Source organism: Mycolicibacterium chitae (genome assembly GCF_900637205.1).
GTDB lineage: Bacteria > Actinomycetota > Actinomycetes > Mycobacteriales > Mycobacteriaceae > Mycobacterium > Mycobacterium chitae.
This window is the reverse complement of the sequence record NZ_LR134355.1, coordinates 1,076,783-1,305,029: the sequence shown is the minus strand read 5'-3', so window position 1 is coordinate 1,305,029 and position 228,247 is coordinate 1,076,783. Positions and strand designations below refer to the sequence as shown.

The 228,247-nt window shown below is 69.3% G+C and carries 225 protein-coding genes, 1 tRNA gene and 2 pseudogenes (2 of these 228 cut by a window edge); 98 read left to right on the top strand and 130 right to left on the bottom strand.

Annotated features, from left to right (window positions below):
- A protein-coding gene (gene lysA, locus EL338_RS06340; RefSeq protein WP_126332951.1) for a diaminopimelate decarboxylase crosses the window boundary here: on the bottom strand, positions 1-202 show its 5' portion. It extends 1,217 nt beyond the left edge of the window; 202 of the gene's 1,419 nt are visible here — the first part of the coding sequence; its start codon is at positions 200-202; the stop codon falls past the left edge of the window.
- Positions 199-1,851, bottom strand: a complete 1,653-nt coding sequence (argS, locus tag EL338_RS06335; protein ID WP_163792052.1) for an arginine--tRNA ligase — start codon at positions 1,849-1,851, stop codon at positions 199-201. Before argS ends, lysA begins: the two co-directional genes overlap by 4 nt.
- Before the next feature lie 129 nt (positions 1,852-1,980).
- Between argS and EL338_RS06330 the strand changes: the two genes are divergently transcribed.
- The 6 genes from EL338_RS06330 (at position 1,981) to EL338_RS06305 (ending at position 5,718) form a co-directional block, all read left to right on the top strand.
- Positions 1,981-2,053 (top strand) — tRNA-Arg (locus tag EL338_RS06330).
- Positions 2,054-2,176: 123 nt separating this feature from the next.
- Positions 2,177-2,623, top strand: a complete 447-nt coding sequence (locus EL338_RS06325) for a hypothetical protein (protein WP_126332950.1) — start codon at positions 2,177-2,179, stop codon at positions 2,621-2,623.
- A gap of 100 nt (positions 2,624-2,723) precedes the next feature.
- Positions 2,724-3,890: a DNA cytosine methyltransferase gene (locus tag EL338_RS06320; protein ID WP_126332949.1), complete on the top strand. Its 1,167-nt coding sequence runs from the start codon at positions 2,724-2,726 to the stop codon at positions 3,888-3,890.
- A gap of 41 nt (positions 3,891-3,931) precedes the next feature.
- Positions 3,932-4,780: a hypothetical protein gene (locus EL338_RS06315; RefSeq protein WP_126332948.1), complete on the top strand. Its 849-nt coding sequence runs from the start codon at positions 3,932-3,934 to the stop codon at positions 4,778-4,780.
- Between the two features lie 117 nt (positions 4,781-4,897).
- Entirely contained in the window at positions 4,898-5,281 is a 384-nt protein-coding gene (locus EL338_RS06310; RefSeq protein ID WP_235666387.1) for a very short patch repair endonuclease, read from the top strand.
- Positions 5,282-5,328: 47 nt separating this feature from the next.
- The gene (locus EL338_RS06305; RefSeq protein WP_126332946.1) at positions 5,329-5,718 is read left to right on the top strand and encodes a VOC family protein; all 390 of its coding nucleotides are present in this window, start codon (positions 5,329-5,331) and stop codon (positions 5,716-5,718) included.
- 205 nt (positions 5,719-5,923) lie between these two features.
- Here the strand turns inward: EL338_RS06305 and EL338_RS06300 are convergent, their stop codons facing one another.
- The 7 genes from EL338_RS06300 to EL338_RS06270 all read right to left on the bottom strand — a co-directional run bounded on the left by EL338_RS06300 (position 5,924) and on the right by EL338_RS06270 (position 11,574).
- A complete protein-coding gene (locus EL338_RS06300; RefSeq protein ID WP_126332945.1) occupies positions 5,924-6,151 on the bottom strand; it encodes a hypothetical protein in 228 nt (75 codons plus the stop codon).
- A 114-nt stretch (positions 6,152-6,265) separates the two neighbouring features.
- On the bottom strand, positions 6,266-7,045 hold the full coding sequence (locus EL338_RS06295; RefSeq protein ID WP_126332944.1) for an SDR family oxidoreductase: 780 nt from the start codon (positions 7,043-7,045) through the stop codon (positions 6,266-6,268).
- A gap of 21 nt (positions 7,046-7,066) precedes the next feature.
- A complete protein-coding gene (locus EL338_RS06290) occupies positions 7,067-8,689 on the bottom strand; it encodes an N-acyl-D-amino-acid deacylase family protein (RefSeq protein ID WP_163792050.1) in 1,623 nt (540 codons plus the stop codon).
- Positions 8,686-8,970, bottom strand: coding sequence for a hypothetical protein (locus EL338_RS06285; protein ID WP_126332942.1), 285 nt, complete (start codon positions 8,968-8,970; stop codon positions 8,686-8,688). The genes EL338_RS06290 and EL338_RS06285 overlap by 4 nt, the downstream gene beginning before the upstream one ends.
- A 27-nt stretch (positions 8,971-8,997) precedes the next feature.
- Positions 8,998-9,801 carry a DODA-type extradiol aromatic ring-opening family dioxygenase gene (locus EL338_RS06280; protein WP_126332941.1) on the bottom strand — a complete coding sequence of 268 codons (804 nt, stop codon included), beginning with the start codon at positions 9,799-9,801 and terminating at the stop codon, positions 8,998-9,000.
- 25 nt (positions 9,802-9,826) lie between these two features.
- A complete protein-coding gene (locus tag EL338_RS06275; protein ID WP_163792048.1) occupies positions 9,827-10,744 on the bottom strand; it encodes a dipicolinate synthase subunit DpsA in 918 nt (305 codons plus the stop codon).
- 8 nt (positions 10,745-10,752) lie between these two features.
- Positions 10,753-11,574, bottom strand: coding sequence for a dihydrodipicolinate synthase family protein (locus tag EL338_RS06270; RefSeq protein WP_235666386.1), 822 nt, complete (start codon positions 11,572-11,574; stop codon positions 10,753-10,755).
- A 180-nt stretch (positions 11,575-11,754) separates the two neighbouring features.
- Between EL338_RS06270 and EL338_RS06265 the strand changes: the two genes are divergently transcribed.
- Positions 11,755-12,807, top strand: a complete 1,053-nt coding sequence (locus EL338_RS06265) for a LacI family DNA-binding transcriptional regulator (RefSeq protein WP_126332938.1) — start codon at positions 11,755-11,757, stop codon at positions 12,805-12,807.
- Between the two features lie 9 nt (positions 12,808-12,816).
- Here EL338_RS06265 and EL338_RS06260 read toward each other — a convergent pair whose 3' ends face one another.
- Positions 12,817-13,602 (bottom strand): SDR family oxidoreductase, encoded by a 786-nt coding sequence (locus EL338_RS06260; protein ID WP_126332937.1) that lies wholly within the window; start codon positions 13,600-13,602, stop codon positions 12,817-12,819.
- A gap of 144 nt (positions 13,603-13,746) precedes the next feature.
- Between EL338_RS06260 and EL338_RS06255 the strand changes: the two genes are divergently transcribed.
- Entirely contained in the window at positions 13,747-14,952 is a 1,206-nt protein-coding gene (locus EL338_RS06255) for an MFS transporter (RefSeq protein WP_126332936.1), read from the top strand.
- Here EL338_RS06255 and EL338_RS06250 read toward each other — a convergent pair.
- The 8 genes and pseudogenes from EL338_RS06250 to EL338_RS06215 form a co-directional block, all read right to left on the bottom strand.
- A complete protein-coding gene (locus tag EL338_RS06250; RefSeq protein WP_197721920.1) occupies positions 14,922-15,659 on the bottom strand; it encodes an ABC transporter ATP-binding protein in 738 nt (245 codons plus the stop codon). The two genes, EL338_RS06255 and EL338_RS06250, sit on opposite strands and share 31 nt — an antisense overlap.
- Positions 15,649-16,392 carry an ABC transporter ATP-binding protein gene (locus tag EL338_RS06245; RefSeq protein ID WP_126332935.1) on the bottom strand — a complete coding sequence of 248 codons (744 nt, stop codon included), beginning with the start codon at positions 16,390-16,392 and terminating at the stop codon, positions 15,649-15,651. The genes EL338_RS06250 and EL338_RS06245 overlap by 11 nt, the downstream gene beginning before the upstream one ends.
- Entirely contained in the window at positions 16,389-17,489 is a 1,101-nt protein-coding gene (locus EL338_RS06240) for a branched-chain amino acid ABC transporter permease (protein ID WP_197721919.1), read from the bottom strand. Before EL338_RS06240 ends, EL338_RS06245 begins: the two co-directional genes overlap by 4 nt.
- Positions 17,473-18,357, bottom strand: a complete 885-nt coding sequence (locus tag EL338_RS06235) for a branched-chain amino acid ABC transporter permease (protein WP_126332934.1) — start codon at positions 18,355-18,357, stop codon at positions 17,473-17,475. Before EL338_RS06235 ends, EL338_RS06240 begins: the two co-directional genes overlap by 17 nt.
- 3 nt (positions 18,358-18,360) lie before the next feature.
- A complete protein-coding gene (locus EL338_RS06230; RefSeq protein WP_197721918.1) occupies positions 18,361-19,539 on the bottom strand; it encodes an amino acid ABC transporter substrate-binding protein in 1,179 nt (392 codons plus the stop codon).
- 241 nt (positions 19,540-19,780) lie between these two features.
- Entirely contained in the window at positions 19,781-20,545 is a 765-nt protein-coding gene (locus EL338_RS06225; protein ID WP_126332932.1) for an SDR family NAD(P)-dependent oxidoreductase, read from the bottom strand.
- A 153-nt stretch (positions 20,546-20,698) separates the two neighbouring features.
- Positions 20,699-22,324: pseudogene (locus tag EL338_RS06220) on the bottom strand (glycoside hydrolase family 13 protein).
- Positions 22,299-23,465: a lactate 2-monooxygenase gene (locus EL338_RS06215; RefSeq protein ID WP_126332931.1), complete on the bottom strand. Its 1,167-nt coding sequence runs from the start codon at positions 23,463-23,465 to the stop codon at positions 22,299-22,301. Before EL338_RS06215 ends, EL338_RS06220 begins: the two are co-directional and overlap by 26 nt.
- A gap of 392 nt (positions 23,466-23,857) precedes the next feature.
- On the opposite strand from EL338_RS06215, the gene EL338_RS26130 reads away from it, so the two are divergent.
- A complete protein-coding gene (locus EL338_RS26130) occupies positions 23,858-24,010 on the top strand; it encodes a hypothetical protein (RefSeq protein WP_170217428.1) in 153 nt (50 codons plus the stop codon).
- Positions 24,011-24,055: 45 nt separating this feature from the next.
- On the opposite strand, the gene EL338_RS06210 is transcribed toward EL338_RS26130, so the two are convergent.
- Positions 24,056-24,937, bottom strand: a complete 882-nt coding sequence (locus EL338_RS06210; RefSeq protein ID WP_126336704.1) for an LLM class flavin-dependent oxidoreductase — start codon at positions 24,935-24,937, stop codon at positions 24,056-24,058.
- Positions 24,938-25,016: 79 nt separating this feature from the next.
- On the bottom strand, positions 25,017-26,075 hold the full coding sequence (locus EL338_RS06205) for a TDT family transporter (RefSeq protein ID WP_235666477.1): 1,059 nt from the start codon (positions 26,073-26,075) through the stop codon (positions 25,017-25,019).
- 181 nt (positions 26,076-26,256) lie between these two features.
- Between EL338_RS06205 and EL338_RS06200 the strand changes: the two genes are divergently transcribed.
- From EL338_RS06200 to EL338_RS06185, 4 genes are read left to right on the top strand one after another with little or no spacing between them, the layout of a single operon-like run.
- Positions 26,257-27,540 (top strand): sensor histidine kinase, encoded by a 1,284-nt coding sequence (locus EL338_RS06200; protein ID WP_163792046.1) that lies wholly within the window; start codon positions 26,257-26,259, stop codon positions 27,538-27,540.
- Positions 27,528-28,172, top strand: coding sequence for a response regulator transcription factor (locus EL338_RS06195; protein ID WP_126332929.1), 645 nt, complete (start codon positions 27,528-27,530; stop codon positions 28,170-28,172). The genes EL338_RS06200 and EL338_RS06195 overlap by 13 nt, the downstream gene beginning before the upstream one ends.
- A gap of 12 nt (positions 28,173-28,184) precedes the next feature.
- On the top strand, positions 28,185-29,036 hold the full coding sequence (locus EL338_RS06190; RefSeq protein WP_126332928.1) for a DUF4097 family beta strand repeat-containing protein: 852 nt from the start codon (positions 28,185-28,187) through the stop codon (positions 29,034-29,036).
- Positions 29,037-29,078: 42 nt separating this feature from the next.
- Positions 29,079-29,300, top strand: a complete 222-nt coding sequence (locus tag EL338_RS06185; protein ID WP_126332927.1) for a hypothetical protein — start codon at positions 29,079-29,081, stop codon at positions 29,298-29,300.
- Here EL338_RS06185 and EL338_RS06180 read toward each other — a convergent pair.
- Together EL338_RS06180 and EL338_RS06175 are read right to left on the bottom strand one after the other, a co-directional pair.
- Positions 29,285-29,764, bottom strand: a complete 480-nt coding sequence (locus EL338_RS06180; protein ID WP_126332926.1) for an Rrf2 family transcriptional regulator — start codon at positions 29,762-29,764, stop codon at positions 29,285-29,287. The two genes, EL338_RS06185 and EL338_RS06180, sit on opposite strands and share 16 nt — an antisense overlap.
- A gap of 27 nt (positions 29,765-29,791) precedes the next feature.
- Entirely contained in the window at positions 29,792-30,391 is a 600-nt protein-coding gene (locus EL338_RS06175; RefSeq protein WP_126332925.1) for a cysteine hydrolase family protein, read from the bottom strand.
- 77 nt (positions 30,392-30,468) lie between these two features.
- Between EL338_RS06175 and EL338_RS06170 the strand changes: the two genes are divergently transcribed.
- Both EL338_RS06170 and EL338_RS06165 read left to right on the top strand, forming a co-directional pair.
- Positions 30,469-31,497: a hypothetical protein gene (locus EL338_RS06170; RefSeq protein ID WP_126332924.1), complete on the top strand. Its 1,029-nt coding sequence runs from the start codon at positions 30,469-30,471 to the stop codon at positions 31,495-31,497.
- A complete protein-coding gene (locus EL338_RS06165; protein ID WP_126332923.1) occupies positions 31,494-32,708 on the top strand; it encodes a sulfotransferase family protein in 1,215 nt (404 codons plus the stop codon). Before EL338_RS06170 ends, EL338_RS06165 begins: the two co-directional genes overlap by 4 nt.
- A gap of 3 nt (positions 32,709-32,711) precedes the next feature.
- Here the strand turns inward: EL338_RS06165 and EL338_RS06160 are convergent, their stop codons facing one another.
- The 4 genes from EL338_RS06160 to EL338_RS06145 all read right to left on the bottom strand — a co-directional run bounded on the left by EL338_RS06160 (position 32,712) and on the right by EL338_RS06145 (position 37,087).
- Positions 32,712-33,446 carry a 3'(2'),5'-bisphosphate nucleotidase CysQ gene (locus EL338_RS06160; protein WP_126332922.1) on the bottom strand — a complete coding sequence of 245 codons (735 nt, stop codon included), beginning with the start codon at positions 33,444-33,446 and terminating at the stop codon, positions 32,712-32,714.
- Positions 33,439-35,301, bottom strand: coding sequence for a sulfate adenylyltransferase subunit CysN (gene cysN / locus EL338_RS06155; RefSeq protein WP_126332921.1), 1,863 nt, complete (start codon positions 35,299-35,301; stop codon positions 33,439-33,441). Before cysN ends, EL338_RS06160 begins: the two co-directional genes overlap by 8 nt.
- The gene (gene cysD, locus EL338_RS06150) at positions 35,301-36,230 is read right to left on the bottom strand and encodes a sulfate adenylyltransferase subunit CysD (RefSeq protein ID WP_126332920.1); all 930 of its coding nucleotides are present in this window, start codon (positions 36,228-36,230) and stop codon (positions 35,301-35,303) included. The genes cysN and cysD overlap by 1 nt, the downstream gene beginning before the upstream one ends.
- A 365-nt stretch (positions 36,231-36,595) precedes the next feature.
- Positions 36,596-37,087, bottom strand: coding sequence for a beta-class carbonic anhydrase (locus EL338_RS06145; RefSeq protein ID WP_126332919.1), 492 nt, complete (start codon positions 37,085-37,087; stop codon positions 36,596-36,598).
- 130 nt (positions 37,088-37,217) lie between these two features.
- Here EL338_RS06145 and EL338_RS06140 point away from each other — a divergent pair, with 130 nt between their 5' ends.
- Genes EL338_RS06140 through EL338_RS06125 form a run of 4 tightly spaced genes read left to right on the top strand, consistent with a single transcriptional unit; the run spans position 37,218 to position 42,721 of the window.
- On the top strand, positions 37,218-38,195 hold the full coding sequence (locus EL338_RS06140) for an oligopeptide ABC transporter permease OppB (RefSeq protein ID WP_126332918.1): 978 nt from the start codon (positions 37,218-37,220) through the stop codon (positions 38,193-38,195).
- Positions 38,192-39,142 carry an oligopeptide ABC transporter permease OppC gene (locus EL338_RS06135; protein WP_126332917.1) on the top strand — a complete coding sequence of 317 codons (951 nt, stop codon included), beginning with the start codon at positions 38,192-38,194 and terminating at the stop codon, positions 39,140-39,142. Before EL338_RS06140 ends, EL338_RS06135 begins: the two co-directional genes overlap by 4 nt.
- Positions 39,139-40,995, top strand: coding sequence for an oligopeptide ABC transporter ATP-binding protein OppD (locus tag EL338_RS06130; RefSeq protein ID WP_126332916.1), 1,857 nt, complete (start codon positions 39,139-39,141; stop codon positions 40,993-40,995). The genes EL338_RS06135 and EL338_RS06130 overlap by 4 nt, the downstream gene beginning before the upstream one ends.
- Before the next feature lie 58 nt (positions 40,996-41,053).
- On the top strand, positions 41,054-42,721 hold the full coding sequence (locus EL338_RS06125; RefSeq protein WP_126332915.1) for an oligopeptide ABC transporter substrate-binding protein OppA: 1,668 nt from the start codon (positions 41,054-41,056) through the stop codon (positions 42,719-42,721).
- On the opposite strand, the gene EL338_RS06120 is transcribed toward EL338_RS06125, so the two are convergent.
- From EL338_RS06120 to EL338_RS06105, 4 genes are all read right to left on the bottom strand, one after another.
- A complete protein-coding gene (locus EL338_RS06120) occupies positions 42,711-43,967 on the bottom strand; it encodes an alpha/beta fold hydrolase (protein WP_126332914.1) in 1,257 nt (418 codons plus the stop codon). The two genes, EL338_RS06125 and EL338_RS06120, sit on opposite strands and share 11 nt — an antisense overlap.
- Position 43,968: 1 nt before the next feature.
- Positions 43,969-45,183 carry a Dyp-type peroxidase gene (locus EL338_RS06115; protein WP_126332913.1) on the bottom strand — a complete coding sequence of 405 codons (1,215 nt, stop codon included), beginning with the start codon at positions 45,181-45,183 and terminating at the stop codon, positions 43,969-43,971.
- Positions 45,176-45,712 carry a copper chaperone PCu(A)C gene (locus EL338_RS06110; RefSeq protein WP_126332912.1) on the bottom strand — a complete coding sequence of 179 codons (537 nt, stop codon included), beginning with the start codon at positions 45,710-45,712 and terminating at the stop codon, positions 45,176-45,178. Before EL338_RS06110 ends, EL338_RS06115 begins: the two co-directional genes overlap by 8 nt.
- Before the next feature lie 123 nt (positions 45,713-45,835).
- Positions 45,836-46,360 carry a hypothetical protein gene (locus EL338_RS06105; protein WP_126332911.1) on the bottom strand — a complete coding sequence of 175 codons (525 nt, stop codon included), beginning with the start codon at positions 46,358-46,360 and terminating at the stop codon, positions 45,836-45,838.
- Positions 46,361-46,471: 111 nt separating this feature from the next.
- On the opposite strand from EL338_RS06105, the gene EL338_RS06100 reads away from it, so the two are divergent.
- A complete protein-coding gene (locus tag EL338_RS06100) occupies positions 46,472-47,701 on the top strand; it encodes an acyl-CoA dehydrogenase family protein (RefSeq protein ID WP_126332910.1) in 1,230 nt (409 codons plus the stop codon).
- A 64-nt stretch (positions 47,702-47,765) separates the two neighbouring features.
- Here the strand turns inward: EL338_RS06100 and EL338_RS06095 are convergent, their stop codons facing one another.
- Both EL338_RS06095 and EL338_RS06090 read right to left on the bottom strand, forming a co-directional pair.
- Positions 47,766-50,387: an AAA family ATPase gene (locus EL338_RS06095; protein WP_126332909.1), complete on the bottom strand. Its 2,622-nt coding sequence runs from the start codon at positions 50,385-50,387 to the stop codon at positions 47,766-47,768.
- The gene (locus EL338_RS06090; protein WP_126332908.1) at positions 50,384-51,553 is read right to left on the bottom strand and encodes a metallophosphoesterase family protein; all 1,170 of its coding nucleotides are present in this window, start codon (positions 51,551-51,553) and stop codon (positions 50,384-50,386) included. Before EL338_RS06090 ends, EL338_RS06095 begins: the two co-directional genes overlap by 4 nt.
- Positions 51,554-51,653: 100 nt before the next feature.
- On the opposite strand from EL338_RS06090, the gene EL338_RS06085 reads away from it, so the two are divergent.
- Positions 51,654-52,181: a SixA phosphatase family protein gene (locus EL338_RS06085; protein WP_126332907.1), complete on the top strand. Its 528-nt coding sequence runs from the start codon at positions 51,654-51,656 to the stop codon at positions 52,179-52,181.
- Between the two features lie 5 nt (positions 52,182-52,186).
- Here EL338_RS06085 and EL338_RS06080 read toward each other — a convergent pair whose 3' ends face one another.
- Together EL338_RS06080 and EL338_RS06075 are read right to left on the bottom strand one after the other, a co-directional pair.
- Complete coding sequence (locus EL338_RS06080) at positions 52,187-52,741, bottom strand: DUF3558 domain-containing protein (protein WP_179967172.1); 555 nt, start codon at positions 52,739-52,741, stop codon at positions 52,187-52,189.
- An 8-nt stretch (positions 52,742-52,749) separates the two neighbouring features.
- Complete coding sequence (locus tag EL338_RS06075; protein ID WP_126336702.1) at positions 52,750-53,259, bottom strand: DUF3558 domain-containing protein; 510 nt, start codon at positions 53,257-53,259, stop codon at positions 52,750-52,752.
- A gap of 193 nt (positions 53,260-53,452) precedes the next feature.
- On the opposite strand from EL338_RS06075, the gene EL338_RS06070 reads away from it, so the two are divergent.
- Together EL338_RS06070 and EL338_RS06065 are read left to right on the top strand one after the other, a co-directional pair.
- Positions 53,453-55,198 carry an ABC transporter ATP-binding protein gene (locus EL338_RS06070; protein ID WP_126332905.1) on the top strand — a complete coding sequence of 582 codons (1,746 nt, stop codon included), beginning with the start codon at positions 53,453-53,455 and terminating at the stop codon, positions 55,196-55,198.
- A complete protein-coding gene (locus EL338_RS06065) occupies positions 55,195-57,096 on the top strand; it encodes an ABC transporter ATP-binding protein (RefSeq protein WP_163792044.1) in 1,902 nt (633 codons plus the stop codon). Before EL338_RS06070 ends, EL338_RS06065 begins: the two co-directional genes overlap by 4 nt.
- 106 nt (positions 57,097-57,202) lie before the next feature.
- On the opposite strand, the gene EL338_RS06060 is transcribed toward EL338_RS06065, so the two are convergent.
- Positions 57,203-57,406 (bottom strand): hypothetical protein, encoded by a 204-nt coding sequence (locus EL338_RS06060; protein ID WP_126332904.1) that lies wholly within the window; start codon positions 57,404-57,406, stop codon positions 57,203-57,205.
- Positions 57,407-57,490: 84 nt separating this feature from the next.
- On the opposite strand from EL338_RS06060, the gene EL338_RS06055 reads away from it, so the two are divergent.
- Positions 57,491-58,345, top strand: a complete 855-nt coding sequence (locus tag EL338_RS06055; protein WP_126332903.1) for an AIM24 family protein — start codon at positions 57,491-57,493, stop codon at positions 58,343-58,345.
- Between the two features lie 2 nt (positions 58,346-58,347).
- Here EL338_RS06055 and EL338_RS06050 read toward each other — a convergent pair whose 3' ends face one another.
- On the bottom strand, positions 58,348-59,463 hold the full coding sequence (locus EL338_RS06050) for an adenylate/guanylate cyclase domain-containing protein (protein WP_435404924.1): 1,116 nt from the start codon (positions 59,461-59,463) through the stop codon (positions 58,348-58,350).
- Positions 59,464-59,494: 31 nt separating this feature from the next.
- Between EL338_RS06050 and EL338_RS06045 the strand changes: the two genes are divergently transcribed.
- Entirely contained in the window at positions 59,495-60,001 is a 507-nt protein-coding gene (locus EL338_RS06045; RefSeq protein ID WP_126332901.1) for a DNA-deoxyinosine glycosylase, read from the top strand.
- A 106-nt stretch (positions 60,002-60,107) separates the two neighbouring features.
- Here the strand turns inward: EL338_RS06045 and EL338_RS06040 are convergent, their stop codons facing one another.
- Together EL338_RS06040 and EL338_RS06035 are read right to left on the bottom strand one after the other, a co-directional pair.
- A complete protein-coding gene (locus EL338_RS06040) occupies positions 60,108-61,505 on the bottom strand; it encodes an amidase (protein WP_126332900.1) in 1,398 nt (465 codons plus the stop codon).
- An 18-nt stretch (positions 61,506-61,523) separates the two neighbouring features.
- Positions 61,524-62,366 carry a helix-turn-helix domain-containing protein gene (locus EL338_RS06035; protein WP_126332899.1) on the bottom strand — a complete coding sequence of 281 codons (843 nt, stop codon included), beginning with the start codon at positions 62,364-62,366 and terminating at the stop codon, positions 61,524-61,526.
- A 28-nt stretch (positions 62,367-62,394) separates the two neighbouring features.
- Here EL338_RS06035 and EL338_RS06030 point away from each other — a divergent pair, with 28 nt between their 5' ends.
- Genes EL338_RS06030 through EL338_RS06020 form a run of 3 tightly spaced genes read left to right on the top strand, consistent with a single transcriptional unit; the run spans position 62,395 to position 63,778 of the window.
- Positions 62,395-62,874 carry a VOC family protein gene (locus EL338_RS06030; RefSeq protein ID WP_126332898.1) on the top strand — a complete coding sequence of 160 codons (480 nt, stop codon included), beginning with the start codon at positions 62,395-62,397 and terminating at the stop codon, positions 62,872-62,874.
- A gap of 33 nt (positions 62,875-62,907) precedes the next feature.
- A complete protein-coding gene (locus EL338_RS06025; protein WP_126332897.1) occupies positions 62,908-63,333 on the top strand; it encodes an HIT family protein in 426 nt (141 codons plus the stop codon).
- Positions 63,334-63,337: 4 nt separating this feature from the next.
- Positions 63,338-63,778, top strand: coding sequence for a nitroreductase family deazaflavin-dependent oxidoreductase (locus tag EL338_RS06020; RefSeq protein ID WP_126332896.1), 441 nt, complete (start codon positions 63,338-63,340; stop codon positions 63,776-63,778).
- Between the two features lies 1 nt (position 63,779).
- On the opposite strand, the gene EL338_RS06015 is transcribed toward EL338_RS06020, so the two are convergent.
- Positions 63,780-64,829, bottom strand: a complete 1,050-nt coding sequence (locus EL338_RS06015) for an LLM class flavin-dependent oxidoreductase (RefSeq protein WP_126332895.1) — start codon at positions 64,827-64,829, stop codon at positions 63,780-63,782.
- A 100-nt stretch (positions 64,830-64,929) separates the two neighbouring features.
- Complete coding sequence (locus EL338_RS06010) at positions 64,930-65,742, bottom strand: uracil-DNA glycosylase (protein WP_126332894.1); 813 nt, start codon at positions 65,740-65,742, stop codon at positions 64,930-64,932.
- A gap of 65 nt (positions 65,743-65,807) precedes the next feature.
- On the opposite strand from EL338_RS06010, the gene tap reads away from it, so the two are divergent.
- On the top strand, positions 65,808-67,034 hold the full coding sequence (tap, locus tag EL338_RS06005) for a multidrug efflux MFS transporter Tap (protein WP_126332893.1): 1,227 nt from the start codon (positions 65,808-65,810) through the stop codon (positions 67,032-67,034).
- On the opposite strand, the gene EL338_RS06000 is transcribed toward tap, so the two are convergent.
- Positions 66,973-67,644 carry a winged helix-turn-helix transcriptional regulator gene (locus EL338_RS06000; RefSeq protein WP_163792041.1) on the bottom strand — a complete coding sequence of 224 codons (672 nt, stop codon included), beginning with the start codon at positions 67,642-67,644 and terminating at the stop codon, positions 66,973-66,975. The genes tap and EL338_RS06000 overlap by 62 nt on opposite strands.
- A gap of 75 nt (positions 67,645-67,719) precedes the next feature.
- Here EL338_RS06000 and EL338_RS05995 point away from each other — a divergent pair, with 75 nt between their 5' ends.
- Genes EL338_RS05995 through EL338_RS05980 form a run of 4 tightly spaced genes read left to right on the top strand, consistent with a single transcriptional unit; the run spans position 67,720 to position 71,479 of the window.
- Positions 67,720-68,190 (top strand): DUF3237 domain-containing protein, encoded by a 471-nt coding sequence (locus EL338_RS05995; protein ID WP_126332892.1) that lies wholly within the window; start codon positions 67,720-67,722, stop codon positions 68,188-68,190.
- 28 nt (positions 68,191-68,218) lie between these two features.
- The gene (locus EL338_RS05990; RefSeq protein ID WP_126332891.1) at positions 68,219-69,586 is read left to right on the top strand and encodes an FAD-binding oxidoreductase; all 1,368 of its coding nucleotides are present in this window, start codon (positions 68,219-68,221) and stop codon (positions 69,584-69,586) included.
- Between the two features lie 46 nt (positions 69,587-69,632).
- Positions 69,633-70,877 (top strand): cytochrome P450, encoded by a 1,245-nt coding sequence (locus EL338_RS05985; protein WP_126332890.1) that lies wholly within the window; start codon positions 69,633-69,635, stop codon positions 70,875-70,877.
- Entirely contained in the window at positions 70,877-71,479 is a 603-nt protein-coding gene (locus tag EL338_RS05980; protein ID WP_126332889.1) for a TetR/AcrR family transcriptional regulator, read from the top strand. Before EL338_RS05985 ends, EL338_RS05980 begins: the two co-directional genes overlap by 1 nt.
- On the opposite strand, the gene EL338_RS05975 is transcribed toward EL338_RS05980, so the two are convergent.
- From EL338_RS05975 to EL338_RS05965, 3 genes are read right to left on the bottom strand one after another with little or no spacing between them, the layout of a single operon-like run.
- Positions 71,464-72,180, bottom strand: a complete 717-nt coding sequence (locus tag EL338_RS05975) for a siderophore-interacting protein (RefSeq protein ID WP_126332888.1) — start codon at positions 72,178-72,180, stop codon at positions 71,464-71,466. The two genes, EL338_RS05980 and EL338_RS05975, sit on opposite strands and share 16 nt — an antisense overlap.
- A 59-nt stretch (positions 72,181-72,239) precedes the next feature.
- The gene (locus EL338_RS05970; RefSeq protein WP_126332887.1) at positions 72,240-73,379 is read right to left on the bottom strand and encodes an acyltransferase family protein; all 1,140 of its coding nucleotides are present in this window, start codon (positions 73,377-73,379) and stop codon (positions 72,240-72,242) included.
- Entirely contained in the window at positions 73,376-75,130 is a 1,755-nt protein-coding gene (locus EL338_RS05965) for a DEAD/DEAH box helicase (protein WP_126332886.1), read from the bottom strand. Before EL338_RS05965 ends, EL338_RS05970 begins: the two co-directional genes overlap by 4 nt.
- Positions 75,131-75,204: 74 nt before the next feature.
- Between EL338_RS05965 and EL338_RS05960 the strand changes: the two genes are divergently transcribed.
- From EL338_RS05960 to EL338_RS05935, 6 genes are all read left to right on the top strand, one after another.
- Positions 75,205-75,783, top strand: a complete 579-nt coding sequence (locus tag EL338_RS05960; RefSeq protein ID WP_179967171.1) for an LppP/LprE family lipoprotein — start codon at positions 75,205-75,207, stop codon at positions 75,781-75,783.
- Between the two features lie 59 nt (positions 75,784-75,842).
- A complete protein-coding gene (locus EL338_RS05955) occupies positions 75,843-79,304 on the top strand; it encodes a TM0106 family RecB-like putative nuclease (protein ID WP_163792039.1) in 3,462 nt (1,153 codons plus the stop codon).
- A gap of 117 nt (positions 79,305-79,421) precedes the next feature.
- The gene (locus EL338_RS05950) at positions 79,422-80,771 is read left to right on the top strand and encodes an LLM class flavin-dependent oxidoreductase (RefSeq protein WP_126332884.1); all 1,350 of its coding nucleotides are present in this window, start codon (positions 79,422-79,424) and stop codon (positions 80,769-80,771) included.
- Between the two features lie 13 nt (positions 80,772-80,784).
- Complete coding sequence (locus tag EL338_RS05945) at positions 80,785-81,852, top strand: ABC transporter substrate-binding protein (RefSeq protein ID WP_235666385.1); 1,068 nt, start codon at positions 80,785-80,787, stop codon at positions 81,850-81,852.
- Between the two features lie 37 nt (positions 81,853-81,889).
- Positions 81,890-82,771 (top strand): ABC transporter permease, encoded by an 882-nt coding sequence (locus EL338_RS05940; protein ID WP_197721917.1) that lies wholly within the window; start codon positions 81,890-81,892, stop codon positions 82,769-82,771.
- Complete coding sequence (locus EL338_RS05935) at positions 82,747-83,496, top strand: ABC transporter ATP-binding protein (RefSeq protein ID WP_126332882.1); 750 nt, start codon at positions 82,747-82,749, stop codon at positions 83,494-83,496. Before EL338_RS05940 ends, EL338_RS05935 begins: the two co-directional genes overlap by 25 nt.
- A 7-nt stretch (positions 83,497-83,503) precedes the next feature.
- On the opposite strand, the gene EL338_RS05930 is transcribed toward EL338_RS05935, so the two are convergent.
- Positions 83,504-85,702: an MFS transporter gene (locus EL338_RS05930; protein ID WP_126336697.1), complete on the bottom strand. Its 2,199-nt coding sequence runs from the start codon at positions 85,700-85,702 to the stop codon at positions 83,504-83,506.
- A gap of 278 nt (positions 85,703-85,980) precedes the next feature.
- A complete protein-coding gene (locus EL338_RS05925) occupies positions 85,981-87,183 on the bottom strand; it encodes a multidrug effflux MFS transporter (RefSeq protein WP_126332881.1) in 1,203 nt (400 codons plus the stop codon).
- 190 nt (positions 87,184-87,373) lie between these two features.
- Here EL338_RS05925 and EL338_RS05920 point away from each other — a divergent pair, with 190 nt between their 5' ends.
- Together EL338_RS05920 and EL338_RS05915 are read left to right on the top strand one after the other, a co-directional pair.
- Positions 87,374-88,156 (top strand): hypothetical protein, encoded by a 783-nt coding sequence (locus tag EL338_RS05920; RefSeq protein WP_126332880.1) that lies wholly within the window; start codon positions 87,374-87,376, stop codon positions 88,154-88,156.
- Between the two features lie 196 nt (positions 88,157-88,352).
- A complete protein-coding gene (locus EL338_RS05915) occupies positions 88,353-92,108 on the top strand; it encodes a multifunctional oxoglutarate decarboxylase/oxoglutarate dehydrogenase thiamine pyrophosphate-binding subunit/dihydrolipoyllysine-residue succinyltransferase subunit (RefSeq protein WP_126332879.1) in 3,756 nt (1,251 codons plus the stop codon).
- Between the two features lie 147 nt (positions 92,109-92,255).
- Here EL338_RS05915 and EL338_RS05910 read toward each other — a convergent pair whose 3' ends face one another.
- Positions 92,256-92,615, bottom strand: a complete 360-nt coding sequence (locus EL338_RS05910; RefSeq protein ID WP_126332878.1) for a DUF732 domain-containing protein — start codon at positions 92,613-92,615, stop codon at positions 92,256-92,258.
- Positions 92,616-92,734: 119 nt separating this feature from the next.
- Between EL338_RS05910 and EL338_RS05905 the strand changes: the two genes are divergently transcribed.
- Positions 92,735-93,565, top strand: coding sequence for an SDR family NAD(P)-dependent oxidoreductase (locus EL338_RS05905; RefSeq protein WP_126332877.1), 831 nt, complete (start codon positions 92,735-92,737; stop codon positions 93,563-93,565).
- A gap of 4 nt (positions 93,566-93,569) precedes the next feature.
- On the opposite strand, the gene EL338_RS05900 is transcribed toward EL338_RS05905, so the two are convergent.
- Positions 93,570-94,382: a glycine betaine ABC transporter substrate-binding protein gene (locus tag EL338_RS05900; protein WP_235666384.1), complete on the bottom strand. Its 813-nt coding sequence runs from the start codon at positions 94,380-94,382 to the stop codon at positions 93,570-93,572.
- A 55-nt stretch (positions 94,383-94,437) separates the two neighbouring features.
- Complete coding sequence (locus EL338_RS05895; protein WP_126336696.1) at positions 94,438-95,601, bottom strand: NAD(P)-dependent malic enzyme; 1,164 nt, start codon at positions 95,599-95,601, stop codon at positions 94,438-94,440.
- A 136-nt stretch (positions 95,602-95,737) separates the two neighbouring features.
- On the opposite strand from EL338_RS05895, the gene corA reads away from it, so the two are divergent.
- Both corA and EL338_RS05885 read left to right on the top strand, forming a co-directional pair.
- Positions 95,738-96,835: a magnesium/cobalt transporter CorA gene (corA, locus tag EL338_RS05890; RefSeq protein ID WP_126332875.1), complete on the top strand. Its 1,098-nt coding sequence runs from the start codon at positions 95,738-95,740 to the stop codon at positions 96,833-96,835.
- A 316-nt stretch (positions 96,836-97,151) separates the two neighbouring features.
- A complete protein-coding gene (locus tag EL338_RS05885; protein WP_126332096.1) occupies positions 97,152-98,210 on the top strand; it encodes an IS110 family RNA-guided transposase in 1,059 nt (352 codons plus the stop codon).
- A gap of 71 nt (positions 98,211-98,281) precedes the next feature.
- On the opposite strand, the gene EL338_RS05880 is transcribed toward EL338_RS05885, so the two are convergent.
- From EL338_RS05880 to EL338_RS05855, 6 genes are all read right to left on the bottom strand, one after another.
- Positions 98,282-98,875 carry a suppressor of fused domain protein gene (locus EL338_RS05880; RefSeq protein WP_126332874.1) on the bottom strand — a complete coding sequence of 198 codons (594 nt, stop codon included), beginning with the start codon at positions 98,873-98,875 and terminating at the stop codon, positions 98,282-98,284.
- Complete coding sequence (locus tag EL338_RS05875; protein ID WP_126332873.1) at positions 98,872-100,059, bottom strand: ABC transporter ATP-binding protein; 1,188 nt, start codon at positions 100,057-100,059, stop codon at positions 98,872-98,874. Before EL338_RS05875 ends, EL338_RS05880 begins: the two co-directional genes overlap by 4 nt.
- Positions 100,060-100,061: 2 nt before the next feature.
- A complete protein-coding gene (locus EL338_RS05870) occupies positions 100,062-100,895 on the bottom strand; it encodes a carbohydrate ABC transporter permease (protein ID WP_179967253.1) in 834 nt (277 codons plus the stop codon).
- Positions 100,896-100,907: 12 nt separating this feature from the next.
- Positions 100,908-101,822: a carbohydrate ABC transporter permease gene (locus EL338_RS05865; RefSeq protein WP_126332871.1), complete on the bottom strand. Its 915-nt coding sequence runs from the start codon at positions 101,820-101,822 to the stop codon at positions 100,908-100,910.
- Positions 101,819-103,249 (bottom strand): extracellular solute-binding protein, encoded by a 1,431-nt coding sequence (locus tag EL338_RS05860; RefSeq protein WP_126332870.1) that lies wholly within the window; start codon positions 103,247-103,249, stop codon positions 101,819-101,821. The genes EL338_RS05865 and EL338_RS05860 overlap by 4 nt, the downstream gene beginning before the upstream one ends.
- Before the next feature lie 134 nt (positions 103,250-103,383).
- Positions 103,384-103,911 carry a general stress protein gene (locus tag EL338_RS05855; RefSeq protein ID WP_126332869.1) on the bottom strand — a complete coding sequence of 176 codons (528 nt, stop codon included), beginning with the start codon at positions 103,909-103,911 and terminating at the stop codon, positions 103,384-103,386.
- Positions 103,912-104,046: 135 nt separating this feature from the next.
- On the opposite strand from EL338_RS05855, the gene EL338_RS05850 reads away from it, so the two are divergent.
- Together EL338_RS05850 and EL338_RS05845 are read left to right on the top strand one after the other, a co-directional pair.
- Positions 104,047-104,400: a DUF4190 domain-containing protein gene (locus tag EL338_RS05850; protein ID WP_126332868.1), complete on the top strand. Its 354-nt coding sequence runs from the start codon at positions 104,047-104,049 to the stop codon at positions 104,398-104,400.
- 4 nt (positions 104,401-104,404) lie between these two features.
- Positions 104,405-104,962 (top strand): DUF4190 domain-containing protein, encoded by a 558-nt coding sequence (locus EL338_RS05845; RefSeq protein WP_126332867.1) that lies wholly within the window; start codon positions 104,405-104,407, stop codon positions 104,960-104,962.
- A 22-nt stretch (positions 104,963-104,984) separates the two neighbouring features.
- On the opposite strand, the gene EL338_RS05840 is transcribed toward EL338_RS05845, so the two are convergent.
- Positions 104,985-105,881 (bottom strand): HpcH/HpaI aldolase/citrate lyase family protein, encoded by an 897-nt coding sequence (locus EL338_RS05840; protein WP_126332866.1) that lies wholly within the window; start codon positions 105,879-105,881, stop codon positions 104,985-104,987.
- A 111-nt stretch (positions 105,882-105,992) separates the two neighbouring features.
- On the opposite strand from EL338_RS05840, the gene EL338_RS05835 reads away from it, so the two are divergent.
- The 4 genes from EL338_RS05835 (at position 105,993) to EL338_RS05820 (ending at position 110,464) form a co-directional block, all read left to right on the top strand.
- Positions 105,993-107,279, top strand: a complete 1,287-nt coding sequence (locus EL338_RS05835) for a magnesium transporter MgtE N-terminal domain-containing protein (protein ID WP_126332865.1) — start codon at positions 105,993-105,995, stop codon at positions 107,277-107,279.
- On the top strand, positions 107,276-107,827 hold the full coding sequence (locus EL338_RS05830) for a DUF1003 domain-containing protein (protein ID WP_126332864.1): 552 nt from the start codon (positions 107,276-107,278) through the stop codon (positions 107,825-107,827). The genes EL338_RS05835 and EL338_RS05830 overlap by 4 nt, the downstream gene beginning before the upstream one ends.
- Before the next feature lie 103 nt (positions 107,828-107,930).
- Complete coding sequence (locus EL338_RS05825; protein ID WP_126332863.1) at positions 107,931-109,241, top strand: lytic transglycosylase domain-containing protein; 1,311 nt, start codon at positions 107,931-107,933, stop codon at positions 109,239-109,241.
- Positions 109,242-109,321: 80 nt separating this feature from the next.
- Positions 109,322-110,464, top strand: coding sequence for an Mrp/NBP35 family ATP-binding protein (locus EL338_RS05820; RefSeq protein WP_126332862.1), 1,143 nt, complete (start codon positions 109,322-109,324; stop codon positions 110,462-110,464).
- Positions 110,465-110,474: 10 nt separating this feature from the next.
- Here EL338_RS05820 and tatB read toward each other — a convergent pair whose 3' ends face one another.
- From tatB to sigE, 4 genes are all read right to left on the bottom strand, one after another.
- Entirely contained in the window at positions 110,475-110,864 is a 390-nt protein-coding gene (gene tatB, locus EL338_RS05815; protein ID WP_126332861.1) for a Sec-independent protein translocase protein TatB, read from the bottom strand.
- A gap of 1 nt (position 110,865) precedes the next feature.
- The gene (gene htrA, locus EL338_RS05810) at positions 110,866-112,371 is read right to left on the bottom strand and encodes a serine protease HtrA (protein ID WP_126332860.1); all 1,506 of its coding nucleotides are present in this window, start codon (positions 112,369-112,371) and stop codon (positions 110,866-110,868) included.
- Between the two features lie 80 nt (positions 112,372-112,451).
- Positions 112,452-112,859, bottom strand: a complete 408-nt coding sequence (rseA, locus tag EL338_RS05805) for an anti-sigma E factor RseA (RefSeq protein WP_126332859.1) — start codon at positions 112,857-112,859, stop codon at positions 112,452-112,454.
- A gap of 121 nt (positions 112,860-112,980) precedes the next feature.
- On the bottom strand, positions 112,981-113,736 hold the full coding sequence (gene sigE / locus EL338_RS05800; RefSeq protein ID WP_126332858.1) for an RNA polymerase sigma factor SigE: 756 nt from the start codon (positions 113,734-113,736) through the stop codon (positions 112,981-112,983).
- Between the two features lie 199 nt (positions 113,737-113,935).
- Here sigE and EL338_RS05795 point away from each other — a divergent pair, with 199 nt between their 5' ends.
- The 6 genes from EL338_RS05795 to EL338_RS05770 all read left to right on the top strand — a co-directional run bounded on the left by EL338_RS05795 (position 113,936) and on the right by EL338_RS05770 (position 119,339).
- Entirely contained in the window at positions 113,936-114,601 is a 666-nt protein-coding gene (locus EL338_RS05795) for an O-methyltransferase (RefSeq protein ID WP_126332857.1), read from the top strand.
- A 120-nt stretch (positions 114,602-114,721) separates the two neighbouring features.
- Positions 114,722-115,372: a TetR/AcrR family transcriptional regulator gene (locus EL338_RS05790; protein WP_126332856.1), complete on the top strand. Its 651-nt coding sequence runs from the start codon at positions 114,722-114,724 to the stop codon at positions 115,370-115,372.
- Positions 115,373-115,383: 11 nt separating this feature from the next.
- Positions 115,384-116,289, top strand: a complete 906-nt coding sequence (locus EL338_RS05785; RefSeq protein ID WP_126332855.1) for an ABC transporter ATP-binding protein — start codon at positions 115,384-115,386, stop codon at positions 116,287-116,289.
- Positions 116,286-117,908, top strand: coding sequence for an ABC transporter permease (locus EL338_RS05780; RefSeq protein ID WP_126332854.1), 1,623 nt, complete (start codon positions 116,286-116,288; stop codon positions 117,906-117,908). Before EL338_RS05785 ends, EL338_RS05780 begins: the two co-directional genes overlap by 4 nt.
- 78 nt (positions 117,909-117,986) lie before the next feature.
- Positions 117,987-118,661: a methyltransferase family protein gene (locus EL338_RS05775; RefSeq protein ID WP_126332853.1), complete on the top strand. Its 675-nt coding sequence runs from the start codon at positions 117,987-117,989 to the stop codon at positions 118,659-118,661.
- Between the two features lie 39 nt (positions 118,662-118,700).
- On the top strand, positions 118,701-119,339 hold the full coding sequence (locus EL338_RS05770; protein ID WP_126332852.1) for a DUF4126 domain-containing protein: 639 nt from the start codon (positions 118,701-118,703) through the stop codon (positions 119,337-119,339).
- Positions 119,340-119,426: 87 nt separating this feature from the next.
- On the opposite strand, the gene glgC is transcribed toward EL338_RS05770, so the two are convergent.
- Positions 119,427-120,641 (bottom strand): glucose-1-phosphate adenylyltransferase, encoded by a 1,215-nt coding sequence (gene glgC, locus EL338_RS05765; protein WP_126332851.1) that lies wholly within the window; start codon positions 120,639-120,641, stop codon positions 119,427-119,429.
- Positions 120,642-120,774: 133 nt separating this feature from the next.
- Between glgC and glgA the strand changes: the two genes are divergently transcribed.
- Positions 120,775-121,944 (top strand): glycogen synthase, encoded by a 1,170-nt coding sequence (gene glgA / locus EL338_RS05760; protein WP_126332850.1) that lies wholly within the window; start codon positions 120,775-120,777, stop codon positions 121,942-121,944.
- Between the two features lie 15 nt (positions 121,945-121,959).
- Here glgA and EL338_RS05755 read toward each other — a convergent pair whose 3' ends face one another.
- The 7 genes from EL338_RS05755 to log all read right to left on the bottom strand — a co-directional run bounded on the left by EL338_RS05755 (position 121,960) and on the right by log (position 127,532).
- Complete coding sequence (locus EL338_RS05755) at positions 121,960-122,127, bottom strand: DUF3117 domain-containing protein (RefSeq protein ID WP_066857137.1); 168 nt, start codon at positions 122,125-122,127, stop codon at positions 121,960-121,962.
- Positions 122,128-122,243: 116 nt separating this feature from the next.
- Positions 122,244-122,828, bottom strand: a complete 585-nt coding sequence (locus EL338_RS05750; protein WP_126332849.1) for a DNA-3-methyladenine glycosylase I — start codon at positions 122,826-122,828, stop codon at positions 122,244-122,246.
- Positions 122,825-123,193 carry a DivIVA domain-containing protein gene (locus EL338_RS05745; protein ID WP_126332848.1) on the bottom strand — a complete coding sequence of 123 codons (369 nt, stop codon included), beginning with the start codon at positions 123,191-123,193 and terminating at the stop codon, positions 122,825-122,827. Before EL338_RS05745 ends, EL338_RS05750 begins: the two co-directional genes overlap by 4 nt.
- A gap of 71 nt (positions 123,194-123,264) precedes the next feature.
- Positions 123,265-124,209, bottom strand: a complete 945-nt coding sequence (locus tag EL338_RS05740) for a glucosyl-3-phosphoglycerate synthase (RefSeq protein WP_126332847.1) — start codon at positions 124,207-124,209, stop codon at positions 123,265-123,267.
- Positions 124,206-125,081 carry a dihydropteroate synthase gene (folP, locus tag EL338_RS05735; protein WP_126332846.1) on the bottom strand — a complete coding sequence of 292 codons (876 nt, stop codon included), beginning with the start codon at positions 125,079-125,081 and terminating at the stop codon, positions 124,206-124,208. Before folP ends, EL338_RS05740 begins: the two co-directional genes overlap by 4 nt.
- A gap of 83 nt (positions 125,082-125,164) precedes the next feature.
- Positions 125,165-126,946, bottom strand: coding sequence for a long-chain-acyl-CoA synthetase FadD6 (fadD6, locus tag EL338_RS05730; RefSeq protein ID WP_126332845.1), 1,782 nt, complete (start codon positions 126,944-126,946; stop codon positions 125,165-125,167).
- Between the two features lie 10 nt (positions 126,947-126,956).
- Positions 126,957-127,532 (bottom strand): cytokinin riboside 5'-monophosphate phosphoribohydrolase, encoded by a 576-nt coding sequence (log, locus tag EL338_RS05725; protein ID WP_126332844.1) that lies wholly within the window; start codon positions 127,530-127,532, stop codon positions 126,957-126,959.
- A 62-nt stretch (positions 127,533-127,594) separates the two neighbouring features.
- Here log and EL338_RS05720 point away from each other — a divergent pair, with 62 nt between their 5' ends.
- Positions 127,595-129,589, top strand: coding sequence for a P-loop NTPase family protein (locus tag EL338_RS05720; RefSeq protein WP_179967169.1), 1,995 nt, complete (start codon positions 127,595-127,597; stop codon positions 129,587-129,589).
- Here EL338_RS05720 and dapE read toward each other — a convergent pair.
- Positions 129,574-130,644, bottom strand: coding sequence for a succinyl-diaminopimelate desuccinylase (gene dapE / locus EL338_RS05715; protein ID WP_126336695.1), 1,071 nt, complete (start codon positions 130,642-130,644; stop codon positions 129,574-129,576). The genes EL338_RS05720 and dapE overlap by 16 nt on opposite strands.
- A gap of 33 nt (positions 130,645-130,677) precedes the next feature.
- Between dapE and dapD the strand changes: the two genes are divergently transcribed.
- Positions 130,678-131,664 (top strand): 2,3,4,5-tetrahydropyridine-2,6-dicarboxylate N-succinyltransferase, encoded by a 987-nt coding sequence (gene dapD / locus EL338_RS05710; RefSeq protein ID WP_126332843.1) that lies wholly within the window; start codon positions 130,678-130,680, stop codon positions 131,662-131,664.
- 6 nt (positions 131,665-131,670) lie between these two features.
- Here the strand turns inward: dapD and EL338_RS05705 are convergent, their stop codons facing one another.
- Both EL338_RS05705 and EL338_RS05700 read right to left on the bottom strand, forming a co-directional pair.
- A complete protein-coding gene (locus tag EL338_RS05705; RefSeq protein WP_126332842.1) occupies positions 131,671-132,018 on the bottom strand; it encodes a VOC family protein in 348 nt (115 codons plus the stop codon).
- Positions 132,009-133,427, bottom strand: coding sequence for an acyl-CoA synthetase (locus EL338_RS05700; RefSeq protein ID WP_126332841.1), 1,419 nt, complete (start codon positions 133,425-133,427; stop codon positions 132,009-132,011). The genes EL338_RS05705 and EL338_RS05700 overlap by 10 nt, the downstream gene beginning before the upstream one ends.
- Before the next feature lie 29 nt (positions 133,428-133,456).
- Here EL338_RS05700 and EL338_RS05695 point away from each other — a divergent pair, with 29 nt between their 5' ends.
- Entirely contained in the window at positions 133,457-133,996 is a 540-nt protein-coding gene (locus EL338_RS05695; protein WP_126332840.1) for an NUDIX domain-containing protein, read from the top strand.
- Positions 133,997-134,142: 146 nt separating this feature from the next.
- Positions 134,143-134,661, top strand: coding sequence for an Rv2253 family sensor-like surface protein (locus tag EL338_RS05690; protein ID WP_235666383.1), 519 nt, complete (start codon positions 134,143-134,145; stop codon positions 134,659-134,661).
- Here EL338_RS05690 and EL338_RS05685 read toward each other — a convergent pair whose 3' ends face one another.
- Together EL338_RS05685 and pruA are read right to left on the bottom strand one after the other, a co-directional pair.
- Positions 134,662-135,636, bottom strand: coding sequence for a proline dehydrogenase family protein (locus EL338_RS05685; RefSeq protein WP_126332839.1), 975 nt, complete (start codon positions 135,634-135,636; stop codon positions 134,662-134,664).
- Between the two features lie 2 nt (positions 135,637-135,638).
- On the bottom strand, positions 135,639-137,267 hold the full coding sequence (gene pruA / locus EL338_RS05680) for an L-glutamate gamma-semialdehyde dehydrogenase (protein ID WP_435404922.1): 1,629 nt from the start codon (positions 137,265-137,267) through the stop codon (positions 135,639-135,641).
- Between the two features lie 147 nt (positions 137,268-137,414).
- On the opposite strand from pruA, the gene EL338_RS05675 reads away from it, so the two are divergent.
- Positions 137,415-138,302, top strand: coding sequence for a carbon-nitrogen hydrolase family protein (locus EL338_RS05675; protein WP_126332837.1), 888 nt, complete (start codon positions 137,415-137,417; stop codon positions 138,300-138,302).
- Entirely contained in the window at positions 138,295-139,647 is a 1,353-nt protein-coding gene (locus EL338_RS05670; protein ID WP_126332836.1) for an APC family permease, read from the top strand. The genes EL338_RS05675 and EL338_RS05670 overlap by 8 nt, the downstream gene beginning before the upstream one ends.
- Here the strand turns inward: EL338_RS05670 and dapC are convergent, their stop codons facing one another.
- Together dapC and fdxA (EL338_RS05660) are read right to left on the bottom strand one after the other, a co-directional pair.
- Positions 139,648-140,733 (bottom strand): succinyldiaminopimelate transaminase, encoded by a 1,086-nt coding sequence (gene dapC, locus EL338_RS05665; RefSeq protein ID WP_197721931.1) that lies wholly within the window; start codon positions 140,731-140,733, stop codon positions 139,648-139,650.
- Positions 140,734-140,759: 26 nt separating this feature from the next.
- Complete coding sequence (fdxA, locus tag EL338_RS05660; protein ID WP_126332834.1) at positions 140,760-141,083, bottom strand: ferredoxin; 324 nt, start codon at positions 141,081-141,083, stop codon at positions 140,760-140,762.
- Positions 141,084-141,344: 261 nt separating this feature from the next.
- On the opposite strand from fdxA (EL338_RS05660), the gene EL338_RS05655 reads away from it, so the two are divergent.
- Positions 141,345-141,911, top strand: coding sequence for a PadR family transcriptional regulator (locus EL338_RS05655; RefSeq protein ID WP_126332833.1), 567 nt, complete (start codon positions 141,345-141,347; stop codon positions 141,909-141,911).
- Positions 141,908-143,941, top strand: a complete 2,034-nt coding sequence (locus EL338_RS05650) for an NADPH-dependent 2,4-dienoyl-CoA reductase (RefSeq protein ID WP_126332832.1) — start codon at positions 141,908-141,910, stop codon at positions 143,939-143,941. The genes EL338_RS05655 and EL338_RS05650 overlap by 4 nt, the downstream gene beginning before the upstream one ends.
- Positions 143,942-144,057: 116 nt before the next feature.
- Here the strand turns inward: EL338_RS05650 and EL338_RS05645 are convergent, their stop codons facing one another.
- The 5 genes from EL338_RS05645 to fdxA (EL338_RS05625) form a co-directional block, all read right to left on the bottom strand.
- Positions 144,058-144,609, bottom strand: coding sequence for a YceI family protein (locus EL338_RS05645; protein WP_126332831.1), 552 nt, complete (start codon positions 144,607-144,609; stop codon positions 144,058-144,060).
- Between the two features lie 179 nt (positions 144,610-144,788).
- Complete coding sequence (locus EL338_RS05640; RefSeq protein WP_126332830.1) at positions 144,789-145,211, bottom strand: group III truncated hemoglobin; 423 nt, start codon at positions 145,209-145,211, stop codon at positions 144,789-144,791.
- Between the two features lie 11 nt (positions 145,212-145,222).
- Entirely contained in the window at positions 145,223-145,654 is a 432-nt protein-coding gene (locus EL338_RS05635) for a hypothetical protein (protein ID WP_126332829.1), read from the bottom strand.
- Positions 145,651-146,277, bottom strand: a complete 627-nt coding sequence (locus EL338_RS05630; protein WP_126332828.1) for a helix-turn-helix transcriptional regulator — start codon at positions 146,275-146,277, stop codon at positions 145,651-145,653. Before EL338_RS05630 ends, EL338_RS05635 begins: the two co-directional genes overlap by 4 nt.
- Entirely contained in the window at positions 146,274-146,615 is a 342-nt protein-coding gene (gene fdxA, locus EL338_RS05625; protein WP_126332827.1) for a ferredoxin, read from the bottom strand. Before fdxA (EL338_RS05625) ends, EL338_RS05630 begins: the two co-directional genes overlap by 4 nt.
- A 47-nt stretch (positions 146,616-146,662) precedes the next feature.
- Between fdxA (EL338_RS05625) and EL338_RS05620 the strand changes: the two genes are divergently transcribed.
- The 3 genes from EL338_RS05620 to EL338_RS05610 are packed head-to-tail and all read left to right on the top strand — an operon-like array spanning position 146,663 to position 149,288.
- Positions 146,663-147,274, top strand: coding sequence for a DUF2249 domain-containing protein (locus tag EL338_RS05620; protein ID WP_126332826.1), 612 nt, complete (start codon positions 146,663-146,665; stop codon positions 147,272-147,274).
- Positions 147,271-148,995, top strand: a complete 1,725-nt coding sequence (gene ctaD, locus EL338_RS05615; protein ID WP_126332825.1) for an aa3-type cytochrome oxidase subunit I — start codon at positions 147,271-147,273, stop codon at positions 148,993-148,995. The genes EL338_RS05620 and ctaD overlap by 4 nt, the downstream gene beginning before the upstream one ends.
- Positions 148,992-149,288 carry a hypothetical protein gene (locus EL338_RS05610; RefSeq protein WP_126332824.1) on the top strand — a complete coding sequence of 99 codons (297 nt, stop codon included), beginning with the start codon at positions 148,992-148,994 and terminating at the stop codon, positions 149,286-149,288. Before ctaD ends, EL338_RS05610 begins: the two co-directional genes overlap by 4 nt.
- Positions 149,289-149,292: 4 nt before the next feature.
- Here EL338_RS05610 and EL338_RS05605 read toward each other — a convergent pair whose 3' ends face one another.
- Positions 149,293-151,869: a bifunctional FO biosynthesis protein CofGH gene (locus EL338_RS05605; protein ID WP_126332823.1), complete on the bottom strand. Its 2,577-nt coding sequence runs from the start codon at positions 151,867-151,869 to the stop codon at positions 149,293-149,295.
- A gap of 196 nt (positions 151,870-152,065) precedes the next feature.
- On the opposite strand from EL338_RS05605, the gene EL338_RS05600 reads away from it, so the two are divergent.
- Positions 152,066-153,271 carry a hypothetical protein gene (locus EL338_RS05600; protein WP_126332822.1) on the top strand — a complete coding sequence of 402 codons (1,206 nt, stop codon included), beginning with the start codon at positions 152,066-152,068 and terminating at the stop codon, positions 153,269-153,271.
- A 12-nt stretch (positions 153,272-153,283) separates the two neighbouring features.
- Here the strand turns inward: EL338_RS05600 and EL338_RS05595 are convergent, their stop codons facing one another.
- Both EL338_RS05595 and mshB read right to left on the bottom strand, forming a co-directional pair.
- Positions 153,284-153,724 carry a hypothetical protein gene (locus EL338_RS05595; RefSeq protein WP_435404888.1) on the bottom strand — a complete coding sequence of 147 codons (441 nt, stop codon included), beginning with the start codon at positions 153,722-153,724 and terminating at the stop codon, positions 153,284-153,286.
- Positions 153,725-153,983: 259 nt separating this feature from the next.
- Positions 153,984-154,877: an N-acetyl-1-D-myo-inositol-2-amino-2-deoxy-alpha-D-glucopyranoside deacetylase gene (gene mshB / locus EL338_RS05590; protein ID WP_126332821.1), complete on the bottom strand. Its 894-nt coding sequence runs from the start codon at positions 154,875-154,877 to the stop codon at positions 153,984-153,986.
- 268 nt (positions 154,878-155,145) lie between these two features.
- Here mshB and EL338_RS05585 point away from each other — a divergent pair, with 268 nt between their 5' ends.
- On the top strand, positions 155,146-156,522 hold the full coding sequence (locus EL338_RS05585) for a hypothetical protein (RefSeq protein ID WP_145965900.1): 1,377 nt from the start codon (positions 155,146-155,148) through the stop codon (positions 156,520-156,522).
- 110 nt (positions 156,523-156,632) lie between these two features.
- Here the strand turns inward: EL338_RS05585 and EL338_RS05580 are convergent, their stop codons facing one another.
- From EL338_RS05580 to typA, 4 genes are all read right to left on the bottom strand, one after another.
- Positions 156,633-158,516 carry an ABC transporter family substrate-binding protein gene (locus EL338_RS05580; RefSeq protein WP_126332819.1) on the bottom strand — a complete coding sequence of 628 codons (1,884 nt, stop codon included), beginning with the start codon at positions 158,514-158,516 and terminating at the stop codon, positions 156,633-156,635.
- A 43-nt stretch (positions 158,517-158,559) separates the two neighbouring features.
- Complete coding sequence (locus EL338_RS26810; protein WP_308213120.1) at positions 158,560-158,871, bottom strand: DUF559 domain-containing protein; 312 nt, start codon at positions 158,869-158,871, stop codon at positions 158,560-158,562.
- Between the two features lie 7 nt (positions 158,872-158,878).
- Positions 158,879-159,445, bottom strand: a complete 567-nt coding sequence (locus tag EL338_RS26805; RefSeq protein WP_308213119.1) for a type IV toxin-antitoxin system AbiEi family antitoxin domain-containing protein — start codon at positions 159,443-159,445, stop codon at positions 158,879-158,881.
- 153 nt (positions 159,446-159,598) lie between these two features.
- A complete protein-coding gene (gene typA, locus EL338_RS05570; RefSeq protein ID WP_126332818.1) occupies positions 159,599-161,503 on the bottom strand; it encodes a translational GTPase TypA in 1,905 nt (634 codons plus the stop codon).
- A gap of 64 nt (positions 161,504-161,567) precedes the next feature.
- On the opposite strand from typA, the gene EL338_RS05565 reads away from it, so the two are divergent.
- The 7 genes from EL338_RS05565 (at position 161,568) to EL338_RS05535 (ending at position 166,672) form a co-directional block, all read left to right on the top strand.
- The gene (locus EL338_RS05565) at positions 161,568-161,735 is read left to right on the top strand and encodes a hypothetical protein (protein WP_126332817.1); all 168 of its coding nucleotides are present in this window, start codon (positions 161,568-161,570) and stop codon (positions 161,733-161,735) included.
- Positions 161,736-161,825: 90 nt separating this feature from the next.
- A complete protein-coding gene (locus EL338_RS05560) occupies positions 161,826-162,092 on the top strand; it encodes a hypothetical protein (RefSeq protein ID WP_126332816.1) in 267 nt (88 codons plus the stop codon).
- Between the two features lie 233 nt (positions 162,093-162,325).
- Positions 162,326-164,044, top strand: coding sequence for a BCCT family transporter (locus EL338_RS05555; RefSeq protein ID WP_126336692.1), 1,719 nt, complete (start codon positions 162,326-162,328; stop codon positions 164,042-164,044).
- 196 nt (positions 164,045-164,240) lie between these two features.
- Positions 164,241-164,987, top strand: a complete 747-nt coding sequence (locus EL338_RS05550; protein ID WP_126332815.1) for a hypothetical protein — start codon at positions 164,241-164,243, stop codon at positions 164,985-164,987.
- On the top strand, positions 164,984-165,730 hold the full coding sequence (locus tag EL338_RS05545) for a hypothetical protein (protein WP_126332814.1): 747 nt from the start codon (positions 164,984-164,986) through the stop codon (positions 165,728-165,730). Before EL338_RS05550 ends, EL338_RS05545 begins: the two co-directional genes overlap by 4 nt.
- 116 nt (positions 165,731-165,846) lie before the next feature.
- Positions 165,847-166,365 (top strand): cytochrome c oxidase subunit 3 family protein, encoded by a 519-nt coding sequence (locus EL338_RS05540; RefSeq protein WP_126336691.1) that lies wholly within the window; start codon positions 165,847-165,849, stop codon positions 166,363-166,365.
- Between the two features lies 1 nt (position 166,366).
- On the top strand, positions 166,367-166,672 hold the full coding sequence (locus EL338_RS05535) for a cytochrome C oxidase subunit IV family protein (protein ID WP_126332813.1): 306 nt from the start codon (positions 166,367-166,369) through the stop codon (positions 166,670-166,672).
- Positions 166,673-166,676: 4 nt separating this feature from the next.
- On the opposite strand, the gene narI is transcribed toward EL338_RS05535, so the two are convergent.
- The 6 genes from narI to EL338_RS05505 all read right to left on the bottom strand — a co-directional run bounded on the left by narI (position 166,677) and on the right by EL338_RS05505 (position 175,096).
- On the bottom strand, positions 166,677-167,402 hold the full coding sequence (gene narI, locus EL338_RS05530; protein WP_126332812.1) for a respiratory nitrate reductase subunit gamma: 726 nt from the start codon (positions 167,400-167,402) through the stop codon (positions 166,677-166,679).
- On the bottom strand, positions 167,395-168,063 hold the full coding sequence (gene narJ / locus EL338_RS05525) for a nitrate reductase molybdenum cofactor assembly chaperone (protein ID WP_126332811.1): 669 nt from the start codon (positions 168,061-168,063) through the stop codon (positions 167,395-167,397). Before narJ ends, narI begins: the two co-directional genes overlap by 8 nt.
- A complete protein-coding gene (narH, locus tag EL338_RS05520; RefSeq protein WP_126332810.1) occupies positions 168,060-169,709 on the bottom strand; it encodes a nitrate reductase subunit beta in 1,650 nt (549 codons plus the stop codon). The genes narJ and narH overlap by 4 nt, the downstream gene beginning before the upstream one ends.
- Before the next feature lie 13 nt (positions 169,710-169,722).
- Complete coding sequence (locus EL338_RS05515) at positions 169,723-173,406, bottom strand: nitrate reductase subunit alpha (protein ID WP_126332809.1); 3,684 nt, start codon at positions 173,404-173,406, stop codon at positions 169,723-169,725.
- Positions 173,403-174,617 (bottom strand): nitrate/nitrite transporter, encoded by a 1,215-nt coding sequence (locus EL338_RS05510; protein WP_126332808.1) that lies wholly within the window; start codon positions 174,615-174,617, stop codon positions 173,403-173,405. Before EL338_RS05510 ends, EL338_RS05515 begins: the two co-directional genes overlap by 4 nt.
- Positions 174,618-174,700: 83 nt before the next feature.
- Positions 174,701-175,096, bottom strand: a complete 396-nt coding sequence (locus EL338_RS05505; RefSeq protein WP_126332807.1) for a (deoxy)nucleoside triphosphate pyrophosphohydrolase — start codon at positions 175,094-175,096, stop codon at positions 174,701-174,703.
- A 27-nt stretch (positions 175,097-175,123) separates the two neighbouring features.
- Between EL338_RS05505 and EL338_RS05500 the strand changes: the two genes are divergently transcribed.
- Positions 175,124-175,417, top strand: a complete 294-nt coding sequence (locus EL338_RS05500) for a 4a-hydroxytetrahydrobiopterin dehydratase (protein ID WP_126332806.1) — start codon at positions 175,124-175,126, stop codon at positions 175,415-175,417.
- Here the strand turns inward: EL338_RS05500 and EL338_RS05495 are convergent.
- Entirely contained in the window at positions 175,371-176,585 is a 1,215-nt protein-coding gene (locus tag EL338_RS05495) for a mannosyltransferase (protein WP_235666381.1), read from the bottom strand. The genes EL338_RS05500 and EL338_RS05495 overlap by 47 nt on opposite strands.
- 169 nt (positions 176,586-176,754) lie before the next feature.
- Between EL338_RS05495 and EL338_RS05490 the strand changes: the two genes are divergently transcribed.
- Together EL338_RS05490 and EL338_RS05485 are read left to right on the top strand one after the other, a co-directional pair.
- The gene (locus EL338_RS05490) at positions 176,755-177,315 is read left to right on the top strand and encodes a hypothetical protein (protein ID WP_126332805.1); all 561 of its coding nucleotides are present in this window, start codon (positions 176,755-176,757) and stop codon (positions 177,313-177,315) included.
- Positions 177,316-177,352: 37 nt separating this feature from the next.
- Complete coding sequence (locus EL338_RS05485) at positions 177,353-178,378, top strand: Rv1157c family protein (RefSeq protein WP_126332804.1); 1,026 nt, start codon at positions 177,353-177,355, stop codon at positions 178,376-178,378.
- A 55-nt stretch (positions 178,379-178,433) separates the two neighbouring features.
- Here EL338_RS05485 and EL338_RS05480 read toward each other — a convergent pair whose 3' ends face one another.
- Positions 178,434-179,021 (bottom strand): HhH-GPD-type base excision DNA repair protein, encoded by a 588-nt coding sequence (locus EL338_RS05480; RefSeq protein WP_126332803.1) that lies wholly within the window; start codon positions 179,019-179,021, stop codon positions 178,434-178,436.
- 107 nt (positions 179,022-179,128) lie between these two features.
- Here EL338_RS05480 and EL338_RS05475 point away from each other — a divergent pair, with 107 nt between their 5' ends.
- Both EL338_RS05475 and EL338_RS05470 read left to right on the top strand, forming a co-directional pair.
- Positions 179,129-179,425 carry a DUF732 domain-containing protein gene (locus tag EL338_RS05475; RefSeq protein ID WP_126332802.1) on the top strand — a complete coding sequence of 99 codons (297 nt, stop codon included), beginning with the start codon at positions 179,129-179,131 and terminating at the stop codon, positions 179,423-179,425.
- Positions 179,426-179,479: 54 nt separating this feature from the next.
- A complete protein-coding gene (locus tag EL338_RS05470; protein ID WP_126332801.1) occupies positions 179,480-180,805 on the top strand; it encodes an acyltransferase family protein in 1,326 nt (441 codons plus the stop codon).
- Between the two features lie 39 nt (positions 180,806-180,844).
- Here the strand turns inward: EL338_RS05470 and EL338_RS26125 are convergent, their stop codons facing one another.
- Both EL338_RS26125 and EL338_RS05465 read right to left on the bottom strand, forming a co-directional pair.
- Entirely contained in the window at positions 180,845-181,003 is a 159-nt protein-coding gene (locus EL338_RS26125; RefSeq protein WP_308213123.1) for a DUF5302 domain-containing protein, read from the bottom strand.
- 128 nt (positions 181,004-181,131) lie between these two features.
- On the bottom strand, positions 181,132-181,575 hold the full coding sequence (locus EL338_RS05465) for a PPOX class F420-dependent oxidoreductase (protein ID WP_126332800.1): 444 nt from the start codon (positions 181,573-181,575) through the stop codon (positions 181,132-181,134).
- 46 nt (positions 181,576-181,621) lie between these two features.
- On the opposite strand from EL338_RS05465, the gene EL338_RS05460 reads away from it, so the two are divergent.
- Genes EL338_RS05460 through EL338_RS05450 form a run of 3 tightly spaced genes read left to right on the top strand, consistent with a single transcriptional unit; the run spans position 181,622 to position 183,823 of the window.
- Entirely contained in the window at positions 181,622-182,443 is an 822-nt protein-coding gene (locus EL338_RS05460; protein WP_126332799.1) for a class I SAM-dependent methyltransferase, read from the top strand.
- Entirely contained in the window at positions 182,440-182,958 is a 519-nt protein-coding gene (locus tag EL338_RS05455) for a DUF1697 domain-containing protein (protein WP_126332798.1), read from the top strand. Before EL338_RS05460 ends, EL338_RS05455 begins: the two co-directional genes overlap by 4 nt.
- Positions 182,959-182,968: 10 nt before the next feature.
- Positions 182,969-183,823, top strand: a complete 855-nt coding sequence (locus tag EL338_RS05450; RefSeq protein WP_126332797.1) for a class I SAM-dependent methyltransferase — start codon at positions 182,969-182,971, stop codon at positions 183,821-183,823.
- Positions 183,824-183,826: 3 nt separating this feature from the next.
- Here the strand turns inward: EL338_RS05450 and EL338_RS05445 are convergent, their stop codons facing one another.
- Positions 183,827-185,317 carry a flavin-containing monooxygenase gene (locus EL338_RS05445; protein ID WP_126332796.1) on the bottom strand — a complete coding sequence of 497 codons (1,491 nt, stop codon included), beginning with the start codon at positions 185,315-185,317 and terminating at the stop codon, positions 183,827-183,829.
- Between the two features lie 116 nt (positions 185,318-185,433).
- On the opposite strand from EL338_RS05445, the gene EL338_RS05440 reads away from it, so the two are divergent.
- On the top strand, positions 185,434-186,651 hold the full coding sequence (locus EL338_RS05440; RefSeq protein WP_126332795.1) for an Rv1453 family transcriptional regulator: 1,218 nt from the start codon (positions 185,434-185,436) through the stop codon (positions 186,649-186,651).
- On the opposite strand, the gene EL338_RS05435 is transcribed toward EL338_RS05440, so the two are convergent.
- Positions 186,648-187,010, bottom strand: coding sequence for an Rv1152 family transcriptional regulator (locus EL338_RS05435; protein ID WP_126332794.1), 363 nt, complete (start codon positions 187,008-187,010; stop codon positions 186,648-186,650). The two genes, EL338_RS05440 and EL338_RS05435, sit on opposite strands and share 4 nt — an antisense overlap.
- Positions 187,011-187,047: 37 nt before the next feature.
- Between EL338_RS05435 and EL338_RS05430 the strand changes: the two genes are divergently transcribed.
- Genes EL338_RS05430 through EL338_RS26435 form a run of 3 tightly spaced genes read left to right on the top strand, consistent with a single transcriptional unit; the run spans position 187,048 to position 189,817 of the window.
- Positions 187,048-187,779, top strand: coding sequence for an NAD-dependent deacylase (locus EL338_RS05430; protein WP_126332793.1), 732 nt, complete (start codon positions 187,048-187,050; stop codon positions 187,777-187,779).
- A 56-nt stretch (positions 187,780-187,835) separates the two neighbouring features.
- Positions 187,836-188,426: a TetR/AcrR family transcriptional regulator gene (locus EL338_RS05425; RefSeq protein WP_126332792.1), complete on the top strand. Its 591-nt coding sequence runs from the start codon at positions 187,836-187,838 to the stop codon at positions 188,424-188,426.
- Positions 188,426-189,817 (top strand): hypothetical protein, encoded by a 1,392-nt coding sequence (locus EL338_RS26435; protein ID WP_235666380.1) that lies wholly within the window; start codon positions 188,426-188,428, stop codon positions 189,815-189,817. Before EL338_RS05425 ends, EL338_RS26435 begins: the two co-directional genes overlap by 1 nt.
- Here the strand turns inward: EL338_RS26435 and EL338_RS05415 are convergent.
- The 3 genes from EL338_RS05415 to EL338_RS05405 are packed head-to-tail and all read right to left on the bottom strand — an operon-like array spanning position 189,801 to position 193,422.
- A complete protein-coding gene (locus tag EL338_RS05415; protein WP_126332791.1) occupies positions 189,801-190,445 on the bottom strand; it encodes a class I SAM-dependent methyltransferase in 645 nt (214 codons plus the stop codon). The genes EL338_RS26435 and EL338_RS05415 overlap by 17 nt on opposite strands.
- Positions 190,442-191,140 (bottom strand): TetR/AcrR family transcriptional regulator, encoded by a 699-nt coding sequence (locus EL338_RS05410; RefSeq protein ID WP_179967167.1) that lies wholly within the window; start codon positions 191,138-191,140, stop codon positions 190,442-190,444. Before EL338_RS05410 ends, EL338_RS05415 begins: the two co-directional genes overlap by 4 nt.
- Complete coding sequence (locus EL338_RS05405; protein WP_126332789.1) at positions 191,137-193,422, bottom strand: MMPL family transporter; 2,286 nt, start codon at positions 193,420-193,422, stop codon at positions 191,137-191,139. Before EL338_RS05405 ends, EL338_RS05410 begins: the two co-directional genes overlap by 4 nt.
- A 194-nt stretch (positions 193,423-193,616) precedes the next feature.
- On the opposite strand from EL338_RS05405, the gene EL338_RS05400 reads away from it, so the two are divergent.
- Positions 193,617-194,150 (top strand): DoxX family protein, encoded by a 534-nt coding sequence (locus EL338_RS05400; protein WP_126332788.1) that lies wholly within the window; start codon positions 193,617-193,619, stop codon positions 194,148-194,150.
- Between the two features lie 157 nt (positions 194,151-194,307).
- Complete coding sequence (locus EL338_RS26755) at positions 194,308-194,436, top strand: hypothetical protein (protein WP_126332787.1); 129 nt, start codon at positions 194,308-194,310, stop codon at positions 194,434-194,436.
- Positions 194,437-194,595: 159 nt separating this feature from the next.
- On the opposite strand, the gene EL338_RS05390 is transcribed toward EL338_RS26755, so the two are convergent.
- The 3 genes from EL338_RS05390 to EL338_RS05380 all read right to left on the bottom strand — a co-directional run bounded on the left by EL338_RS05390 (position 194,596) and on the right by EL338_RS05380 (position 197,546).
- Positions 194,596-195,594, bottom strand: coding sequence for an NAD(P)H-dependent flavin oxidoreductase (locus EL338_RS05390; RefSeq protein ID WP_126332786.1), 999 nt, complete (start codon positions 195,592-195,594; stop codon positions 194,596-194,598).
- Between the two features lie 18 nt (positions 195,595-195,612).
- On the bottom strand, positions 195,613-196,365 hold the full coding sequence (locus tag EL338_RS05385; RefSeq protein ID WP_126332785.1) for a 3-hydroxyacyl-CoA dehydrogenase: 753 nt from the start codon (positions 196,363-196,365) through the stop codon (positions 195,613-195,615).
- Positions 196,366-196,451: 86 nt separating this feature from the next.
- Complete coding sequence (locus EL338_RS05380; RefSeq protein WP_126332784.1) at positions 196,452-197,546, bottom strand: CaiB/BaiF CoA transferase family protein; 1,095 nt, start codon at positions 197,544-197,546, stop codon at positions 196,452-196,454.
- A gap of 113 nt (positions 197,547-197,659) precedes the next feature.
- Between EL338_RS05380 and EL338_RS05375 the strand changes: the two genes are divergently transcribed.
- Together EL338_RS05375 and tet(V) are read left to right on the top strand one after the other, a co-directional pair.
- Positions 197,660-198,472 carry an enoyl-CoA hydratase gene (locus EL338_RS05375; RefSeq protein WP_126332783.1) on the top strand — a complete coding sequence of 271 codons (813 nt, stop codon included), beginning with the start codon at positions 197,660-197,662 and terminating at the stop codon, positions 198,470-198,472.
- 66 nt (positions 198,473-198,538) lie between these two features.
- Positions 198,539-199,831: a tetracycline efflux MFS transporter Tet(V) gene (gene tet(V) / locus EL338_RS05370; protein ID WP_126332782.1), complete on the top strand. Its 1,293-nt coding sequence runs from the start codon at positions 198,539-198,541 to the stop codon at positions 199,829-199,831.
- A 6-nt stretch (positions 199,832-199,837) separates the two neighbouring features.
- On the opposite strand, the gene EL338_RS05365 is transcribed toward tet(V), so the two are convergent.
- The gene (locus tag EL338_RS05365) at positions 199,838-200,539 is read right to left on the bottom strand and encodes a CPBP family intramembrane glutamic endopeptidase (protein WP_179967166.1); all 702 of its coding nucleotides are present in this window, start codon (positions 200,537-200,539) and stop codon (positions 199,838-199,840) included.
- A complete protein-coding gene (locus EL338_RS05360) occupies positions 200,536-201,681 on the bottom strand; it encodes an NAD(P)H-binding protein (protein WP_126332781.1) in 1,146 nt (381 codons plus the stop codon). The genes EL338_RS05365 and EL338_RS05360 overlap by 4 nt, the downstream gene beginning before the upstream one ends.
- Before the next feature lie 192 nt (positions 201,682-201,873).
- On the opposite strand from EL338_RS05360, the gene EL338_RS05355 reads away from it, so the two are divergent.
- Complete coding sequence (locus EL338_RS05355; RefSeq protein ID WP_126332780.1) at positions 201,874-202,626, top strand: fasciclin domain-containing protein; 753 nt, start codon at positions 201,874-201,876, stop codon at positions 202,624-202,626.
- A gap of 65 nt (positions 202,627-202,691) precedes the next feature.
- Here EL338_RS05355 and EL338_RS05350 read toward each other — a convergent pair whose 3' ends face one another.
- Positions 202,692-203,495 carry a crotonase/enoyl-CoA hydratase family protein gene (locus tag EL338_RS05350; protein WP_126332779.1) on the bottom strand — a complete coding sequence of 268 codons (804 nt, stop codon included), beginning with the start codon at positions 203,493-203,495 and terminating at the stop codon, positions 202,692-202,694.
- Complete coding sequence (locus EL338_RS05345; RefSeq protein WP_126332778.1) at positions 203,492-204,649, bottom strand: thiolase family protein; 1,158 nt, start codon at positions 204,647-204,649, stop codon at positions 203,492-203,494. The genes EL338_RS05350 and EL338_RS05345 overlap by 4 nt, the downstream gene beginning before the upstream one ends.
- A 130-nt stretch (positions 204,650-204,779) precedes the next feature.
- Here EL338_RS05345 and EL338_RS05340 point away from each other — a divergent pair, with 130 nt between their 5' ends.
- Entirely contained in the window at positions 204,780-205,433 is a 654-nt protein-coding gene (locus EL338_RS05340) for an SDR family oxidoreductase (RefSeq protein WP_126332777.1), read from the top strand.
- On the opposite strand, the gene EL338_RS05335 is transcribed toward EL338_RS05340, so the two are convergent.
- From EL338_RS05335 to EL338_RS05270, 14 genes are read right to left on the bottom strand one after another with little or no spacing between them, the layout of a single operon-like run.
- Complete coding sequence (locus EL338_RS05335; RefSeq protein ID WP_126332776.1) at positions 205,430-207,166, bottom strand: DUF3556 domain-containing protein; 1,737 nt, start codon at positions 207,164-207,166, stop codon at positions 205,430-205,432. The genes EL338_RS05340 and EL338_RS05335 overlap by 4 nt on opposite strands.
- A 52-nt stretch (positions 207,167-207,218) precedes the next feature.
- Complete coding sequence (locus EL338_RS05330) at positions 207,219-207,746, bottom strand: DoxX family protein (protein ID WP_126332775.1); 528 nt, start codon at positions 207,744-207,746, stop codon at positions 207,219-207,221.
- 33 nt (positions 207,747-207,779) lie between these two features.
- Positions 207,780-209,051, bottom strand: coding sequence for a WS/DGAT/MGAT family O-acyltransferase (locus EL338_RS05325; RefSeq protein WP_126332774.1), 1,272 nt, complete (start codon positions 209,049-209,051; stop codon positions 207,780-207,782).
- Positions 209,052-209,054: 3 nt separating this feature from the next.
- The gene (locus EL338_RS05320) at positions 209,055-209,957 is read right to left on the bottom strand and encodes an alpha/beta fold hydrolase (protein ID WP_126332773.1); all 903 of its coding nucleotides are present in this window, start codon (positions 209,955-209,957) and stop codon (positions 209,055-209,057) included.
- Between the two features lie 11 nt (positions 209,958-209,968).
- Positions 209,969-210,694: a hypothetical protein gene (locus EL338_RS05315; protein WP_235666379.1), complete on the bottom strand. Its 726-nt coding sequence runs from the start codon at positions 210,692-210,694 to the stop codon at positions 209,969-209,971.
- On the bottom strand, positions 210,691-211,395 hold the full coding sequence (locus EL338_RS05310; RefSeq protein ID WP_126332772.1) for an Rv1363c family protein: 705 nt from the start codon (positions 211,393-211,395) through the stop codon (positions 210,691-210,693). The genes EL338_RS05315 and EL338_RS05310 overlap by 4 nt, the downstream gene beginning before the upstream one ends.
- On the bottom strand, positions 211,359-212,822 hold the full coding sequence (locus EL338_RS05305; RefSeq protein ID WP_126332771.1) for an MCE family protein: 1,464 nt from the start codon (positions 212,820-212,822) through the stop codon (positions 211,359-211,361). Before EL338_RS05305 ends, EL338_RS05310 begins: the two co-directional genes overlap by 37 nt.
- The gene (locus EL338_RS05300) at positions 212,823-213,968 is read right to left on the bottom strand and encodes a virulence factor Mce family protein (RefSeq protein WP_126332770.1); all 1,146 of its coding nucleotides are present in this window, start codon (positions 213,966-213,968) and stop codon (positions 212,823-212,825) included.
- Positions 213,965-215,299 (bottom strand): MCE family protein, encoded by a 1,335-nt coding sequence (locus EL338_RS05295; RefSeq protein ID WP_126336687.1) that lies wholly within the window; start codon positions 215,297-215,299, stop codon positions 213,965-213,967. Before EL338_RS05295 ends, EL338_RS05300 begins: the two co-directional genes overlap by 4 nt.
- Positions 215,300-215,301: 2 nt before the next feature.
- Complete coding sequence (locus EL338_RS05290; protein WP_126332769.1) at positions 215,302-216,702, bottom strand: MCE family protein; 1,401 nt, start codon at positions 216,700-216,702, stop codon at positions 215,302-215,304.
- Positions 216,699-217,727 (bottom strand): MCE family protein, encoded by a 1,029-nt coding sequence (locus EL338_RS05285; RefSeq protein ID WP_126332768.1) that lies wholly within the window; start codon positions 217,725-217,727, stop codon positions 216,699-216,701. The genes EL338_RS05290 and EL338_RS05285 overlap by 4 nt, the downstream gene beginning before the upstream one ends.
- Before the next feature lie 47 nt (positions 217,728-217,774).
- The gene (locus EL338_RS05280) at positions 217,775-219,250 is read right to left on the bottom strand and encodes an MCE family protein (protein ID WP_126332767.1); all 1,476 of its coding nucleotides are present in this window, start codon (positions 219,248-219,250) and stop codon (positions 217,775-217,777) included.
- Positions 219,251-219,257: 7 nt separating this feature from the next.
- Positions 219,258-220,106, bottom strand: coding sequence for an ABC transporter permease (locus EL338_RS05275; protein WP_126332766.1), 849 nt, complete (start codon positions 220,104-220,106; stop codon positions 219,258-219,260).
- Positions 220,103-220,870 carry an MlaE family ABC transporter permease gene (locus tag EL338_RS05270; RefSeq protein ID WP_126332765.1) on the bottom strand — a complete coding sequence of 256 codons (768 nt, stop codon included), beginning with the start codon at positions 220,868-220,870 and terminating at the stop codon, positions 220,103-220,105. Before EL338_RS05270 ends, EL338_RS05275 begins: the two co-directional genes overlap by 4 nt.
- 322 nt (positions 220,871-221,192) lie before the next feature.
- On the opposite strand from EL338_RS05270, the gene EL338_RS05265 reads away from it, so the two are divergent.
- Complete coding sequence (locus tag EL338_RS05265) at positions 221,193-222,047, top strand: alpha/beta fold hydrolase (protein WP_179967165.1); 855 nt, start codon at positions 221,193-221,195, stop codon at positions 222,045-222,047.
- On the opposite strand, the gene EL338_RS05260 is transcribed toward EL338_RS05265, so the two are convergent.
- Positions 222,044-223,000 carry a 2-hydroxyacid dehydrogenase gene (locus EL338_RS05260; protein WP_126332764.1) on the bottom strand — a complete coding sequence of 319 codons (957 nt, stop codon included), beginning with the start codon at positions 222,998-223,000 and terminating at the stop codon, positions 222,044-222,046. The two genes, EL338_RS05265 and EL338_RS05260, sit on opposite strands and share 4 nt — an antisense overlap.
- Before the next feature lie 121 nt (positions 223,001-223,121).
- Here EL338_RS05260 and EL338_RS05255 point away from each other — a divergent pair, with 121 nt between their 5' ends.
- Positions 223,122-223,742, top strand: a complete 621-nt coding sequence (locus tag EL338_RS05255) for a TetR/AcrR family transcriptional regulator (protein WP_163792029.1) — start codon at positions 223,122-223,124, stop codon at positions 223,740-223,742.
- A 7-nt stretch (positions 223,743-223,749) separates the two neighbouring features.
- Here the strand turns inward: EL338_RS05255 and EL338_RS05250 are convergent, their stop codons facing one another.
- Positions 223,750-223,914 (bottom strand): hypothetical protein, encoded by a 165-nt coding sequence (locus EL338_RS05250; protein ID WP_126332762.1) that lies wholly within the window; start codon positions 223,912-223,914, stop codon positions 223,750-223,752.
- Positions 223,915-223,943: 29 nt separating this feature from the next.
- Between EL338_RS05250 and EL338_RS05245 the strand changes: the two genes are divergently transcribed.
- On the top strand, positions 223,944-224,660 hold the full coding sequence (locus EL338_RS05245; protein WP_126332761.1) for a guanylate cyclase: 717 nt from the start codon (positions 223,944-223,946) through the stop codon (positions 224,658-224,660).
- Here the strand turns inward: EL338_RS05245 and EL338_RS05240 are convergent.
- The 5 genes and pseudogenes from EL338_RS05240 to EL338_RS05220 form a co-directional block, all read right to left on the bottom strand.
- The gene (locus EL338_RS05240; protein WP_126332760.1) at positions 224,609-226,150 is read right to left on the bottom strand and encodes an AMP-binding protein; all 1,542 of its coding nucleotides are present in this window, start codon (positions 226,148-226,150) and stop codon (positions 224,609-224,611) included. The two genes, EL338_RS05245 and EL338_RS05240, sit on opposite strands and share 52 nt — an antisense overlap.
- 11 nt (positions 226,151-226,161) lie before the next feature.
- Positions 226,162-226,761: a hypothetical protein gene (locus EL338_RS05235; RefSeq protein WP_126332759.1), complete on the bottom strand. Its 600-nt coding sequence runs from the start codon at positions 226,759-226,761 to the stop codon at positions 226,162-226,164.
- A 38-nt stretch (positions 226,762-226,799) separates the two neighbouring features.
- Positions 226,800-227,309, bottom strand: coding sequence for a GNAT family N-acetyltransferase (locus EL338_RS05230; RefSeq protein WP_235666378.1), 510 nt, complete (start codon positions 227,307-227,309; stop codon positions 226,800-226,802).
- Positions 227,310-227,357: 48 nt separating this feature from the next.
- Positions 227,358-227,510, bottom strand: a pseudogene (locus tag EL338_RS26925) (D-alanyl-D-alanine carboxypeptidase); the annotation flags it as partial.
- A gap of 236 nt (positions 227,511-227,746) precedes the next feature.
- Positions 227,747-228,247: the 3' portion of a hypothetical protein gene (locus EL338_RS05220; RefSeq protein WP_126332757.1), read on the bottom strand. The gene runs 81 nt beyond the window's last position; the window shows 501 of its 582 coding nt (coding positions 82-582); its start codon lies off the right edge, out of view; its stop codon occupies positions 227,747-227,749.

The window sequence follows — 228,247 nt, the reverse complement described above, 5'->3', positions numbered from 1 at the left end:
ACAGCGGGGTGCCGAATTCGCGCGCGAGCTCCGAAACCGTCACTCCGGCGATCGAGACCTCGCCGTCGTCGCCGCGGATCAGGTTGCGCGGCCACACGTTCGGCGCCAGCAGCAGGATCTCGTCGGGGCTCTGCGGCTTGGCGGGGGCGCCGGCGTGGTGGACCTCTTCGGCGTGCCGGGGCCCGGCCGGGTGCGCGTTCACATCCGCTCCGGTGCGGTGACGCCGAGGATCTGCAGGCCGTTGGCGATCACCTGACGGGTGGCCCGGCACAGCGCCAGCCGCGCCCGGTGCAGATCCGTCGGCTCCTCGTCGCCCTGCGGCAGCACCCGGCAGGAGTCGTAGAACCGGTGGTAGTCGCCGGCCAGGTCCTCCAGGTAGCGGCACACCCGGTGCGGTTCCCGCAGGGACGCAGCAGTTTTCAGCACCCGCGGGAATTCGCCGATGTTGCGGATGAGCTCGCCCTCCTTGTCGTGGGTGAGCAGTTCGAGGTGGGCGGTGTCGGGTTCCAGGCCCAGCTCCGCGGCGTTGCGGGCCAGCGCCGACAGCCGGGCGTGCGCGTACTGCACGTAGTAGACCGGGTTCTCGCTCGACGCCGAGGACCACAGCTCCAGGTCGATGTCGATGGGGCTGTCGACCGAGGAGCGGATCAGCGCGTACCGCGCGGCGTCGACGCCGATGGCCTCCACCAGGTCGTCGAGGGTGATGACGGTGCCGGCCCGCTTGCTCATCCGCACCGGTTGGCCGTCGCGGACCAGGTTCACCATCTGCCCGATGAGCACCTCGACGGTGTCGGGGTCATCCCCCAGCGCCGCGGCGGCGGCCTTGAGCCGGGCGATGTAGCCGTGGTGGTCGGCGCCGAGCATGTAGATGCACAGGTCGAAGCCGCGCTGGCGCTTGTCCAGGTAGTAGGCCAGGTCGCCGGCGATGTAGGCGGGCTGACCGTCGCTCTTGATGACGACGCGGTCCTTGTCGTCGCCGAAGTCAGTGGTACGCAGCCAGGTCGCACCGTCGTCGTCGTAGATGTTGCCCGTCTTGCGCAGCTGGGCGATGGCCTCGTCCACCCGGCCGGAGGTGTGCATCGAGTCCTCGTGGGTGTACACGTCGAAGTCGGTGCCGAATTCGTGCAGCGAGGACTTGATGTGGTCGAACATCAGGTCCACGCCGATGGCGCGGAAGGTCTCCTGCTGCTCGTCGACCGGCTTGTCGAGCACCTCGGGGGCCTTGGTGAGCACCTGCGCGGCGATGTCGTTGATGTAGGTGCCCGCGTAGCCGTCCTCCGGCGTGGGCTCGCCCTTGGCGGCGGCCATCAGGGACCGGGCGAACCGGTCGATCTGCGCGCCGTGGTCGTTGAAGTAGTACTCGCGCACCACCTTGGCGCCCTGGGTGCTGAGCAGCCGGCCCAGCGCGTCGCCGACCGCGGCCCAGCGGGTGCCGCCGATGTGGATGGGCCCGGTGGGGTTGGCCGAGACGAACTCGAGGTTGATGTTCTGGCCGGCCAGTTCCTCGGCGTGGCCGTAGGCGGGCCCGGCATCGAGGACGTTGTTGACGATCAGGCCCTGGGCCGAGGCCTCGATGCGCAGGTTGACGAAGCCCGGCCCGGCGATCTCCGCCGAGGCGATGCCCGCGGCGTTGCCCAGCGCCTCGGCCAGCCAGCCAGCGAGTTCGCGCGGGTTGACGCCGACCTTCTTGGCCAGTTGCAGCGCCAGGTTGGTGGCGTAATCGCCGTGCTCCGGGTTGCGCGGTCGCTCGACGGTGACGGTCTGGGGCAGCGCGGCGGAATCGAGGTCGTGGGCGGCCAACACCGCGGCAGCGGTGCTCTTCAATAGCTCGGCCAGATCGGCGGGGGTCACGGGGGTCCATCCTATGGTCTCGGGTGGTGAGCGCCCGAATCCATTGGCGATGATGGCGCTCGCGCCATGATGCGTTAGTCTGTGCAGGCCCAATGGCTCAGTTGGTTCTGGCTTGGTTCCAGCCACTGCGCCCCCGTAGCTCAGGGGATAGAGCGTCTGCCTCCGGAGCAGAAGGCCGCAGGTTCGAATCCTGCCGGGGGCACCCTTTGACCAGCGCATATGCAGTTCCATGCAAATGCCACGCAATCGCCACACTCGTCGGAGCGCCGAATTCGGGGCTGGGTGTGGAACGACGAGATCAGCGGCCCAGTCCTACCATCGTTTGGTGCGCGGCATCGTCATTGCGATCGTCCTCGGTGTGGCCGTGCTGGTCGGTCTGCCGCTGCTCGGGTACCTCGCAATCGAGTTTCTCCGCGAGGACCGGCAAAGCGCTGAGATCAGCGCCGACTGCCGACTGGTGGCCGACACCCTGTCCCCACCGGGCAGTACGAATGCCCCTGACCTGACGACCGCCTCACCCGACGAACTCGCCGACTACGAGCCGACGGGCCTGACCACCGACGAGATCATCGCCAACGCCGGCAAGCTGCAGGACCCGAACTTGCGCCGGCACCTCGAAAGATTCGCGGCCGCCTCCGAAGTCGTCGTCGACGGTATGCCCGAAGTGCATGGCGAAGAGCTCAACCCGCCCGGGTTGAAGGACTATTTCGCCGCTCAACGCCAACTGCGCGAATCGGTCGAGGCCATCAGGGCGGCCTGCCCGAATCTGTGAGCCGACCGGCGCACAGCCCAGCCCTCGGCGCGGTGGCTCGAGTTTGTCGGTGCCCCTGGGTACGGTTTGACCAACACCGCACAGACAGGAGGCACGCCGCGTGATTCGGGTTGCGGGTCTCTTCGCCGGCATCGGTGGCATCGAGCGTGGCTTCCAGGAAGCCCTGGGCGACGACGGTGTGTCGACGGTCCTGCTCTGCGAGTCGTGGGACGCAGCGCAGAAGGTCCTCGAGCACCGGTTCCCCGACACCGACATCCACCCCGATGTGCGGCATCTGAAGAAGTTGCCGCGCGGCGTGGACGTGCTCACCGCGGGTTTTCCGTGCACCGATCTGTCGCAGGCCGGCCGGACCGCGGGCATCGGCGGCTCGGCCTCGGGTCTGGTCACCCACGTCTTCGACGTGCTGGCCAAGCAGGCCAAACGGCGGCTGCCCTGGCTGCTGATCGAGAACGTGCCCAACATGCTCGCCCTGGATAACGGCAAGGCGATGAGCTACCTGGTCCAGGAGCTGGAGTCCCTCGGCTACCGCTGGGCGTACCGCACCGTGGACAGCCGGTTCACCGGGGTCCCGCAGCGACGGCGGCGGGTGATCCTGCTGGCGTCGGTGCGCGAGGACCCGCGGTCGGTCCTGTTCGCCGACGACGCGGGACAACACGACGCCGGCGAACTCGCCGAGGACGCCTACGGCTTCTACTGGACCGAAGGCCGCCGCGGCCTGGGTTGGGCCGTCGACGCCGTTCCTACGCTCAAGGGTGGCTCGACCCTCGGCATCCCGTCGCCGCCGGCAATCTGGCATCCCGAGGGTGAGCCCGGCCGGCGATTCCTCAAACCGTCGATCTCCGACGCCGAGCAGCTGCAAGGCTTTCCCAGCGGCTGGACCGACGTGTTCGATGACTCCTCGCGGCGCAACGGGCCCCGCTGGAAGTTGGTGGGCAACGCGGTCACCGTCGGCGTGTCCCGGTGGGTCGCCACCCGCATCGCCGAGCCCGGGGATTCGGTTGTCGAAGAAGAGATGTGGGACCGCAGCGGACGGTGGCCGACGGCGGCCTGGGGGTCGGACGGGAAGATCGTCAAGGTCGCCGTCTCGGAGTTCCCGCTGCGCGAGCCCTACCGCCACCTGCTCGACGTGATCGAGCCCCACTCGGCCGAGGAGCTCAGCCAGCGGGCGCTCGCCGGGTTCTGGAACCGGCTCAGTTCGGGCAACCTCGGCCGTCACCCCGGCTTCCGCGAGCACATCCTGGCCGACCTCGGCGCGGCGATCGCGTGACGATCCCGGGCCAAACTCGACGTTCGCGATAGGTTCGCAGAGTGCACGGCCCCTACATCCTCGCCCGGTTCCTCCAGGTGCCGGGAAAACCCGACAAGTACGGCAACCAATGGCAGTACAACTCGCGGTCCGACCGGCATTCGAAGGTGGGCTGTTGGGGCGTGGCCTTCGACTTGCTGACGGCGTCAACACAATTACGCGCCCACGCCGCGGCCGGCAAGGTGGTCCTGGGCGTCAACCACTCGATGACCGACTTCGCCACCGGTCGCCGCAAGAAACTCGACCTGGTGATCGCCCGACCAGCGTCGGCGCCCGAAACCTCCCGTCGCACCTTCAAGAGCCTCGCGACGGAGTACGGAATCGGGCTCACGGACACCGAAACGCGTCAGCTCGACGAGTTGCCCGATCTGCAGGTCGCGGCGGTAGGAGCCGTGCTGATCGCGCTCGAGGCCAAGGCCACGATGACGGCGCACATCAAGAGCCTGCCGCGGCTGTACGACGAATTGAACTCCTCGCACCTCTGCGTGCACGGGGCGTCGAGCGCGGCCTTGGCGATCGGCTACGTCCAGATCAACAACAGCGAGTCGTTCGTCTCCTCGGTCACCAACAATCGCGCGCTGGCCGACAACCCGGTGATCTGGTCGAAGCACCGCCAGCCCGAGGACACGTTGCGGGTCATCGACAAGGTAAAGGAGATCCCGCGCCGCTCGAAATCCTCGGAGGTCGGATTCGACGGCATCGGGCTTTCGGTCCTGGACTTCAAGAACGACGGTGGACCGGTGACGATCGTCAACGACCCACCCGCACCTCAGCACGGCGACTCGTTCCACTACGACAGCATGATCGTCCGGATGGCCAACGAGTACGACGCGACGTTCGCAAACATCTAAGTCCCGCACAGCTTCTCGGGCCGGACGGCATTTTCCCGATACCCTGGGAGGGCCATGTCTGCGTCCCAGCCGAAGCGGCCCACCCCAGCGGCCTCGAGCGAAGAGATTCGCACGAGGATGGCGACGACGAAACGCCGTGACACCGGCCCCGAACTCGCCCTGCGCTCGGCGCTGCACCGCCGCGGCATGCGCTTCTTCGTCGACCGTGCCGTCATCGGCAGGCGGCGCCGGGCCGACATCGTGTTCCCCACCGAACGCGTCGCGGTGTTCGTCGACGGCTGCTTCTGGCATTCCTGCCCGCAACACGGCACCACGCCCCGCCGGAACCGCGAATGGTGGGTCGCGAAACTCGCGGCCAATCGCGACCGCGACGCCGACACCGACCGGCAGCTGCGCGACGCCGGGTGGACGGTCCTCAGATTCTTCGAGCACGAGGACATGGCGACGGCGGCGCAGGCCGTCGCCGATCAGCTGATGGCTCTTCGTCAGAGCGGCGTCTGACTCAGCCACGTTGTGCCTCCCCGCGGGCGGTGGTTCACTGGATTGGTATGGCCATCGAGTTCAACCACACCATCGTCGCGGCGCGGGACCGCACCGAGTCCGCGACGTTCTTCACCGAGATGTTCGGCCTGCCCGCCGCCAAGGAGTTCGGGCCGTTCCTGGCCGTGACCATCGACCACGGCGCCAGCCTCGACTACGCCCAGGCCCCGGAGGGTGCGGACATCGCTCCGCAGCACTACGCATTCCTGGTGTCCGAAGCCGAGTTCGACGAGATCTACGGCCGCATTCAGCAACGGGGACTGCAACATTGGGCCGATCCGCACGGCCAACATCCCGGCGAGATCAACCACCACGACGGCGGTCGCGGCGTGTACTTCCCGGATCCGTCGGGGCACCATCTGGAGATCATCACCCGGCCGTACGGATCCGGCGGCTGAGCACGCAACCGCCGGCCCCGCGCCGGCTCACACCAGCTGCGGCTCCCCCACGCTCTCCTCGACGGGTACCTCCACGGCCTCCGGCTCCGGCGCAGGCGCGACGCGACCGGCCAGCACGGCCGACACCACGACACGACAGCCCAAGCACGGCGATGGCCGCCCTGCGGTCTCGCAGGACGGCCATCGTCGGAAAGACCTACTTCAGTTAGTGGAACCACTTCCACGGTTTGTCCCAGTGCCCCGGCGGGACACCGACCGCCTGGCCGATGTGGCCGGGCGGAACCCCGACGATCTTGCCCACGTGTCCCGGCGGCGGGATCGGATCGTGCCACGGCCAGTCCGGGTCGGCACCGGCCTGACCGGCCAGGCCGATCGCGGCAAACCCCAGCGCACCGGCCAGGGCCGCGCCGGCGGCAATACTCTTCAACTGCATGGTGAACTCCTCACCGCTGAATCGCCGCGGCTCGCGAACCACCAGCCGGCGACGCCTCAGCGTTTTTCCACTAGGGATATCGTCCCACCGGCGAGCAGCGTTAGCCACCTCGGATCAGAACACGCTCTCGATCATGCCGCCGTCGACACGCAGCATCGTGCCGTTGATGTAGCCGGCCCGCGCGCTGGCCAGGAAGGCCACGGCGTCGCCGTACTCCCGCGGCGTGCCGTACCGCCGCGCCGGGATGCGGACGAGGTAGTCCTTCTGCACTTCCTCGACGGTCCGATCCTGCTGTTGCGCCCGCAACACGTCCCGGTCGATCGCGCTCTGGCTGGCGATGCGTCCCGGGATGACCACGTTCGAGGTGACGCCGTCGGGGCCGACCTCCCTCGCCACGGTCTTCGACCAGCCCAGCAGGGCGGAACGCAGGGTGTTCGAGATGCCGAGCAACGGGATGGGCACCACCACTCCGGACGACGTGCTGGTGATGAGCCGACCCCAGCCGCGTCGGCGCATCCCGGGCAGCACCAGATCGGAGAGGTGGATCACCGAGGCGACCATGGACTCGAAGTAGTCGCGCCAGGTGTCGACGGGCACCTCGGTGGCCGTGGTGCTCGGCGGGCCACCGGTGTTGTTGACCAGGATGTCCACCGGCCCCAGGTCCCGTTGCACCTCGTCGATCAGGGTGCGCTCGGACTCGCGGTCGCCCAACTCGACGACGAACGGCGCCGCAGTGCCGCCGAGTGCGGCGGCGGTCTCCTTGGCGGCCTGCAGGTTTCGGTCCGCACTCGCCACCAGGGCGCCCTCGGCGGCGAGCGCCTCGGCGATCCCGCGGCCGATTCCGCCGCCCGTACCCAGCACCACCGCGGTGCGTCCCGTCAGACCGAGATCCATGCGCGTCTGTCCCTTCGATCGCTATGCCGGCCGGCGGCGGTGCCGCAACACGGCCCCGGGCCGCGCGCCGGTCTCCACGCCGCCGCGCACCACCGGAACCCCGGCCACGAAGACGTCGTCGACGCCGGCGGCGTACTGGTGCGGGTCGACGAAGGTCGCCCGCTCGGTCACCCGCGCCGGATCGAGCACCACCACGTCGGCCACCGCGCCGGCGGCGATGCGGCCTCGGTCGGCCAACCCGAGCCGGTCGGCGGGCAGCGACGTCATCCGGCGCACGGCTTCCGGCAGCGACAGCAGGTTCTTCTCCCGCACATAGCGCTGCAGCACGCGGGCGAAGGTGCCGTAACTGCGCGGATGCGGAGTGCCGCCCTCGTCGGGATGCAAGGTCCACCCGTCGCTGGCGATCGCCACCCGCGGGTGACGCATCACCCGCTCGATGTCCTCGTCGCCGATGGCAAAGATGACCACCTCGACCGCGCCGTCGCGGCCCAGCAGGTCGAGCATGACGTCGACCGGCTCGCGGCCGGCCTCGCGGGCAATCTCGTCGAGACGCCGACCGACGAACGACGAGTGCTCGTCCAGGCCCACCGAGGAGATCATCACCGTATCGGGCTCGAAGTCACGCTTCGGGCGCCCGTCCGTGGGGCCATCCAGGATCTCGGTCCGAATGACGTTGCGGTTCTGCGGATCCCGCAGCCGCTCGGCGAGCGCGGACGCCCCGCCTTCTGCCGCCCAGCCCGGCACGAGCGCCAGCATGGTGGTGGACGAGGCGGGGTACGGATACTGGTCGAGCGCGATGTCGACGCCCTCGGCTATCGCGGCGTCCACCCGCTGCAACGACTCCTCGGTGAGTCCCCAGTTCCGACGGCCGAGCACCTTGTGGTGGCTGAGCTGCAGTCGCACCCCGGATCCCCGCGCGATGGCCATGGCTTCGTCGAGCGCGACGAGCAGTTGTTCCCCCTCGTTGCGCATGTGCGTGCTGTAGATGCCGCCGTGATCGGCGACGACCCGGCACAATTGCACCAGTTCGTCGCGGCCGGCGAAGCTGCCCGGTGGATAGATCAACCCCGACGAAATGCCGAACGCGCCGGCCGCCATGGCGCCTTCGACCAGGTGTCGCATCGCCGAGAGTTCGCTGTCGGTGGCATCGCGGCGCTCATAACCCAGCACGGCGATGCGGACCGCGCCGTGGCCGACCAGCGCGGCGACGTTGACCGCGGTGCCCACCTCGGCCAGGTGCGCGGCGTAACCGGGGAGGTCCCGCCATCTCCAGTCCAGGCCGCGACCGAAGATGGCCGTCGCTTGCCGCAGTTGCTCGGCGTGTTCGCCGGGCCCGACCGGGAACGGCGAGAACCCGCAGTTCCCGACCACCAAGGTCGTGACACCCTGGCGGACCATCGAGGCCGCCGACGGATGGGTCGGCAGGGAGAAGTCCGCGTGCGTGTGGATGTCGACGAAGCCGGGCACGATGGCCCGGTCGGTCGCGTCGACGATCTGCTCACCGCTGCGGGCGGCGAGCGAACCCGGTGGCGCGATCTCGGCGACGATGCCGTCGCACAGCCGCACGTCGGCGGGCACCGGCTCGGCACCGGTGCCGTCGATCACCACGCCACCGGTCAGGACATGGCCGGAAGCCCCTGTCACACCGATTCTTTCTTGGCGACGGTCATTTTGAGGTTCCACTGCACGTTGCGCATGAACTGCACGGAGAGCATCGGGTGGATCCCCCGTTCGACCAGGCCGTCGTAGTCGAAGGTGATCATCAGCTTCTGGGCCTCGTCGTCGAGGTCATAGCGCCCGACGAACTCCTCCGGGGCAGCCATGAACTCCGAGAAGAGCTCGTCACTTTCCTGGATGTCATGGATGAGGCGGGCCAGTTCGTAGTCCTCGTGCCGCGGCCGAGGATAGTAGAGTCCGCTAGACATGGTGTATTCCTCTCTACAGCAACAGAATTAGAATTCGATGACGGCGTATCCGCAGTGGTCGTTGGGCACGTAGGTGATGTGCTTGGCGGTCGGTGCGGTGCCGCGTGCGCCGATGGCCACCGCCCAGTTGCGCAGTTCGGTCATGCCCCGCACGTCCAACTCCTTGGCGCTCATTTCCGCCAGCTTGCTGACCTCGCCGGCCTTCAGCCAACCGAGCACCTCCTGGTCGGCGGTCAGGTCGGGATCGTGGTAGCGGGGGGTGCCCGGGTAGTGGGACATGCCGCCGGTGCCCAGGGTGCCGATACGCAGGCCGGCGTTGTCGGCCCAGCGGGCAATCTCGCGACCGAGCTTGAAGCAGCGCGAGATCTCCGGCTGCGGCGGCACATAGGTGTTCAGGATGATCGGGATCACCGGGACGTGCAGCCCGCCCTGAATGGCGAAATGCAGCGGCACCATGAACGAGTGGTCGAGCACCTGCTTCTGACTCCAGGCCGGGTCGAAGTCGTTGGTCAGCAGATGGTCCAACAGGCCATTGGCCAGATCGGGACGGGCGGGTAGCTCCACGGTCTCTTGGTTGAGGGCGGCGATGAACGGCGACCCGGTGAAAACGGTCATCGTCGGGACCAGGTTGAAGAAGTGGTTGTGGATGTGATCGAGCGCGACCACCACCAGGGCATCGAGGTTCGATTCCTGGATCCGCTGCCCCATCCGGCGCATGCCGGCCTGCGTCTCGGCCAGGACCTCGGGCGAATCCTGGCGCTCGAGGAAGATCTGCGGGGCATGCGAACTCACGAAAGCGATTTCGACCCCGGGCTCGTCAGTAATGGTCATCTGCTTCTCCTCTCAAAAACGACGGTCACGAGACCGACGTCGGGCAGGTTGGGTGTTCCAGCGCCGTTGGGGTGCGCTCGGTCTGGCGGGTGAGCAGTTCCTGGAAGAACTCCAACTGCGCCTCGGCCATGGAGACCGGGGAACGGAGGCCGCCGAGGCCACGCACCCAGTTCACGTCGAGGCCGGCGCCAATGAGCGCCTGGTGATCCATGCCGCCTGGCGGCGAAGCGATGTCGAAGATCCGGGCAGTGATGCGACTGCTCGCCGCCGACCACGGCACCGCGTCATCGGAGGGCACCGTGTTGATGACGATGTCGGCGGTCTCCATCACCGCGATCCGCTCCGCGTAGGGAACCGGACGAGCACCCAACTGCCGGGCGCGTTCCCGGTCCCGCCGGGACCGGACCGCGACCACCACCTCGCAGCGCATCGCCAGCAGCAACTGGGTGATCGCGAGTCCCGTCGAGCCGAAGCCGAGGACGACGAACAGGTGTTCACGCAGCAGCCTGTAGGTGCTCTCCACCAGTACGCCAATCAGGGCCTCCGACACCGCCGTTGCGGTCTTGACGACCAGCCCCGAGTCGGCCTTGGTCTCGTGCAGAGCGATGCCAAGATCGCTGCACAGCGCTCGCACGGCCTCGCTGGCCCGCCCCAACACCAACCCGCCCTGCTGCGCGGCGGACGCGCCGAGCAGTTCGCGGTCCAGTCGGATCGGGACATCACCTGCGGGGGCATAGATTTCGTCGTTCACCGCGAGTCCGGGGTACGGGCACAGGACCCATTCGGCACCGGCGACGGCTTCGCGTGCGGTGCGGGATCGGCCATAGCTGACGTGGGGATCGAGCACGGCGCCGCCGAACGTACGCACGTCGAAGGACGTCTCACCGAGCGCGTTGGCAATGTGATGTTCGCGTTCGTCGCCGCCGAGCACCGCCACCGCCATGCGCCGGTTCATGCGGCGATCCCGGCCAGCAGTTCATCGACCTCGGCCAGCACCGAGGCCAGGTGCTTGGTCTCGGTCTCGTCGAGTGCGACATACGGTGCGCGCACATTGGCCGAACCGGAGTATCCGCGAAGCACCATGGCCGCCTTGACGACGCGGGGTTGCCCGAGGGCTCGGACCACCGTGGCGTACGGCTGCAACGCCCCCAGGAACTCCGCCTTGACCGACGGGGCGACGGCGGGATCGGCCAGCGCCAAGAACGCCTCGGGAAAGACCCACACGTTGGTCGAGGTGACTCCGCCCACCCCGGCACCGACGGCGGCCGCGCAGGCCAGATCCGCGGCCGCGAGCACCTGGGCGTGGCCGGCCTGCTGGACCCGGGCGACGGTCTCGACCATCGCGGCCAAGGATTTGGTGCCTTGTTTGATGCCGGTGTAGGGCGCGGTCTCGGTCACCTGCTGCAGCACACTGGGCGACAGGTCCACGCCGAAGACCGGGTTGCTGTAGACGATCAGGTCGTGCCGCAAGGCATCTCCCACGCGGGCGAAGTGCGCCAGGAGGTCGGCCTCGGTCAACTCGGCGGCGAACGGGGCCGACACCATCACCTGATGGGCGCCGACCTCGAACAGTCGCCGGCCCAGTTCAATGGCGTCGTCACCGTTGAGGGCCGCGGCACCCGACATCACCACGGCTTCGGGGTTCGTGCGCACCACCGCCTCGGTCACGGCGATGCGTTCTTCCGGTCGCAGAACCTGGAACTCGCCGTAGGACCCGGTCAGTAGGACCCCGGTCACACCCCGGGCGGCGATCCGGGCGACATTGTCCGCCACGGCCGCCGCATCAACCTGGCCCGCAGCGTCAAAAACGGTGGGGGCGATCGCATAGAAGCGGATTGGCTGCATGGACTCCCTCTCGAAGTTCCAACTTTAGCGCTTTTGCTAAAGCGCTTTAGAAGCATAAGGTCTGTCGAGCGGGACTGACAAGTCCTCACCGATCCGGGGGTAGAAAACATGCCGCAGCGCCGCCAGGCACCAGCGCGCTTGATCGACGTCGCCGAAAAGGCCGGCGTGTCACTGACCACGGCATCGTTCGCGATGTCGGGCCGTCCCGGTGTCAGCGAGGCGGTGGCCGAGCGCGTGCGGGCGATCGCGGCCGAACTCGGTTATGTGCCCAACATGCAGGCACGTTCGCTGGCCAGTGGCGCCAGTTCAACCCTGGGGTTGGTGGTCCATGACATCGCCGACCCGTACTTCGCGGAGATCGCGTCCGCGATCGTCGCCTCGGCCGCAGACCTGGGCCTCACGGTGCAGATCTGCCAGAGTTCCCGCGATCCCGAACAGGAGATCACGCAGGTCCGCGCGCTGGTTGCCAGCCGGGTCCGGGCGTTGATCATGGCGGGGTCGGGACGGATCGGCGAGAACGGTTCCCGCGCCACCTACGACGAACTCGAGCGATTCCAGTCCACGGGTGGACGGGTCGCGATGATCGGTCGGCACCGCACACCGCTGGATGCCGTGGTGCCCGACAACACCGCCGGCGGCACGCTGATCGGCGCGCATCTGCGTGAACTGGGCCACACCCGCGTCGGAGTCGTGGCCGGGCCACAGGATCTCGCCTCCGCCGTCGACCGCCTCGGCGGTGTGACGGCGGCGCTCTCCGAAGGCGTTAAGGGCGTCCAGATCTTCGTGGAGCACTCCGAATTCGACCATGCCGGCGGCGCCGCGGCCGCCGAACGGCTGCTCAGTGACCATCCCGACATCACCGCACTGGTCGCGCTGAACGACTCGATGGCTGTCGGCGTGCTGGCCACGATCCGTCGTCGCGGATTGGAGGTACCCGGCGACATCTCGGTCACGGGTTTCGACGACATCCGCGTGGCCGCCGACCTTGGTCCCGGGTTGACCACCGCGGTGGTGCCGCTGCACCAGATCGGTACGACGGCAGTCACGTTGGCCATGAAGCAACCCGCCTCCCGGCCCCGACGAATTCAAGTGCCCGTCGAACTGGTGGTGCGTGGCTCGACGGGCCCCGTCACGCCCAAGCGTCCCCGACGCCGGGCGTGACGATCCCGCTCAGACCGCGTTGATGTAACCGCCGTCGATCCGGAAGACAGATCCGGTGAGGTACGACGCCCGCTCGGAGGCCAGGAACGCGACCACATCGCCATACTCCCGCGGCTCGCCATAACGCCCCAGCGGAATTGACGAGGTGCTTTGACGCACCACTTCCTCGAGTTCCAATCCCTCACGCTCGGCCCGCTTTTCGTCGAGGAAGCGGATCCGATCGGTGGCGATGCGGCCGGGCAGGACGATATTGCTGGTCACCCCCGCTCCGCCGACCTCCGACGCCAGCGTTTTCGACCAGCCCACCAACGCCGAACGCAGCGTGTTCGACAGACCGAGATTCGGGATCGGAGCGATCACGCCCGACGACGTCGAGGTGATCACGCGTCCCCAGCCGCGTTGGGTCATACCCGGCAACACCAGGTCGGTGACGCCGATCACCGCGAGCACCATCGAACGGAAATGCGACTCCCAGGTGTCCGCGGGTTGGCCGGCCACCGGCGACGGCGGCGGACCCCCGGTGTTGTTCACCAGGATGTCGACCTCACCCAGCTCCGATCGCACCTGTGCGATCCGATCGGCGGCGCCCGCCACGTCCGCCAGATCCCACTGCACGCAGTAGGTTTCGGCACCCCTATCGCGTAGCCGCCCCTCCGTCTCCGACAATGCTGCGGCATCGATGTCCGCGAGCGCGACCCGCACGCCCTCCTGCGCCAGCGCCGCGGCAATGGCACCCCCGAGGCCGCCGCCCGCGCCGAACACCAACGCGGTGCGTCCCGCTATCCCTAGGTCCATCGGTACCCCTTCATCGTTGATCCGTAGAACCCCGTTAGCCTAAGCGCTTTAGTAGCCTGGGCTCAAGCGCTTGACCAAACGGGCCGGAACGGAGGACGCCGTGACACTCGAACCCACTCCCCCGCTGCCCTGCGAGATGTCGAGATGACGGCCGTTGCCGCCCGGGTGGGGCTGCTCGGTGTCTCCCACGCGGCCACGGACTTCTACCAGGGCAGCGTCGCAGTCCTGGTCCCGGTCCTGGTGCTGCAGGCCGGTTTCAGTGCGGTGGCGGCCACCACGGTCGTGCTGGCCGCCACCCTGGGCTCCGCAGTGGCCCAGCCGGTCTTCGGCGTGCTGGCCGACCGATTCCAGACCTTCTGGCTGTTGCCCGCCAGCATGCTGCTGGCCGCCGCGGGGATCGGCGTGCTCGGACTGACCACTTCGTACAACTGGACGCTGATGGCCGCCGGCGCCTCGGGGCTCGGAGTGGCGGCCTACCATCCGATCGCCGCAATGCTGGCGCGCCAGGTCGGCGGCGGCACCGCGCGCTCGATGAGCTGGTTTATCGCGGGCGGGAACATCGGGCTGGCACTGGCTCCGGCCATTGCGGCGCCGATCCTGCTGGCCTTCGGCCCCCGCGCATCGCCACTGCTGGCCGCGCCGGGCATTCTCGGCGGGCTCGCCGTGATCGCGTTGCGTCGCTGGTTGCTGACCGGTCCGGGAACTCCGAGCGCGACAGCGCCGGCGGACGTTGCCGAAAACACCGACGACTGGCGTAGTTTCGGTTGGCTGGCGGCGATCGCGGTGCTGCGGTCGGGCGCCTACTTCGGCATCTCGACGGTCGTCGGTCTGTTGGTCGTGGTCGAACTCGGGCGGAGTCAGAGCGCGGCCGCGGCCGCGCTCGGTGTGTTCCTCACCGTGGGCGTGGTCGCCACCCTGGCGGGCGGTGTGATTGCCGACCGGTGGCGTCGAGTCACCTGCCTCCGAATGGGTTTCGCCATCATCGTGCCGGGCCTGATCCTGCTTGCGCTGGCACCGAATGTGCCGGTCGCCTTCGCCGGCGCCGTGGTCGCCGGGATCGGCGTCTTCCTCCCGTTCTCGGTGCAGACCACCCTCGGCCATGAGTATCTGCCGCAGCACATCGGCACCGCATCCGGGGTCACGATCGGCCTGTCGGTATCGGCGGGTGGTGCGATTGCGCCGCTGCTCGGATTCATCGTCGAGAGCCACGGCGCGCGCCACGCGATGCTCGCCCTCGCGGTCCTGCCCGTGCTGGCGCTGGTGGTCAGCCTGCGGCTGCGGGAAGGGCACGTCGGCGGCGCCCCTCCCGCGCTGGTGGCTCACGCGCGGGCCGTGGCACCGCCCAGGTAGAGATCGGCGAGCTTCGGGTCGGCCAGCAATTCAGCTGCGGGCCCGTTGATGTGGACCCGCCCGAGGTCCAAGACGCAACCGAGGTCGGCGGTCTGCAGGGCCCGGCGCGCGTTCTGTTCGACGAGCAGTACCGCGGTGCCGGCATCGCGCATGCGGACCACCTGCTCGAAGACCGTCGTCGTGGTTTTGGGGTCCAATCCCATCGAGGGCTCGTCGAGCAGCACCACCTTGGGCGTGACCATCAGGGAGCGCGCGAACTCCACCTGCTTCTGCTGGCCGCCGGACAGCAGACCGGCGAGCTGGCTCCAGCGCTCACCGACGATCGGAAAGAGATTCTGCACGTACTCGATCCGCTCCGCGATCACCGCGGGATCCTTGATGGAGAACGCACCGAGGCGCACGTTCTCCTCGACCGTCATCTCCCGAAAGACGCTATGTCCCTGAAGAACATGGGACAGACCGGACCGGAGCATGGTCTGCGGATCGCAGCCCGCCACCTCTTTGCCATCCACCCGGATGGCACCCGAGCGGGGCTTGAGCATCCCGCTGGCCACCTTGAGCACCGTCGACTTGCCGGCACCGTTGGGCCCCACCAGGCACACGATCTTTCCCGCCGGCACCCGCACGGTCAGCCCGCGCAGCACCATCGCCGCCCGGCCGTAGCCGGCCTGGATGTTGTCGAGTTCGAGCAGGTAATCAGATGCCAAGGTAGGCCTCCAGGACTCGTGGGTCGGCTTGTACCTCTTGCGGGGTACCGGTGGCGATAGGTTGTCCGCGGTCGAACACGATGACGTGGTCGCTCAGCGTCATCACCAGATCCATGTTGTGCTCGACGATCAGGAAGGTCTTGCCCTCCTTGTTCAGCTCGGAGATCAACGTCATGATGCGTTCGATCAGTGCGGGGTTCACCCCGCCCGCGGGCTCGTCGAGCATGATCGTCTCCGGATCGCTCATGAGCACGCCGGCCAGTTCCAGCAGCTTCTGCTGCCCGTACGAGATATTGCGCGCCTCAGCGTGTTCCAGATGATCGATGCCGACGCGGTGCAGCAGGCCCCGGGCGCGCTCCACCACGTCCTTGGCCTTGGAACTGCGCATCATGGCGACGGTCGACCCGCTGACCCCGACCAGCATGTTCTCCAGCACGGTCATCTGCGGAAAGGTCCGGCACAGCTGGAAGCTGCGGCCGATCCCGGTCCCGGCGACCCGGTCTGCGGTCCGGCCGGTGATGTCCTTGCCCCGATAGGACACGGTTCCGGAGTCCGGCTGGATCATCCCGGTGACGCAGTTGAAGAACGTGGTCTTGCCGGATCCGTTGGGCCCGATCAGCGCGTTGATCAGGCCGTGCCGGAACTTCACGGTGGCGGTGTCGACCGCCGTCACTCCGCCGAAGCGTTTGGTCAGCTCGGTCGTCGAAAGGTTCTGCACTTCCGTGGTCGTCATCGCGATACTCCGTTCACCATGGGTTCCAGCTCTGCTTCCGCGGTCGACTTGCGCTGCGCCTCCAGCAGGTCCTCGGCCGTCTGCTCGCGAATCGAGGTCTCGCCCCGACGTAGGTAGCGGTTCACCAGGTCGCGCAGGCCCGGAATGATGCCGTCCGGCATGAACAGCACCACCAGGACCAGCAGCACACCGGTCGCGGTGAGGTGAATCTGGGTGTCGCCGTAGTTCAGCTTGAAGTACTCGAGGGCGAAGCCCACCAGAATCGCACCGAGCAGCGGGCCGAACAGGCTGCGAATGCCCCCGACGAGCGCCATCAGCACCATGTAGGCACCCAGCAGGATGGAGAACTGGAACACCGGGTCCAGATCACCGAACCACAGCGCGTAGAACCCGCCGGCGGCCGCGGTGAAGGCCGCCGACAGCACGAACGCGATCAGCTTGTACTCGGTGGTGGGCACGCCGAGAGCGCGCGCCTTGTCCTCGTCCTCACGAATGGCCTTGAGCCGCATGCCAAACCGCGACCGGTCGATGAGCCACCACACCAGCAGGGCGACCGCCAGCAGGCCCAGGTACAGGTAGTAGAACCGCAGATGGTGTTCGGGGCGCAGCAGGCCCGGGAACGGCCGCGGCACTTCCATGCCCGAGGATCCGCCGGTCACCGCACTCCAACTCTGGGCCACCAGCAGCACGATCAGCACGAACGCGATGGTGGCGATGACGAATGATGCGCCGCGCAGGCGCAACCCGGCCACACCCACGGGTATGGCGATGAGCGACACGAGCACCACCGCGACGCCGACGGCCAGGAAGCTGGACATGCCGAGGCGGTTGATGAGTAGCCCCGTGCCGTAGGCGCCCAGCCCGAAGTAGGCCGCGTGCCCGAACGAGATGTATCCGGTGAACCCGCCCATGAAGTTCCACCCGGTCGCGCAGACCGCGTAGTTGAGGATCACGACGGCGGCGGCCAGCAGATAGGCATTACCGAGGGTGTGCGGGACGCTCAGGGCCACGACCACCAGGGCGGCCAGGCCCAGGATCTTCAGCGTTGGAACGGCTTTCGTGAGCTGCGTCGTGGCGTTGTCAGAATCGCTGTGCAAGACGACCTCCAAAGAAGCCCTGCGGCCGGAACAGCAGGGTGGCGAAGAGTGCTACGTAGAAGACGGTCTGAGCCCACGTGGCACCCATCGGGATCTGAAGCATGCTGGTCGCGATGCCGAGAACCATCGCGGCGATCGCGGCGCCGGGGATCGAACCGAGCCCACCGACCACGATGATGGCCATCAGCGGACCGATCCAGTACCAGTGCAACGACGGGAAGATGGTGGCGTCCAACGCCAACGCGGTGCCACCCACGGCCGCGGTCGCCAGGCCCAGGCCGAAGCCGAAGCTTGCCACCCGGTCGGTGTTGATCCCCACCAGCCGGGCTGCCTCCGGGTGCTGGATGGTCGCGCGCAGCGAGCGCCCGAAGGAACTCTTCATCAACACGATGTACAGCGCGCCCAGTCCGGCGGCCGCCAGCAGGAACGCCACCATCTTGACCACCGGGATCGATGCGCCGAAGAAGTCGATCTGAGCTGACCCGTAGCCGAGGTTGATCCGCCGCTGCACGCCGGTGAAGACGAAGCCGAGTAGGCCCTCGATGATCAGCGCGAAGGCCAGCGTCAGCAGGCAGGACATCATGGTCAGCGTGGCCGGCCGCAACCGGGTGAGCAGGGTACGTTGCATGACCACGCCGAGGCCGAAGAACACCGGAACCGTCAGCGCCAGCGAGAACAACGGGTCGAGTCCGGTCGTGGTGGTGAAGAACCAGGCCATGTAGGCGGCCAACACCAGGAATGCCGCGTGCGCGAGCATCACCACGCGCATCACGCCGAAGTACAACGTCAATCCCGACGCGAGCAGCGCGTATTGACCACCCAGTAGGACACCGAGGATGAGGGTCTGGAAGATTACCGCCGAGTCCACGCCTCACCAACCCGGCTTCGGAACGATGATCTCGGATTCCGCGGCGGCTTCGGGAAGCACGATCTTGGCTTCACCGTCCTGCCACTGCAGCACCATGCTGGCACCCTTGGGCCGGCCGTCCTCGTCCCACGCCAACGGGCCGACGACGGTGGGCACCTCGGCGGTGCGCAGGTAGTCGATCAATTGCTGTTGACACTCACCCTGTTCGGCGCATCCCACATTCTCGACGGCGGCCTGCACGACCTGCCCCGTGGCGAAAGCCGCGGCCTCGTCCTCGTTGGGTTTGTGGTTGTACTTGGCCTCGTAGGCGGCCACGAACTCGGCGTTGGTCGGGACGTTCGCATCCGCGGAGTACGACGTCGGGGCCAGGATGCCCGCGGTCCGCGCACCGAGTGCGCTGGCGAACTCGGGGTGGGTGGGCGCGGTGGTGAACCCGGCGATCTTGGGTTGGTAGTCCAACTGTTGTAGCGCGATGATCAGGTTGACGGCGTCCTGATAGGCCGCGCCGCCGATCACGACGTCGGCCCGGGTGGGCGCGATCTTGGCTGCGAGCGTAGAGAAGTCGATCTGGTTGGGCGGATACTCCTCGTCGACGACGATCTTGATGCCGCCCGCGGCAAGCCGGTCGCGGACACCGTGCGCGGTGGCCTTCGGGAACGGATCATCCATGGTGGCGACGGCCGCGGTCTTGGGCCGCTGATCCTCCGGCATGGCCAGGATGTAGTCGACGAGGAAGTCAAAGCTGTTGTCGGCCACCGCCGGTCCGGAGTAGAAGAGATTGTCGAAGCCCTGCTCGAAGACCTCGGCGGCGTTGCCCGCAGGCTCGACGAACAACATGCCGTACTCCTGGGCGACGCGGGCCGCCGGGATGACCAGGCGACTCGAGTAGGGACCGAAGATCAGGTCGGCCTGGTCCTGGGCGATAAGCGCCTCGTAGTCCGCGACGACCGCCTCAGCCTGCGACTTGTCGTCGAGGATCTTCAGTTTGACCTGACGACCCAGTAGGCCACCGCCGGCGTTGACCGTGTCGGCCCACACTTGGTACCCACGTTCCACCCCCTTGCCGGGTTCGGCGAAGTCGCCCGTCAGAGGTATCGAGATTCCGACCAGGATCGTGTCGTCGTCAGCGCCACCACCACCGGCGCCGCAACCCACGGCACCCAGCATCAGGGCGGACGCCACCGCGGCAATTTTCAAGCTCTTTCGTACCGTCATATTGCGCACTCCTCGTGACTGCCTGAGCGCTACTAAAGCGCTTCACCTGAACACCCTGCACTGAACTCTAGGGGGAACGCAAGAGGAACGAGTGAATTTACCCACAGTTGACAAAAGCGCTTTAGTATTGGAGCCGAACGAACCCGCCATGTACCCTCTCCGCGCCCATCAGCAGTGTGGCGCGGACCCTTGGCGTGCGCAACGCGAATCAGTGAAACAGGCCCCCGCCGTCGCAGACGATGCTCTGCCCCGTGATCATCCGAGCATCCGGACCGGCCAAGAAGGCCACCAGTCCGGCGAAATCGTCAGGGGTGACGAAATCCTGAATCACCTGTGCCGACATGGTCTTTCGAAAGACATCATCGTCAGAATGCGCACGGGTGCCAGGGGTGTCCACCTGCGCGGGGATCACCGCGTTGACGCAGATCCGGTGTTCACCGAACTCGCGAGCCATGACACGGGTCATGCCCATCAGCGCGCCCTTGCTCGCCACGTAGCCGACCAGGCCGGCGCCCCCGGTGAAGAACGTTCGCGACGCGACGTTGATGATCCGACCACGGTGCGCGCTGTCCCGCAAGTGCGGGAAGGCGGCCTGCACGACGAGTAGTGCCCCCACCGCGTTGACGCTGAAGTACCGGTGCAACTCCTGCGGCGTCGCTTCGAGCAAACTTGCACGGCCCGAGAGCAGTCCGGCGTTGTTGACCACGACGTCGACACCACCGAACCGATCCGCCACCTCGGCTATCGAGGCGCTCACCGAGTCGGGATCGGCCACGTCGCACTCCAGGTACACGATCGCACCGGCATCCCCCGGCGGAGGCGCGACGTCAAGCCCGACGACCGTCGCTCCCTCCGCCGACATTCGTCGCGCGATGCCCTCCCCCAGGCCGGCGGCGGCACCGGTGACCACGACGACACGGCCGGCGAGACGGCCATCGGACAGGCGGATATCTGACTGATCGGATCGGGGCATGTTGGGACTGTCTCATGGCGAGGCCACGCTCGCGTCCAGTATCAGACTACGAAATCGCGTAGACGACAGTGGAAACCGGGCGTCCACCAAATTGCGCGCCGACGGTTGCAGCTTCATCCTCAGGCGCAACCCTGGCTGCAATCTCGCCGCGGGTCACGGCAAGCTGCGCGCCACCAACCACACCGCGGCGTCGGGCGGCAGTACCCGTTCCACCCCGGGCTCCGAGGCCAACGCCACCTCGGTTCCCTCGGGCAGTTCCACCTCGGACGCACCGGTGTTGACCCAGCACTGCGCCTCGCCGCGAGCGAAGCCGAGCACGCCCTCGGAGCTCGCCAGCCACCGCACCTCGCCGGCGCCCACCCAGAGCCGAGGCCGCAACCCCAGCGCGGCGCGATACAGGTTCAGGATCGACTCCCGATCCCGCTCCTGGGCGGCCACCGTGTGCGCACCCCAGTGCTCGGGTTGCGGCAGCCAGGTCCCGGCGGATCCGGGAGGCGAAAACCCATAAGGTGCTTGCGATCCCGACCAGGGTAGCGGGATGCGGCAACCATCGCGACCGACATCGGTACATCCCGACTGCAGCCACGTCGGGTCCTGACGCACCTCGGCGGGCAAATCCTCGACCTCCTCGAGCCCGAGTTCCTCGCCCTGGTAGACGTAGGCGGTGCCGGGCAGCGACAACTGCAGCAGCGCGCACGCCCGCGCGCGCCGGCGACCCAGCGCGTGATCGGCGGACTCCTCGGACCAGCGCGCCCGCTCCCATTCGGACTCCACCATGCCGTCGGGCTGCGCCCGGGCGTAGCGCGTCACGGTGCGCGGCACGTCGTGGTTGGACAGCACCCAGGTCGGGGGCGCGCCCACGGATGCCGCCCCGGCAATCGCGTCGTCGATGACCTCGCGCAGCTTCGCCGCCCGCCAGGGTGCGCGCAGGAAGTCGAACTGGAAGGCCGTGTGCAGTTCGTCGGGGCGCAGGTAGCGCGCCAACCGCTCGTTGCCGGGCACCCATGCCTCGGCGATGAAGATCCGTTGCGGCTCATACCGATCGGCCACGGCGCGCTAACCGCGGTAGATGTCGTGCACCCCGTCCTGATCGAACGCGGGGTGCGGAGTGTCCGCCCCACCACGGTCCGGCAGTCCCGGCGCCTTCACCAGGCCGTGCGCCACGTCGATGCGGAAGCCGTCGACCCCGAGGTCGAACCAGAACGCCAGGACGTCTTCGAACTCCGCCCGCACCTCGGGGTGATCCCAGTTCAGGTCGGGCTGTCCGGGCGCGAACAGGTGCAGATACCACCAGCCGTCGGCAGTGCGCGTCCACGCCGGGCCGCCGAAGATGCTCTGCCAGTCATTCGGTGGCGACGCCGCCCGGCCGGACCGGAACAGGTAGCGCTCGCGGGCGCCGGGTTCGCCGCGCAGGGCCGCCTGGAACCACGGGTGCTGGTCCGAGGTGTGGTTGGGCACGATGTCCAGCAACACCCGGATACCTGCGGCGTGGGCCTCCTCGATGAACCGACCGGCCTGCACCAAAGTGCCGTAGGCAGGGTCGATGTCGCGATAGTCGGCCACGTCGTACCCCGCATCGGCCATCGGCGACGGGTACCACGGGTTGATCCACACGGCGTCGACGCCCAGCCGGCGCAGGTACGGCAACCGGGACCGCAGACCGGTGATGTCGCCGATGCCGTCCCCGTCACCGTCGGCGAAGCTACGGATGTAGACCTGGTAGACGACCGCGGTCTCCCACCACTGCACCAACTCAGCGCCCCACGCGGCGCAGCGCATCCGGCGTCAGATCGGCCAGCGTCGGATACCCGTCGACCGCCATGATCAGATCCGCCTCGGCGAGCATGGAGCGCAGCACGTGCACAATCCCGTCGACGCCGCCGAGCGCCAGGCCGTAGGCGTACGGCCGGCCGATGCCGACGGCGCGGGCCCCCAGCGCCAGGGCCTTGATGACGTCGGCGCCCGAGCGGACCCCCGAGTCGAACAGCACGGGCAGCTCGCCGGCGGCGGCCACCACCTCCGGCAGGCAGTCGATGGCGGGTATCCCGCCGTTGGCCTGCCGCCCGCCGTGGTTGGAACAGTAGATGCCGTCCACACCGAAATCCGCTGCGCGCCGGGCATCGTCGGGATGACAGATGCCCTTGAGGATCAGCGGCAGCTTGGTCAGCGAACGCAGCCACGTCAGGTCATCCCAGGTCAGTGACTTGCCGAAGACGCTGGCGAAGTACATCACGGCATCGCGCGGGTCGGCGCCCTCGGCCAGGCCGGCCTTCTCCCGGAACACCGGGTCGCTGGTGTAGTTCGCCAGGCACTTGCCGCGCAGCTGCGGGAAGTTCGCGGTGCTCAGGTCGCGCGGGCGCCAACCCGGGATCCAGGTGTCCAGGGTGACGACGATGCCGTCGTATCCGGCGGCCTCGGCGCGGCGCACGAGACTCTCGGCGATGTCCTTGTCGTTGGGACAGTAGAGTTGGAAAAACCCTGGCGTGTCACCGAATTGCGGGACGATGTCCTCCAACGGGTCCTCCATCAGCGTGGAGGCGACCATCGGCACGCCGGTGGCCGCGGCGGCCCGGGCGGTGGCCAGGTCCCCGTGACCGTCCTGGGCGCACAACGCGATGACCCCGATCGGGGCCAGGAAAATCGGTGCGGGCCAGCGCTTCCCCCACAACTCGACCGAGAGATCGCGCTCGGTGGCACCGACCAGCATCCGAGGCATCAGGCCCCAGTTCCGGAACGCGGTGACGTTGCCGTCCTGGGTGTGTTCGTCCCCGGCTCCCCCGGCGACGTAGGACCACACCGACGGCGGCAGCGCCTGCCGGGCGCGTTCCTCCAGTTCGGCATACGACATCGGCAAGGAGGGCAACACGCCGGTCAGGCCCTGGAAGTAGATCTCGTACTGGTAGTTGCCCCACGGGTTCACGCTGCGCACCTTCCTCTCGGGCCCCGCCACATCGCGTCCAGGCGCAACCGCACGTCGGCGAGGTGGTCGGCCTCACGGTTCGGCGGGCACGGCATGCCCCACGATATCGGCTGCGGCGCCATCCGGCAGGTAGCCGTGCGGCCGAGCCGATAAAACGCTCTGATCAGCACGGGCCAGGGCCGAGACACCACGAGCGCGAGCCGCAGCGCACCACAACCGCCGAACTCGACATGGTCCGAATCCCAGATCGATTGGACCTCGAGGTGTACAGTGGCGGTCAGTGCCAGACAATTTCGGCACGACACGCCGATTCGGCGACCTTCACGCAGTTGTGGCGCGGTGCACACGCTCTCGGTACCCCGCATGCGTGACCCCTGACGCTAGGAAACACGATGGACTCGACGAACCTTTTTTCACACCCCAACAAGCCGACAGTCGCACCGCGAAACACCAGTCAGCACAACGATGTTGCCGCCCTGGTGTTCTCGGACCGACCGCGGCGCGACAACTCCGAGGACAAGGGCGCCTCCGCGCCGGCCTCCTGACCGACCAAGACCGCTTGCCCGACAATCCATTCGGCGGGTAGGGGCTCAGGTGAAGTCGCGGGCCACCTCGGCGACCCGCCGTAGCTGGTCCACATCGGAACTCGTCGGGATCAGGTGCACCTCGTCGGTGCCCACCGCGGCGAACTCCCGCAGCACCGCGGCCAATTGGTCCTCATCGCCGGACCATCCCGTCGTCGGGGCCATCGCCTCGACGTAGTCGGCGGGGATCCAGTTCATGTAGCGCAGCAGATGCGCCCTGACCTGCTCGCGCGCCGACTCGGCGGGGCCCAGGGCGAACCAGAACGACGTCGCCAGGTGCGGCGCCGGTTTACCCTGCTGGGCCCAGGCCTGACGCGCGACGTCGAACAGCTCGTTCTGCTTGCCGACATCAAGATCCAGCGTGGTACCGGCCAACCCGTCGGCCCAGGCGGCGGCGCTGCGCAGGGTCTTCTCCCCGATGGTGCCCACCAGCAGACGCGGACCGCCGCGCTGCACCGGCGGCGGTCCCACCGGCAGCACCGAGTCGCTGAGCGCCTCGCCGGCCCACACCCGTCGCATGATCTCCACGCGCTCCGCCATGCCGCGGATGGTCTGCGTCTTCGGGTCCGCGCCGACCGCCCGGTAGTCCTCGTGCCGGCCGCCGACCCCGAGCCCCACCGTCAGCCGCCCGTCGGAGATCAGGTCCCCGGTGGCCAACGCCTTGGCGCACAGCACCGGGTCGTGCAGTTGCGGGACGATCACGGTGGTGACCAGCTCGACCCGGTCGGTCCAGGCCGCCAGGGCGCCCAGCAGCGTCAGGCTGTCCGGGTTGTCGAACGCGATGCGCTCCCCCCAGCACAGCGACGAGAACGGTCCCTCGTCGACCATCTCCGCCCACGTCCGCAGGGTCGTGGAGTCCAGATCCGGCTCCATGACCGGCATCGTCATCCCTACCCGCATGACGGCGATTGTGGCACGGCCGTGCGCCACCGGATCGTCAGGCCTCAGGCCACCGGATCGTCAGGCCTCAGGCCACCGGATCTTTGTGTGCCCGAATCGGGTCGGTACTTGCGGGCGGTGCGAACAGGCTGCCCCGCAGGCTGCCGCCGGTGGTGCGGATCGCCACCAGCACCCAGGTGGCCAGCAGACCGACGTAGGCCGCGACCGCCGCCACCTCGAACGCCGGCAGCGCGGTGTGCTCGGCCAGCTGCGTGGTCCCGGTGACGAACGTGCCGACCGGGAAGGTCAGACTCCACCAGGTCAACGCGAACGGCATGCCGCGGCGCAGGGTGCGCACCGTCAACGCGGTCGCCAACGCGATCCACAACACCGCGAAACCCCACACCGGAACGCCGAAAAGGACGCCGAAAACGCGCATCCCACTGGCGATCTCGGGGGCGACGGCGCTGCCGGCATAGGTCCCCAGCAGCCCGGCCACCGTGATGGACTGCCCCAGCGGACCCAGCACGATCCACAGTGTGGGCACCCGCGCGGTACCCGAGGTGCCGTACAGGGCCAGCCGGGTCCAGATCATCGTGATGATGATCAGCGAGGCCACCAGCGACAGCCCGAACATCGCGTAGCAGCCGTACAGCATCGTCTCGCGCCCGGTGCCCGGCGCCATGTGCGGGAGCAGCAGGGCGCCGCCGGCGGCCGACACCATCGGCGGGACGACGGGCATCAACCACCCGCCGAACGCCGCGTCGGGTTCGACGCTGTGCTGGGTGAACATCAGGAACGGGATGCTGACGGCGGTGAACAACCCGCCCAGGGTGCCAGCGGTCCACAGCACCCAGGCCAGGTCGACGGCGACGCGTTCGCCGATCAGGTCCTTGCCCACCAGCAGCGCGCCGGTGCCGACGGTGACCAGCGCCATCGGTGCGGCGCCGTAGAAGTGCGCCATCTGCGGGTTGCGGGCATGTCCGCGCACCACCCGGGGATTCCACAGCCAGTGCCCGCCGACGACGAGCACCAACACCGCCAGCATGATCAGGGCGATCACCCAGACCCCCTCGGTGAACCCGCGCACGCCGGGCACCTGCAGCGGCAGGGTGGCGCCGGCGATGGCCACGATGCCCGTCCCCATCACCGCGGCGAACCAGTTGGGGCCGATACTTCCGAGGACCTCGACCCGCTTCCGCGGTGCGGGGACCTCGCTCGGCGCTGCGGCATCGCTCACGCCATGACCCTAACTGGGGGTTAACCCCCACCAGGATCTCTGGATAACGCCGTGTTGCGCGGGGCCTCGACTACCTAGGTTTAGACCCATGGCAGTCGCAACCGACGTTCTCCCGGCCCCGCCGCGCGCCCGGCACCTCGGCGTGGTGCCCACCGCCTCGATGGTGACCAACGCCGTCATCGCCGTGCTGTGGGCCTGGATCCCGTTGGCCCTCATGGTCGCCGCCGTGTCCTCGATCCCCTCGCTGATCGGCACGGCGATCGCCGTCGTGGTGTTCGTCTACCTGATCCGCGGGGTCAACGCCCTCGAGCGGGGCCGCTCCGAGGCGGTGTTCGGCATGGGCATTCCCACTCCGGCGCGGGAGCTGACCCATCGCGACGGGTTCCTGGGCTGGCTGCACCAACTGTGGCTGGACCTCAGCAGCACCCGGTTCTGGAAGGGTTTCTCCCACCACTACCTGCGGATGCTCTACGACTTCCTGGTGACCGTCATCGCGCTGGTCCTGTTGGCCTTCGCCTTCGTGGGGCCCGCCGCGGGCATCGCGGTGCAGGGCAGCGACGCCGCGGCCGGCGTGCGGTTCCTGCCGGTGTGGCTAACGTGGGTGCTGGCGATCACCGCGCTGGCGGCCGCGATCGCGATCCTGATCTTCGCACCGGCCGTGGACGCTCGGATCGACCGCTGGCTGCTGGCCCCGTCGGACACCGCGGCCCTGCGCAACCAGGTCAGCGCGCTCGCCGACGCCCGCCGAGGTGCGGTGTCCTCGGCGCACACCGAGCGGCACCGCATCGAACGCGACCTGCACGACAGCGTGCAACCGCGGTTGGTGTCGTTGGCCATGACCATCGGGCTGGCCCAGACCAAGCTGGATTCGGATCCGGGCGCGGCCAAGACGCTGATCGACGAGGCGCACGGCGACGCCAAGCAGGCCCTTGCCGAACTGCGCAACGTGGTGCGCGGGATCGCCCCGACCATATTGTCGGACCGCGGACTGGATGCGGCCCTGTCCGCCGTGGTGCAGCGCAGCGAAACCTCCGGCATCCCAACGTCTCTGGACGTGCACCTGCCGCACCGGCTGCCCGACGAGGTCGAGGCCGTGGCGTACTTCCTGGTCGCAGAGGCGCTGACGAATGTCGCCAAACACGCCGCGGCCACTCGCGCGGTCGTGACCGTGCGGGTCGACGAGACCGCCCAGCAGTTGCACGTGTCGGTGTTCGACGACGGCCGCGGCGGTGCCCAGATCTCCGCGGGTCCCGACAGCACGGGGCTGCGCGGGCTGGCCGAACGGGTCCGCGCCGCCGGCGGCACGCTGTCGGTGTCGAGTCCGGTCACCGGTCCCACCATCGTGAGCGCGGTGCTGCCATGCGCATCGTGATCGCCGAGGACTCCGCCCTGTTGCGGGCCGGCCTGGAACGCATCCTGATCGACGCCGGCCACGACGTGGTCGCAGGCGTGCCCGACGCGACCGAACTGCTGCGGGTGGTCAACGACCTCGCACCGGACCTGGCCATCGTGGACGTCCGCATGCCGCCGACCTTCACCGACGAGGGCATCCGCGCGGCGGCCCTGCTGCGCAGCCAGAACCCGGACTCGGCGGTGCTGGTGCTCTCGCACTACGTCGAGGAGCGCTACGCGGCCGAGTTGATCACCGCCGACACCCGCGGTTTCGGCTATCTGCTCAAGGACCGGGTCGCCGACATCCCGGCCTTCCTCGACGCGGTGGCCACCGTCGGCGGCGGCGGCACCGTGCTGGACCCCGAGGTCGTCGCGCAGATCCTGGTCCGCTCGCAGGGGCGCAACGCGCTGGACAGCCTCACCGACCGGGAACGCGAGGTCCTGCAACTGATGGCCGAGGGCAAGACCAACTCGGCGATCGCGACCATCCTGTCGATCTCGACCGGTTCCGCCGAGAAGCACATCGCCTCGATCTTCACCAAGTTCGACCTCGCCCCCGACCAGAGCGAGAACCGCCGCATCCTCGCGGTGCTGCGCTACCTGGACACCTGACCGGAGGAAGTCATGACCGCAACGCACACTCCGCCCTCCACGGGCGAGCGCAGAACCATCCGCGTCGTCATCGTCACCGCCGCGGTGGTGCTGGGCCTGGCCCTGGTCGCGGGCCTGACGGCCGTCGCGGTGGGGGTGGGCAGCACCCGCATCGTCGCCGATGCCCAGCCGCTGCCCGCCGACCTGCGGGTGCTCAACATCGACGCCGGCGAAGTGCCGATCGCGGTCCGGATCCTCACCGACGACGACGCCACCGAACCGCGCGCCGAGATGCGATTCATCAGCACGGCCGGAAACCGGCATGCCCTGGACATCACCTCCCAGGCCGATAGCGCGCGGGTGACGGTCCGGGGCCAGACCCCCGACTGGTTCCGGTGGGCGCGGGCCGGGGAGGTGCGAATCGTGCTGCCGCCCGGCCTCGCCCGCGGCCTGACGCTGATCTCCACCCAGCGCTACGGCGCCCTGATGGTCGACACCGACCTGGACCGACTGGAGGCGCGCATCGACAACGGCGCGGTGGCCCTGCGCGGCGCCGCCCGCACCGTCGAGATCCACAACCAGCGCGGCGCCATCCACAGCCGCGCGCCGATCGAGGTCCGGGATTCCTTCTCCGCCACCGGCATCGAGGGCAAGATCAGCGTGGACTTCCAGGACCCGCCGCCGCCGCGTATCCGGGCCACCCTCGACCGCGGCTCGGTGGAACTCGGGCTCGACGGCGACGGGCCGTTCCTGGTGAATGCCAGCACCGGCGACACCGAGGGCCGCACCGTGGTGCGGGTGCCGCGCACCTCCGATCCCGGCGAGGCCGTCTCGGAGATCACCGCGCGGGCCGGGGCCGGCAGCGTGGTCGTCGACCGAACCTGAGAAAGTGTTTGATGGCTCACACCAGCGGTCATCCATGCAGTCATGAACGAGGAACCGACCACCGAGAAGGTCGAGGTCACCGACTCGGCCAAGAAGGAAGCCAAGCGCATGGTCAGCGCTTACGAGGACCGGCCCACGGCCGTCCTGCCCGGGTCGGATAACACCGTCACCGGCACCGCCATCAACGAATGGCTAGACGACGACGGCAACCCCAAGTACGGCCAGGACGACGCCAAGGGGCGCGAAGGTCAATCGGCGCGCTGATGCCCGCGCTGGGTCTCCTGGCGTCGATAATCGTCCGCGAGTGAGCCGACGTGTTCGGGCAGCGCGCCGCCGGCCACGTCGGCGAGACTGGTCTGCTCGAGCACCGAGCGCATGCTGGCCCGCAGCGCGCGCCACACGTCGGTCAGCGCGGCCGTCGGTCCGGAGTACGGCAGGTCCCCCAGTCCGATGTCCCGGACGCTGGCCAGCGGGCCGTCGATGCAGCGCAGCACGTCGGCAATGCTGATCTGATCGGCGGGTCGGCCCAGTTCGTACCCGCCGTCGCGACCGCGGTGGCTACGCACCAGCCGGTCGGTCCGCAGGGCGCTGAGGATATCGACCAGAAATTGCGGCGGGATGCCCTGCGCCTTGGCCAGGTCGTCGGTGGTGGTCAGCTCACCGGCGGCGACGGTGGCCAACTGCACCATGGCCCGCACGCCGTACTCCGCCTTGGCCGACATCCGCATCAGTCGGATTCTGCCATTCGGGCGCGGTCAGTCCGGGATGGCCGCGCTGTCCGGGACCACCACCGCGAACAGATCGGCGATCGCGGCCAGGCTCGCGGCGTGCACGGCCGCGGCCGGCACCTCGGTCTCTCCCACCCCGGGCAGCGCCCGGGTCGCGGTGGCCGCCGCGACCACCGTGGGCGCGTAGCCGAGGTTGAACGCGCCGCGCGCGGTCGAGTTGACGCACATGTGGGTCATGAATCCAGCCAGCACCAGGTTGTTCGCGTCGAGCCCCTTGAGTCGTTCGTCGAGGTCGGTCCCGACGAACGAGTTCGGGTAGTTCTTCACCACCACGGCCTCGCCCTCCCGCGGTGCGACGCTGTCGACGATGGCGCCGATCTCCTCCCGCACGTCATACGGGGAGCCCGGTCCGGCGTCGTGCTGGATGTGGATCACCGGGATGCCGGCGGTGCGCGCCCGGTCCAGCAGGATCGCGGCCTCCAGCAGGGCGGGCTGGACACCCTCGAGTTCCATCACGCCGCGGGTGTAGGTGTTCTGGAGGTCGATCATGATCAACGCGGACGACGCCAGACCTTGCGGCTCGGCGGGAAGTCCGGTCAGGTTGCGCAGGGTGGGATGCTCGGCCATGAGACCAAGCTACCGCCCGACACAAGTTGAGCGCGCGATCCGTTGACACCCGTCGTACCACCGATACGATCCCCTCGATGGCAAGCGACGACGGCTGGACCGCTTTCGTGGACGGCCTTCGCGCGGCGGGCGATTCGCTGAGCACCGCCACCGCGGGCCTCGACGCGGCCGAACGCGCCGCCGGGCAGCGGGCGCTGGTGCGCGCGGCCAACAACCTGCTGGGCCGCCTCGAGACCGACCGGGACCGTCCGGACCTGGCGCCGTTCAACGGGTGGCGGCAGAAGTTCTTCATGGACAATCCGGACTACCGCTACTGGATCACCGACATCCGCGACGACCGTCGCTACCGGATCATCGGCAACGTCGGCGCCTCGGTGTATCAGTCCATCACGGTGTACAGCGGCACCGGCGTCGCCGACGCAGCGTCGGTGCTGCGCCTCGACAGCGACGACCTGAACATCGGTGCGGGCGGCGACTTCTCCGTACCGCTGGGTGACCTTCCGCCGGGCTCGTCGTCGGTGTGGGTGCGCTACGCGCACGAGCGCACCGATCCGCGGGATCCGGGCTGGTGCCGCATCGAGGCGCTCGGCACCGTCGACGCGGCGCCACCCGCCGATCTCGACCGTTCGCTGAGCCGGCTCGGGGCGGTGATCGCCAACGTACCGAAGGTATTCGAGTTCTCCACCGCGGAGGACGCCAAGTCCCCCAACACCGTCCGGCACTGGTCGGCGATGGCCGGCGGCGCGGCGTTCACCGAACCCGGGATCCACTACCTGCGGGGCGCCTGGGAACTCGGCGACGGCGAGGCGCTGGTGCTCGAGGGGGTGCCGCCGCCGTGTCGGCATTGGAACATCGTGCTCTACAACCGATTCCTGAACTCGCTGGACTACCGGCACCGCACCGTGTCGGTCACGGGCGCGACGGCCGCCCTGACCGACGGCGCGTTCCGGTTCGTCCTCGCCGCAAGCGATCCCGGCGTCCGCGGGTACGACTGGCTGGACACCGAGGGGCTACCCTTCGGGCTGTTCGTGCTGCGGTTCTTGCACGCGGCGGCCGAACCGGACCTGCCGGCGGTGCGGCGAATCCCGTTGGCGGAGCTGCGATGAGCTGGGAGCCGCCGGCCCGCAGCGCGGTCGCGCGGCAGATCTACGCCGAGGCCGAACAGGACCGCGCCGAGAATCCGCACCGCTACCGCTTCGATGCCGAACAGGTGGCGCAGCGCGCCACCCGCCGCGGCGAGTTCTCCCCCGACGAGTTCGCCGACGGCTGGGCCCCTGCCCTCGAAGCCTTTCTGGATTCCGCCGAACGCGATGGGCGGCTCAACGCGGTGGGGGTCCGGATGGCCCTGCAGTCGGCCACCGGCCGGCTGACCGCCGGCGCACGAATCACCCGGTGCCGGAGCCAGATTCCCGCGGTGGAACTGGCCCCGCCGATCGTCATCATCGGCGGCTGGCGCACCGGCACCACCTTCCTGTTCCGCCTGCTGGGCACCGATACTCGGTTGCACGCGCCGCTGCCGGCCGAACTTGTCTCGCCGTGGCTGTTCACCACCCCCGACGCCCCGCCGCCCGGCGAGGTCAGCGCGACGGCCAGTCAGTTGCTGCACACCCTGAATCCCGACATGGCCGTGGTGCACCTGTCTGGCCCGGCACTGCCCGAGGAGTGCGTGCTGGGCATGGGCACCGACCTGCGCAACTGGGGTTTCACCTCGATGATGCGCTTGCCGTCCTACGCCGAATGGCTTGCCGCCGAGGACCTCACCGGCACCTACGCCCGATACCGGCAGGGCCTGGAACTGCTCGCCCACCGCGACGACCGCCGCTTCGTGCTCAAGGCCCCGGCCCACACCGCCGAACTCGACCACCTGATCGAGGCCTTCCCCGGTGCGGTGGTGGTGCAGATCCACCGCGACATCGTGTCGACCCTGACCTCGGGGGCCAGCCTGTTCGCGGTGTACCGCAGCACCTACAGCGACGACGTCGACCCGGTCGAGGTGGGCCGGCAGCAGGTGGCGCAGAGCGAACTGTGGCTGCGGCGCGCGGTCGAGGCTCGCCGCACGACCGCGACCGGCGCGGCGACCTTCGTCGACCTCGACTACGACGAGCTGATCGCCGAGCCCGCCCGCGCGGTCGCCAAAGTGTATGCGGCCGCGGGCATGTCAGCGCCGGACGATATCGACGGGTTCATCGACGGCTACCACCGGGCGCACCCGAGGAACGCCGGTGGGCATCGCTACACTCCCGAGCAGTTCGGCATCGACCCCGACGAGGTGCGACAGCGCTTCGCCTTCCTCGACGAGATCACCGACGCGCGTTGAGGTTCAGCCCGCCGCGGTGACCGCCAGCACGGCCGCGGCGTGTTCGGGGCGGCAGATGATCAGATCCGGCAGCTTGGCGTCGGACTGGTTGTAGCGCAGCGGCGAGCCGTCGATGCGCGAGGTGTGCAGACCGGCCGCGCGGGCCACCGCGACCGGCGCCGCGGAGTCCCATTCGTACTGGCCGCCGGCGTGCACGTACACATCGGAGCGCCCCTGCACCACGGAGGCCACCTTGGCGCCCGCGGAACCCATCTCGACCAGGACGCCGCCGAGTGCGTCGCGCACCGACAGGGCGATCGCCGGCGGGCGGGTGCGCGACACCACGACGCGCAACGTGTCCGGGGCCGCCGGCACCGGGGGCGGAGTCGGGGTGGCCAGCGTGATCCCTTGGGCGGGCAGGGCCACCGCACCGGCGACCAGTTCGCCGTCTTCCCAGAGCGCGACGTGCACGGCCCAGTCGTCGCGGCCCAGTTCGGAGAACTCCCGGGTGCCGTCGAGCGGGTCGACGATCCACAGCCGCCGGGCCGTCAACCGCTCCGGATTGTCGATGCCCTCCTCGGAGAGCACCGCGTCTTCGGGTCGGGCCGCGGCGAGTTGTTCGGCGAGGAAGTCGTGGGACCGCTTGTCGCCGGCGGCCTTTCGCTCCTCGGGCGTCGCATCCGCCAGTTCCTCGCGGACCGCCAACAACAACTCACCGGCGCGGGTCGCCAGGTCGGCGGCCAGCTGGTGATCAGCCACGGTCGGCGTCGAGCAGGTCGATGACCCGCTGGGCCAACTCGTCGCACGGCTCCTCCGGAGTGAGGCGCAGGTCCGGATTCTTGGGCCGCTGATAGGGGCTGTCGATGCCGGTGAAGTGGGTGATCTCGCCCGCGCGGGCCTTGGCGTAGAGACCCTTGGGGTCGCGGGCCTCACAGTCGGCCAGCGGCGTGTCGACGAAGATCTCGTAGAAGTCGGTGCCGTGGTCGGTGTGCACCTTGCGCGCCAACTCCCGGTGCTCCTCGAGCGGGCTGATGGCGGGCACCAGCACCGTCAGGCCGGCATCGGCCATCAGCGTGGCGATGTGGGCGAGCCGGCGCAGGTTCTCGGCGCGGTCGGCCATCGAGAAACCGAGATCGGCGTTGAGTCCGTGTCGCAGGTTGTCGCCGTCGAGAACGTATGCGGGGCAGTTGTTCTCGACCAGCTTCTGCTCCACCAGGACCGCGATCGAGGACTTACCCGAGCCCGAGAGTCCGGTGAACCACAGCGTGCGACCCCGGGTCAGCCGCTGCCCGGCCTCGACCAGCGACTGGTGCCGCACGGTGTTGGGCGAGGCGGTGCGGGTGGCCACCGGTGCGGTGTCGCGGACCATGCCCGCGGCGACGGTGACGTTGGTGTCTGGGTCGATCAGGATGAACGATCCCGTCGTCCCGTTGCGCACGTACTCGTCGAGCAGCAGCGGGGCCTGCGAACGCAGCGTGACCCGGCCCAGTTCGTTGAGCTTGAGCGCGGTGGCCGACTTGTCCCGGTGCAGGGTGTTGACGTCCAGGCGGTAGTCCAGGGCGCCCACCCGCACCCGCGTGGTGCGAGTGGTGTGCTTGATGACGTAGTCGCGGCCGGGTTCCAACGCCGAATCGTCGGCCATCCAACACACCATGGCGTCGAATTCCTGACTGGCCACCGGCTGGTTGTTGGGCCGCGCGATCAGGTCCCCGCGGCTGATGTCGATGTCGTCGGCCAGGCTGACCGACACCGCCATCGGTGGGAACGCCTCCTCGACCGGACCGGTGGGACCGTGAATCACGGTGATGGTGCTGGTTTTTCCGCTGGGCAGCACCACGACCTCGTCACCGGGGCGCATCACGCCGCTGGCCACCGTGCCGGCATAGCTGCGGTGATCGGCGTGCTCGTGGGTCTGCGGGCGGATCACGTACTGCACCGGGAAGCGGACGTCGACCAGGTTGCGGTCACCGGCGATGTAGACGTCCTCGAGGTGGCTCAGCAGCGCCGGACCGTCGTACCACGGGGTCTTGTCGGACTTGGTGACCACGTTGTCGCCGTTGAGCGCGGAGAGCGGAATGGTGGTGACGTCGTGGATGTCCAGCCGCGCGGCGAACGCGTGGAACTCCTCGCGGATCGCCTCGAAACGCGCCTGGTCCCAATCGATCAGGTCCATCTTGTTGACCGCCAGCACAATGTGCTGCACACCGAGCAGCGACGCCAGGAACGCGTGCCGGCGGGACTGCTCGAGCAGGCCGTGGCGGGCGTCGACGAGGACGATCGCCAGTTGCGCGGTCGAGGTGCCCGTCACCATGTTGCGGGTGTACTGCAGATGCCCCGGGGTGTCGGCGATGATGAATTTCCGCTTGGCCGTGGCGAAGTAGCGGTAGGCGACATCGATGGTGATGCCCTGCTCCCGCTCGGCGCGCAGCCCGTCGGTCACCAACGCCAGGTCGGTGTAGTCGTGCCCGCGTTCGTGGGAGGTGCGCTCGACGGCGGCGAGCTGATCCTCCATGACGGCCTTGGAGTCGAACAGCAGCCGGCCGATCAGGGTGGACTTGCCGTCGTCGACCGAACCGGCGGTCGCGATCCGCAGCAGTGTGGTGTTGGCGCTCATCAGAAGTAGCCCTCCCGCTTGCGGTCTTCCATGCCGGCCTCGGAGATCCGGTCGTCGGCACGCGTGGCGCCGCGCTCGGTCAGCCGCGACAGCGCGGTCTCGGCGATCACCTGCTCGACGGTCTCGGCGGTGGATTCCACGCAACCGGTGCAGGTGACGTCGCCGACGGTGCGGAAGCGCACCGAGGTCTCGAACACCTCTTCGCCGTCGCGGGGCTGCATGTACTCGTGCACCGCGAGCAGCATCCCGTCGCGCTGGAACACCGGGCGGGTGTGGGCGTAGTAGATGGCCGGCAGCGTGATGTTCTCCGCGCCGATGTAGGCCCAGATGTCGTATTCGGTCCAGTTCGACAGCGGGAAGACCCGGATGTGCTCACCCTTGCGGTGCCGACCGTTGTACAGGTTCCACAGCTCGGGGCGCTGCGCCTTGGGGTCCCACTGCCCGAACTCGTCGCGGAAACTGAACACCCGCTCCTTAGCCCGGGCCTTCTCCTCGTCGCGGCGCGCCCCACCGAAGGCCGCGTCGAACCGGTTCTCCCGGATGCCGCGCAGCAGCGTGACCGTCTGCAGCGGGTTGCGCGAGGGACCGTTGTCCACCACGCGACCGGCGTCGATGTCCTCCTGCACGCTGGCCACCACCAGCCGCAACCCGTGCTGGGCCACCAGCGCGTCGCGGGTGGAGATCACCTCGTCGAAGTTGTGCCCCGTGTCGACGTGCATCACCGGGAACGGCACCCGACCGGGCGCGAAGGCCTTGATCGCCAGGTGCAGCATGACGATGGAATCCTTGCCGCCGGAGAACAGCAGCACCGGCCGCTCGAACTCGGCGGCCACCTCCCGGATGATGTGCATCGCCTCGGCCTCGAGGGCCCGGAGATGGCTCAGTTCGTACTGTCCCGCGGTCGGCTGGGTCGCCGTTGGAGCGCTCATGCATTCCTCGTAAAGTTGGTAGATCTGACCAAGATTATCGTTATTGGCAAGAATGCTGCCAGTCCGCGGTCCGTCGCGTCAAGATTTCCAGGTAGATGGGCCGCATAAGTAGCCGGCGGGCTGCCACCGCCGCTGGGGTCACCGCGACTGTGCGGATTCATACGCCGCAGCGGCGTGTCCCGTATGAAACCGCACGCTCGGCGAGCGGCGCGACGGGGGCGGTCTAGTCACCGCCGGTGGTCACCGCGACTGTGCGTCCTCATACGCCGCAGCGGCGTGTCCCGTATGAAACCGCACAATCGGCGAGGCAGGCGCGGCGGCAGGAGCCAGGCGGGGTCGGTGCAGCGCCTGGCGGACGGGGCGAGCTAGAGCGTTACCTCGGTGAGCTTTCCGGTCGCGACGTCGAAGACGAACCCGCGCAGCGACTCGTGCAGCGTCACGAACGGGCTGGCCTCGATGCGCCGCAGCGACTGCCGGACGTCCTCCTCGACGTCGGGGAAGGACTCGGGGGCCCACTCGGGCTTGAGCCCCGTCTGGTCCTGGATGTCCTTCTTGAACGCGTCGTCGGTGAAGGTCAGCATCCCGCAGTCGGTGTGATGGATCAGGATGATCTCGCGGGTGCCCAGCAGCCGCTGGCTGATGGCCAGCGAGCGGATCTCGTCGTCGGTGACCACGCCGCCGGCGTTGCGGATGACGTGCGCCTCGCCGTCGCCGAGACCCAGCAGCCGATACACGTCCAGGCGGGCGTCCATGCAGGCCAGCACGGCGACGTGCTTGCTCGGCGGCAGCGGCAGCGGGCCGCTGAACGTTTCGGCGTACTTCGCGTTGTTGGCCAGGTACTGATCAGTGACGCTCATGGTGGGCGAGGCTAACAGCATCTGCGCCGCCGGCCAGGCGCTTCGATCAGGCTGAACACAACCGTGGCCTGCCGGGCGCCGGCCCCGCGATCTCCTACGCTGTGCGCATGCAGCCGAGGCGGACCAACGCATGACGCGTTTCCTGTCGCGCCGACTGCTCAACTACGTCGTGCTGCTGGCGCTGGCCTCGTTCCTCACGTTCTGCCTGACCTCGGTGGCGTTCTCCCCGCTGGACAGCCTCGAACAGCGCAATCCCCGACCCCCGCAGGCCGTCATCGACGCCAAGGCCGCCGAACTCGACCTCGACAAGCCCATCCCACTCCGCTACGTCAACTGGGTCTCCGGCGCGGTGCAGGGCGACTTCGGCACCACCGTCACCGGCCAGCCGGTCTCCGAGGAGCTGGGCCGACGGATCGGCGTCAGCCTGCGCCTGCTGATCATCGGCTCGGTGGTCGGCACGGTGCTGGGGGTCGTCATCGGCGCCTGGAGCGCCATCCGCCAATACCGGCTGTCGGACCGGGTGATCACGGTGCTGTCGCTGCTGGCGCTGTCGACGCCGACGTTCGTCATCGCCAGCCTGATGATCCTGGTTGCGCTGCAGATCAATACGGTCCTCGGCGTGCAACTGTTCGAATACACCGGCGAGACCTCACCGGATGCGACGGGTGGCGGCTGGGACATGTTCGTCGACCGCCTGCAGCATCTGGTGCTGCCGTCGTTCACCCTGGCGCTGGTGGCCATGGCCGGCTACAGCCGATATCAACGCAACGCCATGCTCGACGTGCTCGGCCAAGACTTCATCCGGACCGCGCGGGCCAAGGGCCTCACCCAACGCCAGGCACTGTTCCGGCACGGCCTGCGGACCGCGCTGATCCCGATGGCCACGCTGTTCGCCTACGGGGTCAGCGGGTTGGTGACGGGCGCGGTGTTCGTCGAGAAGATCTTCGGTTGGCACGGCATGGGCGAATGGGTGGTGCAGGGCATCGCCACCCAGGACACCAACATCATCGCCGCCATCACGGTGTTCTCCGGCGCGGTGATCCTGCTGGCCGGCCTGCTTTCCGACGTCATCTACGCGGCCCTCGATCCCCGGGTGCGGGTCCAATGAGTGAACCCGTGAGCGGCCCCGCCGTGGCGCCCGAACCCGAAGCCCCCGCACCCGAGGCCGCATTCGCGTCCCGGCGCACCATGGTGCTGCGGCGCTTTCTGCGCAACGGGCCCGCGGTGGTTTCGCTGGTGTTGCTGGTGGTGATGTTCGTCGGCTGCTACGCGCTGCCGCCGCTGCTGCCGTGGTCCTACACCGACCTCGATTACACCGCCCTGCAGCAGCCGCCGAGCCCGCAGCACTGGTTCGGCACCAACTCCCTGGGCCAGGACCTGCTGGCGATGACGCTGCGCGGCATGCAGAAATCGCTGCTCATCGGCGTGTGCGTGGCGGTCATCTCGACGGTGATCGCAGCGACCGTCGGGGCGGTCGCGGGCTACTTCGGCGGCTGGCGCGACCGCACCCTGATGTGGATCGTCGACCTGCTGCTGGTGGTGCCCAGCTTCATCCTGATCGCCATCGCCACCCCGCGGGTCAAGCAGAGCGGCAGCATCGTGATGCTGATCGTGCTGCTGTCGCTGTTCAGCTGGATGATCAGCTCGCGCATGGTGCGCGGCATGACGATGAGCCTGCGCGAGCGCGAATTCGTCCAGGCCGCACGGTATATGGGCGTGTCGAACACCCGCATCATCTCCCGGCACATCCTGCCCAACGTCGCCTCGATCCTGATCATCGACACCACGCTGAACGTCGGGTTGGCCATCCTCGCCGAAACCGGGCTCAGCTACCTGGGATTCGGCGTGCAGCCGCCGGATGTCTCGCTGGGCACCCTGATCGCCTCGGGCACCCCGTCGGTGACGACGTTCCCCTGGGTGTTCCTGTTCCCCGCCGGGATCCTGGTGCTGATCGTGCTGTGCGCCAACATGATCGGCGACGGGATCCGCGACGCCGTCGACCCCGGCTCGGGCAACCTGCGGCGCAGCCGCCGCAAGTTCGGGAGCCGCCGATGAGCGCGCTGCTCGAGGTCACCGACCTGGCGGTCACCTACCCCACCGACGCCGCGCCGGTGAACGCCGTGCGCGGGGTCAACTTCCGGGTCGACCCCGGCGAGGTGGTCGCCGTCGTCGGCGAATCCGGTTCCGGGAAGTCGGCGACCGCGATGGCCATCATCGGCCTGCTGCCCGAGTACGCGCAGGTCTCGGGCTCGGTGCGATTGGGCGGCACCGAACTGCTCGACATGCCCGACCGGGAACTGTCCCGGGTGCGCGGTAAGGCGATCGGCACGGTGTTCCAGGACCCGATGTCGGCCCTGACCCCGGTGTACACCGTGGGCGACCAGATCGCCGAGGCCATCACCGCACACCGTCCCCAGCGCGACCGGACCACCAAGCAGCAGGCCCGCCGCCGCGCCGTCGAACTGCTCGAACTCGTCGGCATCAACCAGCCCGAACGGCGCGCCAAGGCGTTCCCGCACGAACTGTCCGGCGGTGAGCGGCAACGCGTCGTCATCGCCATCGCCATCGCGAACGACCCCGACCTGCTGATCTGCGACGAGCCCACCACCGCGCTGGACGTCACCGTGCAGGCCCAGATCCTCGACGTGCTGCGCACCGCGCGCGACGTCACCGGCGCCGGCGTGCTGATCATCACCCACGACCTCGGCGTGGTCGCCGAGTTCGCCGACCGCGCGATGGTGATGTACGCCGGGCGCGCCGTGGAGACCGCCCCGGTCGACGTCCTGTACCGCGACCGCCGGATGCCCTACACCGCGGGCCTGCTGGGTTCGGTGCCCCGCCTCGACGCGCCGCAGGGCGCGCGCCTGGTACCCATCCCCGGCACCCCGCCGTCGCTGTCGGACCTGCCGCCGGGTTGCCCGTTCACGCCCCGCTGCCCGCTGGCGATCCCCGAATGCAGCACGGCCGAACCGGACCTGCTGCCCGTCGGCCCCGACACCGTGGACCACCGCGCCGCATGCATCCGCACCGACGAGGTCGTCGGGCGCAGCGCCGCCGAGATCTACGGGGTGGCAACCACTCCCGTCGCCGCGCCGGCCGAAACCGATCCGGCGCCGGTGATCCGGGTCGAGAACCTGGCCAAGACCTACCGGCTGACCAAGGGGGTCGTGCTGCGGCGCACCATCGGCGAGGTGCGCGCCGTCGACGGCATCAGCTTCGAACTACCGGCCGGGCAGACCCTCGGGATCGTCGGCGAGTCCGGGTCCGGCAAGTCGACCACCCTGCACGAGGTGCTGGAACTCACTGCGCCGCAGGCCGGCACCATCGAGGTGCTCGGCACCGACGTCGCCACCCTGGATCGCGCCGGGCGGCGGCGCCTGCGCGGCGATCTGCAGGTGGTGTTCCAGGATCCGGTCGCCTCCCTGGACCCCCGCCTGCCGGTGTCGGAGGTGTTAGCCGAACCGCTGCAGGCCAACGGCGTCGCCAAGCAGGCCACCCAGGACCGGGTCGCCGAGTTGCTGACCCTGGTGGGGCTGAGCCGGACCGACGCGGCCCGCTATCCGACCGAGTTCTCCGGCGGCCAGAAGCAGCGCATCGGCATCGCGCGGGCCCTGGCGCTGCACCCGAGGATCCTCGCGCTCGACGAACCCGTCTCCGCTCTGGACGTGTCGATCCAGGCCGGCATCCTCAACCTGCTGCTGGACCTTCAGCAACAGTTCGGGCTGTCCTACCTGTTCGTCTCGCACGACCTGTCGGTGGTCAAGCACCTGGCCCACCACGTCGCGGTGATGTTCAAGGGCAAGATCGTCGAGCAGGGCCCCGCCGAGCAGGTCTTCGGCAGCCCCCGCCACGACTACACCCGCAAGCTGCTCGACGCGGTCCCGCAGCCGGATCCTCACCGCAGCTGAGGCGGCGCCGGTCGCGGGCCACCGGCGCAAACCGTGACGACGGTTAACATCGGTCCTCATGATGTTGCGACGCTGTGCCGTGCTGGCGATGACGGGTGCGCTGATCCTCGCCGGGTGTTCGGGCGCCAACCAGGACGTCCCGTCGGTCGGCGGTAACGCCGAGGTCGGCGCGACGGCCGACCTGAATCCGCAGGACCCCGCCACGCTGCGCCAGGGCGGACACCTCCGGCTGGCGCTGAACGGGTTCCCACCGAACTTCAACACCCTGCACATCGACGGCAACGTCGCCGACGCGGCGAACATGATGCGCGCGACCCTGCCGCGGGCATTCCGGATCGCCGCCGACGGCACCACCACCGTCAACACCGACTACTTCACCGACATCGAGTTGACCGAGACCGATCCGCAGGTGGTGACCTACACCATCAACCCCGACGCGGTGTGGACCGACGGCACCCCCATCACCTGGCAGGACATCGCCTCCCAGATCCACGCCACCAGCGGTAAGGATCCCGCGTTCGCCATCGCCAGCCCCAACGGCAGCGAACGGGTGGCCTCGGTGACCCGCGGGGAGGACGACCGCCAGGCCGTCATCACCTTCGACCGGCCCTACGCCGACTGGCAGGGGATGTTCGCCGGCAACGGGATGTTGCTGCCGGCGAGCATGACGCGCGACCCGGAGGTGTTCAACAAGGGGCAACTCAATGGGCCCGGCCCGTCGGCCGGACCGTTCGTCATCTCGAACGTGGACCGCACCGCGCAGCGCATCACCCTGACCCGCAACCCGGACTGGTGGGGCGACACGCCGGTGCTCGACACCATCACCTACATGGTGCTCGACGACGCCGCGCGGATGCCGGCGCTGCAGAACAACACGATCGACGCGGCCGGGGTGGCGTCGCTGGACGAGCTGACCATCGCCCGCAACACCAACGGCATCGAGATCCGCCGCGCCCCCGGCAACAGCTGGTATCACTTCACGTTCAACGGCGCGCCCGGCTCGATCCTGGCCGATCCCGCGCTGCGCCGGGCGATCTCCAAGGGCATCGACCGCCAGACCATCGCCAACGTCACCATGCGCGGACTGGCCGACGACCCGGCACCGCTGAACAACCACATCTTCGTCGCCGGGCAGAAGGGCTACCAGGACAACAGCGCCGTGGTGGCCTACGACCCCGAGGCCGCCGCGCGCGAACTCGACGAGCTGGGCTGGAAGCTCAACGGCCAATTCCGCGAGAAGGACGGTCGGCAGCTGGTCATCCGCGACGTGCTCTACGACGCCGCCAGCACCAAGCAGTTCGCCCAGATCGCACAGAACAACCTGGCGCAGATCGGCGTCAAGCTCGAGATCGAGGCCAAGGGCGGCGGTGGGTTCTTCACCGACTGGATCACCGTCGGCAACTTCGACATCGCGCAGTTCTCCTGGGTGGGCGACGCCTTCCCGTTCGCGGGGCTGACCCAGATCTACAAGTCCACCGGCGAGAGCAACTTCGGCAAGATCGGCTCCCCGGAGATCGACGCGAAGATCGAGGAAGTGCTCACCGAACTCGATCCGGACCGGGCGCGCGAGCTGGCCAACGAGCTCGACGAGCTGATCTGGGCCGAGGGCTTCAGCCTGCCGATGACCCAGTCGGCCGGCAACATCGCGGTGCGCAGCAACCTGGCCAACTTCGGCGCGTCCGGCCTCGGCGACATCGACTACACCACGGTGGGCTTCATGCAATAGGTCCCGGCGCGCGCCGGGAGGCGGGCAACGCGGCCTCGACGGCGGCGGCGGCCCCGAGCAGCCCGACCAGCATCCGCATCGACGGGTTGGCCGGCAGCGCATCGAGTTCCGCGCTGCGCGCGGGTAGCTCGGCGGCCCGCCCCCGCACCACCGTCTTGGTGATCCGCAGGGCGGCCACCTCGCGGGTGTCCAGGGCGCTGTGCGCGGCGGTCGGCAGCGACACCAGCTGCGCGTCGGGGACCAACCCGGCGATGCGTTCGGCGACCGGCGGCGGGGTGGTCAGATCGCGCCCACCGGAGATCACGACCGTCGGCCAGTCGAACCGGGGCAGCTCGGTCACCAGGTCATAGGGCTCGCCCTCGAATTCGGGCCGGCGGCCCGGGATCTGCTCGGCCATCGCCAGCAGCGCGGCCGCCGGGTCCAGCGGCAACCCGTCCGGTTCCCCCGCGTAGTCCAGCTCCCGAAAGGCGATGCGCCCCACCAGGTCCACCTCGTTGTGGTAAGGCACCGGGCGCAGCGTCAGCTTGCTGATGGCGATCATGGCCCGCCACAGCAGGGTGTGTCCGGTCAGCAACAGGTCGAGCAGCCGGTTCAGCAGCGCCACTCCCCCATACGAATACGCATACGCGGCGACCTCGGCGGCCGACGACGACAGCAGCCCGGCGTCGAGCAGCCGGCGCACCTTGGGCGCCACCGTCTCGGCGCCGGGCACCGCCCCGCCGAGCAGCAACCCGCGCAACGCGGTGCGCATCGCCTCGAGATCGTCGGCCGAGAGCACCGGCGAGTCCAGGATCATCGCGCGGACCCGATGCGGATGGCGCACACCGGTTCCCGCGGCCAGATAGCTGCCGTAGGACGTGCCGTACAACACCGCGGTGTCGACGCCGAGATCGTCGAGCACCGCGACGATGTCGTCGATCACCTGCTCGACGGTCATCGCCTCCGGTGGCAGGTCGGCACCCGAATCGTCGTGGCGGGACATGCCCACGCCGCGGTGTTCGACCATCACCACGTCCAGACCGAGGTCGGCCGCGCGCCGACGCATCGCGTGATAGTGGTGGATCGACGCCACGCCGGGCCCGCCCGGGATGATCACCACCGGATGCGCCGTCAGCGGTCCGCTGCGCACGTAGTACAGCGTGAACTGTTCGGTCGAACCCGGGGTCACCGGACGGCGCACCGCCCGCACCCCCGGCATCGCGGCCAACGCTTGATTCACCCCACGCCGGAACGGGTTCAGGCCCATATCAGCCATTGTCCCCGTTCGTCGCCCGATCCACCGCGTCGAGGAGGCGCTGGCCCAGATACTCGCCCTCGCGCACCCCGGGCAGCACCGCGAAACTCGCCGAACCGACCGGAGTCACCCACTCGTTGAGCGCGTCGCCGTCGGAGATCCGCTGCTGCACCGGGACGAACTGGGCGGCGGGATCCCGCTGGAACGCCAGGAACAGCAGACCGGAATCGCTGATCTGCCCGGCCGGCGGCGGGTCGTCGTAGTTGTAGGGCCGGCGCAGGAACTGCTCGCTGTCCTTGTGGTGACGTGCCAGGGCGATGTGCGAGTTCGGCGGGATCACCGGGATCCCGCCGACATGCGCGTCGAAGTCCGGTTCGTCGGACTCCTGGTGGCCGGTCAGCGGCGCCCCCGAGCCCAGCGTGCGCCCGACGACCAGTTCCTTGGTGTCGCGGCCGAGCTGATCCCAGGTGTCCATCTCGGCGCGGATCCGCCGCACGATCAGGATCGTGCCGCCGGCGAACCAGTCCTGGTCCTCGCCGTGATCCCAGACGAACTGGTCGAACTGGGAGCCCGCCAGGTTGACGGTGCCGTCGACCTGGCCCATCAGGTTGCGCATCGACCCGGCCGGGTCCTCGGTCCGGATCGGCTCGCGGAACCCGCGCTGGATCCAGCGCACGGTGGCCATGGATCGGACGTTCTTGGTCAGCACCCGGACGGCGTGGCTCACCGGAAGCGGGCTGTCCGCGCACAGCTGCACCACCAGATGACCGCCACCCCAACGGGGTTCGAGCCGGTCCACCGAGAACGCCGGCAGCTCGCGCAAGGTGGCCGGCTGCGCGCGGGTCAACCGCAGCGCGTCGAACAGAGTGGGCCCGTAGCCGACGGTGACGGTCAGCCGGGCCGGGCTGGTGGCCAGCTCCGGCTCGGTGTCGGCCAGGGCGGGCAGGCCCTGGGTCAGCCGCGCGGCGTCGGCGGTCCACAACTTCATGATCGACCGGAGGCCGGCGACGGTGCGGTGCTCGGGCCGCAGGTCGAACGCCAGCAGCGTCGCGTAGCGCTGCGGCACCGTGGCCACCCCGCCCTGATGCGGACCGTAGAACGGCTCGACCGCCGCCTCGCCCGTGGCGGGGTCGGACACCAACCGGGGCCCGACCACCGCGGCGGCCCCGGCGGTGCCGGCGACCAGGGCGCCGGCACCGAGCAACCGGCGCCGGCTCAACTCAGCCATGGGACTCCGACCCGTGCTCGGCGTGCGAGTCCGATCCGTGCCCGGCATGCGGATCCGGCCCGTAATCCTCCTCGGCCCCGGCGAAGTCCCGGACCTGCGCGGTGATGGGCAGCTGCGAGCCGTCCTCGAACGTCGCGACGATCTCCACATCGCTGCCCGGGGTCAGCGGTTCGCGCAGTTCCATCAGCATCAGGTGGTCGGCGCCGGGATGCAGTTCCACCTCGGCGCCCGCTGGGATCAGCAGGCCGTCGTCCTTGGTCTGCATCTGCCCGTCGACCACCTCGTGGATCTCCACCACGCGGCTGACCGGCGAGGTGGCCGAGAGCAACTTGGCGTCGGCGGCACCGTCGTTGCTCAGCCGCGCGAACGCCGACGTCATGTCCGCGTCGACGGCCTTGACCCACGCGTCGTGCACGGTGATCGACTCGGCCTGGGTGCTGGTAGGCGACGCCGAGCAACCGACGCCGAGCAGTGCCGTCGCCGACACTGCGGTGACGGCCAACGAGCGAAGCAACACAAGAGAATTCATCAATGGCTCACATTCTTGACAGGGGTGGCGTCGAGGACGCAGGGAAGCCGCGGCTGCAACGGGCAGCGGCGGTGAAGCAGCGTGGCCGGAACACCCGACCGTGCTGCACCCCTCGGTGAGCGATCAGGCGGCCGGCGATACCACCGGCGGGCCGCGGTTGCCGGTACCGGAGGCGAGCACCTCCGTGATCAGGGCGAAGCGGTAGGCGGGGACGCCGGCGCCGTCGCGGCCGAGCATCCACCCGCCTGTCCCGGCGCTGTGGCGCAGCACCGAGCCAAGAACTTGGCAGAGCTGTTCGGACAGCAGGATCAGCGCCGCGCACAGCAGCGCGGCCAGCACGTGGGCGGTGAGCATGGGCGCGGCGGGCACCGCGGCGTGCGCGTGGGTGCCGCCGATGCTCAGCGCAATGTGGCCTAGCAACTGGCCGAGGCCCAGGAAGCCGAGCAGCCGCAGGTGCGGGGCGGTGGTCCCGCGGTGGACCGCCGACAGGGCGCCCACCGTCGCCGAGGCCGCCAACACCAGCATCAGCCCGGCGCCGGTCGGCGGGTGTCCGCCCGCGGCGCCGTGGGCAGCAACGGCCACCGCGGCCGAGCACGCGGCCACGGACACACCGTGCAGACGAGAAGCCGTCGAAGGGGCGGACCTCACGCCGACCAGGGTACCCGTGCTACTACGGGAAATAGTAGACAGTTCGCGGCATTGGATTCGCGCTGAGCGCAAGCAGTGCCCCGGTGCGGGCGCCTCGGTAGAACTCCTGACATGACACAAGCACCCATTCGGCACACCCTGCTGCCGGGCTCGGAAGAGTTCAGCGCCCTGCTCGCCGACATTGCGGCCGGCGCCAAGGATCGCGACCTCGCGGACGAGAACCCGTTCGACCAAGTCGCGGCGCTCAAGCGCGCCGGATTCGGCACGCTGCGGCTGCCCGCGGACTTCGGCGGCCCCGGATACTCGGTCCGTCAGCTGTTTTCGACACTCATCGACGTCGCGCAGGCCGACCCGATCGTCGCGCACATCTTCCGCACCCACTTCTGGTTCGTCGAGGAGCGGCTGCGCGCCCTGCACACCGACCCCACCGACGCGGTGTCGCTGCGCTGGCTGCGCGAGGTCGCCGACGGGAAGCTGTTCGCCAACGCGTTCAGCGAGAAGGGCAACCTTGCCGTCGGCAGCCTGGTGTTCAACACCCGGCTGCTGCCCGACGGCGCCGGCGGGTTCCGGCTCACCGGTGAGAAGTTCTACAGCACCGGCACGCTGTTCTCCGATTACCTGACGGTCACCACCACCACCGATCACGACTCGGTGGCCTCGGTGATCGTCCCCACCGACCGCGCCGGGGTGAAGCTGATCGACGACTGGGACGGCTTCGGGCAGCGCCGCACCGGCACCGGCACCACGATCTTCGACGACGTCGCCGTGGCCGCCGACGAGATCCTGGTCGACAGCCCCTACGACGCCGAACCGCAGCCCACCGTGCAGTATGCGTCGTTGCAGCTCTACATCCACGCGGTGGTCGCGGGCGTGCTGGCCTCGGTGGTCGACGACGGCGCGGCGCAGCTGCGCTCGCGCACCCGCAGCTTCAGCCACGCGCTGACCGAGGCCCCGGTCGACGATCCGCTGTACCAGAAGCTGCTGGGCGAGCTGGCCAGTACGGCCTACATTGCGCGCGCCGCGGTGCTCGACGCCGCCGACGCGATCGGCGCCGCCACCGATTCCTATGATGCGCAGGGCATTCCGGATGCGGAGCTGGCCGCCGAGGCGCAGCTGCGGGTGTCCAAGGTCAAGGTGCATCTCGACGCGGTCGCGCCCGAGGCCGCCACCCGGCTGCTGGAACTCGGCGGGGCCAGCGCGGCGAGCCGGCAACGCAACCTCGACCGGCACTGGCGCAACGTGCGCACCATCACACTGCACAACCCGGTGGTCTACAAGGCCCGGGTGATCGGCGAGAACCTGCTGCACGGCGCGCCGATCCCGGCCAACGCCTACTTCTGAGGGGTGGTTTCGGTGCGTTCGGTTGCGGTGGCCGCCACCCAACGCACCGAAATCGCAGAGAGCCTCAGGCGCTGAGCAGCACCCGGTGCGCGCCGCTGACAGCGTTGTACCGCTCGGGCGAGCAGGTCAGCACGATCACCTGACCGTTGGCGCCGACCTGATCGAACACCGCCCCCATCCGGGCCAGCCGCTCCGGATCGGAGAAGCCCAGCGCATCGTCGATGACCACGGGCACGGTGTCCTCGTGGGCGACCAGGGCCGCGACCGCCAGCCGCGCGACGATGCCCAACTGCTCCTTGGCCCCGCCGGACAGCGATTCGAACGGCACCGTGCGGCCGTCGAGGGTGCGGTTGCGGATGCACAGGTCGCTGTCGACCTCCACCTCGAAGGTCTCGCCGAATACGGTGCGGCCCAACCGTTCCACCTCGGTGCGGAAGGGCTGGACGTAGCGCAGCCGGGTGTTGTCGCGGTGCCGGTTCATCACCGAGCGCAGCAACTCCACCGCGCGGGCGCGGCGCTGCACCCGGGCGTAGGCCGCCACCGCGTGTTCCCGGCGGATCTGGGCGGCATCCAGCTTCCCGGTGCGGCCCTCGGTCCCGAACACCGCGAGTTCGACCTCGATGTCGCGCAGCGCGCGGGCGGTCTCGCCGTGGCGGCGCTGCACATCCTCGGCGGCGGCGCGGGCCTCGGTCAGTTCGGCGTTCACCGCCTCCGGGCCGGTCTCGGCCAGCCGCGCGGACAGTTCGGCGACGCGCTGCTGGGCCACGCCGGCCGCCTCGACCGCGGCCCGGGCGGCCGCCGCGGCGTCCTCGTCGGACTGCGCGGCGCGCAGCGCGGCCAACCGCTCGGTGTCGGCGGTCAGCTCGGCGGCGGCCGCGGTCACGCGCTCGCGGGAGACGGTCGCCAGGGTGGTGCGCTCGGACAGCTGCTTGACGGCCGCGGCGACCACCCGGCGCTGGGTCTCGGCGTGCGTGGTGGCCTGCTCCAGAACCTGCTCGGCGGCGGTCAGCTCGGCGCGTGCGGCCTCGGCATCGACCTCGGGGGCCGGGTCGGCGCGCAGCGCCGCGAGTCGATCGCGCAGCTCGGCGATGTCCTCGGCGCCCGTGATCGCCGCCAGCGTGGCGTCGAGTTCGGCGCGCCGCCCGGCCAGTTCGGTCCGCTGCTGCCGCACCCGCTGGGCCTCGGCCAGGTCGGTGACGGCCGCCTCGGTCAACAGTCGGGCCAGATGCTCCTGTGCCGCAGCCAGTTTCGCGTGGGTGTCGACGGCCGTGGCGGCGGGTTTGACGTCGATGCGCAGGACACCGGGCAGCGTCACCGTCGCGGCGTCGGCCGCGCTGAGTGCCCAGGTCTCGCCGGCGCTCAGCGTGATCCGACGCTCTCCCAGCGACAGTTCGACGTCGGCCTCGGCGGTGAACTCGATGGCGGCCGCGGTCAGCTCGGCCTGGGCCTGCGCGCGGTCCACGGCGGCCGCGGCGGTCTCGATGTCACGGAACATCGTGTCGGTCAGGGTGATCCGGTTCAGCTCCGCGACGACGGCCGCGTGTTCGGCGTGCGCGGCATCGAAGCGGCCGACCAGGTCGCTGAGCCGCTGCGCCTCGGCGTGCTCGGCGAGCCGGTCGACCACCTGCCGGGCCAGCCGCACCCGCTGATCGGCGGCCTGCAGATCCTGCTCGGCCGCGGCCGCGGCGGCCTCGGCCGCCTCCACCACTTCGGCGCCGGTGGCCTGGGACTCGTCGGCCTGCGCCGCGGCGATCTCGGCGGCCGCCAGTGCCTCCTGGCGGGATTGCACGTCGGCGCGCACCCGCTCACGCTCCTCGAGCGCGGCGGTCGCCGCAGCCTGGGCCGCCGTTTTGGTGGCCGCCTCCGAGTCGGCGGCGCGCACCTCGGCGGTCAGCGCCGCCACCGCCTCGGCCGCGGTCTGCGCCTCCCGCAGCCGCGCCGCCACGCCCGCTTGCTGCCCGCTCAGGGCTGCGAGGTCCTCGGACATCGTGGCGTGCGCGCGGACCCGCTCCTCGACCTCGGCGACCTCGGCGGCGCGCCGGGCCACCTCCTCCTCGGCGGCCTTGGTGGCCGCGATGGCCGCCGCCCATTCACCGGTGGCCCGCCCGGTCGCGGTGAAATAGCGGGCGTACTCGGCGTCGATCTTCTCGATCAGCATCGGCTCGGTCCCGGACAGCCCGGCCGACAGGCCGTCGGCGGCGTCACCGGCGGCCACGTCCAACGCCCGGGACAGCGCGTCGCAGCCCGACAGGTCCACCGCCGAGGTCGACGCGGCCTGCAGGACGCGTTGGGCCTGCCACAGGCCGGTGTCGACGGTCTCGTCGAGCATGCCGCGGACCCGCTGATGGGCCTCGTCGCCGGTGAGCTGTTCGCGCGCCGGCGCCAGGATGCTCAGCTCGGTCTCACACTTCTTGTGGAACCGCTTGCGGTACACGAAACGGTAGGGGCCCGTGCTGATCTCGGCGGTGACCTCGGCGCCGACGTCGGCGTGCGTGGGCTTGACCTGCTTGACGTCCTTCTTGGTGGAGCGGTCCTTGGATTCCAGCAGCAGGTCGAGCGCCTCGATCATCGAGGACTTGCCGATCTCGTTGGCCCCGCACACCACGGTGACACCCTGCTCGGCGAACTCGATCTCGCGGTGCGCGATGCCGCGGTAGTTGGTCAGGACCAGCCGATGCAGCCTCATGCCGCACCGCTTTTCGGCGTCGCCAGCGAGCCGGACAGTCGCAGCAGCAACGCCAGGGCGCCCTGCGCATCCTCGGCCTCGACGGGGTCGCTGCCGCGGGCGGTGTCCATCAGCTCGGCGACCGCGGTGGCCGCGAAACCGCCGATGCCGATGTCGGAGAACTCGGCGTCGGCGGGCACCACCGCGATATCGCAGTGCCGCTCCCACAGGCCGAGCCAGGCGAACAGATTGGCGTGGCGGTCCAGGCGCAGGTCCAGTTCGGCCCGGTCGGTGACGCTCAGCGTGCCGGTCAACACCAGCCGCACCACCGTGCGTTCCTTGTCCGACAGCTGGTCCAGGTTCGTGTCGAGGTCGGCGATGTCGCGGCGGTCGTTGATGTCGAACCGCAGCGTCACGAAGCGCCACCGCCCGACCCGGCGGGCGTCGACGGTCACCGGGCGCACCGGATCGGCCTCGTCGATGTCGACGACCAGCACATGGCCGGGGTCGGGTTCGATGTCGTCGTAGTTGGTGACCTCCGGCGAACCCGAGTACCAGACCCGGCCCGAGTCATCCACGCGGGTGCGAGAGTGCTTGTCCCCCAGCGCCACATAATGGATCGCGCCGCGTTCGAGGGCATCCTGCACCCCGTCCAGCCGGATAAGCGACACCCGGGTGGGGTCCGGGTCCAGCACGTCGACGCCGCCGTGGGCGACCAGGATCCGGGTGGTCCCGTCGGCGGGCAGATCGGCCAGCACCTCGGCGACCAGATCGGTGGTGGGGTGCTTGGACCGCCAAGGCGCCGCGACGATCTCCAAGCCGTCGCGCACCCGGTGCGGCCCGGCGCGGTCCAACACGATGACGTTGTCCGGGCACTGGTCGGTGAACAGCGCGCTGGTGTACACCGAGGAGGCGTCCAGCGGGTCGTGGTTGCCGGGCAGCAGGTACACCGGGATGCCGATGGCCCGCATCGCCTCCAGCGACTTGCCGATCACCTCCGGTTCGAGGTGGTTGTGCTCGAACACGTCGCCGGCGACGACGACGAACTCCGCGCCGTGCTCGTCGGCCAGCGTCCGCAGTCCGGCCGCCGCCTCCCGCCGGGCCGCCGAATAGCGGGGCTGCGCCTCACCTTCCAGGAAGTGCCGGGTCATCCCCAGCTGCCAGTCGGCGGTGTGCACGAATCGCACGGCCTCCCCCACCCTTCTGTTCTCGTCCTCGACGGCTGTTCGAGCCCGGTCGTGGCGAGTGTATGACCGCACCCCGACAAGTTGGCCTAACGTGGCCGGTGTGAGCGAGCAACGACGAACTCTGGTGCTACTGCGCCACGCCAAGTCCGCCTATCCCGACGGGGTCGCCGACCACGACCGGCCGCTGGCACCGCGCGGTGAACGCGAGGCCGGCCTGGCCGGGGACTGGCTGCGCAACGGAGCGCCGGTGGACCCGCCGGTGCAGGCGGTGCTGTGCTCGTCGGCCACCCGAACCCGCCAGACCCTGCAGCGGACCGGCCTCGAGGTGCCCGTCCACGTCACCGACCGCATCTACGGCGCCATGCCGGGAGCGGTGATCGAGCAGATCAACGCCGTCGAGCAGATCTTCGACTTCGACGTGCGGACCCTACTGGTGATCGGGCACGAACCGACGATGTCGGCGCTGGCCCTGGGACTGGCCGGCGCGCCGGGAACCAACGCCACTGCCGCCGAGCACATCTCGACGAAGTATCCGACCTCGGCGATGGCGGTGCTGCGCATCGACGGGCCGTGGTCGTCGGTGGAGCTGGGCAGCGCCGCGCTGACCGCCTTCCACATCCCGCGCTGAAGCTCCTACGAGCTGGTCGCGAGCGTGAGCTCCATCAGCTTGATGGCCTGCCCGCACGCGTCGACCCCGGGGGCCTGCGGGTTGACCCACCAGCCGACCACGCCGGCCGCGTCGCTGGCCACGCCGCAGCCGTTCTCGCTCTGCATGACGATCGAGGCGACACCGGCCACCCGCCGGTCCTCGATCTGATAGTTCATCTCCTCGGCGACCCGGCGCTCGTTGTCCAGGCTGCCGGTCTCGAACCAGAACCGGGTGATGTCCACCAGGCCGGTCTGGCTGTTGGCCTGCCAGCGGCAGACGGCCCCGACGAAGGTGCTCTGGATGGCGTCGGGCTCGGCGCCCACGGTCTCGGCCAGCACGTCGCTGGTCAACACGTCGCATTCCTTGAGCAGGTTCGGGTAGGTCTCCGCGGACTCGTTGTTGCGCGGACCCGCGCCGGCCTTGACCGCGGTCCCGTCCACCGTCGACGAGCAGCCGGTCAGGATCGCCAGCGCCGCCGCGGCGGCCACGCCGGCGCCGATGCGGCGTCGACGCGCGCCGAAGTCAGGAAGGTGTCGCATCGAATCGCTCATTTCTCCGCGTTCACGATCGATTGGCGGGTCAGCTCGGTGGCCACCTCGCACGGATCCGGGAAGGGCTGGGCAGCGTAGGACACCGACCATTCGATGAAGTCGTCGTCGAACTGGATGCCCACCTCGCACAGCGTGTCGGTGCCGGTGAGCAGGTCGCGGGCGATCGCGATGAACCCGTCGTGGCCCTCGATGGTGATGTCCTCGACGCTGTCGCGGGACAGTTCCTGGGTCTTGCGTTCGCGCCCGATCGGGCTGCCGCGGAACGACGTGAACGAGAAGTGCGGCCCGACGATGCTGCCGCCGGCCAGCCACTGGCACCCGACTGAGTTGGTGGCGGTGTTGACCAGGCCCGCGACCTGGGTGAGCTGGCTGACGGTCTCGTCGCTGATGCCGCCGCATTCGGGGAACACCGGACCGTGCTGCGCGTCGACGCTGGCCGGCGGCGCGTCGCCCCCGGCCTGCGGATCGCTGGGGTCCTCGCTCGAGCATCCGGCCAGCAGTGCCATCCCCGTCGCCAGGGCGACCGCCGCCCACGTTCTCCCACTCACCCCATGCACTGTAGCGGCAGGGCCGTCGGTGAACCATCGACACGCCCACTGACCTGGCGTTTTGACGCGTCGTTCGGCGTGGTCGGGCCGGACGGGGCCCGGAGGCGGCCACCACACCGAGCCGGCGCCGGCGGTGTGCAACAGTTACGGGATGCTCCGGGCGCTGCTGCGACAGTATGTCCGGCCGTACCGGCCGCTGGTCGCCGCCGTGATGACGTTGCAGGTGATCAGCACGCTGGCGTCGCTGTATCTGCCAACCGTCAACGCCGCCATCATCGACGACGGGGTGGCCGTCGGCGACACCGACACCATCGTCCGGCTCGGTGCCGTCATGCTGGCCGTCACCGCGCTGCAGGTGTGCTGCGCGGTCGGCGCGGTGTACTTCGGTTCCCGCACGGGCATGAGCTTCGGCCGCGACCTGCGCGCGGCGATGTTCCACCACGTCACCACGTTCTCCGAGCACGAGACCGGGCGCTTCGGCGCGCCGTCGCTGATCACCCGGACCACCAACGACGTCCAGCAGATCCAGATGCTGGTGCAGATGACGTTCACGGTGCTGGTGACCGCGCCGATCATGTGCGTGGGCGGGGTGTTCATGGCGATCCACCTGGATCCGGGGCTGGCGTGGCTGTTGATCGTCAGCATCCCAGTGCTGGGCCTGGCGAACTACTGGATCATCAGCCACCTGCTGCCCATCTACCGCCGGATGCAGGAATTGATCGACGGCATCAACCGGGTGATGCGCGAGCAGCTGGCCGGCATCCGGGTGATCCGGGCCTTCGCCCGGGAGCCGTTCGAACACAATCGCTTTGCCGCCGCCAACCAGACGCTGTCGGACACCGCGGTGGAGGCCGGGCGCTGGCAGGCGCTGATGCTGCCGGTGACGACGCTGACCATCAACATCTCGAGCGTCGCGGTGATCTGGTTCGGCGGGCTGCGCATCGACGGCGGCCAGATGCAGGTGGGCGCGCTGATCGCCTTCCTGTCCTACTTCATGCAGATCCTGATGGCCGTGCTGATGGCCACGATCTTCCTCGCGGCGCTGCCGCGGGCCTCGGTGTGCGCCGAACGCATCGGCGAGGTGCTCGGCACCACCCCGGCCGTCTCGGACCCGTCGCACGCCGTCGAACCGGCCGCCACCGGCGTCCCGGTGCTGCGCGCCGACCGGGTGTCGTTCCAATACCCGGGCGCCGAACAACCGGTGCTGCACGACGTTTCGTTCACCGCTCGCCCGGGCACCACCACCGCCATCGTCGGCAGCACCGGGTCGGGCAAGTCCACCTTGATCTCGCTGCTGTGCCGGATGTACGACGCCAGCGCCGGCGCGGTGCTGCTCGACGAGGTCGACGTGCGCGACTACCGCACCGAGCGGCTGTGGTCGTCGTTCGGGGTGGTGCCGCAACGCGGCTACCTGTTCTCTGGCACGGTGGCCGCCAACCTGCGGTACGGCCGCTCCGACGCCTCCGAGGACGACATGTGGGAGGCGCTGCGGGTGGCCTGCGCCGACGGCTTCATCGCCGCGCACAAGGACGGCCTGCAGATGCGGGTGGCCCAGGGCGGCATCAACTTCTCCGGCGGGCAGCGGCAGCGGATGGCGATCGCCCGGGCCGTCATCCGCCGCCCCGCCATCTACCTGTTCGACGACGCGTTCTCCGCGCTCGACGTGCACACCGACGCCAAGGTGCGCGCCAACCTACGGGAGTTCTCCCCGGAGTCCACCGTCGTCGTTGTGGCGCAGCGGATTTCCACCGTCGTGGCCGCCGATCAGGTGGTGGTGCTCGACGACGGCCGGGTGGTCGGGATCGGCACCCACGAGCGTCTGCTCGCCGAATGTCCCACCTACACCGCGATCGCCGACTCGCAATCGGTGCACGCCGGGACCGGGGAGGGCCGATGAGCGGGCCGCTGCGCGGCGGGATGCGCGCCATGGCCCAGGGGCCGCCGCAGCGTTCCCGCGACTTCCGGGGTGCGGCCGTGCGTCTGGTCAAACGCCTGACGCCGCACCGCGCCCTGACCCTCACGGTGATCGCGCTGTCGATCGTCGGCATCGCGCTCGGCGTCATCGGACCGCGGATCCTCGGGCACGCCACCGATCTGCTGTTCAACGGTGTGATCGGCCGCGAGTTGCCGTCGGGCATGAGCAAGGAGCAGGCCGTCGAGGCGGCGCGGGCCCGCGGCGACAACACCTTCGCCGACATGCTCTCCGGGATGAATATCGTTCCGGGACAGGGCGTGGACTTCGGCGCGGTCGGGCGGACGCTGCTGCTGGCGCTGGCGCTGTACCTGGTGGCGGCGCTGGCGGTGTGGGTGCAGGCCCGGCTGCTCAACGTCGCCGTGCAGCGCACCATGGTGGACCTGCGCGCCGACGTCGAACGCAAGGTGCATCGGCTTCCGCTGTCGCACTTCGACACTCGGCAACGCGGGGAGGTGTTGTCGCGGGTCACCAACGACATCGACAACGTCCAAACCTCGCTGGCCATCTCGATCAGCCAGTTGCTGTCCGCGGTCCTGACCATCTTCGCCGTGCTGGTGATGATGCTGACCATCTCGCCGCTGCTGACGCTGATCACGGTGCTGACGGTGCCGCTGTCGCTGTGGGTGACGCGGCTGATCACCCGTCGCTCGCAACGGATGTTCGCCGCCCAGTGGCACAACACGGGGCGGCTCAACGCGCTCATCGAGGAGACCTACAGCGGTTTCACCGTCGTCAAGACCTACGGGCACCGCGACGCGGTGCGCACCATGTTCGCCGAACGCAACAGCGATGTCTTCCACGCCGGCTTCGGCGCGCAGTTCTTCTCCGGGTTGATCTCGCCGGCCACCATGTTCGTCGGCAACCTCAGCTACGTGGCCGTGGCGGTGCTCGGCGGCATCAAGGTGGCCACCGGCCAGATCACGCTGGGCAGCATCCAGGCGTTCATCCAGTACGTCCGCCAGTTCAACCAGCCGCTGACCCAGGTCGCCGGCATGTACAACACGCTGCAGTCCGGCATCGCCAGCGCCGAGCGGGTCTTCGACTTCCTCGACGAGCCGGAGCTGGCGCCGGATCCCGACGGCACGCTGCCGCACACGGATTCGCCGCCGCGGGTGGAGTTCGAGCACGTCAGCTTCGGCTATCACGACGACCGGACCGTGATCGCAGACCTGTCGCTGACCGCCGAACCGGGCGCCACCGTGGCCATCGTCGGCCCCACCGGCGCCGGCAAGACCACCCTGGTGAACCTGCTGCTGCGGTTCTACGACGTGGATGCGGGCCGGATCCTCATCGACGGTGTCGACATCGCGACCGTCAGCGCCGCCTCGCTGCGGTCGGGCATCGCGATGGTGCTGCAGGACACCTGGCTGTTCGGCGGCACCATCGCGGACAACATCGCCTACGGGCGCCCCCGCGCGAGTCGCGAGGAGATCCTCGAGGCGGGCCGGGCGGCGTTCGTCGACCGCTTCGTGCATGCCCTGCCCGACGGCTACGACACCGTGGTCAGCGACGACAACGGCATGCTCAGCGCCGGTGAGAAGCAATTGATCACCATCGCGCGGGCGTTCCTGGCCCGGCCGCGGCTGCTGGTGCTCGACGAGGCGACCAGCTCGGTAGACACCCGCACCGAGCTGGTGATTCAGCACGCGATGGCCGAATTGCGCCGGGACCGGACGTGTTTCATCATCGCCCACCGGCTGTCCACGATCCGGGACGCCGACCTGATCCTCGTCGTCGACCGGGGGCGCATCGTCGAGCAGGGCACGCACGCCGAGCTATTGGCGCGCCATGGCGCCTACTGGGACATGACCCAGGCCTGAGCCCGGCGCGATCCGTGGTCCCAGTACCGTCGCCGAGAGTTGGGGTGTGCGCGGGTCCACTCGGGCGATGCGTACAACAAGGCAACTTTGGGCTGTGTGGGCGAACTCAGCGCTTGAGCAACACCGCGGCGCCCCCGGCCGCCACGAAGGTGATCAGCAGCAGGATCGCCCAGCCCGGCGAGGCCGCGAACCACACCACCGCCAACACGATGAGCGCCGGGGACGCGAGGAACAACACCATCCCCGGATGCTGCTTGATGACCTCGAGCGCGCTGTTTGCCCGGTTGCGGTCGATTTCCTTAGCTGCCATGCCCTCCAGGATGCGTGCTTGGCCTGCGTTCGGCAACGATCCACCTTTACTGTGGGCCCTACCGACCGATTCAGGAGGGCTGACATGGCAGGCCAATGGCATCCGGATCCCGAAGGCCGCTTCGAGTACCGCTGGTGGGACGGGCAGAACTGGACCGACCAGGTCTCCCATCAGGGGCAGGTGCACCAGGTGCCGCTCGGGGCGCCGCCCGCACCGCAGCAGACCGAGGCCGCGCCCGCTGCGCAGGCCGTCCCTGCGCAGGACGGTTTCGCCGGGATCTCCGGCAACCTGGTCGACGGGCGCTTCGCCGAGAAATCCGGGACCCCGATCGCCAACCAGAACCCCAGGATGCTGCGGGTGCGCCTCGGCGAGCCCTTCATGGCCCGGCAGGGTTCGATGGTCGCCTACCAGGGCAACGTCGACTTCGCGTTCGAGGGCGGCGGGGCGTCGCGGTTCATCAAGAAGGCGTTCACCGGCGAGGGTCTGCCGCTGATGCGCTGCCAGGGCCAGGGCGACGTGTTCCTGGCCGACCGGGCCTGCGACGTGCACCTGCTGCAGCTGTCCAACACCGGGCTGTCGATCAGCGGGAAGAACGTGTTGGCGTTCTCCAGCAGCCTGGACTGGAACATCGAGCGCGTGCGGGGCGGCAGCATCGCCACCGGCGGGCTGTTCAACACGACGCTGCGCGGCACCGGCTGGGTCGCGTTGACCACCGATGGGCCGCCGGTGGTGCTCGACGCCGCCGAGGCGCCGACCTTCGCCGACACCGACGCCGTGGTGGCGTGGTCGGCGAATCTGCAGACCCAGCTGAAGACCAGCTTCAAGGCCGGCGCGCTGATCGGGCGCGGCTCCGGCGAAGCCCTGCAGGTGGCGTTCCACGGCAGCGGATTCGTCATCGTGCAGCCCTCGGAGGGCGCCCCCGTCGTGCCGACCCAGTAGTCCTAGTCGGCCGGCCGGGCGCGAAACAGCTTGGTGTCGCCCCGGATTCCCTTGAGGTGCCGGGCCCCGACGAACGACCAGCGGATCCCGTCGACGTCGCCGATCGCCTCCTGCGCTTGTTCGGCCACCAGCACCGCGCCGGGCCGCGCCGCGCCGGTCACCCGGCTGGCCAGGTTCACCGAACCGCCGAACCAGTCCCCCGCGCGGCTGACCGCCTCGCCGTAGGACATCCCGAGGCGCAGCCGCGGGAACTCGGCGTCGGCCTCGGCGGCACCCGCGAGGTCGAGCAGCGCCCGCAGCAGCGGTTCCGGTTCCGGACAGACCAGCATGACGGCGTCGCCGATCGCCTTGACGAACCGCACCGGCGGCTGCGCGACATCGCGGGCCATCATCGCCAGCCGGTGCGCCAGCCGTTCCAGTTCGGCGGGCTCCACGTCCTCACCCAGGCGGGTGAAGCCGACGAGGTCGGCGAAGGCCACCGCGATCATCCGCGCGCCGGGCAGCGGTGTGCCCGAGACCCGTTCGGAGGCGTTGACGGCCTCGGTCTCCATGGCGTGCCGCAGGGCCACCAGCAGCATGTCCTCGATCATCGGCCCCAGCAGCGGCGCGGCCTGCGAAACCACCTGCTCGGTCCCGCGGGCGATGTCGAGTTCCGTTGCGCCGGGCTTCAATACGGCCGCCAACGCGGCGTAGCGCATCACCTCGGCAGCGTTGGACAACCCCTCGGACAGGATGCGAGTGGCGTGCAGCAGATCCTCCGCATCGAAGCCCATCTCGAGGAACCGCGCGGTGTGCATCAGGGCCGCGCCGTCGGCCCGCAGGTACACCTGCTCGTCGGGATCATCGACATTGGGCAGACCGAACGCGCGCAACGCCCGTCGCACCAGGTCGATCTCCATCCCGGTCTGCTCAGCGATCTGACGAATGGACACGTAGGTGGCGTCGTCGCCGATCAGGCGGCGGGAGGCCAGCAGCATCGGCGAGAAGGATCCGCGCAGGTGCTCGACGGAGAAGCCCTCGGTCAGCATCCAAGAGATCAGTTCCGCGCGTTCGGCGCGCGCGCTGCCGTCGAGGCCGTCCAACAGCCCGGAGGCTTCGATCCGCGGGTCCACCTGCACAGTGCTCAACGTACCGTGCATGATTTCGGGGATGTCGGAATCGGTGCGCGGACCGGACGTGGTGGGATTTGCCCCGCTGGTGCGCCCCGGCGCGCGGGTGCTGTTTCTGGGTAATGCGCCCAGCGTGCTGTCGCTGCAGCGCCAGCAGTACTACGGTAATCCGCGCAACGCGTTCTGGCCGATCATGGCCCAGCTGTGCGGGTTCGACGCCGCCGCACCTTACGAACAGCGCGCCGCGGCGCTGATGGCCGCTGGCTACGCGGTCTGGGATGTGTTGGTGTTCTGCCGTCGACCCGGCAGCCTGGATTCCTCCGTCGAGCGAGACAGCATGGTGGCCAACGACTTTGCCGCGTTCTACGCCTCGCATCCGACGATCGAGCGGGTGTTCTTCACCGGCGGTGCGGCCGAGGCGAACTACCGCCGCCTGGTGTCGGTGACCGCGGACGTGACGTATACGCGGTTGCCGTCGACGAGCCCGGCGCACACCGTGGCGTTCGAGACGAAGCTGGCGGCGTGGCGGACCGCGGTGCTCGGCTGAGGATTTCCTGGCGCGAGGGTGCGCAGACCACGGGAATTCTGCGGCGTGTCGGCCGCGGACGCGCACCTTCGCGCCAAAAGGGGGTGGGTCAGCTGGAGGGGGTGGGTCAGCTGAGGGCGGGGCGGCGGTCGGCCCACGGGCGGTCGGCCTCGATCTCGGCGGCCAACGACAACAGCGTCGCCTCGTCAAAGGGCCTGCCCACCAACTGGATCGACAACGGTAGCCCGGCGCGGTCCAGACCCCAGGGCACCACCGCGACGGGCTGACCCGTCGCATTGAACGCCGCCTGGAACGGTACCCGCGCCACCACCAGCGCCAGGGTGGAGACCGCACCGAGGCGGCGGTAGGCGCCCACCCGCGACGGACCGGTCGCGGTACCCGGCGTGATCACCACGTCCACGTCGTCGAAGATGGCCTGCACCCGGGCGGCGAAATCGGCCTCAGCGGCGCGGATCTTGGCGATCCGGGCGTCGGAGAACATCCGGCCGATCCGGGCCATCCCGCGCGTGCGGGAATCGAGGCGCTCCTGATGCGGCAGCACCCGCACGTCGTCGTAGATGCCACGCAGATACCGCGGCAGCACCTGCCCGTACACCGCGGTGCGCGGGTAGTCGATGTCGCGGAACACCACGTCGTGGCCGAGTTCGCGCAGCAACCGGCCGGCCTGGTGGACCGCGGCGGCGTGCTCGGCGCTGACCCGGGCCGTCACCAGCGGAGGAACCTTGGTCGTCAACGCGATTCGCAGCCGGTTCGGCGGCCGCGACGCCGCGCCGACGAACCCGCCCTCGGGCCCGGGCATCGCCTTGTCGCAGGTGACGTCGAGGAACAACGCCGCGTCCTCGACGGTGCGGGTCAACGGTCCGTTGCTGACCATGCCGCACCACGCGTCATCGTGCGGGGCCAGCGGCACCCGATCGCGCTGCGGCTTGATCCCGAACAGCCCGCACCAACTGGCCGGGATGCGGATAGAACCGGCCCCGTCGGAACCCAGCGCCATGGGCGCCAGGCCCGCGGCCACCGCGGCCGCGCTGCCACCGCTGCTGCCCCCCGGCGTGTAGGAGATGTCCCACGGGTTGTGCGTGGCCCCGAACGTCACCGTCTCGGTGAACGGCCAGATCATCATCTCCGGGACCGCGGTCTTGCCCAGGATCACCGCGCCGGCCTCGCGCAGCAGCCGGATCACCTCGGCGTCCTTGGTCGGCGCGGGGCCGTGGGCGGAGCTGCCGTAGGTGGTGGTGGCCTCGGCGACGTCGACATCGTCCTTGACCGCGACGGGCACCCCGAGCAGCGGCAACCGCTCGCCGGCGTCGAGGCGCTCCTGCGCGGCCGCAGCCTGCCGGCGGGCGGCATCGGCGAAAACCACGCGGTACGAACGCAGTTCGGGGTCGATCCGGGCGATGCGTTCCAGGTACAGGTCGGTGAGCGCGGGCGCGGTCACCGTACCCGCGGCGAGCAGGCGGGCCTGTTCGGCGGCACCGGCGAACGCCAGCTCGATGGAGTCCATGACCGCAGGATATCGACTTTATTCGGCGGGCAGACCGTGTCGGGCGGCGTACTGGCCGGGGGTGCACCCCAGCATGGCCCGGAAGTCATTGGTGAAATGTGCCTGGTCGTACCAGCCGAGCCGGGCCGCCAGATCGGCCAGATCCACGCCGGGTTCGGTCTCGATGTCCAGCGCGGCCTGCTGCAACCGGTACCGACACAGCACCCATTTGGCGGGCATGCCCACGTAACGCCGGAAGACGCGCTGCGTGGTGCGCGCACTCCACGGCGCCAGGTCCATCACCTGCGCCACCCGCTGCACGTCGTTGTCCTCGCGCAGCCGATCCAGCAGGGCGCTCAACGCCCGATAGGTCGGGTCCGGCCCGGTCGGGTTCTGCGCGATCAGCTCGTCCAGCCGGGCCGCGGCCTGCCCGCGGTCGTCGGTCAGCTGCACTGGGGCGCCGAACAGTTCGGCATCCGCCGCGAGGATGCGCCCGGTGTACTGGGCGGCGTCGCGGCCGAAGCGGGCCGCGAACCCACCCGCGCGAAAGCGCGCACCGACCACCTGGCCGCGGCCCCGGATCGTCGTGGTGAACACCTCCGGCACGACGCCGTGGATGAGGGTCGCGGGCAACGCGTGGCCGTGTCGCGGCGAGTCGGTGCCCCACTCGTGGGTGAGGTGTACGGCCGGGAACGTGATCACCGTGCTGTCGAACGACTCCGTCTCGGCCAGATCCCAGCTGACCGACCAGAAATGCTCGACGAACTCCGCGGCTGCCGACGACGGTGCCCAGCGCTGCAGATCGAACGCCGCGGCCGACCCGACCCGACCGACCACCCCGCGCTGCGGTCGCACGGCTGGCGCGCTTTTCCAATCCGACACGGGGGTCAGCCTAGAAAACTCGGGTGGCATGACCGTCAATCCCATCCCCGCCGGATACACCAGCCTCACCCCGTTCCTCGCGATCGAGGGCGCCGCCGCCGCGATCGACTTCTACACCTCGGTGTTCGGGGCGCAGCTGGTGGAGAAGATGGCCGCCCCAGGCGGCGACGGCACCGTAATCGCCCACGCCGAACTGGATTTCGGGCACGGCCGGCTGCAGCTGGGTGACCCGAACCCGCAGTACGGGTTGCGCGCCCCGGACCGCTCGGAGACCGTCACCCAGTCGATGACGCTGTACTGTCCCGACGTCGACGCGGTCGTCGAACGGGCCAGGCAATCCGGCGCCACCGTCCGCGAGGAACTGCACACGTTCGTCACCGGTGACCGGTTCGCGTCGCTGGTGGATCCCTTCGGTCTGCGCTGGACGGTGATGACCCGGGTAGAGGACGTCGACGCGGCCGAACGCGACCGGCGGCTGGCGCAGTGGGCCCAGGAGAATCTGGCTTAGCTGTGAAGAACACCGAGCCGCTACCGTGGCGGGATGTCTTGCGTGTTCTGCGACATCGTGGCCGGCACCGCCCCGGCGGTCCGAGTCCACGAGGACGACGACTTCGTGGCCATCCTCGATATCCGGCCCATCGTGCGCGGCCACACGCTGGTGCTGCCCAGGCGCCACCACGTCGACCTGACCGACACCCCGGCCGACACGGTGGCCGGGATGGCGCGGCTCGGGCAGCGAATCGCCCGGGCCGCGCGGGCCTCCGGGTTGCACGCGGACGGCAACAACGTCGTCATCAACGACGGCAAGGCCGCGTTCCAGAGCGTGTTCCACATCCACCTGCACGTGGCGCCGCGGCAGGACGGCGACAAGCTGTCGTTCGCCAAGGGACTGGTGGTGCGCCGCGATCCCGACCGTGAGGCGACCGCCCAGATTCTGCGGGACGCGCTGGCGCTGCTGCCAGACTGAACGAATGAGCCAATCCCGCCTGGAGAAGTATCTGGTCCTGTTCCTCGGCGTGCACGACACCGTCTACCAGAAGAGCCGCGGCTGGATCGGACACCGGCTGCCCGGGTTCGCCCCGGCGCTGCTGCTGCACACCGTGGGCGCCAAGACCGGGCAGCCGCGCACCACGTCGCTGAGCTACGCCAACGACGGCAACAACTACCTGGTGGTGGCCTCCCGCGGCGGCAGCCCCAAGGCGCCCGGCTGGTACTTCAACCTCAAGAAGCAACCGCAGGTGGAGATCAACGTCGGGCCGCGGCGGTTCGGCGTCACCGCCCGCATCGTCGGGCCCGACGACCCGGACTACGCGCGGCTGTGGGACGTCGTCAACGACAACAACCGCGGCATGTACCGGGAGTATCAGAAGCGCACCAGCAGGCCGATCCCGATCGTCGTCCTGACGCCTTAGCTCAGAACAGTTCCTTGGCCAGCAATTCGACCGTCGTCACCCGGGCCGGGGCGGTGGCCGGGTCGGTGCCCCGCCGCGCCGAGGCGACCGGATTGACCATCACCTCGTCGACCCCGAACTGCTCGGCCAGCGCGCGCACCTGCTCGGCGGCCTCGGCCGGGGTGCCGACGATGCTCTTGGACCGGCCGGCCGCGATGATCGCCTCCTCCTGCGGCGTGGACCGCTGAGCCTCGGCGTCCTCGACCAGATCCAGCGCGCGCAGCGGCTGTCCCGTGCGCAGCCGGGCCATCATCTGCAGCTGCGGCAGCAGCAGGGCTTCGGCCTCCTCGCGGGTGGCGGCCACCGAGGCGTTGACGGTCAGGAAGGTCACCGGCTCGGCGGTCAGCGCGCTGGGCTGGAACTCGCTGCGGTAGATCTCGAGGGCCTCCGCGGTGCCCTGCCCGGAGAAGTGGTGGGCAAAGACGTAGGGCAATCCCTTGGCCGCGGCCAGGTGTGCCGAGTACATCGAGGACCCCAGCAGCCACAGCCGCGGCTCGCCGACGGCCTCGGGGGTGGCCTTGAGGATGTAATCGGGTCGGCCCAGATGCGCGGGCAACTCGACGCGGACCCCGGTGGGGCTCATCATGGCCGCGACCTCATCGAGGTACTGCGGGAAGTTCTGGATGTCGGAGTCGTCGCGGCCGGCGGGCCCGCGCAGCGCGACCGAGGTCACCGGATCGCTGCCCGGCGCGCGGCCCAACCCCAGGTCGATGCGGCCCGGCGCGGCGGCCTCCAGCAGCGCGAACTGCTCGGCGACGGCCAGTGGCGCGTGGTTGGGCAGCATGACGCCGCCGGAGCCCAGCCGGATGTGGCTGGTCTGGGCCGCGAGGTAGGCGAGCAGCACCGGCGGGCTGGTGGCGGCCACCGCGGGCATGTTGTGGTGTTCGGCCACCCAGTAGCGGGTGTAGCCCAGCTGGTCGGCGGCCTGCGCCAACCGCACCGTGGCGGCCAGCGCATCGGAGGTGGACTGGTCGCTACGGACGGGAACGAGGTCGAGGACAGAGAGCCGCATAGCTCTCCCAACGCCGCGGACCCCGGTTTGCTTCCGAGTTGGGCGTGATCTCACACGGTGAGCGTGGGAGATCACGCCGAAATCGCTCAGATGCGGGCGCTCAGATGCCGGCGCGGCGGCGGGCGTCGGTGAAGATGTCGTCGAGCATCGCCGGGGTCAGGCGGCCGGTGAACATGTTCTGCTGGCTGGGGTGGAAGCAGCCGAGCAGCTGCTGCCCGGAGGCCAGGTCGACGACGGCGCCGTGGCCGAACTTCGGCCGGGGCTTGCCGAACTGCCCCGCCAGCAGCCCGAGCGCCACCTGCCAGGCGAAGCCGCCCAGGGTGACGATCACCCGGACGTGCGGGGAGATCATCGCCCACTCCGCGAGCAGCCACGGCGAACAGGTCACCCGCTCGGCCGGGGTCGGCGCGTTGCCGGGCGGGGCGCAGCGCACCGGAGACGTGATGCGAATCTTGTTGGCGCGCAATCCGTCCGCGGCATCCACGGCCGTCGACTGGTTGACCAGGCCGGCGCGGTGCAGCGCGGCGAACAGCTGATCGCCGGAGCGGTCCCCGGTGAAGATCCGCCCGGTCCGGTTGGCGCCGTTGGCCGCCGGGGCCAGGCCGAGGATCAGCAGCCGGGGCCGCGCCGCGCCCCACGCGGGCACCGGCCGGCCCCAGTACGGCTGATCGGCGAACGAGCGCCGCTTGACGACCGCGACCTCCTCGCGCCACGACACCAACCGCGGGCAGGCCCGGCACACGCTGATCTGAGCGTCGAGTTCGCGCACACTGCCGGCGGCGGCGGCCAACTCCGCAACCTCGGTCTCGTCGGCGGCGACGGGGGTCGCGGCGGTGGCCGGGTCACCCGGCCAGCCGGTGCCGGGCGGCACCGGCGAGGCGAACAGACGCCCGGTCCGCGGATGAGGCAACACCTCTTCATCGTGCCAGTCGAAATTGCGTGGTCGCGGCGGGTTCGCACTGCTAGCGTCGATTCGCCATGGCCAGCCGCTCCCGCGTACCGCTCGGGCTGATCCTGTTCTCGGCCCTGGTCGCCGGCGCCGGCAACGGCATCTCGATCATCGCGTTCCCGTGGTTGGTGCTGCAGCGCAACGGCTCGGCGATGGAGGCCTCGGTGGTGGCGATGGCGGCCACCCTGCCGCTGCTGGTGGCGACGCTGTTCGCCGGGACCGCGGTGGACTATCTGGGCCGGCGGCGGGTGTCGATGCTCTCGGATCTGCTCTCGGCGCTGTCGGTGGCCGCGGTGCCGGTGATCGCGCTGAGCTTCGGGGCCGAGGCCGTCAACGTGGCCGTGCTGGCGACGCTGGCCGCGTTCGGCGCGTTCTTCGATCCGGCCGGGATGACCGCCCGCGAGACCATGCTGCCCGAGGCCGCCGCGCAGGCCGGCTGGACCCTGGACAAGGCCAACAGCGGCTACGAGGCCGTCTTCAACCTGGCCTACATCGTGGGGCCGGGCATCGGCGGTGTGCTGATCGCGACGATCGGCGGCATCAACACCATGTGGGTGACCGCGGGCGCGTTCGCGTTGTCGATGGCGGTCATCGGGGCGTTGCGCCTCGAGGGCGCCGGGGTTCCGGACCGCACCCAGCTGCCCGAGCAGGTGTGGGCCGGGATCGTCGAGGGTCTGCGCTTCGTGTGGAACCTGCGGGTGCTGCGCACCCTGGCGCTGATCGACCTGGCGGTCGTGGGGCTGTACATGCCGATGGAGAGCGTGCTGTTCCCGAAGTACTTCACCGACCGCTCCGAGCCCGCGCAGCTGGGCTGGGTGCTGATGGCGCTGTCGATCGGCGGGTTGGTGGGCGCGCTGGGCTACGCGGTGACCTCGCGGTTCATGAGCCGACGGGTGACGATGATCGCCGCGGTGCTGATCCTGGGCATCACCATGACGGTGATCGCGGTGCTGCCGCCGCTGCCGGTGATCCTGGCGATGGCGGCCATCGGCGGGTTCGCCTACGGGCCCATCCAGCCGATCTACAACTACGTCATGCAGACCCGGGCGCCGCAGCATCTGCGCGGCCGGGTGGTCGGGGTGATGGGCTCGCTGGCGTATGCGGCCGGCCCGGTCGGGCTCATCGTGGCCGGACCGCTGGCCGACGGCGCCGGTCTGCAGGTGACGTTCCTGGCGCTGTCGATCCCGATGATCCTCATCGGCGTGGTGGCGCTGTTCCTGCCGTCGCTGCGGGAGCTGGATCGAACACCCGGCTGAGTGCGGCCAGCGCGGCGGGATCGCCGTCGACGGTCAGCTCCCCCGATTCCTGCAGGGCCGCGACGCGGTCGGGATGGGTTGCGGCCATGAGGGTCTCGGCGCGGCCGGTCAGCGTGATGTCGGCCGCGGCGTCGTCGTCGAGATCCTCGATCCCTTGTTCCCCGATGCGCCCGGTCCAGGCCCCCTCGGGCATCACGAGGCGCAGCACGATGTCGACGCCGGGCCGGTCCGGTCGGGCGTACGCTCGCACCCCGCGTCCCACCCATTGCGGGCGCACCGCGTCGTCGGGCTGACGGGTCTCGATCAGCGGACGCCCCCAGCGGATGTAGGCGCTGACGACGTCCTCGAGCGCGCGACCGCGTTCGGTCAGTTCGTACACGCGACCGGTCGCGGGGCGGGCCAGTTCGCGGCGGGTCAGCACGCCGTCGGCCTCCAGGTCGCGAAGGCGCGAGGCCAGCATGTCGGTGGCGATGGGCGCGAGCGCGGCGAGCAGGTCGCCGTAGCGCTGCGGTCCGGCGAGCAGTTCCCGGACGATCAGCAGCGACCAGCGGTCGCCGACGACATCGAGGCTTTTGGCCAGGGCGCAGTACTGACCGTAGGAGCGGACCATCAGCACAGTCTAGTCATCCTTGGAATTTCCAATTTCATACTTGCTTTTTCCAAGTAGCACTCTTAGCCTTGGACCATGGCACCCGAGATCGACACCGTCCCCACCCTGGAACTCCTCGCCGACATCCAGCTGGACATCGCGGCGGTCCACGTCACCCCGGGGCCGGCGGGTACCCGGCTCACCTATGTCATCGGCGGCGGACGCTGCGACGGGCCCGCGCTGCACGGGGAGTTCCTCGCCGGCGGCGGCGACTGGGTCCTCGTGGGCGCCGACGGCGTCTCGCGCCTGGACGTGCGCGCCACCCTGCGCACCGATGACGGCGCGTTGGTGCAGGTGACCAACCTCGGCCGGGTGCGGATGCCCCCGGAGTCCGTCGAACGCTTTCGCGCGGGTGAACTGATCCGGCACGACGAGATGTACGGCCGTTCGAGCCCGTTGTTCGACAGCGGCGACCCACGTTATGAGTGGCTCAACGGCACCTACACGCTGGCCGTCAACGAGGTCTCGCTGACGGCCGTGCACTATCGGGTGTTCGCCGTCGGCTGAGCCGGCCGCGATCCGTAGGATCGGCGCTGTGCCCCACCCCGCTCTCCCCACGCTGACCTCGCAACTCCCGGCGGGAACGGTCGTCACCGACCCCGACATCCTGGCCCCCTACCGACAGGACCGCGCCTTCGATCCCGACGCCGGGACGCCGCTGGCGGTGGTGCGCCCCGCCCGCACCGAGGAAGTGCAGACCGTACTGCGCTGGGCCACCGAGCACCGGATCGCCGTGGTGCCGCGCGGAATGGGCACCGGTCTGTCCGGCGGGGCGACGGCCCTGGACGGCGGGATCGTGTTGTCGACGGAGAAGATGCGCGACATCACGGTGGACCCCGTGACCCGGACCGCCGTCGTGCAGCCCGGGTTGCTCAACGCGGAGGTGAAGAAGGCCGTTGCGGCGCATGGCCTCTGGTACCCCCCGGACCCGTCGTCGTTCGAGATCTGCAGCATCGGCGGCAACATCGCCACCAACGCCGGCGGGTTGTGCTGCGTGAAGTACGGCGTCACCACCGACTACGTGCTGGGCCTGCAGGTGGTGCTCGCCGACGGCACCGCGGTGCGTCTCGGCGGCCCCCGCCTGAAAGACGTTGCGGGGCTGAGCCTCACGAAGCTGTTCGTGGGCAGCGAGGGCACCCTCGGGGTGATCACCGAGGTGACGTTGCGCCTGCTGCCCGCCCAGCCCACGGCGTGCACGGTGGTCGCCACGTTCGGGTCGGTGCGCGCGGCCTGCGAGGCCGTCGCGGCGGTCACCGGCAAGATCCGCCCGGCCATGCTGGAGTTCATGGATTCCGCGGCCATCAACGCCGTCGAGGACAAGCTGAAGATGGGCCTGGACCGCACCGCCGCGGCCATGCTGGTGGCAGCCTCCGACGAACGCGGCAGTTCCGGCGCCGAGGACGCCGAGTTCATGGCCGCGGTGTTCACCGAACACGGTGCCCGCGAGGTGTTCTCGACGTCCGACCCCGACGAGGGCGAGGCCTTCGTCGCGGCGCGGCGGTTCGCGATTCCCGCGGTGGAGGCCAAGGGGTCGCTGCTGCTCGAGGACGTAGGGGTGCCGCTGTCGGCGCTGGCCGATCTGGTCGCCGGGGTCGAGGCGCTGGCGGCCGAGCGCGACCTGATGATCTCGGTGATCGCGCACGCCGGCGACGGGAACACCCACCCGCTGATCGTGTTCGACCCGGCCGACCCCGACATGACGGCGCGGGCCGAACGGGCCTTCGGTGAGATCATGGAACTCGCCGTCGGCCTCGGCGGCACGATCACCGGTGAGCACGGCGTCGGCCGGCTCAAGAAGCCGTGGCTGGCCGACTACCTCGGCCCGGAGGCGATGGAACTGAACCGCCGGATCAAGGGCGCCCTGGACCCCGACGGCATCCTCAATCCGGGCACGATCTTCTGATCGCGCCCGGGTTGACACATCGATCACAGTGTCGTACCAATGAGACATGACAGCGGATCTGTCTCACCTTGATTCAGGCCGGACCTCGTTCCGGCTGGCCGACGCCGACTCCTGGGCCGAGCCCTGGCCGATGTACCGCGCGCTGCGCGATCACGACCCGGTGCACCACGTGATTCCCGAGCAGCACCCCGAGCACGACTACTACGTGCTGTCCCGGCACGCCGACATCTTCGCCGCGGCCCGCGACCACGAGACGTTCTCCTCGGCGCAGGGACTCACGGTGAACTACGGCGAGCTGGAAATGATCGGCCTGCAGGACAATCCGCCGATGGTCATGCAGGATCCGCCGGTGCACACGCAGTTCCGCAAGCTGGTGTCGCGCGGGTTCACCCCGCGACAGGTGCAGGCCGTCGAACCCCAGGTCCGCGAGTTCGTCGTCGACCGCCTCGAACGGTTGCGCGCCGACGGCGGCGGCGACATTGTCGCCGCGCTGTTCAAACCCCTGCCGTCCATGGTGGTCGCGCACTATCTCGGGGTGCCCGCGGCCGACCGCGACCGGTTCGACGGCTGGACCGACGCCATCGTCGCGGCCAACACCGCCGAGGGCGGGCTGGGTTCCGCGCTGGACACCCTCGGCGACGCGCTCGGCGAGATGATGGCCTACTTCACCGCCCTGGTCGAGCACCGCCGGGTGGCTCCCGCCGACGACACCGTGTCGCACCTGGTCGCGGCCGGGGTCGGGGCCGACGGGGACCTCGCCGGGCTGCTGTCGATCCTGGCGTTCACCTTCACCATGGTCACCGGCGGCAACGACACCACCACCGGAATGCTCGGCGGCTCGGTGCAGCTGCTGCACCGCCGGCCCGACCAGCGCCGCCTGTTGACCGAGGACCCGGAGTTGATCCCGGATTCCGTCGAGGAGTTCCTGCGGCTGACCTCACCCGTGCAGGGATTGGCGCGCACCGTGACTCGCGACGTCACCCTCGCCGACACGACCATTCCCGCGGGGCGGAAGGTGTTGCTGCTCTATGGTTCCGGCAACCGCGACGAACGCCAGTACGGACCCGATGCGGCCGAGTTGGAGGTCACGCGCCGCCCGCGCAACATCCTGACGTTCAGCCACGGCGCACACCACTGTCTAGGCGCGGCGGCCGCGCGGATGCAGTCCCGGGTGGCGCTGAGCGAGCTGCTGACCCGCTGCCCCGACTTCGAGGTGGACGAGTCCGGAATAGTCTGGGCCGGTGGCAGTTACGTGCGCCGTCCGCTGTCGGTCCCGGTGACGGTGCACTGATGGCCGGCAACAACTGGCTGGGATCGCGGCGCAGCGAGGCCGCGGCCGACCGCATCCTCGACGCCGCGGGCGAGCTGTTCGCCCGCCGCCCCGCCGCCGCGGTGGGCATGCACGAAATCGCCCAGGCCGCAGGCTGTTCCCGGGCCACCCTGTACCGGTACTTCGAGAACCGCGAGGCGCTGCACACCGCCTACGTCCATCGCGAGGCGTACGCGGTGCACCGGGAGATGGTGGCGAATCTTGCGGGTGTCGACGATCCGCACCAGCGGCTGGTCCAGGCGTTCCTCGTCTCGTTGCGGCTGGTGCGCGACAATCCGGCCCTGCAGTCCTGGTTCGCCGCGGACGACGCCCCGATCGGTGCCGAGATCGCCGAGTCCTCCGAGGTGATCAAGGCGATGAGCGCGGCGTTCGTGGTGTCGCTGGGGTACGGCGAACCGGACGCCGACGCCGAGTCCGTCGAGCGCAAGGCGCGCTGGCTGGTGCGGGTGCTCACCTCGCTGCTGCTGTTCCCGGGCCGCGACGAGGACGACGAGCGCCGGATGGTCGAGGAGTTCCTGGTGCCGGTCGTGACGCCGTCAGCGCGGGATCAGGCAACCCAGTAGCCCTGCGCCTTGATCGCCGTCCGCGGAATCGCGAAGTCCTCGCGCAGCACCCTCGCGACCGCGCGTGTGGTCCGGTTGTCGCAGGCGACCCAGCCGAAGTGGTCGCCCGCCTCGAACGCCGCGGCGCTGACCGCCTCGATCAGTCCCTGCCCGCCGTCGCGGCGATCCACCCAGGTGACCTCCGCGTCGCCGACAACCGGCAGGTCGCGGGCCTCGTCGTGACCGGCCTCGAGAAACACCCGCGCGGGCGCCCCGTCGATGGCGTCGAGCAGCGAGTTGATCGCGGGCAGTGACGCGGTGTCGCCGACGATGACGTACCCGGCCGGCGCCGGGGTCGGCAGCTGGAAGTTGCTGCCCAGCACCGTCACCTCGAGGACGTCGCCCGGGCGGGCGCCGGCGGCCCAGCCGGTGGCCAGGCCGTCGTGCATGGCGAAGTCGATGTCGACGCTGCGCGCCTGCGGATCCGGATTGACCAGGGTGTAGCCGCGCTGATGGGCCTTGCCGCCGTCGGGGAACCAGCCCCGGACCCACATGGTCGGATGGACCGGGCAGTCGTCGAGCAGCGCCCCGGAGTCGAAGTGCAACCGCAGATAATGCGGGCTGATCTCGGTGCGTCCGGTGACGGTCAGCTGGTAATCCCCGCCCCGCCACAGCTTGACCAGGGCCCCGGTGAGGCCCCGAGACGGCTTCTGCTCGGCCACGGCCCGCTCCCTTCGTCGAAGTTAGGTCACCCTAACTTATGGCCGACGGTACGGGGCGCTCACCGCACCCGGGTGAACCGGTGCAGCAACCACGACACCGGGATGGTCAGCACCATCGTCGCGACGAACAGTCCGGCCATCGATCCGGTGTAGACCGGCTTGTGCAGGATCTCGACCATCGCGATCTCCATGAGCACCAGATGCACCAGGAAGATCTCGTAGGAGATCTCCCCCAGCCACACCATGGGCCGGCTCGCGAGAAAGCGGTTATACCAACCGCGCTGGTCCCCCAGCGCCGGCGGCGCCAGCACCAGCGCCGCGATCACGGCGTAGAACACCGCCTTGACGATCGCCTCGCTCAGCGCCTTGGGCGACGTCGTAGGCTCGCCCGCGATCGGGGTGGCGGCAATGAAGTAACAGATCAGCGCCAACGGCACCGCGACAAATCCGTAGCACCGCACTCCCATCGACTGCAGCACCGCCAGCGCCATGCCGCCCAGGAACCACAGCAGATAGGTCGGCAGCCACAGCGTGGCGCCGTCCGGCAACCAGTGCGAATCGTGCACCAGCATCAGCCACAGCGGCGTGATCAACCCCAGCGCCGCCATGCTCGCCAGCAGCAGCCACGGGCGCCACTGCCGGCGGCACAGCACCACCAGCAGCAGGTAGGCCAGGCCGGGCAGCACCGCATAGAACGACACCTCGACCGCCAGGCTCCACATCTGCGTAAGACCCTGGTGCAGATACGAATACACGTAGTTGTCGGTGTAGAGCTGGGTCAGCGTGAGGTTGCGGAACAGCCCCTCCCAGGTGTGTCCCGGGTTGGGTCCGGCGGTGCGGAAGTGGTAGACGAGGTAGGCCAGCAGCACCGTGACGACGTAGGCCGGCATGATCCGGCGCACCCGGTGCCAGGCGTAGCGGCGCACCGAGGGCGCCGGGCGGTCGGCGGCCACCGCGCGCACCCACGGCCGGAACAGCAGGAAACCTGACAGCGCGAAAAAGATCGGCACGCCGATCTCCATCCGCGAATACACCAACCCGACGTAGCCCTGCGGGTACTTGCCGGTGGTGTACGCCGCGTGGGTGAGCACCACCAGCAGCGCCGCGACGGCACGCACACCGGTCAGCGAGGCGACCCGGTCGACGGTGGAGACCTGCTCCAGTCCGCCCTGGACGTCGCGGTCCTGCGACAACGTCATTCGAACTTACGGTGCTTGTGCGGTTTCTTGCCCTGGCCCTTGTAGGGCTTCTTGTCGCCACCCCGGAACGGCTTCTTGCCGCCGCCGTCGCGGGCGCCGGGCCCGCGGTCGAGCTGCAGGTTGATCAACTGGCCCTGGATGCGGGTCTTCGCCAGCGCCTTGAGCGCCTCGGGCGGCAACTCCGGCGGCAGTTCCACCAGTGAGAAGTCCTGCATGATCGAAATGTGCCCAAAATCACTGCGGTGCAGGCCGCCCTCGTTGGCGATGGCGCCGACGATCGCACCGGGCATCACCTTGTGCCGCTTGCCCACGTCGATGCGGTAGGTGGCGAAGTCGCCGGAGGGACGACGCATCGGCCGGTCCGAGCGCGCCGGCCGGTCCGGACGTTCCCGCCGCTTCTCCGGCGGCGGTTCGGACATCAGGAACTCCGCACCGTTGCGGGTCTGCAGGGCCAGCGCCGCCGCGATGTCGCCCATCGGGACATCGCTTTCGCGTTCGTAGTCCTCGATGAGCCTGCGGAACAACTCGAAGCCGGGCGCCCCGAGCGATTCGCTGATCGAGTCCCGGAACTTCGCCACCCGCTGCGCGTTGACGTCGTCGACGGTGGGCAGCTGGATCTCCTCGAGCTGCGACCGGGTGGCCTTCTCGATGGCCTTGAGCATGTGGCGCTCGCGCGGCGAGACGAAAAGTATTGCGGTTCCGGACCTTCCGGCACGGCCGGTGCGGCCGATGCGGTGCACGTAGGACTCGGTGTCGTGCGGGATGTCGTAGTTGAGCACGTGCGAGATCCGCTCGACGTCCAGCCCGCGGGCGGCGACGTCGGTCGCGACCAGGATGTCCACGCTGCCGTCCTTGAGGGCGGAGATGGTGCGCTCCCGCTGGTTCTGCGCGATGTCGCCGTTGATGGCGGCGGCGGAGAACCCGCGCGCCCGCAGCTTCTCGGCGACCTCCTCGGTGGCCTGCTTGGTGCGCACGAACACGATCATCGCCTCGAAGGACTCGACCTCGAGGATCCGGGTCAACGCGTCCATCTTGCGGTAGCCGGCCACCTGCAGGTAGCGCTGCGTGATGTTCTCCGCCGTCGCGGTCTTGGCCTTGACCGAGACCTCGACGGGGTCGTGCAGGTACTTGGTGGTGATCTTGCGGATGGCCGACGGCATGGTCGCCGAGAACAGCGCGACCTGCTTGTACTCCGGGGTGTCGGACAGGATGCGCTCGACGTCCTCGGCGAAGCCCATCTGCAGCATCTCGTCGGCCTCGTCGAGCACCAGGTAATCCAGGTGCGACAGATCCAGCGTGCCGCGTTCCAGGTGGTCGATGACCCGCCCCGGGGTGCCGACCACGACCTGCGCACCGCGGCGCAGCCCGGCCAGCTGCGGGGCGTAGGCCGAGCCGCCGTACACGGCCAGCACGTTGACCTGCGGCAGCCCGGCCCCGTACCGGCTGAACGCCTCGGCGACCTGCAGCGCCAGCTCGCGGGTCGGGGCGAGCACCAGGGCCTGCGTGCCCTTCTTGGTGACGTCGATCTTGGACAGGATCGGGATGGCGAACGCGGCGGTCTTACCGGTCCCGGTCTGCGCCAGGCCCACCACATCGGAGCCCTCCAGCAGCGCCGGGATGGTCGCCGCCTGGATCGCCGACGGCGACTCGTAGCCGACGTCGGACACCGCCTGCAGCACGGCGGGATGAATCTGCAGGTCGGCGAACGTCAGGGCAGCGGGACCGGACTGGTCCGGGTCTTCGGTGGTCATTGCAGGTGAGTCTAATCTGCTGCGGGCGCGACGCCTGCCAGGTCGCCGATCACCGAGGGCGGTAGCCTGCCGGTGTGTCCGCAGCGCGTCGAGCAACTCTGGCCTCGGCAGTGGCCGCGGTGGCGCTGACGGCGCTGACGGCGCTGACCGGGTGCGGTTCGGGCGACTCCACCGTGGCCAAGACCCCCGCGCCGCCCGAGGCCCCGGCGGCCACCAGCGCGGCCCCGAGCACCGTCGCCCCGCCCACCACGACACCCACCGGCCCGGCCGATCCGTGCGCGGTGAACCTGGCCGCGCCGGCCATCGCCCAGGCCGTCTCGGAGTTGCCCCGCGACCCGCGCAGCAAGCAGCCCTGGAGCGCCGAGCCGATCGCGGGCAACTACAACGAATGCGCGCCGCTGTCGGCGGTGATCGTCGAGGCCAACACCAACGCCGAGAACCCCAGCACCCGCGCGGTGCTGTTCCACCTGGGCCGCTACATCCCCACCGGGGTGCCCGACACCTTCGGCTTCAACGGCCTCGACACCGCCCAGAGCACCGGCGACACCGTGGCCCTCGAGTACGACGCCGGCATCGACGGGCTCTCCAGCACCGTCAAGTTCCGGTGGAACGGCAGCGGAGTCGAACTGATCGGCAACGCCCCGGCCGGATAGCCCGCCGCGCGTCCCCGGCCGCCCCGGCGGTGTCGGTCTGCTCCCCTACAGTGGGCGCTGTGTTCGTCGCCGACGACCCCGGCGGCCCGGTGGTCATCTACAGCGCCTCGGATCTGGCCGCCGCGGCCGGGTGCGAATACGCGCTGCTGCGCGGCTTCGACGCCAAGCTGGGCCGCGCCGAACCTGGCGACGGCGCCGACGACGAAATGCTGCGCCGCACCGCCGAACTCGGCACCGAACACGAACAGCGCACGCTCGAACAGCTCGTCGCGCGGTACGGCACCGGCCCCACCGGGGTGGTCAAGATCCCGACCGCGGGCTACTCGGTGCCGGCGCTGCGCCGCGCGGCCGAGGCCACCACCGCCGCACTGACCGCCCGGCCCGCGGTGATCTATCAGGCCGCCGTGCTCGACGGCCGCTTCGCCGGCTTCGCCGACTTCCTGATCCGCACCGACGACCACCCCGAGGCCCCCTACCGGGTGGTCGACACCAAGCTGGCCCGCCACGCCAAGGTCACCGCACTGCTGCAGATCGCCGGCTACGCCGACGCGCTGGGTGCCGCCGGGGTCGACGTGGCCCCCACGGCGCAGCTGGTGCTCGGCGACGGGCACACGGTCGAGTACCCGCTGGCCGACCTGATCCCGGTCTATCGCCGGCAGCGCACGCGCCTGCAGGAACTGCTGGACACCCACCTGCACTCCGGCGCCCCGGCACATTGGGACGACCAGACCGTTGCGGCCTGCATGCGCTGCGAGGTGTGCGCACCGCACCTGGTCGAGGACGACGACGTGCTGCTGGTCGCCGGGATGCGCCTGACCCAGCGGGCCACCCTGCTCGAGGCCGGCATCGACAGCGTGACCGGCCTGGCCGAGTCGACGGGACCGGTCGAGGGCATCGCGGGCGCGACCATGACGGCCCTGCGCCGCCAGGCCCGGCTGCAGGTGCAGGGCCGCCGCAGCGACGCCCCGCCGTACGAGGTGGCCGACCCCGCCGCGCTGGGCGCGTTGCCCGCCCCCAACCCCGGCGACCTGTTCTTCGACTTCGAGGGCGACCCGCTGTGGACCGAGGACGGCCAGACCTGGGGGCTCGAGTACATGTGGGGCGTCCTCGACGAGCGGGACCGGTTCACCCCGCTGTGGGCGCGAGACCGCACCAGCGAACGCAAGGCGCTCCTGGACTTCCTGGCCATGGTCCGCAAGCGCCGCAAGCGCTACCCGGACATGCACATCTACCACTATGCGCCCTACGAACGAACGACGTTGCTGCACTTGGCCGCCCGCTACGGTGTCGGCGAGGACGAGGTCGACGACCTGCTGCGCGCCGAGGTGCTGGTGGACCTCTATCCGATCGTGCGCAACGGGCTGTGCATCGGCGCCGCGTCGTACTCCCTCAAGGCGCTCGAACCGCTGTACATGGGGGCGGAGTTGCGCACCGGGGAGGTCACCAACGCCGCGGCGTCGATCACCCAGTACGCGCAGTACCGCGCCCTGCAGGACGCCGGCCGGCACGAGGAGGCCGACGCGGTCCTCAAGGAGATCACCGACTACAACCTCTACGACTGCCGCTCCACCCGCCGGCTGCGGGACTGGTTGCTGCTGCGCGCCTTCGAGGCCGGCGTCACCCACCTGACCCGCACCGCCGACACCGGGGAGACGGTGCCGCCGCTGGACCAGACCGCACACACGCTGCGCGAGTACGCCGGTGACGGCTACAGCGCCCCGCGGACCCCCGAGCAGACCGCGGCGGCCCTGCTCGAATCCGCCCGCGGCTACTATCCGCGCGAACGAAAGCCCTACTGGTGGGCGCACTTTCAGCGGCTCAGCCACCCCGTGGACGAGTGGGGCGACACCTCCGGGGTGTTCCTCGTCGATACGGCCGAGGTGGTCGAGGACTGGCACCTGCCGCCGCGGGCGCGCAAACTGCGCCGCCATGTGCGTCTCAGCGGGGTGCTGCAGGGCGGTGCGCTGGACCACCGGCCGCAGACCATCTACGACCAGCCGGCCCCACCGGGACTCGACGACGACCACCCCGACCGCCGCGCGGCCTGCGGCGCCAAGGTCATCGACCAGGTGGCGGTCGACGGCGTCCCGATCGAGGTGGTGGTCGAGGAACTGGCACCGGCGGCGGGCCCGTTCGAGCACCTGCCGATGGCGCTGACCCCGGCCAAGCCCATCCGCACCGACCGGATCGAGGCGTCGATCAACGAGGCCGCCGACCGGGCCGCGGCCACGCTGCGCGAGGATCCGCCGCGGCTGCCCCGCACCGCCGTCGTCGACATCCTGTGCCGGCGCCCGCCGACCACCCGCAGCGGTGCCGCGCTGCCGCGACTGGACGACGACATCGCCTCCATCACCGCCGCCGCGCTGGACCTGGACCGGTCCTACCTGGCCGTGCACGGGCCGCCGGGCACCGGTAAGACCTACACCGCGGCCCGGGTCATCGCCGCGCTGGTCAACGAGCACCGCTGGAAGGTGGGCGTGGTGGCGCAATCACACTCGGTGGTCGCCCACCTGCTTGACGAGATCGTCGGCGCGGGTGTCGACGCGGCCGCGGTGGCCAAGAAACCCAGCCTCGACGGCATCGGCGGGCGCTTCAGCACCATCGGAGAGAACGAGTACGCGACCTTCCTCGACACCGAGGACGGCCGCGTGATCGGCGGCACCGCATGGGATTTCGCCAACGACAGCCGGATCGGGGCCGAGGTGCTGGACCTGTTGGCCATCGACGAGGCCGGGCAGTTCTCCCTGGGCAACACCATCGCGGTGGCCCGCGCCACGCGCAACATGCTGCTGCTCGGCGACCCGCAGCAACTGGGCCAGGTCTCGACCGGCAACCACCCCGAACCTGTCGACCATTCGGCGCTGGGCTGGTTGACCGACGGGCACGACGTGCTGCCGGCCGAACTCGGCTACTTTCTGGAGTGCACGCACCGGATGCACCCGCGGGTATGCGCGGTGGTGTCGGCGCTGTCCTACGACAATCGACTGCTGCCGCACCCCAAGACCGCCGAACGCCGCCTCGACGGCCACCCGCCCGGCGTGCACACGCTGCTGGTCGAGCACCACGACAACGCCACCGCCAGCGTCGAGGAGGCCGCCGCGATCACCGCCGCCATCGCGGATCTCCTCGGCGCGACGTGGTCAGACGAACACGGCAGCCGACCGCTGACCGCGGGCGACGTCCTGGTGGTCGCGCCGTACAACGCCCAGGTGCTGACCCTGCGCGCGCACCTGGCGGACGCCGGCCTCGGCGAGGTCCTGGTGGGCACCGTGGACAAGCTGCAGGGCCGCCAGGCGCCGGTGGTGTTCGCCTCCATGACGGCGTCGGCCCTCGCCGATGTCCCCCGCGGAATGTCATTCCTGCTCAACCGAAATCGGCTCAACGTCGCCATCAGCCGGGCGCAGTACCTGGCGGTCGTGGTGCGCTCACCGTCGCTGACCGACTACCTGCCCGGCACACCGCAGGGCCTGATCGACCTCGGCGCGTTCCTCGCGCTGTCCCCCGGCTCGGAACCGGCCTGACGTCACCGAACTGAATACGTCGACCTGAAATTTCGCTGATCGAAACTGTTCTCCAGGGGCGGTTCCGGGCGTCCAATCGAAAGATCCCGCCCCATCGATCAGAGGAGCTCCCGTCTGATGGCAGCGCCCGCGAGACAACTTCATCTGAATGCGTTCCTGCGCAACATCGGTCAGCACGAGGCCGCGTGGCGGCTGCCCGAGACCCGGGTGTCGGCCATCACCGACATCGACCACTACGTCGAACTCGCCCGCATCGCCGAACGCGGGAAACTCGACGCGATCTTCTTCGCCGACCACCCGGTCCTCAAGGGCCAGACCGAGTTCCGCCCGTTCGACGCGCTCGACCCGGTCACCCTGGTGACCGCGCTGTCGGCGGCCACCAGCCAGATCGGGCTCATCGCGACCTCCTCGACCACCTACAACGACCCGTACAGCCTGGCCCGCCGCTTCGCCACCCTCGACCACGTGAGCAAGGGCCGGGCCGGCTGGAACGTGGTGACCACCGCCAACCAGAGCGCCGCGGCCAACTTCGGCTTCCCCGACCATCCGGATCCCACGCACCGCTACCGCCGCGCCGACGAGTTCCTCGACGTCACGCTGCGGCTGTGGGACAGCTGGGAGGACGACGCCATCGTGGGCGACAAGGACGCCCCGCGGTTCGTGGACCCGGCGAAGATCCACGCCATCAACCACGACGGGGAGCATTTCACCGTGGCCGGCCCGCTGGAGGTGCCGCGTTCGCCGCAGGGACACCCGGTGCTGTTCCAGGCCGGATCCTCGGAACCCGGCAAGGACCTGGCGGCCAAGTACGCCGAGGCCATCTTCACCGCCCAGCCCACCCTCGGCGAGGCGCAGGACTTCTACACCGACGTCAAGGCGCGAGTGCGCAAGTACGGCCGCAACCCGGACCAGGTGCTCATCCTGCCCGGTCTGTCGACGATCATCGGCGGCACGGAAGCCGAAGCACAGCAACGCAAGCGGCAACTCGAGGAACTCACCGTCGTCGACTACGGCCTGGAACAGCTCAGCCGCGTCGTCGGTTACGCGGTGACCAAGGACGACCTCGACCGCCGGCTGAGCTTCGGCCCCGAGGACGACGCCGCCACCCACATGAAGAGCCGCTTCGCCCTGGTGCGCCGGCTCGCGGTGGCCGAAAACCTCACCGTCCGTGAGCTGTTGCTGCGCCTGAGCGGCGGGCGCGGCCACCGCGTCTTCGCCGGCACCCCCGAGCAGGTCGCCGACACCATCGAGGAGTGGTTCACCAGCGGGGGCGCCGACGGGTTCAACCTGATCCCGCCTGCGCTGCCGTCCTCACTGGCCGCCTTCGTCGACCACGTCGTGCCGGAACTGCAGCGCCGCGGCCTGTTCCGCACCGAGTACACCGGCAGCACGCTGCGTGAACACCTCGGCCTCGAGCGACCCGTCAACCGAAACAGCGCCGAGACGGCCGTCTCGGCCGCATGCTAGCTGGGAGAAGAACGTGCACAACCGTCTCGCCCCCATGGCCCGCCTCACCGCCGTCGCGGTGCTCGCCGTCGGCGCGCTGACCTCCTGCGGATCGGCCGATACCGAGGTGGCACCCGAGGACCGGCTGGCCGCCGACGCGCCGCTGCCCGTGGCCGTGCCGGCCGGCACCACCCTGGTGGTGGCCGACGACGCCAACCGGCTCAAGACCCTGTTCGCGCTGTCCGGTGAACAGGACCGGCTGACCGCCGAGGTGACCTACGCCAACTTCAGCAGCGGTCCGCTGCGCCTGGAGGCGATCCGGTCGGGCAACGCCCAACTCGGCCGGGTCGGCGACGTCCCGCCGATCCTCGCGCACTACTCCGAGGCCGACGTCCCCATTGTCGGCGCAGTCCGCTTCGACGGGACCGGATCGCTGATCGCGACCTCACCGGAGTCGGGCATCAAGAGCCTGAAAGACCTTGCGGGAAAACGGATCGCGATCAACGAGGGCACCGCGCAGCAGGCCATCTTCCTGCGCAACCTCAAATCCGTCGGCCTCGACATCGACGACGTCGAGCCGATCAACCTGGCGCTGGCCGAATTCGCCGACGGACTGCGCGCCGAGCAGATCAACGCCGCGGTCCTCAAACAGCCGGACCGGGCGCGCTACCTGGCCTCCACCGAGGGCGAGGGCAGCATCGAGGTCCCCAACGCCCCCGGCGCCTACCCCGGCCTGAACTACGTCTACGCCAGCACCGAGGCGCTCTCGGATCCGGCGCAGGCCGCGGCGATTCGCGAGTTCGTCATCGCCTGGTACCGCGCCGAACAGTGGCACAACGAGAACCAGGACACCTGGATCCGCGAGTACCTGATCAAGGACCAGAACGTCACCCCCGAGGATGCGAAGGTGATCGCCGAGGCCGACGGATCCGCCTCGGTGCCCGGCTTCACCGACGAGGTGATCGCGATCCAGCAGGAGACCATCGACCTGCTGCAGGGCGCCGGCGCGTTCGGTGGCAAGGACCTCGACGCCCGCGACGAGTTCGACTTCCGGTTCGCCGACCTAACCGCGGAGTCGCCGACCGAGACCGCCGCCCAATAGTCCCCGACCGAACGGTGCGTAGACCATGACCAGGACCATGAGCACTACCCCCACCCTCACCGCCGACGACAACCTGACCGCCCAGCACGCCGACCCATCGCCCGACTACCCACACCTCGAACACCGATCGGGTACGCAGCGTCGCCGACGACTGGGACCGGGCAAAGCCATCCCGGCCTCGCTGGCGGTGGGACCGGTGCTGCTGGTGGTCCTGTGGCTCGTCACCTCGCAGTTGGGCATTCTCGACCCGGACACGCTGCCGCATCCGCTGGACATCGCCCGCACGGTCCAGCAGATGTGGGTGGACGGCCGACTGCCGGCCAACATCCTGTCCTCGCTGAAGCTGGCCGCGATCTCGCTGTTCATCGGGGCGGCCCTGGGTCTGGCGCTCGCGCTGATCTCGGGGCTGAGCCGCATCGGCGAGGCCATCGTCGACGGGCCGGTCCAGGTCAAGCGCGCGGTGCCAACGCTGGCCATCATCCCGCTGGCGATCATCTGGTTCGGCATCGGCGACACCATGAAAATCATCATCATCGCCACCAGCGTGCTGATCCCGGTGTACATCAACACCACCGCGCAACTGAAGGGCGTGGACCTGCGCCACGTCGAGTTGGCCGAGACGGTCGGGCTGTCCCGGGCGCAGTTCATCCGCAAGGTCGCCATCCCGGGCGCGCTGCCCGGGTTTTTCACCGGACTGCGTCTGGCCGTGACGATTTCGTGGACCGCCCTGGTGGTCGTCGAGCAGGTCAACGCCACCAGCGGGATCGGCTTCCTGATGACCCAGGCGCGGCTGTACGGCCAGCTCGACATCGTGGTGGTCGGCCTGCTGGTGTACGCGGTCTTCGGGCTCGCCGGGGACTACGCGGTGCGCTCGATCGAGAGGAGAGCGCTGTCGTGGCGACGCGCCCTGGGCAACTGACCGAGGCCGACGAGACCCCGGCCGTCGCGGTGGTGCGCGGGCTGAGCCGGTCCTTCGGCGGCGCCACGGTCCTCGACGCCGTGCACCTGACCATCCACCAAGGCGAGTTCGTTGCGCTGTTGGGCCGCAGCGGATCCGGCAAGAGCACCCTGCTGCGGGCGCTGGCCGGTCTCGATCACGGCGTGGCCGGCGACGGCGACCTGTTCGTCTCGCGCAACGTGTCCGTGGTGTTCCAGGACTCCCGGCTGCTGCCGTGGGCCCGGGTCCTCGACAACGTGACGCTGGGCCTGTCCGGACGCGACGTCGTCGCGCGCGGCGCCGCGGTGCTCGCCGACGTCGGACTGCCCGGCCGCGAACAGGCCTGGCCGTACGAGCTTTCCGGCGGTGAACAACAGCGCGTCGCGCTGGCCCGGTCGCTGGTGCGCAACCCCGCGCTGCTGTTGGCCGACGAACCGTTCGGCGCGCTGGACGCGCTCACGCGGATCCGGATGCACGGCCTGCTCGAGGACCTGTGCGCCAAGTACCGGCCCGGCGTGCTGCTGGTGACCCACGACGTCGACGAGGCCGTGACGCTGGCCGGCCGGGTGCTGGTGCTCGACCGGGGCCGTTTCGTCGCCGACCGTCGGCTCGAGTTTCCCGCCGACAGCGCCCGCAATTACCACAATCCGCAGTTCGTGGCCCACCGTGAGGCGCTGCTGGGGGCCCTCGGCGTCAAGGCCGCCTGAGCCGAGGCTACGGCCGCGAGTGCCGGCCGTAGGACTCCCCGTCGTCGGGGTCCTCGCGATAGTGCCGGGCCCGCCGGTGCCCGTTGGCATGCTCGCCGGGGTCGCCGAACGCGTCGAACACGCTGTCCTCGCGATAGCGGTGCCGCCGCGGACGATCCTCGGGTACCTCGAAGGCCGACCAGGACGCCTGACCGTCCTCGAACAGGTCCGCGAAGCTGTCCGAGAGGCTGTCGATGTGCTCGGCGAGTTGCTGGAACGTGTGGCCGTGCGACTCCGCGTCGTCGCGGCGGGCCGTGACCGTCGACGGCGGCGGCAGCGGCTGGAACCGCTCCTCGTCGTCGACGTGGAACCCGTTGTGCGCGAACCCGATCGGCTGCGCCTCGGCGGGATTGTCGGGGGCGCCGTCGGGGTCGGCCGCCTGTTCGACCTCGGGGGCCAGCAGCGAATGCCAGGACTGCACCGGGGCGCTGTGCCACGCCTCCGCCGGGGCCGGCGCCGGGTGTCCCACCCGGGTGCTCAACGGTTCGGTGTCGCTGTCATCGGCATAGTCATGGTCATCGTCGGCGTAGTCGTCCTTGGCGTAGTCGTCGACGGCCGCTGTTGCGGGCTCGCGGGGGACGGTGAACTCGACGTAATCATCGTCGTCGTCATAGTCGGTGTCGTACTCGTCGTACTCGTGGTCGTCGTACTGCGCGTGGACCTGCCCGTGGTCCTCGTACTGCGCGAGGCCGGCCGGGGCGGAAAGGTCGGTCACGACCGGCAGCACCTCGGTGCGCCGCTCGGAACCGTCGAGCCGCGGTTCGGGTTCGCGCGCCGAGCGCAGGGCGCCGAGCAGGAACATCGCGGCCACCACGCCGAACAGCGCGATGAACGACGGCAGCAGCATGGCCTGGCTCAGCGCGGCCGAGAACGGCGCGTGCAGGAACTCGGGCAGCGTCAGGACCGCGCCCTCGCCCGTGGGCGCCTCGGCCGATCCCGCCGGCATCTCCGCGCCGATCCGCCACGTCATGAACGCGGCGATGCCCGCGCTGCCCAGCACCGAACCCACCTGGCGGGTCGTGTTGTAGACCCCGGAGCCCGCACCGGCCAACTCCGGGGACAGGTTTCGCGTCGCGGTGGCCGCCAACGGCGACCAGATGCACGCCATCCCGATCCCCATCACGATGAACGGGACCACCAGCCGCAAGTTCGCCGTCGTCGGCGTCATCTCGACCGACAGCCAGGTCATCGCGATCGCCAGCACGGAGAAGCCGAAACCGATGATCGGCGTCGGATGGGCCCGGTCGACGAGGCGGCCGACCACCGGCGCCAGCAGACCCGACACCAGCGCCATCGGCGCCATCAGCAGGGCCGAGCGCGTCGGCGTCAACCCGCACACCACCTGCAGGTAGAACATGACCGGCACGATCATCGCGGTCACGGCGAAGCCGATGATCGCCACGCCGACGCTGGACAGGCTGAAGTCGCGGTCGGTGAAGATCCGCAGCGGGATCAGCGGTTCGGCCTGGTTGACCGCCTGCCAGTAGACGAAGCCCGCCATCAGGCCGAGACCGGCGAGGATCATCACCCAGATCCAGCCCGACCAGTTGTGGGATTCGCCCTCCTGCAGGCCGAAGACCACCAGGAACATCGCCGCGCCCGACAGCGCCACCCCGAGCCAATCGAAGCGGTGCTTGTTCGTCGGCAGCACGGGGACCAGCCACACCGCCAGCGCCAGGCCGACGATGCCGATCGGCACGTTGACGAAGAAGATCCACTCCCAGCCCAGATGATCCAACAGCACCCCGCCGACCAGGGGCCCCGCCAGCGTCGCCAACCCCGCCGTCGCGCCCCACACGCCCATCGCCGTGCCGCGGTGATCCGACGGGAAGATCCGGGTGATCGTGGTCAGCGTCTGCGGGGTCAGCAGCGCCGCGCCGATGCCCTGCACCACGCGCGCCGCGATCAGCATCTCGACCGACCCCGACAGGCCGCACCACAGCGAGGCCGCGGTGAAGATGCCCAGACCCAGCAGGTACAAATTCTTCGGCCCGAACTGGTCGCCGAGCCGGCCGGCCACCAACAGCGGCACGGCGTAGGCCAGCAGGTAGGCGCTGGTGACCCAGATGACCCCGTCGTAGTCGGTGTGCAGCTGCTCCATGATGCTCGGATTGGCGACCGCCACGATCGTCGAATCGACGAGGATCATGAAGAAGCCGATCATCATCGCCCACAGGGCGTGCCACGGGCTGCGCACCGTGTCGACGACCGTCTTCTGCTGAGGCGTCACAGACGTCACCTCACGTTCCGTTGTCCGCGCGTCGCCGTGCCACCGCGCCGACCGTGTGGTCGGCAGGTTCCAACGCCGTCGGGGGAACATCTCGGGGTGGTCCCGGCCATACGCATGGTAGCCACTGGCGTCCGGATCCCCACCGTACGGACCGGTCCGGACAATTCGCGCGACGGTACGGACTCGGCCGCCCCGTCACAACCCGTCACTGCGGGTCACGCGCGTTCGGGCACCGCCTCGACCGCGGGGCTCGCCACGACGGGCTGGGGCTGCGGACGGACCACCAACATCAGGATCAGGGCCAGGCTCGCGCTGACCGTCATCACCAAGGCGAGGGCGCGCTCGTCGTTGCCCAGCAGACCGACCACCGGAGCGATCACCGCGCCGAGGCCGAACTGTGCCGAACCCAGCAGGGCCGCGGCGGTGCCGGCCGCCTCGGGATGCCGCGACAGCGCCAGCGCCGGCGCGTTGGGCATGACGAAGCCCATCGAGGCCAACACGGTCCAGGCCGGCACCAGGAATCCGACCACGCCGCCGAACCGGGTCAGGGTGACCGCGACGAACACGAGGCCGGCCAGGGTCGCCACCGCCAACGCGCAGACGACGATGCGCTGCGGGGTGAACCGGTTGAGCAACACCACGTTGAACTGGGTGGCCGCGATCAGCGCCACCGCGCCGGCGCCGAACACCACCGCGAACACCTGCTGATTGAGGCCGTAGTGCTCTTGGAGCACGAAGGCCGCGCCCGCGATGTAGGCGAACAACCCGGCCATCGCCAACGCGCCCACCAGCACCAGCGCTATGAACCGCGCGTCGCGCAGCAGTTGGCCGTAGGTACTGGCGATGCCGCGGATCTGCAGCGGGCGGCGATGGGCGGCGGGCAGCGTCTCGGGCAACGCGAACGCCGCGATCAGAAGGAGCCCTGCGGCCATCAGCACCAGTGCGCCGAAGATCCAGCGCCACGACGCCTCGAGCAGCACGACGGCCCCCAACGACGGCGCCAGCACCGGCGCGACCCCGAGCACCAACATCAACCGGGACAGCACGGCGGCCGCCGTCGACCCGGTGAAGAGATCCCCCACCACGGCCACGGCGACGACCGCCGCGGCGGCCGCACCCATGCCCTGCAACCCGCGGGCGATGCCCAAGGCGGTGATGCTCGGGGCGAACATGCACAGCAGCGAGGCGACCATGTGCAGCACCACCCCGGCGATCAGCGGCCGGCGACGACCCAGCGAGTCCGACAGCGGGCCCACGATCAGCTGGCCCAGCGCCAGCCCCGCCAGCGTGCCGGTCAACGTCAACTGGATCACCGACGAGGTGACGTCCAACTCCTCGGCGATGCGCGGCAGCGCCGGCAGATACATATCTATGGTCAGCGGCCCCAGGGCGATCAGTGCACCCAGGACGAGGATCATGCGAACGCGACTCGGCCTTGAGGGCGCAGACACCATGAACGTCAGCAGCGCGCGCACGAACCGGTTTTCTTCCCGTTGCGCAAAACCGTGACCGTTCTCACTTCCCGGCACCGCACCCACATCGGCATTCGTTGGACATTACGTTTCAGCGGTTAGCCTGAAGCGAGGCAGTCCCGGCGAGGAGGCACCCGTGTTCGGTCGTAAGAAGCGCAACCCGGAGAACTTGCCCGCCACCACCGAACCCGAGGATCCCGGCGCCGCGGCCCATGTGCTGTCCCGGGTGATCGAGACCGGCTCGCGGCTGCAGGCCCCGGCCATCCGCGCCTACGTGGGTCGGTTGCGCGACAAGTCGCCGGATGCCACTCCCGAAGAGATCATCGCCAAGCTCGAGAAGCACTACCTGGCCGCGGTCATGGCCAGCGGCGCCGCCGTCGGGTCGGCGGCGCTGGTCCCGGGCGTGGGCACCCTGCTGGCGCTGTCGCTGATCGCCGGTGAGACCGCGCTGTTCCTGGAGACCACCGCGGTGTTCGTGCTCTCGGTCGCCGAGGTGCACGGCGTCTCGGCGACCGACAAGGAGCGTCGCCGGACGCTGGTGCTCGGCGCGCTGGCCGGCGACGACGGCAAGAACGCCGTCGGACGGCTGCTCGGACCGGGCCGCACCAACGGGGCCTGGCTGGGCGAGGGCGCGGCGACCGTGCCGCTGCCGGCGCTCTCCCAGGTGAACACCAAGCTGATGAAGTACTTCGTGAAGAAGTACACGGTCAAGCGCGGCGCCCTGATGTTCGGCAAGCTGCTGCCGGTCGGCATCGGCGCTCTCATCGGCGCGATCGGCAACCGGTTGATGGGTAAGCGCATCGTCAAGAACGCACGCAACGCCTTCGGGCCCGCGCCCACCCAGTGGCCGGGTGCGCTGCGGGTGCTGCCGCCCCTCGAGGTCGACGCCGATCCGGCCCCCGACGCCCTGTCGTCCTGACGACCCGTGTGAGGAATTCGCGATTTGCCCTGCTTGCGTGGCCCGACCCGGCTCACAGGGGCTAGCCTTGTTTTCGGCGAAACATCTCGGATCGGGGCCGGGGACGTGACGCCGAACACGCCGACGGGCGCGGCGCGGTGCCTGCCGGTGGAGAACCAACCAGAGATCACGAGATGAATTGAGGCGAGTAGCCGCTGTGAGCAGCACAAGTTCACCATTCGGCCAGAATGAATGGCTGGTCGAGGAGATGTATCGCAAGTTCCGCGACGATCCCTCCTCGGTCGACCCGAGCTGGCACGAATTCCTCGTCGACTACAACCCGGAACCCGTGCAGGCCGAGGCGGCCGAGGCGTCGTCGACCGGCAACGGCAAGGCCGCGGCCCCCGCTCCGACCGCGCCGCCCGAGCCCGCGCCCGCGCCGCCGGCCAAGCAGCAGTCCAACAGCCAGACCAAGAGTTCCGCGCCGGCCAAGACCGACAAGGCCCCCGCCAAGGAGCCCGCCCCGGCCAAGAGCAAGTCCAAGTCCACGGCCAAGCCCGCCAAGCCGGCCGCGAAGACCGCCGAGGCCGCCGAGGACGAGACCCAGGTGCTGCGCGGCGCGGCCGCGGCCGTCGTCAAGAACATGAACACCTCGCTGGAGGTGCCCACCGCCACCAGCGTGCGGGCCATCCCGGCCAAGGTGATGATCGACAACCGCATCGTCGCCAACAACCACCTCAAGCGCACCCGCGGCGGCAAGATCAGCTTCACCCACCTGCTGGGCTACGCGCTGGTGCAGGCGGTCAAGAGCTTCCCGAACATGAACCGGCACTTCGCCGAGATCGACGGGAAGCCGAATGTGGTCACCCCGGCCCATACGAACCTGGGCCTGGCGATCGACCTGCAGTCCGGTGACAAGCGCACGCTGGTGGTCGCGGCCATCAAGAACTGCGAGACCATGGGCTTCGGGCAGTTCATCGCGGCCTACGAGGACATCGTGCGCCGCGCCCGCGACGGCAAGCTGACCGCCGACGATTTCTCCGGCGTCACCATCTCGCTGACCAACCCCGGCACCATCGGCACGGTGCACTCGGTGCCGCGGCTGATGGCCGGTCAGGGCACGATCATCGGTGTCGGCGCCATGGAGTACCCGGCCGAGTTCCAGGGCGCCAGCGAGGAACGCATCGCCGAGCTGGGCATCGGCAAGCTGATCACCTTGACGTCGACCTACGACCACCGCGTCATCCAGGGCGCAGAGTCCGGCGACTTCCTGCGGACCATCCACCAACTGCTGCTCGACGACGATTTCTACGACGAGATCTTCCTCGAACTCGGCATCCCCTACGAGCCGGTCCGCTGGCGCACCGACAACCCGGACTCGGTGACCGACAAGAACGCGCGCGTCATCGAGCTGATCGCGGCCTACCGCAACCGCGGCCACCTTATGGCCGACATCGACCCACTGCGGCTGGACAATTCGCGCTTCCGCAGCCACCCCGACCTCGATGTGGTGACCCACGGGCTGACGCTGTGGGATCTGGACCGCGAGTTCAAGGTCGACGGGTTCACCGGCAGCGAGTACAAGAAGCTGCGCGACATCCTGTCGGTGCTGCGCGACGCCTACTGTCGGCACATCGGCGTGGAGTACACCCACATCCTCGAGCCCGAACAGCAGCAGTGGCTGCAGGAACGCGTCGAGATCAAGCACGAGAAGCCGACCGTCGCCCAGCAGAAGTACATCCTGAGCCGGCTCAACGCCGCCGAGGCCTTCGAGACCTTCCTGCAGACCAAATACGTTGGGCAGAAGCGTTTCTCGCTGGAGGGCGCGGAAACCATCATCCCGATGATGGACGCGGCCATCGACCAGTGCGCCGAGCACGGCCTCAACGAGGTGGTCATCGGCATGCCGCACCGCGGTCGCCTCAACGTGCTCGCCAACATCGTCGGCAAGCCGTACGCGCAGATCTTCACCGAGTTCGAGGGCAACCTGAACCCGTCGCAGGCGCACGGCTCCGGTGACGTCAAGTACCACCTGGGCGCCTCGGGCACCTACATCCAGATGTTCGGCGACAACGACATCGAGGTGTCGTTGACCGCCAACCCCAGCCACCTCGAGGCCGTCGACCCCGTGCTCGAGGGTCTGGTGCGCGCCAAGCAGGACCTGCTGGACAGGGGCGACGGCGACGACGGTTTCTCGGTGGTGCCGCTGATGCTGCACGGCGACGCCGCGTTCGCCGGTCAGGGCGTGGTGGCCGAGACGCTGAACCTGGCGCTGCTGCGCGGGTACCGTGTCGGCGGGACCATCCACATGATCGTCAACAACCAGGTCGGCTTCACCACCTCCCCGGAGTACTCCCGCTCCTCGGAGTACTGCACCGACGTCGCGAAGATGATCGGCGCCCCGATCTTCCACGTCAACGGCGACGATCCGGAGGCGTGCGTCTGGGTGGCCAAGCTGGCCGTCGACTTCCGGCAGAAGTTCAAGAAGGACGTCGTCATCGACATGTTGTGTTACCGGCGACGGGGCCACAACGAGGGCGACGACCCGTCGATGACGCAGCCGGCGATGTACGACGTGATCGACCGCAAGCGCGGCGTCCGCAAGTCCTACACGGAGGCGCTGATCGGCCGCGGCGACATCTCGATGAAGGAGGCCGAGGACGCGCTGCGCGACTACCAGGGGCAGCTCGAGCGGGTCTTCAACGAGGTGCGCGAACTCGAGAAGCACCCCATCGAACCCAGCGAGTCGGTGGAGTCCGAACAGGAACTCAACCGCGGCGTGGACACCTCCGTCGACAAGTCGATGCTGGCCCGCATCGGCGACGCCCACCTGGCCATCCCCGACGGCTTCACGGTGCACCCGCGCGTCAAGCCGGTGCTGGAGAAGCGCCGGGAGATGGCCTACGAGGGCAAGGTCGACTGGGCCTTCGGCGAGCTGCTGGCGCTGGGATCGCTGGTGGCCGAAGGCAAGTTGATCCGGCTGTCCGGGCAGGACTCCCGGCGCGGCACGTTCACCCAGCGCCATTCGGTGATCATCGACCGGAAGACCGGCGAGGAGTTCACCCCGCTGCAGTTGCTGGCCACCAACGAGGACGGCACACCGACCGGCGGCAAGTTCCTGGTGTACGACTCGGCGCTGTCGGAGTTCGCCGCCGTCGGCTTCGAGTACGGCTACTCGGTGGGCAACCCGCAGGCGCTGGTGCTGTGGGAGGCGCAGTTCGGCGACTTCGTCAACGGCGCGCAGTCGGTGATCGACGAGTTCATCAGCTCCGGTGAGGCCAAGTGGGGTCAGCTCTCCGAGGTGGTGCTGCTGCTGCCGCACGGCCACGAGGGCCAGGGCCCCGACCACACCTCGGGCCGCATCGAGCGGTTCCTGCAGCTGTGCGCCGAGGGTTCGATGACCGTGGCGATGCCGTCGACCCCGGCCAACTACTTCCACCTGCTGCGCCGGCACGTCTACGACGGCATCCACCGGCCACTGGTGGTCTTCACGCCGAAGTCCATGCTGCGCAACAAGGCCGCCGTCAGCGACCTCAAGGACTTCACCGAGGCGAAGTTCCGCTCGGTGCTCGAGGAGCCGACCTACGAGGACGGCGTGGGCGACCGCAGCAAGGTCAAGCGCATCCTGCTGACCAGCGGCAAGCTGTACTACGAGCTGGTGGCCCGCAAGAACAAGGACAACCGCGAGGACGTCGCGATCGTGCGGATCGAGCAGCTCTACCCGCTGCCGAGCCGCCGGCTACCCGCGACGCTGGAGCGCTACCCGAACGCGGCGGAGTTCTTCTGGGTCCAGGAGGAGCCGGCCAACCAGGGTGCGTGGCCGACGTTCGGGCTGTCGCTGCCGGAGTTGTTGCCGGACAAGCTGACCGGGATCAAGCGGATCTCCCGGCGCGCGATGTCGGCGCCGTCGTCGGGCTCGTCGAAGGTGCACGCGGTCGAACAGCAGGAGATCATCGACGAAGCGTTCGCCTGAGCTTGCGAAGGCGAACGTCGAGGAGAATTCCACCGGCGCGAAGCGTTCGCCTGAGCTTGCCTGATTTCTCCTAGCGCGAGCGGCCGCTGAGGTACATCCACACCGCGTGGTTTTCTACCTCAGCGGCCGCTCGCCGCTGGCGCGGGATCAGAAGCCGAACAGGCCCAGCGGGATGGGTGACTCGCCGTTGGCGACCGCCGCGACCGCACCGGGGCAGAACAGCGTGATGGCCAGGCCGGTGAACATGGTGGCCGGCCCCAGCGGCCGACCGATGGACTCGGAGACGCGGCCGGCCACGTCGGCCATCTGCTGGCCGGGTTCGGCGAGCATGGGGCATACCTGGTGGCCCACGTCGGCGGCGGTCGCGGGGTCGAGGCCGGTGATGCCGGCGTCGGCCAGGGAGTTCAGGAACACGTCGGTCTCGGTGTCCGCCTGGGCGGGCGGGGCAACGGCCAGGCCCACTGCGAGTGCGATCGAGCCGACCACCGCCATCCGGGAATACTTCATGATGGACAAATCGTAGGCGGGTCGCGGCGTGTTACCCAACCCTGCCGCCCCACCCATACCGGTACCGGCGGTATCGGTTAGCCTGACACCTCACGAGTCGAACAGCGAGGAGCGCGCACATGGAGGGTTTCGCCGGAAAGGTCTGCGTGGTCACGGGGGCGGGGTCGGGCATCGGCCAGGCACTCGCGCTCGAACTGGGTCGCTCCGGGGCGAAGCTGGCCATCAGCGACGTCGACACCGAGGGCCTGGCCAAGACCGAGGCCGAGCTCAAGGCCATCGGCGCCCCGGTGAAGGCCGACCGACTCGACGTCACCGAGCGCGAGGCGTTCCTGCTCTACGCCGACGAGGTTAAGGAACACTTCGGCAAGGTCAACCAGGTGTACAACAACGCCGGCATCGCCTACTCCGGTGACGTCGAGGTGAGCTCGTTCAAGGACATCGAGCGGGTGATGGACGTCGACTATTGGGGCGTCGTCAACGGCACCAAGGCGTTCCTGCCGCACCTGATCGAGTCGGGCGACGGGCACGTCGTCAACGTCTCGAGCCTGTTCGGCATCTTCTCGGTCCCCGGGCAGGCCGCCTACAACGCGGCGAAGTTCGCCGTGCGCGGCTTCACCGAGTCGCTGCGCCAGGAGATGCTCACCAAGCACCCCTACGTCTCGGTCACCACGGTGCACCCCGGCGGCATCAAGACCGCCATCGCGCGCAACGCCACCGCCGCCGAGGGCCTCGACGTCGAGCAGTTGGCCAAGGAGTTCGACCGCAAGCTGGCCCGCACCACCCCCGAGCGCGCCGCGAGGATCATCCTCGAGTCCGTGCGTAAGAAGCGGGCCCGGGTGCTGGTGGGCGCGGACGCCAAGATCCTTGACGTCATCGTGCGCATCACCGGTTCGGGCTACCAGCGGGTGTTCTCGACGGTGATGGGGTGGCTGGTGCGCGGGGTGCGCTGACCCGCTATCGGCCCAGTGGGTTCTCCGCCAACCATTCGTCGGCGACGCTGCGCGGGTCCGCCCCGTCGGCCACCCGTTGCCGCATCTGCTTGAGCGCCGCGGTGTCGAGCACGCCGGCGACCTCGTTGATGGCCAGCACCTGGCGCGCGGTCAGCTCGTTGCGCCGGTACAGCGGCACGACGTTCTGCCCGCGGATCAGCGTGGGTTTGCGGTCGGTCAGCACCACCACGTCGTCCGGCGCGTCGGGATCGGCCGTCGTGGTCCAGGCCAGGTTGATCCGGTCGTCGCGCAACGCCTCGAAAAGCGCTGCATCGTCAGCGAATTCACGTGAGTTCGGCAGCTCGCACTTGCCGACGGCAGTCGGCGGCACCACGCCCCGCAGCGCCCCGGGACGCAGCTGCGCGCAGTGCTCGACCAGGGCGGGCAGATCGCGGCCGTCCCACTTCGCGGCGGTCGCCTCGGTGATCGCGACGGCCGGCTTGTCCTCGGCGGCCGTGGCGTAATCGCCGGCGCTCACCCCCTCGGGCAGCACCCCCACCATCGACTTGTAGACCTGTTCGTCGCCGGTGGCCCGGATGCCGGGGGCGAACGTGCGCAGCAGCCGTCCGGTGTAGCCGGGAACCACGGTCACCTCGCCGGAGTCGAGCCCGGCCAGCGGGTCGGTCAGCTCGACCACCTCGGCCGGGGTGCCGTAGTAGCGCAGCGCGGCCGCGTAGAGGTTGGCCAGCAGCACCGACTCGGGATCCGGCTGGGCGCCGACGCCCAGGACGGGGCCGTCGTCGGGCCGCTGACCGCAGCCGGCGGCGACCAGCACCACGAGCAGAGCGCACAGCAGCGCGCGGCGGGTGCCGGTCAGGACGCCAGGCAGGGGGCTAATCCTCCTCTTCGACCGCCGCGCCGACGGCCTCGGCCACCGCGGGGCACACCCGCGGGTCCAGGGGGCTCGGCACGATGTGCTCGGCCTCGAGATCGTCGAGGATCACGCCGTGGATGGCCTCGGCCGCGGCCACCTTCATCCGCTCGGTGATGCGCCGCGCGCCGGCGTCCAGGGCCCCGCGGAACACGCCGGGGAAGGCCAGCACGTTGTTGATCTGGTTCGGGAAGTCGCTGCGCCCGGTGGCGACGACGGCGGCGTACTTGTGCGCGACGTCGGGGTGAATCTCCGGGTCCGGGTTCGACAGCGCGAACACGATGCAGTCGGGCGCCATCGTCGCGATGATGTCCTCGGGCACCACGCCCGCGGAGACACCGAGGAACACGTCGGCGCCGTCGAGCGCCTCGGCCAGGCCGCCGGTGCGCTTGAGCGGGTTGGTGCGCTGGGCCAGTTCAGCCTTGAAGCTGTTGAGGTCCTCGCGCTCGGTGTGCACGATGCCCTTGGAGTCCAGCACCGTGACGTCGGAGACGCCGCTGGCCATGAGGATGTTGGCGCAGGCCACACCGGCCGCGCCCGCACCGGAGACCACCACGCGCAGCGAGCTCATCTCGCGGCCGACCACCTTGGACGCGCCCAGCAGCGCCGCGAGCACCACGATGGCGGTGCCGTGCTGGTCGTCGTGCATGACGGGGCAGTCCAGCGCCTCGACGACCCGGCGTTCGATCTCGAAACAGCGCGGGGCGGAGATGTCCTCGAGGTTGACCGCGCCGAAGGTCGGTCGCAGCCGGATCAGGGTCTCGACGATCTCGTCGGGATCCTTGGTGTCCAGGACGATCGGGATGGAATCCAGGCCCGCGAACGTCTTGAACAGCGCGCTCTTGCCCTCCATCACCGGCAGCGACGCCGACGGTCCGATGTCGCCGAGACCGAGCACCGCGGTGCCGTCGCTGACGACGGCCACCAGCCGATTGGCCCAGGTGTACCGCTTGGCCAGCGTGGCGTCGGCCGCGATGGCGCGGCTGACCTTCGCCACCCCGGGGGTGTAGGCGATGGACAGGGCCCGCTGGGTGTCCAGCGGCGACTTCAGCTCCACCGACAGTTTGCCGCCCGCATGGGCTTCGAAAATATCTTCGTCCGCGATCACCAGATGTGATGCACTCACCGATTCGGCCACTGCGCCAGGTTACTTCACCGCACAACCTCACCGGACACCGTTCCCCGGTCGTGAGGTGGGGCGATCAGGGTGCGCCGCGTAACATCACCGATGCGTCCGCGCGGCGATGAAGGGAAGATTGCTCATGCCGTCGTTTCGAGCAGGGTCGATCTCCGCGCGCGGGGCAAACCGGGGCGGCGGCGCGGACTCTCGACGCTACCCGCGCCCGGTCTCCGGGGCGATGGTCGACTGCGCGGTCTACGTGGACGGCGAGCGCCTGCCGGGTCATTTCACCCACGCCGCGGCGATCGGCCGGGCACGGGAATTGGAGCAGTCCGGCCGCAAGGCCTACGTCTGGATCGGCCTGCACGAACCCAATGAACACCAGATGCATTCGGTGGCGGAGGTTTTCGACATCCACCCGCTGGCCGTCGAGGACGCGGTGCACGCCCATCAGCGGCCCAAGCTCGAGCGCTACGACAACACGCTGTTCCTGGTGCTCAAGACCGTCAATTACGTTGAGCACGAGTCGGTTCTGCTGACCCGCGAGATCGTCGAGACCGGCGAGATCATGGTGTTCGTGGGTGCGGACTTCGTCGTGACCGTGCGGCACGGCGACCATTCGGGATTGGCCGGCGTGCGCAAGTCGCTCGAGGAGCGGCCCCGGCAGCTGGCGTTGGGCCCCTACGCCGTCATGCACGCCATCGCCGACCACGTCGTCGACAGCTACCTCGACGTGACCACGCTGATGGAAGTCGACATCGACGCGATCGAGGAGGAGACGTTCTCCCCCGCCAGCAAGACCGACATCGGGCAGATCTACATGCTCAAGCGCGAGGTGGTGGAGTTGCGGCGGGCCGTGGCGCCGCTGTCGGTCGAACTCGGACGGATCAACTCCGAGCACCGGGATCTGCTGTCCAAGGAGCTGGTCCGCTACATGCGCGACGTCCTGGACCACCAGACCCAGGCCGCCGACCGGATCGCCAGCTACGACGAGATGCTGTCCTCGCTGGTGCACGCGGCGTTGGCGAAGGTGAGCGTGCAGCAGAACATAGACATGCGCAAGATCTCGGCGTGGGTGGCCATCGCGGCGGTCCCGACGATGATCGCCGGCGTGTACGGGATGAACTTCGAGTACATGCCCGAACTCGACGAACGCTGGGCTTATCCGGCGGTGCTGCTGCTGATGCTGACGGTGTGTTCGCTGCTGTACGCCGTCTTTCGGCGCAACCACTGGCTCTAGGAGGGTGTGGTTCCAGGTCACCTTGGCCGCGAGGGTGCGCAGACTACGTGGAAAATGCGGCGTGTCGGCCGGGGACGCGCCCTCAGTGTCACTGTGGTGATTGCCGCGTTGCGGTGGTTGGGTTCTTCTCACCTGGTGTCTGGCTCAGACGCGCACTGCTGCTCTTCGGGGTTGGCTAGCGAGCATTGTGCCGATATCAGGTGGGAAGGACCGACCGGCGTGACTTGATAGGAGCGTGGCATCGCCCCCACTGAGATGTGTCCGCCGGCCGGCCCAACCTTCTACCCATCCACATCTGAGGAAAGAAGGCACCTCCATGGTGGTTCTTGGAGCCGATGTACACAAGCGCAGCCACACCTTCGTCGCCGTCGACGACCGGGGCCGCAAAGCAGGAGAAAAGACCGTCCCCGCCACCACCGAAGGCCATCTCAAGGCGTTGGCTTGGGCCAAGACCAACTTCGGTGAGGACCTGCTGTGGGGTATCGAAGACTGCCGCAATCTATCAGCGCGCCTGGAGCGGGACCTGTTGTCGGCGGGTCAGAAGGTCGTGCGGGTCGCACCGAAGCTGATGGCCCACGAACGCGCCGGCGCACGCACCCAAGGCAAATCCGACCCCATCGACGCGCTGGCCGTGGCCCGCGCAGTCCTGCGCCACCCGGATCTGCCCGTAGCCGCTCACGACGAGGTCTCCCGCGAACTCAAACTGCTCGTCGATCGACGCGAAGACCTTGTCGCCCAACGCACCTCGACGATCAACCGACTGCTGGGCCGCATCCACGAACTCGACCCCACCCAAATCTTGAAGAAGAAAGCACTCACCCGCGCCAAAGCCCAGACCGCCATGGCCGCCTGGCTGGCCACCATCGACGGGCTACTCGCCGAGCTGGCCACCGACGAACTCGGTGACATCATCCGGCTCACCCTGAGCATCAACGAACTCGAGAAGCGCATCGGCACCGCGGTGCGGGCAGTGGCCCCCCAGCTGCTGGCACTGCCCGGCTGCGCCGAGTTGACCGCCGCCAAGATCGTCGGCGAAACCGCCGGCATCACCCGCTTCAAAAACGAAGCCGCGTTCGCCTGCCACACCGGCACCGCCCCCATCCCGGTCTGGTCAGGCAACACCGCCGGCCGGGTACGTCTGAGCAGAGCAGGCAACCGACAACTCAACGCCGCCCTCTACCGCATCGCCCTCACCCAGACCCGCCTAGCCGACAGCCCCGGCCAGACCTACTACCGCAAACGCATCGACCAGGACGGCAAAACCAAAGCCGAGGCACTGCGCTGCCTCAAACGACGCCTGGCACGAGTCGTCTACAACCGCCTCCACGCCGACGAACAATCACGACACCACACCCACCAAACCGCCGCCGCTTGACATAGGAGCAATGCTCGCGCTGAGCCCCAGCACCCTCGCGGTAAAGGGAACTCGCGGTGGCGGGGAAGGGGTCAGACGCGGGCGGGGTCGAGGATGTCGGTGCCGTCCTGGGCCCAGGTGCCGCGCAACTCCTCGACGCCCTTGAGCCGCACCCACGCCGCCTCGTTGGCCGAGATCGGGGTGGCGGCCAGGAACCGGACCGGCTCCATCGGCGCCGCCAGCGCCAGCTCGTCGATCGAGCCCGGACCCAGCAGCACCGCAGACAGCGGGGCATGCCCGGGCTGCTGCGCCCACAGCGACGACCCCAGGTCGATCAGCGCGTCCTCGACCAACACCAGACCGTCGACGGCCGGGGTGGCCGCCAGCAGCGCCACCGTCCGGGCGATGCCGGGGGTCGGCGTCGTATTACGCAGGCTGACAACGACTTCGGCGCGTGGGCCGCGCACCGGGTCGGCGGCCACGGCCGCCGGGTCCCCCATCGGGTGACGCGAACAGCCCAGCGACACGTAGTGCAACACCCCGTCGGCGTCGGGCCCGAAGCGCAGCACCTCGATGCGCTCGACACCCAGGAAAGTCACGCTGGCCGAGCCGGGTTCGGCGTCCAGGCCGGTCGCGGCGAAGTGCGCGCGCACGTGCGCGCGCACCTCGTCGAGGACTGCGGTCACGCGCGTCCCGGCGCGGGCAACGTCAGGTTGACCCCGGAGTCCGCGTCGAACACCAGGATCTTCGACGAATCGAAGGCCAGGCTGACCGTCGACCCGGCGGTGGCCGTCGAATCGGTGGCCACCCGGGCGACGAATTCGTTGGCGCCGGCGCCGGATTCGGCCGCCAGCTCGGCCAGTTGCTCGGAGTGCGCGCTGCCGCCGGAGACGGTGAAGTACACGTACTTGTCGGCACCCAGCGATTCGACCAGGTCGGCCTTCACGTCGAAGGTCAACGCCCGGATGCGCTGGTAGCCGTCGAGCAGCGCGGCGTCCTCGAAATGCTCCGGGCGGATACCGACGATGACGTTCTTCGGGGTCGGATGCGTGGCGATGTTGTCCAGCAGTTCCTGGGTCAAAGTCACCTCGCCGAACGGCAATTCGACGCCCACCGGGGTCAGGGTCGCCGGCAGGAAGTTCATCGACGGGGAGCCGATGAACCCGGCCACGAACAGGTTCGCCGGCCGCGAGTACAGCTCGTCGGGGGAACCGATCTGCTGGGCCACCCCGGCGCGCATCACCACCACGCGGTCGCCGAGCGTCATCGCCTCGGTCTGGTCGTGGGTGACGTAGACGGTGGTAGTGCCGAGCCGCTGCTGTAGCCGGGCGATCTCACCGCGCATCTGCACCCGCAGCTTGGCGTCGAGGTTCGACAGCGGCTCGTCCATCAGGAACGCCTTGGGATCACGCACGATCGCGCGCCCCATGGCGACGCGCTGGCGCTGACCGCCGGAGAGCTGCGACGGCTTGCGATCCAGGAAGTCGGTGAGGTCGAGAACCTTGGCGGTCTCCTCGACCTTCTTGGTGATCTCGGCCTTGGGCAGCTTGGCCAACGTCAGCGGGAACGCGATGTTCTGCCGCACCGTCATGTGCGGGTAGAGCGCGTAGGACTGGAACACCATGGCGATGTCGCGGTCCTTGGCGGCCTTCTCGTTGACCCGCTGGCCGCCGATGGTCAGCTCGCCGGAGGTGATGTCCTCGAGGCCGGCGATCATGTTCAGCGTGGTGGACTTCCCGCAGCCGGAAGGCCCGACGAGGATGATGAACTCGCCGTCGGCGATGGTGATCGACAGATCCTTGACGGCGGTGCGCACACCCTTGCCGTCGGGGTAACTCTTGGTCACATGCGAGAGAACGATCTCGGCCATCGCTAACCTTTCACCGCGCCGGAGGTCAAGCCGGCGACAATGCGCCGTTGGAAGATCAGGACAAAGACAATGATCGGGATGGTGATCACCATCGCGCCGGCCGCAATCGAACCCGTCGGTTCCTCGAATTGCGAACTGCCGGTGAAGTTGGCGATCGCCACCGGGGCGGTGATGGCCGACTTGGTGGCGGTCAGCGACAACGCGAGCAGCAGGTCGTTCCAGGCGAAGATGAACACCAGGATGGCCGCGGTCACGATGCCCGGGGCCGCCAGCGGCGCGATCACCCGCCGGAAGGCCTGCGCGGGCGTGGCGCCGTCCATCTTGGCGGCCTTCTCCAGATCCCACGGGATCTCCCGGAAGAACGCCGAGAGCGTGTAGATGGCCAGCGGCAGCGCGAAGGTGATGTACGGGATCACCAGCCCGGCCCAGGTGTCGAACAGGCCGATGTTGCGCCACATGTTGAAAAGCGGTGTCACCAGCGAGATCTGGGGGAACATCGCGATCAACAGCGCCATCCCCACCAGCAGCTTCTTACCGGGGAAGTCCAGTCGGGCGATCGCGTAGGCCGCCATGCCGCCGATGACGACGGCGATCACCGTGGTGATCAGGCCGATGCCGATGGAGTTGATCAGCGCCGAGTTGAAGATGTTGGTGGCGCCGCCGCTGAAGATCGCCCGATAGTTGTCGAAGGTGATCTGTGTCGGGATGAGGTTGCCGTCCTTGACCATCGACGTCGGCTTGAGCGACAGCGACAGGATCCACAGCACCGGCAGCAGTGCGTAGATCACCACGACGATGTTGACGACGGCCCACCGGGTGGCCCGGCCCGGACTCACGCGCTCAGACACCTAGCGCCCCTCGCTGTCTGCCCCCGGCGCCGAGGCGCCGAACAACTTGATGAAGACGAACGCGATGATCGCCACACAAATGAAGACCAGCACGCTGATCGCCGACCCCAGCCCGATCGAGAAACCCTTGAACAGGTTGTCGTAACCGAGGATCGAGACCGAGGCGGTGTTGTTCGCGCCCGCGGTCAGGACGTAGATGTTGTCGAAGATGCGGAAGGCGTCCAGCGTCCGGAACAGCAGCGCCACCAGGATCGCCGGCTTCATCATCGGCAGGATAATGCTGATCAGCCGCCGCCACGGACCGGCGCCGTCCACCTGGGCGGCCTTGAGCAGATCGTCGGGCACCAACGCCAGGCCGGCCAGCAGCAGCAGCGCCATGAACGGGGTGGTCTTCCACACCTCGGCGAGGATCACCACCGCCAGCGACGGCCACTGCTCGGTCAGCGGCGCCGCCCCGTCGGGCAGCAGGTTGGCCAGATAGCCGGTGCCCGGCGTCCAGGCGTAGTACCAGCTGTACGCGGCGGCGACGGTGACGATGCCGTACGGGATCAGAACGACGGTGCGCACCAAGCCTTTTCCGAAAATGGTGCGGTGCATCACCAGCGCCAGCGCCAGGCCGAGCGCGAACTCGATCGCCACCGAGATCACGGTGACCGCGGAGGTGACCGCCAACGCCGACCACCAGTAGCCGTCGGTGAGGACGGTGACGTAGTTGCTCAGGCCCACGAAAGCCGTGTCGTCGGGCTGGGCGAGGTTGTAGCGCTGCAGGCTCAGCCACACCGCGTAGCCGATGGGATACGCGGTGACCGCGACCATCAGGAAGACCGCCGGGGCGATCAGCAGGAAGGCGAGCTTGCGTTCGGCTTTGCGATCGTCGCTGAGCTGCTTCGACGGCGCCTCGGCGGTAATCGTCACGGGATCAGGCCCTTCCCGTCGATCGCCTTCTGCACCTGCTCGGTGAGTTCGTCGGCCGTGCGCTCCGGATCGATGTCGGTGATCGGCGCCAACGTCGCCGAGATCATGGTCGACACCGCCTGGTACAGCGGGGTGGCCGGGCGGACCGCGGCATTGGTCAGCTGCTCCTGGATGATCGCGTACTGCGGGTACTTCGCCTGGAAGGCCGGATCGGAGTACAGCGAGGTACGCACCGCCGGCAGACCCCCCTCGATCGAGGTGAGCTGCTGGTTCTCCTCGTTACGGATGCAGCGGATGGCCTCGAACGCCTCCGCCGGGTGCCGCGTGGTCTTGGCGACGGCGAGGTTGAGCCCGCCGAGGGTGACCCGGGCCGGTTCCCCCTCGCGCACCGCCGGATACGGCGCGAAACCGAACACCTTCTGGCTCTCGGCGTAGGCGGCCTCGAACTGCTCGTCGGTCGGCGAGAACGTGCCGACCTCGTTGATCGCGCTCGCCAACTCGGGTCGCTCGTCGAGCGGGAGGAACGACACCCCGCCCTTGAGCGCGTTCTCCAACATCGACGGAAGGACGAACGGCCAGTTGACTTCCAGCGCGGCGTTGCCCTGCTCGAGGGCCAGCCGGGCGGTGCCCTCGTCGGTCTGGGTGATCGACGGGTCCGCGCCGGGCGCAGTCGCCACGGCCTTCATGATCGACAGGGCCTTGACCGTGGCCTCGCGGTGCTCGTCGGTGTCGGTCAGGGTCACCGTCTTGCCGTCGTCGGAAAGCACCTGTCCGCCGGCGCTTTCCAGCAGTGTGTTGAACCACACCACCAGGCCCTCGTACTGCTTGGCCGTCACCGCGATCCAGCTGGGCTGGCCGGCGGCGTGCAACCGGGTGGCCTCGGCGACCATGCCGTCCCAGGTGGCCGGCGGGCCGGCCATCAAATCGGGCCGGTACCAGAGCAACTGGGTGTTGGTGGTCACCGGCGCGGCGTACAGCTCGCCCTGCCACTTCGCGGTCTCCAGCGGGCCCGGCAGGGTGTTGGCGGTGGCGTCGGCCTCGGCCTGACCGGCGGGATCCTCGGAAAACGGTACCGCCCAACCGGCTTCGGCGAACTCGGCGGTCCACACCACGTCGAGCGCCATCACGTCCAGGGTGCGGTCGTTGCCGGTGAGCCGACGGGCCAGTTGCAGGCGCTGATCGTCGGCGCCCTTGGGCAGGCTGACCTGCTCGATCCGGAAGCGGCCGTCGAGTTGCTCATTGCACCGCTTGGCCACCGCGGTGAACGTCGCGGTCTCGCTGGCCGGGGTGTAGAAGCTGACGACCAGCCCCTCGGGCTGCGAGCTACAGGCCGCGGCCCCGGTGATCGCGGTGAGGGCCGCGAGCGTACCGGCGCCGAGCCTTCTCAGTCGGGCACGCCGACCCGTCGAGCGTGCGCGTGTTGCCACCAACCGCCCACACCGCCTCTCGCCTCCGCATTTCGCCGATAGTCCCGCGCGTGAACCGTAGAGGTAGGCCCACGTGACACGCAACACTTGTGGCACGCGCGTCGCATTTCCGCCTCGGCGCGGACGGGGCGCGCTCAGATCGTCAGGCGCGCCAGCAGGTCCCGTCCGCGCTCGGCGTTCTGCGGGTCGCAGAGCACGTCGTAGCGCCCGGCCACCAGTTGCATCGTCGAGCTGAAATCACGGGTGCCGCGGGCCATCGCGTACGGGATGGCCGAGGTGATCAGGCCGAAGAAAACGCCCGCGACCAGGCCGGTCAGCAGCGCCGCCCACGGGTTGGGGCTGAAGAAACCCAGCACCAGGCCGATGAAGATACCCAGCCACGCACCGGTCAGCACGCCGCCGCCGAGCACCTTGGGCCAGGACAGCCGGCCGGTGACGCGCTCCACCTGCATCAGATCGACGCCGACGATCGTGACCTGCTGGACCGGGAACTCCTGGTCGGACAGGTAGTCGACGGCGCGCTGCGCCTCGGCGTAGGTGGGATAGGAGCCGATGGGCCACCCCTTCGGCGGGGTGGGCAGGTTGATGGGGCCGCGCCGGCTGGCGCCGGCTTGGGCGGAACCGGGGCCGGGGGCCGGACCGGGCTGGAATGGACTGGTCATCGGTGCTCATTCTCCTCTGTGGTGCCGCAGATGTCAGCGATTCCGGTGTCTGGCCGGTCAACGATCCGGCGGCGCAAATGGTGCCACGCGGGTCAGTTTGTCCCGTTCGACCTGCGGATACGCTAGGTTGACAGCATGACAGCCGCGGACGGCGACCCCCGCCCGGATCCGCACATTCCCGAGGAGTGGACCCCGGCCGACCTCCCGCCGCCCGTCGCCCCACCCGTGCCCGGCTACGACTACGGCCCGCCCCCGGTCCGGTCGGGGATCCACCCGGTGGCGGTGGCCGCGATGGCGTCCTCGATCGCGGGCTTCCTGCCCTACTTCGGTGGCGTGTTGTCGATTGTGGGCATCGTGCTGGGTACCGTGGCGCTCAACCAGATCAAGCAGGCCCCGCAGAACGGCTACGGGTTGGCGGTCTCCGCCATCGTCGTGGGGGTGACCGCCCTGATCATCGGGTTGATCTGGACCATTTACGCGATGCGATGAGGACATGACGAACCCGAACCCGAATCCGGACGACCCGAACCGCGGCGAGTCCCAGCAACCCGCCGACCCCTTCGCGCCGATCGACTACCCCTCGGGTTATCCGGACCCGCCCGCGTACGCGCCGCCGCCGGACTATCCCCCGCCGCCGCCCGGGTACGGGGCCTATCCGCCGCCGCCGCCGCCGGGCGACTACCCGCCGCCACCGCCGGGTCCGCCCGGCTACGGCGCCTACCCCGGCGGCCACCCCGGCGGGTATGGCGCCCCGTACGACCCCTACGGTCCGCCGGTGCCGATGGGCACCAACAACCTGGCCACCGCGTCGCTGGTCACCTCGATCATCGGCGCGCTGCTGAGTTTGTTCTGCTGCCTCGGCGGTTTTCTGCCCGTCGTCGGCATCGTGCTCGGCATCGCCGCGCTCAACCAGATCCGCCAGACCCATCAGCAGGGCCGCGGCATGGCCATCGCCGGCATTGTCATCGGGGCCATCACCGTGGTGCTGTTGATCGTGCTGTTCATGGTGGGGGTGGCGATCGGCGTTTCCGGCGAGAACTGGTCGCCCTAGCAATAACCGCCTGCGGCGCAGGCTATTTCGGCGGTGAGAACGGTTCGGCCTGGCGTTGCATGCCAGCCGCACGACCCTTGCCCGCGATCACCAGCGCCATCTTGCGGCTGGCCTCGTCGATCATCTCGTCGCCGAGCATCACCGCGCCGCGGGCTCCCCCGGCCAGCGAGGTGTGCCACTCGTAGGCCTCCAGGATCAGCTCGGCGTGGTCGTAATCGGCCTGGCGCGGGCTGAAGATCTCGTTGCCGGCGGCGATCTGATCCGGGTGCAACACCCATTTCCCGTCGTACCCCAGCGCCGCGCAGCGACCGGCGACCCGGCGGAACGCCTCCACGTCGCGCACTTTCAGGTACGGGCCGTCGATCGCGGCGACGCCGTGCGTGCGGGCCGCCACCAGGATGGTCATCAGCACGTGGTGGTACGCGTCGCCCTCGGTGTAGCCCTCGGGCTGTTCACCGACGACCAAGGTGCGCATGTTCAGGCTCGCCATCAGGTCGGCCGGCCCGAGCACCAGCGCGTGCACCCGCGGGTGCGCCGCGATGTCGTTGATGTTGGTCAACCCGCGGGCATCCTCGATCTGCGCGTCGATGCCGATCTTGCCGACGGGCAGGCCGTGGGTGTGTTCGAGCTGCGTCAGCAGCAGGTCGAGCGCGGTGATGTGGGAGACGTCGGTGACCTTGGGCAGCACCACCACGTCCAGCTGCGCGCCGGCGGCGGCCACCACCTCGATGAGATCGGCGTGGGTCCAGGGCGTCGTCCAGTCGTTGACCCGCACGCCACGCAGCTGGTTGCCCCAGCCCGGCTCGGCCAGCGCGGCGGCCACCTCGACGCGCGCCTGCCCCTTGGCGTCGGGGGCGACGGCGTCCTCCAGGTCGAGGAACACTTCGTCGGCGGGCAGGCCCTTGGCCTTGTCGATCATCTTGCGACTGCTGCCGGGGACCGACAGACAGGTCCTCCTCGGGCGAACCAGTTGGTCTTCTATGCCGGGTCGATGCGCGCTGTTCACGGTTCCACTCCTACCCTTTGAGCTATGGCGGCGGTGAACAGGGTGTACGCAGCACGGCTCGCCGGGTTGGTGGTATTGGGACCCGACGGTGAGTCGCTGGGGCGGGTGCGCGATGTCGTGGTCAGCATCAGCATCGTCCGCCAGCAGCCCCGCGTCATCGGCCTCGTCGTCGAACTACCCACGCGCCGAAGGATTTTCGTCCCGATCCTGCGGGTCACCGCCATCGAACCGCACGCCGTCACGCTCACCACCGGCAACGTGTCGCTGCGCCGGTTCGCCCAGCGTCCGGGCGAGGCGCTGGTGCTCGGCCAGGTGCTCGACACCCGGGTGCGGGTCAACGACCCCGAACTCGAGGAGCTGGCCGGCACGGATCTCAACGTCGTCGACCTCGGGATCGAGCAGATCCGCTCCCGCGACTGGCTGGTCACCCGCGTCGCCGTGCGCAACCACCGTCGCCTGGGCCGGCGCAGCAACGTCTACGTGGTGGACTGGCAGAACGTCTCCGGCCTGACCCCGTCGGCGCTGTCGATGCCCGGCCAGGGCGTCGCCCAGCTGCTGCACCAGTTCGAGGGGCAGCGTCCGATCAAGGTGGCCGACGCCATGCGCGAGCTGCCGCAGAAGCGGCGCATGGAGGTGGTCAACGCCCTCGACGACGAGCGGCTGGCCGACATCCTGCAGGAGTTTTCCCAGGACGAGCAGGTCGAGGTGTTGCAGACACTGGGCACCAAGCGCGCGGTCGAAGTCCTCGAGGCCATGGACCCCGACGACGCCGCCGACGTGCTCGGCGAACTCAATCCGACCGAGGCCGAGCTGCTGCTGGCCCGGATGGATCCCGAGGACTCCGACCCGGTGCGACGGCTGCTGCAGCACTCCCCCGACACCGCCGGCGGTCTGATGACCTCCGAGCCGGTGGTGCTGGCCACCGACACCACCGTGGCCGAGGCGCTGGCCCGGGTGCGCGACCCCGACCTGACCCCGGCGCTGGCATCGCTGGTGTTCGTGGTGCGGCCGCCGACCGCGACCCCCACCGGGCACTACCTCGGCGGCGTGCACCTGCAGCGGCTGCTCCGGGAGCCACCCGCGGCGCTGGTCAGCGGGATCCTCGACGACGACCTGCCCGCGCTGGCTCCCGACATGTCGCTGTCGGCGCTCACCCGCTACTTCGCCGCCTTCAACCTGGTGTGCGGCCCCGTCGTCGACGAGGCGGGGCATTTGCTGGGCGCGGTCAGCGTCGACGACGTGCTCGACCATCTGCTGCCGCACGACTGGCGCGCCAGCGCCGACGAGCCGGAACTGGATGCGGCGCAGTGAGCAACCGGCTGGACACCCCCCGCGTCTCGCGGCGGCCCCGGTTCAACGTCGACGCCGAGGCCGTCGGCAAGTTCAGCGAGTCCATCGCCCGCTACCTGGGCACCGGCCGCTACCTGATGTGGCAGACGATCATCGTCATCGTCTGGATCGCGCTGAACCTCGGCGCATTCGCCTGGCAGTGGGATCCGTACCCGTTCATCCTGCTCAACCTGGCGTTCTCGACCCAGGCGGCGTATGCGGCCCCGCTGATCCTGCTGGCGCAGAACCGCCAGGAGAACCGCGACCGGGTGTCGCTGGAGGAGGATCGGCGCCGCGCCCAACAGACCAAGGCCGATACCGAGTACCTGGCCCGCGAGCTCGCCGCGCTGCGCCTGGCGGTCGGCGAGGGCGTCACCCGCGACTACTTCCGCAAGGAGATCGACGAGCTGCGCGAACTGCTCGAGGCCCTGCAGCCCGCGGTCGTCGACAAGGCGGAGAAGTCGAAGCCGCGCAAGGGCGACGGGGCCGAGCGGCGCGGCCCCAAACAGCAACGGGACGGGCAAGCGTGACCATTGTTGCCACAGCGGCCATAAGACTAGGTATGGTGACTTGGTTCACAAGTCCAGGCTTGGACGAAAACGGCAAGCTACGAAAGCCACAGAGGACGGTCGAGTGCGCATAGGGGGCGGCTCGGGTGCACACCCGGCCCTGGTGACGGCGCTGAGTTCTGCGCGCAATCGGGTAGCTCGCGCTACCCGCTCACCGGCTCTCGGCGTCGCCGTCATCACCCCGCTGGTGCTGGCCGCCGCCGTCGGCGCCTCCGGACCTGCGCCCGCCCCGGCACCCGCCGAGGTCGCCAACACCGACGTCACGCCCATGGTGGCCGTCGCACCCACGCCCCTGGACACCTCCGGACCCACCGTGGTCGCGGTGGCCCGGCCGGTGACGAGCTTCAGCGTCGCCGCGGGCTCCACCTCCGCGCCGCCGCCCGCCGCAGTGGTCACCGCGCCCGGCGCGCTGCGCATCCCGTCGATCGCGCTGAGCGCCTACCGCAACGCCGAAGCCATGATGACCCGCGCGCTGCCCGCGTGCGGCGTGAGCTGGAACCTGCTGGCCGGCATCGGCCGCATCGAATCCGGGCACGCCAACGGCGGCGCCACCGACACCCGCGGCAACCCGGTCAAGCCGATCTACGGGCCCGCGCTGGACGGCACCCTGCCCGGCAACGAGATCATCGTGCAGAGCGTGCAGGCCGGCCGCGTCACCTACGCGCGGGCGATGGGCCCGATGCAGTTCCTGCCCGGCACGTGGTCGCGGTACGCCTCCGACGGCGACGGCGACGGCGAGGCCGACCCGCAGAACATCTACGACGCCACCCTGGCCGCCGCGCGCTACCTGTGCAGCGGCAACATGAACCTGCGCGACCAGGATCAGGTGCTCACCGCGATCCTGCGCTACAACAACTCGATGGCCTACGCCCGCAACGTCCTCGGCTGGGCGGCCGCCTACGCCACGGGCGTCGCGCCGGTGGATCTGCCCCCGATCAACGGCCCCATCCCGGCGGTGAGCGTCGCCCAGCACGTCAACGTCTTCAAGGGCCTCGGACCGGACATCCCGGGCACCGTGCAGTCCCTGCCGGCGACCGATCCGCTGGCCCGCAACCCGGTGCTGGCCCAGACCGACGTCGCCAACCAGCTGCCCGTGCCGCCCGGACCCGAGTCGCTGCCCGGCACGCCCGGCTCCGCCCCGTGCCAGGTGTTCTGCCTCAGCGAGAAGCGTCCGCCTGCCCCGGCGTCGACACCGGCGGCGCCGGCACCGTTCGCGCCGCCGTGGATGGCCCCGCCGCCGCCCGCCGCACCGCCGGCTCCCGCCCCGTTCACCCCGCCGTGGATGGCGCCCGCGCCGCCGGCACCGGGCTTGCCCGCGCCGGGCGCGCCCGACCCCGCGACCCCGCTGGGCCCCGCCCCCGGCCCGGCCGCCTGATCCCGCGTCAGCGTCGAAAAGAGCGTCCCGCCGACCAGCGGTAGGAGCGGTACTTTCCCGTCGGCCTAGACTCGTCGGTGATGACTGACAGTCCTGAACTCGTGGCGGCGGTGCGCTCCGCACTGGCCAAGGTGATCGATCCGGAACTCCGCCGGCCGATCACCGAAATCGGCATGGTGAAAAGCATCGATGTGGGCGCCGACGCGGCCGTCCACATCGAGATCTACCTGACCACCGCGGCGTGTCCGAAGAAGTCCGAGATCAGCGACATGGTCACCCGCGCCGCGGCCGACGTGCCCGGCACCGGCCCGGTGACCGTCAGCCTCGACGTGATGAACGACGAGCAGCGCGCCGAGTTGCGCAAGCAACTGCGCGGCGACTCCGCCGAGCCGGTGATCCCGTTCGCCCAGCCGAACTCGCTGACCCGGGTCTACGCCGTGGCCTCCGGCAAGGGCGGCGTCGGCAAATCCAGCGTCACCGTCAACCTCGCGGCGGCCATGGCCGCGCGCGGGATGTCGGTCGGCCTGGTCGACGCCGACATCTACGGGCACTCGGTGCCGCGCATGATGGGCACCGACGACCGGCCCGTGCAGGTCGACTCCATGATCGTGCCGCCCGTGGCGCACAACGTGAAGCTGATCTCGATCGCCCAGTTCACCCAGGGCAACACGCCCGTCGTGTGGCGCGGGCCAATGCTGCACCGCGCGCTACAGCAGTTCCTGGCCGACGTGTACTGGGGCGATCTGGATGTGCTGCTGCTCGACCTGCCGCCGGGCACCGGCGACGTGGCCATCTCGGTGGCCCAGTTGATCCCCACCGCCGAGATCCTGGTGGTGACCACCCCGCAACTCGCGGCCGCCGAGGTGGCCGAGCGCGCGGGCGCCATCGCGTTGCAGACCCGGCAGCGGGTGGTCGGCGTGGTGGAGAACATGTCCGGGCTGGTGTTGCCCGACGGCAGCACCATGGCCGTGTTCGGCGAGGGCGGCGGCCAGCAGGTCGCCGAGAGCCTGTCGCGGTCAGTGGGCGCCGACGTGCCCCTGCTGGGCCAGGTGCCACTGGACCCGGCGCTGGTGACCGCCGGCGACACCGGGATTCCGCTGGTGCTCTCGGCGCCCGATTCGGCGGCCGGCAAACAACTGCAGTCCATCGCCGACGCGCTGTCCGCGCGCAAGCGTGGGCTGGCCGGGATGTCGTTGGGCCTGGACACCGCCCGCCGCGGATAACCGCCCGCGATCAGGTGGCGTCGGGGTCGAACTTGGTCGGTCGCTGCGGCGCCGGGGTCGACGGCTCCACGCTCGGCGGTTGCGGTTGCGGTCGCGGCTCGGACCCGTCGAACTTGCCGGTGAAGATCGAATCGTCGCCGTCGAGAAGGTGTTTGGTGATCGCGGCGCGCGGCGTCATCCCGCGCAGCTTGTTCAGTTCGCTCAGCGGCTCGCGGAATTCCTCGAACTCCGGGCCGAAGTCCTCGCGCAGTTGGCTGGTGGCACCGGAGACGTAGTCGCGGGCCTGCCGCAGCGCGGTGCCCGTCCAGCGGATGGCGCCGGGCAGCCGCTCGGGCCCGAGCACCACCAGGCCGATGACCACCAGCACCAGCATCTCGGCCCAACCGACGTTGGCGAACATCTCAGTTGTCCGGTTGCGGGGTCACCCGTAGGACGACGTTGCGGCCGTCGCGGACCACCTCGATCTCGGCTTCCTCGCCGATCTTGAGCTTGCGTACCGCGACGATCATCTCGTCGGCGTCGTCGACCTTGCGGTCGGCCACCCGGATCACCACGTCGTTCTCGAGGATCCCGGCCCGCTCCGCGGGGCTGCCGGCCTTGACGTTGGCCACCTGCGCCCCGGAGGCGAGGTCGTTGCTCACCGACCGGGCGCTCAGGCCCAGCGTGGGGTGCGCGATCCTGCCGTCCTCGATCAACGCCTCGGCGGTCAGTTTCACCTCGTTGACCGGAATGGCGAAGCCCAGGCCGCTGGCGCTGTCGGACAGCGACTTGCCGGCGGTGTTGATGCCGATGACCTCGGCGTTCATGTTGATCAGCGGACCACCGGAGTTGCCGTGGTTGATCGAGGCGTCGGTCTGGATGGCGTCGATGACAGTGTCGGTGTCCGAGCCGTCGCCGGACAGCGGGACCGGCCGGTCCAGCGCGCTGATGATGCCGTGGGTGACGGTGCTGCGCAGGCCCAGCGGGGCGCCGGCGGCGATGACTTCCTCGCCGACCTGGACCTTCTCCGAGTCGCCCAGCCGGGCCACCGTGAGGTTGTCGACGTTGTCGACCTTGATGACGGCGAGGTCGGTCTTGGGGTCCCGGCCGACGAGATTGGCCGGCACCTCCTTGCCGTCGTTGAACACGACGGTCATCTTGTACTGCGCCGGGTTGCTGGCGGCCTCGGAGATGACGTGGTTGTTGGTGACGATGTAGCCGCGGCCGTCGATGACGACCCCCGAGCCCTGCGAGCCGGACTGGTCGCTGACCGCTTCGATGGTGACGACGGAGTCGGCCACCGAGCGGGCCACCTCGGCGAAGCGGCCGGCCGGTTCCTCGCCGCCGCCGCTGCTGGTCTCCAGCGTGACCTTCGAGGTGGTGAACGCCTCCACGACCTCGGCGGTCTTACGGCCGAACCAGCCACCGACCAGGCCGATCACCAACGCCAGGGCCGCCAGGACGGCCAGCGCGCGGTAGGAGACGCGGCCGCCGAACAACACGTCGCGGACCCCGAGTTGCTTGGTGTCGGCCGCGACGGGCTGATAGGCCTGCCGCTCGACGGCGGGGCTGCCCAGGGCCGCGGGGGCCGCCGGGTCGCGCCACGGGTCGTCGGGGGCCTCGGCCTCGCCGTTCTGGCCGTCGAGGGCCCCGGCGTCGATCGGATGCCGCTGCAGGGAGTCGGCGCCGGCGAAGGGGCGCCCGAAGGCCTCGGCCAGCACGGGATCGGGCGGCAGGTCGCGCGGCGCGAACTCGTCGTCCTCGCGGAACTTCTTGGACCGCAGATGCTCCTCGACGAAGGACCCGGAAACACCCGCGGGCCGGCCGAAGGCACGGCGGGAGGCGTCGTCGACGGGCGGTCGGGATACGGGACGCGGCGCCAGGCGCGGACCGCTGGACCCCGGCGCGGAGTCTTGGTTAGGGCTCAAGTCATCCTCTTCTGGCGCTCACGGAGCACGGGCTGGTTTCCTCGGCGCCCGGCCGTGCAGTGGGTCCGGCGTCGTCCACCCTACCGGCGGCGGCGCCAGCCGCGGGTCCGGTCGTCAGCCAAGTGCTCGTCGAGTGGGCCCACGGCGTCGTCCGGGGGCGTCAGCGGGGCGTTCGGGATCTGCGACAACGCGGAGAACAAGGTGCTCGGCATGCTGATCGGGCAGGACGACTCGCGCAGCGTCTCGCGCGTCTGCTGCTGCGCCTCGACCTCGGCGGCGCACTGGGCGCACAGCGACAGGTGGTGGGCGGCACGCAGGTGGGCGTTCATCCGCAGCTCGCCGTCGACGAAGGCGGCCACGGCCTCGATCGACAGATGCTCGGTGGAACCGAACTGTCGCGGCGCGCCGACGGGCGTGTCGCTCTGCGAGGCGAACTGGGCGGGTAGCCAAGAGAAGGCTCGGCGGAACAAATGTCCACGCTCGATCATCACCCGCACTCCTCTACCCTCGACTCGGCGGTGGGCCCGCCTGACAGATCCACTTCGAATGTAGCGCGCTGCCCGGGCAGCTTGATAGCGATAGTCCACTTGCACAGCCGACTTTCTGGCCTCAGGCCGGGTCGGCCGCAGCCTCGTTGGCCGCCAGATAGTCGCGGATGGCGTTCCGGCCGCGGTGGATGCGGCTGCGGACCGTGCCGAGCTTGACGCCCAGCGTGGCGCCGATCTCCTCGTAGGACAGCCCCTCGATGTCACAGAGCACCACGGCGGCGCGGAACTCCGGTGGCAGCGAATCCAGCGCGGCCTGCAGGTCGGCGTTGAGCCGGGCGTCGTGGTAGATCTGCTCGGGGTTCGGGTCCTCGGCGGGCACCCGGTCGTAGTCCTCGGGCAACGCCTCCATGCGGATCCGGCTGCGGCGCCGCACCATGTCCAGGAAGAGGTTGGTGGTGATGCGGTGCAGCCAGCCCTCGAAGGTGCCGGGCTGATAGTTCTGGACCGACCGGAACACCCGGATGAAGGTCTCCTGGGTCAGGTCCTCGGCGTCGTGCTGGTTACCGGAGAGCCGGTAGGCCAAGCGGTACACCCGGTCGGCGTGTTGCCGCACCAGTTCGTCCCAGGACGGCATGGTGGACAGGTCGCCGGTGGCGTCGAACACGGCGGTGCCCTGCGGCTCGTCGCTGGGTTCAACCCAGGCCGTCGTGTCCTGCTCGAGGTGGGCCATGCTGGTCGGGGCCATCAGTGGGGTGGTCGTCGCATCCTCCTGGTCGTGGCTGCGGAGTGAAGTCCGCAGAGCATTGCCCTCAGCAACATCGAAATGCGCGGGGCTATTCCCGGGATTGTTTCCCGACCACCGTGCGCCACGTTCCATGGCAATACCGTCGTTGATCGGCTTGTGGCGGGGGTGTGAGCAAACTGAAGTTTCACTGAGAATGCCTTCGCACCGCCCGTCAGCTGCGAAGATGCACCCGCCGAGGGCGATATTCGAGTTCGCCACCGGGAGTGTCGACGGGGGGCTGTGACGGGCGCGCCTGTTCCCCGCCGCGGCGGATTGGCTCTACGCTGCGGGAATGGCCTCTGATGACGAACCGAGCGGCACCGCGGCGCCCAGTCGCGCCGAGGCGATGCTGGCCCACGCCGAGGGCTCGATCTCCGAAGACGCGGTGCTGGCCGCCGCGCGGGAGCGCTCCGAGGACACCGGCTGCGGCGCGGTGACCCCGGCCGTCGGCGCACTGCTGAGTCTGCTGGCGCGGCTGTCCGGCGGCAAAGCCGTCGTGGAGGTCGGCACCGGCGTGGGGGTCAGCGGACTCTGGCTGCTGGCGGGCATGGGCGACAGCGGCGTGCTGACGACCATCGACGTCGAACCCGAGCATCAGCGGCTGGCCAAGCAGGCCTTCGCCGACGGCGGTATCGGGCCGTCGCGGACCCGGCTGATCAGCGGCCGCGCCCAGGAGGTGCTGACGCGCCTCGCCGACGAGTCCTACGACCTGGTCTTCATCGACGCAGACCCGCGCGATCAGCCCGAGTTCGTGGTGGAGGGCGTTCGGCTGCTGCGGGCCGGCGGGGTCATCGTGGTGCACCGCGCCGCCCTGGGCGGTCGGGCCGGCGATCCCACCGCCAACGACGCCGAGGTCACCGCGGTCCGCGAGGCCGCGCGACTGATCGCCGAGGACGAGCGGCTGACCCCGGTGCTGGTACCGCTGGGCGACGGCATCCTGGCCGCGGCGCGCGACTGATTTTTTGGCCGAGCGTGCAAGCAGTGCACGCTTTTTGCCCGGGAAGCGTACACAGACTGCACGCTCGTCGAACCGCCAAAGGATTGACCGGAGACTGAACGCACGTTTAGACTACTAAACGTGCGTTCAACCGAGGATCTGACCACCACGGCCCGCATCCGCGACGCGGCCATCGAGCAGTTCGGTCAGCACGGCTTCGGCGTGCCGGTGCGCGCCATCGCGACCGCCGCCGGGGTCAGCCCCGGCCTGGTCATCCACCACTTCGGTTCCAAGGACGGCCTGCGCAAGGCCTGCGATGACCACGTCGCCGCGGCCATCGCCGAGGCCAAGACCGACTCGATGCGCACGTCGGATCCGGCCACCTGGCTGGCCGCCATGGACGAACTCGAATCCTTCGCCCCCATCATGGGATACCTGACCCGCAGCCTGCAGACCGGTGGCGACCTGGCAAAGATGTTGTGGCGCAGGATGATCGACAACACCGAACAGTATCTCGAGGAGGGCGTGCGGGCCGGCACCATCAAGCCCAGCCACGACCCGAGGGGCCGGGCCCACTACCTGACCGTCGCCGGCGGCGGCGGATTCCTGCTCTATCTGCAGATGCACGACACCCCCCACGATGTGCGCGCGGTGCTGCGCGACTACGCGCGCGACATGACCGTGCCCGCCCTCGAGCTCTACACCGAGGGGCTGATGGCCGACAGCACGATGTACGACACCTTCCTCGCCCAGCAGCGGGCAGACACGGACGGCACAATCCACCACGACTGACGGGAACCGCCATGCCAAACTCACCGCACACCATCGAAATCGAAGGCCTGTCGAAGAGTTTCGGGAAAACCAGGGCCATCGACGGCCTGGACATGGTCGTGGCACCCGGGGAGATCGCCGGCTTCCTCGGCCCCAACGGGGCGGGCAAGTCGACCACCATCCGCGTCCTGCTCGGCCTGCTGCGCAGCGACGCGGGCACCGTGCGGGTGCTCGGCGGGGACCCGTGGCGCGACGCGGTCGATCTGCACCGCCGGCTGGCATATGTGCCCGGCGATGTGACGTTGTGGCCCAACCTGACCGGCATGCAGGCCATCGACTTCCTGATGGGCCTGCGCGGGCAGCCCGACCCCGACACCCGGCGCCGCGATGCGCTGATCGACCGGTTCGAACTCGACCCGCACAAGAAGTCCCGCACCTACTCGAAGGGCAACCGGCAGAAGGTCGCCATCGTCGCCGCGTTCAGCGTGCCCGCCGATCTGTACATCCTCGACGAACCGACTTCGGGCTTGGATCCCTTGATGGAGCGCGCCTTTCAGGACTGCGTCGCCGAGGTCGCCGCCGAAGGGGCCGCCGTGCTGCTGTCGAGCCACATCCTGGCCGAGGTCGAAAAGCTCTGTGACACCGTCACGATCATCCGGGCCGGTCGCACGGTCCGGTCCGGGACGCTCACCCAGCTGCGGCACCTGATGCGCACCACGGTATCCGCACGCACCCGACGCGATCCCGCAGTCCTGCAGAGCATTCCCGAGGTCCGCGACCTCACCGTGGCCGACGGCACCGTCCAATTCACCGTGGACCGCCCCGATCTCGACCGGGCGATGGGACAGTTGACCGCGCTGGGCCTCACGGAACTCACCGTCACCCCGGCCTCCCTCGAGGACCTGTTCCTACGCGAGTACCAGGGAGTCGGCCGATGACCGCCACCGCCCCGGCACGGCGCCCGGCCCGGCATCAGGCCCCCCCGCGCGGGTCGGCCCTGACCGGCACCTGGAGCGTGCTGCTCCTGGCGTTGCGGCGCGACCGCCTCCGGCTCACGATCTGGATCGGTGCGGTGATCCTGCTGGTGGCCTACACGCCGGGCGCGCTCGAACTGGCCTACCCCGACGAGGCGGCCCGCATCGCCCGCATCGATCTGCTCAAGACGCCGGCGGCAATGATGTTGGCCGGCCCGATGTTCGGCATCAACGAGACCGACATGGGCGTCATGATGGCCACCGAACTCACCCTCACGCTGATCGTCGCGGCGTCGATCCTGGCGGTGCTGACGGTGCTCCGCCACACCCGCGCCGAGGAGGAATCCGGTGCCGCGGAGTTGGTCCTGGCCTCCGTCGTAGGTCGCGACGCGCGCACCGCCGCCGCGCTGCTGCTGGCCGCCGGCGTCAACGCGGTGCTGGCCGCGCTGATGACGACGGCGCTGACCCTGAACGGCTTCGCGCCACTCGACAGTGCCGGCCTGGCGCTCGGAGTGGGCGCGGCCGCAATGGTGTTCGCGGCCGTGGCGGCGGTGACCGGGCAGCTGTGGCGGCAGTCGCGAACGGCCACCGGCGCGGCGCTGGCCGTGCTCGCGATCGCAGTGCTGGTGCGCGGCGTCGGGGACGTCATCGACAGCTCCGGCAGCGCGCTCTCCTGGTTCTCCCCCATCGCCTGGACCCAACAGATGCGTCCGTTCGCGGACCTGCGCTGGTGGCCGCTGCTGCTCCTGGTCGGGCTGACCATGGCGCTTGGGGCGCTCGCCGCCGTGCTGCAGAACCGGCGCCAGTACGACGCCGGCACGTTCCCGTCGACCGGCGAGCGACCGAACGCCCGGCCCGTGGGCGGTGTCCTCGGTCTGCACCTGACGCTGCAGCGGGGGCAGGTACTGGGCTGGTCGGTCGGGCTGTTCCTGGCCGGGCTCTGCGTGGGCTCGCTGACCAACTCGATGCTCGAGGCGGCCGAGGGCAACGACCTGATCACCCGGATGCTCGCCGCCGACGGCACCGACGGGGTCTACACCACCATGACCCAGTTCCTGGCCGCGGCGGCCTCGGCGTTCACCGTGGCGGCCGTGCTGCGGTTGGCCGCCGACGAACGCACCGGCCTGGCCGAACCCGTGCTGGCCGGTGCGGTGTCGCGATGGCGATGGCTGCTCACCGCGGTCGCCGCCGCCGTGGTCGGGTCGACGGTGCTGATGCTCGCCGCCGGCGCGGGCAACGGTCTCGGCGCGGGCCTGGCCCTCCGCGAACCCGCGACCGTCCTGCGGTTGACGGCGGCCGGCCTGGCCTACGTGCCGGCGCTGGTGGCCATGGCGGGCGTCGCCGCGCTGGCGGTCGCGCTGCGCCTGACCTGGATCGGTTGGGCCGCAGTGACGTTCGTGGTGGCGACGCTGTATCTGGGCGCGCTGCTGCGACTGCCGCAGTGGCTCATCGACCTGTCCCCGGTCGGGCAGATCACCGCACCCAGGGACCTGTCCGTCCTCACGCTGGTGGCGCTGACCGCGGTGGGGGCTGTGCTGACGGTGCTGGCCGGCTACCTGTACCGGAACCGTGACGCCACCTGACTCAACAAGCGATTTCGGCGTGATCTCACACGCTGGGCGTGTGAGATCACGCCGAAATCCCAAGAGAAAGGCAGCAACGTGAACCTCAACCTTCGCGCGGTCGCCGCCAGTGTCGTCGGCCTGGTGGCCACCGTGGCGCTGCTGTTCTGGCCGGCGGGCACGTTCGCCTACTGGCAGGGCTGGGCGCTCATCGCGGTGATGGTGGCCCTGAGCACCCCGTACACGGTGCACCTGGCCACCAGGCATCCGCAGGTGCTCGAGCGGCGCCTGCGGGTCGGCCCGGCCGCGGAGACCCGAACGATCCAGCGCCTCGCGGTATTTGGGCTGCAGGCCTCGGTCCTGGCCGCGATGGTCCTCAGCGCGTTCGACCATCGATTCGGGTGGTCACACGTGCCCGTCTGGCTCTGCGTCGTCGGCCTTGGACTGACCGCCGTCGGGCTGGGGGCCTCGATGCTGGTTGTGCTGCAGAACAGTTGGGCGGCGGGAACCATCGAGATCCAGACCGGACAGGAACTCGTCGCCCGCGGGCTCTACGGGATCGTCCGCCATCCGATGTACTCCGGCGCGACGCTGATGCTGGTCGGCATCCCGCTGGGCCTCGGATCGTTCTGGGGTCTGCTGCCCGGCCTGCTCGGCGTGGTGGCGCTGATCGTACGCACGGTCGACGAGGAGAAGATGCTGGTGCAGGATCTGCCCGGCTATCCCGACTATCGGGCCCGGGTGCGCTACCGGATGGTGCCCTACCTGTGGTGATCCGGCACCCGGCGGGGCCGTTGTCCGCATACTGATCCCATGGAGCAGCTGCTGACCGGCCTCGGGCTGTCGACCGCGGCCGGCCTCAACGCCTACATCCCGATGCTGATGCTCGGCGTGTTGGCGCGGTTCACCGAGATCGTCAGCCTGCCGCAGGGCTGGTCGTGGCTCGAGAATGGTTGGGTGCTGACCATCGTGGCGGTGCTCCTGGTGGTCGAGGTCGTCGCCGACAAGGTCCCGGCGCTCGATTCGATCAACGACACGGTGCAGACGTTCGTGCGCCCCGCCGCCGGCGGCATCGTCTTCGGCTCCGGCACCGCGGCGCAGACCGCGGCGGTGTCCGACCCCGGCCAGTGGGCCCAGTCCGGGCAGTGGGTCCCGGTGCTCATCGGAGTTGTTGTGGCGCTGGTGGTCTCGCTGACGAAATCGGCGGTCCGGCCGGCGGCCAACGTCGCCACCGCCGGGGTGGCCGCGCCGGTGCTGTCGACGGTCGAAGACGTCGCCAGCTTCGGGCTGGTGTTCGTTGCGTTGCTGCTGCCGCTGCTGGTGCTGGTGATCCTGGCGGCCCTGATCTGGGCCGGGTGGCGGTTGTGGCGGCGGATCCGGCGCCGCAAGAAGGACGCGCGCTACGCCCCGCCGGTCGACGTCGCCGACGATTGGCACGAACCTCAGCGATAGGGCGCGAGCGTGCGCAGAATACGGAAACTTGACGGCGTGGCGGCCGGGGACACGCCCCCTCGCGAGTAGGGGCGGGGCCGGCGGGCGTCAGATCCAGATGCCCTTGCCGACCGCGACGATGCCGCCGGCGCTGATGGAGAACCGTTCGCGGTCCTTCTGCAGGTCCACCCCGACCATCTCGCCCGGACCGACCACCACGTTCTTGTCCAGGATCGCCTTGCGCACCACCGCGCCCCGCCCGACCCGCACTCCCGGCATCAGCACGCTGCCCTCGACGATGGCGCCGTCGTCGATCGCGACGTTGGAGGACAGCACCGAATTGCGCACCGAGGCCGCCGAGATGATGCTGCCGGCGCCCACCACGGACTCCTGCGCCGAGCCGCCGTTGACGAACTTGGCCGGCGCCAGGTTCTCCGACCCGCCGCGGATGGGCCAGCGCTTGTTGTACAGGTTGAAGATCGGGTGCACCGACACCAGGTCCATGTGCGCGTCGTAGAACGCGTCCAGGGTTCCCACGTCGCGCCAGTAGCCATGGTCGCGCTCGGTGGCGCCGGGCACCTCGTTGTTGCTGAAGTCGTAGACCGAGGCCATTCCGTCGGCCACTAGGCGCGGGATGATGTCGCCGCCCATGTCGTGATCGGAGTGGTCGTCCTCGGCGTCGGCCCGGATCGCGTCGATGAGCACCTTGGTGGTGAAGATGTAATTACCCATCGAGACGAACGCCTGCTCGGGGTCGTCCGGCGTGCCGGGCGGGTCGGCGGGCTTCTCGATGAACTGCCGGATGCGCCCGGAGTCGTCGGCGTCGATGCAGCCGAAGGCGGTGGCCTCGGCGCGCGGCACCCGGATCCCGGCGACGGTGGCGCCCGCGCCGCTCTCGATGTGCTGCTGGACCATCTGCTCGGGGTCCATCCGGTACACGTGGTCGGCGCCGAAAATCACGATGTAGTCCGGATCTTCGTCATAGATCAGGTTCATCGACTGGTAGATCGCGTCGGCCGAACCGGTGTACCAGCGCGGACCGAGCCGCTGCTGGGCAGGCACCGGCGTGATGTACTCCCCGGCCAGACCGGACAGCCGCCAGTTCTGTGAAATGTGACGGTCGAGTGAATGCGACTTGTATTGCGTGAGAACGCAGATGCGCAGATACCGGGCATTGACCAGATTGGACAGCACGAAGTCGATCAACCGATAGCCGCCGCCGAAGGGAACCGCCGGCTTCGCCCGATCCGCGGTCAGCGGATACAGCCGTTTCCCCTCACCTCCGGCCAGCACGATGCCCAGCACATGTGGCGCTTCCCTCATGGGCTCAAACCTATCGCCACCCGCCGGATGCGGCTAGGCCAAACGCCGAAGGCACCTCACCCCGTCATGGATCCGCCCGCCGAACCCCGGGCGGCGGTGCGCGCTCGCGGCGGCGCCACTACCGTCAAGCACTATGCGGGTGGCGATGATGACTCGGGAGTATCCGCCGGAGGTCTACGGCGGCGCCGGTGTGCACGTGACCGAGCTCGTCGCGCAGCTGCGCCGGCTCTGCGAGGTCGACGTGCACTGCATGGGCGCCCCGCGCCCCGGCGTCACCGTCGCCCAGCCCGACCCGGGCCTGGCGGACGCGAATGCGGCCCTGGCGACGTTGTCGGCCGACCTGGTGATGGCCAACGACGCCGCGCAGGCCACCGTCGTGCACTCACACACCTGGTACACCGGGATGGCCGGGCACGTCGCCGCGCTGCTGCACGGCGTCCCGCACGTGGTGACCGCGCACTCCCTGGAGCCGCTGCGGCCGTGGAAGGCCGAGCAGCTCGGCGGCGGCTACCGGGTGTCGTCCTGGGTGGAGAGCACCGCGCTGGGCGCCGCCGCGGCCGTGATCGCGGTCAGCTCCGGGATGCGCGAGGACGTGCTGCGGGTCTATCCGGAGCTCGATCCCGGCCGCGTGCACGTGGTGCACAACGGGATCGACACCGACGTCTGGCATCCGGTTTCGCCTGCGGAGGTCGCCGAAGAGTCGGTGCTGGCCGGCCTGGGGGTCGACCCGTCCCGGCCGATGGTGGCCTTCGTCGGCCGGATCACCCGGCAAAAGGGGGTCGCGCACCTGGTGGCCGCGGCCCATCGCTTCGCGCCCGAGGTGCAGCTGGTGCTGTGCGCCGGCGCCCCCGACACCCCCGAGATCGCCGCCGAGACGGCGGCCGCGGTGGCGGAACTCTCCGCCGCGCGCAGCGGGGTGTTCTGGGTGCGGGAGATGCTGCCGATCGCCGACATCCGCGAGATTCTGTCGGCGGCAGACGTTTTCGTCTGCCCGTCGGTGTACGAGCCGCTGGGCATCGTCAACCTCGAAGCGTTGGCCTGCGCCACCCCGGTGGTCGCCTCCGACGTCGGCGGGATCCCCGAGGTCGTCGACGACGGCAGCACCGGAACGCTGGTGCACTACGACGCCGCGGATCCGCGCGCGTTCGAGTCCGGCCTGACCGAGGCGGTCAACGCGTTGGTCGCCGATCCCGCCCGGGCCGCAGCCTATGGCCGAGCCGGCCGCCGGCGATGCATCGAGGAATTCTCCTGGTCGCGCGTTGCCGAGCAAACCCTGGAGATCTACCGAAAGGTGTCGAGCTAGCCGCCGCGGGGGCGGTCAGCTCGTGACGTTCTTGAGTTCCTCGCCCAAGGCCGCCGCTTCATCCGGCGTCAGCTCGACTACCAGGCGGCCACCGCCCTCCAGTGGTACCCGCATCACGATGCCGCGCCCCTCCTTGGTTGCTTCCAGAGGACCGTCTCCAGTCCGGGGCTTCATGGCCGCCATCGAGTGCTCCCTCCACATCTGAGCCGGTCCATGGGTCCGGACCTGGTCAGCACGAACTGCCGATTGCCTGCTCCATTCTTCCCTATGCACGCACCAACGTGTGCAAGACCCGGCCGTTAAACCGCTTCGACCGTCGGAACCCAGCAGGTCACGACGTGATCGTCGACCATTCCGGTGGCCTGCATCAGCGCATAAGCAGTGGTAGGACCGACAAACCGGAAGCCGCGGCGCTTGAGTTCCTTGGCCATCGCCGCCGACTCGGTGGTCTTGGCCGCCACCTCGGCCAGGCTCGCGGGCCTGGGCCGCGGCGCCGGCGCGAACGACCACAGCAGCTCGGACAGGTCGCCGTCGAGCTCGGCGATGGCGCGAGCGTTGGCAATCGTCGCGTCGATCTTGGCCCGGTTGCGCACGATGCCGGCGTCGGCCATCAGCCGCGCCACGTCGACCTCCCCGTAGCCGGCCACGGTCTCGACGTCGAAGCCGTCGAAGGCGGCCCGGAAGTTCTCCCGCTTCTTCAGGATGGTCAACCACGACAGGCCGCTCTGGAACGCCTCGAGGCTGATCCGTTCGAACAGCGGGACCGTGCCGCGCAGCGGGCGGCCCCACTCCTGGTCGTGGTAGTCGCGGTAGAGCTGGGCATCGGCCGCCGAGGCCAGCTCGGCCCACCCGCACCGGGTGCGGCCGTCCTCGGCGGCGCTCACCGGGCGTCCTGGCGGCTGCGGTCGGCGTCGGTCGGCTCGTCGTCCCCGTCGGGATCCGGGTCCGCGTCGAGCTCGCCGTGCACACCGCGCAGGATGGCGAGCTCGCCGCGCAGCGAGTCGAGTTCGGCGCCAAGGCGTTCCAGCACCCAGTCCACCTCGCTGGTCTTGTAGCCGCGCAGGGTCTGGGCGAACTTGACGTCGTCGACGTCGGCGCCGGTGATCCCGGAGGCCGGCAACACCGTGGCTGTCGTGCCGCGCGGCAGCGGCGGCAGTTGCTCACCGCGCCCGAAGATCACACTGGCCACGCCGAACAGCACCACGGCCACCAGAACCAGCACCACGAGGTAGAGCAGAACCATCGTCACACCGTCGAGTTTGCCTCATCGACGTGACACCCGAGGGCGCCGCGGCGAGCGCCTGTGGATGAACTCCGGACTCAGCGCAAGGTGTTCATCGGCGGTCGATCCTGCAGCGAGACCGTCGAGGTCCGCGGCGTGAAACCGTCACCGTCGGCGAAGAACTGGGTCAGCCCCACCCCGGAATCGGGCACCCCGCACCGGGTCAGCAGCGTCGCGATCACCTGTCGGCTCATCACCGCCAGCTCGGTCACAGGGCGGTTGCGGTGCGCGCGCACCCCGAGGTTGACCTGGGCGATCGCGGCCAGGCCCAGCCGGTCGTAGGTGTCGATCAGCAGACCGATCTCCACGCCGTAGCCGGGCGCGAACGGCAGCGCGGTCAGCAGTTCGCGGGTGGCCGCGTACTCGCCACCCAGCGGCTGCAGCACGCTGCCCAACTCGGGGCGCAGCGCGGCCAGCAACGGGCGCGCCACCAGTTCGGTGACCCGTCCGCCGCCGTTGGTGTCCTCCTCGCCGCTGACCTTGAGCGGACGACGGTAATACCCCTTGACCAGGTGGATGTTCTCGCCGGTGAGGATGGGCCCCACCAGCCGCGGGACGAACATCGGGTCCGGGTCGATCAGGTCCGAGTCGATGAACACCACGATGTCGCCGGTGGTGGCGGCCAGCGAGCGCCACAGCACCTCGCCCTTGCCGGGCTGCGGCGGCACCTCCGGCAGCGCCTGTTCGCGGCTGACGACCCGCGCCCCGGCGGTGACGGCCCGGATCTCGGTGTCGTCGGTGGAACCCGAGTCCAGGACCACCAGCTCGTCGATCAACCCGCCCAGCATCGGGGAGATGCTGCCGACCACCGAGGCGACGGTCTCCTCCTCGTTGAGCGCGGGCAGCACCACCGAGATGGTGCGGCCGCGCTTGGCGGCGACCAACTCGGCGATGGTCCAGGACGGCCGGCTCCAGCTGTGGTCGCTGCACCAGGTGTCGCCGGGTGAGGCGTTCTGGGCGGATAGCTCCGGTGTCGTCGTCATGCCAGTCCCCTCACCGTGCGCGTCGGCTGACGCCTGCCTTGGATCGACGCGACCATGTCGAGGACGCGCCGAGTGGGACCGACCTCGTGCACCCGGAACATCCGCGCCCCGTCGGCGGCCGCCAGCGCGGTCGCCGCCAGGGTGCCCTCCAGGCGTTCGGTCAGACCCACCCCCAGAGTCTCCCCGACAAAATCCTTGTTGCTCAGGGCCATCAGGACCGGCCATCCAGTGTTTACAAGGTCTTTCAGGTGCCGCAACAAACTGAGGCTGTGGTGGGTGTTCTTGCCGAAATCGTGAGTGGGATCGATCAGGATCGCGTCCCGGTCGACCCCGACGGACACCGCGTGCTCGGCCGCCGCGGTGACCTCCCGGATGACGTCGTCGACGACGCCGCGGCTGGTGGTGCCGTAGTTGACCCGGAACGGGCGGGTCCGCGGCACCGCGCCGCCGGTGTGCGAGCACACCAGCCCGGCGCCGAACTCCGCGGCCACCTCCGGCAGGCCCGGGTCGGCCCCGGCCCAGGTGTCGTTGATCAGGTCCGCACCGGCCGCGCAGGCCAGCTTGGCCACCGAGGCGCGCCAGGTGTCGACGCTGATGACCTGCTCGGGGTAGGCCGCGCGCAGCCATTCGATGAACGGCACCACGCGGGCGATTTCCTCGTCGGCGTCGACCACCTGCCCGGGGCCGGCCTTGACGCCGCCGATGTCGACGACGTCGGCGCCCTCTTCGACCACCCGGTGCACGGCCGACTTGGCGGCCTCGTCGGTGAAGGTGGCCCCCCGGTCGTAGAACGAGTCCGGTGTGCGGTTGACGATCGCCATGATCAGGGCGCGGTCGCCCGCCACCGGCTTCCCCAGGAACGTCGATTGCACGCTGCCCAGGTTAGTAGGCGAGTGCTCAGCCCTTCGGACGCTGCCCGGCTCGATGGGCCAGCGCCCCTTCAGGGCTTCGTACCTCAGCCCTTCGGACGCTGCCCGGCCGCGACCTGCTCCGGGTACTCGTCGTGGAACGGGATGTAGCCCTCGCGCCGGCCGGCCAGCACGTACAGCGGGTCGGTGACGTCGTCGCCGTAACCCTGTTCGCGCAGGTCCACCTTGCGGCTCTTGAAGGTCGTGGTCTGCTCGAGCTCCTCGACCACCCGTACGAACAACGGCACGGCGTAGACCGGCAGCTTGTCGTAGAGCGTCTCGGCCAGCTCGACGCCGTCGAAGTCGGCGCCGTCGCGGATCTTCACCGCGGCCATGCCCGCGCGCCCACCGGTGCGCGGCACCTCCACGCCGAAGACCGTGCACTCCTCGATCTGCGGATCGGCCGTTAGGGCCGCCTCCACCTCGGTGGTCGCGACGTTCTCGCCCTTCCAGCGGAAGGTGTCGCCGAGCCGGTCGGCGAACGACGCGTGGCCCAGGCCCTGCGGGTTCATCACGTCCCCGGTGTTGAACCAGACGTCGCCCTCCTTGAAGGCGTCCCGGATCAGCTTCTTCTCGCTGGCCTTCTTGTCGGTGTAGCCGTCGAAGGGCGAGAGCCGGTTGACCGGGCTGATCAGCAGGCCGGGCTCGCCGGCCGGGACCTTGCGCACGCGGCCGTTCTCGTCGCGGGTGGGCTCGCCGGTGTCCGCGTCGTACTCGACGTAGGCCAGCGGCATGAAGGAGATACCGGTGGTTTTCGGCACGTTGAAGATGTTGATGAACGCGGTGTTCGCCTCGCTGGCCGAGTAGAACTCGCAGACCCGGTCGATGCCGAACCGCTCGGTGAACTCGTCCCAGATCTCCGGGCGCAGGCCGTTGCCGGCCACCACCCGCACCTTGTGCGCGCGGTCGGTCGACTTCTCCGGCTGGTTGAGCAGATAGCGGCACAGCTCGCCGATGTAGACGAACGACGTAGCGCCGGAGGCGATGACCTCGTCCCAGAACCTCGACGCGGAGAACTTCTCCCCCAGCGCCAGCGTCGCCCCGGCGTTGAGCACCGAGGACACCGCGACCGTCAGCGCGTTGTTGTGGTACAGCGGAAGGCAGCTGTACAGGGTGTCGTCGCTGGTCAGGCGCAGGCCCAGGCCGCCGAAGATGGCCAGCGCGCGCAGCCACCGCTGATGCGTCATCACGCTGGCCTTGGGGTGGCCGGTGGTCCCGGAGGTGAAGATGTAGAAGGCCGGATCCTTGGCCAGCACCGCCGATGCGGACGCCGGATTGTTGGTCGGCGCGGTCTCGGCCAGGCCCTCGAACTCCGTGATGGAAACCTGTACGCCGGAGTCGAGTTGGACCCCGGATTCGGTGACATGGTCGGCCAGATCGTCCTCGACCACCAGCACCTTGGCGTCGAGCAGGCCGATGCTGTGCTCGAGCACATCGCCGCGCTGGTGGTAGTTGAGCATGCCGGCGACCGCGCCGCACTTGACCGTGGCCAGCATCAGCAGCACCGCATTGGGCGAGTTGCGCAGCATGATCCCGACGACGTCGCCGTGGCCCACCCCGCGGGTCGCCAGCACCGCCGCGTAGCGGTTGACGGTCTGGTTGGCCTGCTCGTAGGTCAGCTGCTGGTCGCCGAACTTGATGAACACGTTGTCGGCGTACTTCTTGGCGCGTTCCTGGAAGACCTTGCCGATCGAGGTCTTCGAGGTCGGCCGGGCGAGCAGGCCGGTGGTCACGCCGCGCAGGATGGACGGGGTATCCATCAGCACGCCGGGCACCTGGGTGGCGATGTCGAGGAGGCCGACGGAGCTACGGGCATCGGTGGCTGACATGGTGCTCAGCCTAATCAGAGGATGTGACCGGCGGTACCGACCGGGGGGCGCAAAGATCCAGCGCAACGTCGAGCTCGCGGACCACCAGCAACCGGTCCAGGGACCGCTGCGCGACGTAGTCGGACGCCACCAAACCCTCGAGCCAGGACAGCAGCCCGTCGTAGTGGCCGTCGGGGTCCAGCACCACCACCGGCTTGTCGTGCATGCCCAGCGATCCGGCGGTCCAGGTCTCGAACATCTCCTCCATGGTCCCGATCCCACCGGGCAGGGTGAGGAACGCGTCGGCGTGGTCCTCCATGACCTGTTTGCGCTGCCGCATGGTGTCGGTGACGATCAGGTCGTCGGCGTGCACATCGGCGACCTCGCGGTGCACCAGCGCCTTGGGGATCACCCCGATGGTGCGGCCGCCGCGGGCCCGGGCGCCGTCGGCCAGGGCCCCCATCGCCGAGACGTTGCCGCCGCCGGAGACCAACGCCCAGTTCCGGTCCGCGATCGCGCGGCCCACCTCGGTGGCCAACGCCAGCAGCTCCGGATGTCTCGGTCCCGATGCGCAATACACGCACACCGCCCACTCACGCCGTTGCACACGGTGAGGATATTTGGGGCGATCACCGGTCTGTGCGGGGCCTCGCCAATATGATCCGCACGGTGGGGAAGCAGTGGAGCGTCCCGCGCCATGCCGACGCACTCGAACGCCTGGAAGCGGCGCTGACCGACGTGCCCGGGGCGGTGCTGACCGGCGCCGACGGCATCGGCAAGTCGACGCTGGCGCGCCAGGTCGCCCAGCGGTACGCCGCGGCTCATCCGGCGGCGACGCTGCGTTGGGTGACCGCCACCCCGACCGAGCGCGCCGTGCCCTTCGGCGCGTTCAGCCATCTGGTGGACCTCGCCGACATCGGCAAGCCCGCGGCGCTGTTGCGGGCCGCGCGCCGGTCGCTGCGCGCCGACCCCGAGGACCTGCTGATTGTCGACGATGCCAATCAGCTCGACGCGCTCTCGGCGACGCTGACCTATCAGCTGGCGCTGGCCGGTCAGACCCGGATGATCGTGACCGCGCGCACCGACACCGCCCCGCCGACCATCCGGGCGCTGTGGGACGACGCGGTGCTGCGGCGCGTCGATCTCGAAACCTCCGACGCCGCAATCGACGTCGGCGAGTTCCTGGCCGATCTGCCCGCACCGGCGCGCGACGTGCTCGATCACCTCGCCGGGCAGGAGCCGATCCCGCTGGCCGACCTGGAACAGCTGACGTCGGCCGAGGCGGTGGCCGAGGCCGAGCGCCTGGGCGTCGCCGAGATCGTCGACCAGGGCGCCGAGCCGATGGTGTTCACCGCCCATCCGCGCTTCGCCGAGTGGGCGCTGGACGCGCTCGGCGACGGCGGCGCCCGCCGGTTGCGCAGCCGGCTGCTCGAACCCGCGCGGCGCCGGGCCCGCGACCATCCCAGCGACCGGTTGCGGCTCGCGGTGCTCGCCCTCGACAGCGACGATCCGCTGCCGGCCGACCGGACCGTGGCCGCCGCCGGGGAGGCGCTGCGCCTGGGCGACCTGCCGCTGGCCGAACGGTTGGCCCGCTCGGCCCTGCAGAGCACGGGCAGTCTGGACGCGCGGCTCTTGCTCGGGCACGCGCTGGCCTGGCAGGGCCGGGGGCGCGACGCCGACGAGGTGCTGTCCGCGGTGGACCCGGGTGTCCTGTCCGAATCCGAACTGCTGGCCTGGGCCCTGCCGCGGGCCGCCAACCAGTTCTGGATGCTCGGCGAACCGGAGCGCGCCACGGCGTTCCTCAACACCACCCGCACCCGCCTGCCGGCCCCCGCCGACCGAGTGACGCTCAATGCGCTGACGGCCACCTTCGCGATGAACGCGGGTAACCCGCAGCGGGCGCTGCAGATCGCCGGCGAGGTGCTGGCCGCCCCCGAGGCCGGGGACACCGCGGTGGCGTGGGCGGCGAGCGCGGCGAGTCTGAGTTCGGCGCGGCTGGGCCGCCTGGGCGACGTCGAGGACTTCGCGCGGCGCGCCGCCGGCGCCGAACATCCGGGACTGCTGCGGTTCACCGTCGGCCTGGCGCTGATAACCACCCTCCTGATGGACGACGACGCCGAGGGTGCCGAGCGAATCGCTCAGCAGTACACCGACTTTGCCGAGCTGCAGCAGCCCGGCCGGGCCATCGGCGAGGTGCTGCTGGCCGAGGTGCGGTTGGCCCGCGGGGATTTCGCCGGTGCCGCGACCCTGCTGGGTCCGGCCTCGGTGACGCTGGACCGCACCGGCTATTCCTGGGGGCCACTGTCGCTGATGCTGTCGGCGACGGCACTGGCGCGCCTGGGCGAACTCGCCGAGGCCGCAAAGGTGTTGTCGCGGGCCGAATCTCGACACGGCACCAAGTCGGCACTGTTCGCGCCCGAACTCGGGATCGCGCGGGCCTGGCGGCTGGCCGCCGGGCGCGACGAGCACGGCGCGGTGGCGGCCGCGCGGCAGGCGGCCGGGATGGCCGAACGGTCCGGTCAGCGGGCCGTGGCCGTGCTGTGTTGGCGCGACGCCGCGCTCCTCGGCGATGGGCGGGCGCTGGCTCCGCTGCAGAATCTCGCGGCGGTCGTGGATTGCACGGCGGCCCGGGCCGCGGTGCGGGCGGCTCAGCGCGACAGGTAGGCGCGCAGCGTCTCGGTGACGGCGGTGATCTGGGCGATCTCGACGTTCTCGTCGCGTCGGTGCGCCAGGTTGGGATCGCCGGGGCCGTAGTTGAGCGCCGGGATGCCCAGCGCGGCGAAGCGGGACACGTCGGTCCAGCCGTACTTGGCCCGGACCTGTCCGCCGGCGGCCGCGACCAGGGCCGCCGCGGCGGGTTGACCGAGGCCGGGCAGGGCGCCGGCCGCCGAATCGGTCTGCTCGATGCGCACCGGCAGCCCCTCGAAGACCTCGTGCACGTGGGCCAACGCCTGCTGCGGGGAGCGGTCGGGAGCGAAACGGAAGTTCACCGTCACCGACGCGGCATCGGGGATGACGTTGCCCGCCACTCCCCCGTCGATGCGGACCGCCGAGAGGCCCTCGCGGTATTCGCACCCGTCGATGTCGACGCGGCGGGGCTGATAGTCGGTCAGGCGGGCCAGCACCGCGCCGAGCTTGTGAATGGCGTTGTCGCCCATCCACGAACGCGCCGAATGCGCGCGCGTGCCGTCGGCGCTGACCACCACGCGCAGCGTGCCCTGGCAGCCGGCCTCGATGAAGCCGCCGGTGGGCTCGCCCAGCACCGCGACGTCGGCGCGCAACCAGTCGGGCAGTTCGCGCTCGATGCGGCCCAGACCGTTGGCGGCGGCCTCGATCTCCTCGCAGTCGTAGAAGACCAGCGTCAGGTCGTGCGCGGGGTCGGCGACGGTGGCGGCCAGGTGCAGGAAGACGGCGTCGCCGGACTTCATGTCGGAGGTGCCGCAGCCGTACATCCGGTCGCCGTCGATGCGGCTGGGCAGGTTGTCGGCGATGGGCACGGTGTCCAGGTGCCCGGCCAGTAGGACGCGGCTGGGCAGGCCGCGGTTGGTGCGGGCCAGCACGGCGTCCCCGCTGCGGATCACCTCGAAGCCCACGGTCTGCTCGCGCAGCGCCGCCTCGACCGCGTCGGCCAGACGAGCCTCGTCGCGGGATTCGCTGGGGATGTCGACCAGCGCGGCCGTCAGGGCGACGGGGTCGGCATGCAGGTCGAGGCGGTCCACGCGGAGGTCAGGCACCCGATCAGGGTATCGGTGATGGGCACGACCCGGCGCAAGCCCGCCCCGGTAGCCTGTAGCACCGTGACTGGAGCTTCGGGTTTTGGATTGGCAACGCTGGCGGCCGACGGATCGGTGCTCGACACCTGGTTCCCGGCACCGGAACTGGGATCGTTCGACAGCACCGGGACGCAGCGCGACCCCGAGGGGGCGCCCGCGGAACTGGCGGCGCTGACCGGGCGCGACGAGGATCGCGGCACCGAGACCGTGCTGGTCCGCACCACGATCGCCGACCTGGACGCCAAGGCCGTCGACACCTACGACGTCTACCTGCGGCTGCACCTGTTCTCGCATTGCCTGGTCGCCCCGCACAAGCTCAACGCCGAGGGCTTCTTCGGCCTGCTCACCAACGTGGTGTGGACCAATCACGGTCCGTGCGCCGTGGAGGGTTTCGAGACGGTACGCGCCAAGCTGCGCCGCCGCGGCCCGGTGACGGTGTACGGCGTCGACAAGTTCCCCCGGATGGTCGACTACGTGGTGCCCAAGGGCGTGCGCATCGCCGACGCGGACCGGGTCCGACTCGGCGCGCACCTGGCCGCCGGCACCACCGTCATGCACGAGGGCTTCGTCAACTTCAACGCCGGCACGCTGGGGTCCTCCATGGTCGAGGGCCGCATCTCCGCAGGCGTGGTCGTCGACGACGGCTCCGACATCGGCGGCGGCGCCTCCATCATGGGCACGCTGTCCGGCGGCGGCAGCGAGGTCATCTCGGTCGGCAAGCGGTGCCTGCTCGGCGCCAACTCCGGCCTGGGGATCTCACTGGGCGACGACTGCGTGGTGGAGGCCGGCCTGTACATCACGGCCGGCACCAAGGTCGCCACCCCGGACGACAAGTCGGTCAAGGCGCGGTCGCTCTCCGGCGCCAACAACATGCTGTTCCGGCGCAATTCGGTCAGCGGCGCCGTCGAGGTGGTGGCCCGGGGCGGGCACGGCATCACCCTCAACGAGGACCTGCACGCCAACTAACTGGGGCTATTCGGCAGCCAGCACGCAGAATTCGTTGCCCTCGGGATCGGCGAGGACCACCCAGCTCTCGTCGCCCTGCCCGATGTCGACGTGCCGGGCGCCCAGAGACACCAGCCGGTCAACCTCGGCCTGCTGATCGTCGGGCACGAAGTCCAGGTGCAGCCGGTTCTTCACCACCTTGTCGTCGGCCACGGTCAGAAACTGCCATGGCGGCCCGGAACCGGCCGGCGGGGTCAGCCCGACGTCGCCGTCGGAGTCGGTGTGGTGCGGCCAGCCGAGCACCTGCGCCCACCACAGCCCCAGCGACGCGGGATCGCGAGCATCGATGCAGATCTCGGCGAATGTCAATCCCATTGCGCCAGCTCCTTCTTGAGCACCTTGCCCATCGCGTTGCGGGGCAGCTCGCCCACCAGGCGCACCTCACGCGGGCGCTTGTGTACCGAAAGTTGTTCGGCCACAAACTGGATCAGGCTGTCCGGGTCGGTGTCGCCGACGACATAGGCGACGATGCGCTGGCCGAGATCGTCGTCGGGCACGCCGACCACCGCGACCTCGTCGACACCGGGGTGGCCGAGCAATGCGGTCTCGATCTCGCCCGCACCCACCCGGTGTCCGCCGGTCTTGATCAGATCCACCGATTCGCGCCCGACGATGCGGTGCATCCCGCCGTCGTCGATGACGGCGACGTCACCGGTGCGGTACCAGCCGTCGTCGCCGAGCACCTCGGCGGTGGCGGCCTCGCGATTCAGGTAGCCGTCGAACAGCATGGGACCCCGCACATGAAGGTGGCCAATGGTTTCCCCGTCGTGCGGAACGGGGGCGCCGCCGTCGTCGACCAGCCGGGTCTGCACCCCGTCGAGGGGCAGTCCGACCCAGCCGGGCCGGCGGTCGCCGTCGACCAGGGTGCTCAGCGTGATCAGCGACTCGGTGCTGCCGTAGCGTTCGACGGGCGCGTGACCGGTCAGCGACACCAACCGGTCGAACACCGGCACCGGCAGCGCCGCGCTGCCGGAGACCAGCAGCCGCGCCGACCGCAGCGCCGTGGCCGCGGCGGCATCCGAGACCACCCGCGACCACACCGTCGGCACCCCGAAAAACAGTGTGCCGCCGGACTTCTCGGCGGCCTGCGCGTAGCCGTCCGGGGTGGGCTTGCCGGTGTGCACGAACCGGTTGCCGATCCGCAGCGAACCGAGCAGGCCCAGCACCAGGCCGTGGACGTGGAACAGCGGCAGCCCGTGCACCAGCGTGTCCTCGGGTGTCCACTGCCAGGCCGCGGCCAGGGCGTCGATGTCGGCGGCCACCGCGCGGCGACTGGTCTGCACGCCCTTGGGCGCGCCGGTGGTGCCGGAGGTGTACATGATGTAGGCCGGGGCGTCCGAGTCCGGTTCGACGTAGCGGTGCCAGGACCGGGCGTGCAGCCGGACCGGGACGTGCTGCAGCCCGCCGGTGTCCGCCGGCAGTTCACCGAGCCAGGCCTGCGCGCCCGAGTCGGTGAGGATGTGGGTGCGCTCGGCGGCGCCGACGTCGGCGGGCACCGGGACGAACGGCACCCCGGCGATCAGGCAGCCGGTGACGGCGAGCACGGTGGTGACGCTCGGGGTGGCCAGGATCGCCACCCGGGACGCGCCGCCGACCCGCTCGGCCACCGAGGTGGCGGCGCCGACGAGGTCGCTGCGGCTCAGCGCGGTATCGCCGATGGTGACGGCGTCGGACAGATCGGCTCCGCCGGCGACGGCGGCAGGGTTCAGAGAGGCCAACAGCACGCCTGTGACCGTACCGCGATACTGGGCGGGTGGATCCGATCGAGCGCCTCTCCAGCCGGACCGTGTACCGAAACGACTGGATGACGGTGCGCGAAGACCAGATCCGCAGGCCCGACGGCAGCCCCGGCCTCTACGGGGTGATCGACAAACCCGACTACGCGTTGGTGATCGCCCGGGACGGGGACCGGTTCATGCTCGTCGAGCAGTACCGGTACCCGCTGGGGCTGCGGCGCTGGGAGTTCCCGCAGGGCGCCGCACCCGGGCAGCTCCCGTTGGCCCCGCTGGAACTCGCGGCGCGGGAACTGCGGGAGGAGACCGGGCTGCGGGCCGAGTCGATGATCGAGCTGGGCCTGCTCGACGTCGCGGCCGGGATGAGCAGTCAGCGCGGGCGGGTGTTCCTGGCCACCGGTCTCACCGAGGGCCGCCACGAGCGCGAACACGAGGAGCAGGACATGCGCTGCGCGTGGTTCCCGCGCGCCGACCTCGAGGCGATGATCCGCCGCGGCGACATCACCGACGCCCAGACGATCGCCGCCTGGACACTGCTGAGGTTGTCCGGACACGACTGACGGCAAAGTCTCGGTCCGACAACGCCTCCGACAAGTCCCGGCATCGACTCCGTAACAACTCGTGCCATCGCTGCGCCGCGGGCCTATCGTGTCGGATCGCGCGGCTACCGTGAGGTGGAGAAGCCCCTCTACCTGCAAGGATCGCCATGTCTGCCCGCCGTCTACGTTCCGCGCTGCGCGGTTGCCCCGCGCTGGGGATCGTGGTCGGTCTCGTCGCGGGTCTGTTGCTCGCCGGTGCGTCGCCGGCCCAGGCCGCCCCGCAGGCGTGGACGGGTCAGTACTCGATGGTCACCTACGCCTCGCAGAAGGGCGGCACCAGCGTCGCGGCGCGGCAGAGCGAGGCCGACTTCGGCGCGGTGTTCGTGGTGTCGACGTCGTGCTCCGGCGGCGCGTGTGTGGCGACGGCCCACGGCCCGGCCTCGTCGAACCCGACCGTGCCCAATCCGTTGCGCTACAACTGGGACGGCCAGCAGTGGAAGGCCACCTACGACTGGGCGTGGCAGTGCGCGGCCGACGGGGCGGAGTCGCAGTGGAGCCCGGCCCGTTCGTTCACCTACTACGCCCCGCACTCCGACGGTTCGCTGCGCGGCATGTGGCACACCGACATCGCCTCCGGCGCGTGCCGGGGTTCGGTGGTCATGCCGGTGGCGGCCATCCCGGCCTGATCAGCGCCCCGCCAGCGCCCGCAGGAAGAACATCAGGTTGGCCGGCCGCTCGGCGAGGCGGCGGATGAAGTATCCGTACCACTGCGTGCCGTACGGCACGTAGACCCGCACGGTGTTGCCGTCGTCGGCCAGGCGCTGTTGTTCGTCGGTCCGGATGCCGTAGAGCATCTGATATTCGAAATCGTCCGCGCCCCGGCCGCTCTCGCGGAGCAGCGCGGGAACCGCGTCGAGCACGGCCGGATCGTGCGAGGCGACCATCGGGTAGCCCGGGCCGTCGATCAGCACGCGCAGGCAACGCAGATAGTGGGCGGTGACCTCGTCGCGGCCGCGGTAGGCCACCGAAGCCGGCTCGTCGTAGGCGCCCTTGCACAACCGGACCCGCGCCCCGGCGTCGGCGAGTTCCCGGCAGTCGGCCTCGCTGCGGTGCAGGTAGGCCTGGATCACGGTGCCCACCGAATCGAAGTCGGCGCGCAGCTTCGCCACGATGGCCAGGCGGGTGTCGGTGGTGGTGTGGTCCTCGGCGTCCACCGTCACCCACACCTCGTGTTCGTCGGCCCGACCGCAGATGGTATGCGCGTTCTCGTAGGCGACCCGCTCGCCGTCGCGGCCCAGCGCCTGGCCCAGCGCCGAGAGCTTCAGCGAAACCTCCAGCGGCGCAACGCCATCATCCACGCCATCACCCACGCCCCCGTCCCGCCCGGCCAGCCCGTCGAGCAACCGCAGGTAAGCCGCCACGTTCGCCTCGGCGGCCGCAAGGTCGGTGACGTCCTCGCCGAGGTGATCGATGCTCACCAGACGCCGGGTGGCGCGCAGGTCCGCGACCGCGCCCAACACCGCCTCGATGGTCTCGCCGGGCACGAACCGGCGCACCACCCGCCGGGTCACGGGCAGGCGCTCGACGGCCCGTTGCAGCCGCGTCGCCCGACTGGCCGCCAGAATCGCTGGGCGCGCCAGGGTTTCGAACGCGGAGGCCATAGCTAGGCACCCATGTGCGGATAGCCGTGCTCGGTGGGCGGGACGAAGGTCTCCTTCAGCGAGCGCGCCGAGGTCCACCGCAACAGGTTCAGCGGCGATCCCGCCTTGTCGTTGGTGCCCGAGGCGCGCGAGCCCCCGAACGGCTGCTGACCCACCACGGCGCCGGTCGGCTTGTCGTTGACGTAGAAGTTGCCGGCCGCGAAACGCAGTCGCTGGGACGCGGTGGCGATCGCGGCCCGGTCGTCGGCGATCACCGCGCCGGTCAGGGCGTACTTGGCCCCGGCGTCCACCACGCCCAGGATGTCGTCGAACTGCTCGTCGGGGAAGACATGCACCGCGAGGATGGGCCCGAAATACTCGGTGGCGAAGGCCTCGTCGCCCGGGTCGTCGGACAACAGCACGGTGGGACGCACGAAATACCCTGTGCTGTCGTCGTAGTCGCCGCCGACGGCGACGGTCACCCCGGGGGCATCCTTGGCGCGTTCGATCGCCTTGACATTCTTGGCGAACGCCCGCTCGTCGATCAGGGCGCCACCATAGTTGTCCAGGTCGGTGACGTCGCCGTAGCGCAGCGCCTCGGTGGCGGCCAGGAAGTCATCGCCCATCCGCTGCCACACCGAGCGCGGGATGAACGCCCGCGAGGCCGCCGAACACTTCTGCCCCTGATAGTCGAAGGCACCGCGAATCAGCGCCGTCCGCAGGACATCTGGGCGTGCCGAGGCGTGCGCGACGACGAAGTCCTTGCCGCCGGTCTCCCCGACCAGACGCGGATAGCTGTGGTAGCGCTCGATGTTGGCACCTACCTCCCGCCACAGGTGCTGGAACGTGCCCGTGGACCCGGTGAAGTGGATGCCGGCCAGCCGCGGGTCGGCGAGCACGACCTCCGAGACCGCCAGACCGTCCCCGGTGAGCAGGTTGATCACCCCGGGCGGCAGGCCCGCGGCCTCGAGCAGTTGCAGGGTCAGGTAGGCGGCCAGCGTCTGGGTGACCGACGGCTTCCACACCACCGTGTTACCCATCAGGGCCGGGGCGGTCGGCAGGTTACCGGCGATCGCGGTGAAGTTGAACGGCGTGACGGCGTAGACGAATCCGTCGAGCGGACGGTAGTCGGTGCGGTTCCACACCCCGGGGGAACTGTTGGGCTGCCGAGCCATGATGTCGCGCGCGAACGCGACGTTGAACCGCCAGAAGTCGACGAGTTCGCACGGCGCGTCGATCTCGGCCTGATAGGCCGTCTTCGACTGGCCCAGCATGGTGGCCGCGGCGATCCGTTCCCGCCACGGCCCGGCCATCAGGTCCGCGGCGCGCAGGAAGACCGCGGCGCGCTCGTCGAACGGCATGGCGGCCCAGTCCGCCCGGGCCGCCATGGCCGCCGTCACGGCGGCGTCGGCGTCGGCATGCTCGGCGTTGGTCAGCGTGCCGAGTAGCGCGCTGTGCCGGTGCGGTTGCACGACCCGGATCTGTCGGCCGTCGCCCATGGTGCGCTTGCCGCCGATCACGTGCGGCAGGTCGATCGGTTCGTCGGCCAGGGCGACCAACGCCGTGGTCAGGCGGTCGCGTTCGGGTGAGCCCGGGGCGTAGTCGTGCACGGGTTCGTTGTGTGGGAGCGGCACCTCGGTGATTCCAGTGATGGCGTCCATGTCCCCAGGATCCTCGGCCCGGCCCGCCGAACTGTATGGCTGAACAGCCATATCGGGGCCCGCGTGGTTAGTAGTATCGGACAAAACGCGAGCCTCCTGCGGGAAATTCGCTGTCAAACGCCTAATTTGGAGGGCGGAATGGATCGGCGGCTACCGATCGTCGTGGCTCAGGTACCGGCGCGCGATCCGGCCGTGGCGACCCGACAGCTGCGTGCCGAAGTGCGTGGCCTGATGGCCGATTTCCCGCGGACGAAGATGATCGTCTACCCGGAGTTCCACCCCTGCGCCGTGGCCGGCACCCCCGACGAGCGCCGGACGGCCTACGAGCGCATCGCCGAACCGCTCGACGGGCCGCGCGCCCGCGAACTCGCCGAGATCGCCCGCGCCGAAAACGTTTGGCTGCTACCCGGAACCGTCATCGAACGCGGACCGCGGGGCGAACTGTTCAACACCCTGGCCGCGTTCTCCCCCGCGGGAGAACTGGTCGCCGCCTACCGAAAGATCTTCCCGTGGCGGCCCTTCGAGCCGTTCACCTCCGGAACCGAGTTCGTCACGTTCGACATCCCGGACATCGGCACTGTCGGCCTCGGCATCTGTTATGACATCTGGTTCCCGGAGGTCGGGCGCCACTTGGCCTACAACGGCGCCGATCTCGCGATCTACCCGGCCCAGACCTCCACGTCGGACCGGGAACAGGAGCTCGTCCTGGCGCGCGCCACCAGCATTCAGAACCAGATGTACACGGTCAGCGTCAACGCGGCCGCGCCGTCGGGCACCGGGCGCAGCATCATCGTCGACCCGGAGGGCCTGGTGCGGTCCCAGGCGCCCAGCGAGAGCCCGACATTCCTCACCGACGTACTCGATTTCGGCGCCGTCGCCCGCGTGCGCGACCACGGCACGTGCGGACTCAATCGGATGTGGAGCCAGGTCCGCGGCGACGATGCCGAGATCCCGCTGCCGCTCTACGACGGCAGCATCACCGCGGCCCGTTGGGGTGCCGGCAAGGAGGGAGAGAACCGTGACTGAAGCTCCCGGTGGCCTGCAGCGTTCGATCACGCTGTGGCCGATGGTGCTGTTCGGCATCGCCTACATCACGCCGTTCATCGTCCTGACCACGTTCGGCGCCTTCTCGGAGGTCAGCAACGGCACGCTGGCCAGCAGCTACCTGTTGACCACGGTCGCGATGATCTTCACCGCGCTCAGCTATGCCAAGCTGGCCCGGGAGTTCCCCGCCGCCGGGTCGGCCTACACCTACGCCCGCCGGTCCCTGGGGCCGCGGCTGGGTTTCATGGTCGGCTGGGCGATCATGCTCGACTACTTCTTCCTGCCAATGGTGGTCTGGCTCATCGGAACCGCGTATCTGACGGCGCAGTTCCCCGGGGTGCCGTCGTGGATCTTCCTGCTGGCGTTCATCCTGTTGACGACGGTCCTCAACGTCGTCGGCATCAAGGTGGCGACCCGGCTGAACGTGCTGCTGATCGGGTTCCAGTTCCTCGTCCTGGCCTTCTTCGTCGGCCTGTCGTTGCGCCGCATCCTCGCCGACGACGCCCTGGCCGTCACCACCGCCCCGTTCTGGAACGACGCGACCACCCTGGGCGCGGTCGTGGCCGGCGCCGCCGTCGCCGCCTACAGCTTCATCGGATTCGACGCGGTGAGCACGTTCGCCGAGGAGGCCGTCGACGCACGCCGCACCGTGCCGCGGGCCATCGTGCTGACCGCCGCGATCGCGGGCGCGATCTTCGTCGCGGTCGCGTTCGTGACCCAACTGGTACACCCGGGCGGGGTCTTCGAGAACACCGACTCGGCGGCCCTCGACATCGCCCGCGCCATCGGCGGCGACTTCTTCAGCGCGATCTTCCTGGCCACCGTCATCGTCGCGCAGTTCACCGCCGGCATCCCGATCCAGGCGGCCGGCTCGCGGCTGATGTACGCCATGGGGCGCGACGGCGTGCTGCCCCGGAAGTTCTTCGGCTACATCTCCCCGCGGTTCCGCACCCCGGCGCTGAACCTGGTGCTCACCGGCGTCATCGGGCTGCTGGCCTTGGGGCTGGACGTGACGACGTCGACGTCGTTCATCAACTTCGGCGCGTTCACCGCGTTCGCCTTCGTCAACATCTCGGTGATCGTGCTGTTCCTGCGCACGCGCGGAGAAGTCCCGCGCAATGCGCTGAGCTGGACCGTGCAACCGCTGATCGGCCTGCTGGTCATCGTGTGGCTGCTGACCAACCTCGACGTAAACGCGCTGGTGATCGGCGCGGTCTGGCTGGTGGTCGGCTTCGGGTGGCTGCTGTATCTGACCCGGCTGTTCCGCGTGCCGCCACCGGAGATGTCGGTCGCCGAGAGCGACGACGCCGTGCCGTCGGGGCGCTAATCAGGCGAGCCGGGCGGCCGCGGCGGCCACCCGCTCGTCGGTGGCGGTCAACGCGATTCGCACGTGCTGGGCCCCGCGCGGGCCGTAGAACTCCCCGGGTGCCGCCAGGATGCCGCGCTCGGCCAGCCAGGCCACCGTGTCGCGGCACGGTTCGCCACGGGTGGCCCACAGGTACAGGCCCGCCTCGGAGTGCTCGACGGTGAAGCCCGCCGCGCGCACCGCCGGCAGCAGCACCTCGCGGCGCCGCGCGTAGGTCTCGCGCTGGGCCACCTCGTGCGCGTCGTCATTCAGCGCGGCGACCATGGCGGCCTGGATGGGGCCGGGCATCATCATGCCCGCGTGCTTGCGGACGGCCAGCAGTTCGGCGATCAACTCGACTTCGCCGGCGACGAAACCGGCGCGGTAGCCGGCCAGCGAGGACGTCTTGGACAGCGAGTGGATGGCCAGCAGACCGGTGTGGTCGCCGTCGCAGACGTCGGGGTGCAGCACCGAAACCGGCGCGGCGTCCCAGCCCAGACCCAGGTAGCACTCGTCGGAGGCGACGATCGCGCCGCGCTCCCGCGCCCACGTGACGACCTTGCGCAGGTGGTCGACGCCGAGCACCTTGCCGGTCGGGTTACTCGGGGAGTTGATGAACACCAGCGCGGGCCGCTGCGGGCCCAGCTGGGTCAGCGAGTCGGCCGCGCTCACCTGGGTCCCGGCCAGCCGGGCCCCCACGTCGTAGGTGGGGTAGGCCAATTCGGGGATCACCACCAGGTCCTCGGCCCCCAGGCCGAGCAGCGTCGGCAACCAGGCGATGAGTTCCTTGGTGCCGACCGCCGGCAGCACGGCGGCGTCGCCGAGCCCGGTGATGCCGTAGCGGCGGTGCAACGCGGCGACCATCGCCTCCCGCAGCGCGGGCGTCCCCACCGTCGTGGGGTAGCCCGGGGCCGAGGCCGCGGCCGCCAGCGCCTCCTGGATCACCGGCGCGACCGGGTCGACGGGGGTTCCCACCGACAGGTCGACGAGTCCGTCCGGATGCGCGCGGGCCGTGGCGGTGACCTCCGCCAGGGTGTCCCACGGAAAGACCGGCAGCGACGCCGACACCGACCGTCGGCGCGACATCGTCTGGATCAGTCCTCGCTCTGCGGAGGCATGCTCTTGACGGCCTCCGGGTCGTTGTCGGTCTGGCCGACCTTCGAGGCGCCACCCGGCGAGCCGAGTTCCTCGAAGAAGTCGGCGTTGTGCTGGGTGTAGCTGGTCCAGTTGTCCGGGACGTCATCCTCGTAGAAGATGGCCTCGACCGGGCAGACCGGCTCGCAAGCGCCACAGTCCACACATTCGTCGGGGTGGATGTAGAGCATCCGTGCGCCCTCGTAAATGCAGTCGACGGGGCACTCCTCGATGCATGCCTTGTCCTTCACGTCGACGCAAGGTTCGGCGATCACGTAAGTCACAGAAAGCTCCTCAGGGTTCTCTGCGGTGTCTCGTTTGGGTGAGCTGCTGATCTCGTCGTCCAGCGGGCTGCGACCAGTATCCATGGCCAAAACTAGACGGCTGTGCCAGTGTGCCCTAACTTCCGTGTACCGCAAGGTAGGAGCACGTTTACTGATACTAGACGTCGCATATACAAAATACCCAAACCGACAGGTGGATATGAACACCGTTTCTGTGCACCTAGTTGCATAGGACCCGCGGTATCGCCTAGCGTGTTTTTCATGGCTTTGCCGCACGCGATCCTGGTCTCGTTATCGGAGCAGTCCGGGTCCGGTTACGAGCTGGCGAGTCGGTTCGACCGCAGCATCGGCTACTTCTGGAGCGCGACGCACCAGCAGATCTACCGGACCCTGCGCGCCATGGAGGCCGACGGCTGGGTGCACGTCACCCCCGTCGTGCAGCAGGGCCGCCCGGACAAGAAGGTCTACACGGTGGCCGAGGCCGGCCGCGCCGAGTTGGCCCGCTGGATCACCGAACCGCTGAGCGGCAAGGGCACGTCGGTGACCGACGGCCGCTCCCGTGATCTGGCGGTGAAGTTGCGCGGCGTCGGCTTCGGCGGACCGGCGGCGCTCGAATCGCTGCGCGAGCAGGTGGTCGCACTGCGCGCCGAACGCGCCGCGGTGCTCGATGTCTACCGGGGTTTCCAGAAGGGCCAGTTCCCCGACCCGGCCGCGCTCACCGGCTCGGCGCTGCACCAGTACCTGGTGTTGCGCGGCGGCATCCGCGCCGAGCAGGGCTCGGTCGACTGGCTCGACGAGGTACTGGCCGCCCTGGAGGGACAGTCATGAGCGCGCTGTATCCGAATCTGTTGTCGCCGTTGGACCTCGGTTTCACCACGCTGCGCAACCGGGTGGTGATGGGCTCCATGCACACCGGCCTCGAAGACCGCGCCAAGGACATCGGCAAGCTCACCGAGTATTTCGCCGAACGGGCGCGCGGCGGCGTCGGCCTGATCGTCACCGGCGGCTACGCGCCCAACCGCACGGGCTGGCTGCTGCCGTTCGCGGCGCAACTGTTGTCGTCGTCGGAGGCGCGGCGGCACCGACGGATCACCGCCGCGGTGCACGACGAGGGCGCCAAGATCCTGCTGCAGGTGCTGCACGCCGGCCGCTACGCCTATCACCCGCTGTCGGTGAGCGCGTCGTCGATCAAGGCCCCCATCAACCCGTTTCGGCCGCGTGCGCTGTCCGCGCGCGGGGTCCGCCAGACCATCGACGACTTCGTCCGCTGCGCGTTGCTGGCCCGCGAGGCCGGGTACGACGGCGTCGAGATCATGGGCAGCGAGGGCTATCTGCTCAATCAGTTCCTCGCCCCGCGCACCAACCGCCGCCGCGACCAGTGGGGCGGCACCCCGGAGAAGCGGCGGCGGATGCCGGTGGAGATCGTGCGGCGCACCCGCGCCGCCGTCGGCCCGGATTTCATCATCGACTACCGGATGTCGCTGGCCGACTACGTCGAGAACGGTCAGAGCTGGGACGAGATCGTGGCCCTGGCAACCGAAATCGAGGCCGCCGGTGCGACGTTGATCAACTCCGGCTTCGGCTGGCACGAGGCCCGGGTGCCCACCATCGTCACCTCGGTGCCCAACTCCGCCTTCGTCGACATCAGCAGCGCGCTCGCCGCACACGTCGACATCCCGGTGGTGGCGTCCAACCGGATCAACATGCCCGAGGCCGCCGAGCAGATCCTCGCCGACACCAACGTGGCGCTGGTCTCCATGGCCCGGCCGCTGCTGAGCGACCCGGACTGGGTGGCCAAGGCCGCCGCCGATGCCGCCGACGAGATCAACACCTGCATCGCCTGCAACCAGGCCTGCCTGGACCACGCATTTGCACACAAGACGGTGTCGTGCCTGGTCAATCCGCGCGCGGGCCACGAGACCACGCTCGTCCTCGGCACCACCCGTCGGGCGAAGTCGGTGGCCGTCGTCGGCGCCGGGCCGGCGGGGCTGTCGACGGCGGTGACGGCCGCCCAGCGCGGCCACCGGGTGACGCTGTTCGACGCCAACGAGTTCATCGGCGGACAGTTCGACCTGGCCCGGCGCATCCCCGGCAAGGAGGAATTCGCCGAGACCGTGCGGTATTACACGACCATGCTGGACAAGCACGGCGTGCAGGTCCGGCTCGGACGGCGGGTCGGCGCCGGCGAGCTGACCGGGTACGACGAGGTCGTGCTGGCCACCGGCGTCGCACCGCGACTGCCCGACATCCCGGGTATCGACCACCCGATGGTGCTGAGCTACCCCGAGGCCATCTACGGGCTGCGGCCGGTGGGGCGGCGGGTCGCGGTGATCGGCGCCGGCGGGATCGGCTTCGACGTCAGCGAGCTACTGACCACCGACGACTCCCCCACGCTGAATCTCAAGGAATGGCAGGCCGAATGGGGCGCGCTGTCGCCCCAGGATGCGCCGCAGACCCGCGGGGCGTTGGCCACGCCCATTCCCGCGCCGGCCGCCCGCGAGGTCTACCTGCTGCAACGCAGCAAGGGCCCGCAGGGCCGCGGCCTGGGCAAGACCACCGGTTGGGTGCACCGGGCCTCGCTGAAAGCCAAAGGGGTGCAGCAGCTTTCCGAGGTGAACTACGAGCGGATCGACGACGACGGCCTGCACATCAGCTTCGGCTCCGACCATCGCCGGCCGCAAACCCTGGCGGTCGACAACGTGGTGATCTGCGCCGGACAGGAGCCGGTGCGGGATCTGGAAGAGCAGTTGCGGCGCGACGGCATCGCGCCGCACATCATCGGCGGGGCGGCGCGGGCGGCCGAACTCGATGCCAAGCGCGCCATCCGCCAAGGCACCGAGCTCGCCGCCCGCCTCTAACCTCTCTAACCTCCGAGCCCCCTCCTACCGCGAGCCCCCTTTTTTCCGCGAACGTGCGCGCCCCCGGCCGACACGCCGCCAGATTTGCGTGGTTTGCGCCCGCTCGCGGGCCGCGATCAGGACTGCCGCAGCGCCTCGATGTCCAAGTTGATGGTGACCTTGTCACCGACGACGGCGCCACCGGTCTCGAGCGGCATATCGATGTCGATGCCGAAGTCCTTGCGGTTCAACACCACCGAGGCCTCGAAACCGGCGACCTCGCCCTGGCCCATGCCGGGGCTGACGCCGTTGAACTCCAGCGCAAGGCTGACCGGCTTGGTGACGCCGTGCAGCGTGAAGTCGCCGTGGAGCACGTAGTCCTCGCCCTTGGCCTCGACCGCGGTGGAGCGGAAGGTCGCCGTCGGGTGGTTCTCCGCGTCGAAGAAGTCGGCGGACTTAACGTGCGCGTCGCGCTGCTCGTTGCCGGTGTTGATCGAGGCGACATCGATGTCTGCGGAGACCGACGGGGTGCCGTCCTCGGCAATGGTGATCGCACCGCTGAAGGTGTCGAACTTGCCGCGAACCTTGCTCACCATCAGGTGTCGAACCGAGAAGTTGATGGCCGAGTGGACCGGGTCGATGGCCCAGGTACCGGTGGCGAGCGGGGTGGTCGTCAATCCTGCAGTCATGAATGCCTCCTTGGAGTCTGTGGGGCGTGGACTTTCCAGCACCCTCACCAGGCATAACCGGACCATGGTCCGGTTAATTCCCGACGGCGGGATTTCGCCGCGAAGGTGCGCAAACTACGAGATTCTCGCGGCGTGTCGGCCGGGGACGCGCACAGTCGCGCTCAGATGGGAAGGCCAGGTCAGCGGCCGAGGAACGCGTCGAGTTCCGGGGCGTCGTGTCCGACCAGCCGACGATGGAACGCCCAGGCGGACCGCCGTCCGTGCAGCTTGGCCTGCTCGGCCACCGGCCCGGCGAACATCTCGTCGATGGTCGCCAGCCACAGCGTCAGCCACCGCACGAAATGCTCGGTGCCCAGCGGGTGCTTCAGGTGCACCTCGCGATGCACCTCCAACGCGCTGCGGCGATACAGCCCCGCACGGAACAGCATGGTCTCCCAGAAGTCGCACATCACGGGCAGGTGCTGCTCGAGCCCCATGGCGCGCACCTCGGTGAACGGTTCGGCCAACAGATCGTCGACCAGGGCCTGACCGTAGAACCGGGACAGCAGGTCGTAGATGTCGTCGCGGTCGGTGATATCCGAGCGCAGCATGGTCGTCATCATGGCCCGTCCCCTCAGCCGGCCAACACGGCGATGCCCGCCACCAGCAGTCCGATGACCTTCACCAGTTCCAGACCCAGGTACACGAAGTGCACGCGGGAGCGCTTGCCGGATTCCGGTCCGCCGGCGAGCACCGCATTGGAGCGCTGGGTGAGCCGCGGGCGCACCGCCACCAACTGGGCGAGCAGCGCCACCACGGCCACGCCCGCCGCGACCACCACCACAACCGACGGCGCCCCGAGGACCAGCGCGGCCACCACGACCAGGGCCAACACCACCTCGCAGCCGTTGAGGGCCTTGAAGACCAGCCGGCCGATGCCGAGCCCGATGGGCAGCGTGACCCCGGGCGCGCGGAACTTCAGCGGCGCTTCCAGGAACGAGATGGCGGCGACCATCCCGAGCCAGAAGAAGATCGCCGCGGCCGCAACCGCCGCCGGCGCGCTCACGACGACACCCCGGTCAGGTGCGCCACGCACAGATCAGGTTCGACGAACGGCGTGAGCTTGTCGACAGTCACGGGTGCCTCCCACTCCTCCATTGCGCCTTGCATCAAACCGAGGTGCACCGGGCACACCACCTCGGGGTGTACCTGGGCGAGCTCCAGAAACGGGCAGTGCCGCAGTCCGATTCGGGCGCCCTGCGCCTCGGGGGCGAAGCCGAGCTCGTCGAGCAGTTCCACGAGTTGTCCGACCGGCTCGTCCTGCGCCGCGGCCTGGCGCGGACGGCCGAGTTGTGCGCCCATCGCCTTCCCCGACGCGCTGGCATGTGTCACGGGATCGCCGCTGCGCGCCACCGAATCCACCAGCGTCTCCGCCAGCAGCCGGTAGGCCCGCGGACCGGCCGGGTCCATGGCCCTGGTCGCCACGAACAGTTGCGGCGGTCGACCTGGTTTGGCCGGCTGCACCACCGCGCGCTCCACCTGGCCGGCCTCCAACAGGGCGTCGAGATGGAAGCGAACGGTGTTGGCGTGCACCTCGAGTCGCTCGGCGATGGCCGCGATGCTCAGCGCCTCGTCCGCCTCCCGCAGCACCGCCAGGACATCGCGGCGGCGACCACCGGCGGTACTCATTGCTGCGGCGGCAGGCCGGCCACCAGCGGTGCATCCACCTCGAGGGCACCCAGTTTCGCCGCCCCGCCGGGTGATCCCAGCGGCTCGTCCCGTCCCGGCAAGGTCTCGGCGAAGAACGCCGCGTTGTCGTCCAGGTACGGCGTCAATTCATCCGGCAGGTCATCTTCGTAGTAGATCGCCTCGACGGGGCACACCGGTTCGCAGGCACCGCAGTCCACGCACTCGTCGGGGTGGATGTAGAGGGCCCGGCCGCCTTCGTAGATGCAGTCCACGGGGCACTCCTCGACGCACGCCCGATCCTTCACGTCGACACAGGGCTTGCCGATCACGTAGGTCATGAGAGATAGTTTACACAAGAGTTGGTTGTAGAAACTAGGGGGAACCAGTGCCCACCACGCCCGAACTCGATGTCCGCGAACTCCCCAAGCCGCGGAAGCACCCGACGATCTTCGCGACGTACTCGGATCTTCCCGTCGGGGGCGCGTTCGTGCTGGTGAACAACCACGACCCCAAACATCTGCGCGACGAGTTCGACGTCGACTACCCCGGCAGTCACGAGTGGACCTACCTGCAACGCGGGCCGAAAGAATGGCGCATCCGGATCGGCAAGCGCACCGCCGCCGCGCTTCCGCAGGTCCTGTTGAACACCGCCGAGGCTCCCGAGGACCGCGACGCCGACCTCACCGGCGCAGTGTGGAACATCCCGGTGGCCGAACGAGATCTGGATTCCAACGTCATCGCGCTACCGCCCGGCGGCGGCATCGACAGCCACACCGGCCCCGACCTCGACGTCCTGATCCACGTGCTGGACGGAAGCGGCCGGCTGACAACGGAATTGGACTCCGAACTCGACCTCAAACCCGGCGACCTGCTCTGGCTGCCCCGACGCTCCCGACGCAAGTTCAGCGCGGGGCCACAGGGTTTGCGCTACCTGACCGTGCATCGCCGCCGCAAGGCGCTGGACCTGCAACCTCCCGATCCGCGGCCCCGGCCATGACCGCCGCCCCGGAGATCCCCGCACCGCCCGACGAGACGCTCACCGCTCGACGACCGTATCCGGCGCGCGTGGGTCCCAAGGGCACGTTGATCTACAAGATCCTCACCACCACCGATCACAAGATGATCGGAATCATGTACATGGTCGCGTGTTTCACGTTCTTCTTCGCGGGCGGCCTGATGGCACTGCTGATCCGCACCGAGCTCGCGGCCCCGGGGCTGCAGTTCCTGTCCAACGAGCAGTACAACCAGCTTTTCACCATGCACGGCACGGTGATGCTGTTGTTCTACGCCACGCCGATCGTCTTCGGATTCGCGAACCTGGTGCTACCGCTGCAGATCGGCGCACCCGATGTCGCGTTCCCCCGCCTGAACGCATTGGCGTTCTGGCTGTTCGTCTTCGGCGCGCTGATCGCGCTCTCGGGTTTCATCACCCCCAACGGGGCCGCCGACTTCGGCTGGACCGCCTACGCCCCGCTCAGCGACGCGATCCACTCGCCGGGCGCCGGCGGTGACCTGTGGATCCTGGGCCTGGCCGTCAGCGGGCTGGGCACCATTTTCGGCGCGGTGAACATGATCACCACCGTGGTCTGCATGCGCGCCCCCGGCATGACCATGTTCCGGATGCCGATCTTCACCTGGAACATCCTGATCACGAGCATCCTTGCGCTGCTGGTCTTTCCACTGCTGACGGCCGCACTGCTGGGCCTGGCCGCCGACCGCCACCTCGGCGCCCACATTTACGACCCCGCCAACGGCGGCGTGCTGTTGTACCAGCATCTGTTCTGGTTCTTCGGCCATCCCGAGGTCTACATCGTGGCGTTACCGTTCTTCGGCATCGTCACCGAGATCTTCCCGGTGTTCTCGCGCAAGCCGGTCTTCGGATACACCACGCTGGTCTACGCGACCGTCGCCATCGCGGCACTGTCGATGGCCGTATGGGCCCATCACATGTTCGCCACGGGCGCGGTCCTGCTCCCATTCTTCTCGCTGATGTCATATCTGATCGCGGTGCCCACCGGGATCAAGTTCTTCAACTGGTTGGGCACGATGTGGCGGGGGCAGCTGACCTTCGAGACGCCCATGCTGTTCGCGGTGGGCTTCATGGTCACCTTTCTGCTCGGCGGCCTCTCCGGGGTGATGCTGGCCAGCCCGCCGCTGGACTTCCACATCACCGACAGCTACTTCCTGGTCGCCCACTTCCACTACGTCCTGTTCGGCACCATCGTGTTCGCCTCGTTCGCCGGCATCTACTTCTGGTTCCCGAAGATGACCGGGCGGCTGCTCGACGAACGGCTCGGCAAGCTGCACTTCTGGTTGACGCTGATCGGCTTCCACACCACCTTCCTGGTGCAGCACTGGTTGGGCAACGAGGGGATGCCCCGGCGCTACGCCGACTACCTGCCCACCGACGGCTTCACCACACTCAACGTGCTCTCGACGATGGGAGCACTGATCCTCGGCGTCTCGATGCTGCCGTTCGTGTGGAATGTGTTCAGGAGCTGGCGATACGGCGAGGTGGTCACCGTCGACGACCCGTGGGGCCACGGGAACTCGCTGGAATGGGCCACCACCTGCCCGCCGCCGCGGCACAACTTCACCGAGTTGCCCCGGATCCGTTCGGAGCGTCCGGCTTTCGAACTGCACTACCCGCACATGGTCGAGCGACTGCGCGCCGAGGCGCATGCGGGGCGGTCGCGTAACACGAAGGGGGAGTCATGACCCAGCAGCAACTCAGCATCGAATCGCTGGGCGACCACGACTACCTCGTCTGGGTGGAGCTGGACGAGGATCTCGACGCGGCCGCCGTCACCCTCCGCGTGCGGGCCGATCCCGCTGTGGTGACCCAGATTTCGGGAGCCGAGGCCGACGAGCGACGAGTGGTCGCCGCGACCATCGACTACCTGACCGCACGCCAGCGCGCCGATGATCTTCCCGGCGACGTGGATCTGCAGGACGTCGCCGCGTTCTACGACGGCTACGTCGATGAGCTGCAGGAGCAACTGCGGCGGTGAGCCCTCAGGCCGCGGTGGTGGCGTAGGTGGTGGTGCGCTGACGAGCCGGGCGGCCGATGCCGGCGGCGATGTCGACGAGTTCGGCCACCGTCTTGGCCGATCCGTTCTCCGAGCCGGCCATCCGGGAGATGGTCTCCTCCATCAGGGTGCCGCCCAGGTCGTTGGCGCCGCCGCGCAGCATCACCCGAGTGCGCTCCACGCCGAGCTTGACCCAGCTGGTCTGGATGTTGGAGATCCGGCCGTGCAACATGATTCGGGCCAGCGCGTGCACCGCGCGGTTGTCCCGGTGCGTGGGCCCGGGCCGCGACGCCCCGGCCAGGTACAGCGGCGAGGACTGGTGCACGAATGGCAGCGGCACGAACTCGGTGAACCCACCGGTGCGATCCTGGATCTCGCGGAGCACGTTGAGGTGCCCCACCCAGTGCCGCGGGGTGTCGACGTGGCCGTACATCATCGTCGAACTCGACCGCAGCCCCACCTCGTGCGCGGTGCTGACGACCTCGATCCACATCGACGCCGGGAGCTTGCCCTTGGTGAGCACCCAGCGCACCTCGTCGTCGAGGATCTCCGCGGCGGTCCCCGGGATCGAGTCCAGCCCGGCCTCGCGCAGCGCAGTCAGCCACTCCCGGGTGTTCAGGCCACTCTTGGTGACCCCGTTGGCGATCTCCATCGGCGAGAACGCATGCACGTGGATCGACGGCACCCGGGCCTTGACGCCGCGCACCAGATCCGCGTAGCCGGTCACCGGCAACTCGGGATCGATGCCGCCCTGCATGCACACCTCGGTGGCCCCGGCCACATGCGCCTCCCACGCCCGGTCGGCCACCTCGTCGACCGACAGCGAGTACGCGTCGGCGTCGCCCTTGCGTTGCGCGAAGGCGCAGAATCGGCACCCCGTGTAGCAGATGTTGGTGAAGTTGATGTTGCGGTTCACCACGTAGGTGACGTCGTCACCCACGGTCTCGCGGCGCAGCGAATCAGCCAGCGCGGCAATGGCATCCAAGGCCGGACCATCGGCGGTCGCCAACGCGAGGTACTCGTCGTCGCTGCAGCCGGCCGGGTCGCGTTCGGCCGAACGCAGCGCCGCCAACACATCGGTATCGATGCGCTCAGGCGCGCGGGCGGCCAGTTCATGGACATGCGCACGGATGGATTCCCAGTCGCCGAAGGCGCTGTCGAGATCGCTGCGGGTCTCGGTGAGCCGACCATCGGTGTCGATGGCGGTGTGCAGGTCGGTGCGGCCCAGCGATTCGGTGGCCTCATCGGGTTCCTGCCACGGCAGCCCCACCGGGTTCACCTCGCGCGCCCAGCCCGTGTCCGGGTCGGCCAGCGCGTCGACGTGCGCGCGCACCCGTGGATCGATCCAGGCCGCGCCCGCCTGCACGTACTTCGGTTGCGCGGTCAGGCGCTGCACCAGGTCGTAACCCGCCTCGGCGGTGACCGCGGCCAGATCATCCAGGGCGGGCCAGGGCCGTTCGGGGTTGACGTGATCCGGGGTCACCGGCGACACGCCACCCCAGTCGTCGACCCCGGCGCCCACCAGCGCCAGACACTCCTGGGCCGAGACCAGGTTCGGCGGGGCCTGCACACGCATGCCCGGACCGAGCACCAGGCGCGTCACGGCGATGGTGGCCAGGAAATCCTCGAATCCCGCATCGGGCCTGGCGGCCATCGCGGTGTGATCCTTGGCCCGGAAGTTCTGCACGATCACTTCCTGCACGTGCCCGAATTCCTTGTGCGACTTTCGGATCGCATGAATGGTTTCGGCCCGCTCGGTCAGCGTCTCGCCGATCCCGACCAGCAGGCCGGTGGTGAACGGGATCGACAACCGCCCGGCGTCGGTCAGCGTGCGCAGCCGCACCGCCGGATCCTTGTCCGGGCTGCCGTAGTGCGCCTCGCCCTTGGTCTCGAACAGCCGCCGCGACGTCGTCTCGAGCATCATGCCCATCGACGGCGCGACCGGCTTGAGCCGGGACAGCTCCGACCAACTCATCACGCCCGGGTTCAGGTGCGGCAGCAAGCCGGTCTCCTCGAGCACCCGAATCGCCATGGCGCGCACGTAATCCAGCGTCGAGTCGTAACCCCGCTCGTCGAGCCACTGCCGCGCCTCGGGCCACCGCGCCTCTGGGCGGTCACCGAGGGTGAACAACGCCTCCTTGCAGCCCAACTCCGCACCCCGGGCGGCCACCTCGAGGATCTCGTCGGGCTCCATGTACATGCCCAGACCGGCCGCGCGCAGCTTGCCCGGCACCGTCACGAAAGTGCAGTAGTGACAGGTATCGCGGCACAGGTGGGTAATGGGGATGAAGACCTTGGGCGAATAGCTGATCGGCAACCGGCCGTTGGCGCCGCGGCGCCCCGCCGACTCCAGACCGGCATCGCGCACCCGGGCCGCGCTGGCGCACAGGTCGGCGAGGTCGTCACCGCGCGCCGTCAAGGCGACGACGGCCTCCTCGACGTTGAGCGTCACACCATCACGGGCGCGCCGCAGCACTCGGCGCAGCGCGGCGGGACTGGGGGCCACTGATTCGACGGGCATGACCGGATTGGGCAGGTCGGCGTGCTGCGGGTTCAGAGCCACTCCCCTGTAACCCGTCGCTGCTCGAGATTCATTCCGCGTCCCACAATCTGAAACATCGGCGCCTGTCCTGACGCACCCACACTAGCCCCGCCCACGAAAGCGCGGAACGCGCCCTTCGTTGTACGAGAGCTGGCTGTGCATTGGCTGAATTTCCCGTAAGTTGTACCTTGCCTGCCACTTGGTTAGGGGTGCTGACATGGAGATTCCGTTGCGAGCCGTGCTCGCGGCCGGCGTGACCGCCGCGACCGCGACGGCGATCGTGGCCGCACCCTCCGTGATGCTGACCCCGCCCAAACTCGAACCGGTCGTCGTCAACGCCGAGATCGACCAGCTCAACGCGGCATCGGACCTGATCAACTCGGTTTACGGCGTCACCAAGGAATGGGCCAACTACGCCTCACTGGAGCTCGCGCCGTGGGCGCTGGGCTGGGTACCCTTCGGCTACCTGGTCTCCGAGCAGATCTACATCTGGTATCCCGGCGGGACCTGGCGACCGGGGTTCGTCATCCCGGTGACCGACGCCTTCGTCGAGGACTTCCTCGATCCGGTGGTCAATGACCCGCTGAACCTCGGGACGTGGACCTCCGGCGTCGGGGCCATCGCCAATGCCGCGGTCGACGGCGTGGTGGGCGGCATCGGCAACGAGATCCGCTATGCCCTGAGCCTGGATTGGCTGCCGATCCCACTACCGCCGCTGCCGTTCCTGGCCACGACGCAGCAGGAGGACCTGTCCGCGTCGCTGCTGCAGGGCCTCGAGAAGCTGGTGCAGAACGCCCAGGGCACCGTCGAGGACCTGGCCCTGGGGCTGCGAGAGCACGCCGATCGGATCGCGGCCATGCTGCAGGAGCATTCGGATCGCATCGTGTCGGCCGGCCTGCAGTTCACCGCCAATCTCGGCAGCGCGGTTCCGCGGCTGCCCCGACGGACCGTCGAGTTCACCGCGCCGGCCCCGCTGGATTCCAAGCCCGCCGCGGCACCGGCGCTCGTCGACGTCACGCCGCCGAAGAAGGACCGCGAAGAACCGGCGGCGGACAAGCAGCCCGCCGTCGGAGCCGAGACCCCCGATCCCACCACCGCCCCGGCGGCCGTCCCGCAACCCGAGCCGACGACGCCGACCGAGATCGAGGACCCGACGCTGGAGCCGGAGATCCTCGAAGAGGCCGCGCTGATCAGCCCGAAGAAGGCGCTGGCCGAGGCGCGCGAGGCGCGGCGGGACGCGGCCAAGAAGATCGCCGCCGACGTCCGCGAGAAGACCAAGTCGCTGCGTGACGGCCTGCGCAAGGCCGCGACGTCGCTCATCGACAAGCGCGGGGAGAAGCCGACCAAGAAGGCCGGGGACTCCGGCGGCGAGAAGGGCGGCGACACCGGCGGGGACTCCGGCGGCGACACCGGTTCCGAATAGGTTCGCGCCGGTTCAGACCGTACGGCCGGCGTCGTTGTGCCGCAACAGGAACCACGTGGCGGGGCCCGCGCCGACGACGATCAGCAGGATCGGATAGAACGCGCGGAACCCCGAGCCGCCGAAGATCACGTCGCCGCCGGGCCCGCCGAAGGTCAGCACCGCGACGGTGAACAGCCAGGTCCACAACGGCAGTGCGGCCAGGCGCGTCTCGGTGACCCACTGGGCGGCGGCCCACACCAGCGCCAGGTTGACGACGCCGGCGACGAGCGCGCTGAGGGGAAACGGGACGGCCCCGATGTATGAGGGCAGCAGCAAGGCGGCGGCGAAGGCGCAGATGATTCCGTCGACGGCCAGTAGGCCCAGGACGACGGGGCGGGCGGCGGAGTCCAATCCGCGACTGTCGATCAGGTCGGGACGCTGTCGATCAGCCCGGCCAGCGAACCCACCACCCACTGGAAGTTGTCCATCCGGTCCTGCCAGTGCTGCAGATTCGGGTCCAGATCTGGATCCATGTCGGTTCCCTTCCGATGTGCTGCTGTCGGCAGCCTACCCGACCGGGTAGTGCGTTACTCGACTCCGCGCGCACTGGTACGCCAGTGCCGTCGACCCCATTTTGCGGCGGCGCGAGCGGTCGTAGCGTCGACGCAGAACGGGGCGCAAGGGCTCGCCGGCGGGACCGAGAGGGGGCGGTCCCGCCGTCGTCTTCTTGCGCTCAGTACTCGTGGACCAGACCGGCGAGCAGGTCGGTCTCCCAGCCGCGTTCATCGCGTGGGCCGGGCTTCCCGGCGGCCAGGATGTAGTGCTCGTGCCCGAGGACGGGCAGTGCCAGGTTGTTCGACAGCGCGGCGGCGCGTCCCGTCGGCCCCACCGCGACCTGGGTGGCGTGGGCGGCCAGCGCGTCGATCTTCGCGGCCAAGCCCTCGGTGGCGTCGACCATGGCGGTGATCTGGTCATCGGGGAAACCGAAGTCCAGGTCGGCCGGCGGTCGCTGCCAGTGCTCGAGCAGGTCGTCGTCGGTCAGCGCCGCGATGGCCGACTGCATCGCGGTCGTGGACACCACCGTCCAATAGAACTTGCCCACCTGCCAGGGCCGGCCCGGGTACTCGGCGGGGTCCGCGGCGGCGGCGATGGCCGCGGTGGTGATCTGGTGGGTGCGGATGTGATCGGGGTGTCCGTATCCGCCGTTGGGGTCGTAGGTGACGACGACGTGGGGGCGCAGCTCACGGATGATCTCGACCAGCGCGCCCACCGCCTCGCGCTCGTCGGCGTCGACGAACCGCTGCAGCCCGGGCCGCGCGTCGGTGCCGGCCATGCCGGAGTCACGCCAATGTCCCGCGCCGCCCAGGAAGATCGGGTCGCCGATCCCCAGCAGGTGCAGGGCCGAGCACAGCTCGGCGATGCGGTAGCCGCCGAGTTGGTCGGCGTGGTCCACACTCAGCTGCGCCCACCGCTCCCCGATGACCTCGCCCTCTTCGCCGAGCGTGCAGGTGACGACGTGCACGTCGACGCCCTGCGCGGCGTAGTGGGCGATGGTCGCGCCCGTGGTGATGGTCTCGTCATCGGGGTGCGCGTGAACGAACAGCATGCACGGCTGCTCAGTCTGCATCGGCCTAGCGTAAACGGGGGGCTCGGATAGTGATACAACCGTCGATCAGTTCCAAGCAGATCCGCAGCCGGAAGTGGCGCGGGACGCACCACCGTGGACGTCGGCCGCCGGTTCCACGACCGCGATCGACACACCCTCGAATTATCAAGCCAGAACATTAATTTCGACCAACGCCGATCACGCCGCCGACACCGCCAACGTGTCGAGAGCAAATCTTCCGCACCGTGGCGCAGTCAGCTAAGACCGCTTCGGACCACAGGCTGCATGTTTGCCAGACGAGGCCAACCTCGCCAAAACCGAAGTACTTGCTCGCGCAAACATAACCCGTGAGCAACCTGAGAACAGGCTGAGATTGTCGGAAGAAGCAGGTAACTTCGGCGGCACCGGGCCGGGGGGCCGATACGAGGAAGCCATGGGGGTTCTACCAATGAAGCGAGTTCAATGCGGCCTGACCGCGGGTATCGCGATCGCCGGTGCCAGCGCAATCGCGTTCGCGCCGATCGCACCGCCGACGACGGCAGCGAAGACCGCCACCATCCCGGTGGCCCTTACCGCCGCCTACCACCAAGAGCCGCCTGAGTTACTCGCTCTCTCCGCGCAGCGTGTCATCGGAGGCCTGGCCCTGGCCCCGTTGAGCCCGCTGATCGCGGCCGTGGCTGTCGCCGGAAGCGACGAAGAGTTGCTGTACGCCGCGCTGCGGCAGAGCATCGATGCGCCGCTGTGGGCGGTCGATCCGGCGCTCGAGGCGATCGCGCAGATTCTCCCCGACGAACTCGGCGGCGGCACCGGCGGGGAGTCGACGAACGGTGACGACGACGGCGCGCTCCTCCAGCTCCGCAACGAGGTGCTGTGGGCCGCCACCAACGGCATCCGCTCCGCGATCGCGGATGCGCTCGATGTTGATGCCGACCAGGACAAGAACCCGGCCGCCGTACTGGCCGAGGGCTTCGTCACCTCCGCGACCAATCTCGCCTCGGGCGCCGTCCTGGCTCCGCTGGGTCTCATCCCGTTGGCACAGGCCATCGCCGCCGGCGACGAGGAGAACCTCTACCGCGCCGTCCGCCAATACATCGACGCGCCGCTGTGGATTGCCGACCCGGCCATCGAGGCCGTGGCACAGGTGCTGCCCGATTCCCTGGGCGGCGGCAGCGACGGGATCCCCAGTGAGACGGCCGGCGACGGCGCGTTCATGCAGGTCCGCAACGACGTGTTGTGGCGCGCGACGGAACGCACCCGGACGCTGGTCGCCAACGCCCTCGATGTGGACCCCAACCTCGACGCCTCCGACAACGAGCCGGCTGCGCGCCTTGCTGCCACCGAGGAGCGCGCCGAAGCCTCGTCGAGGGAACTGCGCCAGCGGCTTTCGGCTGTCGACAAGGAGGCTTCGGCCGCCGACACCGACGGTCAGAGCGCCGATAAGCCGAACCGGCAGCGCCCGATCCGCGCGGCGGTCAAGTCCCTGAACAAGCAGGTGAAGGCCGCTTCGGAGCGCATCGACCGGACCGTGGACAAGCTCACCAAGCCGAAGCGGAAGGCAGCCAACGACCAGGCGGACGACTCCGCCGACAAAGACAAGGACAAGAACAAGAACAAGAACAAGAACAAGAACAAGAACAAGCCAAAGGCTGACCAGACCAGCGAGTAAGGCAGCCAAGGCCGAAGCGCGGCAGTCAGAGGGGGAGGCTGGCTCGCCGGCCGGCAGTAGTGGGGCATGTCGAAAGATGTGCCCCACTACTGTTTTCGGGGCACCGACGGCTATCGCCTCTTCGTCCAGGTCCCGGCGTCCCCGACGATGCCCACCGGCACCGCGCCCGACAGGCTGACGTTCTGCACCGACGGCCCCGCCGCGACGATCGTCGTGTCCTGCAGGATCGGCAGCACGGTCCACATGTTCCACAGCCTGGGCTCGACCGCCTCGATGACCTCGTCGATGTCCATCGAGCCGTCCAGTCCCGCGTCGATGGTGGCCTGAATCCCACGATCGCACACCTGGGTCAGGTTGGACGGGGCCTGCACCAACCGGCCGTCGTCCGCCGACGGGGGCGGCGGGGGCGTCGTCGTGGGCGTGGTGGGCGCGGGTGCGGGTGCGGTCGGCGACGGTGCCGACGAGGGAGATGGCGAGGGCGATGCGGAAGGCGACGGGCTCGGCGGCGCACCCGAGGTCGACACCGTGGTGGCCTCCAGCGCCCGGCAGCCGTACCGCGACTCCAGCCGCGTCGCCAGATCGCCACCGGCGTGCCGCCAGCCCACGATCGCGTCAAACCTGTTGTTGGCCAAGGCCTCTCCGTAGAGCACCACCGGGTCCAGTGGCAGGATCGAAGCCGCGATGCCGGCGTTGCGCAGCTGATCGGCGGCGGTATTGGCCACCGCGACCGAGGTCGGGTCGTTGGAGGCCACGCCCAGCACGAACGTCAACTGCTCGCCGTCCTTGCTGATCCGCCCCCGCGTCTGGCCCTGCGGCGGGGCCGGGGCCTCCGGGGCGGGCCCCTCCTGCTCGACGACGTACCCGGCGCCCTCCAGCAGCGCCAGGGCCGCCTCGCGACTCAGCGCCGCGGGGGCCGTGGGGACATAACCCGGATCCGACGGCGAGCGCACCTGCGCCTGGGCCAGCGTGACGGTGTTGTCGCTGCCGGCGCCGACGGCGGCCAGCAGGTCGACATCGAGCAGACCCAGAATGCCTCTGCGCACTTGGGGATCCGTCAGGTGCGGCTGCTGTCCGCGCAGCGTCAGCTGCATGACCCGCGGGGTCACGATCCGCGAGGTCCGTACGTCGGGGATCGCCGAGAGCTGGGCGAACGTGGCCGCTCCCCCGTGCACCTGCGCCACCTGGGTGTCGCCGTTGCGGATCGAATCGGCCAACGCGGCCGGCGCCCCGGCGCGGCGGAACAGGATCTGGTCCGGCACCGCCGGCGGACCCCAGAACCTGTCGTTGCGGGCCAGCAGGATCTCGTCGCGCTGCGGATCGATGGTCTCGACGCGGAACTGCCCGCCCGTCACGGGCATCACCCGGTCCAGGCCGGCCGGAAAACCGCCGGGGATGTCCTTGACGATGTGCGCGGGCACGATATTGGAGAACAACTCGCGCCAGGCGTGATACGGCTGGGAGAAGGTGACCACCGCGGTCTTGCCGCCGTCGATCGACTGGACCCCGGTGATCAGGTCGTAGCCGGCGGGGTCGACCACGCCGGGCTGGCTGACCATCTGCCGCCACAGGTACCAGAAGTCGTCGGCGGCGATCGGTGCGTTGTCCGTCCAGGACGCCTCGGGCCGGATCTTGTAGGTCACCGTGAAGGGCTCCTCGTCGGTGACCTCGGCCGACAACAGCAACGTGTTGTCGATTTCCCAGCGCGAACCCGTCGGGCTCTTGGTGTCCGGCACCGGGCGGAACGCGCTGGGCAGCACCAGGGCGCTGATCGCGGCGTTGACCGGGGACTGGTCGGAGAGCAGGTGCGGATTGAACCCCGGGCCGATGTTGTCGATCCCCATGATGATCTGCATCGCCTTGGGCGGCGGGGGCGGCGTGGTCTCGGAGGTTTCGGTGCTCTGCGGCGCCGGCGGCGGGCTCACGGTGCATCCGCCGGCCAGCAGAACCGACAGCACGGCCACAGACCTCAGAATGCGGCTGCGGGCGGTTGGCACCTGATCAGGGTAATGGCACTCGCCCGTTGCCCCGAATGAGCAGCTACGCCGCGGCGCGCCCCAACAGGTCGCCGATTCGTCGGACCGTCCGAGCCGGTTTGTCCCGGACGTCCTCGCGCACGATCGACAGGACCCGGTAGCCCGTCTCCTCGAGGGCAGCACGCTTGCGGTGGTCGCGCTGCACCTGCTCCGGGGTTTTGTGCCAGTCGTAGCCGTCGTACTCGACGATCACATCCGGATCAAGCCAGGCGAAATCCACCCGCCAGACCACGCCCTCGCGATCGACGAACCGCAGTTGCAGCACCGGCTCCGGCAATCCCCCGTCGAGCATCATCAGGCGCGCCTCACTCTCCATCGGAGATTCAGCCTGCGGACGCGCCAACGCCGATCAGCTCTCGCACCTTGACGATCCCGCGACGCGCGGCCTGCGCCTCGGCGGCCCGCCACAGACCGGCAACGTCACAGGTCTGGCTGCGCAGCGCCGCGTCCAGCGTGGCCAGGGCGCGGGGCCGCTCGACTTTCCTGGCCACCTCGACCGCCGTCCAGGCTGGCGGCGTGACCAGGCGACCCCGCACCGTCGTCAGCGGCACGCCTTCGCGGTGGTGCACGACGAGGGCGTCGTCATCCCGGAGTTGGTGACCCTGCGGCTTCAGGACGTGCAGTCGGGACGGCTGCTCGGTGTCGAACCCGTGCACCGCGGCGGCCGTGTGCAGACACACCGCGACCGGTTCGCCGCAGCGCAGGTCCAGGCCGCGCAGCCGCGTCAGCGCGGAAGGTTTCGGGCCGCTGTAGATTCCCGGCCAGATCTTCACCAGGTGGCCGTCTCGGACCAACCGCTCCATCACCCGTCGGCCGATGACCTCGCGAATCTGCCGATAGGTCGCCACACCACGCTGACCGGCGAACAGTTCGAGCAGTTGCGGCGGCACCCGGAAATGGTCCGACGCCAGACCCGATACGGCTATTCACGAGCCGCCGGCCCTGTGGACAGGCCCGCGAGGTTGCATCTGGTGTACACAGAACGACCCGAAAACGTGCACTCGATGCAAGCTCGGCGAAAGGCCGCGGCGCGCGGCCTGCCCCTACCCCTGGTTGGCCTGCTTGGCCCGGGACTTGGCGCGCGCCCGCAGGCTGGCCGTGAGCTCCAGCTTGCGCACCCGCACGATCTCCGGGGTCACCTCGACACACTCGTCGGCCGCGCAGAACTCCATGGCCTGCTCGAGATCGAGCTCCAGCGGCTTGGCCAGCGTCTCGAGCACGTCGGAGGTCGACGACCGCATGTTGGTGAGCTTCTTCTCGCGGGTGATGTTGATGTCGAGGTCCTCGGCGCGCGGGTTGATGCCGACGACCTGACCCTCGTAGGTGTCCTGGCCGGGTTCGACGAAGAACTGCCCGCGGTCGGAGAGCTGGATCATCGCGAACGGGGTCACCGAACCACTGCGATCGGACACCAAGGACCCGCTGTGCCGCGCGCGGATCTCCCCGGCCCACGGCCGGTATCCCTCGAAGACCGCGTTGGCGATGCCGGTCCCGCGGGTCAGCGTCATGAACTCGGTGCGGAAACCGATCAGGCCGCGGCTGGGCACCACGAAGTCCATCCGCACCCAGCCCGCGGCGTGGTTGGTCATCTGCTCCATGCGGCCCTTACGCCCGGCCATCAGCTGCGTGATGGCGCCGACGAACTCCTCGGGGCAGTCGATGGTCAGCTCCTCGAACGGCTCGTGCAGCTTGCCGTCGACCTGCTTGGTCACCACCTGCGGCTTGCCCACGGTCAGCTCGAAGCCCTCCCGGCGCATCTGCTCCACCAGGATGGCCAGCGCCAGCTCGCCGCGGCCCTGCACCTCCCAGGCGTCCGGCCGGCCGATGTCGACCACCCGGATCGAGACGTTGCCCACCAGCTCGGAATCCAAGCGGTTCTTGACCATTCGCGCGGTCAGCTTGTGCCCGGACACCTTGCCGGCCAGCGGGGAGGTGTTGGTGCCGATGGTGACCGAGATGGCGGGCTCGTCGACGGTGATGCGCGGCAGCGCGTGCGAGTTCTCCGGATCGGCCAGCGTGTCGCCGATCATGATCTCCGGCAGTCCCGCCACCGCGACGATGTCCCCGGCGACGGCCTCGTCGGTGGGCGTGCGTTCGACGCCGACGGTCGCCAGCAGCTCGGTGATCTTGGCGTTTGTGATGACGGGGGAACCGTCGACCTCCCGCATCCAGGCGACCTGCTGCCCCTTCTTGAGGCGGCCGTTGGCGATGCGGATCAGCGCCAACCGGCCCAGGAACGCCGAGGCGTCGAGGTTGGTCACCAGCGCCTGCAGCGGGGCTTCGGGGTTACCGGCCGGCGCCGGGATGTGCTCCATCAGCACGTCGAACAACGGGTTCAGGTTGCCGCCGTCGGGCACCTCGCCGTTGGCGGGCTGCGTGGTGGAGGCGATGCCGGCCCGCCCCGACGCGTACAGCGTCGGCAGGTCCAGTGCCTTCTCCGCGGCGGCCTGGGCCTCCTCGTCCAGATCCGAGGCGACATCGAGCAGCAGGTCGTGGCTCTCCTCGACGACCTCGGCGATGCGCGCGTCGGGCCGGTCGGTCTTGTTGACGACGAGGATCACCGGCAGGTGCGCGCCCAAGGCCTTGCGCAGCACGAACCGGGTCTGCGGCAGCGGCCCCTCGGAGGCGTCGACCAGCAGCACCACGCCGTCGACCATGGACAGGCCGCGCTCGACCTCACCGCCGAAGTCCGCGTGGCCGGGAGTATCGATGACGTTGATGACGGTTACGCTGCCATCAGCGTTGTGTCGGTGCACCGCGGTGTTCTTGGCGAGGATCGTGATGCCCTTTTCGCGCTCCAGGTCACCGGAGTCCATCACGCGTTCCTGCGCGTCGCCCCGCTCGGCCAACGCACCCGATTGACGCAGCATGGCGTCCACCAAGGTCGTTTTGCCATGGTCGACGTGAGCGACGATCGCGACGTTTCTAAAGTTGGGACGAGATTCCATTCCGCAGATTGTCGCAGTACAGCAGGTCAATCACGAAACCAGAACGCCCGATCCGAAGGACACCGTGAAGTCGAGCAAGTACGCGGGCCTCAAGCCGAAGAAGAAGTGCTGCCGTAGCAAGCCGCGCTGTAAACGGTGCCCGCTGGTACTGCACAAGGTGCACAAAGCCGAGCTGATGGGCCTGCGGGGCAAGGAATTGGAGAAGGTGTACAAGCGGGCACGAAAAGCCTGACAACTCCCTGAACGCGGCTCCCGCAGCCGCATTCAGGCGTACGGTTGAGATATCCGTCACGTGGCTTCGAACGTGGTTGGAGGTGCCAAAATGACGGTCTCGACAGTACTCACGATATTGGCGATCGTGGTGGTGGGCGCGGTGGCCACCGTGGCCATGTGTTTGGGCCTGCTCAACTGGATGGGCGCCTTCCACATCGTGCATTGCAAGGAATGCCATCACCTCACCGGATCCACGGTGAACGAACCGCAGGCCTCCTGCCCGCATTGCCGCCACCCGGTGTTGCTGCATCCGCTGTATGCCGCCGGGCACCGGAGCGATCCGGTGCGGGTGGTCGAGGATTCCCTGCGCTACTGATCCGGCCGGGCGGCGACGCGCCGCTGGCCAGCAACGCCCACGATCGCCTCAACGCGTCCCTTGACCTGACCGGTATGGTCAGGTGCGGCCTCGCATGCGCCTGCTAAGACCCGGGTTAACCCGGTACACGCAGCGACAACGATGACGAATAGGGAGGACGCGTGACCCAGCGTTCCGGACCGGACAGCTCGAGCCGCAAACCGCAGGGACCCTTCGCGAAAGCTCGGCAAACCATCGATCCGCGGGTCTTCGTCCCGGCTTCGCTGGTGATCTTCGGGCTCATCGGGTTCGCCGTCATCTACTCCAGCACCGCGGCGGACGCGTTCGGCACGCTGAACGCCGCGGTCTCCGACGGCATCGGCTGGTGGTACGTGCTGGCCACCACGGGCTTCGTCGGCTTCGCGGTGTACTGCGGGTTGTCCCGGGTGGGCACCCTCCGCCTCGGCGCGGACCACGAACGCCCTGAGTTCAGCTTCCCGGCCTGGCTGGCGATGCTGTTCAGCGCCGGCATGGGGATCGGGTTGGTGTTCTACGGGGTGGCCGAACCGCTGACCCACTACGTCAGCCCCCCGGAGTCGATGGGTGTCGAAGGTGGCACCGACGCCGCCGCCAACCAGGCGATGGCCCTGACGATGTTCCACTGGGGCCTGCACGCCTGGGCGATCTACGTGGTGGTCGGCCTGGGCATGGCCTACATGACCTACCGGCGCGGCCGCCCGCTGTCGGTGCGCTGGTTGCTCGAACCGCTGCTGGGCCGCGAACGCGTCGAGGGCTGGATCGGGCATGCCGTGGACTCCGTCGCGATCGTCGGCACCCTGTTCGGCGTGGCGACCTCGTTGGGGTTCGGCATCACCCAGATCGCGGCCGGCCTGGACTATCTGGGCTGGATCGAGATCAACAACTGGTGGGTCGTCGGGATGATCGCGGCCATCACCGCGATGGCCACCTATTCCGTGGTCAGCGGCGTCAGCCGGGGCCTGAAGTGGCTGTCGAACATCAACATGATCCTGGCCGGCGTGCTGGCCGGGTTCGTCCTGATCGCGGGCCCCACCCTGTTCCTCATGCAGGCCTGGGTGCAGAACCTCGGCAGCTATGTGCAGTCGCTGCCCGAACTGATGCTGCGCACCGGCCCCTTCACCGATGGCGCGTGGCTGGGCACCTGGACCATCTTCTACTGGGGCTGGTGGATCAGCTGGGCGCCGTTCGTGGGCATGTTCATCGCGCGGATCTCCCGCGGCCGCACGGTCCGCGAGTTCGTCGGTGCCGTGCTGCTGGTACCGACGGTCATCGGATCGTTGTGGTTCACCGTGTTCGGCGACTCTGCGATCCTGCGCCAGCGCAACAACGACGACATGCTGGTCGACGGCGCGGTCGACACCAACACCTCGCTGTTCGAACTGCTCAACGGATTGCCCCTGGCGACGATCACCAGCGTGCTGGCCATCGTCGTGATCGTGTTCTTCTTCGTCACCTCGTCGGACTCGGGCTCGCTGGTGATCGACATTCTGTCCTCCGGCGGCGAACTGGAAACGCCGAAGGTGACGCGCGTGTATTGGTCGGTGCTCGAGGGTGTGGCGGCCGCGATCCTGCTGGTGGTCGGCGGCGCCGGGTCGCTGACGGCGTTGCAGACGGCCTCGATCGTGACGGCGGTGCCGTTCTCGGTGATCATGGTGATCGCGTGTGTGTCGATGCTGCGGGCGTTCCGCTACGACCTCGCCACCACGCCGAGCCTGATGCGCGTGTCGGAGCCGGAAGGCCTTAACGGACAACGGGTTTCACGCCGGGAGGTCTCTGCCACGCTGGCCGGCCTGGTGATGGTGCATCAGATTGCGCCGGGCAGCTACGAGGTCTCGCCGGACACCGGCGAGCTGATCATCGCCGATCCGGTCGATCCGCTGGGCGACGCTCCGTCGAGCGACGGTTCGGACGAGACCGACCGCGCAGCCGACTAGCCGCCGCACCACCCCCGCGATCGGACCTCTGACTGACTGGTCTCAGTAACACCCTTTCCCTGCACTAGCCGATCGGCTATCCTCGCTTCCTAGGTGATTCCGGCTGGAACACCGGCTTTTGTCCCGCCGCCCACATCGGGCCCGGCGGCGCTTCCGGCCGAGACGGTCACTGACTGGCGTCATAGCGGAGGGTGCAGTGCAAATACTCGAGCAGGTCCAAGACACACCACAGGCCGGCAATATCCGGACGCAGTGGGTCGCGCTGTGGACGGGTCCCGCCGTCGGCGTCGTGCTGCTGGCGGCGATGCTGGCCTTCCCGGCCTTCTGGCCGCCGATGTCGCCGACGACACCCGCCGATCAGGTGGCCGCGTTCTACGCCGAGAACACCGCGTGGATCCGTGCCAGCCAGGTGACCTTCAACCTGTGCGGCATCATGATCCTGCCGTTCTTCATGGTGATCGTGATGCAGATGAAACGGATGAAGACCCAAAGTCACGTCTTCGCCTACTGCTATCTGACCGCAATCGTCAGCGGCGCCACCACTTTCGCGCTGTCGAACATCTTCTTCCTGGTGGCGGCGTTCCGGCCGGAGCGCAACCCCGAACTGATCCTGCTGCTCAACGATCTGGCCTGGATCATCTTCATCGCGCCGGTCGGCATGGTGGTGGCCCAGTTCGTACTGCTGGGCCTCGCCGTCTATTTCGACGACGGCCCCGACCCGGTGTTCCCGCGGTGGGTCGGCCACTACTCGATGGCCACCGCGGTGGCGATGATCCCGGCGGCGTGCGCCGCGGTGGTTCACACCGGCCCGCTGGCCTGGGACGGACTGCTCAGCTTCTGGCTGCGCAACGGCGCCTACGCGGCCTTCGTCGTCGTGATGTTCTTCGTGCTGCGCCGCGCGCTGTTCCAGCAGGCCGTCGAGGACAAAGTGGTGGCCCCGTGAGCCTGCTGACCGTCGGCCGTTCGGCCGACACCGACGAGGCACCGAAGGGCAAACCCGATGTCCGCCTGGTGACTTGGTTCTTCCCGGCCTGGTACGGCGTCTTCGGCGTCATCATCTGCATCCTGGCCCGGGTGACCCCGCCGCCGCGCCCCGATGTCACCGACGAGGACAAGGTCGCGTTCTTCGCCGCCAACGGCCTGACCATCCAGATCGGTTTCGTGGTCCTGCTGATCCTGCTCGGCGGCGCGGCGGTGACCAACGGCCTGGTCGCCTATCAGATGAAGCGGATGTCCTCGGGTTCGGTGTTCGCCTACGTCTACATCGGCGGCATGGGCGTCGGGGCGCTGCCCGGCTTCCTGCTGGTCGGGGTGTGCTTCCTGACCGCGGCGTTCCGCCCCGACCGCAATCCGGAACAGATCAGCCTGCTCTACGACCTCGGAATGCTCTCCTACAACGGATCATTGGGCTGCTTCTCGGCCGCCTACCTCGCGCTGGCCATCGCCATCCTCTACGACAAGAACGACATCTTCCCCAGATGGTTTGCCTACGTGTCCATCTGGCAGATCGTCACCGAGGTGATCGCCACCCAGATGTTCGTCTTCAAATCCGGGCCCATGGCCTGGAACGGATCGCTGGCGTTCTGGTGGGCCGTGGTGGTGTTCACCGTCTGGCTGGGTGTGCTGATCTACCTGCTCAAGCGCGCCTGTGAGCGCGAGCCGCTCGACGCTCCGGCGCTGGACTGACGAGGACAAGGAACTCTGTTGTGACACAATCTGACTCATTGTCCTCACCGACCGCGGTGCAGGACGAACCGCAGAAGAGCCCGGCGTCGAGCGGTCGCCTGCCCGGCGATCTGGACATGTGGATCATGGTGCTCGGCGACATCCTGATCTTCTCCGGCTACTTCGTCATCTTCATGATCTACCGGGCCATGAACCCCGAGGAGTTCCTCCGGGCCCAGCAACACCTGGACGTCAACATCGGCGTCTTGAACACCGTGATCCTGTTGACCAGTTCGTGGTTCATCGCCCGCGCGGTGATCTCCGCGCGGGCCGGCCGACACGTGCAATCGATTCGCCTGGTCTACGGCGCGGGCATCTGCGGTGTGCTGTTCATGGTGTTCAAAAGCTACGAATGGGCCAGCAAGATCAGCGCCGGCCACACGAACGCCGACACGTTCTACTCCTTCTACTACGTGATCACCGGTGTCCACCTGCTGCACGTCCTGATCGGTCTGATCGTGCTGGGCGTCGTCATCCGCGAACTGCGCAACCCGGCCCGCCGTCGCACTTCGATGGTGGAATCCGGCGCGGTCTACTGGCACATGGTGGACCTGCTCTGGGTGATCATCTTCGGCCTGCTCTACGTAATGAGGTGACATGACAACCACATCCGAAGCACCGGCACCGTCGCACGCCGCCGAGACCCGTACCCTCACCTGGGCGTGGATCGCCCTGTGCGTCATCACCATCGGGTCGTGGTGGCTGGCTCCGGCCCACTTCACCGAACGGGTGGACCCCAGCATTCCGATCACGGCCCTGGTGCTGGTGCTGACGTTCGTCAAGTCGCGGCTGGTGGTGCGCTACTTCATGGAGGTCCGCACCGCGCCACGCTGGCTGCGCCGAGCCACCGACGGCTGGCTGGTGGGCCTGCACCTGGTGATCTTCGCGATCTACCTGTTCTGACGGGCTACCAACCCCGGCGGTGCGGCTGGGAGCCGATCAGCTCGGTGTCCTTGGCGACCTCACGGCTGCGGTAGACGATGTAGGGGCGGAACAGGTATCCGATCGGCGCGCTGAACGCGTGCACCAGTCGGGTGAACGGCCACAGGCAGAACAACGCCAGCCCGATGAGCACGTGCACCTGGAAGTACATCGGCGCCTGCACCATCAGATCGCCCCGCGGCTGCAGCACCCAGATGGACCGGAACCAGGGCGAGACCGTCTCGCGGTAGTTGTGCTCCTCGCCCACCAGCCCGGAACCCAGTGCGGTGGCGCACAGTCCGGCCACGATCGCCGCGACCAGCACCACGTACATCACCTTGTCGTTGACCGTGGTGGCCATGAACACCGGGCCCGTAGTGCGCCGTCGATAGACCAGCAGCGTGATCCCCACCAACGTGGACACCCCGGCGATGGACCCCAACGTGATGGCCTGCACGTGGTAGGCGTGCTGGCTCAGGCCGACGGCATCGGTCCACGACTGGGGGATCACGAGCCCGATGAAGTGCCCGACGATCACCACCAGGATGCCGAAGTGGAACATCGGGCTGCCGATCCGCAGCAGCCGGGACTCGTACAGCTGCGAGGAACGGGTGGTCCAGCCGAACTTGTCGTACCGGTAGCGCCACCACGTGCCGACGATGATGATCGCCAGCGTCACGTACGGAATCACGTTCCAGAACAACTCACCCATGTCCGTTTCCTCCCGTCTCCCGCCGCGGCGGGACGGTCAGCGTGAACGGTTGCAGGCCCACGGCTTCGGCCGGCGGGCCGGCCTGCGCCAGCCGCTGCGCCCGTTGCGCTTCCTGCTCGGTGGCCCGAGGCAGCGTCGCGCAGACCGCCGTCACCGCGTCGCCGTACACCGACCCGGATTCGACCAGCGCGTCGCACAGGACGTCGATGGGGACCCGATGCTCCACCAACAGCCGGCGGCCGGCCACCGGGTCCACCCGGGCGGCGAACTCGAGGACGACCGGAAGATAGTCGGGTGCCTCGGATTTCGGGGCGTGGGCCCCCGACTCCCGGTAGGCGCTGAGGAACGCGTGCATGGCCGCGCCGCGGTTGCGGGTGTCTCCGGCCGTCCAATAGGTCAGGTACATGGTGCACCGGCGCCGAAGATCGAACGTCGCCACGTAGTCCTCGGCGGCGCTGCGCAACTCGAGCGCACCCAGCCCGGCGTGTGCCCGACCCAGCGGGTCGCGCGCGGACCCGCGCACATGCGGCAGCAGGTCGGCGACGGTGTCCAGGCGCTGCTGACGTTCGGCGTCCGGGTAGGCCAACAGCAGCGAGGCGGCCTGCCACACCGCCCGGTCGCTGAGCGTGGTGTCGCCGCGGACGCGGTTGAGCAGCTTCATTCCCGCTCCTCCCCCGGGAACATGCCCGTCGGCACCCCACGGCCGTCCCAGTTGAGCAGGTTCACCCGGGACGGCCGCGCGGAGTTGGCAGCCATCCCCTCGGTGGTCTGCCGATTGCGTAGGGCGTGGAAGGTCTCGACCGCGATGGGCACCGGCCCGCCGCTGGCCTCGCCGAACGGACCGGACTCGTACATGCCCGGGCCACCGTCGAAGTCCAGCGAACAACCGGGTTCTTCGAGATTGCCGTGCGACGGCGCGTAGGCCGTTGGAATCACGTACCGGTCTTCATATTTCGCTATCGCCAACAGCCGATACATCTCGTAGATCTGTTCCTCGGTCATGCCGACCGCCGCCGGGATGTGCGGCTGGGTCTCCCGGCCGAGGTTGATGTCGCGCATGTAGGACCGCATCGCGGCCAGCTTGCGCAGGACCGCCTCCACCGGCTTGGTGTCGCCCGCGGTGAACAACCCGGCGAGGTATTCCAGCGGGATGCGCAGCGACTCCAGCGCCCCGAACAGGTTGCCGACGTCCTCGCCGTCGCGGCCGGCCCGACTCACCGCATCCACCACCGGCGACAGCGGCGGGATGTACCAGACCATCGGGACGGTGCGGTACTCCGGATGCAGCGGCAACGCCACCTTGTAGGTGTTGATCAACGCATACACCGGCGAGCGCTGCGCTGCCTCGATCCACTCGTCGGAGATGCCCTCGGCGCGGGCGCCGGCGATCACCTTCGGATCGTTGGGGTCCAGCAGGATCTGCCGGTGCGCGTCGTAGAGGTCCTTCTCGTCGGGGACCGACGCGGCCTCGGCCACCCGGTCCACGTCGTAGAGCACCAGCCCGAGGTAGCGCAACCGCCCCACGCAGGTCTCCGAGCACACCGTCGGCAACCCGACCTCGATGCGCGGATAACACAGCGTGCACTTCTCGGCCTTGCCCGTCTTGTGGTTGAAATACACCTTCTTGTAGGGACATCCGGAGACACACATCCGCCAGCCGCGGCACTTGTCCTGGTCGACCAGCACGATGCCGTCCTCGCTGCGCTTGTACATCGCCCCCGACGGGCAGGAGGCCACGCAGGACGGGTTGAGGCAGTGCTCGCAGATCCGCGGCAGGTAGAACATGAAGGTCTCTTCGAGTTCCAGCTTGATCTCTTCGTTGACCTTGGCCAGCACCGGGTCGTGCGGCACGATCTCCGGCGAGCCGCCCAGGTCGTCGTCCCAGTTCGCCGACCACGACACCTTCATCGGTTCGCCGGTGATCAGGCTGCGCGGCGGGGCCACCGGGATGTGCTCACCCAGCGGCGCCGAGGTCAGGTTCTCGTAGTCGTAGGTCCACGGCTCGTAGTAGTCGTCGATGGAGGGCAGCTTCGGGTTGGAGAAGATCCGCGCCAGCTTCGCCAGCCGACCTCCATCGCGTAACCGCAACCGGCCCTTGCGGTCCCGGATCCAGCCGCCCCGCCACCGCTCCTGGTCCTCGTAGGTGCGCGGGTAGCCGACGCCGGGGCGGGTCTCGACGTTGTTGAACCAGACGTACTCGGTGCCGGCGCGGTTGGTCCAGGCCTGCTTGCAGGTCACCGAGCAGGTATGGCAGCCGATGCACTTGTCGAGGTTCATCACCATCGCCATCTGCGCCATGACTTTCATCGGAACTCCCCCATCAGTATTGGACGTCCTGCGACCGGCGACGAACCACCGTCACCTCGTCGCGTTGATTACCGGTGGGCCCCAGGTAGTTGAAGGCGAAGGCCGTTTGCGCGTACCCACCCGCGAGGTGGCTGGGTTTGATCAGCAGCCGGGTCAGCGAATTGTGGATCCCGCCGCGGGTTCCGGTGGTTTCGGTCAGCGGCACGTCGATGGTGCGCTCCTGGGCGTGATAGACGAAGACCACTCCTTCCGGCATTCGGTGGCTGACGACCGCGCGGCACACCACCACACCGTTGCGGTTGACGGCCTCGACCCAGTCGTTGTCCTGAACCTCGATCTTCTCGGCGTCGGCCGGGCTCATCCACATGGTCGGTCCGCCGCGCGACAGCGACAGCATGAACAGGTTGTCCTGGTATTCGGAGTGGATGGACCACTTCGAGTGCGGCGTCAGGTAGCGCACCGTCAGGCCGAGACCGTCCTGGGTGCCGACGGCCGGCTCCCCGAACAGGCGCGCCATGTCCAACGGCGGCCGGTAGGTGGGCAGTTGCTCGCCGAGTTCCTCGATCCAGTCGTGGTCGAGGTAGAAGTGCATCCGCCCGGTGAGCGTGTGAAAGGGCTTGAGGTGCTCGATGTTCACCGTGAACGGCGCGTAGCGCCGGCCACCGGTCTCGCTGCCCGACCACTCCGCGCTGGTGATCACCGGCACCGGCTGGGCCTGGGTGTCGGCGTAGGAGATGCGCCGCTCCTCGCTGCCCTCGGCAAGGTGGACCAACTCGCGGCCGGTCCGACGTTCGAGCTCGCGGAATCCCTGCACGGCCAGCCGGCCGTTGGAGGTTCCGGACAGTGCCAGGATGACGTCGGCCATCCGCTCGGCCGTGGTGATCGCGGGCCGGCCTTGGGCCACACCGGAATCAAGGACACCGAACTTCGCGCCCAGCTGCTGCACCTCGACGTCCGGGTGGGTGGTGATGCCCTTGGTGGTCAGGCCCAGCCGCTCGGTCAGCGGGCCCAGGGTCGACCACTTGTCGGCGATCGCGCCGTAGTCGCGCTCGACCACCGCGATCGGCCCCATCGTCTTCCCCGGCACCGGCGTCTCGCCCGTGCGGCGCCAGTCATTTTCGGTGCCACCGGGATACGCCATGGCACCGGGGGTGTCGTGCTGCAGGGTGCCCAGCACCACGTCGGTGCGGGTTCCCAGATGTTTGGCGGCCAGCTTGCTGAACGCCCGCGCCACCGCCCCGAACGCCTCGAAGTCCGAATGGGTCTCCCACGGCGGATCGATGGCCGGGCTGAAGGCGTGCACATAGGGATGCATGTCAGTGCTCGACAGGTCCGCCTTCTCGTACCAGGTGGCCGCCGGGAGCACGACGTCGGACAGCAGGGTGGTGGAGGTCATCCGGAAGTCGATCGACATCAACAGATCCAGCTTGCCCTCGGGAATCTCCTCGGGCCAGGTGACATCGTTGGGCCGCAGCTCCTCCGGGGTCGGGGCCGCCTGCACATTGGAGGTGGTGCCCAGCAGGTGCCGCAGGAAGTACTCGTTGCCCTTGCTGGAGGACCCCAGCAGGTTCGCGCGCCAGATGTTGAGCACCCGCGGCCAGTTCTTCGGGTTGTCCGGATCGGTGACCGCCAACTTGAGCTCACCCGAGCCGAGTTGCTCGGCAACGTATTCCGCGACGTCGCGGCCGGCGGCCTTCGCCTCGTCGGCGACCTTGAGGCTGGAGCGGTCGAACTGCGGGAAGAACGGGCTCCACCCCATCGCGGTGGCCGAGGCCAGCACGTCCATGGTGTGCTGGCCGCGGAATCGGCCCCGCCCCAACGGGCTGGACAACGCGTCGGCGCGGTAGCCGTCGTAGCGCCATTGCCCGGTGTGGGCATACCAGTACGACGTACCGGCCATCTGCCGCGGCGGCCGCGACCAGTCGCTGCCCATGGCCATCGTCGCCCAGCCGGTGATCGGGCGACACTTCTCCTGCCCCACGTAGTGCGCCCAGCCGCCGCCGTTGCGGCCCATCGAACCGGTGAGCAACAGCAGCGCCAGCACGGCGCGGTAGGTGGCGTCGCCGTGGAACCACTGGCAGATGCCCGCGCCCATGATTATCATCGAGCGGCCGCCGGATTCCTCGGCGCTGCGGGCGAATTCCCGGGCGATCCGGATCGTCTGCTCGGCCGACACCCCCGTGATCGGTTCCTGCCAGGCCGGCGTGTAGGGGTGGCGGGGGTCGTCGTAACCGGTCGGCCAGTCGCCGGGCAACCCCGGCCGGCTCACGCCGTACTGCGCCAGCATCAGATCGAAGACGGTGCAGACCCGGTGCTCGCCCACCCGGCGCACCGGGACCCCGCGCAGCAGGGTTTCGCCGTGCCCGTCGAGCGTGTCGAACCGCGGCAGTGCTACGTAGGCGCTCTCGGCGCCGTCGCGCGCGACCGTCAGGGCCGGCACCACGTCGCCGAGGTCGAGGTTCCACTGCCCCACCCCCTCGTCGCCGTACCGGAATCCGAGCGAACCCCGCGGCACCGCAACCGAATCCGTGGCACCGTCGAGCAGGACGGGTTTGAACGCGGCGTTCTCCTGGTCCGCGTAGTCACCGCCGAGGTCGGCGGCGGTCAGGTTCTTGCCGGGCACCAGGATGCCGTCGCGGTCCTCGAGCTTGACCAGGAAGGGCAGATCGGTGAACCGCTGGACGTAGTCGACGAAGAACGGCACCCGCTGGCGGACAAAGAATTCCGTCAGCAACACGTGGCCCATGGCCATCGCCAATGCGCCGTCGGTGCCGGCCGCGCACGGCATCCACTCGTCGGCGAACTTGGTGTTGTCCGCGTAGTCGGGACTGACGGCGACCACCTTGGTGCCCCGGTACCGCACCTCGGCCATCCAGTGCGCATCCGGGGTGCGCGTCACCGGGACGTTGGAACCCCACATCATCAGGTAGGCCGCGTCCCACCAGTCGCCGGACTCCGGGACGTCGGTCTGATCGCCGAACACCTGCGGGGAGGCCACCGGAAGGTCGGCGTACCAGTCGTAGAACGACGTCATCACGCCGCCGATGAGTTCGACGAACCGGGATCCGGCCGCGTGCGAGACCATCGACATCGCCGGGATCGGCGAGAACCCGGCGACCCGGTCGGGTCCGTAGGTCTTGATGGTGTGCACGTGGGCCGCCGCGATCATCTCGGTGGCCTCGGCCCAGCTGACCCGCACCAGGCCCCCCTTGCCGCGCGCCTGCTGATACTGCCGTCGTCGCACCGGGTCGGCCTGAATCTCGGCCCACGCCAGCACCGGGTCGCCCAGGCGGGACCGGGCCTCGCGGTACATCTCGACGAGCACGCCGCGCGCGTACGGGTAGCGCACCCGCGTCGGCGAGTAGGTGTACCAGGAGAACGCGGCGCCGCGCGGGCAGCCGCGCGGTTCGTATTCCGGACGGTCGGGGCCCACCGAGGGATAGTCGGTCTCCTGGGTCTCCCAGGTGATGATGCCGTCCTTGACATACACCTTCCACGAACAGGATCCGGTGCAGTTGACGCCGTGCGTGGAGCGCACCACCTTGTCGTGACTCCAGCGGTCGCGGTAGAAGATGTCGCCCTCGCGGCCACCCTGGCGGGTGACGGTGCGCAGATCCTCGGAGAACTCGCCCGGGGTGAAGAACCGCCCGCTGCGCGCGAGCAGTTCTTCGACCGGACCGCCGATGTGTGTGGTCATGGTTCCTCTCGCTGAGGTTCGCGGTTGTGCAGGAACAGCGCCGTGTAGGCGAGCGCGATCAGCGCGGTGAGCACGAGCAACAGCAGACCGACCGTGTAATGGTTGTCCTGACCGTCGTAGGTGGCACCCATGACCAGGGGCGGGAAGTAGCCGCCCAAACCGCCTGCGGCGGCGACGATTCCGGTGACGGAGCCCACCGACTTGGCCGGGGCGCGGCCGGCCACCCACGCGAACACGCCGCCGGTGCCGATCCCGAGGAACACGGCCAGCAGGGTGAAGCTGACCGCCGACCAGAAGTCGGCGGGCGGCTGGAAGACCTCGACGAAGGCCATCACCGCGGTGCCGGCCAGCGATGCCAACACCACCACCTTGGGCGGTATCCGGTCGGCCAGTGCGCCACCGATCGGCCGGGCCAGCACTGCGGCCAACGCGAAGGCCGCCGTCCGCGCGCCGGCGTCGACCGGACCGAAGCCGTAGATGGCGCGGATGTAGGTGGGCAGGTAATTGCTGAACGCCACGAATCCGCCGAAGACCACCGCGTACAGGAACGCCATCTCCCATGTGACGCGAAGTTTGCTGGCCGCCAACAACTTCGGGAGTACCGGATCGGTGTTCGGGTGGAACTGCGACGAGTTGCGCAGCAGGAAGAAGCTCAGCAGCGCGGTCAGCGCCAGCGCGGCGGCGATGATGACGTGGGTGGTCATCAACCCGAATGCGTTGACCAACCGCGGGGTGAAGAACGCCGACAGCGCGGTGCCCACCATGCCCGCGCCGAACACGCCGGTGGCGAATCCGCGCTTGGACGGTTCGTACCAGTTGTTCGCGAACGGGATCCCGACGGCGAAGATGGTGCCGGCGATGCCGAGGAAGAAGCCGAACACCAGCAGCAGCGGGTAGGAGCCGATGGTGCCGGCAAAACCGACCGCCAGGACCGGCAGGATCGAGGCCAGGGTGACCGCGATCAGCATGACCCGCCCGCCGAAGCGGTCGGTCAGCGGCCCGCTGACCAGTCGGCCCAGCGATCCCACCAGGATCGGCGTCGCCACCAGCATCGAGGTCTCGGTGGCGCTGAGCGACAGATCAGCGGCATAGGTGGTGGACATCGGCCCGATGAGGTTCCAGGCCCAGAAGTTGATCGTCGAAACCCAAGTCGCCAGCGCGAGGTTCACGCCTTGCCCGGCGTAAGTGGACGACGGGGCTGCCGTGGTCACGTAGACAGGTAATCACCGTATCCGGGGCGCCGGGTGAGGTTTGGCGAAAATCTTTCAGTCGAACTCGTGAACCCGCGTCCCGCTCAGCTGCACTGCCCGAGCGCCGCGGTCAGGTCCGGCAACCACGCGGTGTCGGCCGGAACCCACGGCAACGTGTGCAATTCGGCCGAGCCCACCCAGCGCAGCGCACGGTGGTCGTGGGGTTGGGCGCTGCCCGCGGTCAGCGTCACGCGGTAGGCCCGCAGCGCCATCGTCTCGCCCAGCGGCACCTCGGCGCCCAACCGCGCACCGACCGCGACCTGCACGCCGAGTTCCTCGCGCAGTTCGCGGGCCAGGGCCTCGGCGTCGCTCTCCCCCGGCGACACCTTCCCGCCGGGCAGTTCCCAGAGACCGGCCAGCGCCGGCGGGCGATCACGTTGCGCCACCAGCAGGGACCCGTCGATGATCAGCGCCCCCGCCACCACGATCTGAACCGCCATGATCAGCAGACGGTATACCGTCGAAGTATGGCTGTGTTAACCGATGAACAAGTGGACGCCGCCGCCAAGGATCTCGACGGCTGGCAGCGCGCCGACGGCGCGCTGCGACGATCGATCAAGTTCGGGTCGTTCCTCGCCGGGATCGACGCGGTGCGCCGGGTGGCCGAGCACGCGGAGGCGAAGGACCATCATCCCGATATCGATATTCGCTGGCGGACCGTGACTTTCGCGCTGGTGACGCATTCCGAGGGCGGTATCACCGACAAGGACGTCGCTATGGCGCGCGATATCGACACGATCGTCGGCCGCCCGGAAACCTGAGCCGCAACACCGCGATCCACCCTAGCGTCGCGACCGCCGCGACGATGTAGACCAGGCCGGCCCAGGCCAAGTACCAGGGTCGGCCGATCTCCCAGATGCTCGGCTGGGCGAAGCTGAGCACCCAGGGCACGCCGATCAGCGTGAGGAGCAGCCAGCCCCAGCCCAGCAGCCGGGCCTCGCGCAGATACCGGTAGGGCCCCTGGAGCAGCCAGATCATCAGCGGCAGCAGCCACACCCAGTGGTGGGTCCAGGAGATCGGGGACAGCAGCAGGCCGAACAGTTGCACCACGATGATCAGCCCCAGCCGATCCGGTTCGCCGGGCGCCGCGGCAATGGCGCGCCACGCCAACCACGCCAGCACCGCCGTCACCGCGATGGCCGTCAGGACCAGGGGCCCGTAGTCGGCGTCGGTGCCCAGGATCCGTGAAATACCGCCGCGCCACGACTGATTGAACGACGTGCCCACCGGGCCCACCCGGTCGGCGTCGCCGAGCAGGTCGGTGAAGTAGTAGCGGGCCTGATCGCCGATCACCAGTAGCGACACCCCGACGGTGGCGAAGAAGACGACGGCGGAGAACACCGCCACACCCCAGCGCCGCACACCGACGAAGTACAGCCCGCCGATCGCGGGGGTCAGCTTGACGCCGGCGGCCAGTCCCAGCAGCAGTCCGGACAGCCACCAGCGGCTGCTGTAGACCGCGCACAACACGCCCAGCACCAGCAACACGTTGACCTGGCCGTAGTCGAAGGTGCTGCGCAGCGGTTCGGTCCAGATTCCCACCGCGGTCCACAGCATGGCGCTGCGGTGTCCGCCGGTCAGGCCCAGGAGGCGCTGGCTGACGCGCACCACGCCGTAGAGCGCGGCCATGATCCCCACGGTCCAGCCGAAGGCCACCACCTCGAAGGGCAGCAGCGTCAGCGGGTAGAAGACGACGGCCGCGAACGGCGGATAGGTGAACGGCAGCGGGAAGTCCGGCGTCTGGTCGGCGTAGACGTAGCTGTAGAGCGTGCCGGGCACGTCGAGCGCCTGCGCGCCGCCGATATAGACATGCAGATCAACGAAATTGGCGCCGGTGGGGACCAGATAGGTCCAGGCCAACCGCGCGGCGATGCTGACCACCAGCAGCGCCGGGGCCAGTCGCAGCACAGGTGCCAGCGGACTCTTCACGTCGGTGTCGATTTGCCGACTTTAACGTCTGGTTACGCGCTCCGGAGCGGGCGGTCACCGTCGACACTCGCTTCGGTAACGGTCGCATAAATGCCACACGTGTCACTTGAGTCCCATCAGTAACAACGTAGCTTCGGCTTCAACCGCTGCAAACAAGGGATTGGGAGCCATGTCAGTAATCAAGAGCGCGTTGTCCACCACCGCAATCGTCGTCGGAGCCGGCGCCGCACTGTTGACCGGCGGGATCGCCAAGGCCGACCCGGCCGCCCCGGCTCCGGTGCCCCCGCCGAACGTGCCCGGCCTGAGCATGGTCGAACAGTTCATCGACCCGGCCGCGGCCCCGCAGCTGCTGCAGAACGCGGCGTCGGTGCTGTCCGGCACCCCGGCCACCCCCGCGGCGCCCGTCGCTCCCCCGCCGGTCGCCACCGCCAGCGTCAACCTGCCCCAGCAGCTGCCGGGGATGCCGGCCGCGACTCCGGCCACGCCGGCCACCGCCCCGGCGGTGACCCAGCCGGGCGCCGAGATCACGCTTCCGCAGGTCCCCGGCCTGCCCGTGCCGCTGCCGCAGCAGGTGAACTTCCCGGGTGACCTGGTCAGCCTGATCCCCGGCACCGTCAACGCCGTGACCCCGACCCAGGCCGCCGCCGTCGCGGCGCAGACTCCGGCCGCCGCCGCGCCGGGCACCGGGGCCGCGCTGGCCTCGCTGTTCCCCACCGCCGCGCTGCCCTGATAGCGACCCGCTGAATCCTCGAGGATTGGACTCCCCCATGTCGCAGACCCGGACCCTGTTCGCCACCACCGCTCTGGTCGTCGGCTCGACGGTCGCGCTGACCTTCGCCGGCGTCGCCGCCGCCGAACCGGCCGCGCCCGCGCCGCTGCCCATCGACGGCTTGCAGGCTCCGGGTCTGTCGGCAATGGAGAGTCTGAGCCCCGCGATTCAGCAGGCCGCCGGCGACCCGTCCAACGCCGCGCAGATGTTGATGGCGGCCGCGGCGGCGTTCACGCAGAACTCCGACGCGCCGATGGAGACGCACAACCTGGCCGCTGCGGTCAGCCAGTTCGTGTCCGACCCGCCCGGGGTCGCGACACCGGTGGCGCACGGAACCGTCGCCGGCGTACCGCACACCCCGCCGGCCGGGGTGGTGCCCGGCGCCGCAGCGCACCTGCCGCCCGGGGTGGATCCCGCGCACGCGGTGGGTCCGGCCGTCGAGGCCCTTCCGCCCGCCCCCGAGGCTGCCGTCCCGGCACCGGAGGCCGCCGCGCCCGCACCGGAAGCCGCACCGGCCCCGGCGCCCGAAGCTCCCGCGCCCGCCCCCGAGGCTCCCGCGCCGGCGCCCGAGGCCGCGACGCCCGCACCTGAGGGTGCGGCCGGGTTCGGCCCGGATGCCCCCGTCAAGCAGGACTTCCTGTACCCGTCGATCGGCAACGGGTGCCTGGCCGACGGCGGCAACGCGATCGCCACCGCCATCTCGGTGGCCGGTCCCGCGAAGATCCCGACCCCGGGCCCCGGCCCGGGTCAGACCGCCTACGTGTTCACCGCGGTCGGCACCTCCGGGCCGGCCGACGAGCAGAAGCTCCCGCTGAACGTCACCTGGGTCAACCTGACCACCGGCAAGTCGGGCAGCGCCACGCTCACCCCGCGCGACGACATCAACCCCGAGGGGCCGACCACGCTGACCGCCATCGCCGACACGGGCTCCGGCAGCATCATGTCGACGATCTTCGGCCAGGTCACCACCACCGAGAAGCAGTGCCAGTTCATGCCGACCATCGGCTCGACGGTGGTCCCCTGAATATCTAGGCCGACGGCCGCTTGAGTCCGAGCCGGGCCTGGGTGGCCGTTCGGCGTCAGGCCTTGGCCTTCTTGCCTTCCTTGGCTTGGGCCTTCATCTGCTTCTTGTAGCTGCGGACCTTGCCCAGCGACTCGGCGTCCAGAACGTCGGCGACCGACATGTGCGCGCCGGTCTTGCCGTAGTCGCCGGCAGCCTCCTGCCAGCCCGGCGCGCTCAGGCCGTACTGCTTGCCCAGCAGTGCCACGAAGACGCGGGCCTTCTGATCGCCGAAGCCCGGCAGCCGCTTGACGCGCAGCAGCACCTCGCGACCGTCCGGGTTGCCCTCGGTCCACACCGCGGCGGCGTCGCCGTCGTACTCGTCGACGATGATCCGGGCCAGGTCCTGAATGCGCTTGGACATCGACCCAGGGAACCGGTGCACCGCAGGGGTTTCGGCGCACAGCGCGGCGAACTTCTCCGGGTCGTACTCGGCGATGGTGCGCGCGTCGAGGCCGCCGATGCGGTCGGCGATCTTCTTCGGCCCGGCGAACGCCACCTCCATGGGGATCTGTTGATCGAGCAGCATGCCGATCAACAACGCCAGGGGGCTTTGGGACAGCAACTGATCGGCTTCGGGCTCCTGCGCCAAGCAGAGGTTTCGCATTCACCCAGGTTAGCCCGTATTTAGGTGGGCCGGTTCGGCTGCCGGTGTCGGTGGGTTGTGCCAAGGTGTAGCCCACAGCGGAAGTACGTGTTTCGAGGGGGACGACGATGGGGCGTGTGGTTGCACTTCTGATCGGGGTGGCGGCTGCCGCCCTTGCCTTTGCCGGACCGGCCTTCGCGGTGCCGGACCAGGGCACCCCGGAGTTCGACAGCTATCTGCAGGGTCTGGAACGCAACGGCTATCACCTGAATCCGGAGACCGCGTGGCGCCTCGCCCACCAGGCCTGTGTGGGTGGCATCCCGGGTTACATCGGGATCGAACTCGCCGCGCAAGGGGTCATCGGGCCCGGCGCGCAGCAGCGGGTGATGGATGTGGCCCGAAAGTACGCCTGCCCCGTCCAGTAGTCCGGCGAAAATTAGTGACTTTTACTCACTAGTGCGCGGCTTACGGTTGGCCGCATGAGCTTTCCGACACCCGCGGAGGTCGCCGCCCAGACGCCGGCCGATCGCGACCGCGCCATCGACGTCATCCGCATCTGCGCCCTGATCGGCGTGGTCGTCGGGCACACCGTCATGGCCACCAGCATGATCCGCGACGAGGTCTTCCTCTGGGGCAATCTCCTGACCACCTCGGTGGTGTTCCAGGCGCTGACCTGGGTCTTGCAGATCATGCCGCTGTTCTTCTTCGCCGGCGCCGCGGCAAGTGTCACCTCGTGGCGGCCCGGCGGATCCTGGGGTGGCTGGCTGATGCGCCGCTGCACCCGGTTGTTCCGACCGGTGTTCTACTACCTGGCGTTCTGGGCGGTCACGCTGGCGGCGCTGCACCCGCTGCTGCCGATCCATGTCTACGAGCCCATCGCCGGGATCAGCGTGCAGTTGCTGTGGTTCCTCGGCGCCTACGTGTTGATGCTGGCGGCGATCCCGCTGCTCTACCGGATCGACTCCGCGGGCCGACTGGCCACCGGCGTGATCGCGGTGTACCTGTTCGTCCTCGCGATCGACGTCGTGCGCCTGCACGTGCCCGGGACGGCGCTGCTCGGCTACCTGAACATGACGGTGTGGCTGATCCCCGGACTGTTCGGCGTGGCCTACCGGCGCAGCCTGCTCGACGCGCGTCGGGCGCTGCGGGTCGGGATCGCGATGTTCGGCATCAACCTGGCCCTGCTTGCCTTCGGACCGTACGAACTGAGCCTGGTCGGCATCGAAGGCCAACGCCTGGCGAACATGACACCACCGTCGCTGCTGTTGGCCGGCCACGCAATCATGATGTGCGCCTTCGCGATTGCCGCCGCCCCGGCGATCAATCGGTGGGCGCAACGGCCGCGGGTGTGGTGGCTGACCGCCATCGGGAACTCCGGGGCCATGACGCTGTACCTGTGGCACATGCCGGCCCTGCTTCTGACCCACCTCGCGTTCTGCTACCTCGGCCTGTACCGCTACCCGGGTGAGCCGAATTTCCTGTGGCTCAGCGTGATCCAGCTGGCCGTGGTGGTCGCCGTGTTGGCGGTGCTGTTCGTCGCGCTGCGACCGCTGGAGAACAACCCGCTGCCCGGTTGGGACGGCGCGGCCGCGCTGGTGCCGGGTGCGCGCAGCGCTGCGGTCGGGATCCTGCTGTGCCTGGCCGGTGCCGCCACCCTGGCCGCCGTCAAGTGGGGCCTCAAGGACGACGGGATCGCGTGCGTGGCGGTGCTGCTCGCGGGCCTGATCGGCGCGCGACTGCTGAGCTACCCGGCCGCGGCAGCAGACGCCGCCGAACCCGTGCACGCCAGCACAGCGCGGCGCTGACCAGACCCCTATTGCGTTGGGAACAGGAAGGTTTCGGGGCTAGCCGCTCTTGCGGCGGAACTCCCGTCGGCCCTCGACCGGGCCGTGGGCCCGGGGCTGCTTGCTACCACCGTCGGCGTGGGACGCACCCGCGGCCGACTTGGCATTCTTGCGCTCGAGAGCCTCCCGGAACTGCTTCTTGGTTTCGTCCTCTGGCATCTCATGTCGGCCCATAGTTCGTCAGCCTACGCTGCTTTTCACAGGGCGCGAGCGTGCGCAAACTACGAGAATTTCTCGGCGTGTCGGCCGGGGACGCGCACCTTCGCGCAGTAGGGGGGAGCCCAGCCTCAGCGCATGCCGGGGGGCATGCCGTAGAGGTGCGAGATCGCCAGGGTCAGCAGCACCCGCCGGTCGGTGACCATGGCGCGGCGGTAGTCGTCCCAGTCGGGGTGTTCCCCGGCGATGTTGCGGTACAGCGCGACGAGTCCCTCGACGGTGGGGTCGTTGGGCTCGGCGGCGGGCGGGGTCAGCACGGCGTCGCCCTCGGCCACCGCGTAGGCCCAGCCGTCGTCGGAACCGACCAGGATCGAGGCACGCGGATCGCGACGCAGGTTGCGGGTCTTGGCGCGCGGTTCGGTGATGGACACCTGGACGGCGACCGCGCGCGGATCGAAGTAGTAGGAGACGTTCGACAGCTGGGGCCGACCGTCGCGTTTGATCGTGGCCAACACACCCAGCGAGTTGCCCCGGATGACAGCCAAGAGCTTGTCGTCGAAAACCTGGCGGGTCATGGTGAGAGCCTACTGATCGCGCCGCATTGTCTCTACCATCGAGAAAATGACGGTGGTCGACGGCAACACTCTCGACGGGGTCTCGGCGACCACGCTGTGGACGCTGCACAACCGCGCCAGCGAAGCCAAGCGTCCCGACGGCGTCCTCGACGACCCGCACGCCGTCCCGCTCTACGACACCATCGCCTACGACTACCTCAAGTTCGGCAAACCCAATCAGTCGCATCCCCTGCGCGCCAAAGCCTTCGACGCCGCGGCCACCGCCTACCTGCGGCAGCATCCGCGTGCCGCCGTGGTGGCCCTCGCCGAGGGGCTGCAGACCAGCTTCTGGCGCCTGGCCGCCGCCGGGGTCGCGGCGGACCTGCGTTGGTACTCGGTGGACCTGCCCGCCGTCATCGCGCTGCGCGAACAGTTGCTGCCGCACGACGAGCGGGTGGTCAACCTCGCCCAGTCGGCCCTGGACCGCAGCTGGATGGATCGCCTGGACCCGACCGACGGGGTGTTCATCACCGCCGAAGGGCTGTTCATGTACCTCGAACCCGACGACGTGCTCGCGCTGATCGGTGACTGCGCGGCCCGGTTCCCGGGTGGCCGGCTGATGTTCGACTCGATCCCGCCGTGGTTCAGCCGACGCACCCTCGCGGGCCACAAGCTGTCGGACCGCTACACCGCCCCGCGGATGCCGTTCGGCGTCACGCCGGACGACGCCGTCGCGCTGGTCAGCAAGATCCCCGGCGTGCGGGCCGGGCGCGACATGCCGTTGCCGCCGGGCCGCGGGATCTACAAGCTGATCGCGTCGCCGACGCTGAACAACATCGGCCCGCTGCGGCGCCGCCGGCCCAGCATGACGCAGGTCGACTTCGGATGACGCGGTACGTGGCGTTCCTGCGCGGGGTCAACGTCGGCGGAGTGAACCTGAAGATGGCCGAGGTGGCCCGGGTCTTCGAGGACGCCGGCTTCACCAACGTGGTGACGGTGCTGGCCAGCGGCAACGTCCTGCTCGACGCGGGAACCTCGGCCGCCACCGTGCGCAACCAGGCCGAGGCGGCACTGCGCGACGCGTTCGGCTACGAGGCGTGGGTGCTGGTCTACGCACTCGACACCGTGCGCGCCATCGACGCGGCCTACCCCTTCGAGCGCGAGGTCGACGGGCACCACTCCTACGTCACCTTCGTGACCGACGCCGCGGTGCTCGACGAACTCGCCGCGCTCCCCCCGACCGCCGAGGAACGCATCGCGCGCGGCGACGGCGTCCTCTACTGGCAGGTCCCTCGCGCCGCGACCCTGGCCTCGACCCTCGGGCGGACCATGGGCAAGAAGCGCTACAAGTCGTCGTCCACCACACGCAACCTACGCACGCTGGGCAAAGTCCTCAGCCGGTAGTCTCGCGACAGTGAGTTCCGCTGCCGATGATGTCTCCAAGAACGACCCCACCAAGCACAAGGCCGAACTGACCGGCGTCTCCGAGACCGCGCTGCTGACGCTGTACGGCCGCGCGCGGGAGGCCAGTCGGCCCGACGGCGTCATCGACGATCCGATGGCGGTGCGGCTGATCGACTCCATCGACTACGACTTCTCCCACTTCGGCTCGGCCCGCCAGGACATGTCGATCCGCGCGAAGACCTTCGACAGGGAGACCCTCGAGTACCTCCGCGCGCATCCGGACGCCACGGTGGTCGCGCTCGCGGAGGGGCTGCAGACCAGCTTCTGGCGCGTCGACGCCGCGCTGCCCGAGGCCCGGTTCCGCTGGCTCACCGTCGACCTGCCGCCCATCGTCGACATCCGCCGCCGGCTGCTGCCGGAATCCCCGCGCATCGAACTGTGCGCCCAGTCGGCCCTGGACTACAGCTGGATGGACAAGGTCAACCCCGACGACGGCGTGTTCATCACCGCCGAGGGCCTGCTGATGTATCTGCAGCCCGAGCAGTCCCTGGGCCTGATCGCCGAGTGCGCCAAGCGATTTCCCGGCGCACAGATGCTCTTCGACCTGCCGCCGGCCTGGTTCGCGGGGCTGTCGCGGCGCGGCTGGCTACGTCCGACGCTGCGCTACAAGGTGCCGGCGATGCCGTTCAGCCTGACCCCGACCGAGGCCACCAAACTGATCGACCTGCCCGGGGTGCGGGCCGTGCACGACATCCGCCTCGAGCCCGGCCGCGGCCTCGTCGTCAACGGGCTGCTGAATCTGGCCTACGCCTCGAAGCTGATGGATCCGCTGCGCGGAGTGCTGACGTTGCTCGAATTCGGCTGATCCTCAACCGATTCCGACCGGCTGCCGGCTGGCCCTGCGGAAGCTCAGGTGCGGATCGATCACCGAATCATGCCGCAGCAGCTTGACGTCGTCGTGGTAGCCCGTCGAGGTCTGCCACGGCGCGCTGTCGCCCTGCTTCGGCAGCTGATCCACCGCGCGCTGCACGTACCCCGCACCGAAGTCCAGGAACGGCCGCGTCGCCATGCCCGCGCGGTCCACCTGCGCGCAGGCAACGTCGTAACCGTGCTCGTCCATGTGATCCAGCAGGCGGCAGAAATGCTCGCACAGCAACCCGACCTTCAGCGTCCACGACGAGTTGGTGTAGCCGAACGCGTAGGCGAAGTTGGGCACCCCCGACAGCATCATGCCCTTGTAGACGATGCGCTCGGCCGGGTCCACCGCCTCGCCGTCGACGGTCAGCGTCATCCCGCCGAGCAGCTGAATGTTCAAACCCGTTGCGGTGACGATGATGTCGGCGTCGAGTTCGCGACCGGACTCCAGTAGGATGCCGGTTTCGGTGAAGGTGACGATGCGGTCGGTGACCACCTCGGCGCTGCCGTCGCTGATCGCGGCGAACAGGTCGGCGTCGGGCACGGCGCACAGCCGCTGGTCCCAGGGGTTGTAGCCGGGCTTGAAATGCTCGTCGACCGGATAGCCCGCGGGCAGGACCTTGGCATTGGCCCGCCGGATCAGCCGTCGCGCCAACTCGGGGTGGCGCTGGCAGAACTGGTACACCAGTTGCTGTTTGAGCATGTTCTTGCGGCGCGCCAACGCATAGCCCCGGTCCGCGCCCAGCAGTTTCTGCGCCGCGATCGCGAAGCGGTCCTTACCCGGCACCGGCATCACATAGGTGGGCGAGCGCTGCAGCATGGTCACCCGCGCGGCGGACGACGCCATGGCCGGCACCAGCGTCACCGCGGTGGCACCGCTGCCGATGACCACCACCTTCTTGCCCGCGTAGTCGAGGTCCTCGGGCCAGTGTTGCGGGTGCACGATGGTCCCGGCGAACCGATCCCGGCCCTCGAAGTGCGGGGTGTAGCCCTGGTCGTAGCGGTAGTAACCGCCGGCGCAGAAGATCCAGTTGGCGGTGATCTGCGAGCGTTCGCCGGTGTCGACGAGTTCGATGTCCACCGTCCACCGCGCGTCCGCGCTGCACCACGCCGCGCCGAGCACCTTGTGGTGGAAGCGGATGTGGCGCTCGATCCCGTTCTCGGCCACCATCTCCCGCAGATAGGCCAGGATCTTGTCGGCGGAGGCGATGGCGTCCTCGTCGCGCCACGGCTTGAACTCGTAGCCGAAGGTGTGCAGGTCCGAGTCGGACCGAATGCCGGGGTAGCGGAACAGGTCCCACGTGCCACCGGTGGCGGCCCGCGCCTCCAGGATGGCGAACGAGGTGCCGGGGCGCTGCGTCTGCAGGTAGTAGGCGGCCCCCAGTCCGGAGATGCCGGCGCCGACGATCAGTACGTCGACGTCGCTGCGCGGGGTTGCGGTCATGGTGACTCCTCGAGCTCGAACGATGTGATGATCGTCGCGCTCTCCGACCCGGAACAACAGGTCAATATGCCCCGATATCTCGCCTATAAAGTGCACAGTGCACCTATCCTGCTGTGATGACCTGGGAATCTCCGTCCGCACGGGTGCAAGAGTTGATCCGCCAGGTGGCACACCTGGTCCTGGACCCGGCGCCGGAATGGCTCGCGGAACTCGACGCCGCCGTGCTGGGCGCCAACCCGACGATCGCCGCCGATCCGGAACTGGCCGCGGCGGTCAGTCGCAGCAACCGCGCCAACCTGCTGTTCTGGGCGACCGCCAACATCCGCGATCCCGGTGCGCCGGTGGCGCCCAACACCGGGCCGGAACCGATGGCGATCGCCCGGGAGTTGGTCCGGCGCGGCTATGACGCCTACGCGCTGGACGCCTACCGGGTGGGACAGGGCGTGGCGTGGCGGCGCCTGATGGAGATCGCCTTCGAATCGACCACCGAGCCCACCGAACTGCACGAGTTGCTCGACGTGTGTTCCCGCTCGATCGGTGCGTTCGTCGACGCGACGTTGGCCGCCATCGCCGCCCAGATCGACTCGGAGCGTGAGGAACTCACCCACGGCACCCACGCCGAGCGGCGCGAGACGATCGCCCTGCTGCTCGACGGCGCCCCGATCACGCGCCAGCGGGCCGAGGCACGCCTGGGTTATCGGCTGACCGGTTCGCACACCGCGGCGGTGGTGTGGACCGACGACCCGACCGGTGACATGACGCGCCTGGACCGCGCCGTCGAGGCCATCGGCGCCGGTGTCGGCGGGGCCCGGCCCCTGAGTGTGCTGGCCAGCGCCGCCACCCGCTGGGTCTGGGTCCCCAGCACCCGGCTCGACGTTGCGGGTCTGGCCGCTGCGATCGACGCCGTGCCGGACGTGCGGGTCGCGGTCGGGTCCACCGGCGCCGGGCTCGACGGGTTCCGGCGCAGCCATCTCGACGCGTTGACCACTCAGCGGATGCTGGCTCGGCTGCACTCACCGCGGCGGGTCGCGGTGTTCGCCGACATCGAGTTGGTGGCCCTGATCACCGCGGACGCCGATCGGGCCACCGCGTTCATCCAGCACACCCTGGGCAGCTTCGAACACGCCGGGGACGAGCTCCAGGAATCGGTGCGGGTCTTCGTCCACGAGCAGTGCAACGCCTCGCGCGCGGCCGCGCGGTTGTACACCCACCGCAACACCCTGCTGCGCCGCCTGACCCGCGCCGACGAACTACTGCCGCGTCCGCTGGCCGCACACACCGTCAACGTCGCCGTCGCCCTGGACGTGCTGCGCTGGCGGGGCCGCGCCCGCTAGTCGAAGGCCGCCGCGACATAGCGCAGCGCGTCGTCCTTGGCCACCCCCAGCGCGCGGGCCGTGTCGACGAAACTGCGGGCCGCGTCGGCCATGGTGGCATCGGCCGGGTCGGCGCGGGCCACGAAGGTCCCGAACCGGCCGCGCGTCTCGAGCATTCCCGCGGCCTCCAGTTCGCGGTAGGCGCGCGCCACGGTGTTCACGGCCAGGCCCAGCTGGCCGGCCAGCTCGCGGACGGTCGGCAACCGGATCCCCGGTTCCAGGCGTCCCGTCCGGATACCGTCGATGATCTGCGATCGCAACTGGTCGAACAGCGGTTTTGCCGCCTGCGCGTCGACCTTCAACCATTCCCCCAACTCCACGTCGTCCAGTATCGCTGAGGCCCGCTAGTTTGGTGGTGTGCGTATCGCAGTTCTCACCGGAGCCGGAATTTCGGCGGAAAGCGGCGTTCCGACCTTCCGCGACGACAAGAACGGGCTGTGGGCGCGCTTCGACCCCTATGAGCTGTCCAGCACGCAGGGCTGGAACGACCACCCCGAACGGGTGTGGGCCTGGTATCTGTGGCGGCATCATCTGGTGCAGCGCGTCGACCCCAACGACGGTCACCGCGCCGTCGCCGAATGGGAACGGATCCCCGGGATCGTCGATGTCTCGGTGATCACCCAGAACGTCGACAACCTGCACGAGCGCGCCGGCAGCAGCGCCGTGCACCACCTGCACGGCAGCCTGTTCGAATTCCGTTGTGACATCTGCGATTCGGCCTATCACGGCGAACTGCCCGACATGCCCGAACCACAGCTGGAGGCCAATCCGCCGGTATGCCCCTGCGGCGGCCTGATCCGGCCCGACATCGTCTGGTTCGGCGAACCGCTGCCCGATGGCCCGTGGGACGCCTCGGTGGAGGCGGTGCGCGCCACGGACCTGCTGGTGGTCGTGGGCACCTCGAGCATCGTCTACCCCGCCGCCGGGTTGCCGGAACTCGCGCTGGCGCAGGGCACCGTGGTGGTCGAGGTCAACCCGGAGCCCACGCCACTGTCGGCCGACGCCACCGTCACCCTCCGGGAGAGCGCCAGCACGGCGCTGCCGACGCTGCTGCAACAGCTACCGAGCCTGCTGGGCAAGAAGTCGTAGCTACGATCATCGCGGCTACGGTTCCATAGCTACGCCTGCGTAGCTATGGTCGGGCCATGCGACGCTCCCTGGCCGATCTGAAGTCCGACTGCCACGCGGCGGTGCTCGCCGAGGTGGCCGAGACCGGCCTGGCTCGGCTGACCGTGGAAGGCATCGCGCGTCGCGCCGGAGTCGCCAAGACCTCGATCTACCGGCACTGGCCCACCGTCGACGACCTGCTGCTCGACGCATTGGACCGCACCTTCCCGGCCGAACGGCCCACCCCCGGCGGCAAGAATCTGCGCGCGGACCTGCTGCGCTCGCTCGATCAGCTGACGGCCTGGCTGGCCGGTCCCACCGCGCGGGCCGCCGCCGCGATCCTCGCCGAACGGCACCGCCGGCCCGACCTGGTCGACGCGCTGTACCGCAGGGTGTTCGACGCGCACGGCGGGCGGTTCACCCAGACGGTGTTGCGGCTCTACGCCGAGCGCGGCGAGATCGACGCCGGCCGCATCACCCCGGTGGTCTGCGACATCGGGGAGGCCATGGTGATCAAGCACCAGATCGACACCGGCGAACTACCGGGCAAGGCCTACCGCACGGCGATCGTCGACCAGGTCATCCTGCCCGCGCTCGGCGTCCAGGCCCCGAACGAGAAGACCCGCTGATGACCATTCCGGTATCCGTCGACTGGGACGAGATCATCGCCGTCTCGCGGACCACCCTGACCACCCACCTGTGGGCCGCGCCGCCGCTGCGTCGCGGCTCCCCGATCCACGACCAGGCGTTCGGCGCGTTCCGCGAACTGCGCGCCGACCTGGCGCGGTTTTTGCCGTGGTTCTCCCACCCGCGGGTGTCGGTGCCCGAGCTGCGGCCACCGACCGATAGCGAAACCTTCTGGAACTTCGACCTTCTCGACCCCTTCGTCGAGGACTTCATGGCTGCCTGCGAGGGACGACCGGCGGTGGCCAACTTCGCGACCATCCCGGCGTGGATGTTCGGCGCCCAGGCCGCCGTCCCCGACGATCCGGACGAGGCCGTGTGGGATTACGAGCAGGGCAACGAACTTCGCGATCCCAGCTGCACCGAGGTCGCCGACTACTTCTACCGGGTCGCCAGCTGGTACATCGCCGGCGGCTTCCACGACGAACTCGGCACCTGGCATTCCTCCGGCCACCGGTACCGGTTCGCCTACTGGGAGGTGCTGTGCGAGCCCGACCTCCGCGGCCTGACGCCGCAGCAGTACGTCCGCCTCTATGACGCCGTCGTCGATCGGTTGCGCCCGCTCGATCCGCAGATGAAGTTCGTGGGACTCTCGCTGACCCACAAGTACGGCGATCCCGAGTACTTCTGGGCCTTCCTCGATCCGGCCAATCATCGCGGCGGGGCGGCCCCCGACGCGTTCTCCTACCACTTCTACGCGCACCCCGAGACCGTCGATCCGATTCTGGCGCAGGACGCCGCACCGTTCAGTCATTGGCGCGACATCTTCTTCGCCCAGGCCGACGGCTTTCTGGCGCAAGTCCAGCTCATCGATTCGATCCGGCGGCGGATCGCCCCCGACACCAAGACCTTCATCAACGAGGTCGGGACCTTCCCCGCCGACGTGTTGAACCCGCAACCGGATATCGCGCCGGAGTACTGGGCGTTGAGCGCGGCCGTGCAGTCCTACTTCTGGGCGCGGCTGCTGACCATGGGGATCCACGTGGTCGGCATCGCGGAGTTCATGGACTATCCGGGCATGATCCCCGGGGTCACGTTGATCGATTGGGACACCGGCGAACCCAATGCGCGCTACCACGCGCTGCACACCCTGCTGCGCCACTTCGCTCCGGGCGATGCACTGGTCGGCACCGCGGTGGGCGAACCCGGCGTTCCCGATTACCGCGTGCACGTCCAGGGCTTTGTCAAACCCGACGGGTCGCGAAAGCTGTTGATCATCAACAAGACCCGAGAGCGCCTCGATCTGCGGGTGGGTCCGCACGCGGTGGCCGTCGGCCCCTACGCCGTCGACGTGCTGCGGGTGACCGACGGCAGCCTGGTCAGCCCGCCGGCTTGACGGCGCGGCCCAGCGCGAACTCGGCGACCGGCAACGGCACCCACCGGGGCAGCGTCCATTCCCGCCGGGCGTCCTCGATGCTGAACCCCGCGGTCCGCAGGCTCTGCTCGGTGTGGCGATGACTGTGGCAGTTCCCCGAGATCCGCGGCCACACCGTGGCATCGGCGAACCGCTGCAGCCGACCGCGCCAGCCCACGCTGGCAATGTGCTCCAGATAGCGCACCTCGCCGCCGGGGCGAAGCTGGGCGTACAGCTGCGCGAGGACCCCGTCGGGCCGTTCGACGGTGCACAGCACCAGTGAACACACCACGGCGTCGAACGGCTCCGGGTCCGCCAGGGTTTCGACGGTCTGGCCGCTGACGCTGACCGGGACGGGGGCGACGGCGGCCGCGGCCTGGGCGTGTTCGAGCAGGTGCACTTCGGGCTCGACGGCCACCACCTGGGTCACCGTATCGGGATAGTGCGCGAAGTTGGTTCCGGTGCCGGCGCCGACCTCGAGCACCCGGCCCGTCAGGCCGGCGAGGTTGGCCCGCCGCAACCGGGTGAGCTCCTCGGTTTCGTGCGCGGACATCAGTGTCCAGACCCGCGCGAAGAACGGGTGGGACAGCTGAGCTTCGGTTGGTGTCATCGGCGCGCTCCCTTGTTGTCGAGCACCCAGTGCAGCGTTTCCTGTGGGCCGGCGTCGGCACCGACGATACCGACCGTCATGTGTCCGGTACAGACCGCGCGCAATACGTTGTCGGCAAAGGTCATCGGATCCCCGAACGGCAGATACGGTTTGGCGATCAGCATGGCCGCCACCCCGTGGGCCGCGGTCCACAATTCGAGCGTCAGCGTCGTCGGATCCCCCGGCGGGTAGATGCCCTCACGAATCAGGGATTCGACGGAGCCGCGCAGGTGCACGAAGGCCGACGACGTCAAGGCGGCGTCCACGTCGCTGCCCGGGCTGCCCTCTCCCATGGTCGCGATACGGTACAGCTCGGGGGTGGCGATCGCGAAACGCACGTAGGCCAGGCCCTGGGCCCGCAGCGCCTCGAGCGTGGAGACCTGCCCCTGCACGGCCCGTTGCATCTCGTCGTGCAGGGTCTCGAAGTAGCGCGCGCAGACCGCGTCCAGCAGCGCGTCCTTGTCCGCGAAATGCAGGTAGATCGACGGCGAAGTGACCCCGACCCGTTCCGCGACCGCCCGGATCGAGACGTCCTTGGCGTGGCCGTTCTCCAGCAGCAATTCGGTGGTGGCGTCGAGGATTTCGACGCGCAGCCGCTCCCCGGACCCGCGTGGCGCGCGTCGGCGGCCGCGTCGCAGCGCTGCCCCGCTCGTCACGATTCCACCTTCCTGGTCTCGGCGGCATCCGACGGTGCGGCGGCCGGGCGGGGTTCACCGGATTCGCTGATGCCGATGCGTTCGTGCAGGCGCACCAGAGGTTTCGGGGCCCACCAGTTCCATCGTCCGAGGACGTGCATGAAGGCGGGCACCAGGACCATCCGGACCAGGGTAGCGTCGACCAACACCGCCAACGTCAGCCCCAGCCCGAACATCCGCATGAACGACACCTGGGCGGCGATCAGCGCGGCGAACGAGATCGACATCACCAGCGCCGCCGCGGTGATCACCCGCCCGGTGCGGGCCAACCCCAGCGCGACGCTCTCGTCGTTGTCGGCCCGGGTGCGCCCACTGGCCAACCAAAACTCGCGGATTCGCGAGATCAGGAACACCTCGTAGTCCATCGCCAGGCCGAACGCGATGCAGAACAACAGGACCGGCATGTTGGCCACCAGCGTCCCGGTCGGCGCGGTGCCGAGGGCCCCGAGATGGCCCTCCTGGAAGATCCACACCAGCGCACCGAACGCCGCGGTCAGCGAAAGGACGTTGAGCACTAGGGCTTTCAGCGGCAAGACCACACTTCCGGTCAGCAGGAACAGCAGCAGGAAGGTGATCACCGCGATGACCCCGAGCACCAACGGCAACCGGGAGGTGATGGCATCGACGCTGTCGCGGTTGATCTGGGCGATCCCGGTCAGCTGCACTGCCCGGTCGCCCGGTCCGGCGACGGCATGCAGGCCGTCGAGCTGACGCTCGGAGGCGTCGGAGAACAGCGGCACATCGCTGGCCACGGTCAAAAACGCACTGCCGTCGGCCATTCCGGTCGCACCCGCCGGGGGCCCCACCCGGTTGCCGCCGACGAACGTCCCCGTGGGCGCGGTCACGGCCGTAACATCGGTGACCCGGGACAGCTCGGCGGCGTAGCGCTCGAAGTCCGCGGGCGTCAGGCCCTCGGCGTCCGGGACAACGACGGTGACGGCGGTGTCAGAGGTGTCGGCGAAGTCGTTGCGCAGCTGATCGCCGACCTGATGCGCCGAGGCGCCGGCGGGCAGCACCCGGTCGTCGGGAAAGCCCCATTTCACGCCGAGGAAGGGCGCGCCCGCCAACAGCAGCAGCGCGACGACGGCCAGGCCGATGGAGACCGCGCGACGCATGACGAACTTCGTCGAGCGATACCAGAACAGCTGCTCGACCGGTTTGGGCTGCGGGTCAGGGCGGCCCAGCAGCCGGCGGAACAGCCGCCGCACATCGAAGGCGTTCAGCCGCGACCCGAGCAGCACGATCGCGGCCGGCGTCACGACCACCGCCGCAAAGGCCGCGAAGGCCACGGTCGCGATACCGGCGTAGGCGAAGGACTTCAGGAAGTACATCGGGAACAGCACCATCGCCGCCATCGACAGCGCCACCGTCGTCGCCGAGAACAGCACCGTGCGCCCGGCAGTGCCCAGCGTGCGCACCAGCGCCTCTTCGGCCGGGACGCCGTCGGCCAACTCGTCGCGGTAGCGGCTGATGATCAGCAGCGTGTAGTCGATGGCCAGCGCCAGCCCCAGGGCGATGGTCAGGTTGAGCGCGAAGATCGAGACGTCGGTGAACTGAGTGACCAGCCGCAGGACCGCCATGGATCCGACGATGGCCAGCGCGCCCACGGCCATCGGCAACGCGGCGGCCAGCAGACCGCCGAACACCCAGACCAGCACCAGGAAGCTCAGCGGGATCGCGATCGATTCCATCAGCAGCAGGTCGTGTTCGCTCTGCTTGGTGATCTGCGAGTAGACCAGGGCCTGCCCGCCCGGGGTGACGGTGACGTCGGGGTGCTGCGGCAGCACCGAGGCGCTGATGGCGTCGACCAACTCCTGGGCGTAGCGCTGCGCGAAGCTCTCGCCGCCGTTGATCCCGGCGACGATGAGCCCGGTGGTCCCGTCGGTGCTGATCATGTCGGCGGCCACGGTGGGCGGCACCGTCCACGTCGAGGTGACGTAGGCGATGTGCGGGGAGGCCTCGAGCGCCTCGATGACGGCCAACCCGGCGGCGCGCGCCGCGGGACTCTCGGCCCCCGCGCCGGAGGCCACGGTGAACACCAGTTGCATGTCGCCGCGCGCGAACTTCTCGGTGAGCAACTGCGTGGCCTTCGACGATTCGGCCGTCGGGTCCTGGAACCCGCCCGCGGACAGGCTCTTGGCCACCGGGACTCCGAAGATCGCGGCGGCGACCATGAGCAGCGCGGCGAACGCGACGATGCGTCGCGGCGCGGCGATGGCCAGCCGGGCAATTCTGTGCAGCATCCGCTACTCCCCCATTTGCAGTCGACGGCCCCCACGGCGCCGACAGACTCGCGGGCTGGAGCGGACGCAGATTAGCAACGGTAACTTAACGCCGTCAACGGCTTCCCCGCGCGCTTCGCAGCCCCGGTCCCTCCCGGACCGTTCACCTGACTAAGGGTTACATTATGCGCTCGGCGCCCATATTCTTACCCCCCATGACAACTGAATTCGATGCCCGTCTCGCCACGTCAGGCCGCAATTTCGGCCTGTTGGCGCTGCGTTTTGCCATCGGTGCGGCGATTCTGCAGGCCGGGCTGCTGAAACTTTTCGACTACGGCACGGTGGTCGAGAGCATGGAGCAGAGCGGCTGGCGGATGCCGCAACTGGCCGCGTTCCTGGTGACGGCCGCGGAGAGCCTGGGCGGCATCGGCCTGCTGCTGGGCCTGGTGACACCGCTGGCCGCGATGGCCGTGCTCGCGGCGATGATCGACGCGTGGGCGGTCAACGTCTCGGGCGCCGCGTTCTGGTCGGATCCGTTCAACGTCCCGTTCCTGATCGGCTTCGGGGCGCTGGCCCTGTTGTTCACCGGGGCCGGCACCTTCTCGCTGGACGAGCGGCTGTGGGGCCGGGATACCTGGCCGCGACTGGTTTCGGTGACGTTGCTGGTGGTCGCCGTCGCGGCGGCCGTGGCGACCTGGGTCCTACTGAATGGAACCAACCCGATCCACCTCAGTACACCCGCGGGCTGACCTGGGATTTTTCCGCCAGCTCGCCCCGTCGACGACGGTTGGAGCGGGACGTCGTCGGTCCGGCGACCTGGGTTTCCCTACCCGGGAGTAATAATTGCCATCATTTTCCGAATCGTGACTCAATGATTCCTTAATAGAGATCCATACAGTCAGTGTCATGTGGATCGACGACACCAACGCTGATGTCATCAAGATTGACTTCGACGCTCTGTACCACGGAGATTTCCTGGTCGAGGGCGACACCTCGGAGCAGTTCGACGAGGTGCTTCCGCCGCTGGCGAGCTAGCCTCGTCAGCTCGCGGCGGAAGGCGTCATCAGTCATCTTGTGACGCCCCTACGAGTACTGTGCCGGCCTCGTGCCGGAAGTGAAAAAGCCGGTGACCACCTTCGCGGTGGCCACCGGCTTTTTCGTGTCGGTACCGGGCGTACCGGTACTCGCGGGTGACTAGGCGGCGGACTCGGCCTCTTCGTCGTCCACCAGGTCGGCGAGGCGACCGGTGATCAGTTCCTCGGCCTCGGAAACCATGCGGGACACCAGTTCGCCGCAGGTCGGGATGTCGTTGATCAGACCCATGGCCGTCCCGACGGTCCAGATGCCGGCGTCGATGTCACCGTCGTCGAAAACCTTGCGGCCACGCACGCCGGCCACCAGATCCTTGACGTCCTCGAACTGACCGCCATCGGCGAGGATCTGCACCACCTCGCGCGAGACCACGTTGGAGGCCACCCGCGCGGTGTTGTTGAGGCTGCGGAAGATCAACTCCGTACCCCGCTCGTCGCCGGCGACGATGGCTTCCTTGACGTTCTGGTGGATGCAAGACTCCACCGTGCACATGAAGCGCGACCCCATGTTGACCCCGTCGGCACCCAGCGCCAGCGCAGCCACCAGGCCGCGGGCATCGGCAAACCCGCCGGAGGCGATCATCGGGATCTCGATCTTGTCGGCCGCGGCCGGGATCAGCACCAGACCCGGGATGTCGTCCTCACCAGGGTGACCCGCGCACTCGAACCCGTCGATGCTGATGCCGTCGACACCCAGGCTCTGGGCCTTGACCGCATGCCGCACCGAGGTGCACTTGTGCAGCACCTTGATGCCGTTGTCGTGGAACATCGGCAGGTGCGGCGCCGGGTTGGAGCCCGCGGTCTCGACGATCTTGATGCCCTCGTCGACGATGACCTGGCGGTACTCGTCGTACGGCGGCGGGTTGATCGACGGCAGGATCGTCAGGTTGACCCCGAACGGCTTGTCGGTCAGCTCCCGCGTGCGCGCGATCTCCTTGGCCAGATCGGCCGGCGTCGGCTGGGTCAGCGCGGTGATGAAGCCCAACGCGCCGGCATTGGCCACGGCCGCCACCAGTTCCGCGCGGCCGACCCACTGCATGCCACCCTGCGCGATGGGGTGCTCGACCCCGAATACCTCGGTGAATTTCGTCTTGATTGCCATCTGCTTCCTTCCCCCGGATCAGCGAGGCGCCATACGGATCGCCCCGTCGAGGCGGATCACCTCGCCGTTGAGCATCGGGTTCTCCACAATATGGACCGCCAGCGCGCCGTACTCGTCCGGGTCCCCGAGGCGGGCCGGGTGCGGCACCTGCTGCCCCAGCGACTTCTGCGCCTCCTCGGGCAGCGAGCCCAGCAGCGGGGTCTTGAACAGACCCGGCGCGATGGTGCAGACGCGGATCAGCTCGCGGGAGAGATCGCGGGCGATCGGCAGGGTCATCCCGACCACGCCACCCTTGGAGGCCGAGTACGCGGCCTGACCGATCTGGCCCTCGAAGGCGGCCACCGACGCGGTGTTGATAATGACGCCCTTTTCACCGTTGATGGCTTCGGTCTTGGCGATCCGCTCGGCCGCCAGGCGCAGCACGTTGAAGGTACCGATCAGGTTGACCTGGACGACGGTGGTGAACGCGTCCAGCGGGAAGGCGCCGTCCTTGCCCAGGGTCTTGATGGCGGTACCGATGCCGGCGCAGTTGACGTTGATGCGCAGCGGGCCCATCTCCTCGGCGGCGTCCAGCGCGGCGGACACCGATTCCGGATCGGTGACATTGGCCTCGACGAAGCGGGCACGCGCGCCCAACTCCTTGACGGCCTCCTCGCCCTTGAGGTCGATCACCACGACTGACGCGCCGCGGTCGAGCAGCCGCTTGGTGGTCGCCAGGCCCAGGCCCGACGCGCCACCGGTCACCACTGCCACCGAATCCTTGATCTCCACCTGACGTGTTCCTTTCGCCTTCTACCTACTGGTTGGTTGGGACTATAACGCACGCGTCCGAACGGGCGCTCGGTTCGCAACCCGCGTCAGGCCCAGTCGCGCAACACCGCGTCGTTGTCGGCGCCGGCAGCGCGCGGCGGGGTCGGCGTCTCGGGCTGCGACCGCGAGAACCGGGGCGCCGGCCGGGGCTGCAGGCCGTCGGCACCGGAGTCGTAGAAGGTGTCCCGCTCGGCGATGTGCGGCTCGTCGAGCACCTCGCCGAAGGACAGCACCGGGGTCACGCACGCATCGGTGCCGGCGAACACCTTGGCCCAGTGGTCGCGGTCGTGCTTGGCGAAGGTCTGCGCGAACAGCTCCTTGAGCCGCGGCCAGCCGCTGACGTCGTTCTGATCGGGCAGGTCGGCGGCGTCCAGGCCCAGCCCCTCGAGCATGGCGGCGTAGAACTGCGGCTCGATCGGACCCACCGCGACGTACTTGCCGTCGGCGGTCTCGTAGGTGTCGTAGTAGGGGGCGCCGGTGTCGAGCATGTTGGTGCCGCGCTCGTCGGACCACATGCCGCTGGCGCGGAAGGCCCACATCATCTGGCTCAGCACGCTGGAGCCGTCGACCATGGCGGCATCGACCACCTGCCCCTTGCCCGAGGTCTGCCGCTCCCACAGCGCGGCCAGAATGCCCACCAGCAGGAACATCGAACCACCGCCGAAGTCACCGGCGAGGTTCAGCGGCGGCACCGGCCGCTCACCCTTGCGCCCGATGGCGTGCAGCACGCCGGTGAGCGAGATGTAGTTGATGTCGTGGCCGGCCTGCAGCGCACGCGGCCCGTCCTGACCCCAGCCGGTCATCCGGCCGTAGATCAGCCGCTCGTTGACCTTGGCGCAGTCCTCCGGCCCCAGGCCGAGGCGCTCGGTGACGCCCGGGCGGAACCCCTCGATCAGCACGTCGGCCTTGCTGACCAGATCCAGGATGAACTTCTTGCCCTCCGGGGACTTCAGGTCCGCGGTCACCGACCGGCGGTTGCGCAACATGGCGTCGCGCGGCGGGGTGACGACACTCGCAGCCTTCGACGGCCGGTCGACGCGAACCACGTCGGCGCCGAGGTCGCCCAGAATCATCGCCGCATGCGGGCCGGGCCCGATCCCGGCCAGTTCGACGACTCGCAATCCCTGAAGTGGTCCCGCCACAGTGTCCGCCCTTCATAGCCTTGATAACCGTGTGGTCTGCATCATCCCACCGCCGCCCAACCAACCGACGGGTGGGCTGTGGTTGCGCGAAAGCGTTCCCTATTGTGTCTGGCATGACGATCACTGACTCCGGCCTGGACGCGCTCGCACCGGTCGACGGCCTGCTTGTCGACCTGACCGACGGCGTGCTGGCGATCACCATCGACCGTCCGGACAGCCTCAACTCGGTGAACCCGCAGGTATTCGCGGCCATGGCCGACACGCTGGAGCGCGCCGCCACCGATCCCCGCGTGCGCGTGGTCCGCATCGGCGGCACCGGACGCGGCTTCTGCTCCGGGGCGGCGATCGGCGCCGAGGACACCGGTGACGGTCACGAGCCGATGGAAACCCTGCACGAGGGCAACCGCGCCATCCGCGCGATCGTCAACATGCCCCGGCCGGTGGTGGCCGTGGTGCAGGGCCCGACTGCGGGCATCGGGGTGTCGGTGGCCCTGGCCTGCGACCTCGTGCTGGCTTCGGAGAAGGCCTTCTTCCTGTTGGCGTTCACCAAGATCGGCCTGATGCCCGATGGCGGCGCCTCCGCACTGGTGGCCGCCGCTATCGGCCGCATCCGGGCGATGAAGATGGCCCTGCTGGCCGAGCGGGTGTCCGCGGCCGACGCCCTGGACTGGGGCATGGTCAGCGCGGTGTATCCCGCCGACACGCTCGAGGCCGAGTCCACCAAGCTGATCCAGCGCCTGATGTCGGGTCCCGCGGTGGCCTACGCCAAGACCAAGAAGGCCATCAACGGCGCCACGCTGGACACCCTGGACACCACGCTGGCCCACGAGACCGCCGGCCAGCACAAGCTGCTGCAGGCCCCCGACCTCGCCGAGGGCATCCAGGCCTTCCAGGAGAAGCGCAGCCCCAACTTCACCGACGTCTGATCCGTCGGCGTCCGGCGCGCCAAAAACCGGTGGACGCCAAGCACTTCGCTCGGCGACCATCTACAGGTGAGCACCGACGTCGACAAGCAACAGCCGGAAGCGCGTGCGCCCGGCGGCTGGCGGGTGCTCGCGCCATTCCGCTTCCGCGAGTACCGCCTGCTGATCGCGGCCGTCTCGATCACCATCTTCGCCGAGGGCATGTGGGCCGTGGTGATGGCCCTGCAGGTGATGGAACTCAACCGCGACCCGGCCGCGCTGTCGCTGGTCGCCACCTGCCTGGGCGTCGGCCTAGTGGCCTTCGTGCTCGTCGGCGGCATTGCCGCGGACCGGTTTCCGCAGCGCACCATCATCATCGTCGTCGAGGCGGTGAACCTCGCGGCGGTCAGCACGGTCGCCCTGCTGGGTCTGCTCGAGCTGCTACGGGTGTGGCACATGGCGGTGGCCGCCGGCACGCTCGGGATCGCCGCGGCCTTCTTCTTCCCCGCCTACAGCGCCTATCTGCCGCGGATCCTGCCGCCCGGCCAGCTGCTGGCCGCCAATGGCGTCGAGGGCGTCATGCGCCCGGTGCTGCAGCGCGCTGTCGGCCCGGCCGTCGCGGGTGTGCTTGTGGGAGTGACGTTTCCGACGCTCGGCGCGGTGGCGGTCGCGGTGCTGTTCGCCATCGGCCTGACGTTGTTGATCGCCACCCGGCCGGTGCGCAGCGGCTTCGTCGTCGAACCGGAACGTCTGCAGCGGCGGGTGCTGACCGACCTGCGCGACGGGTTCCTGTTCATGGTGAAGACGCCGTGGCTGCTGTGGACGTTGTTGTTCGCCAGCATGTTCGTCCTGCTGGTCATCGGCCCCATCGAGGTCCTGCTGCCGTTCATCGCCACGGAGCGATTCGAGGACGGCGCTCGGATGTACGGCCTGGTGCTGGCGGCGTTCGGGATCGGCGGGGCCCTGGGGGCGCTCGGGGTGTCCTCGCGGCACCTGCCGCGGCGCTACCTGACGGTGATGATCCTGATGTGGGGCGCCGGTTCGCTGCCGCTGGTGGTCATCGGCTGGACGAGTTCGTTCCCGCTGATGGCGCTGGCGTCGTTCCTGGTGGGCGTCACCGACGGTGCGGGCATGGTGATCTGGGGGACGCTGCTGCAACGGCGGGTGCCGCCGGCGATGCTGGGGCGGGTGTCGAGCCTGGACTTCTTCGTCTCGTTGGCCTTCATGCCGGTGTCCATGGCCATCGTCGGGCCGCTGTCGAAGGTGGTGTCGATGCAGACCATCTTCGCGGTGGCCGGTACCGCGCCAATCGTGTTGGCGCTCATCGCCCTATGGGCCGCGCGGATGCCGCGCGACGAGATCGCCCACCCGCTGGACACCTGAGGCCGCTCAGGCTCCCGCGAAGATCGGCGGCAGGGCCAGCACCATGATCAGCCCCCACACCAGGTGGGTGAGCACCGGGGCCAGCACTCCCCCGGTCGCCCGGCGCTGCACCGCGCAGATCAACCCGAGCACCACCGCGGCGAAACCCAGCATCGGGTTGCCCGACGCCAACGTCGCCACGATGTAGAGCAGCGTCGAAATCAGCACGGGCCGTGCGCCTTCCAGCGCGGTGTACAGCGCCCCGCGGAAGAACAGCTCCTCGGCGACACCGTTGACCAGGGTGATGGCCACCACCAGCGGCAGCGCACCCTGGTTGGCGAACTGCATGACCGCGCCGATGGGTTCGGCGATGACGTCGATCTGCCGGACGATCAGCGCGCCGACGACGAACGCCGCCCCGGTGGCCAGCCCCGCGCCCAGTCCCAGCAGCACCGGCCGCCGCTCGCGCCCGCCCCAGGTGATGGCGCCCAGCCGCATCGGCCCGGACACCAGCGCCGCGATGGCCCACACCGCGGCCAGCGCGGCCGTGAGCCAGTAGAAGCTCGCATCGCCGGGCTCGCGGGTCAGCGAGATGCCCAGTAGCAGCGCCCCCAGGACGCCGCCGATCACGACGACGATGCGCCGGCGCCGCACCACCGCGGGCTCCTCCACCTGCGGCGGTGCCGCGGTCTCGACGACGGCGGTCACCCGCTCGAGCCAGGTGGTCACGACGCCCCCTTCTTCGGGAACAGGTCCGCGACGGCGTCCAGGCCCGTCCGCAGCGCACCGGCGACCGGCTTGGGCACCGCACCGAGCAGACCCAGCGCGGGCCGGGCGAACGGCGGGGTCAGCGCGGCGGCCAGCCGCTGGATCCGCAGCGTGTCGCCGCCGGCCCAGGCGGCGTCGGTGTCGGCGAGGTGGTGCGGATCGGCCAGCCGATCCACCGGTCTGGCCTCATCGCCCTCCAGCGAGCGCCGGATCGCGTCGTCGATGCCCAGCAGGCCGCCCTCGGGATCGGGCACCTGACCGTCGAGTCGACGCTGCGAGGCCGTCATCGGATAGTCAAGGGAGGCAACCAGATCGGCGGCCAGTCCGCCGGGGATCGGCAACGCCGCCGCCGTCAGCCGGGACAGCACCGCGGTGTCCAGGCCGCGCACCTGCAGGCCGGCCCGCCACGCCCCGGCAAGTCGCGCGTAGGTGTGCATCAGCTCGCCGTAGGTGGTCGTGGTCGGCCCGCAGATGTCGTAGGCGCCGGGGCGGACCTGCGGCCCGGCGGCGGCCACCAGGTAGTGCAGCACGTCGCGAATCGAGATCGGGTCGATCGGGTGGCGCGCCCAGCGCGGCATGGGCATCAGCAGGAACCGGTCCCCCACGTAGCGCAGCATCTCGAACGACGTCGAACCCGCCCCGATGATCATCGCCGCCCCCAGCCACACCACCTCGGCGCCGCCGTCCACGTGCAGGGCCTCGGCCACCTCGGCGCGGCCGGTGAGGTGTTCGGACAGATCCTCGCCGTCGGGCACGAACCCGCCGAGGTACACGATGCGGCCGACCCCGGCCCGCGCGGCCGCCGCGCCGACGTGGGCCGCGGCCCGGTTGTCGGCCTCCCGGAAGTCGGGGGCGCCGATGGCGTGGACCAGGTAGTAGACGACGTCCACCGGCCCCGCCGTGGACAGCGCGGCGGCGACGGAGTCGGGATCCCCCGCGTCGAGCGCGACCACCTCCACCCGGTCGCGCCAGCCGTAGCCGTCGAACTTGCGCGCGTCGCGGCCCGCGGCGATGACGTGATGCCCCTCGTCCAGCAACGCGGCCACCAGGCGGGAACCGATGTATCCGGTGGCGCCGGTGACCAGGATGCGCATTGCTTCCACGGTAGAGGTTCGGCATTTTTCGCGTGACCAAAGCCGCCCTGACCTGGTCGTTTTGGGCGCGACCAAACGCTGTGCTTACGCTTTGAGCTGGCTTGATGCCGCAGTTTGCGTCTCGCCGACCGCACAGACTCATCACGAACGAGTAACGGCCGACGACGGCCCGACGACGTAAAAGCGACGAGAGGAGCCAAAATGACGATCCGATTGAAGACCCTTGGCGTGGCTGCCGCCGCGGCCGCGCTCGCCATCTCCACCGCCATCACCGCCCACGCCGACGAGGACGAGGTGACCATCGAGCCGCCCGAGGTGCACGGTTCGGGCTGCGACGCGATCAAGGCCGAGTTGGCGCCCACCGGGCTCGACGGGCTGTTCAAGCAGCCGGCTTCGGCGGCCATCGCCGGCATCCCGTCGCTGAGCACCTACAACGCCGCGATCTCGGGCGGCCTGAACCCGGCCGTCAACGTGGTCGGCGTGCTCGACAACGGCCCCTACAACGTGTTCGCACCGACCGACGAGGCGTTCTCCGCGCTTGATCCCGCCGAGTTCGAGGCGCTCAAGGCCGACCCGGCCCGGCTGACCGCGATGGTCTACTACAGCATGGCGCTGGGCCTGCTGGGCCCTGAGGACGTGCACGGCAAGCTGACCTCGCAGGAGGGCAAGCAGATCACCGTCACCGGCAAGGGCGGCGATATCAAGGTCGACGACACCGCCAAGGTCGTGTGCGCGGGCATCACCGCCGACAACGCCAAGATCTACATCATCGACACGGTGCTGTCCCCGGACAACGCGCTGCCGGCGACCGCGACCACCACGACCTCGCCGACGGAGACCACGGAGCCCACCGAGGCGACGGAGACCACGGAGCCCACCGAGACCACCGAGCCGACCGAGACCACTGAGTCGGCGGAGTCGGCCGAGGCCACCGAAACCACCGAGGCCGCCTAGCTCCACAGACGAATCGGGCGTGATTTCACACGGTCACCGTGTGAAATCACGCCCGAATCGCGTTGTTACTTGGCCTTCCAGACCGGGGCGCGCTTCTGCGCGAACGCCATCGGACCCTCCATGGCGTCCTCGGTGCGCAGCAGTGCCCCCATCTCGCGCGAGGTGCGCTTCCAGTCGTCGCGGTCCGCGGCCACCGCACCGTCCTCGGCACCGTAGGCCACCCGCTTGGAGGCCTGCACCGCCAGCGGCGCGTTGACCGTGATGCGTTCGGCCAGCGCCAGGGCCGCCTCGAGGACCGTGCCATCCGGCACGACCTCGTTGATCAGTCCCCACCGCAGCGCGTCCTGCGAGCTCAGCGGCTCGCCGGTGAAGATCAGCTCCAGGCCCACCTTGCGGGGCAGCTGGTCGACGATGCGGAACACGCCGCCGGCCGCGGCCATCAGGCCCCGCTTGACCTCGGGCAGGCCGAACTTGGCCCGCTCCTCGGCCACCACCAGATCGCTGGCCAACGCCAGTTCACTGCCGCCGCCCAGCGCCGTGCCGTTGACGGCCGCGATCACGGGCTTGTCGATGAAGTGGCTGACAAACCCGGCGAAGCCCCACTCCGGATGCTCCGGGTGAAAGAGGTTCTCGCCGCGCGAGATCGCCTTGAGGTCGGCGCCGGCGCAGAACGACTTGTCGCCGGATCCCGTGATCACCACGGCCCGGATCTCGGGGTCGCTCTGCGCCAACTCCAGACCGTTACCGACGGCCGTGCTGACCGCCGCGTTGACCGCGTTGCGTGCCTCCGGGCGGTTGATCGTGATGATCAAGACGTTGCCCCGGCGCTCGGTCAGCGCGCCGGGGGCGTCCTGCGTCGCGTCGGTCACAGCAGCTCGAGGATGGTGGCGTTGGCCTGGCCGCCGCCCTCACACATCGTCTGCAGACCGTACTGAATGTTGTTGTCCCGCATGTGGTACAGCAGCGTGGTCAGGATGCGGGCACCGGAGCCGCCCAGCGGGTGGCCCAGCGCGATGGCGCCGCCATTGGGGTTCAGCTTCTTCTCGTCGGCACCGATGTCCTTGAGCCAGGCCATGGGCACCGGCGCGAAGGCCTCGTTGACCTCGAAGGCACCGATCTGGTCGACGCTCAGGCCCGACTTCTTCAGCGCCTTCTGGGTGGCCGGGATCGGCGCGGTCAGCATGATCACCGGGTCGGCGCCGGCGAGCACCGCGGTGTGCACCTTGGCCAGCGGCTTGAGGCCCAGTTCCTTGGCCTTCTCCGCGGACATGACCAGCAGCGCGGCCGAGCCGTCGGAGATCTGGCTGGAGTTACCGGCGTGGATCACGCCGTCCTCCTTGAACGCGGGCTTGATGCCGGCCATCTTCTCGACGGTGCCGCCACGGCGGATGCCGCCGTCCTCGAGCACCACGGTGTCGTTGCCGTCGGCGTCCTTGGTCTTGATGCCCACGATCTGGTCCTTGAACGCACCGGAATCCTGTGCGGCCGCGGCCTTCTCGTGCGACCGCAGGGAAAACTCGTCGAGCTGGGTGCGGTTGAAGCCCCACTGCTCGGCGATCATCTCGGCGCCGACACCCTGGTTGGGGGTCTGGGCGTAGCGGGCCTTGAACGACTCGCCGTACGGGTTGCCGCCGTTGGCCAGCGAGGAGCCCATGGGGGTGCGCGACATCGACTCGACGCCACCGGCGACGACGACGTCGTAGTGGCCGGCGACCACACCGGAGACGGCGAAGTGCAGCGACTGCTGGCTGGAACCGCACTGGCGGTCCACGGTCACGCCGGGCACCGTCTCGGGCCATCCGGCGGTCAGCACCGCGGTGCGCGCGATGTCCAGGGCCTGCTCACCGGCCTGCATGACGCAGCCCCAGATGACGTCGTCGACCAGTGCGGGATCGACACCGGCGCGCTCGACGAGGGCGTTGAGCACCTGCGCCGACAGTTCGGCCGGGTGCACCCCCGCCAGAGCGCCGTTGCGCTTACCTACCGCCGAACGAACGGCCTCCACGATCACGGCTTCCGCCATGGACCTCTCCTCTCAACTAATTAGTTGGTTGATCAATCGTTCTTAGCACCAGGGGCCACCGCAACAAATTCCGGGTGCGAAATTCGTGGCCCCCTTGGTTCTACCGTGTGCGTCCGTACGCTCGGTAAGTATGTCCAACGTCATCGTCTTCGGCGGCCACGGCAAGGTGGCGCTGCTGCTGTCCCCGATCCTCAACGAGCGCGGCGACCGCGTCACCTCGGTGTTCCGCAATCCCGACCACTCCGAGGAGGTCGCCGTCACGGGCGCCCAGCCCGTGGTCGGCGACATCGAGGCCCTCGGCGTCGCCGAACTCACCGAGTCGATCGCCGGGCACGACGCCGTGGTGTTCACCGCGGGCGCCGGCGGCGGCAACCCGGCCCGCACCTACGCGGTGGACCGCGACGCGGCGATCCGCGTCATCGACGCCGCCGCGCAGGCCGGCACCAAGCGCTTCGTGATGGTGTCCTACTTCGGCGCCGGTCCCGACCACGGCGTCGCCGAGGACAGCTCGTTCTTCCCCTACGCGCAGGCCAAGGCCGCCACCGACGCGCACCTGCGGGCCAGCGACCTCGACTGGACCATCCTGGGCCCGAGTGCGTTGACCCTCGATCCGCCGACCGGGCGCATCGAGGTCGGCGGGCAGCGCACCGCCTCGGGCAAGGTGACCCGGGCCGACGTGGCGGCCGTCGTCGCCGCGGCGCTGGCCGACGACGGCACCGTGGGACGCACCATCGAGTTCAACAACGGCGACACCCCGATCGCCGAGGCGCTGCGCAACCGCTAGTCGCGCCGGTCGACGTGGACCGGCACCTGGTCGTCCCAGGGTTGGCGGGTCACCGCGTCGGCGACGTTGATGTAGCCGGTCTCGAATTCGCCGGTGGCCGCGTCGACCAGCCGGTAGCGCTGGGTCTGCCGGTGGATGGGCTGGGCGTCGATGAGCACCACCCGCACCTCCCCGGGCTCGAACCGGCAGCGCTTCTGCATCGCGGCGATCAACTGCTCGTTGTGCATGTGGCCGTCGCCGAAGTTCCAGCCGATGGCCGTCGAGCAGATCCGCTCGCCGTCGGTCATCACGTAGTCCTCCGGCGAGTCGGTACCGCCGGGCCCGGCCATGGCGCGGTGCGCCAGCGTGAACATCATCCGGCCGTGGGTGTTGAAGGCGCGGAACGCGTAGCCGAGGTACTGCGGGATCTGCGCGGCCTCCGGGCTGCCGTAGACCTTCTCCAACTGCGCCTGCGGCATGCTGGCGATGGCCACCAGGTGCTGGTCGATCTTGTCGGCGGCCGACGGCTTGAGGCACCACAGCGTGGTGTCCCAGTTGCCGGCGTAGTAGCGCATCCCCGGCAGGAAGGACACCTTGCGCGGGAACAGGTTTCCCAGCGTCACCGTGATGACCATGGCCGCGAACAGCAGCACCGGCAGCGGGCCGGTCATGTCAGCGAGCCCGATCCCCGCGTGCCCCACGAACAACGTGAGGACGCAGAAGATCATGAAGACGTTCCACTCCAGCGGCACGCCCATCGGGATCGCCGTCAGGATGCCGAGGTGGAAGCACACCATGACGAGCGCGGCGATCGCGGTGGGCCAGCCGCCATGGGAGAACAGCAGGACCAGCGGGACCAACATCTCCACCGCCGTGCTGAAATGCGCGACGACCCGGGACAGCCGGCCGGGCCGCAGGTCATCCGGAAAGCGTTCGAAGAACAGCCGTTTCAGCGCGCGGGGCCGCACGATCGGGCTGTTGGACATCATCGTCGAGATCACGAACGGGAAGTGCTTGGTCAGCTTGGACGACGCGGCGCCGACCCAGATCACCACGCAGACCAGCTTGGCGGCGATGATCATGTCGACACCGCCGAACAGGAACGCCACGGTGAACGCCGCGTACACCTCGCCGCGGGCGGCCAGGAAGATCACCTTGTCCCGCAGTCCCGCAGCGGCCAGCAGTCCCAGGATGGTCCAGATCTGCCACAGCGGCAGCACCCCGACGTCGGTGTCGAGCGCCGGGATGGGTCCGGTCCCGTCGGAGAACAGCGCGATCAGCAGCGCGACGAGCAGCGCCGCGTAGAGCGCCACGTCGACCGGTCCGCGGTTGTCGCCGGCGGTGAACGGCACCCGGCCCGGCCACGGCGGCAGCCGAATGGTGTTGGGCCGCAACCAATACAGGATCGACCCCAGCGGCGGGAAGAAGCGGTTGTTCAGGGGCCCGAAGCCGCAGCCCAGCCCGACCACCTCAAACAGCATGGTGTAGAGCACGACCTTCTGGAAGACGATCGGCTCGGTCCACCACTGCCCGACGGCGGTGAAGCCGTCGATGCCGGCGGTGGACAACACCACCAGCCAGGCGCCGAGGATGTACAGCAGGATCTTGACGACGTAGAACAGGTGCAGCACCACCGGGGTGCCGAACCCCACCTCGGCCCAGTGCCGCGCCATCGGCCGGACCTTCTCCGACCAGTTGCCCTTGCTCCACTCGTCGAACTCGACCACCGGCAGGTCGGGCTTGAGGAATCCCATGACCGACAGACTAGAACGTGTTCTAGTCTGTCGGTGGTGGTTCGGGCGGGACCTATCCGGTCTTGGCCGGCGGGCGGTAGAACACGGCCAGCTGACCGATGCCGCCGAGCAGGCCCAGCACCACCGCGATGGTCAAACCGCACCAGCCGTACAGCCACCCGTAGAAGCCCGTCCCGGAGAACAGCAGGTGGTCCAGGCTGTACTTGCCGGCCCCCGTCGCGGCCACGGCGACTGCGGCCGCGGCGAGCACCAGGTTGTACTCCCAGCCTTCCTTGACGATGAAGAAGCCGTTGGCCCGGTGCACGGTCCAGGCCGCCACCAGCATCAGCGCCACGAAGCCCGCGGCCGGCACGGGGGTCAGCAACCCGAGGGCCAGGCCGAGACCGGCGGCGATCTCGGTGGTCGCGGCAACCCGGGCGTGGAACATGCCCGGCTTCATGCCGATGCTGTCGAACCAGCCGGCGGTGCCGGGGATGCGTCCGCCCCCGAAGAACTTGTTGTAGCCGTGCGCGGCCATGGTCAGGCCCAGCACGACACGCAGGAGCAGCAGTCCGAAGTCCAACGCCGAGTCGTAGGTCATGTGGTGAATTTAGGCCATCTGCTGAGCGGCTGCCTAGCGGGGTGAGGAACCCGCGCCGAGTACGCGCCGAAGCCGTTCGAGGTAATCGTCGAGTTCGGTCTCCGACAGCACCGAGTCGGCGGCGTGCACGCTGAGCGCCACGGTGTCGCCGATGCCGTGCACGCCGTGGGTCAGGCCCATCATCGGCGACAGCGCGGGATAGCTCGCGGTGAGCAGCACCGGCGCGGCATCGAGCCGCAGATCGGCCGGGCCACGGTTGACGCTCGACACCACGGTGTTGCCGGTGACCAGCGGCGAGCGGACGGTCTCGTCGAACTTCGACACGCCCCAGCGCAGCAGCGCGGCCGGCACCGCCGCGGTGGCTTCCTCGGCGGCCGGCGCGGCCCGGTGTTCGGCGCGCTGCCGTCCCCCGCGCAGGTCGGCGAGGATGCGGGCGGCGCGGACATCCTCGGGCTGGTCCGGATACAGACCCACGCCGACGTTGCGGAAGTGGTTGCGCACATACCGGATTCCCGGCTTGGCCAGCGGCACCTCGGCGCCGAGTTGCTCGGTGTTTTCCCCGCGGTCGCGCAGGTGCCCGGCCAGCGCGGTGCCGACGGCCAGCAGGGCCTCGACCGTGACCGTCGATCGGCCCCGCAGCGACGCCCGGTCGACGACGACAGTACGGATGCGCCGGGGACCGGCCGGGGTGGCGTTGGTGAGCAGGGCCGGACGCGACGGCGGCGGCGCGGGCAGGCGGCCGGCCTCGATATCGTCGGTCAGCCCGCGCTCGGCGCGCGCGGCGGCCACCGCGCCCCCGAGCATGCTGCGCCGTCGCCGATCCGGCAGCGCGGGCACCGGGCCGGGTCGGCCGAACAACCAGCCGGCGAGCGCGGCGGTGCGGGTGCCGTCGGCGAGCGCGTGGGCGATCTGCAGGACCGCGACCGTCGCCGGGCCCGAACCCCGCGGGGCCGCAACCTTCTCGAACAGATGCAGCCGCCAAGCGGCGACCCGCGGATCCAGCTGCGCGGCGGCCAGTTGCGCCACCGCGTCCAGGCATTCGGTCCAGGTCAGCTCCGCGGCGGGGTGCACCACGAACTGCGCGCGATCGACCGGCCCGGCCGCCCAGTCCGGATAGCGCCAGCGGCGCGTGTCGGCGATGCGCAGCCGCAGATCGGCGCAGTCCTGCGCGCGTGCCCGCAGGCCGTCGAGCAGCCCGTCGTCGATGCGGACCGCGCCGTCGAACGCAAACAGCACGAACTGGTCGTTGGGGATCTTCGCCGACATCCAGTAGGTCTGGGCGTCGACGGCGGCCAGCCGCGGCACGGCTCAGGCCGGCCCGACGAAGTCCAGGATCAGCTCCCCCACCCGCTGCGGCTGCTCGAGTTGCAGGAAGTGTCCGGCGTGGTCGACGACGGCGCTGCGGCTTTCCGCCGGCAGCACCTTGTCCACCCAGTGCGTGAAATCCGCTGTCATGCAACCGTCGTCGGCGCCGTGCAGGTACAGCACGGGCCCGACGGGCCGGGCGGCCGACGTCCAGAACTGGTGCAGCCGGGCGTACTGCGCGGGCGGCCTGGTGTTGCGGATCGTCGCGCGGTAGACGCCGAGCGCGGCCCGCCAGCGTTCCGGGGCGCCGATCGCGGCGTCGACGTGGCGGACATCCTCGGCCGCCGGATAGCCCGGCGACCATCGGCGCCACAGCAGCGGGACGATCCAGCGGGCCGACCGCTCGGGCAGCGCGGGCAGCTGGAAGAACATGATGTACCAGCTGCGCAGCAACTGGGCGGGCAGCTTGCCGAGCAGCGCGGTCCGCTCGTCGCCCACCCGGAAGGCTGCGGCGGGCGGGACCGACATCACCACGGTCCGGCGGAACGGATTGTCGGGCATGGCCGCGATCGAACTCGCGGTGATGGCGCCCCAGTCGTGGCCGATCAGGATGTCGCGGTCGGTCCCGCCGACGGCCTCGCGGATCCGCAGCACGTCGTCCATCAGCGCCCCGATGTGGTAGCTGCCGTCCGACGCCAACGACGACGGCACGTAGCCCCGCAAGAACGGCGCCACCACCCGGTATCCGGCCCCGTAGAGCGCCGGGGCCAGCTTGCGCCACCCGTAGGCGGTGTCCGGAAACCCGTGCAGGCACAACGCGATTGGCGCGTCCTCGGGCCCCCAGCTCAGCGCGCGGAGCTGACCCGCGGGTACCTCGACGTCGATCCAGCGCGGTTCGCTGTACATGCCACCGGAGGTTACACCGGGTCGAAGCCGGAGATCAGCCAGCGGTCGCCGGTCTTCTCCAGGGTCACCTTTACGCTCGAGGCGGTCGCGGTCGGGGCGCCGTCGCCGACGATCACCGTCTGGTTGACGAACACCAGCACCTCGGCGTGATCGGAGTCAGCCGTCATGGACGCGGCCGCGGGAACGTTGGCCACGGCCGAGATGCGCTGTTCCTTGGCGCCGGGAATGACGACGTCGTTGGTGAGTTCGGTGTAGGACTCCTGGAACGTCCCGGTGAGCAGCTCGCGCGCGGCGGTCAGCTCCTCCTCGACGGTGTCGGGCTCGTAGGACAGCAGCTTCACCGTGGCGTCCGAGGCGACCTGGACGGATTCGGCCCGTGCGGTCTCGGCGGCCTGGCCCGAGTAGTATTTCCAGCCCAGGAAGCCGGCACCGACCAGCACCGCGAGCAGCAGCACGCACAGCAGCACCGTCAGCACGACGGCCCGACGGACCTTCCCGGACGCCGGGTCCGCGGCGGTCTCGTCCGACTCGCCGTCCGCCGTGGACTCATCTTCGGCAGCCTCGGTGGTCTCGGCGGCGTCCGTCTCGTCGACAGCCTCGGTCTCCTCGACGGCGTCCGTCTCGTCCAGCGCCGTGCCGGCCTCCGTGGCCTCGTCGCGGGTCAGTTCGTCGTCATCGGCGGGCACTGCGGGGGTTTCCTTCTCTGGCACGGGCTTCGGGTCCTCGGGAGTGGTCACGGCACGAACTCCACATTCGACACCTTGGTCTGGCCGTCATCGGTGTTCTCCACCGAGATCCGCATCCGCCACATCCGGGGCGCCTGCTCGGGCGCACCGGCATTGGACGTCTGCACCGTCACGGCGACCAGCACCTGCGCGCGGTCGCCCTCCTCGGATTCCAGTCCGGCGGCCGTCACCTCTCCGGTGGACTTGGACTGCGCCTGCTTGACCACCTCGGTGAACGGTCCGGAGCGCTGCGAGAAGTCGTCGTAGAACGTCCCGGTCGCCGAGTCGAGGATGCGCTGCACCCCGGCCTCGGCGTCCTCGAAGTCGATGGTGGTCAGGTTGATCGCGGCCTGCCGGCCCAACTGCACGAAGACATCGCGCTGCTGCTGGGCCTGCTGTTGCTGATAGACCGACCAGCCGAGCCAGCCCAGGCCGCCGACGAGGCCGAGCACCAACAGCCCGGCGAGAGCACCGATCAGCACCCGCCGCAGCCGGCCCGGCTGCGGTTCGGCCTTCACCTCGTCGTCGGGGAGTTCCGCGTCGGCGGTTTCGTCCGCGACCCCGCCGGCCTCGGTAGCCGAATCGGCGTCGTCAGCGCTGGCTTCCAGGGTGGCGTCTTGCGGCGATTCCGATGACTCCTCGGGGGACTCGGTCAACTCCGTTCCGGTTGACTCGGTCAGTTCCCCTTCGGGGGCAGCAGCATCGTCTGCCATGTTTGCTCCTCTGTGGCGCTCTGGGCCAAATTGGCTTGGGTGTAGATCTGCCCGTCCGGTCCAACGTACGTGCCACTGCTCGGTTCGTATTCAGCGGCTGCGATCGGCGGCAGCGGCGGCGCGGCCGGCGGTGCTGCTTCCGCAGGTGAGGTCCCCCCGGGCAACTGCGGGACGGCCTGCCCCGAGTTCGTCGCGTTGGGGTCGCCCTTCCAGTTGAAACCGTCGTTGAGCGGTTGGTAGACCTCGTCGCTCTCGCACATCCGCACCGAAGGGGCGCGTTTGCCGGGCACCGTCGTGCAGGGGATGTTGCGGGCACCGCGGACGTTGAACGCCGAGTCCTGCGGGATCCGGCAGTAGACGTCGCCAGCCGGGCGGTCGGGATGGTCGACCTCGGCGGGCACCCGCTTCTGCTGGGCCGGGATGAAGCCGGTGACGCAGGGCGGCGGCAGGTTCAGGTTGAGGTTGAAGCTCAGGTACGCGCCGCGGTAGTCCTGGCGGGTATGCCGGTTGGCGACACCGATCGCCGAGGTCACGGCTGCGCCCTGGGGCAGCAGCACCAGCAACTGCTCGAGGCTCGGCTGATAGGTGACGGCCACCTCGCCGACGCTGACCAGGTTCGCCAGCAGGATCGGCAGGCTGGGCTTCAGCTCGTCGAACAGCGCGCGGGTCTCGTCGGCCGCGCCGGGCCCCTGCTGCAGCACCCCCGCCACCGCGGCGTCCTCCTGCTTGAGCTGGCCGCTGATGTTGGCCAGGTTCGCCGCCCAGGTCTGGATGGCGCTGGAGGTGTCGGTCTGCGAATCCAACACGGGGGCGGACTGGTCGATCAGCGTGGTCAGCTCGCCGAGGTTGGCGCGGGCATCGATGGCCAGCTGCGTGGAGCCCTGCACCAGCCGCGACAGCTCCGGCCCCAGACCGCCGACCGCGGTATAGGCCTCGTCGACGACGGTCGTCAGGTTCTCCCGCGGGATCGCCTGCAGCCCACGGTTGGTCGCGTCCAGCACTGAGTTGACGTCGATAGGGACGAACGTGCGTTCCCGCGGGATCACGTCGCCGTCCTGCAGGAAGGGCGGGTTGCCGGTGCGCGGCACCAGGTCCACGTACTGCTCACCGACGGCGGACACGCTGCCCACCGACGCGTCGAGATCGGCGGGAATCTTGACCTTCGATTCCAGGGTGAGATCGGCGACCACGCCGCCGTTCTCCAACCGGACCGCCTTGACCCGGCCGACCTCGGTGCCGCGGTAGGTGACGTTGGCGCGCTCGTAGAGACCGCCGGCCTCCGGCAGCTGGACGGCCACCTGGTACTGGCCGATCCCGAACAACATTCCGGGCAGGCCGATGAAGTTGAACACCATCACCGACCCGGCAATCGCCGCGATGGCGATCAGGATCGACATCTGGGTGAGGGTCTTGCGTGTCAGATGCATCTAGCGCCCCTGATCCCAGCGGTACGGCACGATCAGCGGGTTGCCGGCCGTGTACGGGCTCGGCAGCTGACCGATGGTCCGGCCCCACTGCAGTTCCAGTTCGGTGAGGTCGCCCTCCCACCGGGTGCCGGTGAAGAAGCCGCTGTCGATGCGGCTCAGCGTCAGGTCGAACACCAGGCTGAGGTTGCCGTAGTCCCCGCGCATCCAGTTGTCCAAGGTTTCCTTGGGCCACGGGAAGGTCGGGTAAAAGCTCAGCGCGCGGGTCAGCGAAGGGCCCGCATTGGCGAGCTCCTGCAGTACCGGACCGAGGTCGCGCAGTTCCTGGACCAGGGCCTCCTTGGTCTGGTTGACCGAGTCGGCGGTCAGCGCGCTGAACTGGCCGAATTTGGTCAGCGCGTCGGCCAGCATGACCCGCTGTTCCTTGAGCACCTCGAGCGCATCCGGGATGGTCTCCAGCGCCCGGTCGACGACGGGCTTCTGGTCGGCGATCTGGCCCACCAGGCTGTTGAGGCTCTCGGTGGCCGCGATGATGTCGTCTTTTTGATCGTTGTTGTAGGCGATGAAGCGGTCGAGCTGTTCGATCAGGCTGCGCAGATCGTCCTCGCGGCCCGAGAAGGCCGTCGCGAACGCGGTGGTGATGTCCTGGATCCGGCCGACGCCGCCGCCGTTGAGCAGCAACGAGATGGCCGCCAGCGTCTGCTCGGTGGTCGGATAGGCGCCCGACGACGACAGCGGGATCAGCGACCCCTCCTGCAGTTTGCCCTCCGGCGGAACGTCGGTGGGCGGGGCCAGTTCCATGTGCAGCGAACCCAGCAGGCTGGTCTGCCCGATGGTCGCCCGCGCGTTGGCGGGCAGGTCGACGTCGCCGTTGAGGCTCATGGTCACCAGCGCGTGCCAGCCCTGACGTTCGATCTTGGTGACGTTGCCGACGGTGACGTCACCGACCCGCACCCGCGAGTTCTGCTCGATGTTGTCGACGTCGGGCATCTGGACCTGGATCGTGAAGGCGTCCGGCCCGTGCCCTTCGGTGCCCGGCAACGGCAGCGAGTTGAGTCCGGTCCAACCGCTGCACGCGGTCAGCGCCGTCGTCAGCGCGCCGATCACCGCGGCCCCGGCGGCCCGCTTCATCCGCACCCCGCGCGTCATTGCCCACCTCCCGAGTGGACCATCAGGCCGGACAGTCCGTCGGCCGGGTTGGTGGCGACCATCTGCTCGGCGGCCAGCGGCGGTCCCGCCGGCGCCGGCGCCGGCGGCGCGTCGGGTCCGGCCGGTGCGGCCGCGGGCGGCGCCGGTACCTGTCCTGGCGGCGGAATGTAGTCCGGCCGCAGCCAGTCCTCGGAGTAGGTCACCTCGTTCGGACGCGCCTGGGTGCCGACGAACAGGTTCTGCCCGATGGGCAGGAAGTTGTACTGCCGGTTCTTGACGATCGGCGCGAGGTACTGCGTGCACAGCTTCGCGGACTGCTCGGCGCCGAGACGCGAGGCGGCCTGAATTGCGCCGCACAGGAACGACACCGGGTTCTGGAAGTTCGCGATGGCCAGCGCGCTGGTCGCCGCGCCCTGGGCGGGCTGATAGATGTTGATGTAGTTCTGCAGCGTGTTCGGTGCGACGTGGAGCAGCTGCTTGATGTCGTCGAGGCTGTCGTTGAGCGTCTGGGTCACCGCGGCGAGCTTCTCCGAGGTGGTGCCCAGCGTCTCGCGGTTGTCGGCCACGAAGGACTGCACGTCGCCGAGCGCGGCGTTGAGATCGCTGATCGCCGCGGCGACCTCACCGGGATCGTCGGCGAGCAGGCCGGTGACGTTGGCCAGGTTCTGGTTGAGCTGACGCATCAGGTTGGTGCTGTCCTGCAGCGCCGACACCAGGATCGACAGGTTCTTGACGGTGCTGAAGATGTCGGTGCTGTGATCGCCCAGCGCCGAGAAGGCCTGCGACAGCTTGATCACCGTCTCGCGGATGTTGGCGCCCTGCCCGCGCAGGTTGTCCGCCGTCGTGTTGACCAGGGCGCCCAGCGTGCTGACGCCGCCCGGTTCGGTGGGCTCCAGGTTCTCCGCGAGCCGGTTGAGTTGTTCGCGGAAGTCGGCCCATTCCACCGGGACCGCGGTGCGGTCCTGATCGATCACCGCGTTGTTGGCCAGCACCGGGCCGCCGGAGTACACCGGGGTCAGCTGGATGGCGCGGCCGGTCACCAGTGCCGGCGACAGGATGGCGGCCTTCGCGTCCGCGGGCACCTTGTAGTTGCCGTCATAGGAGAACGAGATCTTGACCCGGTTGTACTCCGGTTCGATCTTGTCGATCCGGCCGACGTTGACGCCGAGGATGCGGACGTCGTCGCCGACGAAGATGCCGTTGCTGTTGTCGAAGTAGGCCACCACGTGGTTGCGGTTCAGCGGGCCACCGGAGCGCAGCAGCAGCACCGCGCCGGCCACCAGGGTCAGCACCAGCACCGCGGCCACGCCGATGCGGGCGTTACGGGTCAGCGTCACTGTCCGGCCTCCCCTTCAACCGGGCCCGGGGCCGGGCCCTGCGGCGCCGGCACCACGGCCTGCGTCACCGGGGGCGTCTGGCCCGGCGCCGTCTGCAGCATCGGCGGCCTCGGCGGCTGCGGAGTCGACGCCACCCCGGCCGGGGCGGCGGCGGGCGGTCCGGGCGGCGGTCCACCCGGCGCCGGTGCGGGTCCGGGTTCGCGATACGGGTAGCAGTGCGTGCCGGACAGCGGGATGCCGGGCGGGCCGCACGCCTGGTCTCCCGGGTTGCCGGTGATGGCGTCGGGCAGGTTCAGGCGCGGCTCGCCACCCTGGCCGGTCCGCGGGTACGGCACGGGCAGCGCCGGGGTGCCGGGCTGGCCGACCTGCGGGTCGGTGAGTTCGGACGGCAGCAACACATTCGGGTCCAAGCCGAGGTCGGAGAACGCGGCGTCGATGAACGGCTGCACGAACTGACCGGGCAGCAGGTTGGCGATGTAGGACTTGAAGAATGGTCCGGAGCCCACCGTCTCGCCCAGCGACATCGCGTAGGTGGCCAGCATGTTGATGGACTGCTTCACGCGGTCGCGCCGGTTGTCGATCGTGGCTAGCACGCCGTTGAGCTTCTCCAGCGCCGGCTGCATGGTCTCGCGGTTCTCGGCGATGAAGCCGCGCAACTGCCGGCTCAGCGTAGAGATGTTGCCCGAGATCTGATCCAGAGCCGCGCTCTGGCTTTGCAATTCGGCCATCAGCGCGTTGGTGTTGCTCACCAGGCTGACCACCTGCTCGCTGCGTTCGGCCAGCACGTGGGTCGACTTGTTGGCGTTGGCCAGCAATTCCCGCAGTTGCGCGTCCTTCTCGTTGAGGACGTCGGAGAACCGGGCCACCCCCTCGACCGCGATCCGCAGATCCGGCGGGGTGTCGGCGAAGGTGTCGGAGAGCACCCGCAGCGAATCGGAGAGCTGGTCGGTGTTCAGACCGCTGATGGTCATCGTCAGATCGCCCAGCGCGTCGGGCAATTGGTACGGCGAGGTGGTGCGGTCCCGCGGGATGGTGTCGCTGAGTTGCCCGTCGCCGCGCGGAATGACGTCGAGGTACTTGGTGCCCAGCACGGTCTTGGTCTTGATGGCGGCCTCGGCCCGGTCGCCGAGCCGGATGTTCTTGTTCACCTTGAACTTCACCAGCACCTGCTGGTCCTCCAACGAGATCCCGGTGACCTTGCCGGACTCGAAACCCGAAACCTGCACCTCGGCACCGTCATACAGCCCGCCGGCGTCGTCGAAGTAGGCGCTGTAGGTCTTGCCCTGGTTGAAGCCGGGCAGGTTCTGATAGTTCAGCGCCGCCAGGACCAGCGCCGCCACACCGACGATGCCGATCAGCCCGATCACGTAGGGGTTGCGCTCTGCGAAGGGTTTCATCGCGGCGTGCACCTCCCCGTGTCCTGGCCTGCCACCTTCACATACACCGGCTGACCGCCCTTGCCGTTGAGTTTCAGCGCCACATCGCAGAGATAGAAGCTGAAGAAGTCGCCGTAGATCCCCTGCCGGTTGAGCACCTGGTAGGAATCCGGCAGCGTGTTGAGCACGTTGTCGAAGTAGTCGTGATCGGCGAGCACCAGTCCGGCCGACCGATCCGTCTCGGTGACCACCTTCTGCAGCGGCGGACGCGCCGCCGACAGCAGATCGGCGACCGTGCCGGCGGCCTCGCTGGTGTAGGCGATGCCGTTGGCAATGTCCTGCTTACGCTCGCCCAGCGTCTGGACCAGTTCCGAGATGGCCACCACGCCCTTGTCGAACTGCTCGCTCTGCCCGGCCAGCGAACCCAGCACCGTGTTGAGGTTGACGATCACCTCGCCGATCAATTGATCGCGGTCGGCCAGGGTGTTGGTCAACGATGCGGTCTGCGACAGGAACGAACCGATGGTCGCGCCCTGCCCCTGCAGCGCGCTGATCAGCTGGCCCGACAACGCATTGATCTGTTCGGGTTCCAGGGCCCGGAACAGCGGGCGGAAGCCACCGATCAACGCGTCGAGGTCGAGCGCCGGTTGGGTCTGGGTCATCGGGATGGTGTCACCCGGGTCGAGCCGGGCGGTGCCGCCGGCGCCCTCGACCAGCGCCAGGTAGCGGCCGCCGATCAGGTCGTCGTAGCGGATCACCGCGCGGTTGCCCTCGGTGAGGACCACCGACTCGTCGGCGGTGAAGTCCACCATGACGGTGCCGTCGTCGTTGACGTTGATGTTCTTGACCTTGCCGACCTCCACGCCCGCGATGCGGACGAAGTCGTCGTTCTCCAGACCGGTGACGTTGCTGAAGTGCGCCCGGTAGTCGAGCTCCTTCTCGAACCGCAGTTCGGCGAACACCGCGAACAGCGTGAACATCCCCAGCAGGCAGACCGCGATGAACACGGCCAGACGCCAGGCGGCGCCTCCCAGGTTGCCTCGCATTGCGGTTTACCTCTCGATACGGGTGGTGGTCACGGTGGTGGTCACGGTCAGGGCGTCGGGGCCGCCGGTACGGGTGGCGGTGGGTTCGGGAACGGGACCGTTCCGGGGAACGGCACCACGAACGGTTCCGTACCCGGGGTGGGGCCGGGGTCCCGCGGCGCACCGGGTGGCGGCGCCGGCGGCAGGTTGTTCCACAGCGGGGTGCCGTCCGGTGCGTACATCGGGGCGCCGTAGGGCCAGTCGCCCGGCTCGGGGATGACCTTGGGCGGGTTGCCGACGGTCGGTCCGGGGGCGGGCCCGCCGAACAGGTTGCGCACGCTCGGCGGCTCCGGCACGCCACGGGTGACGGGCAGGTAGTTGGCCCAGGCCGGGAAGCCGATACCCGGGTTGGGGCGGATGTCGACCCCGGTGCCCCAGCCGGTGTTGGTCACCAGCGCGCGCACCGGCCAGTTCTCGTCGACGATGGGCAGCGAACCGCAGCCGGGCTTGCCGCCCGGACCGCCCTTGGCGCCGATGATCGGCAGGTGGTCGGGGAAGCGGTACTGGTCGTCGCCGGCCAGCGCGCCGCCGTCGACGATGAACGACTTGCCGTTGCCGCCGGTGGCCTCGTAGCCGCCGTTCTCCAGCAGCCAGTGCGCACCGACGAGCATGCAGGTGTACTGCGGGTTGTACTTGTGCAGCAGGTTGGTGGTCGGCTCGAGCACGTTGATCGCGTTGACCAGGTTCGCCTGGTTCGGCGCCAACAGCTCGATGCCGCTGTTGGACAACCCGATCACGTTGAGCAGCAACGCATCCAGCGGTCCGGAGTTGTTGGAGATCGTGACGCTGGTGGTGCTCACCGCGTCCAGGGTGGTGACGATGTTGTTGGCCGCGGCGCTGTAGGCGTCGCTGAAGCCCTCGAGCGCCTGCCAGTCGGCGCGGATGGTGTCGGCGCGCGGATTCAGCGCCAGCAGCACCTGATTGGCGTCGGTGGTGGCCTGCCCGATCCGCTCACCTTCGCCGCGCACGCCGTCGGCCAGCGCCGACAGGGTCGCGTTGAGCTTGGAGGTGTCGACCTGCTCGAGCACCCCGACCAGGTTCTCGAAGACGGTGTTGACCTCGGTGCTGACATTCTCCGACTTGAGCACCTGCCCCTCGGCCAGCCGTTGGTCGCTGGGGTCCTCGGGATAGATCAGGTCGACGAACTTGGCGCCGAACGCCGTCGTCGCGCGGATCTGCGCGCCGACGTTGGCGGGGATGTGCTGGACCTGGTCCGGATCGATCTCCAGGCGCAGCGAGACGGCGTCGGGTCCCGTGCCGCCACCGTGGATGGTGCTGACCCGGCCGACCTGCACGCCGCGAAGCTTCACCTTGGCGCCGGATTCCATCACCAGACCGGAACGCTCCGAGGTCACGGTGACGTCGACGTACTTGTTCAGCGACCCGGTGAACAGTGCCGCGGTGATCCACACCAGGGCGGCCAGGAAGGCGATCAGGATGAGCGTCCACCATGCCGGCCGCAGGCCCTTGTCGTCGTGTTCCATATCTCCGCTACCCCGACAGGTTGAAGTTGCCGGACTGCCCGTAGACGGACAGCGAGATCATCACGGTTACCAGCGCGGCGACGATGAGTGAGGTACGCACCGCGCGTCCCACCGCCTCGCCGACGCCCGCCGGGCCGCCGGACGCGGTGAAGCCGTAGTAGGTGTGCACCAGCATGATCACCAGCGCCATCGCCACGGCCTGCAGGAACGACCAGATGAGGTCGACCGGGTTGAGGAAGGTCCGGAAGTAGTGGTCGTACACGCCGGTGGCCTGGCCGTAGAAGAAGGTGGTGCCCACCCGGGCCGCCAGGAAGGACATCAGCACCGCGACGCAGTACAGCGGGATCACGACGATCACGCCGGCGATCACCCGCGAGGACGCCAGGTAGGCGATGGTGCGGATCCCCATCACCTCCAGCGCGTCGATCTCCTCGTTGATCCGCATGGCGCCGAGTTGCGCGGTGGCGCCGGCGCCGATGGTCGCGGCCATGCCGACACCGGCGGTCAGCGGCGCGATCAACCGCACGTTGAAGAAGGCGGAGGCGAAGCCGGTCAGCGCCTCGACGCCGATGGACGCGAACTGGCTGTAGCCCTGCACCGCCACCAGCGCGCCGGTGGTCAGCGTCAGGAAGCCGACGATGGCGATGGTGCCGCCGATGACCGCGAGCGCGCCCGCGCCCAGGCCCATCGCGGCCATCAACCGGATGACCTCGCCCTTGTAGTAGACGACGGCGTCCCACACGCCCTTGATCGTGTAGCCGTAGAACTTGGTCTGCCGGCCGATCCGGTTCCAGCCCTCGGCCCACTCCCCCAGCGTGCGACGCAGGCGCACAGCGGTATTCGGCGCGGCGGTCATGTCGTCACCTGCACCCCGACGGCGGTCACCAGAAGGTTGATGACATTGAGCGCGATGAAGGTGAACACCACCGTCTCGTTGACGGCGTTACCGACGCCGGCGGGCCCGCCGCCCACCGAAATGCCCTTGTAGCAAGCGATCAGGCCCGCGGCCAGGCCGAACAGCGTCGCCTTGACCAGACAGATCACCACGTCGACGGGGCCGGTGATCAGGGTCAGGCCGGCCACGAATGCGCCGGGGGTGACGTGCTGGAGGAACACCGAGAACAGGAAGCCGCCGGCGATGCCGACGACGACCACCGAGGAGGCCAGCATCAGCGCGACCAGGGTGGCGGCCAGCACCCGCGGCACGACCAGCGCCTGGATCGGGTTGATGCCCATGACGCGCAGCGCGTCGAGTTCTTCGCGGATGGTGCGGGCCCCGAGGTCGGCACACATGGCGGTGGCGCCGGCGCCGGCGACCACGAGCACGGTGACGATGGGGCCGATCTGGGTGACCGTGCCGATGGCGGCGCCGGTCCCGGAGAAGTCGGCTGCGCCGAACTCCACCAGCAGGATGTTGAAGGTGAAGACCAGCAGCACGGTGAAGGGGATGGCCAGCATCAGGGTCGGGACGATGGAGACCCGGGCGACGAACCACGCCTGCAGGATGAACTCGCGCCAGGCGAAGGGCGGCTTGAACATCGCGACGAAGGTGTCCAGCGACATCGCGAAGAAGCCACCGACCGAGCGGACCGGCTTGGCGAACGCAGCGGCGGTGGTCATGGCGCGTCCTCCCCGGCGGCAGCCGCTGCCCCGGAGGGCCTCAGGCTGGGCGGGATCATCTGCTGCATATGCGGCTGATCACCTCCCGACATGCGACACCTGCTTCCTGCGTGACCACTGTGGCCCCTGACACAGGACTGCCGAAAAGGTACCCCACCGCTTCGCGCTCGGCGGGTGCTTTCAACAGACCTTCGAGGTCCCTACTGACCAGTAGGCGACTGAATCTTTGCACACGCTGTTCTCAGATGGGCGCCATAGGTCACTTACCGCCCCTAAAGTCCCCGCGACAAGCCGAAATGCGCAGCTGGGTAACGTCAGCGCGGTGAGTACAGCGCAGACCGTCGAGTTGACCGGCGTCGACGGCATCACCCTGGTGGCCGACGAATGGAACCGCCCGGAGGGGCCGGGTGGCTCCGAGCGGCCGACCATCCTGATGCTGCACGGCGGCGGCCAGAACCGGTTCTCCTGGAAGAACACCGGGCAGATCCTCGCCGACCAGGGTTTTCACGTGCTCGCGCTGGACAGCCGCGGCCACGGCGACAGCGACCGCGCCCCCGGCGCCGACTACGCGCTGGAAACCATGGCCAACGACGTTCTGCGGATCATCGACAGCATCGGCCGGCCGGTGACGCTGATCGGCGCGAGCATGGGCGGATTGACCGGCATCCTGGTCGCGAGCCTCGGTGGCAGCGCCAAGGTCACCAAGCTGGTCCTCGTCGACGTCGTGCCCCGATTCGAGAAGTCGGGCAGCGCACGGATCCGCGACTTCATGTTCGGCCACGTGGACGGCTTCGATTCGCTCGAGGACGCGGCCGAGGCGGTGGCGGCCTACCTGCCGCACCGGACCAAACCGCGCAGCACCGAGGGACTCAAGAAGAACCTGCGCCTGCGCGACGGTCGGTGGTACTGGCATTGGGATCCGGCGTTCCTGACCGCGCCCGGCGACGATCCGTTCCAACGCACCGAGAAACTCGAGGAAGCCGCCATCGGTCTACAGATCCCGCTGCTGCTGATCCGCGGCAAGCTCTCGGATGTGGTCAGCGCCGACGGCGTCAAGGACTTCCTGGCCAAGGTCCCCCAGGCCGAGTTCGTCGAACTCGGCGAGGCCGGCCACACCGCGGCCGGCGACGACAACGACGCCTTCAGCGAGGTCGTCGTGGCGTTCGTCACGCGCTAGGGGGCCTTTTCCGGCCGCAGCACCGGGGTCACCAATTGCCCTGTGCGCAGGTAGCTTTCGAGGTTGCGCAAGGTCAGCTCCGCCATGGCCCGGCGGGTTCGCGCGGTGGCGCTGCCGATGTGCGGGAACAGCACCACGTTGTCGAGCGCACGCAACGCCGCGGGCACATGCGGTTCGTCGGCGAACACGTCCAGTCCGGCGCCGGCCAGTCGGTCGGCGGACAGCAGTTCGATCAGCGCGGCCTCGTCGACCACGGTGCCGCGGGCGATGTTGATCAGGTAGCCCTGCGGCCCCAGTGCCGTCAGCACCTCGCGGTCGACGAGTTTCTCGGTGCCCTTGCCGCCCGCCGTGGCGACCACCAGAATGTCGACCGACTCGGCGAGTTCGCGCGCCGAGGCCGCATACCGGTACGGCGAGCCCTCGATCCGTCGGCGGTTGTGATAGGCGATGGTGCAGTCGAAGGCCAACAACCGCGTGGCGACGGCGTTCCCGAGGCGGCCCAGTCCGAGTATCCCCACGGTGCTGCCGGTCAGGTCGCGCGCATAGGGAAAGACTCCCTCGGTGGCCCAGCGCCCCTCTCGCACAAAGCGATCCGCGGAACCGAACCGGCGAAGGCACATCAGGATCAGACCGATGGCGGTGTCGGCGACGGTGTCCGACAGCACGTCGGGGGTGTTGCTGACGCCGATGCCGCGCCGCCCGGCCGCGGCGAGGTCGATGTTGTCCACGCCGGCGCCGTTGTTGACGACGGCCTCGAGCTCGGGCAGGGCGGCGAAGAGTTCGTCGTCGAGGCCGCGCCCGCCCGAGGCCAGGATGACCTTGACCGCCGGACCGTGCTCGGCGAGGAACCGCTCGCGCTCCTCGCCCGGCGGCGGCAGGACCAGCGGCTGGTAGCGCAGGGCGACGAGTTCGGCCAACTGGGGTTCGAGGCCACCGACCTGAAGGATGTTCATGGTTACCACTGTGACCGATCGCAGCCGGGCGTGCGCGGCCGCGTGGAATCGGGCGTGCGAGATCTGGCCGGGCGTTATGGTTTTCGCAGAGGTCGGAACGTCATCGTGTCGAGGATCCGGAATGGCCAAACCCCGCGTGGAGCCACGTCAGCAGCGGTCCCGGGACACCTATGAGCGCATCCTGACCGTGGCCGCGGACATCTTCACCGAACTCGGCTACACCGGCACCACCACCAACAAGGTCGCCGACACCGCCGGCATCTCCATCGGCACGCTGTACCACTATTTCCCGGACAAGGACGCGTTGCTCTATGCCCTGGCCGAACGACACCTGTCCCGGGGCGCAACTCAGGTCGAGGCCGTTTTCCAGGGCCTGCGCGAAACACAGCCGGGGCTGGAGGACTCGCTGCGCACGGTGATCACGGCCATCGTGGGCATGCACGTCGACGAGTTCAATCTGCACCACCTGCTGTGGGACAGCGCGCCGCGCTCCAAGGAGTTGCAGCGCCGGATGTACGAACTCGACCAAGCCATCGCCGCCGAGGTGCTGTGGCACCTCGAGCTCACCGGGGTAGCACGGGAGAACAGCGCGCTGATCGCCGACCTGCTCGTGGCCGGGGTCGAACGGCAGGTGCACCGCGCGACCATCGATCCGATCCTGCACGGCGACCCGCGGGCCGACCCCGAGCTGCTGATCGAGGTCCTGACCCAGCTGTGGAAGTGCGCGTTGGAGGGCAGTTAAGCCACAGTCAATCCTGCTCGCGCTCGGCCTCGGCGAGCCGTTGGTGCAGTCGGGCGCGGATGTCGTTGGGTGTGTAGGCCTTGCGGCGACGCTGGTCCCGGGCCACCAGGACCCCGCCGGCGGCCACGCCGACGACACCGGCCAGGCCGATCCACTTCCAAACATTGCGCATCGTCTCATTCTGCATAAGCTGCCCAGGTGATGGCGCGCACCGGAGAACGACACGTCACGCTCGATCAGGCGCTGGAGGCCACCCGCACCGGGGACATCTGGTTGTTTCGCGGCGCCTCGGGGCCCGACCGGGCGATCCAGACGCTGACCAACAGCCCGGTCAACCACGTCGGCATGACGGTGGCCATCGACGACCTGCCGCCGCTGATCTGGCACGCCGAGCTCGGCGACAAGCTGCTGGACTACTGGACCGGCAACCACCACCGCGGCGTGCAACTCAACGATGCGCGGGCCGCCGTGGAGCAGTGGATGAACAAGTACGGGCAACGCTGCTGGCTGCGTCAACTCACCCCGTACGCCGACCGCGAGCAGGAGGACCGGCTGCTGAAGGTGATCGCCCGCATGGACGGGACCCCGTTCCCGAGCACCGCGCGCCTGACGGGCCGCTGGATGCGGGGTCGGCTGCCCACCGTCAGCGACTGGACGCGCGGGCTGCCGTTGGTGCACAACCGGGTTCGGCGCTCGGCGGAGAAGGGTAAGCAGCATCGCCGGATGGCCGGTCTGGAGACCGCGTACTGCGCGGAGACGGTCGCCATCACCTACGAGGAGATGGGGCTGCTGAGCACCGAGAAGCGGGAGAACTACTTCGATCCCGGCTCCTTCTGGAGTGGGGACCGGCTGCCGCTGCGCGCCGGTTACGAGTTGGGCGAGGAGATTTCGGTGGTGCTCAGCGACTCGCGGGCGTAGCGCCGAACCGCGGCTTTGTCGACCTTGCCGTTGGTGGTCAGCGGCAGCGCCGTGCGGAACAGCACGTGGCGGGGACGTTTGAAGCCGGCCAGCCGGGCCCGTACGTGCTCGATCAGCGCGGCAGGGTCTTCTTCGGAACGCGTGACGACGACGGCACAGACGGCCTCGCCCCAGTGCGGATCCGGAACACCCACGACGGCAACATGTTCGACGGCCGGATGCGTCGACAACACATCCTCGACCTCGCGGGAGGACACGTTCTCGCCGCCGGTGATGATCACGTCCTTGAGTCGGTCGACCACCACCAGGCGCCCGGCCTCGTCGAATCGTCCGACATCTCCGGTGTGCAGCCAGCCGTCGACGGTCAACGGTTGGTCCGCGGGCCAGGACCGCGGGGCCACCTGGGGCCCACGGACCAGGATTTCGCCGTCGTCGCCGAGGCGGACCTCCACACCCGGATGCGGGCGGCCGGTACTGGCCAGGATCGACGGCTGGTCCTGCGCTCCCGCGCGATGTTCGTCGGGCCCGAGAAAGGCCAGGTTCCCGCCGGTTTCGGTCATGCCGTAGCCCTGATGGAAGCCCGCATCGAGTTGCCGCATCGCGCGGCGCAGCAGATCGGCGGGGATCGCCGCCGAACCGTAGGCGATGTCGCGCAGGGTGGGCAGCGTGGCGCCGGTGCGTTCCAGATACTCCAGCAGGCTGTGCAGCATGGTCGGCGCCAGCGAACAGGACGTCACGCCGTGGCGGTCGACGACGGCCGCGAAGGATTCCGGCCGGTAGGCGGCCACCGGCAGCACGGTGGCCTGCACGGCATGCTGGACCAAGAGGTTATAGCCGGCGATGTGGCACATCGGGAACGGCAGTAGATACACCCCGCCGGGCGCCACGGCGCGGCCGGCGACGGTGCCGGACACGGCAGCCAGCAGCGAACGGTGCGAGTGCACAACACCTTTCGGTGCGCCGGTCGATCCGGTGGTGAACAGCAGCCACGCGGCATCGTCGGTGTTGGCATCGTCGGTGTTGGCATCGTCGGTGTTGGCATCGTCGTTGTTGGCACCGTCGTCCTCTGCCGCCGGCGCTGAATCCGACCATTCAGCGTCGTCGAAGGCGATGAGCCGGCGGTCCGTCCCGGCCCCCAGTGCGGACAGGTACTTGGCGTCGCCGAGCACCACCGCGGGGTCCACGACGGCCAGCTGTCCGAGTTGTTCCTCGGCGCTGAGCCGTTGGTTGATCAGCGCCAGCACGCGACCGCCGCGGGGCACACCGTAGTACAGCCCCGCATAGTCCAGTCCGTTGTCGGCGATCACCGCGATCCGATCGCCGGGCCGGCTGCGCCGACCGACCCACTCGGCAATTTCGGTGATACGCCGGTCGAATTCGGCGAAGGTCACGCTCGGCCCGTCGGGCACCACCACCGCGGGTCGCTCGGGCACCGCGGCGGCGGCCGCCGCGATCAGGTCGTGTAACCGGGTGGGGCTGGTGACAGGCACGCTGTCGTCGGCTACGAGGTGCGCAGGAACTGGCCGTTGGCGTCGTAGTACACCGACTGCCGGTCGCGCTGCGGTCCGTTGACGATCGAGAGTTGCACCGGGCCGGTCTCGTCCTCACGACTGGCCGATACTCCGGAGGCCGACATCTCGCTGCGTTCGCCCTGCACCCGGTCGAACGAGTCCTGCCACGCTGCGACCAGGGTTTCGGGGCTGACCTCGTGCGCACCGAACAGCGTCGCGGTGAGTGCCTCGTAGTTGTCCGCGCCGCCGTAGTCGTACGGATGCACCAGCCGGCGTCCGTCCGGGTAGGCGACGTACTGGTTGAGTTCGGTGGGCTTGGCGGGGTCCAGCGCGTCGAACGTCGCGGAGCCGCCGGGCGAGATCATCAAGCTCTTGAGCTGGATCTCCTCGAGCGGGGCACCGGTCTGCTCCTGCAACGTCGACAGCGCCCAGTTCACCGTGTCCAGGGTCAGTTCGCTGGGTTGCTCGGCGGTGGCCGCGGTGGCCACCGCGCTGGGCTCCGAGGCGGGGGCGACACCGTTCCCGCACGCCGTCACCGTCGCGCCCAGAAACACCGCAACACCGATCGCCGTCAGCCTGCTTGTCCTCATACCCTCATCAATCTGTCTTGAATTGTCATGGCGTTGGCCTAGTTCGGTAACTCAACCAGCGATCGTTCGAATGTCAACACGTTCACCACCTCGCCGGAGGGGGCGAGTTCGTCGTGCGGACCCTCGGTGTGGACGAAACCGGCGTCCTCGAGGACACGACGGGATCCGTCGTTGGCGGAATCGGTCCGGGCGTCAAGGTAGCGGAATCCCGCATCGGCGGCCACTCTGAGCAGCGCGCGCAACCCGTGGCGCGCCGCGCCGCGGCCGCGCGCCTGCGGGGTCAACCAGAACCCGACCTCGGCGCGGTCCGACCGGACATCGAAGAGCACGATGCTGCCCAGGAACTCGTCGGAATCGGCGTCGGCGATGGCGAGCACCGCCAGCGAGCCGTCGTCGAGGCCGCGGGCGATCTCGTTGTCGACCTGGTCCCGCACGGTCTGCGGGGAGTACTCCGCCAGCGGCAGGTGCCCGTAGCGTTGCACGGCCTCGTCCTTGGTACCTGCGGCAAAAGCCTCGGCGTCGTGGTGGCCGAGCCGCCGAACGGTCACGTCACCTTCACGGCCGGGAAGACCCTCGGTTATGCGCATGCCTCCTGTTTACCTTGTCAGCGACAAGCCGGAGTAGATCTCGTCCAGCAGTACCGGCAACATCGCCTGGGCGGTGGTGTCCCCGTCCGGCGAGAGCGTCAGATTTGTCCAGATCACCAGACCCACATCGTTTTCCGCGTCGTACCCCATGAACGAGTTGAATCGGGTGCCGGAAGGCGAAATCGAGTGCCTCCCGAGGAGACCAGGCCCGGCCCGGTTCGGCATCGAGGATCTGCGAAACCGCGGGGTCCTCGGTGTAGCCGTAGAGGCCGCTGCGCATCTTCAACAACTGCGCGACGGTGATGTCCTCGCCACCCGGGACTCCCGGCACGAACATGGCGACCGAGTCGGCCAGCAGCACGGCAGCACACGTCAGCAGCCCGATGCGCTTCACCGGATCAACCTACGCCCAGATCCTCGTCGGTCCACAGGCTCGACGCGGCGTGGCCCAGAAGGAGTTTCGGATAGTAGGTCCAGGCGAACCAGGGAGCGACGGTCGAGGGGCCCAGCACGCGGTCGAGGACCAGCCCCCCGGCGGTGAGCGCCACGCCCAACCCGCGTCGACGCCGCGGCAGGCCGCGGATGACCGCGGTGGCGGCCATGAGGTAGCCGTAGTGCGAGGCCGACCAGCCGAGCACGCGGTCCTGGTGCCCCACGCTGCGATCGGCGAGCGCGATCGCCACGGGGTGCAGGTGTAGTCCGGCGAACTGCAGGTGTTGGCGGTGGCCTTGGCCCGGTCGCTCGTACCAGCGGGCGCAGGCCCGCGTGTTGTTGACGTAAGCCCCGCCGGCGAGGTCGGTCGCGAGCGCCGAAAGTGCCGTCGTCACCGCGGTGTTCGCCCCGGCGCGCCGCGCGGTCCACACGCTGGCGACCAGGCCGCCAGCGCTCGCGGCCACGGT

Coding starts and splice junctions, on each gene's coding strand:
- EL338_RS05705 (WP_126332842.1), bottom strand. CDS start 132,018: ATGGGATTGACATTCGCCGAGATCTGCATCGATGCTCGCGATCCCGCG.
- EL338_RS05290 (WP_126332769.1), bottom strand. CDS start 216,702: ATGAAACCCTTCGCAGAGCGCAACCCCTACGTGATCGGGCTGATCGGC.
- EL338_RS06120 (WP_126332914.1), bottom strand. CDS start 43,967: ATGGGCCTGAACCCGTTCCGGCGTGGGGTGAATCAAGCGTTGGCCGCG.
- narJ (WP_126332811.1), bottom strand. CDS start 168,063: ATGAAGCTGCTCAACCGCGTCCGCGGCGACACCACGCTCAGCGACCGG.
- EL338_RS05440 (WP_126332795.1), top strand. CDS start 185,434: ATGACCTGGGAATCTCCGTCCGCACGGGTGCAAGAGTTGATCCGCCAG.
- EL338_RS06020 (WP_126332896.1), top strand. CDS start 63,338: ATGAGCCAATCCCGCCTGGAGAAGTATCTGGTCCTGTTCCTCGGCGTG.
- EL338_RS05930 (WP_126336697.1), bottom strand. CDS start 85,702: ATGATGATCGGCTTCTTCATGATCCTCGTCGATTCGACGATCGTGGCG.
- EL338_RS06260 (WP_126332937.1), bottom strand. CDS start 13,602: ATGGACCTAGGGATAGCGGGACGCACCGCGTTGGTGTTCGGCGCGGGC.
- EL338_RS06145 (WP_126332919.1), bottom strand. CDS start 37,087: ATGAGCGTCACTGATCAGTACCTGGCCAACAACGCGAAGTACGCCGAA.
- EL338_RS06175 (WP_126332925.1), bottom strand. CDS start 30,391: ATGGCCGAGCATCCCACCCTGCGCAACCTGACCGGACTTCCCGCCGAG.
- EL338_RS06210 (WP_126336704.1), bottom strand. CDS start 24,937: ATGACGATGCCGGTCATGGAGCCGGATCTGGACTCCACGACCCTGCGG.
- fdxA (WP_126332827.1), bottom strand. CDS start 146,615: ATGACCTACGTGATCGGCAAGCCCTGTGTCGACGTGAAGGATCGGGCG.
- EL338_RS26130 (WP_170217428.1), top strand. CDS start 23,858: ATGGACTCGACGAACCTTTTTTCACACCCCAACAAGCCGACAGTCGCA.
- typA (WP_126332818.1), bottom strand. CDS start 161,503: ATGGAATCTCGTCCCAACTTTAGAAACGTCGCGATCGTCGCTCACGTC.
- EL338_RS05280 (WP_126332767.1), bottom strand. CDS start 219,250: ATGGAACACGACGACAAGGGCCTGCGGCCGGCATGGTGGACGCTCATC.
- mshB (WP_126332821.1), bottom strand. CDS start 154,877: ATGCAGACTGAGCAGCCGTGCATGCTGTTCGTTCACGCGCACCCCGAT.
- EL338_RS05600 (WP_126332822.1), top strand. CDS start 152,066: ATGGAGATTCCGTTGCGAGCCGTGCTCGCGGCCGGCGTGACCGCCGCG.
- narH (WP_126332810.1), bottom strand. CDS start 169,709: ATGAAAGTCATGGCGCAGATGGCGATGGTGATGAACCTCGACAAGTGC.
- EL338_RS06095 (WP_126332909.1), bottom strand. CDS start 50,387: ATGAGGCTGCATCGGCTGGTCCTGACCAACTACCGCGGCATCGCGCAC.
- EL338_RS05905 (WP_126332877.1), top strand. CDS start 92,735: ATGGAGGGTTTCGCCGGAAAGGTCTGCGTGGTCACGGGGGCGGGGTCG.
- EL338_RS05285 (WP_126332768.1), bottom strand. CDS start 217,727: ATGCGAGGCAACCTGGGAGGCGCCGCCTGGCGTCTGGCCGTGTTCATC.
- EL338_RS05965 (WP_126332886.1), bottom strand. CDS start 75,130: ATGACCACCGAAGACCCGGACCAGTCCGGTCCCGCTGCCCTGACGTTC.
- EL338_RS05505 (WP_126332807.1), bottom strand. CDS start 175,096: ATGGCGGTTCAGATCGTGGTGGCGGGGGCGCTGATCATCGACGGGTCC.
- EL338_RS05875 (WP_126332873.1), bottom strand. CDS start 100,059: ATGGCCGAGATCGTTCTCTCGCATGTGACCAAGAGTTACCCCGACGGC.
- EL338_RS26125 (WP_308213123.1), bottom strand. CDS start 181,003: ATGCCAGAGGACGAAACCAAGAAGCAGTTCCGGGAGGCTCTCGAGCGC.
- EL338_RS05850 (WP_126332868.1), top strand. CDS start 104,047: ATGACAGCCGCGGACGGCGACCCCCGCCCGGATCCGCACATTCCCGAG.
- EL338_RS06030 (WP_126332898.1), top strand. CDS start 62,395: ATGACCGTCAATCCCATCCCCGCCGGATACACCAGCCTCACCCCGTTC.
- EL338_RS05270 (WP_126332765.1), bottom strand. CDS start 220,870: ATGACCACCGCCGCTGCGTTCGCCAAGCCGGTCCGCTCGGTCGGTGGC.
- EL338_RS26755 (WP_126332787.1), top strand. CDS start 194,308: ATGTGGATCGACGACACCAACGCTGATGTCATCAAGATTGACTTCGAC.
- EL338_RS05885 (WP_126332096.1), top strand. CDS start 97,152: ATGGTGGTTCTTGGAGCCGATGTACACAAGCGCAGCCACACCTTCGTC.
- EL338_RS05445 (WP_126332796.1), bottom strand. CDS start 185,317: ATGACCGCAACCCCGCGCAGCGACGTCGACGTACTGATCGTCGGCGCC.
- glgA (WP_126332850.1), top strand. CDS start 120,775: ATGCGGGTGGCGATGATGACTCGGGAGTATCCGCCGGAGGTCTACGGC.
- EL338_RS05925 (WP_126332881.1), bottom strand. CDS start 87,183: ATGATCCTCGTCCTGGGTGCACTGATCGCCCTGGGGCCGCTGACCATA.
- EL338_RS05415 (WP_126332791.1), bottom strand. CDS start 190,445: ATGACACCAACCGAAGCTCAGCTGTCCCACCCGTTCTTCGCGCGGGTC.
- EL338_RS05300 (WP_126332770.1), bottom strand. CDS start 213,968: ATGACGCGCGGGGTGCGGATGAAGCGGGCCGCCGGGGCCGCGGTGATC.
- EL338_RS05235 (WP_126332759.1), bottom strand. CDS start 226,761: ATGAGGACAAGCAGGCTGACGGCGATCGGTGTTGCGGTGTTTCTGGGC.
- EL338_RS05835 (WP_126332865.1), top strand. CDS start 105,993: ATGGCGGCGGTGAACAGGGTGTACGCAGCACGGCTCGCCGGGTTGGTG.
- EL338_RS06310 (WP_235666387.1), top strand. CDS start 4,898: ATGGCGACGACGAAACGCCGTGACACCGGCCCCGAACTCGCCCTGCGC.
- EL338_RS05320 (WP_126332773.1), bottom strand. CDS start 209,957: ATGTACAGCGAACCGCGCTGGATCGACGTCGAGGTACCCGCGGGTCAG.
- EL338_RS06180 (WP_126332926.1), bottom strand. CDS start 29,764: ATGCGGATGTCGGCCAAGGCGGAGTACGGCGTGCGGGCCATGGTGCAG.
- EL338_RS06185 (WP_126332927.1), top strand. CDS start 29,079: ATGAACGAGGAACCGACCACCGAGAAGGTCGAGGTCACCGACTCGGCC.
- EL338_RS05335 (WP_126332776.1), bottom strand. CDS start 207,166: ATGGGATTCCTCAAGCCCGACCTGCCGGTGGTCGAGTTCGACGAGTGG.
- EL338_RS26810 (WP_308213120.1), bottom strand. CDS start 158,871: ATGGAGAGTGAGGCGCGCCTGATGATGCTCGACGGGGGATTGCCGGAG.
- EL338_RS05785 (WP_126332855.1), top strand. CDS start 115,384: ATGCCAAACTCACCGCACACCATCGAAATCGAAGGCCTGTCGAAGAGT.
- EL338_RS06165 (WP_126332923.1), top strand. CDS start 31,494: ATGAGCTGGGAGCCGCCGGCCCGCAGCGCGGTCGCGCGGCAGATCTAC.
- EL338_RS05770 (WP_126332852.1), top strand. CDS start 118,701: ATGGAGCAGCTGCTGACCGGCCTCGGGCTGTCGACCGCGGCCGGCCTC.
- EL338_RS05995 (WP_126332892.1), top strand. CDS start 67,720: ATGGCACCCGAGATCGACACCGTCCCCACCCTGGAACTCCTCGCCGAC.
- EL338_RS06200 (WP_163792046.1), top strand. CDS start 26,257: ATGGCAGTCGCAACCGACGTTCTCCCGGCCCCGCCGCGCGCCCGGCAC.
- EL338_RS06285 (WP_126332942.1), bottom strand. CDS start 8,970: ATGTCTAGCGGACTCTACTATCCTCGGCCGCGGCACGAGGACTACGAA.
- EL338_RS05490 (WP_126332805.1), top strand. CDS start 176,755: ATGTCAGTAATCAAGAGCGCGTTGTCCACCACCGCAATCGTCGTCGGA.
- EL338_RS05425 (WP_126332792.1), top strand. CDS start 187,836: ATGCGACGCTCCCTGGCCGATCTGAAGTCCGACTGCCACGCGGCGGTG.
- EL338_RS06280 (WP_126332941.1), bottom strand. CDS start 9,801: ATGACCATTACTGACGAGCCCGGGGTCGAAATCGCTTTCGTGAGTTCG.
- EL338_RS06300 (WP_126332945.1), bottom strand. CDS start 6,151: ATGCAGTTGAAGAGTATTGCCGCCGGCGCGGCCCTGGCCGGTGCGCTG.
- EL338_RS06125 (WP_126332915.1), top strand. CDS start 41,054: ATGATGTTGCGACGCTGTGCCGTGCTGGCGATGACGGGTGCGCTGATC.
- tatB (WP_126332861.1), bottom strand. CDS start 110,864: ATGTTCGCCAACGTCGGTTGGGCCGAGATGCTGGTGCTGGTGGTCATC.
- EL338_RS05740 (WP_126332847.1), bottom strand. CDS start 124,209: ATGACGACGACACCGGAGCTATCCGCCCAGAACGCCTCACCCGGCGAC.
- EL338_RS05840 (WP_126332866.1), bottom strand. CDS start 105,881: ATGATCGACAAGGCCAAGGGCCTGCCCGCCGACGAAGTGTTCCTCGAC.
- EL338_RS06265 (WP_126332938.1), top strand. CDS start 11,755: ATGCCGCAGCGCCGCCAGGCACCAGCGCGCTTGATCGACGTCGCCGAA.
- EL338_RS06275 (WP_163792048.1), bottom strand. CDS start 10,744: ATGGCGGTGGCGGTGCTCGGCGGCGACGAACGCGAACATCACATTGCC.
- EL338_RS06190 (WP_126332928.1), top strand. CDS start 28,185: ATGACCGCAACGCACACTCCGCCCTCCACGGGCGAGCGCAGAACCATC.
- EL338_RS05910 (WP_126332878.1), bottom strand. CDS start 92,615: ATGAAGTATTCCCGGATGGCGGTGGTCGGCTCGATCGCACTCGCAGTG.
- EL338_RS05950 (WP_126332884.1), top strand. CDS start 79,422: ATGGCAGCGCCCGCGAGACAACTTCATCTGAATGCGTTCCTGCGCAAC.
- EL338_RS06195 (WP_126332929.1), top strand. CDS start 27,528: ATGCGCATCGTGATCGCCGAGGACTCCGCCCTGTTGCGGGCCGGCCTG.
- EL338_RS26435 (WP_235666380.1), top strand. CDS start 188,426: ATGACCATTCCGGTATCCGTCGACTGGGACGAGATCATCGCCGTCTCG.
- EL338_RS05250 (WP_126332762.1), bottom strand. CDS start 223,914: ATGCGCAATGTTTGGAAGTGGATCGGCCTGGCCGGTGTCGTCGGCGTG.
- EL338_RS05330 (WP_126332775.1), bottom strand. CDS start 207,746: ATGACCTACGACTCGGCGTTGGACTTCGGACTGCTGCTCCTGCGTGTC.
- EL338_RS05275 (WP_126332766.1), bottom strand. CDS start 220,106: ATGACCGCCGCGCCGAATACCGCTGTGCGCCTGCGTCGCACGCTGGGG.
- EL338_RS05650 (WP_126332832.1), top strand. CDS start 141,908: ATGAGCGCGCTGTATCCGAATCTGTTGTCGCCGTTGGACCTCGGTTTC.
- EL338_RS05780 (WP_126332854.1), top strand. CDS start 116,286: ATGACCGCCACCGCCCCGGCACGGCGCCCGGCCCGGCATCAGGCCCCC.
- tap (WP_126332893.1), top strand. CDS start 65,808: ATGGCCAGCCGCTCCCGCGTACCGCTCGGGCTGATCCTGTTCTCGGCC.
- EL338_RS05455 (WP_126332798.1), top strand. CDS start 182,440: ATGACGCGGTACGTGGCGTTCCTGCGCGGGGTCAACGTCGGCGGAGTG.
- EL338_RS06245 (WP_126332935.1), bottom strand. CDS start 16,392: ATGACGACCACGGAAGTGCAGAACCTTTCGACGACCGAGCTGACCAAA.
- EL338_RS05985 (WP_126332890.1), top strand. CDS start 69,633: ATGACAGCGGATCTGTCTCACCTTGATTCAGGCCGGACCTCGTTCCGG.
- EL338_RS06130 (WP_126332916.1), top strand. CDS start 39,139: ATGAGCGCGCTGCTCGAGGTCACCGACCTGGCGGTCACCTACCCCACC.
- EL338_RS05645 (WP_126332831.1), bottom strand. CDS start 144,609: ATGACTGCAGGATTGACGACCACCCCGCTCGCCACCGGTACCTGGGCC.
- fadD6 (WP_126332845.1), bottom strand. CDS start 126,946: ATGTCAGCCACCGATGCCCGTAGCTCCGTCGGCCTCCTCGACATCGCC.
- EL338_RS05255 (WP_163792029.1), top strand. CDS start 223,122: ATGGCCAAACCCCGCGTGGAGCCACGTCAGCAGCGGTCCCGGGACACC.
- EL338_RS06140 (WP_126332918.1), top strand. CDS start 37,218: ATGACGCGTTTCCTGTCGCGCCGACTGCTCAACTACGTCGTGCTGCTG.
- EL338_RS05685 (WP_126332839.1), bottom strand. CDS start 135,636: ATGGCCTCCGCGTTCGAAACCCTGGCGCGCCCAGCGATTCTGGCGGCC.
- narI (WP_126332812.1), bottom strand. CDS start 167,402: ATGGGTGAGTTGTTCTGGAACGTGATTCCGTACGTGACGCTGGCGATC.
- EL338_RS06000 (WP_163792041.1), bottom strand. CDS start 67,644: ATGGTCCGCTCCTACGGTCAGTACTGCGCCCTGGCCAAAAGCCTCGAT.
- EL338_RS06060 (WP_126332904.1), bottom strand. CDS start 57,406: ATGGCAGCTAAGGAAATCGACCGCAACCGGGCAAACAGCGCGCTCGAG.
- EL338_RS05940 (WP_197721917.1), top strand. CDS start 81,890: ATGAGCACTACCCCCACCCTCACCGCCGACGACAACCTGACCGCCCAG.
- sigE (WP_126332858.1), bottom strand. CDS start 113,736: ATGGAACGTGGCGCACGGTGGTCGGGAAACAATCCCGGGAATAGCCCC.
- EL338_RS05475 (WP_126332802.1), top strand. CDS start 179,129: ATGGGGCGTGTGGTTGCACTTCTGATCGGGGTGGCGGCTGCCGCCCTT.
- EL338_RS05470 (WP_126332801.1), top strand. CDS start 179,480: ATGAGCTTTCCGACACCCGCGGAGGTCGCCGCCCAGACGCCGGCCGAT.
- EL338_RS05485 (WP_126332804.1), top strand. CDS start 177,353: ATGTCGCAGACCCGGACCCTGTTCGCCACCACCGCTCTGGTCGTCGGC.
- EL338_RS06065 (WP_163792044.1), top strand. CDS start 55,195: ATGAGCGGGCCGCTGCGCGGCGGGATGCGCGCCATGGCCCAGGGGCCG.
- EL338_RS05355 (WP_126332780.1), top strand. CDS start 201,874: ATGACGATCCGATTGAAGACCCTTGGCGTGGCTGCCGCCGCGGCCGCG.
- EL338_RS06225 (WP_126332932.1), bottom strand. CDS start 20,545: ATGCCCCGATCCGATCAGTCAGATATCCGCCTGTCCGATGGCCGTCTC.
- EL338_RS05305 (WP_126332771.1), bottom strand. CDS start 212,822: ATGCATCTGACACGCAAGACCCTCACCCAGATGTCGATCCTGATCGCC.
- glgC (WP_126332851.1), bottom strand. CDS start 120,641: ATGAGGGAAGCGCCACATGTGCTGGGCATCGTGCTGGCCGGAGGTGAG.
- EL338_RS05310 (WP_126332772.1), bottom strand. CDS start 211,395: ATGGCAGACGATGCTGCTGCCCCCGAAGGGGAACTGACCGAGTCAACC.
- EL338_RS05245 (WP_126332761.1), top strand. CDS start 223,944: ATGGCGCGCACCGGAGAACGACACGTCACGCTCGATCAGGCGCTGGAG.
- EL338_RS06045 (WP_126332901.1), top strand. CDS start 59,495: ATGTCGGAATCGGTGCGCGGACCGGACGTGGTGGGATTTGCCCCGCTG.
- EL338_RS05820 (WP_126332862.1), top strand. CDS start 109,322: ATGACTGACAGTCCTGAACTCGTGGCGGCGGTGCGCTCCGCACTGGCC.
- EL338_RS05400 (WP_126332788.1), top strand. CDS start 193,617: ATGACAACTGAATTCGATGCCCGTCTCGCCACGTCAGGCCGCAATTTC.
- EL338_RS05375 (WP_126332783.1), top strand. CDS start 197,660: ATGACGATCACTGACTCCGGCCTGGACGCGCTCGCACCGGTCGACGGC.
- EL338_RS05340 (WP_126332777.1), top strand. CDS start 204,780: ATGTCCAACGTCATCGTCTTCGGCGGCCACGGCAAGGTGGCGCTGCTG.
- EL338_RS06055 (WP_126332903.1), top strand. CDS start 57,491: ATGGCAGGCCAATGGCATCCGGATCCCGAAGGCCGCTTCGAGTACCGC.
- EL338_RS05480 (WP_126332803.1), bottom strand. CDS start 179,021: ATGCGAAACCTCTGCTTGGCGCAGGAGCCCGAAGCCGATCAGTTGCTG.
- EL338_RS06135 (WP_126332917.1), top strand. CDS start 38,192: ATGAGTGAACCCGTGAGCGGCCCCGCCGTGGCGCCCGAACCCGAAGCC.
- EL338_RS06075 (WP_126336702.1), bottom strand. CDS start 53,259: ATGGCACTGCTGGCCGGATGCTCGAGCGAGGACCCCAGCGATCCGCAG.
- ctaD (WP_126332825.1), top strand. CDS start 147,271: ATGACCGCCGCCCCGGAGATCCCCGCACCGCCCGACGAGACGCTCACC.
- EL338_RS06205 (WP_235666477.1), bottom strand. CDS start 26,075: ATGGGGACGGGCATCGTGGCCATCGCCGGCGCCACCCTGCCGCTGCAG.
- cysD (WP_126332920.1), bottom strand. CDS start 36,230: ATGAGCGCTCCAACGGCGACCCAGCCGACCGCGGGACAGTACGAACTG.
- rseA (WP_126332859.1), bottom strand. CDS start 112,859: ATGATCGAGCGTGGACATTTGTTCCGCCGAGCCTTCTCTTGGCTACCC.
- EL338_RS06015 (WP_126332895.1), bottom strand. CDS start 64,829: ATGCGGCTCTCTGTCCTCGACCTCGTTCCCGTCCGTAGCGACCAGTCC.
- EL338_RS05610 (WP_126332824.1), top strand. CDS start 148,992: ATGACCCAGCAGCAACTCAGCATCGAATCGCTGGGCGACCACGACTAC.
- EL338_RS05460 (WP_126332799.1), top strand. CDS start 181,622: ATGACGGTGGTCGACGGCAACACTCTCGACGGGGTCTCGGCGACCACG.
- EL338_RS05515 (WP_126332809.1), bottom strand. CDS start 173,406: ATGACCACACACATCGGCGGTCCGGTCGAAGAACTGCTCGCGCGCAGC.
- EL338_RS05345 (WP_126332778.1), bottom strand. CDS start 204,649: ATGGCGGAAGCCGTGATCGTGGAGGCCGTTCGTTCGGCGGTAGGTAAG.
- EL338_RS05675 (WP_126332837.1), top strand. CDS start 137,415: ATGGATCGGCGGCTACCGATCGTCGTGGCTCAGGTACCGGCGCGCGAT.
- EL338_RS05980 (WP_126332889.1), top strand. CDS start 70,877: ATGGCCGGCAACAACTGGCTGGGATCGCGGCGCAGCGAGGCCGCGGCC.
- cysN (WP_126332921.1), bottom strand. CDS start 35,301: ATGAGCGCCAACACCACACTGCTGCGGATCGCGACCGCCGGTTCGGTC.
- EL338_RS05540 (WP_126336691.1), top strand. CDS start 165,847: ATGTGGATCATGGTGCTCGGCGACATCCTGATCTTCTCCGGCTACTTC.
- EL338_RS06115 (WP_126332913.1), bottom strand. CDS start 45,183: ATGGCTGAGTTGAGCCGGCGCCGGTTGCTCGGTGCCGGCGCCCTGGTC.
- EL338_RS06040 (WP_126332900.1), bottom strand. CDS start 61,505: ATGGACTCCATCGAGCTGGCGTTCGCCGGTGCCGCCGAACAGGCCCGC.
- EL338_RS06080 (WP_179967172.1), bottom strand. CDS start 52,741: ATGCGACACCTTCCTGACTTCGGCGCGCGTCGACGCCGCATCGGCGCC.
- EL338_RS06170 (WP_126332924.1), top strand. CDS start 30,469: ATGGCAAGCGACGACGGCTGGACCGCTTTCGTGGACGGCCTTCGCGCG.
- EL338_RS05690 (WP_235666383.1), top strand. CDS start 134,143: ATGTCTGCCCGCCGTCTACGTTCCGCGCTGCGCGGTTGCCCCGCGCTG.
- EL338_RS05500 (WP_126332806.1), top strand. CDS start 175,124: ATGGCTGTGTTAACCGATGAACAAGTGGACGCCGCCGCCAAGGATCTC.
- corA (WP_126332875.1), top strand. CDS start 95,738: ATGCCGTCGTTTCGAGCAGGGTCGATCTCCGCGCGCGGGGCAAACCGG.
- EL338_RS05970 (WP_126332887.1), bottom strand. CDS start 73,379: ATGACGTTGTCGCAGGACCGCGACGTCCAGGGCGGACTGGAGCAGGTC.
- EL338_RS05560 (WP_126332816.1), top strand. CDS start 161,826: ATGACGGTCTCGACAGTACTCACGATATTGGCGATCGTGGTGGTGGGC.
- EL338_RS06025 (WP_126332897.1), top strand. CDS start 62,908: ATGTCTTGCGTGTTCTGCGACATCGTGGCCGGCACCGCCCCGGCGGTC.
- EL338_RS05630 (WP_126332828.1), bottom strand. CDS start 146,277: ATGAGTACCGCCGGTGGTCGCCGCCGCGATGTCCTGGCGGTGCTGCGG.
- EL338_RS05465 (WP_126332800.1), bottom strand. CDS start 181,575: ATGACCCGCCAGGTTTTCGACGACAAGCTCTTGGCTGTCATCCGGGGC.
- EL338_RS05405 (WP_126332789.1), bottom strand. CDS start 193,422: ATGCTGCACAGAATTGCCCGGCTGGCCATCGCCGCGCCGCGACGCATC.
- EL338_RS05655 (WP_126332833.1), top strand. CDS start 141,345: ATGGCTTTGCCGCACGCGATCCTGGTCTCGTTATCGGAGCAGTCCGGG.
- EL338_RS06255 (WP_126332936.1), top strand. CDS start 13,747: ATGACGGCCGTTGCCGCCCGGGTGGGGCTGCTCGGTGTCTCCCACGCG.
- EL338_RS05795 (WP_126332857.1), top strand. CDS start 113,936: ATGGCCTCTGATGACGAACCGAGCGGCACCGCGGCGCCCAGTCGCGCC.
- EL338_RS05390 (WP_126332786.1), bottom strand. CDS start 195,594: ATGGCAATCAAGACGAAATTCACCGAGGTATTCGGGGTCGAGCACCCC.
- EL338_RS05855 (WP_126332869.1), bottom strand. CDS start 103,911: ATGACCAGTCCATTCCAGCCCGGTCCGGCCCCCGGCCCCGGTTCCGCC.
- EL338_RS05535 (WP_126332813.1), top strand. CDS start 166,367: ATGACAACCACATCCGAAGCACCGGCACCGTCGCACGCCGCCGAGACC.
- EL338_RS05260 (WP_126332764.1), bottom strand. CDS start 223,000: ATGAACATCCTTCAGGTCGGTGGCCTCGAACCCCAGTTGGCCGAACTC.
- EL338_RS06110 (WP_126332912.1), bottom strand. CDS start 45,712: ATGAATTCTCTTGTGTTGCTTCGCTCGTTGGCCGTCACCGCAGTGTCG.
- EL338_RS05640 (WP_126332830.1), bottom strand. CDS start 145,211: ATGATGACGACCATGCTGCGCTCGGATATCACCGACCGCGACGACATC.
- EL338_RS06070 (WP_126332905.1), top strand. CDS start 53,453: ATGCTCCGGGCGCTGCTGCGACAGTATGTCCGGCCGTACCGGCCGCTG.
- EL338_RS05845 (WP_126332867.1), top strand. CDS start 104,405: ATGACGAACCCGAACCCGAATCCGGACGACCCGAACCGCGGCGAGTCC.
- EL338_RS06295 (WP_126332944.1), bottom strand. CDS start 7,045: ATGGATCTCGGTCTGACGGGACGCACCGCGGTGGTGCTGGGTACGGGC.
- EL338_RS05755 (WP_066857137.1), bottom strand. CDS start 122,127: ATGGCGGCCATGAAGCCCCGGACTGGAGACGGTCCTCTGGAAGCAACC.
- EL338_RS06305 (WP_126332946.1), top strand. CDS start 5,329: ATGGCCATCGAGTTCAACCACACCATCGTCGCGGCGCGGGACCGCACC.
- EL338_RS06100 (WP_126332910.1), top strand. CDS start 46,472: ATGACACAAGCACCCATTCGGCACACCCTGCTGCCGGGCTCGGAAGAG.
- dapD (WP_126332843.1), top strand. CDS start 130,678: ATGGGCACGACCCGGCGCAAGCCCGCCCCGGTAGCCTGTAGCACCGTG.